This is a genomic window from Allorhizobium sp. nf9_anc, assembly GCF_056323085.1.
This window is the reverse complement of sequence record NZ_JBWHZM010000003.1, coordinates 1-213,436: the sequence shown is the minus strand read 5'-3', so window position 1 is coordinate 213,436 and position 213,436 is coordinate 1. Positions and strand designations below refer to the sequence as shown.

The 213,436-nt window shown below is 55.4% G+C and carries 171 protein-coding genes and 26 pseudogenes; 94 read left to right on the top strand and 103 right to left on the bottom strand.

The features are described 5' to 3' along the window. Positions 1-223 precede the first annotated feature (223 nt). The 5 genes from AC02Y0_RS24415 to AC02Y0_RS24395 all read right to left on the bottom strand — a co-directional run bounded on the left by AC02Y0_RS24415 (position 224) and on the right by AC02Y0_RS24395 (position 3,772). Positions 224-1,093 (bottom strand): ArdC family protein, encoded by an 870-nt coding sequence (locus tag AC02Y0_RS24415; RefSeq protein ID WP_476384457.1) that lies wholly within the window; start codon positions 1,091-1,093, stop codon positions 224-226. 221 nt (positions 1,094-1,314) lie between these two features. After that, the gene (locus tag AC02Y0_RS24410) at positions 1,315-2,379 is read right to left on the bottom strand and encodes a Fic/DOC family protein (protein WP_476384456.1); all 1,065 of its coding nucleotides are present in this window, start codon (positions 2,377-2,379) and stop codon (positions 1,315-1,317) included. A 65-nt stretch (positions 2,380-2,444) separates the two neighbouring features. Continuing rightward, on the bottom strand, positions 2,445-2,651 hold the full coding sequence (locus tag AC02Y0_RS24405) for an antitoxin VbhA family protein (protein ID WP_113460381.1): 207 nt from the start codon (positions 2,649-2,651) through the stop codon (positions 2,445-2,447). Positions 2,652-2,770: 119 nt separating this feature from the next. Further along, positions 2,771-3,103 carry a DUF736 family protein gene (locus AC02Y0_RS24400; protein WP_052642533.1) on the bottom strand — a complete coding sequence of 111 codons (333 nt, stop codon included), beginning with the start codon at positions 3,101-3,103 and terminating at the stop codon, positions 2,771-2,773. A 393-nt stretch (positions 3,104-3,496) separates the two neighbouring features. Further along, positions 3,497-3,772, bottom strand: coding sequence for a thermonuclease family protein (locus tag AC02Y0_RS24395; protein ID WP_476384455.1), 276 nt, complete (start codon positions 3,770-3,772; stop codon positions 3,497-3,499). On the opposite strand from AC02Y0_RS24395, the gene AC02Y0_RS24390 reads away from it, so the two are divergent. After that, entirely contained in the window at positions 3,653-3,928 is a 276-nt protein-coding gene (locus tag AC02Y0_RS24390) for a hypothetical protein (RefSeq protein ID WP_476384549.1), read from the top strand. The genes AC02Y0_RS24395 and AC02Y0_RS24390 overlap by 120 nt on opposite strands. A gap of 71 nt (positions 3,929-3,999) precedes the next feature. Here AC02Y0_RS24390 and repC (AC02Y0_RS24385) read toward each other — a convergent pair whose 3' ends face one another. From repC (AC02Y0_RS24385) to AC02Y0_RS24375, 3 genes are all read right to left on the bottom strand, one after another. Beyond that, entirely contained in the window at positions 4,000-5,280 is a 1,281-nt protein-coding gene (repC, locus tag AC02Y0_RS24385; protein ID WP_476384454.1) for a plasmid replication protein RepC, read from the bottom strand. Positions 5,281-6,111: 831 nt separating this feature from the next. After that, positions 6,112-7,311 (bottom strand): hypothetical protein, encoded by a 1,200-nt coding sequence (locus AC02Y0_RS24380; RefSeq protein WP_476384453.1) that lies wholly within the window; start codon positions 7,309-7,311, stop codon positions 6,112-6,114. A 30-nt stretch (positions 7,312-7,341) separates the two neighbouring features. Then, complete coding sequence (locus tag AC02Y0_RS24375; protein WP_476384452.1) at positions 7,342-8,040, bottom strand: ParB/RepB/Spo0J family partition protein; 699 nt, start codon at positions 8,038-8,040, stop codon at positions 7,342-7,344. A gap of 844 nt (positions 8,041-8,884) precedes the next feature. Between AC02Y0_RS24375 and AC02Y0_RS24370 the strand changes: the two genes are divergently transcribed. Together AC02Y0_RS24370 and AC02Y0_RS24365 are read left to right on the top strand one after the other, a co-directional pair. Continuing rightward, entirely contained in the window at positions 8,885-10,795 is a 1,911-nt protein-coding gene (locus tag AC02Y0_RS24370; RefSeq protein ID WP_476384451.1) for a HAMP domain-containing methyl-accepting chemotaxis protein, read from the top strand. 75 nt (positions 10,796-10,870) lie between these two features. Continuing rightward, complete coding sequence (locus AC02Y0_RS24365) at positions 10,871-12,622, top strand: bifunctional diguanylate cyclase/phosphodiesterase (RefSeq protein WP_476384450.1); 1,752 nt, start codon at positions 10,871-10,873, stop codon at positions 12,620-12,622. Positions 12,623-13,330: 708 nt separating this feature from the next. On the opposite strand, the gene AC02Y0_RS24360 is transcribed toward AC02Y0_RS24365, so the two are convergent. The 3 genes from AC02Y0_RS24360 to AC02Y0_RS24350 all read right to left on the bottom strand — a co-directional run bounded on the left by AC02Y0_RS24360 (position 13,331) and on the right by AC02Y0_RS24350 (position 16,612). Further along, a complete protein-coding gene (locus AC02Y0_RS24360; RefSeq protein WP_234614026.1) occupies positions 13,331-13,528 on the bottom strand; it encodes a trans-acting factor B in 198 nt (65 codons plus the stop codon). A 458-nt stretch (positions 13,529-13,986) separates the two neighbouring features. Next, complete coding sequence (locus AC02Y0_RS24355; RefSeq protein ID WP_476384449.1) at positions 13,987-15,009, bottom strand: alpha/beta fold hydrolase; 1,023 nt, start codon at positions 15,007-15,009, stop codon at positions 13,987-13,989. Continuing rightward, the gene (locus AC02Y0_RS24350; RefSeq protein WP_476384448.1) at positions 14,999-16,612 is read right to left on the bottom strand and encodes an RcgA family putative transporter; all 1,614 of its coding nucleotides are present in this window, start codon (positions 16,610-16,612) and stop codon (positions 14,999-15,001) included. Before AC02Y0_RS24350 ends, AC02Y0_RS24355 begins: the two co-directional genes overlap by 11 nt. Before the next feature lie 312 nt (positions 16,613-16,924). Here AC02Y0_RS24350 and AC02Y0_RS24345 point away from each other — a divergent pair, with 312 nt between their 5' ends. Beyond that, positions 16,925-17,077, top strand: a complete 153-nt coding sequence (locus AC02Y0_RS24345) for a hypothetical protein (protein ID WP_476384447.1) — start codon at positions 16,925-16,927, stop codon at positions 17,075-17,077. Positions 17,078-17,256: 179 nt separating this feature from the next. On the opposite strand, the gene AC02Y0_RS24340 is transcribed toward AC02Y0_RS24345, so the two are convergent. From AC02Y0_RS24340 to AC02Y0_RS24320, 5 genes are read right to left on the bottom strand one after another with little or no spacing between them, the layout of a single operon-like run. Continuing rightward, complete coding sequence (locus AC02Y0_RS24340; protein WP_113465163.1) at positions 17,257-17,562, bottom strand: hypothetical protein; 306 nt, start codon at positions 17,560-17,562, stop codon at positions 17,257-17,259. Between the two features lie 46 nt (positions 17,563-17,608). Next, positions 17,609-17,845: a hypothetical protein gene (locus AC02Y0_RS24335; protein WP_476384446.1), complete on the bottom strand. Its 237-nt coding sequence runs from the start codon at positions 17,843-17,845 to the stop codon at positions 17,609-17,611. An 11-nt stretch (positions 17,846-17,856) separates the two neighbouring features. Then, positions 17,857-18,303 (bottom strand): hypothetical protein, encoded by a 447-nt coding sequence (locus AC02Y0_RS24330; protein WP_113380144.1) that lies wholly within the window; start codon positions 18,301-18,303, stop codon positions 17,857-17,859. A gap of 28 nt (positions 18,304-18,331) precedes the next feature. Beyond that, positions 18,332-19,330, bottom strand: a complete 999-nt coding sequence (locus tag AC02Y0_RS24325) for a hypothetical protein (protein WP_476384445.1) — start codon at positions 19,328-19,330, stop codon at positions 18,332-18,334. Next, positions 19,327-19,782 (bottom strand): DUF3846 domain-containing protein, encoded by a 456-nt coding sequence (locus tag AC02Y0_RS24320; protein WP_476384444.1) that lies wholly within the window; start codon positions 19,780-19,782, stop codon positions 19,327-19,329. Before AC02Y0_RS24320 ends, AC02Y0_RS24325 begins: the two co-directional genes overlap by 4 nt. Positions 19,783-20,508: 726 nt before the next feature. Between AC02Y0_RS24320 and AC02Y0_RS24315 the strand changes: the two genes are divergently transcribed. The 4 genes and pseudogenes from AC02Y0_RS24315 to AC02Y0_RS24300 form a co-directional block, all read left to right on the top strand. Further along, entirely contained in the window at positions 20,509-20,907 is a 399-nt protein-coding gene (locus AC02Y0_RS24315) for a helix-turn-helix domain-containing protein (protein WP_476384443.1), read from the top strand. 49 nt (positions 20,908-20,956) lie between these two features. After that, a protein-coding gene (locus tag AC02Y0_RS24310) for an IS3 family transposase (RefSeq protein ID WP_476382890.1) occupies positions 20,957-22,044 on the top strand; the annotation gives its coding sequence in 2 pieces (ribosomal slippage) (positions 20,957-21,218 and positions 21,218-22,044; 1,089 coding nt in all). A 525-nt stretch (positions 22,045-22,569) separates the two neighbouring features. Continuing rightward, positions 22,570-22,719 (top strand): hypothetical protein, encoded by a 150-nt coding sequence (locus AC02Y0_RS24305; protein ID WP_476384442.1) that lies wholly within the window; start codon positions 22,570-22,572, stop codon positions 22,717-22,719. Next, a pseudogene (locus AC02Y0_RS24300) lies at positions 22,700-22,870 on the top strand (IS630 family transposase); the annotation flags it as partial. The gene AC02Y0_RS24305 and the pseudogene AC02Y0_RS24300, both read left to right, overlap by 20 nt. 72 nt (positions 22,871-22,942) lie before the next feature. Here the strand turns inward: AC02Y0_RS24300 and AC02Y0_RS24295 are convergent. The 9 genes and pseudogenes from AC02Y0_RS24295 to AC02Y0_RS24255 form a co-directional block, all read right to left on the bottom strand. Continuing rightward, positions 22,943-24,286 (bottom strand): pilus assembly protein TadG-related protein, encoded by a 1,344-nt coding sequence (locus tag AC02Y0_RS24295; protein ID WP_476384441.1) that lies wholly within the window; start codon positions 24,284-24,286, stop codon positions 22,943-22,945. Between the two features lie 243 nt (positions 24,287-24,529). Then, the gene (gene repC, locus AC02Y0_RS24290; protein ID WP_476384440.1) at positions 24,530-25,702 is read right to left on the bottom strand and encodes a plasmid replication protein RepC; all 1,173 of its coding nucleotides are present in this window, start codon (positions 25,700-25,702) and stop codon (positions 24,530-24,532) included. Between the two features lie 338 nt (positions 25,703-26,040). Further along, positions 26,041-26,976 carry a LysR family transcriptional regulator gene (locus AC02Y0_RS24285; RefSeq protein WP_476384439.1) on the bottom strand — a complete coding sequence of 312 codons (936 nt, stop codon included), beginning with the start codon at positions 26,974-26,976 and terminating at the stop codon, positions 26,041-26,043. Positions 26,977-26,981: 5 nt separating this feature from the next. Then, positions 26,982-27,989 (bottom strand): LysR family transcriptional regulator, encoded by a 1,008-nt coding sequence (locus AC02Y0_RS24280; RefSeq protein ID WP_476384438.1) that lies wholly within the window; start codon positions 27,987-27,989, stop codon positions 26,982-26,984. 385 nt (positions 27,990-28,374) lie between these two features. Then, positions 28,375-28,653 carry a hypothetical protein gene (locus AC02Y0_RS24275; protein ID WP_476384437.1) on the bottom strand — a complete coding sequence of 93 codons (279 nt, stop codon included), beginning with the start codon at positions 28,651-28,653 and terminating at the stop codon, positions 28,375-28,377. Between the two features lie 126 nt (positions 28,654-28,779). Further along, positions 28,780-29,117, bottom strand: a pseudogene (locus AC02Y0_RS24270) (ATP-binding protein); the annotation flags it as partial. 36 nt (positions 29,118-29,153) lie between these two features. After that, a pseudogene (istA, locus tag AC02Y0_RS24265) lies at positions 29,154-30,307 on the bottom strand (IS21 family transposase). Positions 30,308-30,496: 189 nt separating this feature from the next. Then, a pseudogene (locus AC02Y0_RS24260) lies at positions 30,497-31,501 on the bottom strand (IS630 family transposase). 111 nt (positions 31,502-31,612) lie between these two features. After that, positions 31,613-32,326: pseudogene (locus AC02Y0_RS24255) on the bottom strand (IS5 family transposase). Positions 32,327-32,633: 307 nt separating this feature from the next. On the opposite strand from AC02Y0_RS24255, the gene AC02Y0_RS24250 reads away from it, so the two are divergent. The 4 genes from AC02Y0_RS24250 to AC02Y0_RS24235 all read left to right on the top strand — a co-directional run bounded on the left by AC02Y0_RS24250 (position 32,634) and on the right by AC02Y0_RS24235 (position 38,709). After that, a complete protein-coding gene (locus tag AC02Y0_RS24250; RefSeq protein ID WP_476384436.1) occupies positions 32,634-33,095 on the top strand; it encodes a DNA mobilization endonuclease VirD1/MobC family subunit in 462 nt (153 codons plus the stop codon). Positions 33,096-33,126: 31 nt separating this feature from the next. Further along, positions 33,127-34,578: a relaxase family protein gene (locus AC02Y0_RS24245; protein ID WP_476384435.1), complete on the top strand. Its 1,452-nt coding sequence runs from the start codon at positions 33,127-33,129 to the stop codon at positions 34,576-34,578. Positions 34,579-34,773: 195 nt separating this feature from the next. Then, positions 34,774-36,849 (top strand): type IV secretion system ATPase VirD4, encoded by a 2,076-nt coding sequence (virD4, locus tag AC02Y0_RS24240; protein WP_476384434.1) that lies wholly within the window; start codon positions 34,774-34,776, stop codon positions 36,847-36,849. An 84-nt stretch (positions 36,850-36,933) separates the two neighbouring features. Beyond that, positions 36,934-38,709, top strand: a complete 1,776-nt coding sequence (locus tag AC02Y0_RS24235; protein ID WP_476384433.1) for a hypothetical protein — start codon at positions 36,934-36,936, stop codon at positions 38,707-38,709. A gap of 156 nt (positions 38,710-38,865) precedes the next feature. Here the strand turns inward: AC02Y0_RS24235 and AC02Y0_RS24230 are convergent. Next, positions 38,866-38,967: pseudogene (locus AC02Y0_RS24230) on the bottom strand (hypothetical protein); the annotation flags it as partial. A gap of 392 nt (positions 38,968-39,359) precedes the next feature. On the opposite strand from AC02Y0_RS24230, the gene AC02Y0_RS24225 reads away from it, so the two are divergent. From AC02Y0_RS24225 to tnpC (AC02Y0_RS24210), 4 genes and pseudogenes are all read left to right on the top strand, one after another. Continuing rightward, the gene (locus AC02Y0_RS24225) at positions 39,360-39,587 is read left to right on the top strand and encodes a transposase (protein ID WP_476384432.1); all 228 of its coding nucleotides are present in this window, start codon (positions 39,360-39,362) and stop codon (positions 39,585-39,587) included. 130 nt (positions 39,588-39,717) lie between these two features. Further along, complete coding sequence (gene tnpB, locus AC02Y0_RS24220) at positions 39,718-40,065, top strand: IS66 family insertion sequence element accessory protein TnpB (RefSeq protein ID WP_476384431.1); 348 nt, start codon at positions 39,718-39,720, stop codon at positions 40,063-40,065. A gap of 60 nt (positions 40,066-40,125) precedes the next feature. Then, positions 40,126-40,611, top strand: a complete 486-nt coding sequence (locus tag AC02Y0_RS24215; RefSeq protein WP_476384430.1) for a transposase domain-containing protein — start codon at positions 40,126-40,128, stop codon at positions 40,609-40,611. Between the two features lie 30 nt (positions 40,612-40,641). Then, positions 40,642-41,390: pseudogene (tnpC, locus tag AC02Y0_RS24210) on the top strand (IS66 family transposase). A 71-nt stretch (positions 41,391-41,461) separates the two neighbouring features. Here tnpC (AC02Y0_RS24210) and AC02Y0_RS24205 read toward each other — a convergent pair. Beyond that, complete coding sequence (locus AC02Y0_RS24205; RefSeq protein ID WP_476384546.1) at positions 41,462-42,649, bottom strand: IS110 family RNA-guided transposase; 1,188 nt, start codon at positions 42,647-42,649, stop codon at positions 41,462-41,464. A 256-nt stretch (positions 42,650-42,905) separates the two neighbouring features. Between AC02Y0_RS24205 and AC02Y0_RS24200 the strand changes: the two are divergent. From AC02Y0_RS24200 to AC02Y0_RS24190, 3 genes and pseudogenes are all read left to right on the top strand, one after another. After that, positions 42,906-43,166, top strand: a pseudogene (locus tag AC02Y0_RS24200) (transposase domain-containing protein); the annotation flags it as partial. Further along, positions 43,166-43,471, top strand: coding sequence for a hypothetical protein (locus AC02Y0_RS24195; RefSeq protein ID WP_476384429.1), 306 nt, complete (start codon positions 43,166-43,168; stop codon positions 43,469-43,471). The pseudogene AC02Y0_RS24200 and the gene AC02Y0_RS24195, both read left to right, overlap by 1 nt. A 200-nt stretch (positions 43,472-43,671) precedes the next feature. Continuing rightward, positions 43,672-44,759: pseudogene (locus AC02Y0_RS24190) on the top strand (IS3 family transposase). Positions 44,760-44,937: 178 nt separating this feature from the next. Here AC02Y0_RS24190 and virB11 (AC02Y0_RS24185) read toward each other — a convergent pair. From virB11 (AC02Y0_RS24185) to AC02Y0_RS24130, 12 genes and pseudogenes are all read right to left on the bottom strand, one after another. After that, a complete protein-coding gene (gene virB11, locus AC02Y0_RS24185) occupies positions 44,938-45,939 on the bottom strand; it encodes a P-type DNA transfer ATPase VirB11 (RefSeq protein ID WP_476384428.1) in 1,002 nt (333 codons plus the stop codon). Further along, positions 45,936-47,312 carry a TraB/TrbI/VirB10 family type IV secretion system protein gene (locus AC02Y0_RS24180; RefSeq protein ID WP_476384427.1) on the bottom strand — a complete coding sequence of 459 codons (1,377 nt, stop codon included), beginning with the start codon at positions 47,310-47,312 and terminating at the stop codon, positions 45,936-45,938. Before AC02Y0_RS24180 ends, virB11 (AC02Y0_RS24185) begins: the two co-directional genes overlap by 4 nt. A gap of 10 nt (positions 47,313-47,322) precedes the next feature. Next, on the bottom strand, positions 47,323-48,087 hold the full coding sequence (locus AC02Y0_RS24175; protein ID WP_476384426.1) for a TrbG/VirB9 family P-type conjugative transfer protein: 765 nt from the start codon (positions 48,085-48,087) through the stop codon (positions 47,323-47,325). A 40-nt stretch (positions 48,088-48,127) separates the two neighbouring features. Then, positions 48,128-48,802, bottom strand: a complete 675-nt coding sequence (locus AC02Y0_RS24170) for a VirB8 family type IV secretion system protein (protein ID WP_476384424.1) — start codon at positions 48,800-48,802, stop codon at positions 48,128-48,130. A 46-nt stretch (positions 48,803-48,848) separates the two neighbouring features. Then, the gene (locus tag AC02Y0_RS24165; RefSeq protein ID WP_476384423.1) at positions 48,849-50,042 is read right to left on the bottom strand and encodes a type IV secretion system protein; all 1,194 of its coding nucleotides are present in this window, start codon (positions 50,040-50,042) and stop codon (positions 48,849-48,851) included. Between the two features lie 6 nt (positions 50,043-50,048). After that, the gene (locus tag AC02Y0_RS24160; RefSeq protein ID WP_476384422.1) at positions 50,049-50,825 is read right to left on the bottom strand and encodes a type IV secretion system protein; all 777 of its coding nucleotides are present in this window, start codon (positions 50,823-50,825) and stop codon (positions 50,049-50,051) included. Between the two features lie 148 nt (positions 50,826-50,973). Beyond that, on the bottom strand, positions 50,974-53,307 hold the full coding sequence (locus tag AC02Y0_RS24155; protein WP_476384421.1) for a VirB4 family type IV secretion/conjugal transfer ATPase: 2,334 nt from the start codon (positions 53,305-53,307) through the stop codon (positions 50,974-50,976). Between the two features lie 19 nt (positions 53,308-53,326). After that, positions 53,327-53,608, bottom strand: coding sequence for a VirB3 family type IV secretion system protein (locus tag AC02Y0_RS24150; RefSeq protein WP_476384420.1), 282 nt, complete (start codon positions 53,606-53,608; stop codon positions 53,327-53,329). A 76-nt stretch (positions 53,609-53,684) separates the two neighbouring features. Then, positions 53,685-53,996, bottom strand: a complete 312-nt coding sequence (locus AC02Y0_RS24145) for a TrbC/VirB2 family type IV secretion system protein (protein WP_476384419.1) — start codon at positions 53,994-53,996, stop codon at positions 53,685-53,687. A 58-nt stretch (positions 53,997-54,054) separates the two neighbouring features. Then, positions 54,055-55,029: a lytic transglycosylase domain-containing protein gene (locus tag AC02Y0_RS24140; RefSeq protein WP_476384418.1), complete on the bottom strand. Its 975-nt coding sequence runs from the start codon at positions 55,027-55,029 to the stop codon at positions 54,055-54,057. 507 nt (positions 55,030-55,536) lie between these two features. Then, positions 55,537-55,629, bottom strand: a pseudogene (locus tag AC02Y0_RS24135) (integrase core domain-containing protein); the annotation flags it as partial. A gap of 451 nt (positions 55,630-56,080) precedes the next feature. Then, positions 56,081-57,115 (bottom strand): IS110 family RNA-guided transposase, encoded by a 1,035-nt coding sequence (locus AC02Y0_RS24130; protein WP_476384417.1) that lies wholly within the window; start codon positions 57,113-57,115, stop codon positions 56,081-56,083. Between the two features lie 460 nt (positions 57,116-57,575). Here AC02Y0_RS24130 and AC02Y0_RS24125 point away from each other — a divergent pair, with 460 nt between their 5' ends. Both AC02Y0_RS24125 and AC02Y0_RS24120 read left to right on the top strand, forming a co-directional pair. Further along, on the top strand, positions 57,576-58,271 hold the full coding sequence (locus tag AC02Y0_RS24125; RefSeq protein ID WP_476384416.1) for a conjugal transfer ATPase VirC1: 696 nt from the start codon (positions 57,576-57,578) through the stop codon (positions 58,269-58,271). A 1-nt stretch (position 58,272) separates the two neighbouring features. Further along, complete coding sequence (locus tag AC02Y0_RS24120) at positions 58,273-58,962, top strand: VirC2 family conjugal transfer protein (RefSeq protein WP_476384415.1); 690 nt, start codon at positions 58,273-58,275, stop codon at positions 58,960-58,962. A gap of 428 nt (positions 58,963-59,390) precedes the next feature. On the opposite strand, the pseudogene AC02Y0_RS24115 reads toward AC02Y0_RS24120, so the two are convergent. Beyond that, positions 59,391-60,160: pseudogene (locus AC02Y0_RS24115) on the bottom strand (IS630 family transposase); the annotation flags it as partial. Between the two features lie 796 nt (positions 60,161-60,956). Here AC02Y0_RS24115 and AC02Y0_RS24110 point away from each other — a divergent pair. Next, positions 60,957-61,634 (top strand): hypothetical protein, encoded by a 678-nt coding sequence (locus tag AC02Y0_RS24110; RefSeq protein WP_476384414.1) that lies wholly within the window; start codon positions 60,957-60,959, stop codon positions 61,632-61,634. Positions 61,635-62,315: 681 nt separating this feature from the next. On the opposite strand, the gene AC02Y0_RS24105 is transcribed toward AC02Y0_RS24110, so the two are convergent. Next, positions 62,316-63,935 (bottom strand): hypothetical protein, encoded by a 1,620-nt coding sequence (locus tag AC02Y0_RS24105; RefSeq protein WP_476384413.1) that lies wholly within the window; start codon positions 63,933-63,935, stop codon positions 62,316-62,318. Between the two features lie 889 nt (positions 63,936-64,824). On the opposite strand from AC02Y0_RS24105, the gene argH (AC02Y0_RS24100) reads away from it, so the two are divergent. Further along, entirely contained in the window at positions 64,825-66,345 is a 1,521-nt protein-coding gene (gene argH, locus AC02Y0_RS24100) for an argininosuccinate lyase (protein WP_476384412.1), read from the top strand. 777 nt (positions 66,346-67,122) lie between these two features. Here argH (AC02Y0_RS24100) and AC02Y0_RS24095 read toward each other — a convergent pair. Further along, on the bottom strand, positions 67,123-67,461 hold the full coding sequence (locus AC02Y0_RS24095; RefSeq protein ID WP_476384411.1) for a transposase: 339 nt from the start codon (positions 67,459-67,461) through the stop codon (positions 67,123-67,125). A gap of 54 nt (positions 67,462-67,515) precedes the next feature. Between AC02Y0_RS24095 and AC02Y0_RS24090 the strand changes: the two genes are divergently transcribed. Together AC02Y0_RS24090 and AC02Y0_RS24085 are read left to right on the top strand one after the other, a co-directional pair. Next, entirely contained in the window at positions 67,516-68,100 is a 585-nt protein-coding gene (locus tag AC02Y0_RS24090; RefSeq protein WP_476384410.1) for a hypothetical protein, read from the top strand. A gap of 187 nt (positions 68,101-68,287) precedes the next feature. After that, positions 68,288-69,535 (top strand): annotated as a pseudogene (locus AC02Y0_RS24085) (IS256 family transposase). A 133-nt stretch (positions 69,536-69,668) separates the two neighbouring features. On the opposite strand, the gene AC02Y0_RS24080 reads toward AC02Y0_RS24085, so the two are convergent. Then, the gene (locus AC02Y0_RS24080) at positions 69,669-70,028 is read right to left on the bottom strand and encodes a hypothetical protein (protein WP_476384409.1); all 360 of its coding nucleotides are present in this window, start codon (positions 70,026-70,028) and stop codon (positions 69,669-69,671) included. Between the two features lie 216 nt (positions 70,029-70,244). Further along, positions 70,245-71,129, bottom strand: a pseudogene (locus AC02Y0_RS24075) (IS630 family transposase). A gap of 45 nt (positions 71,130-71,174) precedes the next feature. Between AC02Y0_RS24075 and AC02Y0_RS24070 the strand changes: the two are divergent. Next, positions 71,175-71,666, top strand: a pseudogene (locus AC02Y0_RS24070) (integrase core domain-containing protein); the annotation flags it as partial. Positions 71,667-71,898: 232 nt separating this feature from the next. On the opposite strand, the gene AC02Y0_RS24065 reads toward AC02Y0_RS24070, so the two are convergent. Then, positions 71,899-73,122, bottom strand: coding sequence for a hypothetical protein (locus tag AC02Y0_RS24065; protein WP_476384408.1), 1,224 nt, complete (start codon positions 73,120-73,122; stop codon positions 71,899-71,901). 615 nt (positions 73,123-73,737) lie between these two features. On the opposite strand from AC02Y0_RS24065, the pseudogene AC02Y0_RS24060 reads away from it, so the two are divergent. Next, positions 73,738-74,412, top strand: a pseudogene (locus AC02Y0_RS24060) (IS3 family transposase); the annotation flags it as partial. Between the two features lie 579 nt (positions 74,413-74,991). Here the strand turns inward: AC02Y0_RS24060 and AC02Y0_RS24055 are convergent. Further along, on the bottom strand, positions 74,992-76,548 hold the full coding sequence (locus tag AC02Y0_RS24055; RefSeq protein WP_476384402.1) for an ISL3 family transposase: 1,557 nt from the start codon (positions 76,546-76,548) through the stop codon (positions 74,992-74,994). A 536-nt stretch (positions 76,549-77,084) separates the two neighbouring features. Here AC02Y0_RS24055 and AC02Y0_RS24050 point away from each other — a divergent pair. Then, positions 77,085-79,628, top strand: coding sequence for a hypothetical protein (locus AC02Y0_RS24050; protein ID WP_476384407.1), 2,544 nt, complete (start codon positions 77,085-77,087; stop codon positions 79,626-79,628). Positions 79,629-79,666: 38 nt separating this feature from the next. Further along, positions 79,667-80,854, top strand: a complete 1,188-nt coding sequence (locus tag AC02Y0_RS24045; RefSeq protein ID WP_476384547.1) for a hypothetical protein — start codon at positions 79,667-79,669, stop codon at positions 80,852-80,854. Positions 80,855-80,988: 134 nt separating this feature from the next. Here AC02Y0_RS24045 and AC02Y0_RS24040 read toward each other — a convergent pair. The 5 genes and pseudogenes from AC02Y0_RS24040 to tnpC (AC02Y0_RS24020) form a co-directional block, all read right to left on the bottom strand. Next, positions 80,989-81,108 (bottom strand): annotated as a pseudogene (locus AC02Y0_RS24040) (transposase); the annotation flags it as partial. 538 nt (positions 81,109-81,646) lie between these two features. Continuing rightward, positions 81,647-83,224 carry an IS66 family transposase gene (tnpC, locus tag AC02Y0_RS24035; protein WP_476384406.1) on the bottom strand — a complete coding sequence of 526 codons (1,578 nt, stop codon included), beginning with the start codon at positions 83,222-83,224 and terminating at the stop codon, positions 81,647-81,649. A gap of 69 nt (positions 83,225-83,293) precedes the next feature. Further along, on the bottom strand, positions 83,294-83,647 hold the full coding sequence (gene tnpB / locus AC02Y0_RS24030) for an IS66 family insertion sequence element accessory protein TnpB (RefSeq protein WP_476384405.1): 354 nt from the start codon (positions 83,645-83,647) through the stop codon (positions 83,294-83,296). Continuing rightward, entirely contained in the window at positions 83,644-83,973 is a 330-nt protein-coding gene (locus AC02Y0_RS24025) for a transposase (protein WP_476384404.1), read from the bottom strand. The genes tnpB (AC02Y0_RS24030) and AC02Y0_RS24025 overlap by 4 nt, the downstream gene beginning before the upstream one ends. A 244-nt stretch (positions 83,974-84,217) precedes the next feature. After that, a pseudogene (tnpC, locus tag AC02Y0_RS24020) lies at positions 84,218-85,249 on the bottom strand (IS66 family transposase); the annotation flags it as partial. A 50-nt stretch (positions 85,250-85,299) separates the two neighbouring features. On the opposite strand from tnpC (AC02Y0_RS24020), the gene AC02Y0_RS24015 reads away from it, so the two are divergent. Then, entirely contained in the window at positions 85,300-85,707 is a 408-nt protein-coding gene (locus tag AC02Y0_RS24015; RefSeq protein WP_476384403.1) for a hypothetical protein, read from the top strand. Positions 85,708-85,939: 232 nt separating this feature from the next. Here the strand turns inward: AC02Y0_RS24015 and AC02Y0_RS24010 are convergent. The 3 genes and pseudogenes from AC02Y0_RS24010 to AC02Y0_RS24000 form a co-directional block, all read right to left on the bottom strand. Then, a pseudogene (locus AC02Y0_RS24010) lies at positions 85,940-86,173 on the bottom strand (IS110 family transposase); the annotation flags it as partial. 51 nt (positions 86,174-86,224) lie between these two features. Beyond that, a complete protein-coding gene (locus tag AC02Y0_RS24005) occupies positions 86,225-87,781 on the bottom strand; it encodes an ISL3 family transposase (protein WP_476384402.1) in 1,557 nt (518 codons plus the stop codon). A 115-nt stretch (positions 87,782-87,896) separates the two neighbouring features. Beyond that, on the bottom strand, positions 87,897-89,435 hold the full coding sequence (locus AC02Y0_RS24000; RefSeq protein ID WP_476379581.1) for an IS3 family transposase: 1,539 nt from the start codon (positions 89,433-89,435) through the stop codon (positions 87,897-87,899). A 413-nt stretch (positions 89,436-89,848) separates the two neighbouring features. On the opposite strand from AC02Y0_RS24000, the gene AC02Y0_RS23995 reads away from it, so the two are divergent. Together AC02Y0_RS23995 and AC02Y0_RS23990 are read left to right on the top strand one after the other, a co-directional pair. After that, positions 89,849-90,493: a hypothetical protein gene (locus AC02Y0_RS23995; protein ID WP_476384401.1), complete on the top strand. Its 645-nt coding sequence runs from the start codon at positions 89,849-89,851 to the stop codon at positions 90,491-90,493. A gap of 1,410 nt (positions 90,494-91,903) precedes the next feature. Continuing rightward, on the top strand, positions 91,904-93,469 hold the full coding sequence (locus tag AC02Y0_RS23990; RefSeq protein WP_476384400.1) for a toprim domain-containing protein: 1,566 nt from the start codon (positions 91,904-91,906) through the stop codon (positions 93,467-93,469). Between the two features lie 724 nt (positions 93,470-94,193). On the opposite strand, the gene AC02Y0_RS23985 is transcribed toward AC02Y0_RS23990, so the two are convergent. The 3 genes and pseudogenes from AC02Y0_RS23985 to AC02Y0_RS23975 all read right to left on the bottom strand — a co-directional run bounded on the left by AC02Y0_RS23985 (position 94,194) and on the right by AC02Y0_RS23975 (position 96,530). Next, positions 94,194-94,313 (bottom strand): hypothetical protein, encoded by a 120-nt coding sequence (locus AC02Y0_RS23985; RefSeq protein ID WP_476384545.1) that lies wholly within the window; start codon positions 94,311-94,313, stop codon positions 94,194-94,196. A 312-nt stretch (positions 94,314-94,625) separates the two neighbouring features. Continuing rightward, a pseudogene (locus AC02Y0_RS23980) lies at positions 94,626-95,568 on the bottom strand (IS630 family transposase). A gap of 74 nt (positions 95,569-95,642) precedes the next feature. Continuing rightward, a complete protein-coding gene (locus tag AC02Y0_RS23975) occupies positions 95,643-96,530 on the bottom strand; it encodes a LysR substrate-binding domain-containing protein (protein ID WP_476384399.1) in 888 nt (295 codons plus the stop codon). A gap of 99 nt (positions 96,531-96,629) precedes the next feature. On the opposite strand from AC02Y0_RS23975, the gene AC02Y0_RS23970 reads away from it, so the two are divergent. From AC02Y0_RS23970 to AC02Y0_RS23950, 5 genes are read left to right on the top strand one after another with little or no spacing between them, the layout of a single operon-like run. Continuing rightward, positions 96,630-97,550: an ABC transporter permease gene (locus AC02Y0_RS23970; RefSeq protein ID WP_476384398.1), complete on the top strand. Its 921-nt coding sequence runs from the start codon at positions 96,630-96,632 to the stop codon at positions 97,548-97,550. Further along, complete coding sequence (locus tag AC02Y0_RS23965; RefSeq protein ID WP_476384397.1) at positions 97,516-98,409, top strand: ABC transporter permease; 894 nt, start codon at positions 97,516-97,518, stop codon at positions 98,407-98,409. Before AC02Y0_RS23970 ends, AC02Y0_RS23965 begins: the two co-directional genes overlap by 35 nt. Before the next feature lie 24 nt (positions 98,410-98,433). Then, the gene (argH, locus tag AC02Y0_RS23960; RefSeq protein WP_476384396.1) at positions 98,434-99,951 is read left to right on the top strand and encodes an argininosuccinate lyase; all 1,518 of its coding nucleotides are present in this window, start codon (positions 98,434-98,436) and stop codon (positions 99,949-99,951) included. Next, complete coding sequence (locus tag AC02Y0_RS23955) at positions 99,948-101,567, top strand: ABC transporter ATP-binding protein (RefSeq protein WP_476384395.1); 1,620 nt, start codon at positions 99,948-99,950, stop codon at positions 101,565-101,567. The genes argH (AC02Y0_RS23960) and AC02Y0_RS23955 overlap by 4 nt, the downstream gene beginning before the upstream one ends. A gap of 28 nt (positions 101,568-101,595) precedes the next feature. Continuing rightward, positions 101,596-103,161, top strand: coding sequence for an ABC transporter substrate-binding protein (locus AC02Y0_RS23950; protein ID WP_476384394.1), 1,566 nt, complete (start codon positions 101,596-101,598; stop codon positions 103,159-103,161). Positions 103,162-103,626: 465 nt separating this feature from the next. Here AC02Y0_RS23950 and AC02Y0_RS23945 read toward each other — a convergent pair. Continuing rightward, positions 103,627-104,737: pseudogene (locus AC02Y0_RS23945) on the bottom strand (IS3 family transposase). A gap of 272 nt (positions 104,738-105,009) precedes the next feature. On the opposite strand from AC02Y0_RS23945, the pseudogene AC02Y0_RS23940 reads away from it, so the two are divergent. Continuing rightward, a pseudogene (locus AC02Y0_RS23940) lies at positions 105,010-106,240 on the top strand (IS256 family transposase). An 85-nt stretch (positions 106,241-106,325) separates the two neighbouring features. On the opposite strand, the gene AC02Y0_RS23935 reads toward AC02Y0_RS23940, so the two are convergent. Both AC02Y0_RS23935 and AC02Y0_RS23930 read right to left on the bottom strand, forming a co-directional pair. Beyond that, on the bottom strand, positions 106,326-107,060 hold the full coding sequence (locus tag AC02Y0_RS23935) for a winged helix-turn-helix domain-containing protein (protein ID WP_476384540.1): 735 nt from the start codon (positions 107,058-107,060) through the stop codon (positions 106,326-106,328). Positions 107,061-107,848: 788 nt separating this feature from the next. Then, positions 107,849-108,706 (bottom strand): annotated as a pseudogene (locus tag AC02Y0_RS23930) (IS110 family RNA-guided transposase); the annotation flags it as partial. Between the two features lie 75 nt (positions 108,707-108,781). Between AC02Y0_RS23930 and AC02Y0_RS23925 the strand changes: the two are divergent. Beyond that, on the top strand, positions 108,782-110,320 hold the full coding sequence (locus AC02Y0_RS23925; RefSeq protein WP_476379581.1) for an IS3 family transposase: 1,539 nt from the start codon (positions 108,782-108,784) through the stop codon (positions 110,318-110,320). Positions 110,321-110,397: 77 nt separating this feature from the next. On the opposite strand, the gene AC02Y0_RS23920 is transcribed toward AC02Y0_RS23925, so the two are convergent. Then, the gene (locus AC02Y0_RS23920) at positions 110,398-111,954 is read right to left on the bottom strand and encodes an ISL3 family transposase (RefSeq protein WP_476384402.1); all 1,557 of its coding nucleotides are present in this window, start codon (positions 111,952-111,954) and stop codon (positions 110,398-110,400) included. A 93-nt stretch (positions 111,955-112,047) separates the two neighbouring features. Further along, positions 112,048-112,192, bottom strand: a pseudogene (locus AC02Y0_RS23915) (IS5/IS1182 family transposase); the annotation flags it as partial. Between the two features lie 711 nt (positions 112,193-112,903). Between AC02Y0_RS23915 and AC02Y0_RS23910 the strand changes: the two are divergent. From AC02Y0_RS23910 to AC02Y0_RS23865, 10 genes are all read left to right on the top strand, one after another. Continuing rightward, positions 112,904-114,229 carry a hypothetical protein gene (locus AC02Y0_RS23910; protein WP_476384539.1) on the top strand — a complete coding sequence of 442 codons (1,326 nt, stop codon included), beginning with the start codon at positions 112,904-112,906 and terminating at the stop codon, positions 114,227-114,229. A gap of 345 nt (positions 114,230-114,574) precedes the next feature. Then, positions 114,575-114,754: a hypothetical protein gene (locus AC02Y0_RS23905; RefSeq protein WP_476384538.1), complete on the top strand. Its 180-nt coding sequence runs from the start codon at positions 114,575-114,577 to the stop codon at positions 114,752-114,754. A gap of 341 nt (positions 114,755-115,095) precedes the next feature. Beyond that, positions 115,096-116,733: a hypothetical protein gene (locus tag AC02Y0_RS23900; RefSeq protein WP_476384537.1), complete on the top strand. Its 1,638-nt coding sequence runs from the start codon at positions 115,096-115,098 to the stop codon at positions 116,731-116,733. Between the two features lie 378 nt (positions 116,734-117,111). Then, positions 117,112-118,392 carry an ABC transporter substrate-binding protein gene (locus AC02Y0_RS23895; protein ID WP_476384536.1) on the top strand — a complete coding sequence of 427 codons (1,281 nt, stop codon included), beginning with the start codon at positions 117,112-117,114 and terminating at the stop codon, positions 118,390-118,392. Positions 118,393-118,521: 129 nt separating this feature from the next. Continuing rightward, entirely contained in the window at positions 118,522-119,400 is an 879-nt protein-coding gene (locus tag AC02Y0_RS23890) for a carbohydrate ABC transporter permease (protein WP_476384535.1), read from the top strand. Next, entirely contained in the window at positions 119,393-120,226 is an 834-nt protein-coding gene (locus AC02Y0_RS23885) for a carbohydrate ABC transporter permease (RefSeq protein ID WP_476384534.1), read from the top strand. Before AC02Y0_RS23890 ends, AC02Y0_RS23885 begins: the two co-directional genes overlap by 8 nt. Further along, on the top strand, positions 120,226-121,632 hold the full coding sequence (locus AC02Y0_RS23880; protein WP_476384533.1) for a phosphodiester glycosidase family protein: 1,407 nt from the start codon (positions 120,226-120,228) through the stop codon (positions 121,630-121,632). Before AC02Y0_RS23885 ends, AC02Y0_RS23880 begins: the two co-directional genes overlap by 1 nt. A 4-nt stretch (positions 121,633-121,636) precedes the next feature. After that, positions 121,637-122,755 carry an ROK family transcriptional regulator gene (locus AC02Y0_RS23875; protein WP_476384532.1) on the top strand — a complete coding sequence of 373 codons (1,119 nt, stop codon included), beginning with the start codon at positions 121,637-121,639 and terminating at the stop codon, positions 122,753-122,755. 24 nt (positions 122,756-122,779) lie between these two features. Next, positions 122,780-123,853 carry an ABC transporter ATP-binding protein gene (locus tag AC02Y0_RS23870; RefSeq protein ID WP_476384531.1) on the top strand — a complete coding sequence of 358 codons (1,074 nt, stop codon included), beginning with the start codon at positions 122,780-122,782 and terminating at the stop codon, positions 123,851-123,853. A gap of 154 nt (positions 123,854-124,007) precedes the next feature. Next, entirely contained in the window at positions 124,008-125,651 is a 1,644-nt protein-coding gene (locus AC02Y0_RS23865) for a Na/Pi cotransporter family protein (protein ID WP_476384530.1), read from the top strand. A gap of 776 nt (positions 125,652-126,427) precedes the next feature. Here AC02Y0_RS23865 and AC02Y0_RS23860 read toward each other — a convergent pair. From AC02Y0_RS23860 to AC02Y0_RS23825, 8 genes are all read right to left on the bottom strand, one after another. Then, the gene (locus AC02Y0_RS23860) at positions 126,428-127,939 is read right to left on the bottom strand and encodes an ISL3 family transposase (RefSeq protein ID WP_476384544.1); all 1,512 of its coding nucleotides are present in this window, start codon (positions 127,937-127,939) and stop codon (positions 126,428-126,430) included. After that, positions 127,923-128,450 (bottom strand): hypothetical protein, encoded by a 528-nt coding sequence (locus AC02Y0_RS23855; protein WP_476384529.1) that lies wholly within the window; start codon positions 128,448-128,450, stop codon positions 127,923-127,925. Before AC02Y0_RS23855 ends, AC02Y0_RS23860 begins: the two co-directional genes overlap by 17 nt. Before the next feature lie 126 nt (positions 128,451-128,576). Then, positions 128,577-129,236, bottom strand: a complete 660-nt coding sequence (locus AC02Y0_RS23850; protein ID WP_476384528.1) for a transcriptional regulator — start codon at positions 129,234-129,236, stop codon at positions 128,577-128,579. Between the two features lie 310 nt (positions 129,237-129,546). Next, the gene (locus tag AC02Y0_RS23845; RefSeq protein ID WP_476384386.1) at positions 129,547-129,657 is read right to left on the bottom strand and encodes a hypothetical protein; all 111 of its coding nucleotides are present in this window, start codon (positions 129,655-129,657) and stop codon (positions 129,547-129,549) included. A gap of 82 nt (positions 129,658-129,739) precedes the next feature. Further along, the gene (locus AC02Y0_RS23840) at positions 129,740-130,438 is read right to left on the bottom strand and encodes a hypothetical protein (protein ID WP_476384334.1); all 699 of its coding nucleotides are present in this window, start codon (positions 130,436-130,438) and stop codon (positions 129,740-129,742) included. Between the two features lie 1,004 nt (positions 130,439-131,442). Then, the gene (locus tag AC02Y0_RS23835) at positions 131,443-132,117 is read right to left on the bottom strand and encodes a hypothetical protein (RefSeq protein WP_476384527.1); all 675 of its coding nucleotides are present in this window, start codon (positions 132,115-132,117) and stop codon (positions 131,443-131,445) included. A gap of 221 nt (positions 132,118-132,338) precedes the next feature. Beyond that, entirely contained in the window at positions 132,339-134,963 is a 2,625-nt protein-coding gene (locus AC02Y0_RS23830) for an AAA family ATPase (RefSeq protein ID WP_476384526.1), read from the bottom strand. Continuing rightward, positions 134,960-136,084 carry a metallophosphoesterase family protein gene (locus AC02Y0_RS23825; protein WP_476384525.1) on the bottom strand — a complete coding sequence of 375 codons (1,125 nt, stop codon included), beginning with the start codon at positions 136,082-136,084 and terminating at the stop codon, positions 134,960-134,962. Before AC02Y0_RS23825 ends, AC02Y0_RS23830 begins: the two co-directional genes overlap by 4 nt. Positions 136,085-136,401: 317 nt before the next feature. On the opposite strand from AC02Y0_RS23825, the gene AC02Y0_RS23820 reads away from it, so the two are divergent. From AC02Y0_RS23820 to AC02Y0_RS23810, 3 genes are all read left to right on the top strand, one after another. Continuing rightward, the gene (locus AC02Y0_RS23820) at positions 136,402-137,274 is read left to right on the top strand and encodes a DUF4238 domain-containing protein (RefSeq protein ID WP_476384524.1); all 873 of its coding nucleotides are present in this window, start codon (positions 136,402-136,404) and stop codon (positions 137,272-137,274) included. Positions 137,275-137,420: 146 nt separating this feature from the next. Next, entirely contained in the window at positions 137,421-139,685 is a 2,265-nt protein-coding gene (locus AC02Y0_RS23815) for an AAA family ATPase (RefSeq protein ID WP_476384523.1), read from the top strand. 126 nt (positions 139,686-139,811) lie between these two features. Further along, positions 139,812-140,303: a hypothetical protein gene (locus tag AC02Y0_RS23810; RefSeq protein ID WP_476384522.1), complete on the top strand. Its 492-nt coding sequence runs from the start codon at positions 139,812-139,814 to the stop codon at positions 140,301-140,303. A 10-nt stretch (positions 140,304-140,313) separates the two neighbouring features. Here the strand turns inward: AC02Y0_RS23810 and AC02Y0_RS23805 are convergent, their stop codons facing one another. The 3 genes from AC02Y0_RS23805 to AC02Y0_RS23795 all read right to left on the bottom strand — a co-directional run bounded on the left by AC02Y0_RS23805 (position 140,314) and on the right by AC02Y0_RS23795 (position 142,566). Continuing rightward, complete coding sequence (locus AC02Y0_RS23805) at positions 140,314-141,060, bottom strand: dienelactone hydrolase family protein (RefSeq protein ID WP_476384521.1); 747 nt, start codon at positions 141,058-141,060, stop codon at positions 140,314-140,316. Positions 141,061-141,124: 64 nt separating this feature from the next. Next, the gene (locus tag AC02Y0_RS23800) at positions 141,125-141,775 is read right to left on the bottom strand and encodes a DUF930 domain-containing protein (protein WP_476384520.1); all 651 of its coding nucleotides are present in this window, start codon (positions 141,773-141,775) and stop codon (positions 141,125-141,127) included. A gap of 146 nt (positions 141,776-141,921) precedes the next feature. Beyond that, positions 141,922-142,566, bottom strand: a complete 645-nt coding sequence (locus AC02Y0_RS23795) for a recombinase family protein (RefSeq protein ID WP_476384519.1) — start codon at positions 142,564-142,566, stop codon at positions 141,922-141,924. A 125-nt stretch (positions 142,567-142,691) separates the two neighbouring features. On the opposite strand from AC02Y0_RS23795, the gene AC02Y0_RS23790 reads away from it, so the two are divergent. The 5 genes from AC02Y0_RS23790 to fhuB all read left to right on the top strand — a co-directional run bounded on the left by AC02Y0_RS23790 (position 142,692) and on the right by fhuB (position 152,206). Continuing rightward, on the top strand, positions 142,692-145,577 hold the full coding sequence (locus AC02Y0_RS23790; RefSeq protein WP_476384543.1) for a Tn3 family transposase: 2,886 nt from the start codon (positions 142,692-142,694) through the stop codon (positions 145,575-145,577). 962 nt (positions 145,578-146,539) lie between these two features. Then, a complete protein-coding gene (locus AC02Y0_RS23785) occupies positions 146,540-148,576 on the top strand; it encodes a TonB-dependent siderophore receptor (RefSeq protein ID WP_476384518.1) in 2,037 nt (678 codons plus the stop codon). 8 nt (positions 148,577-148,584) lie between these two features. Next, positions 148,585-149,382, top strand: a complete 798-nt coding sequence (locus AC02Y0_RS23780) for an ABC transporter ATP-binding protein (RefSeq protein ID WP_476384517.1) — start codon at positions 148,585-148,587, stop codon at positions 149,380-149,382. Continuing rightward, positions 149,379-150,242: an ABC transporter substrate-binding protein gene (locus AC02Y0_RS23775; protein ID WP_476384516.1), complete on the top strand. Its 864-nt coding sequence runs from the start codon at positions 149,379-149,381 to the stop codon at positions 150,240-150,242. Before AC02Y0_RS23780 ends, AC02Y0_RS23775 begins: the two co-directional genes overlap by 4 nt. Next, positions 150,239-152,206: a Fe(3+)-hydroxamate ABC transporter permease FhuB gene (gene fhuB, locus AC02Y0_RS23770; protein ID WP_476384515.1), complete on the top strand. Its 1,968-nt coding sequence runs from the start codon at positions 150,239-150,241 to the stop codon at positions 152,204-152,206. The genes AC02Y0_RS23775 and fhuB overlap by 4 nt, the downstream gene beginning before the upstream one ends. 235 nt (positions 152,207-152,441) lie before the next feature. Here the strand turns inward: fhuB and AC02Y0_RS23765 are convergent, their stop codons facing one another. Then, the gene (locus tag AC02Y0_RS23765; protein WP_476384514.1) at positions 152,442-152,915 is read right to left on the bottom strand and encodes an SDR family NAD(P)-dependent oxidoreductase; all 474 of its coding nucleotides are present in this window, start codon (positions 152,913-152,915) and stop codon (positions 152,442-152,444) included. Positions 152,916-152,949: 34 nt separating this feature from the next. Further along, positions 152,950-154,109 (bottom strand): IS3 family transposase gene (locus AC02Y0_RS23760; protein ID WP_476384513.1). Its coding sequence is split into 2 segments (ribosomal slippage): positions 152,950-153,845 and positions 153,845-154,109, totalling 1,161 coding nucleotides; the frame shifts between segments, so codons are not numbered across the junction. A 62-nt stretch (positions 154,110-154,171) separates the two neighbouring features. Between AC02Y0_RS23760 and AC02Y0_RS23755 the strand changes: the two are divergent. The 8 genes and pseudogenes from AC02Y0_RS23755 to AC02Y0_RS23720 form a co-directional block, all read left to right on the top strand. Continuing rightward, positions 154,172-154,378, top strand: a pseudogene (locus AC02Y0_RS23755) (IS3 family transposase); the annotation flags it as partial. 314 nt (positions 154,379-154,692) lie between these two features. Continuing rightward, positions 154,693-154,854 (top strand): hypothetical protein, encoded by a 162-nt coding sequence (locus AC02Y0_RS23750; RefSeq protein ID WP_476384512.1) that lies wholly within the window; start codon positions 154,693-154,695, stop codon positions 154,852-154,854. A 57-nt stretch (positions 154,855-154,911) separates the two neighbouring features. Then, positions 154,912-156,033 carry an aKG-HExxH-type peptide beta-hydroxylase gene (locus AC02Y0_RS23745; RefSeq protein WP_476384511.1) on the top strand — a complete coding sequence of 374 codons (1,122 nt, stop codon included), beginning with the start codon at positions 154,912-154,914 and terminating at the stop codon, positions 156,031-156,033. Positions 156,034-156,043: 10 nt separating this feature from the next. Then, complete coding sequence (locus AC02Y0_RS23740; RefSeq protein ID WP_476384510.1) at positions 156,044-156,733, top strand: Fe(II)-2OG oxygenase family protein; 690 nt, start codon at positions 156,044-156,046, stop codon at positions 156,731-156,733. Next, entirely contained in the window at positions 156,723-157,673 is a 951-nt protein-coding gene (locus tag AC02Y0_RS23735) for a YcaO-like family protein (RefSeq protein ID WP_476384509.1), read from the top strand. Before AC02Y0_RS23740 ends, AC02Y0_RS23735 begins: the two co-directional genes overlap by 11 nt. Beyond that, on the top strand, positions 157,670-158,875 hold the full coding sequence (locus AC02Y0_RS23730) for a hypothetical protein (RefSeq protein WP_476384508.1): 1,206 nt from the start codon (positions 157,670-157,672) through the stop codon (positions 158,873-158,875). Before AC02Y0_RS23735 ends, AC02Y0_RS23730 begins: the two co-directional genes overlap by 4 nt. Positions 158,876-159,068: 193 nt before the next feature. Further along, positions 159,069-159,677: a 2OG-Fe(II) oxygenase gene (locus AC02Y0_RS23725; protein ID WP_476384507.1), complete on the top strand. Its 609-nt coding sequence runs from the start codon at positions 159,069-159,071 to the stop codon at positions 159,675-159,677. 213 nt (positions 159,678-159,890) lie between these two features. Further along, a pseudogene (locus AC02Y0_RS23720) lies at positions 159,891-160,043 on the top strand (IS3 family transposase); the annotation flags it as partial. Between the two features lie 39 nt (positions 160,044-160,082). Here the strand turns inward: AC02Y0_RS23720 and AC02Y0_RS23715 are convergent. The 6 genes from AC02Y0_RS23715 to AC02Y0_RS23690 all read right to left on the bottom strand — a co-directional run bounded on the left by AC02Y0_RS23715 (position 160,083) and on the right by AC02Y0_RS23690 (position 166,941). Beyond that, positions 160,083-161,170, bottom strand: a protein-coding gene (locus AC02Y0_RS23715; RefSeq protein ID WP_476382890.1) for an IS3 family transposase whose coding sequence is annotated in 2 segments (ribosomal slippage) — positions 160,083-160,909 and positions 160,909-161,170 — 1,089 coding nt in all. Because the reading frame shifts where the segments join, the coding sequence is not laid out codon by codon here. Between the two features lie 687 nt (positions 161,171-161,857). Then, positions 161,858-162,475 (bottom strand): hypothetical protein, encoded by a 618-nt coding sequence (locus tag AC02Y0_RS23710; RefSeq protein ID WP_476384506.1) that lies wholly within the window; start codon positions 162,473-162,475, stop codon positions 161,858-161,860. Next, positions 162,472-164,769, bottom strand: a complete 2,298-nt coding sequence (locus AC02Y0_RS23705; RefSeq protein WP_476384505.1) for a UbiA family prenyltransferase — start codon at positions 164,767-164,769, stop codon at positions 162,472-162,474. The genes AC02Y0_RS23710 and AC02Y0_RS23705 overlap by 4 nt, the downstream gene beginning before the upstream one ends. 127 nt (positions 164,770-164,896) lie before the next feature. Beyond that, entirely contained in the window at positions 164,897-166,039 is a 1,143-nt protein-coding gene (locus tag AC02Y0_RS23700; protein ID WP_476384542.1) for an RHE_PE00001 family protein, read from the bottom strand. Positions 166,040-166,244: 205 nt separating this feature from the next. After that, positions 166,245-166,676 carry a plasmid maintenance toxin (PemK-like) gene (locus AC02Y0_RS23695; RefSeq protein WP_476384504.1) on the bottom strand — a complete coding sequence of 144 codons (432 nt, stop codon included), beginning with the start codon at positions 166,674-166,676 and terminating at the stop codon, positions 166,245-166,247. Beyond that, on the bottom strand, positions 166,663-166,941 hold the full coding sequence (locus tag AC02Y0_RS23690; RefSeq protein WP_476384503.1) for a type II toxin-antitoxin system Phd/YefM family antitoxin: 279 nt from the start codon (positions 166,939-166,941) through the stop codon (positions 166,663-166,665). The genes AC02Y0_RS23695 and AC02Y0_RS23690 overlap by 14 nt, the downstream gene beginning before the upstream one ends. A gap of 77 nt (positions 166,942-167,018) precedes the next feature. On the opposite strand from AC02Y0_RS23690, the gene AC02Y0_RS23685 reads away from it, so the two are divergent. The 5 genes from AC02Y0_RS23685 (at position 167,019) to AC02Y0_RS23665 (ending at position 172,116) form a co-directional block, all read left to right on the top strand. Beyond that, complete coding sequence (locus AC02Y0_RS23685; RefSeq protein WP_476384502.1) at positions 167,019-168,182, top strand: site-specific integrase; 1,164 nt, start codon at positions 167,019-167,021, stop codon at positions 168,180-168,182. A gap of 22 nt (positions 168,183-168,204) precedes the next feature. After that, positions 168,205-168,516: a hypothetical protein gene (locus tag AC02Y0_RS23680; RefSeq protein WP_476384501.1), complete on the top strand. Its 312-nt coding sequence runs from the start codon at positions 168,205-168,207 to the stop codon at positions 168,514-168,516. A gap of 279 nt (positions 168,517-168,795) precedes the next feature. Continuing rightward, the gene (locus tag AC02Y0_RS23675) at positions 168,796-169,026 is read left to right on the top strand and encodes a hypothetical protein (RefSeq protein WP_476384500.1); all 231 of its coding nucleotides are present in this window, start codon (positions 168,796-168,798) and stop codon (positions 169,024-169,026) included. A 288-nt stretch (positions 169,027-169,314) separates the two neighbouring features. Then, a complete protein-coding gene (locus AC02Y0_RS23670) occupies positions 169,315-170,220 on the top strand; it encodes a MerR family transcriptional regulator (RefSeq protein WP_476384499.1) in 906 nt (301 codons plus the stop codon). 198 nt (positions 170,221-170,418) lie between these two features. Beyond that, positions 170,419-172,116, top strand: coding sequence for a methyl-accepting chemotaxis protein (locus AC02Y0_RS23665; protein WP_476384498.1), 1,698 nt, complete (start codon positions 170,419-170,421; stop codon positions 172,114-172,116). A 198-nt stretch (positions 172,117-172,314) separates the two neighbouring features. On the opposite strand, the gene AC02Y0_RS23660 is transcribed toward AC02Y0_RS23665, so the two are convergent. From AC02Y0_RS23660 to AC02Y0_RS23645, 4 genes are all read right to left on the bottom strand, one after another. Further along, on the bottom strand, positions 172,315-173,082 hold the full coding sequence (locus AC02Y0_RS23660) for an anti-sigma factor family protein (protein WP_476384497.1): 768 nt from the start codon (positions 173,080-173,082) through the stop codon (positions 172,315-172,317). Then, complete coding sequence (locus tag AC02Y0_RS23655; protein WP_476384496.1) at positions 173,082-173,555, bottom strand: RNA polymerase sigma factor; 474 nt, start codon at positions 173,553-173,555, stop codon at positions 173,082-173,084. The genes AC02Y0_RS23660 and AC02Y0_RS23655 overlap by 1 nt, the downstream gene beginning before the upstream one ends. A gap of 115 nt (positions 173,556-173,670) precedes the next feature. Further along, complete coding sequence (locus AC02Y0_RS23650) at positions 173,671-174,843, bottom strand: glycerate kinase family protein (RefSeq protein ID WP_476384495.1); 1,173 nt, start codon at positions 174,841-174,843, stop codon at positions 173,671-173,673. A gap of 99 nt (positions 174,844-174,942) precedes the next feature. Further along, positions 174,943-176,685 (bottom strand): SLC13 family permease, encoded by a 1,743-nt coding sequence (locus tag AC02Y0_RS23645; RefSeq protein ID WP_476384494.1) that lies wholly within the window; start codon positions 176,683-176,685, stop codon positions 174,943-174,945. 143 nt (positions 176,686-176,828) lie between these two features. On the opposite strand from AC02Y0_RS23645, the gene AC02Y0_RS23640 reads away from it, so the two are divergent. Continuing rightward, positions 176,829-177,416, top strand: coding sequence for an alpha/beta fold hydrolase (locus AC02Y0_RS23640; protein WP_476384493.1), 588 nt, complete (start codon positions 176,829-176,831; stop codon positions 177,414-177,416). Positions 177,417-177,438: 22 nt separating this feature from the next. Here AC02Y0_RS23640 and AC02Y0_RS23635 read toward each other — a convergent pair whose 3' ends face one another. After that, positions 177,439-177,864, bottom strand: a complete 426-nt coding sequence (locus AC02Y0_RS23635) for an ATP-binding cassette domain-containing protein (protein WP_476384492.1) — start codon at positions 177,862-177,864, stop codon at positions 177,439-177,441. Positions 177,865-178,066: 202 nt separating this feature from the next. Here AC02Y0_RS23635 and AC02Y0_RS23630 point away from each other — a divergent pair. Next, positions 178,067-178,294 (top strand): annotated as a pseudogene (locus AC02Y0_RS23630) (tyrosine-type recombinase/integrase); the annotation flags it as partial. 220 nt (positions 178,295-178,514) lie between these two features. Here the strand turns inward: AC02Y0_RS23630 and AC02Y0_RS23625 are convergent. Genes AC02Y0_RS23625 through AC02Y0_RS23615 form a run of 3 tightly spaced genes read right to left on the bottom strand, consistent with a single transcriptional unit; the run spans position 178,515 to position 182,115 of the window. Further along, the gene (locus AC02Y0_RS23625; protein ID WP_476384491.1) at positions 178,515-180,650 is read right to left on the bottom strand and encodes a TonB-dependent siderophore receptor; all 2,136 of its coding nucleotides are present in this window, start codon (positions 180,648-180,650) and stop codon (positions 178,515-178,517) included. A 47-nt stretch (positions 180,651-180,697) separates the two neighbouring features. Continuing rightward, positions 180,698-181,246, bottom strand: a complete 549-nt coding sequence (locus AC02Y0_RS23620; protein WP_476384490.1) for a hypothetical protein — start codon at positions 181,244-181,246, stop codon at positions 180,698-180,700. A 44-nt stretch (positions 181,247-181,290) separates the two neighbouring features. Next, on the bottom strand, positions 181,291-182,115 hold the full coding sequence (locus tag AC02Y0_RS23615; protein WP_476384489.1) for a DJ-1/PfpI family protein: 825 nt from the start codon (positions 182,113-182,115) through the stop codon (positions 181,291-181,293). 117 nt (positions 182,116-182,232) lie between these two features. Here AC02Y0_RS23615 and AC02Y0_RS23610 point away from each other — a divergent pair, with 117 nt between their 5' ends. The 3 genes from AC02Y0_RS23610 to AC02Y0_RS23600 all read left to right on the top strand — a co-directional run bounded on the left by AC02Y0_RS23610 (position 182,233) and on the right by AC02Y0_RS23600 (position 184,580). Beyond that, complete coding sequence (locus tag AC02Y0_RS23610) at positions 182,233-183,192, top strand: GlxA family transcriptional regulator (protein WP_476384488.1); 960 nt, start codon at positions 182,233-182,235, stop codon at positions 183,190-183,192. Between the two features lie 232 nt (positions 183,193-183,424). Continuing rightward, on the top strand, positions 183,425-183,979 hold the full coding sequence (locus tag AC02Y0_RS23605) for a recombinase family protein (protein WP_476384487.1): 555 nt from the start codon (positions 183,425-183,427) through the stop codon (positions 183,977-183,979). Between the two features lie 88 nt (positions 183,980-184,067). Further along, entirely contained in the window at positions 184,068-184,580 is a 513-nt protein-coding gene (locus AC02Y0_RS23600) for a P-loop NTPase family protein (protein WP_476384486.1), read from the top strand. Positions 184,581-184,722: 142 nt separating this feature from the next. Here the strand turns inward: AC02Y0_RS23600 and AC02Y0_RS23595 are convergent, their stop codons facing one another. Next, complete coding sequence (locus tag AC02Y0_RS23595) at positions 184,723-185,415, bottom strand: DUF4336 domain-containing protein (protein WP_476384485.1); 693 nt, start codon at positions 185,413-185,415, stop codon at positions 184,723-184,725. A 54-nt stretch (positions 185,416-185,469) separates the two neighbouring features. Between AC02Y0_RS23595 and AC02Y0_RS23590 the strand changes: the two genes are divergently transcribed. Continuing rightward, a complete protein-coding gene (locus AC02Y0_RS23590) occupies positions 185,470-186,075 on the top strand; it encodes a TetR/AcrR family transcriptional regulator (RefSeq protein WP_476384484.1) in 606 nt (201 codons plus the stop codon). 18 nt (positions 186,076-186,093) lie between these two features. On the opposite strand, the gene AC02Y0_RS23585 is transcribed toward AC02Y0_RS23590, so the two are convergent. Continuing rightward, positions 186,094-186,537 carry a GNAT family N-acetyltransferase gene (locus AC02Y0_RS23585; RefSeq protein ID WP_476384483.1) on the bottom strand — a complete coding sequence of 148 codons (444 nt, stop codon included), beginning with the start codon at positions 186,535-186,537 and terminating at the stop codon, positions 186,094-186,096. Between the two features lie 401 nt (positions 186,538-186,938). Between AC02Y0_RS23585 and AC02Y0_RS23580 the strand changes: the two genes are divergently transcribed. After that, the gene (locus AC02Y0_RS23580; RefSeq protein ID WP_476384482.1) at positions 186,939-187,220 is read left to right on the top strand and encodes a hypothetical protein; all 282 of its coding nucleotides are present in this window, start codon (positions 186,939-186,941) and stop codon (positions 187,218-187,220) included. A 24-nt stretch (positions 187,221-187,244) separates the two neighbouring features. Here the strand turns inward: AC02Y0_RS23580 and AC02Y0_RS23575 are convergent, their stop codons facing one another. Genes AC02Y0_RS23575 through AC02Y0_RS23550 form a run of 6 tightly spaced genes read right to left on the bottom strand, consistent with a single transcriptional unit; the run spans position 187,245 to position 190,513 of the window. Beyond that, positions 187,245-187,667 (bottom strand): hypothetical protein, encoded by a 423-nt coding sequence (locus tag AC02Y0_RS23575; RefSeq protein ID WP_476384481.1) that lies wholly within the window; start codon positions 187,665-187,667, stop codon positions 187,245-187,247. A 9-nt stretch (positions 187,668-187,676) separates the two neighbouring features. Further along, entirely contained in the window at positions 187,677-188,264 is a 588-nt protein-coding gene (locus AC02Y0_RS23570; protein ID WP_476384480.1) for a hypothetical protein, read from the bottom strand. A 1-nt stretch (position 188,265) separates the two neighbouring features. Next, positions 188,266-188,670, bottom strand: a complete 405-nt coding sequence (locus tag AC02Y0_RS23565) for a hypothetical protein (RefSeq protein WP_476384479.1) — start codon at positions 188,668-188,670, stop codon at positions 188,266-188,268. Next, positions 188,671-189,375 carry a thermonuclease family protein gene (locus AC02Y0_RS23560; protein ID WP_476384478.1) on the bottom strand — a complete coding sequence of 235 codons (705 nt, stop codon included), beginning with the start codon at positions 189,373-189,375 and terminating at the stop codon, positions 188,671-188,673. After that, a complete protein-coding gene (locus AC02Y0_RS23555) occupies positions 189,372-189,908 on the bottom strand; it encodes a thermonuclease family protein (protein ID WP_112635885.1) in 537 nt (178 codons plus the stop codon). The genes AC02Y0_RS23560 and AC02Y0_RS23555 overlap by 4 nt, the downstream gene beginning before the upstream one ends. Continuing rightward, positions 189,905-190,513: a hypothetical protein gene (locus AC02Y0_RS23550; protein WP_476384477.1), complete on the bottom strand. Its 609-nt coding sequence runs from the start codon at positions 190,511-190,513 to the stop codon at positions 189,905-189,907. The genes AC02Y0_RS23555 and AC02Y0_RS23550 overlap by 4 nt, the downstream gene beginning before the upstream one ends. A 159-nt stretch (positions 190,514-190,672) precedes the next feature. Between AC02Y0_RS23550 and AC02Y0_RS23545 the strand changes: the two genes are divergently transcribed. Genes AC02Y0_RS23545 through AC02Y0_RS23485 form a run of 13 tightly spaced genes read left to right on the top strand, consistent with a single transcriptional unit; the run spans position 190,673 to position 203,666 of the window. Further along, the gene (locus AC02Y0_RS23545) at positions 190,673-191,647 is read left to right on the top strand and encodes a lytic transglycosylase domain-containing protein (protein ID WP_476384476.1); all 975 of its coding nucleotides are present in this window, start codon (positions 190,673-190,675) and stop codon (positions 191,645-191,647) included. Between the two features lie 10 nt (positions 191,648-191,657). Next, a complete protein-coding gene (locus AC02Y0_RS23540; protein WP_476384475.1) occupies positions 191,658-192,005 on the top strand; it encodes a TrbC/VirB2 family type IV secretion system protein in 348 nt (115 codons plus the stop codon). Beyond that, positions 192,005-192,304: a VirB3 family type IV secretion system protein gene (locus AC02Y0_RS23535; protein WP_081950740.1), complete on the top strand. Its 300-nt coding sequence runs from the start codon at positions 192,005-192,007 to the stop codon at positions 192,302-192,304. The genes AC02Y0_RS23540 and AC02Y0_RS23535 overlap by 1 nt, the downstream gene beginning before the upstream one ends. Before the next feature lie 3 nt (positions 192,305-192,307). Then, positions 192,308-194,767 (top strand): VirB4 family type IV secretion/conjugal transfer ATPase, encoded by a 2,460-nt coding sequence (locus AC02Y0_RS23530; RefSeq protein WP_476384473.1) that lies wholly within the window; start codon positions 192,308-192,310, stop codon positions 194,765-194,767. Continuing rightward, a complete protein-coding gene (locus AC02Y0_RS23525; RefSeq protein WP_476384472.1) occupies positions 194,764-195,855 on the top strand; it encodes a lytic transglycosylase domain-containing protein in 1,092 nt (363 codons plus the stop codon). Before AC02Y0_RS23530 ends, AC02Y0_RS23525 begins: the two co-directional genes overlap by 4 nt. Before the next feature lie 14 nt (positions 195,856-195,869). Then, positions 195,870-196,568: a type IV secretion system protein gene (locus tag AC02Y0_RS23520; protein WP_476384471.1), complete on the top strand. Its 699-nt coding sequence runs from the start codon at positions 195,870-195,872 to the stop codon at positions 196,566-196,568. Then, positions 196,561-196,797 (top strand): hypothetical protein, encoded by a 237-nt coding sequence (locus AC02Y0_RS23515; protein ID WP_037093750.1) that lies wholly within the window; start codon positions 196,561-196,563, stop codon positions 196,795-196,797. Before AC02Y0_RS23520 ends, AC02Y0_RS23515 begins: the two co-directional genes overlap by 8 nt. 4 nt (positions 196,798-196,801) lie before the next feature. Continuing rightward, positions 196,802-197,827 carry a TrbL/VirB6 family protein gene (locus tag AC02Y0_RS23510; protein ID WP_476384470.1) on the top strand — a complete coding sequence of 342 codons (1,026 nt, stop codon included), beginning with the start codon at positions 196,802-196,804 and terminating at the stop codon, positions 197,825-197,827. Positions 197,828-197,866: 39 nt separating this feature from the next. Continuing rightward, positions 197,867-198,559 (top strand): VirB8 family type IV secretion system protein, encoded by a 693-nt coding sequence (locus tag AC02Y0_RS23505; protein WP_476384469.1) that lies wholly within the window; start codon positions 197,867-197,869, stop codon positions 198,557-198,559. 41 nt (positions 198,560-198,600) lie between these two features. Continuing rightward, positions 198,601-199,368, top strand: coding sequence for a TrbG/VirB9 family P-type conjugative transfer protein (locus AC02Y0_RS23500; protein ID WP_476384541.1), 768 nt, complete (start codon positions 198,601-198,603; stop codon positions 199,366-199,368). Next, positions 199,368-200,579 carry a type IV secretion system protein VirB10 gene (virB10, locus tag AC02Y0_RS23495; protein ID WP_476384468.1) on the top strand — a complete coding sequence of 404 codons (1,212 nt, stop codon included), beginning with the start codon at positions 199,368-199,370 and terminating at the stop codon, positions 200,577-200,579. Before AC02Y0_RS23500 ends, virB10 begins: the two co-directional genes overlap by 1 nt. Continuing rightward, positions 200,560-201,582 (top strand): P-type DNA transfer ATPase VirB11, encoded by a 1,023-nt coding sequence (gene virB11, locus AC02Y0_RS23490; protein ID WP_476384467.1) that lies wholly within the window; start codon positions 200,560-200,562, stop codon positions 201,580-201,582. Before virB10 ends, virB11 (AC02Y0_RS23490) begins: the two co-directional genes overlap by 20 nt. Continuing rightward, positions 201,579-203,666: a type IV secretory system conjugative DNA transfer family protein gene (locus AC02Y0_RS23485; protein WP_476384466.1), complete on the top strand. Its 2,088-nt coding sequence runs from the start codon at positions 201,579-201,581 to the stop codon at positions 203,664-203,666. The genes virB11 (AC02Y0_RS23490) and AC02Y0_RS23485 overlap by 4 nt, the downstream gene beginning before the upstream one ends. 7 nt (positions 203,667-203,673) lie before the next feature. Here AC02Y0_RS23485 and AC02Y0_RS23480 read toward each other — a convergent pair whose 3' ends face one another. The 3 genes from AC02Y0_RS23480 to AC02Y0_RS23470 are packed head-to-tail and all read right to left on the bottom strand — an operon-like array spanning position 203,674 to position 206,769. Then, positions 203,674-203,880 (bottom strand): hypothetical protein, encoded by a 207-nt coding sequence (locus AC02Y0_RS23480; RefSeq protein ID WP_476384465.1) that lies wholly within the window; start codon positions 203,878-203,880, stop codon positions 203,674-203,676. Between the two features lie 6 nt (positions 203,881-203,886). Beyond that, positions 203,887-206,364: a relaxase/mobilization nuclease domain-containing protein gene (locus tag AC02Y0_RS23475; RefSeq protein WP_476384464.1), complete on the bottom strand. Its 2,478-nt coding sequence runs from the start codon at positions 206,362-206,364 to the stop codon at positions 203,887-203,889. A 3-nt stretch (positions 206,365-206,367) separates the two neighbouring features. Next, positions 206,368-206,769: a DUF6290 family protein gene (locus AC02Y0_RS23470; RefSeq protein WP_476384463.1), complete on the bottom strand. Its 402-nt coding sequence runs from the start codon at positions 206,767-206,769 to the stop codon at positions 206,368-206,370. Between the two features lie 540 nt (positions 206,770-207,309). On the opposite strand from AC02Y0_RS23470, the gene AC02Y0_RS23465 reads away from it, so the two are divergent. The 4 genes from AC02Y0_RS23465 to AC02Y0_RS23450 all read left to right on the top strand — a co-directional run bounded on the left by AC02Y0_RS23465 (position 207,310) and on the right by AC02Y0_RS23450 (position 209,677). Next, positions 207,310-208,023, top strand: coding sequence for a ParA family protein (locus AC02Y0_RS23465; protein WP_476384462.1), 714 nt, complete (start codon positions 207,310-207,312; stop codon positions 208,021-208,023). 67 nt (positions 208,024-208,090) lie between these two features. Beyond that, positions 208,091-208,462: a hypothetical protein gene (locus tag AC02Y0_RS23460; RefSeq protein ID WP_476384461.1), complete on the top strand. Its 372-nt coding sequence runs from the start codon at positions 208,091-208,093 to the stop codon at positions 208,460-208,462. Continuing rightward, positions 208,459-208,881, top strand: a complete 423-nt coding sequence (locus tag AC02Y0_RS23455; RefSeq protein ID WP_476384460.1) for a hypothetical protein — start codon at positions 208,459-208,461, stop codon at positions 208,879-208,881. Before AC02Y0_RS23460 ends, AC02Y0_RS23455 begins: the two co-directional genes overlap by 4 nt. A 172-nt stretch (positions 208,882-209,053) precedes the next feature. Beyond that, positions 209,054-209,677 carry a helix-turn-helix domain-containing protein gene (locus AC02Y0_RS23450; RefSeq protein WP_112635864.1) on the top strand — a complete coding sequence of 208 codons (624 nt, stop codon included), beginning with the start codon at positions 209,054-209,056 and terminating at the stop codon, positions 209,675-209,677. A 104-nt stretch (positions 209,678-209,781) separates the two neighbouring features. Here AC02Y0_RS23450 and repC (AC02Y0_RS23445) read toward each other — a convergent pair whose 3' ends face one another. The 3 genes from repC (AC02Y0_RS23445) to repA form a co-directional block, all read right to left on the bottom strand. Further along, entirely contained in the window at positions 209,782-211,020 is a 1,239-nt protein-coding gene (gene repC, locus AC02Y0_RS23445) for a plasmid replication protein RepC (RefSeq protein WP_476384459.1), read from the bottom strand. Between the two features lie 191 nt (positions 211,021-211,211). Next, on the bottom strand, positions 211,212-212,225 hold the full coding sequence (gene repB, locus AC02Y0_RS23440) for a plasmid partitioning protein RepB (protein WP_476384458.1): 1,014 nt from the start codon (positions 212,223-212,225) through the stop codon (positions 211,212-211,214). Continuing rightward, positions 212,222-213,436: a plasmid partitioning protein RepA gene (repA, locus tag AC02Y0_RS23435; RefSeq protein ID WP_102022175.1), complete on the bottom strand. Its 1,215-nt coding sequence runs from the start codon at positions 213,434-213,436 to the stop codon at positions 212,222-212,224. Before repA ends, repB begins: the two co-directional genes overlap by 4 nt.

The following is a 213,436-nucleotide window of genomic DNA, read 5'->3' as shown; positions in this document are numbered from 1 at the left end:
TTGATCCTCTTGACGGTTCTGACCACTTAACGAGATCATTTCCGTCAGGGATGCCAGACTGACTCCGATTCTTCAAGGCGTTTTTCGTTAACAAGAAGTTAACGCATCGAGATGCCCAACTTTACAGTTGTAAAGTTTTTGGTCGATACGCATCGAGGTGCCGGACTTTACAGTTGTAAAGATTCTGGTCGATGGCATGAGCCTTGACCGTCACGCAAGGCTCCTAACCTGTAGAGGAGCTGAACAGTCGGAGATAGTCAGCGACTGCCTGAGCCTTCGCGGCGGCAGTGATGACTGCACGTGAATCCTGCTTAAGCACCTTGAGCCAATTTTCAACGTACGTCGCGGTGTTGTCTCGCGGATCATGCTCGATGCCAAGATCGGCGCAGACGAATGCGGCTGAGATCTCGGCAATAAGCTCCTCCATGGCGTAGGCCTCACTGCCGAGCCGCCCACTCAGGTCACGGCCCAAACGTGCCTTTGCACCACTCCAATGAGAAATTTCATGAAGAACGGTGCTGTAAAGGTGAACCTCGCTGAGGAACCGCCCCCGATCCGGCATCAGAATGTCATCGAGGCCAGGGCGATAGCAGGCCTGCTTGCCACCGTACGTGATCTTCGCGCCAGTGCGTTCTATGAAGGATTCGACGTGTTCGAGATCCGGAACCGGATCGTTTGGCACATCCTCGATCGGGCTTCTGAAACGGTCAGGTAGGTTGTCGATCTGCTCGACGTTGAAGACGGTGTAGCCCTTGAGATAGGGGATCGCACGATCGTCTGCCTCCTGCTCCTTCGGCGTGAAGGTGCCATACTTGACGACGAGGGTCCCTTGTTGACCCTTGCGGACCTGAGCGCCAAGCTCTTGAGCCTGCCGGTAAGTCATCCATGTGTTTTCGTCGTAGCCGGCGAGTTGCCCGGAGAGCCACAGCATGACCACGTTGATGCCGCGATAGGCTTCGCCGGAGGCACGCAGCGGCGTAGCCGACCTCGGAACATTTCCGTGCCATGGCCGAATCCAGGGCTTGGTGCCGGCCTCGAGCTGCTGGATGATGGTGTCGGTGATCCGCTGGTAGGTGTCCTTTACGCTCTGCATTACCGTCTCCTGTTCGTTGGTTGACGGCAAAGATCCGAAGATAGCAAAACGAGCCCATGCACCCGTAGGGCCGCAACGGAGTGTAGGACCGCGCAAGCGGTTGAATGGGTGAGGGGCTATCGTAGTTTGTCCGTCAAACCATCCAACGGACAGGAGAGGGCGCCGAGCGTAGGCACCCCGGCCGACGACACGGGCCCTCACTGCAGCGACAGGGCCGCAGATCAGCGCTCTCGGTCGTCTTGGTCGCGGTTTCGCTGGCGATCGGCAAGCTGCTGCGCTTCGATAGCCTTAAGCTCGGCATTGATGTGCTGCGACTGAGACTCTTGAGCCTTTTGCTGACCTGGCTGCGATTGGGCATCTTGGACCTGTTCCGGCCGCCCCAGAGTCTTGAAATCAGATCTTGCGGTGAACTTAACTTCTGCGTCGTCAGGAGGCATCCGCTCGGGTAGATCAGCACGATCTACGGCCACAATCGCCTTTTCGGTGACGAGGCTCGCTACTCGATTGTCATGGCCGAGAACCTGCCCTTCGATGACTTCGCCCTGGCGGGCCGTGCGGACATTGTGCTCGAACGGTTTCTCGCCAGCCTGCTCAAGATCGGACATGGCACTGCGGATCGCCTCGCGGCGGATAGGATCCATTGCATCCTGGATGAGGTGCTTCATTGCCGGACTGGACGGATTTTTGGTGGTCTCAATGGATGCCTCGATCATGCGAGGTTTGGTGATGACGGTCAGATCGATGTCATGCCCATAGGTGCGGCCCAATGAGACCACCAGAGCTTCGTTTGCCCTTCCATTGCCTTCGCGAAAGGCATGAACATAGTTCAACTCAGATAGGACGTGAGCGGCCTTCTCGGCGAATTGCTCAGGTGTGGCGGCTCGTAAGCCCTGAACTTCTCTAGCAGGCCTTAGCGCCTCGTTGAGACCCATTTCGATGCGCGAGCCGGGGAGGAAAGTCGTCTCGCCTTTCGAAAGCCCGCCTACCGGCTCTACCCGCTGTCCATCGACGACAGGACTTTCGTTGCGCGTATGTCCTGCCCATTCATAGATATCTTGGAAGATGTAGCCGTGCAGAGCCTTCAGATGCGCTGCATCGTGATTGCCGACTGGGCCTTTTCCCTCGGCCAGCTCCGTTTGCCTCAAAGCTGTGAATGCGTATTCGGCTTCACGCAGCGCAGATTGGCTCCTGATATCAAGCTTGTTCTTCAGAACATCCTTGAAATCCTTATCCTCTGACGTGTTGGGATAAGTGTAGGAGCCTTTGGCTTCATCATCGCGCGCCAAGCAAAACCTCATGCAAAAAAGCCGCCTGAGATCACAGGCGGCCGCTACAAATCTCTAGGCGATGATCAAGCCCGCTTAAAGCGTGCCAGAAGCTCTTGGCGCATTTCGTCGGAAGTGATGTCTCCGGCAACGTAACGGCTGTTTGCTTCTTCCAAAACCGGATCGCCGGTGTAACCCTGCCGCATGTTGGCGGCACGAGCCTGATCGACGGCTTTCTTTCGGGCAGCAACAGCTTCCGGAGAGCGATCGGGGCGGGGGGCATGAACGTTCATTGGCAGAGCCTCCAGTTACTATTCAACGTAGCACAAAAGGAGCCAAATATCCAGCGAATGCGGGGTAGTCGGCTCTTCTATGGTGAGAGCCCGATCAGAGATCGGGCCTCCCAGAGCGATCAATCGCGGGGTTCCCATTCAATGATGGCCTGCAGCGCCAGGTCATCTTGGCCGGGGTAGCGGCCCAAGTTGGCGTTGAAGCCGAGGCGTTTGATGGAGAGCGTGTAGTACGGCTTCCCTTCTCCGCTGGTCTTTTTCCAGATGCCGCCAACTTCGATGTCGTGGCCACGAGGTGACTTGGCATAGACGCGATGCGTCGGAGCCTTTTCGTTGGTGGAGTCGAACGGTGTGACCTTGATGTCCAGGTCCCGGTCGATGGTGGAGATGAGGCCGGTTCCCTTGGCGTTGTCGATGTCGTCTTTGTCGAACTGGATGAAGTTGGTCATGCTCATGTTAATCACTCCTCTTTGGTGGTTGCGATGATCGTTCATAGGGCACGGGGATAAGCGGTGCGCACCGTAGGCCGGAGCGCAGCAAAGGAGGCTGGATGGGGACAAATTTTGCTTCGCGAGGAAGCCGAAGGCGGGGAAAATTTGGAGACGAACAGCTTTGCGCCAACCGCGTCGCCGTGCGAACGGGCATCAAGAGCAACCACTTTGGAGGTGTGGGGCCTGAGCGCTTGCAGCAATACGTCACCTCGACAAATGAGACATCGGCACAGGTCAAGGGCGCGATCGTGCGGAATGCAACCGAACCGACACCCCGAAACAAGTGGCTGGGGTACCCGAGAGTTCCGCAAAACGTGAGATCTCGCCATCTGTTGCTCACAGAGTGCCGCCAGTCGTTCAGTTGCCGGAATGGCTGCGGCGGTAGGAGGAGGGCGATTCAACCTCGGCTCCCCACAAGCCTTGGCCGAGCTGTCGGGCTCGATTCTCGGCGCGGCGGTACTGGCTCAGGTCGATCGGGTGGGATCTCGGTAGATAGCGCAACAAGAGGGTGGCTTGGCCCGCCTTCACCATCTCGAGGCCAACATCCGAGTTCTCGACGAAGCACTGGCCGACAAGGCGCTTATACTGGTCTCGATCGACTTCAATGCAGCGGACATGCTTGCCATCGATCATGCGGGCGAGGAAGCGACGTGCCTCAATCCCGCAATTCTATATCACACCGTTTTTGGAGCCGGTCTGGTCCCGCTCACAGGCGTCAATGGCCGCGATACGGATCCTCTGTTGACGAATGCTGAAGGTGTCACCGTCGATCACTCGCGCTCGGCCTGAATAGTCGGCCGCTGCAGAAGACGCGGTGAACAGAAGCGCGGCCAGCGCGGCTCCAACTAAGCGATTTTCTATCACGAGTGTGCCTCCATTGAGTTGCGGGCTGCCAGCCCAAATACCGAGCGGTTTAGATGAAGCTCTCCCCTCGCGGCACGGTCTGTCATGGCCCGCAAATAGCCGCCCGGCGAGCTGATTTGGGCGCGCGTGTATTTCTCAAAGGTGAGAGCGATCGCAACGGCAGCCGCCTGCTGGCCCATTCGGTCCACGGCGCGCTGGCGCGCATCCTCGGACACGCCGGCGATGCGGCAAAGTTTGGGAACGATCCGGTCCAGGTCCGCCCAACTGCGCGGGGCTTGGTAGCCATATTCGGCAAGGCTTGGCGTAGCCCGCCACACATCCTCCAGCGCCACAAGTGAAGGCCGTACTTGCAATTGCTTATTGCTTTGGCGCGAACGGCTGCCCAGGCTTTTCTCAAAAGCCCTTTCGCTGGCGGAGCCAGCTCCTCGTGAACTGACTTGTTCGGCGTTAGCCGAACGCCGTTCATCATTACGAGGTCCAAAAGGTTTCGGGGTTGTAATCTGTATGTGCATGTCGTTCTCGACATCCGTGCATGTCATATTTGTATCTATGTCGGACCCTTGGGGTGACCGATTCACGTTGCGCAGGCGGTCGGCAAGCCACTCCAAAAGCATTGTTGCCTTCCGGAGGACGTGGCCCGATGCGTGCCTGGCTGATCCAATGAAGGCTGCGACCCTTTCAACACGGGACGCGATCCGTCTCCGAATGGCTTCCCCTTGATCGATTGAAGACACGAGAGCATACCTTGCAGCACGCAGAGCGTCCCGGAAGCGACGAGCCGCCTGGTCCCGAACTCGTATCTCTTCCCGCTTCTGGCGTACAATTTGATCAAGCTCGTGGTGCCGGGCAATTAGGACACGCAAATCAATGCCACAGGCGTCGGCAATATCTCCTTCGCCATCGCGGATCGGATAGCGCTTGAAATTCGCACTGTCCTGCATGGTGACAAGGCCGAGGTCGTACAATCGGGAGAGAATTCGGCTTACGCGTCCCGGTGACTTGTTGATGTCATACCCCAGCTGTCGGTTCGACTTGTAGACAATCGGGCGCCCGCCTTTGTCAAAGGCATCGGCCTTGGCGGTCGATATGATAGCCTCGAGCAACGCATATTCTGAGGTCGTGATCATTCCGATCGTCATCAGATTCTTAGCGAGCACCGCAAGCTGGCCACGCGTCACCGCTCCGATTTCCGTTGACTGCGCCAGTCGCCGAAATTCGGCTCGCTCCTTCGTCATTCTGCGACCAGTCGGCCGCTTGCATTTTGTGGGTTCCCCCATCGTCCGTCTCCTGTCAGAGGCCAGACAAAGCTCCGCCGTTCACCGAAATGGTGTTTTGATTATTGACATCGGAGGGGAGGTCTGCGAGAAGGATGGTGCTTTTATATTTTCGAACTGCAGACCGCTTCCGGATTTTTCGGGAGCGGTTTTTCTTTTCTGGGCCGGTTGCTATCTCCGAAAACTGTTAGAATGTGTGAGTCGGAATCGGTTGTGGCTCCGCTCATTGCGATTTGTAGCTTGAGATACCAATTTGATGCAAGTTGTCACATTTCTGCGCTGCTGCGTCGGCTCAGCCGGCATGTAAAACGCGCCATTGTTCCAATATTTTAGAGCTGCACTCTGCTTCTAACCCCGCTTCACGTTCAAGACCGGGACGTTTCCAGACGATGATATACACCCCGTTATTGTTGGATAAATTCAACGGGTGGGGAGGAGAGTTTGAGAGGAGGGGGCTAGGGCCTCCTCTCAACAAGCGGCCTGATCTCCCGTCCCCCGATACGTTTCTGCCTCCCACCCACCTGCGAAACCGCCCGCGTTGGCTCGATGCCAAGGCGGGCGCTAGGGTACGATCTTGTAGCAAGCTCAGCCGCGCTGAGTAGCACCCTCAAGGTAGGTCAGCGGTAGATCGAACGCCTTCAGCGCTGTATCGAGGGCTTATTGCACATCATCCCAATCAACATGCTCCGGATCGCTCCAGGTAGGCGTTGATTAGCTGGCAGCCGCTTTCGGCGGCAAGTGTCGGATCAGGGGCGGAATCAAGCATGACTTACCCTCTGTAGTAAGGGGAACCGGTCACGCTGGAGGACGTGACCGGGGACAAACAGCGGCGGGTTATTCCGCTGCCATCGGGAACGAGTGCTCGTCCTTTTCCTCTGAGGTTTCAGTCTCACCCTCTGCGTTGGGGTCTGACGCGATCCGAACGTGAGGCGGAAGCCAACCGCTGTCCTTAATGGACTTGGCGGCATACTCCGCAGCCTCGCCCTTCTTCATGTTGCCGACACCAGCGGCGAAATCCTCGCCGCGCACCTCGGCAACAACGGCTTGGATGGTTGGTCTGTTGACGTGGCTGAAATAGCTTTCCGCCGTGGTCTCGAACCAATCCCGCATATCGACATTCAATGCGCGGCCCATCTGGTCGGCATGTGCCAGCGCTTGGCTGCGACTGCTGAACTTCTTCTCAACTGCATTGACGGAATGGGCGGCGGCATAGGCCAGAAGCTGCAACAACTCGCTTTGCGATTGATCCATCAGCCATTCCCAAAGGTCAGCAGGATCGCCGGGAAGCCGGTGCCCGTAGTTTTCCTCAAGGCTTCCCCACGCCTCAAGGGCCTTGTTCTCGGCGGGACGCTTCATCGAACCGTCCAGCACTTCATGAGTGACAGAGATTTCAAGCGCGCTCTGGTGGCCGGGAATGCCCCATGCCGTGCGGTATTGCACTTTGAGCAACATCGCGTGGACAACCGCCACAAGCGCAATGTCGGGATTGTTCGCCAACTCGACACGAAGCGCCGCCGTCTTCTGAGCGGTCAGGTCCTCGATCAAAGCCGCTGAATGGGTCAGCGCGGTAGATTTCGAAGCGCCGTCAGCTTCCTCGGTTGCCCCGCCTTGCTTTCCTTCTGTGGCCTCGGCCTTCTTCTTGTCCTCGTCGCGGACAAGGCCTCTCAGCACCGACAACTTGCCCCAATGGTCGATTGTGACGATTGCCCCTGCCATTGCGAGGTCTTCGCTGCGATATGCTTCTTCGCGCCTCTGCAGGACGGCGATTTCCTGGTCGACGGCGGACAACGCGGCCTCTGCACCTTCATCCTCCTGATCCGCATCGATCTGCGCCGCCAGTTCATCATAACGCTCAGTCAGTGCGTCAAGCTTGGCTTGATCCTCGTCGCTGAGGTCTATGCGCTGCGGGTAAACCCGGGCCATCTGATAGATTTTATCCGGCTGCTGAGCGCACCACTCGACCCATTTCCAGCCTTCGGCCTTCACGGCTTCCGCCTCGACCTCCAACTTCTCGGCAACCAGCTTTTCAAGCAAGCCGCTATCGCATGCAAAGCCTCCTCCCTGCTAGGCAAACAGGTCGCGGCGCACTGGACCGCCAGCCGCCTCATAAACCTCTAACCCGCCGATCAGCGCGAGCCGCTTGTCGCTTGCGGGGACTTCATCCACGGCGAGACGGCGCTTGATTGTGTTGGCGCTGCGATCCCATGAGGGGAGGGCATTCCAAACCTCTTCCTGTCGAGCGTGATCGTCGGTGATGGTGAAGGCGGCAAGCTGCTCAAAGGTCATATCCTCGGCGCGGAACGCCGCGAACAGGACAGGGGAAACCTTCGCCAGCGCAAGACGGCGGTTGACGATGATTTCGGTTGTCCCGAACCGGGCGGCGATGTCCTTGATGGACTTGCCCTCATCGAACAACGCCTTGAATGCCTCGAACTGGTCGGCGGGGTGCATGGCCTCGCGCATCACGTTCTCGGTCAGGCTTAACTCCGTTGCATCACCCGCCTCCCGGACGATGACGTTCACAGCGTAGTCGGCCTCGATCTCGCCCCGCTCCGCCAGATAATTGAGGGCTGCGAGGCGGCGACCGCCAGCCGTCACGAGGTATCGGCCCTTGGGAGCTTTGCGCACCACAAGGTTTTGAATGACGCCATTGGCGAGAATGGACGCCGACAGGCTCTCGATGCTCTCCTTGGTGTAGGTCTTGCGGACGTTCTTCGGGTCTGCGTCTAGCTTGTTCAGTGCTACCGCGATGATGTCGCTCATGATCTGTTGCTCCAATTTTCCGGTTTCCCTTGGGAGCAAGCCCCGCTAGTGGGCGAAACCTCTGCCTTCGTTCTCGAAGGATGTGCCCCCACATCCGGCGGAACGAAGGGGGAGGGCTTGAGCCCGCTCCCGTTAGGACGCCGATCGGGTCATGGGGCGGGAGAAAGGAAAAACGGAAGGTTTGCCGGCCTGACGGCGAAAGCCGTTTTTCCTGGCGAGCGACAGCGCTTGCGCGCTTGCCCATTGGCGCGATCGGCGACCTATCGTAAGAGCGGTATAGGGCAGGGTAGATGGGCGGCCGATCCTGGCCGCTCCTTTCGTATGCGAACCGGCGACGCCGGTTCTCCGTCCTCTGATGCAGGTTATAAAACGATGGATCTGCCCGCTGCGCTCCGAGTGATGAGCGCTCCGCTCCTCGGGCAGCTCTCCATTTCAACTTGATTCAACATGTCGATAACGGCCGCTATCCCAGTCCCTGACGAGGATAGAGAGACAGAGCGACAGGCAAGTCTTGGGCGCGATGCTGGCTACGAGCTTTTGCAGGGATATCTGACCGGCTGGCGTTTCGCTAGAACTCCGAAGGCTGGACAAGGCATCCCAGTGCGGACGCAGCAGTACGGTGTACGGCATAGACGCGCTTGGCTTTTTTTTGGGCGTTTGCCCACGCTTCGTGCAAAAGAAACCACGAAATTAGCGACGCGTAAACAAGTGACCCTTAAATATCGCATTCAGTGACTGTGCTCCGTTCGAAGTCGTTAAAAACGCTTCTTCGATGGGCCTCACCTCAAATGCGGCTTGCCGCATTTGAAATGTCGACGGGGACGTTCGTTGGGAAGGGATCATTATGACCATCAGGGTCAAGCTTCTTGCATGCATTTCGTTGCTCACCGCAGCATTGATAACCATCACGGGTTTCAGCTTTTACGCCCTTAAAAAGGAAGCGGAAATCGCCAACTCGATCGTTGCCGACAGGGTGTTGCCAATGGAGCAACTGAAGCGGATCGGCGATGGCTATGCCGTCAATATTGTTGATAGCGCTCACAAGGTGAGATCTGGCGCGCTCTCTCCTCAAGATGGCTTGAGTAATATAGACGCGGCGCTGGCCTCCATCGATGCGCACTGGAAGGAGTACACATCGACGGTGCTGACCGCAGAAGAGAAGCAAATTGCCGATCACTTCGTGCAGGTCAAGGGAGAGGCAAACGAAGGAGTGCAGTTGCTGAGACAGATTCTGGTTTCCCGCGACAGTGCTGCGCTCTCAGAATTCGTTGAGCAGAGGCTCTACCCGACTATTGATCCCCTCGGCACCGATATCTCGAAACTGATCGATCTGCAGATCGAGGTCTCAAAGCAGGACCTCGCTAAAGGCAATGAGCTGGCATCGCTTTTGACAGCCGGCATGACGATACTCACGGTCTTCGGGGCCGCTGTTGCCGCATTCTCCACTTGGACCGTATTGAGAGGCGTAATTCGCCCCGTGAACTCCATCACCGCGGCGATGTCCGATCTCGCGAATGGAAACCTTCAAGTCCAAATCTACGGCCAGGGCCGTCGGGACGAAATCGGCAAGATGGCCTCCACCGTTGCCATATTCCGAGACAATGCCCAAGAACGTGTGCGCCTTGAACAGGAAGCTGAGGCAAATCGTTCACTCAGCGAGCAGGAGCGTCTCGAGCGTGAGCAGCAGCAGGCTCGCGAAGCCGCAGAAGTGCGGTTCGCCGTTGAGAGCATCGGCCACGCCCTCAACGAGCTCTCAAATGGCAAATTGAATTACCGGATAGATGCCGTCTTTGCAGAGCGACTGGATCAGGTTCGCTTAGACTTCAACGAAGCCGTTGCTAAGCTCGAGGATGCGATGCGCCGGGTCGGCCAAAATGCGCAAGCCATCGCGGCCGGCTCCAATCAGATCCGCGCGGCGGCCGACGACCTTTCAAAGCGAACGGAACAGCAAGCGGCATCTGTAGAGGAAACTGCAGCAGCGCTTGAGCAGATCACCACAACGGTCTCCGATTCCAGTCGCCGCGCCGAAGAAGCTGGAAAGCAGGTCCAAGAAACACGGCAGTCTGCCGAGCGCTCCGGAGAGATCGTCAATCGTGCTGTTCATGCAATGCAGGAGATTGAATCCTCGTCGCGCGAAATCTCAAGCATTATCGGTGTAATCGACGAGATCGCCTTCCAGACGAACCTGCTGGCGCTCAACGCTGGGGTCGAGGCGGCGCGCGCTGGTGAGGCTGGCAAGGGCTTTGCTGTCGTCGCCCAGGAGGTGCGAGAACTTGCTCAGCGATCCGCCTCCGCGGCGAAAGAAATCAAGACTTTGATCTCGAAGTCTGGCGAGCAGGTGGAGAACGGCGTACATCTCGTCACAGAAACGGGCAGGGCGCTTGAGCATATCGTGTCTCAGGTTCAGGCGGTCAGCGTCAATGTTACCGCAATCGTCGAGGGCGCCAAGGAGCAAGCGACGGGGCTGAAGGAAATCAATACAGCCGTCAATACAATGGACCAAGGCACGCAGCAGAATGCTGCGATGGTCGAGGAATCGACTGCAGCCAGCCATTCGTTGGCCAAGGAAGCAGAAGCTTTATTCCAGCTCATCGGACTTTTCGAAATCGGAAACTCGCAAAACAAGTCCATGCCAGCGGAACGTTCCTCGATGCCCCCGGCAAACACATCACCTGCACGCCGACTAATGAATCGTGTTGCCACCGCCGTCAGAGGGAATGCTGCAGTGAAATCCGAGGCGTGGGAGGATTTTTAAAGTCCTCCGTTCATAATAGTCGCGGGCCAGCTCGATCTGGTCCGCGTCCGCATTCCGGCAATGAAGGTTGCAGTCATGGAAGTTGATACCGAGCTGATCACAGGACGCATTCTTGGTCGTGGCTTGAACAGCCTACGCGTACGGTTCACCCTGATGATTGGGACTTTTTGCTCGATTGTTGCAGCACTCGTGTTCTACTTGCTGGAAGCTGGAAGCGATTTCACCCACACGTTGACGACTTTGGGCTACATTAAGCTGGTAGCTTCGATCGCCGCCGCTTCGGGGTTTACATATTATATGACTGGTCGGCTCACTCGGCCAATTCAGAACCTGAAAGCCAGTACGGAGGCTATTGCCTCAGGCGACTATAGCGCTGTTGTCACTGTGGACTGCAACTGTGAAGTCGGCGGCTTGGCCGAGAGCTTTCGCAAGATGGTGGCGCGCCTCAATGATAATGTGTCCAAGATCAACACATTGGCCTATGAAGACGGTGTTACCGGTCTCCCTAACCGCGCAGTACTGAGCGAGATCATCGACCGGAATCCTGATCTCAAGGGTCATGTGCTGTTCATCGACCTCGACCGGTTCAAACAAGTCAATGACCTCTATGGTCATCAGGTCGGTGACACTTTGCTTCAGATGGCTGCGACCAGAATGCTGGTGGACGGCCTTGAAATCACTCTGGATGGGATGAACCGATGTCTCACTCCAGAGAGTGTCAATTTGGAATCGGCCGGATGTCGACTTCTGTTTCGATTTGCCGGTGACGAATTCGTTGTGCTGGTGACAGGTAGCGCAGGGGACAAAGACGTTACGGACATAGCTCAGCAGATCATTCGATCACTCGCTGAGCCGTTTGTGATCGGCGAACGACAAGTTCAGATTGGCGCGAGTGTTGGTATTGCCGTGCTTGGCGACGAAGCCGTTGATGCTGCTGACACCCTCAAGTACGCCGACATGGCTATGTACGAGGCGAAGAGCCGCGGTCGAGGAACCTACGCGTTTTTTGATGATCAAATGCGAGATAGGGCGACTGATCGCTGTGAGCTTGAACGTGACTTCCTCCATGCGATCGCCAACGACGAAATCATTGTCCACTATCAACCCAAGATCAATCTCGCCTCAAATAGTGTCGAAGGTTATGAAGCGCTGGTGAGGTGGGCGCATCCAACGCGGGGCCTGTTGTATCCCGGAAGCTTCCTTGATGTCGTAGGGACGGGTGATGGGCTGGAGCGGATTGGACGCAAGGTGATGTCGATTGTCGCGACCGATATCCCAAAACTTCGTGCATCGGGAATTTCGTGCCGCGTTGCAGTCAACGTGTGTCCAACTCAATTCGCGGATGATGAGTTTGCCGATCGGCTCACCGACTATGTGAAGTCGCTCGGTGTCGCGCCTAGTAATTTCGAGCTGGAGGTCACGGAAGCTGTCGCGATGTTAGATGTTGAGAAGGCGAGAAAACATCTGCTCGCTCTGAAACGCGCCGGTTTCAAACTGTCCATCGATGACTTCGGGATGGGATTTTCCAACCTGGCCCAGCTGTCCAAGCTCCCCTATGACAGCCTCAAGATCGATCGTTCGCTCATCTCTGACATTGTGACGAATCACGATAGCCGGATCATTGTGTCGGCGATAGTTTCGATGGCTCACGGCCTTGGGCACACCGTTGTTGCCGAAGGCGTCGAGACCGCAACGCAGCTAGAGATCTTGCGGCTGCTCGGCTGCGATACGTTGCAGGGATATTATTTGGGAATCCCAGTGCCGTTTATTGACCTGATTGCCGAGGCCAGCAGGCCTACAGAGCCTGTAGCGGCCGTCGGTTTCTGAGGGGATTCCATCTCTGGTGGGGCTGAGCATGAAGTGGCGAACCGTCTTTTTGTGGGGATTGTCGGTAGTTTGCTGTATTCAGCTGCTCAAACTCGGTTTGATTGTGTTTGATGAGCCCGATGCAGACGTAAAGATTGTCGAGGACACCTCTCACATCACCGCCGGACACAACTAGCACGAGGTAAGGCTCGCAGCGCCTTACCCCGGGATCACGGCAACAGTGGACTTGCTGACCATCTGGTTCTTCCTCAGCAAGCGTACTAGCCTGAATAGCCGCGAGCATCCAACAACTGCTGCGGAATATCGCCACCCCTGCCAGTACCTTGCTCTTGGACGATCCATTGTATTTGAGCATTGCATCAAGCAGCCTGCTCGCTATGGTGTGTCTGGCCATGCCAAGCTTTGGGAGGCAGAGGCGAGCCGAGCTTGGACCGAAACTGATGCAGCCCCCGCCGCTTGGGACTCCCAGGAGCGGCTTTTGACCCGCCACTTACGGCGGGTCTTTTTTGGGGATCAGACCGCAGACCCGGCTTTCGGACCATTACGCCTGCCCAGAGGCAGATCCTCGACACCGGACATAAAGGCCTCATAGCGCAATATCGGAACTCCTGCCACTCGTCCTGCTTGAGCGCTGCACTTCCATGCGTCTGCGCCGGGCGTTCTATTCCATGATAGGCCGTACCCTGCGGGGCAGGGTGCGGCCGTACCTCACTGAGGCTTGTTGTCGTTTCCGGCCTTGCCGTTGAACTCGACTTGATAGCTGAACTCGACCTTGGCGAGGAGCGGAAGCATCACGGCGATGGAGAACCGAAGTTGGCCCTTATGGGACAACTTCGCGATTTGCCGGTTGATAAACTGGCGAAGGCGACGGCCGGTTTTCTGGCAGAAGGTTACGAGCGTTTTCATCAGAGGTTCCTCCTTAGTGGTTGTGCGTAATCGCGAAGCTCGAATACGGCTGGAACCGCCGAGTGCATCGCGTAGCGATCGCAACGGAGCGAAGCGGAGAGGAGAACCCTTTAGGGTTGCACGCTAAGGCGGGGCCTGCCGTATCGTGCGCAGCATTAGATTGCGTACGGCCACTAAGAAGCGGCCCGAAAACGCGGCCTTCGTAGCCCCGGCCGTCGCCTTCGCCTTCAACCGGCAAATCGCGATCCGGCCGCCAGGTCGGATCTCCATCGCCGTGATGCTGCAGCGGTGCGGGAGCTGACATCGACGCTCTGGCCGGAAACGACAACAAGCCTCAGTGAGCCGCCCAGCTTGCGGGGCGCTTCCGTCGTGAGGGGGAAGGGGAGTTTGAGGGGAGGGGCCGAAGGGGGCTCCCCTCATTGCGGTTGGGTGCCGCTCGATGCGGCGCTCAATCGCTCCTAAGCCTGAGTGGCGCCGCGCTTGCGTAACAGAAACCGCTTCAAGCTCCATCCGGCTCGCAAGATGTAGGGTGGCCGCCCAAGAGAGTAGTGCCCGCAATTCAGCGGCAGCACGCTCACTCTGGCTCCGGCATTCTCCAGCCGTCCTAGTAGCCGTTCGGACAGGTCCGGCAGAACAACCGTATCCCTCGACGCCAGAATCACCTGAAGTTCGAGGCCTGGCCGCGCCAGCCTGTCTGCATGGTTTTCGAGATTGAGCGGCGCCCATGCTCTTTGCAGTTGGGCAAGCGTAAGATGCGGCTCGAGGCTTGTCCGGATCGAGCGGGTTGCGCGCCCGGTCCATACCATTTCAGCAAGGCTCCCTGCCGTGAGGAACAAAGACGCCCGCGAGACGGCGGGTTCATGCGCCTCGACCAATCCTGCAACCCAAGATCCAAGGCTCATCCCGAGAACGGAAACATCCCGATAGCCTTGGCGCTTTAGCCAGCCGATAAGCTTACGCCCGTCCCATACCGCCTGTTTGACGGATTGAACTGTTCGCCCGAGATTTGCGCTGAGCATGTAATCGGCATAGAGCGATCCGGGCCGCTTGCGTTCCAAGTGGTAGGGCATGGCGATCTCAATAACCGTGATCCCCTGCCAGGAAAGGAACCCGGCGATCTGCCGGTTCCGACTGGTCGCGTTCCAGTGATGGAAGATCACGACTGCCTGATCGCGCTTTCCGCTCTCGGTGATCCTGGCCCATACGATGTTGTTTTCAGCAACATCGGTTGCAACGTCCGAAGGGAATTTCAGCCAGCCATCCCGCAGTTCGAACCGATGATCGCTCGCGTCAGGCGGCTCAAAAAAGCCCGGATCAGCGGCGGCCGTTTCCGCGAGTACGCAAAACTCCTCTACCGTTTCAGCCGCCCCAACGCCGGGGAATGCACGATCCGCGTCCAGAATGAGGTCTGTAACCGTCTTGGCCTCTTCGCCGCGTTGGGCTCGGCTCTCGTCCCAACGATCCAGCCACTTACGAAACATGGCTGTCGCCTCCTATCAGATGGGTGCGCCAAACCAGCCTGAACGCCGGATCGAACAGACCATAGGTCGCGATCAGCCCGGCAACGAGCAGCAAGACCGAGAATCCATCGAATGCGTCGATCAACATGTAAGAGACGAACAACAGACCGATCACCGCGGACATCTTCCACAGTTGCGCCCGGATGCGCAGATCGTCACCCAAGCGGATTGCCCCGGACAGAAAGACGCTGCAGGTGGAAAGCACGACGAGCAGGCTGCTGTAGTGGGTTGGCATGATGTAATCGAAGCTTCGATCTCCATCGTCGTAACTTGCCAGTGCAGCCCAGATATCGCGAACCAGCCATGTCACAAAATCGGGGCCTTGCGAAGCAAGATAGGCGCTCTGAGCCTTCATGCAGATGGCGGCAAGGACGACGAGGACGGAGCATCTGAAGACCCCCCGCATGATCCGCAGACCGATTTCACTGACATCCGGCCCCTGACCCTGCTCGCCCCGAAGCGTGGTTTCACGTTTGAGCTTCCATAAATCATGGAGAATTGTGTGCAGCAGGATCAGGCCGGCGAAGAGAAGATAAAAGCTGACGGACATGTAGAGGTAGGCAAGTGCGGTAAACACAATTGCCGCCGGCGTCGATAGAATATCGGGCCTGATGATCCCGATCGTTCCCCAGCTTGGGGCAAAATCCTGTCTTTGCTCAAGCAGCGGGATGAGCTGCACGCCGATCCATTGCACCACGCCCGCGAACAGAACGCAGATGACGAACACCGCCCAATAGGTGTGGGAGTTGGCCTGCAGATTTCGCGTCCAGGCTTCGCCGCTTTTCAGGCGATCAACCTCTGTCAGGAGCCGCAGACGGCCATCATGCTTCCAGAAAACCAGAAGCTCAATGACGATTGCAAAGAACAGCGGCAGCAGCACCATGAACAGGAAGGTCCAGTTCGGTGCCCAGAGGAAGCCAACCTGCTTTTCGATGCCGTCTTCCCGCATGTAGGTGATGCTGTGGATGCCGAGGATGTAGGACAAGAACCCCAAGGCAGCGGAGCCGGCAAATATCGAAGCCGGCAAGTTCAGATCCGACCGTTCAGCAAAAATCGCTTCCGTCTTGATTGCCAGACCCGATCGCTGCGCCGGCATTGGTTGGAGGTCGACGGACAGCAGTGGCGTCACCTGCACCGAGTCATCGACTGAATCTGTTGGTGGCATGTCGGGCACGCGAAGGGCAGCGACATTGCCGGTTTTCTTCTGCTCGCGTCGCTTGGCCACCAAGCGCGCTTGGGCTGCAGTGAGCTCTTTCAGCCACTCATTCGTCGCCTCGCGATCGTCGCAACCGAAGATGCGTGCCAGCCAGCGAATGTTGGCCGGGCTGATGCCTTTGTCATTCTCCTGAAACCAGAGCTGGACGGTGCGAAGATCCACTCCGACACGGTTGGCGTCGATCTTTGAGATGGCATCCGCCAGCAGCTCCGGCGTCCACGGGCCTTGGGGAAAACCGTCTTCACCCAACAGGCGTCCTGCACCCGCAGCAGCCATTTTCTTGAACAGTTCCTTGAAATCGCTTCCATCCGCCGGCGGTGGAACAAAAATCTTACCGTTTTTTTCCAATGACTTACAGCCCAAGATTTCGTCTTGTTTCGTATCCTATCGTGCGTTGTGGACGATTTGATGGTCTGAGACGATCCCCAATGCAACTAGATCGGTGAGGCATCCGCCATGCTACTGTCGTCATCCAGTTCGCGTTCGTCCCCCGAAACAGTTGCGGCTCGATGCAACAAACCGGCACGGGTATTGCCGACGCCCAGGAAAGCGGGAACGGAGATCGTAGTCAGTGCGACAAGAGAAGGACCCTCGCTTCGTGAGCTGATCGATCATCATGCCGCGGCGGTTCAAGAGGGGCGAAAGGCGAAAGCACGCCGCATGGCAATCCTCAATTATCAGCCGAAAGACGACGGAGAAGCGCAGCTGAAGCTGACCTATCTTGCGGCCTATCTGATCGCGACGAGAGGCACGCTCACGACTCAGGAAATGCAGTCGGTCTCCAACACCACCAGAAACGGGTCAACCGTTTGACGTCCAAATCCTTGCCTTCGTCTGCGGTAGCAATCGGGCGGGAGGGGAGCCGAGGGGAGGGGCATGGGCTCCCTTCGGGCGAACCGCAGCCAGCTCGATGCTGCCAGGTTCGCAACGGCCAAAACGGTGAGGGGGCCGGTACTTCCAAACCAGCCCCGCAACAAAGCATCAGACAATTGTCAGCTCACCAATCCTAATCGCTCGCCAAGGCTAGGCGGCGTTGGTGTGCCCGCCTCCTTTGTCATGGCGATGATCGCATTCTGTGAGAGCCCCTCGATCTCATAGCCAAAGCGGCGCGCGCTCTCGATGATCGATTCAAGGCTTTGGTGTTGCTCAAGAAGCGTCCCGAACCACAGCGCGTATTCGTCGGTTTCCTCATCGGGGAAAGCCTGCAGAAAGAAGGTGCGCAACGGCGGATCATAGCCGATTACGGCATTCTCGTCAGTCTCTCCGTCGGTCTTCACGGTCACGGTGTAGCGGCTCAATGGTGTCCCTCCTGATGTCGAGCCGCATCGAAATGCGACCCAGGTCCTATTTGAACAGCGGCATTGACCGCTTGTTGGTCAGGCTGGCGCGGTCGGTCTCAAAGCGGTAGCCGTCCCAATCCTTCCATGCTTCCCAACCTGTCGCGGTGGCGCGTCCGTACCAGACGCGCACCCTGACCTTATCGTTTCCAAGGTTCTCGACAACCTCAACCGTGTGGCTCCCCCCTAAACCGGAGGGCGTGTCGAACACCTCAACGCTTCGGCGCTGGCCTTTGCTTTTCATCGCTTCGCCTCCTACAGCCGGAAATGTGCAACCAAGCCCTGATTGGCTCGGTGGCTTGCCAGCGCGTAAGCGCAAGCCTGGGCCAGCAGGTCGGGGTTCGCGGTCATGCCCGATTTTGCGCGCCCCTTGATGTCGGCTTTTAAGTCGTCATCACTGGTCCCGACGTGCATGTTTCCGACAATCCAGCGCAGTTGCGCATAGGGGATCTCATCGACGCGCCGAACAGGCAGGGCAGAGATCAGGCCCTTGCGCTGGCTGGCCGCCTCTCCGGCTTCACTCGCTTCCTCCTTGGTCGGGAAATAGGCTTTCACCAGCTGGCGGCGCTGCGCGTCGGCGGCGCTCATGAAAGCGTTTGAGCCGTCTTCTTGGGTGTATAGGCTCCAATCGGCGGCACTACCGCCGAACATGGCATCGCCTCTGCCGGAAAACTCCATGACCGTATAGATCTGCTCATTCATGTGGGGATCCTCTGTTTTCCGGGGCTGATCAAGCGGCGCTGTCGCCGCTGATCGATTTCAAGACGCATCGGGCCGCATAGCGTCCGGCCTCGTTCAAGTTGCGCTGCCAAGCCCCCTGCGACGGCGACCAGCGGAACCCGTGAGATTTCAAGGTGCGCCGCGTCTGTTCGTCCGGCTTGCCGGGAAACAGCAACTGAATGCGGGCCATGTCGGTATTTTCCTTGACCGTGACGGCTCCTGCCTCCGTCTCGACGTCCTCGGCGCGGTCGCCGCGCTTCTTCATCGCAGCAAGCGAAGCGAGGCGGGTTTGCATGCGGCGCAGTTCGGCGCGGGTGTTGGTGGTGGAAAAGCCGCGTCGGTTCTGCCATGGGGCAAGGGTAACGCCACGCGATGCCCTCTCCTCGTCCATGCCGGTTTCTGCCACCACACGGGCCAGAATGTCGGCTTCGCTCGCCTGATCCTTCTCCATCCGGCGAATGATGACATTTGCCCGTTTCATCCGGTCGATGGACAATGCCAGGTCTTCGATCCGCGAGGCGATGCGCTGCATGGCGGCCGGATCGCCGGAGCGGATCGGCTCGTCATCGGTTCCGTGGGGAAACGCCTTGCGCTTCACTGCCTTTTTCGCAGTCGCTATATGGGCGGAGAGGTCAGCACGGCGGGCGTCAGATACTCGCATCCGCTTTTCGTTGCGGGCAACGGGAAAGCGGGCAGGACCGGTGACAAACCAGTTCATGCAACGGCCTTCCGCTGCCCAATACTTGGCGGTGATCTCGACATGACGGCGGGCAAACGCCTCTAGTTCAGCGTCTGGCAGGGGCAGTTTTGCTTGCTCCCACAGCTCCACCATATAGGCGGCAAAGCCGTTCAGGCGCTCTGCCAGCCCTTCCAGTTCAGACAGGGTGCGCCGCTCCGGAAAATGAGTAAGGGCATGGAAGCTATGTTCGATGTCCTTCGCCGCGATGGTCGCGGCAAAGGTTCCGGCGAGAATGGACAGGGTGCGGTCCTCGACAACAGCGATGATCATCGTACTACCCCCGCCATGACGGTTGGGTGAGTGCGGGTGATGCGGGTCTGGAACCCGATCAAAGCGCCGCCCAGAATGACCCCATTGGGGGAATGCTCGTCTGCCTTGGCATAAACCGGATCAAGAACCGGCTTGCAGACGTTCAGGCGGGCCGCTGCTTCTTCAATGCTGATTTGCGGCGGTAGGACATGCGAGCCATCCAGGCTGGCAAGAACGATTTTTCCAGCCAATGGCTGCGGGTAGCCGTCAAAGACAGTGAAAGCGGTCAAGCCGTCGCGCAAACCCTCCTCATCGACGATAAGAACGTGGTTCGTGTCGAATGGCACCACCTCGACAAGCTGGCATCCAATCAGCCCGTAGGTCTGAGAGAACGCGCTGGGTGCTGCGACCTCTGCGGCTTGAATGGTCCCGGCTTCCGGGTCCAGCAGGTAAACGGTTGCGGTTGTGGTCATAATCTAGCCCTTTCTCCAATTCTGCGAAGCGGTCTTCTCGTGCCCCTCGTGGGCAGGAGCCCCGCTCCTGCTCCCGAGCTCGCGCGGAGCAGCGGGGGAGAGGGTGGCAAGGGGATAAAAACGGAGGGGGTTCGCCCGCCCGAGGCAAAGCCGAAGGGGCGGCGCGTTAGCGGCGATCCTGCACGAAAGCGCGGCCTTAAGGCTGCGCGAAGGAAGGACGGGGAGACCGTTTTTTCCCCTTGTGAGGGAGAGGGGGCGGCGCTCCTCTTTCCCTCATCAAAGAGACAGACAGGACGCCTCCGGCGTCACTGCTTCATCGTGACGGGGACTGGACTCACCGTAATTGGTGCTGATGATGGTGAGGAGCTTTCAAGATGCGGAAAGGCCGCCCCGATCAGGCGGGGCGGCCTCCGTAGGCACGCGACAAGAAAGGGCTAGAGACTTGCCACGACCTGACTTGATCAGTAGCCCAATATGGGTCGATCGGGAGAGGCTGTAAATGTCGGTACTGATTTTTGCCCAAGATGCATGTGATTGAAGGCGAAGCCGCAGCGCAACCGATCGTCACCCGAATGGGCGGAGACAGCGCCTGCTGGCTCCGTGCCGAAGGCATAGAGCGGGGTCGCAAAGCGATGCGCTAAAGTAGCTATTCAGGGTAGACTTTCGAGGTACCATCTTTATTTGTTCCAGAGGAATAACGATTAATTTCCAGTGTGGTTGGTGGCAATGGCAGGTTTCGGACTCGAGCAGTGGGTAAGCTATCTCGGACTTGAACGCGTTGACGACCCGAACAAAGATCATCCGATCTATCGCAAACGGCTCGACGGAAAGATCATCGACCTCAAGGAACTGGATCAGCTTGTCGCTCAAAGGCTCCGCGACCTGCGAACCGATCGACAAATTGCGCAAGCGAAAGTCGCGACCCTCCTCGGCGTAAAGGAGGCAACCTACTCCCGATACGAAAACGCCTCCTCCCTGATGACCGTGGGACGGCTCATCCACATTTTCGAGGTCCTGGACATCACTCCCGAAGAATTCTTCGATCCCTTCGTAAACGAACGACCTACTCATCCCAAAGGCAAGTCACGCAAAGACGTGAGAAACGGTAATCCTCCCCGGGAATAAGGGGCTTCAAAAGTAGAATTTTCTCGGCAAGATGCTCGAGGAGATTTTGATGAAGAAGAGCCGATTTACCGAAGCCCAGATCATGGCTGTTTTGCGCCAAGCCGAAGGCGGTGTCCCCGTCCCTGAGCTTTGCCGGGAGCACGGCATCAGCAGCGCCAGTTTCTACAAATGGCGAGCAAAATATGGGGGCATGGATGCCTCAATGATGAGCCAGATGAAGGCTCTTGAGGACGAGAACCGCCGATTGAAGCGGATGTATGCCGATTTGAGCATGCAGGCCGATCTGCTGAAGGAGGCTCTCGGAAAAAAATGAGGCGGCCATCTCAGCGCCGAGAGCTGGCCGAGAAAGCAGTGGCGCAACACGGTGTGAGCATCGCGCTGGCATGCAGAACATTTGGCGTCAGTGAGACCTGTTTTCGGTATAGCCCAAAGCGCAATGCCGATAACGATGAGATCGCCGATCTGCTGCTTGGGCTCGTGAAGATGAAGAAGACCTGGGGCTTCGGTCTATGCTTCCTGCATATGCGCAACGTCCAAGGCTATCGCTGGAACCACAAACGAGTCTACCGTATCTACCGGGAGCTTGAGCTGAACCTGAGGATCAAGCCTCGGCGGCGGCTGAAGCGCGAGAAGCCCGAGGAACTGGCGGTGCCCGATGCGCCGAACGTGGTCTGGTCGATGGACTTCATGGCGGATCGCCTGGCGGACGGTCGCCAGTTCAGGCTTCTGAACGTTTTGGACGACTTCAACCGAGAGGGACTGGGGATCGAGGTTGACTTCTCACTGCCTGCCGAACGGGTCGTGCGCAGCCTCAACCAGATCATCGAATGGCGGGGCAAGCCGCTGGCGATCAGGGTCGATAACGGCCCCGAATACGTCAGTTCGAAGCTGGTCGAGTGGGCAGAGAAGCAAGGGATCGCATTGAACTACATCCAGCCCGGCAAGCCTCAGCAGAACGCCTATGTCGAGCGCTACAACCGAACTGTTCGGCATGAATGGCTCGATCTGTATATTTTTGACAGCATAACGGAGGTGCAAGAGATCGCCACGGAATGGCTTTGGACATATAACCACGAACGGCCCAACATGGGCATTGGCGGCATCACACCCGCTCAGAAAATGAAAATGGCTGCGTGAATTCTACCGCTGAACCCCGTTAAAACGGGGAGGATTACCAAACAAGCTGATGGAAGCAACGGTCGACCACCTAAAAAAGCTCGACGATACGGCCTTGAAGATGGTGCATGACCTGGTGATAGCCATGGAGCCCCGGACGATCGGAAGGCAGAAAAGGAATGGCGCGGCGAAAGCCGCGCCATGACACTCAGCGGGTTGGGTCTGGTTTCCGCCGCGCGCCGGCCGCCTTCGGCGAACAGCCGGCGCTTATGCGGCGTCATTTCTGGCCCTTCTGGCGGAGCCGCCCGGCTCGGATCGATCGGCGCCAGTCCGAGATCCGAGAAGAACAATGAAGAACATCGGAGCTTTCAGCATAGCGCCGCCCCTCCTTCAGGGGCGGGAAAGCGGGAATTCTCGACACGGTTTTGACGGATAAAGGGAAGCCGCAGGAGGCTTAGCATAGCGCCGCGAAGCGGAAGCCGGGACCGACTTCCCCCGGCAAACCGTTCCGTTAGATGCGGTGGTGACAGCAGGAAAGGTGATCCCATGGCTATTGCTCTTGACGAGGCCCAACAAAAGGCAACTGCCGACTACCCCGCAGACACGCTGATCGTCACAAAGCACGAGGAAAACGAACCGGAAGTGTCCATGTGCGTCTCGCAATCCAAGGTGCAGGGTGCAGAAGGCTTTCGCTAAGCTCAAGGCCGTCTTGCGCGCCAAAGCCGAGCGAACGGTTGGGGCTTTATGGAATACCGTCGGACAGATCGTCACGCGGTTCCGACCGCAGAATGCGCCAACTAGTTCAAATCCTGCGGATAAGGCCCCGAGCAAAAAGGCCCAACTCTAGAATAGCCGACGTATCCGCTGGAAAGAGGCGCACTCCACGTACCCTGCTACAAAATGGAGGGAGAAACTTTCATTAACTCGCCAAGCGCAGTTTCCCAGGTGAAGCCGCTTTCTCGAAAAGCTTTTTTAGCGCAACACTCATATCACCTTCGATTCCAACTTCGGAATACAGATCTTCTGATGCACATTCTTTTAGCTTAGGCCCGATCTCATGGGCAAATTTTTTCACATACTGAGAGTAAAGGTGATCATCGACCTCCACATAAGTCGTGTAAAGAATCGCGATTGTAATATTGCGTTTTTTTAGATTTCCACAATATCGAACGTCAATAGGTTCGAAACAACGGCCTCGGCTGCCTGAATAAAACCCTGTACACCCAGTTGGTTTGATGCTGTTTCCTACGCCATCGGTTACAAAAATAACCACCTGTTTACGATCATCGGGCGTTCTCCCTGTACCACCATCGACCTTAATCTCACTCCCAATTTTAGTCAGGGCAGTATCAAAGCTGGTCAGCGCATCATTATTATAGTTGCTGTGCGGCGTGGTCATCAAAGCTACCTCGCCCACCGCCTTACGGAAAGAAGGCAAATCGACAGTAAGGTTTGAAAGCTTACCGATTTGATAACCAGGCTCGAGCGCAGCCTTGCCAAAATTGTAGGCGGCAAAACGGAAACGACTGCTGCCCCCCTTTATTTCCAAGGCTCTATCGATCAATCCCAACGCAGCTTGCTTTAACACATCGATCCTCAACGTTATCCCATTTTTCCGTGCAATCATGTAATTACTGTTGGGATTTATGTATCCATTATTACTTACCTCGTGGCAAGCAAATGCGCATCTTGTTTTCGTTGAGTTAATGAGGGCATTGATATCACGTTTTGTCGCACCCAGTCCCATCGAAGGAGTGTTATCAAGTAAGAGATGATAGTCAACGAAGCTTGGTCTATCTGCTGCATTTGTAGCCGAAGCAGTTCCAGAAACACGGACGAAATTATAACCAAATATTCCCATAATGAATGTTGGAATATTCGCTGAAAAGCTTACTGTAGAAACTACTGTTTCACCAGATCTAATTACAGTAACCTCAACATTTTCTGGACGAATATTCACAATCTGGCTAGCGTTAGCAAAAAAAATGTTTTCACCATCACTTTCTGCAGCTGCGATACTCATTGGAGTGACCTCCGGTCGAGCCAATGCATAACCATTGGAAATCTCAACTATTGCGCCAAGAGCGGCAGCATCAGCCGCCACCATTAGCTTTGCTCTCACATCTGAAACGTAAGAATAATCCACAGCCGAACCGACAGCACCAATGAGGGGCACAGCAAGTAAAGCAGTCATAGAACCGAAATTCCCCGAATTACTTTTCAATAACTTCTTTAGAATTTTCATTATCAAAATCGCCAGCATATAATATCATCAAATTCATTGAACAAATCATTCAATTTAAACACGCTAATATATTTCAATTATTCAACTCCTATTATATATTCTCTCCTATTAATAATACACCTTGAAACGTTATTGGAAAACATCAATTATCGTTATATGGGTATTCCGCATCAATACGACCTACTATGATAATATATTTATTATTGTAATGTTTTTCCGCTGGGCATCGGATGCTCGGACACGAAACACCTTTTCAACACTTCAGAAGGATGATTTCACCCTAAGTGCAGCAACCATCGGCAGCACCGAAAATGCTCCAAGCGCCGACTTGCGCGTCAAATCCCTCAAATAGCTCCCGTGGAACCGTATTTGCTCAGCCCTCTCCAATATACATGCCATGGCTATAGCAGCATTCTGAGTCCCCATGATTTCACAGGCGTCCCTGTAAGCGTTTGGACTGACTCCAAGCATTGAACGAACAACCACTGCCGCAGATATCAAATCCTTCCACGAGCTTATCGTGCCTTTTGGGCCGTAGTGAACGATCTGGCCACACGACCGCAATACCGTAGCCAAAGGTAAATTTTCACATTGGCTCGCGTTCCTTTTTGGAACTTCCACTGTGCAAATTGATTCATTCAGAGATTCAGTATTGTGAATCTCTATGTGCTGACCGGATACGTGGTCATTGGCATCGGTATTTTCCATTTTCCACCTGTTTTTCAGATGGTTCAGCAACTTGTCTTGAAGGCCGACAAGCACCTCATGAACAACCTTTAGATCATATAGACGTGGCTTTCGCGATAGGTGAGGAAGGCCACGCAAATCTGCTTCTATCTCATGCAAGTGGACATCAGGCTGCTCCTCGAAAGCTGCAAAAAGGACCTTTGAAACGTTGCGCCTCAACAGTGAGATCTTTTCACGAAGTATGCGCGTTTCTTGCTCTTCGATCCGCACATCTATTGCCAAACGGGCTAATTCAGCGGAGCGTATAACGAAGGGCTGGAGGCTGAATCCGAACGCCTCGCTAACCTGACCATCTTCCTTTTTACGGCAATAGCGCTTGCCATTGGGGCTATCTCTGCGCTGGATCAGGCCCGCCTCAACGAGCAAAGCTAAGTTATGCCGCAAAGTGGTGCCCGAGATTCCATTTGATCTGGAAGAAAGTTGCTGATTTGACGGAAAAACTACGAGGTTGTCATGCACACACAGAATTCTCTCAGGATGAAAAGAAAGAAGGGCATTCAATACTGCCAATGCTCGATCGCGTAATTTTAAGAGAGAACGGGCCTCGCATATGTTTCGGAACACCTCCCACTTATCTACGCTTTGGTTTGTAAAAACCGGCGCTGGCTGTAACTGCTGCATAACGAACGAACGTGTGACACGACGTGGGCCGAATGGTGTTAGCATCTGCGATGTTTCAATATTCATAGTCTAATCAAGTCAAACGAAACCAGTCACCCAAGAGCATATCAAGCTCTTGACTACATAGGACAGAAGTGCCAGAACTATCGTGCTACGGATAGGGAAAGTCTTCATCGGCTACGGCTGCTGGGGACTTTTCTGTTTGAACGCTTCCTCTCTTTAGGCTGAAATTTGGGTTCAGGTGTTGACTTAGTTAAGTCGTTTGTTTGTTTGTTTGTTTGTTCGAAAATGCAAAAGGGTTTTTGTTTCGGAATTCCTTTGAAGAGGCGCACGCTGAACATTGTTTGATTAAAAGAGCGATGCGTAGTTAAATGGTCCCGTTATCAGCTTAAGACAGGAACTGACTAGTGATCCAACAATGCTTCGGATATCATTGAGGCGATTGAATTGCGGATGCCCGCATGCAAAGGGTCCCGATGCCATTTTTCGTGCCAGATTAGCGACAGCGGGTAATCTGGTAAAGGCTCACCCTTAGCCGGCAAAAAGACCTTCAGGTTGTATCGGGACGCCAGATAGCGCGCCGATATAGCTGGGAGAACTATTATTGCGTCTGTATCTTGAATAAGTCGCGCTGCTGTATGGATATCTGGCGCTGACGACGTATCGTGTGCACCATACCTTATAGTCTCTAGCCCGTCATAAACTTCTCCGAATCCCATATTGGAATTCGTGCCAATTCTAATCGTGAAAAAAGGCTTGAGATCGCTGATTGAAGTATCACCTGAAGCCGCAAAATGACACTTGTTGCTTAGACAAAGTGAAGGAATTGACGGAAGGGCGCGCGAAAAAAAGCCTGACGGTGCATCATCTATTACGCCAATGGCTAGATCAAGCTGCCCATCTTCTATCTGCTTTACCGTATCGGTGAGACTAATCACCGGAATAAAGTCAGTCGTCGGAGATATATCTCGCAAGTGACCCGTTATTCTTGGCGCAAGCATGAGTGCCAAGTGATCTGGCATGGCGAGGCTGAACTTATCAGGCGCGGGGATTTGATCAAATATCGTTCCTATTTTGCCGATGGTTGCGTGCACCTTCGGCAGTAATTTGGTGGCAAATGGCGTTAAACTGAACGAACGACTTTTACGCACAAGAAGATCATCTTCGAAAATTTCTCGCAAACGGGAAAGCGAACGCATTGTAGATGCTTGGCTTATTTGAACAGCTTTACTTGCGTGGGTAACATTACGCAAATCTAATAGTGCATTTAAAACAACTAGCAAATTAAGATCAATATTGCTTAAATCAGATTGAACTTCGAACTTGGGTTTTAAAGACATTTGCATTAGCCAACTTCGGTCGAAGGAAAATAGAGGTCAGGAAAGAGGCAATCATTCTCGAGCACCATTCTTGTCGTATTGCAAATATCCGCAATCAAACGTTTGTTGTTGCTTACATGCGTTTCACTCATCCAACTTAATGAAATTTCCTGCTCCGGGATATCAATTAGTGGCTGCATGACAGCCAGTGGAACCATTTTAGTCAACCAGGCTGCTACGAACTTTGGAACTGTCAAACACGAACGGCTCTTCGAAACAATTAGCGCCGCAGATGTTACATCAGGCACGTCAATGAAACGGGCTGGCTTGTTACTGCACGGAAATTTTGCTTCGGCAACCTCTGGGTATATTTCCATCCCATTTTCAAGAATTCGAATATGATCGAAATCGCGAAAAGCCCCATGATTTGAGCGAGTTGAACCCTGAATACGATGGTCTACACCGACCAAAGTTACGAAACCCATGTTCAAGATATGCTTGCTTTCAACGCCGGCGTACATTTTCGGCCGTGGCCCAAGCAAAAAATCCGTACTGTGCGCCGCCAAGTTATCGATACCCGAGTATACCGTCTTGTATACATCCAACTTGAATCTTTCGTTTCTGTCTGAGCTTGAACGCATAAAATGAGAAAATAAAGCTGGCATCAATTTCCTGTCGACGGTCACGTTAATGACCGGATCAACCTGTCTCGACGAAACAACATCGCGAACATGAGACATTGTCTGTGGCACAATCTGGGCCAGATATTCGCCGCGTGCAGTTAGCTTCATTCCGCTCGAGCCGCGCACAAGTAAGTCATCAGCCAACAGTTCACGCAGTTTTCCAAGTGAACGACTTACAGCAGGCTGCGTCTGCCCCAAACGCCGCGCGGCGTGAGTGACATTCCGATATGCCAGCAGAGCATCTAGTGCAACTAGAAGATTAAGATCTACACTTGCAAATTTCCCGCTTGGCTGCCGAAAAAATTTTGCTTTACTTGATGCCCCAGACTCATGCGCATTCTGACACTGCATTAGACCAATCCGTAATTGTTCTGAACATAACATCCAAAATAATCCATCGTTCAATTTCCGTTTTCACTCAACGCACCAATTCCCATCACTGGATGCTATGACGTAGTAACGCGTCGCGTCAAATTTGACCATGATTGTGGTTACAGTGTTGGTTATAAATGCCAATAATTATAACAAATTATGAATGCGCTGAGGTAATCAGCCCATCTTGAGGCTTTGTTTGTGAAGCGTACATTTTATATTGCACTATCATAATATCCCATCGAAAATTGTATCTGGAAGCCTCTAAAAACTTCTCCATTTTCAACAACTCCTGATTCAATTCACGCGTGATTTGGCCGGGGCGGATGATGCGGGGACAGCCTGCTTTTTTTAATCTTAGCGATCATTGCGAGCGGCTGAGTGCCATTTGCGATCCGCTCGAGACGCTGAACAGCATCATCCGGTGATCGGTGTTTGATAAGCCGCTGGCCAAGGCGCTAAAGCGATCGGGTGGATCAAGGGGCGAGCGTCCACCGATTCCGGTAGTTTTGATATTCAAGATCCTGGTGCTCCAGGCGCTCTCCGACAAGGTGCCGGATGTCACGACGATCTGGCTGTTTCGGAAAGCCCGGTGCGGGCCGATGCCATCGAAAATCTGTTTGCCCGTTTCGACCAACATCATTCGCGATCCGGGTATCTGGCCAAGGGTGGCAGATCGTCGATGCGAGGATCATCCAGGCTCCCAGGCAGCACAACAGCCAGGAGGAGAAGGAAGTGATCAAAGCCTGTGAGATAACCGCAAAACTGTGAGGAAATGAACCGCTTCGTGACGCTCGACGAACTCGGGCTGTGCCAGGGTAAAGATGCGATTCCGGTTGAGAGATGGTTGAAAGGTATAATCAAACCGGCGAGCGTCTTGATCGTCGCAATCCTGCCCATTCGAAGGGCGGTCTTGGTGCGACTGTTCTCGCGGAGGGTGAGTTCCTCTGACAGGAGAATATCGATGGCCTCGACGGCCGGCAGCCCACCGTGCTCGAGGCGGCGTACGACATGGTCGAGAGCTTCCAATGCGCGGCATCTTCAGACCAACGAGATCAAGACGGATGCCGTCGATCATCGACGGAATGGGTCGAGGGTGGCGCTCATGGTCGGTTCTCCTGTGCTCGGACCTTGCCGACGGCATCAGAAGGCAAGCGATCGCTGCAGCACGGTATCGCCAGCGGGTTTGACAACATAAGATTCCTGCCGTCTCCCCGGCCAATGTTGCGGTTGAATGGGTCGCCGATGATTCGGATGAACCCGGCGCTGTTCACGGCCCTCCAGGACAGGATGCGCTGCGATCAGCATGCCGTTCTTGAAGATGCGGACCTCATCGGTGAGGGAGTGAACCTCAACCATTCGGCTTCGCGTGGCATCCGTAACGGTATAGGTATTGCCACCGCCGCTGACTATGCCCTCCCGCGACACGCAGCGCTCCAGCTTCAGACCGGATCTGAACGGTGCCAGCGGTAATGGCCGCAGGTGCGGCCGCTCTTCGGCGAAGGCTTCATTGACGAAGCGCAGGGTTGTCGCATGCTTCCTCGGATTTGCGACGGTATACAGCCAGTGTCGGAGCTGGGCGTTCAAGTCGTCGAGATTGCGAAACGAGCGGGTCAGGAAGAAGTCCTGGCGGATGTACCGGAACGGCCGCTCGACCTTGCCCCTGGTCTTGGCGCGATAAGGTTTGCATGCCTTCGGGTGGAAACCTAGTGGCGTGCCAAGTCGATGAGTGCGCGATTGTAGATGATACCTTCCGTCTGGCCTTCGCCAATGACGGCGGTCTTCATCCGGTCGTAGAGCACCTCCCTTGGAGCGCCGCCAACGGCCTCGAAAGCCGCGATGTGGCAGCGCAGGACGGTTGGCAGGTTCTGATGCATGACGAAGAGCGCCCAGATGAGGCGGCTGTAACCCAGCACCATCGAGAACAGCTAGACGATCCTCGGCGTCATCGGTTCGTCGGTGAAGACGACGTGGAACTGGGCGAAATCGACCTGAGCCTGCTCGCCGGGCGGCGTCTCGAAACGTACCTCATAACCCTCGTTTGCTGCAGGGCGCACATTACGGAGAAAATCCGTCACGGCCGTGTAGCCTCGCTCCTTGAGCTCTCGTAACAGCCGACTGCTGTTCAGGCATGGATAGGTCTTCACCCGTTGTCGCAGGTAAGAAGCAAACGGATCGATCACCGTCGCTCGCGACTTCCTGGGACCATAGGCCGGAGCCTCAAGGCCTCGCTTTATGTATTTGCGGACCGTCTTGCGGTCGACGTCCGTTTCTCTGGAAAGGGCCGACACCGTCAGCCCCTACTGATTCAGATCCATGATCATGATCGTCTCCCTCAGCTTGATCACCAAAATCCCCCGCCCGACCATCGGAAGGTGTATCGGCGATGACACGCCGCTGGTCTTCCGGCGCGCGCGCCGGAAGACCAGCGGCCGAAGCACCTGGGGAAGATTAAAACGGCACTATTGGGGAGTACTGCTCCGGCACTAACAACGGGCGTCGACGGTGACGTATTCCAAGGCGAAGCAGCCGATGTAAACGCCGACATACTCGGGGTCATATCCGCAGGATTTGAAGTAGTTGGCGCATTCTTGCGGCTCGAACAGCATGACGATGTGGCCGACCGTATTCCATAAGCCCTCGACGGTCCGCTCGGCTTTGGCGCGCAAGACAGTTTTGAGCTTGGCGAAGGCTTTCTCGATGGGGTTGAAGTCTGGACTGTAGGGCGGAAGGTAGAGTAACCGGCACCCTGCACCTTCGATTGCGAGACGCACCCCCTCCGTTTTGTGTGCCGACAGGTTGTCCATGATGACGATGTCGCCCGGCACCAAGGTTGGAATGAGAACCTGTTCGACATAGGCTTGGAATGCGACGCCGTTCATTGCGCCGTCGAGGACCATGGGCGCGGTCATGCCCGTAAGCCTGAGTGCCGCCGGTGAATGTCGTCGTCTTCCAGTGCCCGTGGGGGATCGGGGAGCGGCATCGATCTCCGCAAGGGGCTCGTCAGCGAAGCCGGGGCATCTTCGTGCTCAGGCCTGTTTCATCAATGAAGACGAGGCGCGCCGGATCGAGATCGAGCTGGCCGTCGAACCAGTCCTCGCGACGTTTCAGGAGATCGGGACGCTCCTGCTCCAGTGCATGTGCGGTCTTTTTTTAAAAGTCCAGCCGCGCTTTCGCAGCCAGACATCAAGCGCACTTCGGCCGATCGATACGGCTCTTTCCTCGTGCAATCGCTGGACCATCTCATTGAGTGTGATGTCCTTCGCCTCTTCGATCATCCCGAAGATGAAGTCCTCGTGAGTATCCAGGCGTGAGCCGCCGCGTCGGCCCTGCTTCGCCGGGGTCAACAGACCAGCTCGCGCACTCGCAATCCAGGCGATGGCTGTCGAAACCCTAATCCCAAATCGGGCTGCCGCTGAACGCGCCGACATGCCATCCCGCGACGCAGCCAGAACGCGGCTACGCAGATCATCACTGAAAGCCCGGGTCATAATGCCTCCGACCAAATCACCAGTAGAAGCGATGGAATCAGAATTCGGCTGCCAAGGAAGTTCTCAACGCGATACCGCGTTCAACGGACGCGCTTTAGGGTTCAGACTCAATCATAGCCAGAATGCGATGAGGGTCGCCAGTGCGACTGCGGAGAGAAAGTTCCGGGCGAGCTTGTCGTAGCAGGTTGCGACGCGTCGAAGTCCTTCAGACGGCAAAGGGCGTTTTCGATGAGATGGCGGCTTTTGTATCGCTTGGCATCGTAGCAGATTTGGGACTTGCGGTTTGACCTGCCAGGAATGACCGGGACGATTGCCGACTGGCGCAGATGCTTTCGCAGGCTATTGGCATAGTACCCCTTGTCGGCGAGCAGATATCTCGCGCCCTTAAGGCCATCCATCAAATGTGGCGCTACCAGGCTGTCTGCCGCGTTGCCACCAGTCAGCGTGAAGGCAAATGGATGCCCAATCACATCCCTGAGGACATGGATTTTGGTGGTTTGACCGCCTCGCGACGCCCCGCCTGATTTTTCGCCCCCTTTTACCGCCATGGGCCGAACGGTGCACCTTCACGTAGGTGCTATCGATGGAGGTTCTTTTGGTAACCGCGCCGGACGTTGCGAGCGCATCGACCAGATCGATCCAGAACCTTTGTCGATGGGCGGTAGTCGGTTGGACAATCGCACCATCGGCAACCAACCTTGAGAACATGAATGATGCCGGAGATCACCCGGCGGTCATCGACGCGGCGAGCGCCCCCTCGTTCCGCCGCAAAAGCGGCTCGATGACAGCCCATCGCTCATCTAACAGCCAGAACAGATGCCCCATTCCAACGTCCAACCTCCAACCTGTTGATTGAAAATCATGAATCCGATTTTCTTCATAAAATCAACGACATCGATGGGTTTAAACCATAGACCGGTTCATCTTTGCCGTTGACAGCGGTTTCGGCGCAATATTTTCCGGTTAGAACCATGTAATCCGCGTACAAACAAACAAAAAAATGCAAAATATTACAATTGAAATCATAATCTGAATTATATTTCCGTCGTCCACTTTATAAAAGTTCGCGAAATTGATAATTTTTTACAAAACTTTTTTTATTATTACGTCAATCGAGGCGAATTGCAGAATAATGAGCGCTATTGATAATACGGATTTTCTCGGTGATTTTCCATTTATTCGAAGCAACACGGCTAAGTCCGACACCGCCGAGGACTACAAGATTGTCAGCGTCCGCCTGCGACTGGCGGAGTTCGAATCTTTCGCACAACAGGCGCACAAGCTTGGCCTGACTCATAACCTTGCCTTACGAATTGCGATCAGAAGGATCGCCGGCTTTCTCGAAATCGATGAAGAGACGCGCCAGCTACTGCGGCAAACTTCCACTAATATTGGCGAAATTTCGTACAATCTTGGGCGCTTGGGCCGCGCTGCCGAAAACGATGCAGGCGTCGATATGCAACAGCTCAATGAGCAGCGAAAAGCGTTTGGACGGGCATCAGCAACGCTAGATGACAGCCTGCAATCCCTTCTGAATACCGCCGAGCGTAGGCTGGACGGGCGAGCGATGCTGAAAGACGCAGCCGGTCTCTAGACGATCCAGCCTTGTCAATGGATGCAGCGTGATGGTCGACCATGAAGCGGTTGTAAAACGAATTCACAATGGTGGAACACGCTCGGTGAAGGCATTGAAGCGACAACTCGGTTATCTGTCCCGCCAAACCAATCCTGAACGGGAGACCATTCGACTGGTAAGCTCCGCGCAGCTCATGTTCGAAAATGATGATGGCATCGAAAACCCGAATAACATCGAGCAGTTTGCGGAACTGCTGTTTACGCGGTCTGGACGACTACCGGCAGATGATGCCGAGGCTGAGCTGCCCCATGACCAAACAATTCACTTCGTCCTCAGTTTCCCGCAAGGCACCGATATCGAGGATGCTGAACGCGCTGGCCATGATTGGGCAATATCTGTGTTCGGACATGGCTACCGAAATTCTCGGGGATTTGTTCAGCGACACAAATTCGTAGCGGCGTACCATCGTGCCTACGAACATGGCGACAATCCCAACCCTCATATGCATGTTGTGGTTGATCGTAGCCCCCGCGGTGGCGGAAATTTGCTGACGCTGAAAAGGGGGCATCCGCACTGGAGCTATGAAGCAATGCGGGTTCAGGCGGTAGAGGCTGCGGCCAATCATGGCATTGAGCTGGTTGCAACCACCCGCGTAGACCGTGGTCTCCAAGAGCGTCCCATGACCGACGTCCAGATGCACCGTTTGAAGCGCCTGCTTATCGGGCGTCCAACCACCCTTGATGAATATGAACGACGCAAAGCTGATGCGGCTACGGTGCCCTATGAGGACGACGAATTCGACGATTACGGTTTTGCGCCGGCAAATGCCGACCGAGCATTCACGCCACTCGACGACGATAATGATGATGATAGCCGCGCTGGAGGTGATGACAGAAGTGCGTCCAGTGAGAGTAGCGGCGGCCGCGACCATAACCGGCGAAGTCCCCGCAGTATGGCTCCCTTGCTCGACAGCCGACACAATGACCATGATGAAGACGACGACTGGCCGAGCGGTACTGCGGGAACACGTCTGACCGCTGGTAACCTACAGCTATTTCGGGAGCAACTCTTGACAGAACGCGACCGCGCTGCGGATGCGCAGCAAGGGGCACAAGATAACGAAGCAGCGGATACAGGCGAAGGGGCTTCCGAGGACAATGAGATTAAGAAGCGTCGCAAGAAGGCGAGGAAGGATCGTCGCCGCGCACTCAGGGCGCTCCATACACATCGAGCCAATACGGAAAACATTGCCGAAGACAGTATTGTGGCCTGGCGTGAAGAGGACCGGCACTTGCTGCGCAAGGCGCGGCTTGCGCTGATTGAACAACGCAGGGCATTTGCGGGCGAAACAAATGTCACAACACGCGCTCAGGCCGCCGCGGCTATCCGTAATGGTCAACGGCCTGAAAACGATCATCATGCGGCCAATCGTGGGACTGGGCCTGACGAGCGGCGACGCGGTCGCCAGCTTCCGGGGGCAGATCCTGACCATAGCCGTTAAAAATCCTACGCAATGCCGAATAGCCAAACGAAATCCGGATATCAGCAGCCCATGGCGGGCGCTGCGATACCACATCGTGATGAAAGGGTGCTCAACCAGTGCGATCGTCCGCATGTTTTTTATACATCATATAAACTTCACAAAGGGGACGAGACTTGATCACGGTTACGGCCTGTTGCAAGGAGACCTGTACCGATGACTGAAAGCATTGGTGAGAAACTCAGAACTATCTTTCATAGCACACTGTTTTCAGTGCCGTTGGGCTTGCTGGTCTGCGACATCTACCTCGCCACAAGGCAGGGTTTCGACACGAAAGTCTTAAGCGAGCTTGATCTCCTACTGGTCTGGTACGAGACGCCTTTCTATCTTGGTCATATCAGCCAGCTATTCATTCGTTGCCTCATTATTCTAACTATCACCGTGGTCGCCGTAATGCTGTTGATGGCGATTTTCATGTTCAAGAAACAACATCACGGCACTGCGCGCTGGGCGCGCAAACACGAAATGGCACGGCTAAAATATTTTCAGCCATATGATCAGATATCCGGGTCGATTTTCGGCAAAACGACAAGCCCGCGCCGCTGCGGAAAATATCTGACGAACGGCCCGCAGCCGCACAGTCTGATTGTAGCTCCCACGCGTGCGGGCAAGGGCGTGGGGGTGGTAATTCCAACCCTGCTGACTTTTAACGGCTCCGTTCTGGCGCTCGATGTCAAAGGCGAGTTGTTCGAACTGACCTCGCGTGCCCGCAAGGCAAGAGGCGATAAAATCATCAAGTTCGCACCGATGGACAAGGACGGCGTAACCCACTGTTACAATCCCGTACTTGATATCGCTGCGATTAAGCCTGAACGACGTTTTTCAGAAGCGCGCCGCCTTGCCAACAATCTCATCGCCGCCAAAGGCAAAGGCGCAGAAGGCTTCATTGATGGTGCTCGAGACCTGTTCGTTGCTGGCATCCTTGCCTGCATCGAAAGAGGCGAGCCAACCATTGGCGCAGTTTACGACCTATTTTCCCAGCCAGGCGAGAAATACAAGCTGTTTGCAGGATTGGCGGAAGCCAGCGAAATTCCAGAAGTACAGCGCATATTCGACAATATGGCAGGTAACGATACCAAGATCATCACGTCCTATACGTCCGTCCTAGGCGACGGCGGCCTGAATCTCTGGGCTGACCCGCTTATAAAAAATGCGACGAGCCGCTCGGATTTCAGCATCTATGATCTCCGACGCGATCCGACCACAATCTATTTAACGGTGAGCCCAAACGATCTTGAAGTGATTGCGCCATTGGTGCGTCTTTTTTTCCAACAGATCGTATCCATTCTCCAGCGTGAAATGCCTGTCAAAGACGAGATATTCGAAGTGCTTTTTCTCCTCGATGAGTTCAAGCACCTCGGCAAGTTGGAAGCTATCGAGACCGCAGTAACGACGATCGCCGGCTACAATGGTCGGTTCATGTTCATCATTCAGAGCCTTTCGGCGCTGACTGGCGCCTATGAACAATCCGGCAAGGAAAACTTTCTGAGCAACACCGGAGTTCAGGTGTTCATGGCAACCGCTGATGACGAGACGCCGGAGTATATTTCAAAAGCCGTCGGGGAATATACCTTCACCTCTAAAACAAAATCATACGATTCCAAAGCGTGGTGGAACACCAACGTGCAGGTATCTCAACAGGGTGAAAAACTTCTCAGGCCCGAGCAGATTCGCCTGATTGCCGACGACAAGCAAATCGTTCTCGTCAAAGGGCAGCCACCTTTGCATATTGACAAGATAAAGTATTACTCCGACCGGCGCCTGAAGAAAATCTTCAACGCACAGACCGGTGCGCTTCCTTTACCTGCCCCCCCCTCAATGTTCGGACCGGAGGCGCCCATGAAAAATACGGACCCACTTCTCCGGCGAGATGACGCGGTTGATGTGCAGGAGAATGATATCGAAGGGTTGGAGTATGACGATGAGGATCATGAGGTGCTGGTGGATATCGACATACGTGAGGACGAAAACCTCACGGGCAAAATTGCCGATCACCAGGGCGAACTTGCCAGGCAAATCAATCTGGACGCGTTTATGCAGAGATTCGATGCCGCAAATCAAAAGCCAGCAGAAGACAATGAGCCTGCACCGGGTGCACCGGGAGGCTTCGAGCCTGACGGGCTAAGCGAAGAAACACATGCCATGGCCGACCAACGCCTGTTGTTGGAGCGCATTATCGCTCTGCAAACACGGGATGGAAGTCAGTATGACGCGGGCGACCCCACAATCTAACGGATATCAACTATGCAATACAAAAAGTAACTCAATGAACGTTCGCACGCGAAGACTTATTATTCACCAACGCTAGGGGTTCCCGTGGTAAAAAGATTGAATGACTCATCGGAACAGGGCTCTAGTGTAAAACGCTCTCGCCCCGATCACCAAACGGCTCCTTCATCTCCGCAAAAACATTTTTACCTGCCCCCTGAATTGCAAGCAGAAATCGTCCGAAATGTTGCCGAATTCCGTGATCCCGTAGGCTCACTCCGATCTTTAGCAGCACTATCAAGATCCAGTATTTTTCTTAAGGACGAAGCAGAACGCTCCTTAAACCAAAACTATAGTATAAAACAAATAAATGACATAATGAAAGTATACAATGATGTTTTGGAGAAGATACCCTACGATACGCGAGCATCCGACAGAAAAAGCTTAGGCATGAAATATCTGATGTCCCAGGCAGATTTAATGCCCATGCGAACCTCAGAGGAACGAACCCGTATTATAAAGGGCCTGCTGAAATACAAACACAACGAGCTCCCCGGAGCGTCAATAAATAATCTAATAGACAATATCGAATATGCTAAGGTTGAGGAACGTAGTCGAATAACGACATATGCTCTAGATTATGAAGAAAAAGGGGAGAGTGTAGACTTCGCTGAAAGCTTGGTGAAACGTTTGATAAGTAAATCACAATACCTTACAGCCAAGGAGCGATCCATACTGATTGAGAAAAATTCCTACTTTCTTAGCAATGAGCATGCAAAACGGGCGGCGACAGGCTGGGCTGATAAGATGGATCTTCTCAACGAGAATGACCAGAAGCGAATTCTTGCGCATTTTTTGGACGGCAATGAAAAGGGCAATGGATATCTTCGCCATTTTGCCAAGCATCTGTATAAATTGACGCCCACTAACCGCTCCGCACTGATCAAAACCAGTATGGAGACTCCGCATGAACAGGTAGGACGATGGGAAACATTTAATGAGTTGGCCAAAAATCTTAATTATTTAAATGAACAAGATCGACTTTTAGTTTCGACAGTTATTCTCAAAAGCAGCGAGACACCTGCCGATGAACATCTCGATCGAGATGGCGAACATGTGTTTTATGACGGGGCTGAGCTCTACAAGCTAGAAGCGATAAATAGTCTTTCGAAACATCGAAAAATATTGAGCACAGATAACATTAGAAAAACAAATTCATTCATTTCTCAAGCAATCAAAATTAAAAACAATGTCGATATATCAAATATCTGCTTTATTGAGCACATGACTGGCCAAGGAGAGCGCGCTAGCGTCGTTAAAGAAGCGCTTGCAGATGGCAGAGATGTGATCGCCTACGGCCTTACTATGCGCATCCCAGAACTTTCACCAAACGAAAAGGCAGTGTATCTCGAGAAAATCATGGGTGCTAATGATACTGTGATGGATAATTGCATTCGGCATAATATACGTTTCAATATGAAGCAATTTTCTGAAACCGAACGCAGCGAACTTGTTGGACACCAGCTGGCATTTATAAGAGAAAATCCTTTTTCTAAACGAGTCGGCCCGGCTTTGTCAGAAATAGCCATTGTTGCAGACCAGCTTCACCATGAAGATGTCAAAAGACTAATTGCCGCCACAAAACATGTAATTACAAAACGACTTGATGATGATAATTTGCCTGACAACGCTCGAGCGACGGTGAACTCTTGGGCCTCATATGCAGCCCGGGGGCTAGCTCAATGGGCAGGTTCAAATCTTATACGTGATCGAGCTTCGTTCATGCCGTTGGCAAAACCTGAAAATACTGAAGGCAAGGTGGGAGGAAGCAGCACAACATTCGAACGAAGTGAACGTACGCGAGAGAGTTCTATAGGCAGATAACAACACGACATAACAGACCTCGGCGAACTCAATCGTGTCAGGGCCATCAGAAAACCGGAGCGATCGAAAAACAACAGCTTCATCCGGAAGCTGCGGCGATTGCAAAAAAGCAAACACTGCGGGTGCAAACGGGTCGAGTTCCATCGTCTTCTCCACCGGGGCAAGAAGGGTGTTGATACCGGCGTGAAATCCGGTGGGCTCGGGATGCAGGTAGACCTTGAGATCCGCGCCTAGAACGAATATCGCAAAGCGCTCCAATGATCGCCGTCAACGCGTCCACATCCCCACATTCCAGCGAAAGCTTGTAGCCGTTCGCCAGCAACGTTCTGATCTTGGAAGAGCCACATGGCCCTGCTGACCGCCTCCTGTTTGTCGATGAAGCGGATGAGCGGGGCGGCTGGTCCAGTGATGCCGCTTGGCTTTCACCTCGTGCGACGTAACACCATCCGTCATTGATCAGAACGCTTGCACCCATTTGCGTCGGCCTATCGACATGATGCTCCACGAACGCCTCCATCCAGATACGGCGTCAGTCCCTGTTCTATGGTGAGCGTCCGGTGAGCTGTTTTTGCTGATCGGGCAAATCAGGCCATGTTCTGGCATTCGAACCAGCATTAGTGCTGACATTGATACAAGAACGAAGAGGTTTTATGGCTCGCATGGAGATCATGTCCGGCATCGAACGCAGGCGGCGTTGGTCGGACGAGGCGAAGCTGAGGATACTTGCGGAAGCTGATGAGCCCGGTGCTCGCATTGGTGACGTGGCGCGCCAGCATGACATTCATCCGGGGCAGATCCGCTTGTGGCGGCAATCATTCAGCTATGCGACCAGCCGACTGTGTTCCTCCCGGTGGAAATCACCCAGGAGGTTGGCGTAGGCCAGGCTTCTACTGCGGCAACGAGGCCGGCGATTGTCGAGATCTTGCTCCGAAACGGTCGGCGCTTGAAGGTTCCGGCTAACGTTGAGTTGAAGCTGCTTGGCCCGCTGGTCGCTTGCGTTGAGGCGGCATGATCGGGCCATCGGGAAATGTGCGGGTCTATTTGGCCTGCGGGGTGACCGATATGCGGCGTGGCATTGATGGTGTGTCCGCGCTTGTCGAGACGGTCGTGAAGGAGGCGCTGGGCTCCGGTGCGATCTTCGGCTTCCGCGGAAAGCGCGCTGACCGGATCAAGCTTCTCTGGTGGGACGGCCAGGGCTTTTGCCTGTTCTACAAGATTTTGGAGCGCGGATACTTTCCGTGGCCGACGGCGAAAGAAGGTATCGCGCACCTGACGCAGGCGCAGCTGTCCATGCTCGTGGAAGGGATCGACTGGCGTCGGCCGGCCTGGACTTCGGCTCCGGCGAGAACGGGCTAAAACACTTGTTTTGCGGGGAAATACTGGCGTTATTGGCGCAAATCGGCTACATTCACAGGTATGGAAACAGCGCCGCTGGACAGTCAGGACGAGCTCACTGCTTTGCGCGCACTGGTCGCCGAACAGGCGGCGAAGCTTGAGAGCCAGGAAGCCGAAGTCATCAAGCGTGGCTCCATAATCGGGCTTCTTCGCGCGCAACTGGAGCTGCTCCGACATCGGCAGCATGACGCCTCTTCGGAAAAGATCGACCGGAAGATCGAGCAGTTCGAGCTGATGCTGGAGGAGATCGAGGCCTCTCGTGCCGAGGCTGAACTGCGCTCCGGCAAAACTCTTCTGCTGGAGTTGGAGGACGCATCCGAGAAGCCGAAGCGTAAACCTCTACCCGATAATCTCGCTACCGAAGAATTGGTCTATTCGGCTCCCTGCAATTGCCCGACCTGCGGTGGCACGTCATTCCTCAAGGCGCCAGACAGAGTGGGCCAGGTGCTCGAGCACGTGCCAGCGTCGGTCAAGATTGTCCGGCATGTCGAAAAGCGAATGATCTGAAGGGAATGCGATACGACGTTGGCTGGCGAGATGCCGACCTTGCCGATCGAGCGCGGCAAACCCGGGCCGGCACTGCTCGCCCATATCATGATCGCAAAATTCGACGATCACATCCCCCTCTACCGCCTGTCCGAGATGTACGACCGGTTGGGGATGGACATCTCCCGATCCATGATGGCCGACTGGGTCGGCCGCGTATCCGCTTTGCTGACGCCACTCGTCCTGTTGATCAGGGCCCATATCGCAGCACTCGACCGAATACATACGGACGATACCCCGGTCGATGTTCTCGATCCCGGGCGGGGCAAGACAAAAACCGGCAGGGTCTGGGTCTACGTCTTCGACGGCAGTGGCTATCAATTCGCCACTCCCGCAGCCATCGCCCATTACTAAAGCCCTGACCGAAAGGGGGCGCATCCGGCTGACCACCTGGCAAGCTTCAGCGGCGCCATGCATGCCGACGGCTATGGGGGCTACAAAAACTCTACGGCAACCAGATCGTTGAGGGCGCCTGCATGGCGCATGTGCGCCGCAAGCTCCATGATGTGAATAAGCTGAAGCCGTCCCCGATCGCGGAGGAAGCGCTGTCGCGCACTGGAGCGCTCTACGATATCGAGAACCGTATCCGCGGCATGGCGGCTGACGAGCGGCGTACCCTGCGCCAACACCATGCCCGGCCCGTTCTGGACGAGCTCAAGGCCTGGATCGAGGTGACACTCTCAACTTTGCCGCAGAAGCAAAAGCTGGCCGAGGCGATGCGATATGCCCTCTCTCGATGAGTTGCCTTGAGCGTCTACATCGACGATGGCCGGGTCGAAATCGACAAGGATGTTGTTGAACAGCCCCTTTCTCAGCTTTTTTGTGGTTTAGGTGGCCTATCTCTCCATGTTTCGACCATGGCCGCGTAGGCTGCCTCCGCCTGTGCAACGAGCTCCATCTCTCGATGTCGGATTTCCTTGATCCAGTAATCGCGGGCGGGACCAGCGGGCCCATGTGCATTGGGAGCGCCGGCACGAAGTTCAAGCTTGCGCATCTTCATGGCGACAAAGGCGGGCCGAGCCCATCTGTAGGGAGCCTCCTTGGTCAGCGACTGCCAGATCAGATTTGCGATCTTACGCGCCGTGGCGACCGCCGCGACGTTGAGGCCTTTGCGGTCCTTGATCCGGAGAAAGAAGGCAAGCAGCGGCCCCGGAACCGACGCGGCCGACCAGGCAGCTTCAATCAGCATCGTTCTGGCAATCGCGTTTCCCTGTTTCGAGATGCGGCCATGGATTGCGCCCCGATCGCCGGACTGGCGCACCCGTGGGGTCAAGCCGAAGTAGATCGCAAGCCGGTCAGGCGCCGGGAACCGGGAGATGTCGCCAATGGCGGCTATCACCGCCGTGGCAATCACCGAATTTACTCCGGCGATCGTCATCAGCTTGCGCGTGCGAGTGTCGTCAAGCGCAATTCGCGCCATGGCACCATCCAGCTTTTCGAGCTTGCCCTTCAGCCAGTCCAGTTCATCGAGATGGCGGCCCAGGAGGTCGCGCTCTGCCTTGGGCAACGGGGCCTTCGAGAGCCAGTCTCTGCCGCCATTTCCGAACAGATGTCCCGAGTATTTCGGCACGAGATTGACGTGGAGAACGGCCTGGCCCCGACTCTTCACCCGTCGCACTGATCGCACGAGCGCGGCGCGCTCCGACACGAGACGACGCAGGTTCAGGGTTTCGTCATCCGCGGCCCAGACCTCCGGCAAGAAGCCGGCGGCATGAAGCTGCGCCAGTGTCTTCGCGTCAACTTTGTCGGTCTTCACACGCGCGTGGGCGATGGCCTTCACCTGAAACGGGTTCGCGATAACGACCTTTGCCACGAACGGAGTCAGCAACCTTACGATGGTCGAGGTGTTCCCAGTTGCTTCCAGTATGACTTCGTCATCCTTTCGGAGCTTTTGCCCAAAGGCCACCACAGCCTCGTAATCCAGTTCCACCCGGAACTCTTCGGTGACCTTGCCCCGGTCAAGAACCGCGACCTGCGCAAAACTTCGATGCACATCCATTCCGATCGTCCGCATTCCAAATCCTCCATGTTGTTGATGGAGGAGTGCGCGGGCTGTGCGACATCTACGGATACGCGCTCGCAGCGCAGACGGGATAGTCGCAGGGGCGGCCAGATAACAACGCGAGCTCGCAGCTCGAAGTCAATTCGGCCTGCCCGCTTCTTCGCACTCCGACGCCCCTGTCCCGACACGACAATTCTAACATGACAGGATAGAATCTGCCGAGCGTTCGTGGGACGCCGATGGCAACATGCCCGATAACAACATTGCTGAACGAGCCATGCGTCCGCTCGGAATCGGCCGGAAGAACTGGCTGTTTGCCGGCTCGGACAAGGGCGGTGAGCGTATCGCCAACATCCTGACCATTATCGAGACGGTCAAACTGCAAGGCCATAATCCAGAGATATACCTGACAGACGCCCTGACCCGGATCCAGGATCACCCTAAAGATCGACTCGAAGACCTACTGCCTTGGCATTGGACGCCAGCAAAAGCTCGACAGGATGCCGCCGCCTGATGGCTCGCTCGCGGTTCATCTACACGCTCAGCCAAGTCGCCGGCATGATCGGCGAGAACCTCGAACTGATCGAGGAAATCACCGCGAACTCGGACAACATCTCCGATGGCGAACTGGTTTACGTCAGTGATCGCAGTGAGGATGGCACGAAGGGTCTGACCGAGAACGGCATCGAAGAGCTTCAAAGCTTACTTGCCGACATCAGGACGTGGGATGGCTGTGTCCGCGAGTCCCTCATCGACACGCAGTGCGATCCTGAAATAATCAACCGCATCATGGTCGATGAGATAAAATACGGCCTATAGCTTCCATCTCTCGATACCCGGAAATGCGTTCGCCGGACGCTCACCACGAAACAGCAGCAAGCACGCGAACACGCAGATCGACAGAGAGAGCCTTTGACATATCCGCCGACCTCCATCGGAAGATAGTTTGGTAATCCCCCCGCCAATTGACGGGCTTCAAAAGTAGAATTTTCTCGGGCTTTATGATCGAGGAAATTTTGATGAAGACGAGCAGATTTAGCGAACCGCAGATAATGGCCATCCTGCGCCAGGCAGAAGGTGGTGTTGCAGTTCCCGAGCTATGCCGGGAGGACGGGATGAGCACGGCCTCATTTTACAAATGGCGGGCCAAATATGGGGGCATGGACGCATCGATGATCAGTCAGATGAAGGCTCTGGAAGACGAGAACCGTCGACTGAAGAAGATGTACGCGGAGATGAGCATGCTGACCGACCTGCTCAAAGAGGCTCTGGGAAAAAAGTGACGCGGCCATCTCAACGCCGGGAGATGGCCGTGAAAGCAGTGGCGTTGCGCGGGGTGAGCATTGCGCTCGCCTGCCGCGCCTTCGAGGTCAGCGAGACCTGCTATCGTTACAGCGCCAAGCTGAACGAGGAGAACGAACAGATCGTCGATCTCCTCATTGGGCTGACGCGAGCAAAGAAGAGCTGGCGCTTCGGCTTGTGCTTCCTTTACCTGCGCAATGTCCGGGGGCATCTGTGGAATCACAAACGGGTCTACCGGATATACCGCGATCTGGAGTTGAACCTGCGGATTAAGCCAAGAAAGCGCTTGAAGCGGGACAAACCCGATACGCTGGCCGTCCCGGATCAACCTAACATGGTCTGGTCGATGGACTTCATGGCAGACCGCCACGAGACCGGCAGGCAGTTTCGGCTGCTGAATGTGCTGGATGACTTCAACCGCGAGGGGCTCGGCATCGAGGTGGACTTTTCGTTACCGGCTGAACGCGTGATCCGCAGTCTGAACCAGATCATCGAATGGCGAGGCAAACCATACGTCATTCGGGTGGACAACGGCCCGGAATATGTCAGCGCCAAGCTCATGGAATGGGCAGAGAAACAAGGGATTGCCTTGAGCCACATCCAGCCCGGAAAGCCGCAACAGGACGCCTGTTTCGAGCGCTATAACCGCACCGTCCGGCATGAATAGCTCGACCAGAACATCATCGAAAGCATCGAGGAGGCACAGGAGTTCGCCACGCAGTGGCTCGGGACGTATAACAACGAACGGCCCAATATGGGCATCGGCGGCATCACACCCGCACAGAAACTGAAAATGGCTGCGTGAATTCTACTGCAGAGCCCCGCTAAAAACGGGGGGATTACCGTTTGAATCAGAACGCGCCTGATTTGCGAAGCCCCGACAGATTCAATCAGTCAGGGAACCGCTCTAAAGTGGACACTTCAAGCAGCAGGGACGTCGATCGTAAAAGGTGCGCCGAAGCTACCGAAATTAGCGCTTACATTCATTCCATATCTTGTGACGGCAGATAAATTTCCAGAATGCCGCGCTTGCCGTTACGACGGCCGACTTGAACAACCATGTCTATGGTCCGTTTGGCGTACGTTATCACTTCGCCATGTGTCAGGCGAACGCCAGATCGCATGACCATAAGTGCCAGACGGTCGAAAGCGAGGGCAGGACTGTCTGCATGAATCGTGGTGATCGCACCGGGATGGCCGGTATTGATTGCCTCCAGAAAGTCGTAAGCCTCCACCCCGCGAATTTCGCCGACGATGATCCTATCGGGACGCATACGGAGGCAGCTCTCAAGCAGCTTTGAAGGCAATCTTGCGGAACTTTCCTTCCGATCAGAGATCAGGCCCACTTGATTTTTGTGCGGCGGAAACAGCTCTTGGGCGTCCTCAATCGTAATTAGCCTTTCATCGGCATTCATCATTTCGATGAGCGAGCGCGCAAGCGTCGTCTTACCCGATGACGTGCCACCGGAGACCAGAATATTGAAATGCTCTCCAACAGCCTCGTCAAAAAGCGTATTAAGATCCCCACGCTGCGCCATATCGGCAATTGCTTTGTGACGCCTGCGGCGCTCATCATCCACTCTGATCTGCTGACCATCCACAAAACCGAATTCGGTGCTGGTAAGAGCCTTGCTCAGATATTTACGTACCGAAAGAGAAACCCCGTTTTCAATTGCAGGCTCAATAACAATCTGGACACGTTGGGGCCTGCCCCAGACGTTCACCCGGCCGGAAACGATAGGATGCAGCGCACCCAGCGTATTGCGCGTTTCACCGGCAAGCTGCGCCCCAAGCCTTTTGATGGCATGCGGCGACAGGCTCACGTCAATTTCACTCATGTGTGCTGCGCCAGCAACCTCGACGAAGATGGAGCCATTCGGATTGATTACCAGTTCGTTGATGCGGTCATCGACAAGGTAGTCTCGCAACGGCGCCAGATATTGCTCGACGTAAGAAGTTTCACGAGCATTCTCTATAACGCTCATCTGAAGATGAGATCCCTGTTGACGAAAATTCGAATTTCCTCACCCTGCGGGATACGGATCACCGGCGGGAGAGAGAGATATTTGTCAAGAACGCCATTTCCCTGATCGCTAATCATCCCACCGGCTTGTCCAGCCATTTGACCGCCAATATTAACCGTGGTGCCTGATCCAGAGTTCTTATTGCCACCAAGAACATTCGGTATGGCCGAGATCGCGCTAACCAGAATGGCAGCGCCGAATTTTGTGCCATAACGGTTGTCCACATTGCCGAGTGTACCAGTCCGTCCAAGTACGTCGGTACCAGTGGAACCAAGCGCGACTGATTGTCCATCCGGCGTGATTGCCCGGTTCCATGCGATAAGCACACGTTTCTGGGCTATATCGACATCACTGCTAAATTTACCGATGAGAATTGTTCCCGAAGGCATGAGAACTCGCGAGCCATCGAAAGAATAGACTGGTCGAGTGACCTGCGCGCGAAGGGAACCAGGCAATTCGGTATCGATAGCTGTTTCCAAAACAGCTGAAATAATCGAACCCTGAATCATGGTTCTGGAAGGGTCACGCAAACGTTGCGCCACCGATGTCTGAACCACACTGGATGCTTGAGATTGTAGGAAACGGTCATTTTTGCCGAGGCCATCAAGATTGGCCTCACCGCCATAACCACCCACAGTACCGGCAAAGCCCACTCCTTCGTCAATGACGATCGCATTTGACTCTCTTTGAAGCTTGTCTATCTTCTGGCCTTCCTTATCCATTTCTTTCAGGCGTTTGGCCTCTTCGTCCATTCTGCGCTTTTCAGCGTCAGCTCTTTCGGCGTCAGCACGCAAACGGGCGTTTTCCTGGGCCATCGCCTTACGCTCATCATCCAGTTTCTTTGTCATTGTGTCGTTGTAGCGAGCCAGAAGCTTGCTGATTTCCTCGTTGGACATAGGGGGCTGCATGTCTTTTTCTATGTCCAGCAGTTGCTGTTGAAGCACCTTGAACTTCTCTTCCCAGATTGCATTGGGATCGATCTCTGCCTTTTCGGGTTCCTCAGGTGCAGGAACACCGAAGTCTAGCTTTGTGGCATTTTCAACAAATTTATCGACATTCAAGTCGACCTGCGAGGTTTCCTGCCCCTTCTTCTCGCTCATACCGAAAAACTTCATGACGGTGCCAGGGCCGGCCATTACCACGAGGAGAACCAGACTAGCAGCAAACAACGCCAGGGCCACAGTCATTCTGGCGTTAGTGCTGCGATTAGCTCCGATTTGCCGCTTGCGACGGGTCTCTAGAAGCTGCTCCCGTTCCATCGCCTCACGATCATGCAGTGGGTCATGGTGGTGATCATGATCGTTAAGCGGATTATTGCTATCTTTTCTAGACATGTTCAGCTTCTTATTTATTCTTCCAGGATCTGTCCAAAAGGTACTTTTTAATGCTTTGCTGGCTTTTGCCTACACAAATGCTTTTATTGCCGATACGCATCACCCAGAAGTCACTAGTTCCGTCAACAATGATGCGTGCGCCACGGGTCCGCGAATTTACGAGTTGTTCTTTGTTGTTGGCACCAATCTTGTAAATCGCCGGGCGTGGCGCTCCCTTGCGCAAGAGGAAGGTTGTCTGACGGCCGTTATCCTCAATCCACAGCGGACGAAAATCAGCATTTCCAGCAATTACGTAAGGCGATTGCTGTACGCGACGCGCAGATGCAGGCGCCTTGTTGCTTCTTATCACAGGCTTAGGCTTTGGCGGGGGTGGATAGGAGAAGACCGTTCGAAATGTTGCAGTCTCTTTCGAACCGGCAGTGAATTCGCCAATAGAGCGCAGCTGGAAGGAGTAGACCCGCTTGCTGGTATATACGGTCATGTTGGTGGCAGTTTCGGGGATGATCGGCTTGATGCTAACGACGTTACCGCTTTTCAGCTTCACAACCTCCCACGAGGCGCTGTCTCCGATGAGGATAGATTCAACCTCCTCGTCGCCTCCAAATTGGATAGCCGCCACAGATTTCAAATGCAGATCCAAGTCATAGACCTTATGCTCTGCATAAACCTTGTGTCTGATGCGCGGATCGTCATTCGCACCAACAGCAGGTTGGTTTGCGAAAGCAGCCGCTGACCAGCAACCCATCAAAAGAAAAACAGCAATTCGTTTAAACATTAAGGCGTCCTGTCAAATAAATAAATAGGAGAATCAACAATTAATGAGCAGTCTCGGCATCCATACGGTAGCTGTTGACAGCAAAACCAAGCGGGTTACGCCAGACAGTTTCAAGATTGGCACTTGCGTTCGGGTTGAAGGAAAAGCCCACGGTAGAAATATAGGAACGTGCGACTGTGCTGCGCCCCTTTTCCTCGCGGTACTTGGTAATTCGAACCTGCGCGAGATCCGATCCCCCGCGGCGAGTTGACGGTGTGATAGATATGGATTTTACAACGACACGCACCCGCACCTTGTCACCGTAAACGTTCGGCGGATATTGCGGGGAACGTGAGCTCCAAAGGCTTGCAAGCGTTTCAGCCGCATTGGCGGTCGATCGGCCCATGACATCGGGGATGCGGCGGCTGTTGTCGGCGGTGTCGAATGTCTCTCGTTCCACCACATATCGAACAAGTTCCGCCTGAACGACGGCATCTTCCTGGTCGAGCGACGCCGGTCTGACTTGAACAATCTTTTCTGCCTCTCCCGTGGTCTTGTCGACCATAATCACAAAAGGCCTGTCCTCTTTCAAAGGCAGGATAATGATCAACGACGCCAGTGCAAAAATCGCTATAGCGATTGAACCGACGGCAATCTTCGCCCAGTTATTGCGCTGCTGGCGTAGGCTGAAAAACAGTTCGTCTTCAAAGGCGTGTTGAGAATTGATGTCAGTCATCTACGGGTACCGGCTTCATGAGGATCGAAATTGTGAATTCAGCAGACTAAGAATCGCGATTGAGGTTTTGTTGCTCTGCAGAGTCTCCGCTGCTCCCCGAACCAGAGCCAGATGAATCTCCTGATCCTATGGTCTGGGCGCGTCTGGGGCGGCGGGTCTGATCGCCAGACATTCTACCGGCCATACGTTCATCACGTCTCTGGGCTCGCATCGCAGCACTTTGCCGCATGCCACTGATGACCGAAGAGGCGATGCCGGCAGGTGAGGCGCCGGCCCTAGTCGCATTGCCAGCAACCTGCATGGCATCACGGCCACGCTGCATGCCGCTGAAGGCCTTCATGGCGCCGCCCTTCATCATCCGCGCTGCAGCAAAGGCTGCACCCGCACCCACTGCGGCGACGGAAGCGGCAGCCAGTGTGCTGGCCATAGTGGGTATCTGGAACATGAGAACAAGCGCAGACAGCATGATCATCAGGAACATTACATACTTGATGATGTCGTCGTTGCGAGTTCCCAACATCAAGGCTTCCGCTCCAATGTAAAGAACGATAGCCATAAGCCCCTGTGTCAAAAGCGGGATGAGCGCAAAGCCCATTGTAAAGCGTGTCCAGCTTTCGAAATGCTGGCTTGATTGCGGCATCATCAGCATGATGATGGCCAGGGGCGCAAAACTGAGTGCCAGTGCAAATCCGATCTTGCCGACAACAAGTATAATCGCACCAGCGGCAACAAAGATGACGGCCATGATGATGACCGCCAACCCGATTAGGACGTTGCGAAAGCTCCGAGCCAAGTTGAAAATACTGAAGTCATTGATGAACTGGTTGCCGATGGCGAACATTGCATGGGCGAATTCGTCGATGCCTGTATTTGCGTCCTTAATACGTGAAGGATCGAGAATGTCAGGATCTGGCGTACGCAGTGCCAGTGCAACAGACTCGATCAACAAAGCGACATAGTCGCCAGGAATTTCAATGAGGAGCGTGTATATGCCTTCGAAATTGGCCCATATCGTTGCAAATGAATATATTAATATATATCTCACGAACCACTGGAGATAAGTCGAGTAGTTGACTGGTCTGAATTGTATCAACTGGTTGACGGCAATAAATAGCAGAGCTACGAGCGCTATAGCGTGTAATAACGTCGTAACGGGCTCGGCCACAGCCGCGAAGACGTTCTGGACGTAATTCTCCAAAACATTGTCAACGATTTCGGAAATCTCCGCAACTACGCCCATTTTCGGTCACCTGTTAAAGTTTGAGAAGTTGAAAAAGCGATCGTCTTCTCCGGCTTCACCACCGAGCGCCATGAAATAATGCCCCGCCAGTGACGTGAGGGCTGCCTGACTGCGCAGCGATTCATTGATTTGCTGGGCGACCTCGATCATCACACGTGTGTTAATATCCACGCTCGCCTTGAGATCTGTGCTGGCTTCCAAGGAGGTCATGTACATGCCTAGACGCAAATTGCTGGCATTTGCACGTTTGTAACCCATCTCCGCCGTGGAGGCGGCTACCGTTCCCTGCGCTGCAACGTATGCTACGATCTTCTGATTGAGTTTCTTTTTGCTTTGAAACGCAAACGCTTCATCAAGTTGATATTGCTCGCGAAACACCTCAAAGGTCTGTTCCAGCTGTTGCGGCCCTACAACACTGCCGCCAAGTGCTCCATTCGCCATTTCCTTCAGGCCAACACCGCCGTCATTCCCCTGCCCCATCTGATTTCCGTTAGGCCCCGGTATCGTTCTTGTGCCCGACTGTCCGTCGAAAATTGAATCCAGCACCTGCTTCTGGCTTTGTGCTGCCGCAAACATCTGTGACACGCCGCCACCGATAAGTCGCGACAGCTCAACGATCTTCATAAGTTGCTGTATGGCAACTCTATCGTAACTCTGCTGAGCATCATCTGGACCGGTGGGAGGCGCACCGATTGCGGGATCATTCGCCGGAATGACCGCTTGTTGGGCCAGCACACCACTGAAACTCATATTCAGAGATGCAGCCGCGAGCGCAGTCGTCATGAGTACTCGGAACGAACGCCTCATGCCTGCGATCCGCTACTGATTTTGCGCATGATGAACCAGTCGCAGGCGCAGTCGTTCGTACGCTCGGCCGGCACTGACTGGCAGGACGTCAGAACGCCCATGAGGAACAATAAAACAAGTGCTTTCAATGCAGCATCTCCATTTGAAAATCGGGTCTGTTACGCCATCCGGCGGAGGCTTTTTCACCACGGCCACCACCAAGGATATCAAGACCCTTGCCAATGGCGGTGAGATCGAAATCGAGAACGACACTGTCCGAACCCGACTTCAAAAGCACAAGGTGGTTGTCGACGTTACTGGTTTGCAAGAAAGCGCTTTCCGTTGGGGTCAGATGCAGTGGCTGCAGCTCCGCTTCGGTGTTGAATGCGCTTGGGTAGATCAGTCGCGTGACGGCGCTTTCAAGGATCGCATCACCGGCCGCACTGTTCTTGATGTGGGAAACGCGCTGGGTCAACAGAACGACAGCAACGTTTTTTTTACGCATCGTCAGCATCCAGTCTTTCAGACGAGCCTGAAAATATGAATCGTCCAGCAGCTTCCAAGCTTCGTCTAGAATGAGCAGGGTAGGATTTTCGTCCTCGACCAGGCGCTCGATGCGGCGGAACACATAGCTAAGCCAAGCCGTTCGAATAAGGTCGTTATCGAAAATCTCAGTGAGATCGAAAGCCGTCAGGTGGCTGTCAAAATGGAGTGGGTCCTGTTCCTTGCCACCAAAAAGCCAGCCAAACTGACCCGTTTCATCCCAGCGCCCAAGCCGGTTGTAAAGATCACCCTCGTCATCTGTGGCGCGCAGCTGGCTTCTAAACTGTTCAAAGTTCTGAAGTCGATGATCTGCAGTGGCATTAGCCTGTACGGCATCCGTAAGAGCCTGGATCTGTAGAGGTGTGAGCTTGTTGCCCTCATTTTCGGCAAGGGCGGTCAACCAGTCGGTCAACCAGGCGACACCCCGGGAATCCGCCTCTGCACGCATCGGATTGAAATTGGTTTCCTCACCCATTTGCACTGCAGAGTAACGTCCGCCCATGGCTCTGACCGCCATTTCAAAACCGTTATCCTTGTCGAACAAAATGGTGCGTGCGCCCAGACGCTGCGCCTGGCACATCAGGAACGCCGTTCCCAATGTCTTACCCGAACCAGTTTGCCCAAGAACGAGCGAATGGCCAACCGTGCGCTGGCCGACACGGCCAGGCAGATGGAAATTGAAACGGAAGGTTTCGCCACGAGCAGTAGGAATGACAGTGACGGCTTCGCCCCAGGGGCATTTCTCCGGCGGATTTCCTTTTGGCAGGCCATGCATGGCGCAGAACTGAGCAAAGTTTTGCGACGAGATCATCGCGGGCCGAGTGCGATAGGCAAAATTCCCTGGATGCTGAGCAAAATACACGGCACGGGAAGAGAAGCCTTCACGGACGATAGACGCACCAGCATCCTGCATAGCGCGAGTCACATAGGTCATCGCGTCCTCAAGCTCTTTCTTGCTGTCACAGAACACAGCAATGCTGCAATGGTGCTCTCCGAAGATCACTCGTCCTGATGCAACGTCGTCCTCCGCTTCTTCGAGTTGGGCCATCAACGAAATGGCGGCATCCTCCGCCGCGCGCATCTGCTTGCGCACCCGAGAGATTTTGCCTTGGGCAGAGATTGGATCAATGGGGGTAAAGCTTTGGCTGACCACGGTATCATAAGGCAGGTTCAGCCTGTCGAAGATACCTGGATATGTATCCGTCGGATAATCTTTTACGGAAATAATTGTTGCAAAACGGCGCGCCTTTTCTGCCGTACCCTGACACTCGAACATGCGTCCCTGAAAAGTGACCTGCGAAGTGGAAATGATATCGGCAAGGGGTTGAAACCTCTTGCCGGGAATCAGGTTGCCGCCCGAACCGTCAATCATTGTACGTAGCAGGCCCAACCAGTTGCCGCTGGATAGAGACAGCCTTCTGGGTTTGGCTTCACTGATGGCGATCATGCACGTATTGATCATTTGATCGAGGCGCGCGGCACGCACCGCTACTTCCTGGCGGCTATGGACATCCTTTCCACCAAGAAGAGAAAGAAACTTCGCTACCTTGCGAGGTGGGCGAACGATCAGCGTAACCATTGTGATACGGTCTCTGAGGCCAATTGTCTGAAGATATTGTTGCCAGCGGCGGTCTATCTCCATGCAGAAACTGTCGCCATTCACAGGTGGAATCTGGGGGAAAGTTTCTATGGAGATGCGGTGAACATAATAGGACACGTCTGCGCGCTGCTGGGCAATGAAACGCGACATCGCATTGCAAAGCTCAATAGTGTGGCGATTATCCATGGTGTCGGCGTTAATGCCCTCCACGGCGAAGGAGGCCATCAGATCGCCATTGCGCAACATGATCGTCACGTCGTCAACCTGGGTCATATAGGGCAGGCCACTGACAAGCGGCTCGCTTTTGCTGCGGTCTTTGTGGATGGTCGATTTCATAGAAATATTCAGCGGAGGCTCAAGCACGGTAGGTAATCCCTTCGCCGCTCAACAACGCGGGGTGCATCCGGGTCTGCTGCACAGTGGCAATAAAAACGCTAATGATTTTGGGGTCATATGCTGCCAGACCACGTAAAGCCGCGTAACCAATAAACCCCGCAATCAGTAAGTACAGGAACGACTGAGAAAATATGAAGCCAACCATAACAACCACGATCAGCACGACCAGATACATGATCGGTAGCCCAGCAAATGAGACTTCGCGGGTAAGGCCAATGAAGAGCGGCGTACGTTCCATCATCATCACTCTCTATCGTTTGCGACAAACCCGGCCTTTCCGGATAAGCGTAAAAAGGCCGGGCAGAGAAAACAGTGGGCTAGTTTGCCCCGAGTCCATCAACGAAAGTTGCGCCGCCAAAGACAATCGCAATGCCGACAATGACGGCGACTGCAAATGTCCAGTCCATACGTCCTGTCATGAAGGAAAAACCGACGGCAATGACGGCAATCGCCGAAACAGACACACCTATTGGACCGGTGATTGCATCAACGATCGCTTGAAGGAAGGTTCTCACCCCCTCAAAATCCTGGGCGGCACTTGGCGTAGCCCACAGAAGGAACATGGTACTAAACGTCAGACACAGACGTAGCGCATTCCGCTGATTACTTTTATTTTTCAGATACTTCATAAAATGCCTCATTTTTCGAGCTGGCAGTAAGGTTCTTGAAAACATGCACTTTTTCAGGTCACTCGTAGACGGAGGAGCCCCGTAGTATGAGTGGTTGAAAACCTGACGGCGTTGCATTGCCGGAATTTAAGAGATCATCAGCGTCTTCATTACGCACAAAACGTTCAGCCAGGGCTGGCAGTGAGGCGTTCCTGACTAGCACAGGCATAATTTCGCGGTTGTGTTGGTGATCAGAAACAGCATGAATAATGTCAGCGATATATTGTTTGGTCTCCCTAAAGGGAGGAATTCCGCCATACTTCTTTACGGCGCCCGGCCCTGCATTGTAGGCTGCCAACGCAAGCTCTGGCGAACCAAACCGCCCAAGCATTTCAGTCAGATACCGGGCGGCGCCATCAAGGTTCTCCAGTGGAGAAAAAACGTTGGAAACACCTAGATCTCGGGCGGTCCCAGGCATAAGTTGACCCAGCCCTTTGGCACCTGCGGGCGAAATGGCTCTGTAATTAAAATTGCTTTCACGGTGGATCATCGTCGTGAAAAGGGCGATGAAAGCCTGTCGATCAAGATTTGCATTAGAAACAGCAGATTTACGCGAGTATTTACTTGCAACTTCGCCAGCCATCCTTCGCATATTCAATTGCTGCTCCGATAGACGCAGAGACAGACGTCGGGGATGCGGGAGCCGTTGCATAGACGGTTTAGAGAGTACCCTCGACCAACCGCTAAGATTTGCCGCGTCGGAAGTTGGTTGCTCCTTGTTGACCTTTACCACTTCAGGCTTGCGCACAGCTATAGAGTCTGCAGGAGAAGCAATCTTATTGTTTAGGGAATCCAGCTCACCGCCGATCAAGGTTGGAGCAGACATATCTACGCCTTCCTTGATCGGAACAGTGGATCCATTTTGAAGTTCATAAAATACATCTGAGTGAGCCAAGTTATCTGACCCAAACAACAATGCTGCAGACAATAAAAGCCTTTTAGCACCAATATCGATTGAATAACGTATTTCATGTCTTATAAATTTTTTAGACATCTACACAAACATTTTCATATATTTATACTTATTTCTAATTAATTTAAATAATTATTTGTAATTATGTGCCTATAATCAATCTGCACGATAAAAAGTCAACTTACCCATCAGTTTCAAATGTAATTCTTCGTTAAGCTACTCGTGCAGATTCTCGAACGCGCCGTATGGGATCGCTCCATTTCGCAATCGCTTTGTTATGCTGAGAATTTTGTTTCTCCAATATAATCAATGTCGCTTTTTAGCTTGCGGCGCATTCCCAGCAGCCCGACATAGAAAAACTGGATCAATGAGAATGAAGGACCCCCATTCGTGTGCTCAATTACAAATGCAACTCTGCAGGGGGAGTGAATATCTCTTCAGTTGTAATTTATCAGCGCCGCCAAACGAGATCGGTAGGTAGTTGATCGTGTCCCGGGGAGTGGTGTAGCTGGATTTCGTAGCCATCGGCGGTGTCCGTCAGGTGGCTCTAAGCAACCCGTGGAGTTGCCCCATAAGAACCGGACAAGATCAGGTTTCTGTTTGGCGGTTTAAGAACTCACGAGGCGAGCGATACCCTAATGCCTTGTGCGGGTGAAGGGTATTATAGTGTTCGAACCATGAGGGCAGTTTGTTGATTTCCACTGAAAGCTGATGGGGTTGCATCGTTGTCTCAGCTGAATGCGTCGTCCACATTGAAGGCTCGTCCCGCGAAGCTCCATCATGCGGCGACTGATGTCGACCGCGAAGACAACCATGCATCCGGCAGCACCGCCTCAACGACTTTACGCTTGACGCCCTAGCTGCGATTAGACAACTCCATCAGCTTTCAGTGAAACGTATGGCCCGCCCTGCTTGCAAGTGGTTTTTTTGATCCCTGTACAGTCTGCTTCAACGTATTCGGTCTCACGGCATGCCGTGGCCAAGATGGATATCCGCACGCTTAGAGCCACAATAATCAACTCGGTTTCCATGAACCATTTCCACTGCTGGGCTATCCGAACGCCGATCAACTGTCAGGCCATCTCCATTCCACTCGCAAACATCGTAGGCTGCGCTCCTGGCAGCCAGTGACTCAGATTGGCGCTACGCCATAGGCCCGCTCATAGGGCTGCCCCTTGCGCAACACCGCCCAGGCGATACGCGCGAGCTTGTTTGCCAGGGCCACAATCACGACATTGCGCTGGACGCCTCGGGACAACATTGTCTGGAGCCATTGCCCGATTGGCGTGGCACTTTGACTGAGCGTGTGCATTGCCGCTCGAGCGCCATGGACCAGCAAGGTTCGCAGATAGGTGTTGCCGCGCTTTGTTATCCCAAGCAGACGTGCCTTGCCTCCGGTGGTGAACTGTCGTGGCACAAGCCCCAACCATGCTCCGAGATCTCGGGCATGCTTAAAACTAGCGGCGTCACCAATTGCGGCGACAAGTGCCGTGGCGTTGAGCACGCCTATGCCGGGAATCGATGTCAGGCGGCGCATCGCGCTGTTCTGCCTGGCGAGTGCTACGAATTCTGCGTTCAACGCCTCGATCTTCTTGTCAAGCATTCGCCATTCGTCCCGCAATTCGATCACCAAGCTGCGGATGCGCGGAGACAGGATCTCATCAGCTTCGGCAAGGAGGCCGTCCAGGGCGCTCTCGAACTTCACGCGGCCTACGGCGAAGATGACACCTCTCTCCAGAAGAACCGCACGGAGCTGGTTGATCAAGGTCGTCCGTTCCGCAACCAGCCTTGAGCGAACCCGATGCAATGTCTGGATATCCAACTGTTCTTGGCTCTTCAGTTCGACAAACCGCATCGTCGGGCGAGATGCAGCCTCGGCAATCCCCTCGGCATCTCTGTCATCATTCTTCTGTGCTTTTACATATGGGCGGACATATTCCGGCGACATCAGCCGGATCTCATGACCTCTCGCGGTAAACAGCCGGCCAAGATGGTGAGCCCCACAGCAAGCCTCCATCGCGATAACGCAGGTTGGCAGCTTCTCGACGAATTCGATCAATGTCTGTCGCCGCATCGTTCGACGGACAACCACAGCGCCGCGGTCATCCACCCCAACAACGCTGCAGCTGTTCTTCCCGATGTCGATACCCAAAATGGAAATATGCATGGCTCGGCTCCTTTCCCTTCAAGAGAAGGACATCATACTCGATGTCCTCGGAAGGGCAGGCCATCCCATAATCAACAATAACGCTCGTCCAGATCAAAGAAACCAGGAGGTCCACGCATCATCCGCTCCCGCCAAATCACGCATGTCAGATTGAATCATGATTTGCCGAAAAGGGGGGAGTTTTTAGAGGGATCTAATTCTATGCAAACCGGCCGATTCTACGCAGCCGGAAATCGCACTTGCAACTTATGCACTAACAGGATGCGCTTGTGCTCAATAACATCAGCGTCATCGCGATAACCAAACATACACAATACAAAACTAATATTACAGACGTAATATATTCCCAATTCCCAATTCAATAATTCGTATTGAATGCGTTTTATGTTGATAATACAATCGACAAACATTATTTACATATTAATTTACCATTTTTATTCAAAATTATCGAGGTTGATTCGTGAAATTGGTAACATTCTGCTCATTCAAGGGCGGAGCTGGGAAAACGACTGCATTGATGGGCCTTTGTTCAGCTCTCATCGACCGGGGTAAAAAAGTCGCCCTTTTCGAAGCTGACGAAAACCGCCCATTGGGACGCTGGCAGGATAACGCGTTTAAGCGCGGCACCTGGGATCCGGAATGCGCGATTTATGTGGCAGATGAACTGCCACTGCTTGAAAATGCGTATTCCGAGGCCGATGAAAGCGGTTTCGATTATGTTCTCGTTGATACGCAGGGCGGGTCGAGCGAGCTGAACAATACGATCATCGCCAGCTCGGACCTTTTGATCGTTCCAACAATGCTGACGCCGCTCGATGTTGACGAGGCGCTGGCAACCTATCGATACATTATCGAACTACTGATGGTCGAACAACTCGTCATTCCCTCCGCCATCCTGCGCCAGCGCGTTCCAGTGAGCCGGCTCACGGCCTCACAGCGCGCAGTGTCCGAGATGCTGAAAGCCCTGCCGCTGACAGAAAATCCGATGCGCGAAAGAGATGCCTTTGCATCAATGAAAGAACGCGGCATGCTTCATCTCAGCACACAGAAAAGTCTTGGGGATCCGTCGATGCGGCTGATCCAACGCAATCTGCAGACAGCCATGGAGGAGCTGCACTTTCTTGGCAACTTCGTAATGAACACACTGGAGGCCTGAGATGGCGATACGAAAACCATCCCTTTCCGTTTCAGAAGCACGAAATCGTGCAGAAACACGCTCCGCGGCTATGCAGCCCCCCCAATCGCCAAACGCAGAAATTGTAAAAGGCTTACCTAAACAGCCAGAAGGTTATTCTTGTGCGCCTGTCAAAAAAACCGAGCTCACCACCAAGGCATCAGGCAGCCAGACGGACAGCACAGGCCACCTCATGCGAGAAGAGGCGCCGACCGAGAGACCCGTAGCAAAGACAAAGATCCCAGCTGCTTCAACTCTCCAGTCACAGAACCGGCGCATGGAAAAAGAACAGGTATATTTGTCCGCACTACTGCCTGCCCCCGGCGTATCCAAGATATATGAAATGTTATGCCGCCAGTATCCGCCACAAAAAGCTCTTCAAATGGTTTTACGAAGAGCTTTTCAGGACTATGAGGCAATGCTGCAAAGCGGCTCGTTCAGAAACGCTCACGAGGGTTACGCGGTGGATGAGAAGGTACGGGCCGACGAATTTATCCAAACTTCGAGAATGGTTCCGAGAAAGATAGTGAGTATCGCCCGTGCCCATTTCGATCCTCTCGGTCTCGAAAGCACCCGCAGCTTTGGACGCAAACTCGCTACCGCCGCATTGGCACATTTTTTTGCCCTAGAGGCCACGGAAGATAGAGGGACCCACAGCAATAAACCTTCCTAAACGCCCAGACCTACACCGCGCCAGAAAAAAATAATCTGACAATTCGGCGGGCGATCATAGTGGTGGAATGCAATACTTTCGATCAAGGACTGCCGGTGTCGGATTAAAAATTAGGTTTTACTGTAGTTCGCCATCACTGGCCAAATTCATAGCCGTTAGATCGCGCTGTTTCGGGACTTTCAGATAGAGCTTGTCCGTTGAACTCCGAATCGCATTAAGAATTCCCCTGGCTGGCAAATTCTGATTCCATGGCTCCGACCGATAACATGTTAGCGTCCGGTGAGCTGTTTTTGTCCGGGTACAGATTTAGCGCAAGTTACGTCACAGATAATTTATTGGTGATGTAACGGGATGTGAAGGGCAAAGTTGAGATCCTTACGGGTGCTGATCGACAGCGTCGGTGGTCAACAGAATAGAGCAGATCCTGTTCAATCCGGATCATATCCAGCAGACCTGAGTAGTTTCCACATTTTTTTGGCGTGAAGCAGGACGTCAACGTCCCGACTGCGTCCCACAAAGCATTGATCTTTCTCTCCGCCGAACCCGCAACATAGCCTTCAACTTTGAGAAGGCGTTTTCGATGGGGTTGAAGTCGGGGCTGTAGGGCGGCAGGAACGTGAGCTTGACACCGATGCGTTCTATGGCATCGCGCACGCCGGCTGCTTTATGTGCGGGCAAATTGTCCATGACGACAATGTCCCCGGGCTGGACGGTCGGCAGCAACCCCTGCTCGACATAGGCGAGGAAGACGTTGCCGCTCATTGCTCCGTCGTAGACAAACGGCGCGGTCATTCCGGTCAGGCGCAGAGCACCGGTGAATGTCGTTGTTTCCCAATAGCCCTGCGGCACGCCGGCTCGACAGCGCTCACCTCAAATTGCCCGCCCGCGCAGCCGGGCCATCTTCGTTGAAAGACCGGTCTCGTCTATGAAGACCATGTTTTGCGGATCGGAATAAAGCGTCCATCAAATCAGGCGCGTCGACACTTCGGAACGTCCGGTCGGTCCTGCTCCAACTCGTGTGTGGACTTTTTTAAAAGGTCCAGCAGCGACCACGCAGCCAGGCACCGATTGCGCTCAGGCTGATGCTGACCTGACGTTCAGCCGAGAGGAGCTCGACCATTTCATCAAGCGTTACGTCCCGGCGATCATCGATCATTTCGACAACAAACGCCTCGTGAGCGTCCAGAACGGAAGGGCGTTAGCATTGATGTGACGGACTCTACCAAACTCTGGAGGAAGTTCAGGGACTCAGGTCAGCGCCATTACATCCCCAACGACAACGCACGAAAACCAATCATAGCCCTTTTCGCATAAGCCGCCGCAAATAATTGGCTGTCGCGCTTTTCGCTGTAACCATAAATATATATCTTTATTGATGACAATCAAACATTCATATCATCATACAAATCAATATTACATCCACTTTATCCTGCCACAGAAAAATACAAGTCACGTGAAGCGCACAGCCACTCTTGGCATTTTTCTGCTTCAGGTAAAAATACCTAATACGGCAAGTGATGGCGCAGGCTTTGAAGCCTCTGCCGAAGCAATCCAAACAGGGAAGTAGCGCAATGCGAATGAGTGTTGTGTCACGCGTATGGTTTGGCTGGCGAAAAACTACTGCCTGCTTGGCAATCACGCCATTGCCACTTGATGTGCGCTGGCCTAGGCAACCCCGCTATTTTATCTGCACCGCCCCCTCAGCTGATGAAAAAAACACGTCATCTGATCATCGCCAAGCCAATAGCGCACCGGAAGCTGCTCATCCGATGGAAGTGAAATGAACCGGACGCGTCATCATCAAATAAGCACATGATAGAGCGGAACGAAGTTACACCGATCAGATCCAAATACATTGCTCTGGCCGCCTATAAGTAGGGGCCACCTCACTACATAATCCTCCTGCTTTGTCTCCAGCAATCTAATCCAGTCACACAATACTCAGACTGATATCACTGCGTTCATAAACCTTGTTCCTCTGTCGAAACACAACAATGTCTACGGTCTCTACCACTTCCAAGACCGCGACGGTCACCAAGGCTGCCACTCCTACTGCGGCGAAGCCCACCGCCGCCTCAACCACTGGCAAGCCTGCCCCTGCCTCTACCTTCTCCTCCCGCAAGGAGGAAGAAAGCGACAGTGACGATGATGACGAAGATGACGACCAGAAGCCTAAGGCCTTCAAGGACATGAAGCCAGCTGAACGCCAGCGGCAGGTTGAAGAGGAGGCGAAGGCGCGCCGCACAAACGCCATCTTCCGCATCGTCAACAAGCAGTACCGAGAAGAAGCGACGGCGCGTGGAGCAATCAACATTTCCAAGACCAATGGACACTTCTACCAATTCCGCGGAACCATGACGTCCGATGACTACCTCGAAGCTTGGGTAAAGTACGGCTTGGCGCTCACCGTCGAGTTCGTCGAGGCGTACGACGAGGATCGAAGGCTCGCTAGGCTTGCATCGGACATGCAGAAAGCGGGACACATTCTTGCCAAGAGGGGAGCCAGCACGCTATCTCCGCTAATGCAGAGGAATGAGCAGTACCTGAGGCTCCCCCCAGGCTCGGCCAATAATACTCAGGGACAGAACACCAGCGGTGGCCAGAAGACGAAAGCCAAGCGCGGAACGCGCAACCGCGGTCGTGGTGGCCGAGCTCGCACAGGACGTGCGTGACTGGAGGGGATCTCAACAGATTTCTATCTTATATCTCGCGCTTCTGGATTAACAACAGTCGAGGGAGGACATGTTATTTCTTGAATTTCTCTTCACCCCACCATCATTTATTATGATAATCATCGATCAATAACAATATCATTCGTTTATTCGTTAATCTTAAGCAATGGACACGGATTTATCAATATATTTAATTATTTTTCCTGGTTAGTTACGAAATATTACGCCTTATTAAAATAATAAAAATTGAATATGAATATGTATTAATTTGATTAAGCTGAATAAATTCAGATAATAATTAATAGTCGACTATTACGTTGTATTTTCACAATCAACATTTATGGCAAGATACTCATTATTAAAGAGAGACAATAGTTGGATTTTAAATCTACCTAGGCGTGCATTTTGTTTGCTGCACTTAAAAAGTTGGTTGTTAATATTTTTCACTCAGAAGGGTAGTGTTTGCGTTTTTATCTTTTTTGAGTGCGTCAGTGTGTGGTCTCTCCATCTTTGGGTGTGTTGAACGCCCAGCAATACCATCAGCCTTGAAACGTTTTTACTGATGGATCATCGGCACCATTCCAGGGTTACTTCTGCTCGATCATAGGGCGAAGATGAGGTGTAAAACGCTTCTACGCCCGGCTTATTGGCGGCCGAGCACAGAGAACCAAGTATGGTCCTCTAGCCAAAAATCCGCTTCATCAAAGCGATGAGCAGAATGGCGATGAGATCCGTCCAAAAAGTGGCGACGAAGGTAGGTGGCATAATGTATCGAAGCTCTTCCGGCCGGCTGAGGTAGTTCTCGTCGGCCGCACGAGGAAGAAGAACGGCGCAGAGGGCCGGGATGGCAGCTCCCACCATATTGCACCAGACGTTGGCCGCAGAAAGAACCTCTTGTTCTGGAGAAAATACGAGGTCCAGTCCCTTCAGTGTGGCCGTCGAGTGAAAAGCCATGACAATGATGAAGACGAGCCACTGCTCCCAGAGGGCGTAACAGGATACCGCCCAAATAAGCAGGGTTAAAACCGGGAAAAGCAGCTTCTGAAAAAAGCTAAGGTTGTAAATCGTTTTGGTGAAAATACCTGCGCGAGCAGCGTAGTAGTACACTGGTGCCGCATTTTTCTTCGCATATTCAATCCACAGGAGGGACATCGCCTTGCTCTTGCCGTAAGTTTTGGCCCATGCGACAGAGCGAGCGTTAAGCTTAGCCAGTTTTGCATGTGTGTCCCTGTCCGTCTGTGTGCCTTGGGCTATCCCAGCGAAGATCCAGGCCTTAATAAGTCGCCACCACGTCATGTCGGGGCGAGCTTCCTTCACGAGCCTGAGGCACTTGATGCGAAACCAAGCGAGGTCTCCGAGTTGGATGATGATCTGGAAAGTGATTGCACCTACAGCGACACCAATGACGAAGCTTGGGCTGTCATAGAGAGCTCTCGTCTTGTAGATTATCTTCTCAAAGAATGCGATCGCAAACAGGAGAAAGCTGAGGGACGCGCCGAGGCTTCGCTGTCTACCGATCTCCCATAGGAAGGGACCGTCGGCAAGGTTGAAGTTCTTCCGAAGAAAAAGAGCAACAACGATCTGGAACAGGGTGCGAGGTCGTTGAATGCCGTTTCTCGCAACGCCAACATATTCTCCGAAGGAGTAGGATATTATCTCTGTAAAGCAATTGATTGCGATGATGCCGAAGAGACAGAGGAAGAACCCGCAGCTTTCCAGAACGGAGAGTTTTTCACCCGCTTGCCAGAACGGGAACCAAGCGGCACCATTGTCGAAGCGGAGCATTTGGCGTCGACGGTAGTCGCAGGAGCGCTTGATGTAGGTTGCCGTGAGCGAAGGTGGGCCAGATGCGAGGCTGTCGTGCAAAGCTGTCTCTTCGTCGCGGTTCAAGGCAAAGAGAAGGTCCGTGGCTGCACGGATGTGGTCCTTTCGTTCGATGCTCGCCTCGTCTTTGTGGGCTTTGTCGAGCCGTTCCATGAGACGGACCCATTCATCCCGGCGGGCATCCTCATTGGAAACGGGCAGAAATACGTCCAGCAGTTGAGTGAGAACGTAGTCATGGGTGAGAACTGGGGGACAAGCTTGAAGGGAAAGCGCGGCCAGAGCAGCGCGAGCACGTTCATCATTGTGTGAGCGCCCGATTGCCGCTCGCATTGCTTTGTCGTCGGCCGGATCAACCTCAAGCCACCAGAAGGTGTTTTTGGCTAGGAAGGTCAAAAGCCATTTGAGACCTCTCCAGATCGAGAAGACATGCCAAAGGAGGCCCATCCAGATTGAACGGATGAGGTCGTGCTGGTCCATGATAGGTGTCCAGGAGTAGGGTCGCGAGCTGTGAGTTGAGCTGCAAGCGGGTAGGGTATTGATTGAGTTGTGTTGTCTGGGTGTTGTGTTGTGTTGAGCCAGAAAGACAAATCGGACGTCCCAAGAGCATGACTTTATTCTCGAACTTAACCCAAACTCGTCCGTCGTTTCCCAAATTGAGACACAAGCGGTAGCTTGGGTGGACATGGGACACGTCAGCTTCATTGCGGTTCACGCCAATGAAACGTAAGCGGTAACAGCACTGCCATGCCAAGGCATTCACCAGGCAGACCCTTCCAATAGTTACTGCAGCCAAGCCTCACTTGGTCATCTGGTGCGCTCGAGTTGCCTGCTGATTTTGCTCACCTGCTTACAAACGATGGCGTGATTGCAAGGAAGGCGTCATCGGCATTTCTGTGATAGGTGCAATTATGCGAGCTCATGCTGCAGTCTGCGTCGCCAAGCCAATATTGGAGCTCAGCTGAGCTCGTATTCACGAAAATGGTGTCAGATGACGGAAGCTGAACCCTTGGCATCGTGCCACACGCCACGCGTCATTCATTGATTGGTTCATCTGCCTTCGGCTTCTGGTCACCTGCTGACGCCAAGCCGGAGTGGGGCTTAGCCGAGCTCGTATTCGAAAAGACACGGAGAGGAGTTGTGTACTTGGCAAACAGGCCATCACTGCGATGTGTCGGAGTTCTCCGATGTGCTCTAACTGCTGCAAAATCTGGTGATCGTGGAAGATTATAAAGCCCGTTAATTCCTCCCTCCTTCAGACGAAATACAAACACAACTCACTAAAACTTCTCCACACAACTCAACTTGTCCCAACCCAACCAACAAAAAAACCTACGCTCGTAGCTCAACCCGACCAGCTCGCGACAACATGGCTAATACCTTGCCTATTCGCCCCTCCGCGAGCGTCGACAATCGCGACATGTCCGTTGCCCCAGTGCACGCCTTCGTTTGGAACGACCTCAAGCGAAAGGAGGCAACCCAGTTCTACGAAATGTGCTGGGTCGACCAGGCTCACATGATCATGCTGATCAAGTCTCGCATCATCCCCATCGCCGACGGCAGCAAGCTCCTCGCTGCCCTTGTCGAAATCGCCAAGGAAGGCGTCGACGCTCTCCCGCAGGATCCCAGCAAAGAGAGCTTCCTTTCCTTCATTGAGGCGGCTCTGGAGGCCAAGATTGGCAAGGACCTCGCCGCCAAGCTGCACACCGCCCGCAGCCGCATCGACCAGTCCGCCACCATCATCCGGCTCGCGACCCGTGACGTCTGCCTTGACGTCATGGATCACATCATCGCCCTTCAGAAGGTGATGCTGCTCCGTGCCAAGGAGTATGCCAACTCCGCCATGTGCTACTACACGCACATGCAGCAGTCTCAGCCGGGCACTTTCGACCACTATATGCTGGCCAAGGCAGAGACCCTCGACGAGGATCTCGATCGGCTGCAAGGGGTCTTCCGCCGAATGAACAACAGCCCCTTGGGAGGGGTCGGCCGCTCCGGAACCGGATGGCAAATCGACCGGGATATCACAAAGCAACTTCTCGGTTTTGATGGCCTCGTCAGAAACTCGCTACGCTGCCGCGATACCGATTATGCGGCAGAGATGTGCGCTGTCCTTGCCCATATTATGGCGCACATCAACGACATCGCCACTGATTTGCAGCTCTGGTTTATGATCGAATTCAAGGTGATCGACCTGCCCAATAGCTATTGCGCAGTCAGCTCCATCTTCCCTCAGAAAAAGAACCCACTTACCCTCGACACCGTACGCCTCCACTGCGGGCCAGCTGTCAACTGGGGTTCCAGTGCTCTGGCAACCTATCGCTGCCTTGGGACTGGCGATCAGATCGTCCATGGAGTTGCACCCCACCTGTCGGAGGCCGTCGCCAAGACCAACAAGGTTTTGGATCACATGGCGTCGCTCATGAAGGAGCTTACCTTCAACCGAGACAGGGCCACCGAAATCCTTGCCATGGGCGGAAGCACGCTCAGCAACCTCGCTGAGTGGCTTGACAAGGAGCACCAGATCGCCACTCGCATTGGCTACAACATCGTGAAAGCTCTTGCGGCCGAATGCAGCGAGCGGAAAATCCGATACTCGGGCATTACTGCAGACATGGTCATGCACAAAGTCGCAGCATTTACTGACCGGGAGATCTCCATCACTCAAGAGGAGGTCAACACCGCACTTGACCCCGCCGAATTCATTCGCACTCGCATCAGCAGGGGCAGCATCGGTCCTGAGAATGTTCAGCTGCTCATCACCGAATGTGATGCTGCCATCAACGGAAACGCTGACTGGGTTGGCAAACAACGCCACCAGATCGAAGGCGCCAAGGCTTCTCTTGCCCAGATGGTTTACGAAATCATCCCGCGCTGGCTGTCCAACTAGACACACCTCTAAACAGCTCCATCAGGAGTGGAGGAAAGATTGGCGAGAACAGTCCGGAACGGGAACAACCACGTGCGCACCAGAATGGAAACTCGCGCAGGAAACAACGTACGTCTCATTTTGCTGCATGATTTTGAGAATACCAAAAACCACAAAAAAATTCACTTCTAGCGGCTCACCAAGCCATCACTTTAACCCAAGCAGTGTCAGAACACGCAGACACTCTTAGATAGACAAATCCAATTCTTGTCTCTCTACCACATCATCTTCTGTGCACGTGACAATCATCGTCGCAATGACCGTGAAACTTGTTTCTCAAAAAAATGAAAGAGGCAAATGTAAACATCTGAGGCCGAGGAGGAGCCCCGCCCCGAAGGGTCGCGGGAATGAAGGCGACGACCAAAGCCTCAGATGTTTACATTTGCCTCTTTCCTGCCAGCAACCTTTCCAAAATTCACTCCTACAACCAAATCCAACTCAGCCTCATAAACGACAAACTCCGTGTAAGTATGTTCTCAGGGATGGTGTCCCATGGAGTTCTCCAATCGCGGTTGTCAAGCTGGTCGGAGCGGACATCGCAGGTCAGGCTCATGGTTCTCTTCGACGTCGGCCCTTGAACGCCTCATCATGGCGTTGGACAGGCTCAGTCGACCAATGTGGTGTTCGCGGTTATCTGGACGAACCAGCACGCGCATTCCCGGGATCGGTCTTGACTGCGCCATCGTCCTGACCGGACGATCTCGCAGGTATAAGCTAACTATCGGGTATTGGAATAAATCACGCGAGCTGACTCCGCTCTTGCGATGACCAGGCGACAGCCACCTTGGCTTTTCGATAGCCGCCACGCCGGACGATGCGCAGTCCCCAGCTCTTCAAAGCGGAGAACTGTGGGATAGGCGTCAACAGCGCATTGGCTGCCTCATAAAGGCTGCGTCGAAGGAAATCATCGCTCCGTTTAGACACGCGCCCTGATCTCATCGTTTCACCTGAAGCGCAGATGCGCGGTGTCAGTCCAAGATAGGCTCCGTCGCTGGACGATCGTTTAAATCGTCCCGGGTAATCAATCGTTGAGACGAAGCCGAGCGCAGTGATAACGCCGACACCAAAGACCGACATCAGCCGTCTGACGACATTCTTCTGCCGCGCTATCGAGCGAACCTTCGCCTCAAGATGACAGATCTGCTAAAGGATGTTGGCACGTGCCCGCATCAGTGCTTCGACGGCGGCCGGTGTGGTCGGCGACGCACGGAGTTCGCCGTCGATGATTTCCTCGGCACGCTTGGCGAACCCACCAACCCGTTTGCCAAGCAGGATGCCGAAGGTGCGAAGGACACCTCTTACCTGATCCTCCAAGTCGCAGCGGGCTCGCACGAGTTGGCTACGAGTGGCAAGGAGCGCCCGAGCTTCGTGGCTTGCCGTCGAGTTTACATGAACACTCTTGCACCAACCCGTACGAACGATCTGCGCCAGGCCGATGGCGTCGTTACGGTCGTCCTGGCAGGCATCATCTTCAAAGCTGCATTGGCACGGCGAGCATCCATGCCGACTATGGGAACGCCGCGTTCCTTCAATCCATTTCATAGCAAGAACGACAGAGGACCAGTTTCGAGTCCTGCACGGGTTATCGTAAACGGATCAAGCGCGTCACCAATAGCGTATGGGCACGACGCCACCTTCCGTTCGGCAACAATCTTGCCTTCGTCATCAACAATGCAGATTGAGGTCGTTTGCTGGCTGAAATCCAGTCAGGCATGATACTTCATGGCGGTTCTCCTTATAGCTTCGGCATATTGGCCACAGTTGACAAGGGACAGTGTGGAGAGCCGCCGCCTAGAGGGCTAGGCCCTGAGCGATTACGCCATGTGGTGTAGCTTTTTTTCACAGCCATCGATGTTTTCCGGTAGGGTCGGGTTGTTCAAGACCAACCTGAGGGACACCACCGATGACCGACGACATGACGAACCTGCGCTAACTCGTTGAGAAGAGCGCCGACGCCGATTTCCTACGGGATATGATCGGCTTTGCTGCCGAAAAGCTGATGGCGCTGGAGGTCGGGACGAAGACCTGCGCGGGCTATGGCGAGAAGAACGGCTTCCGACTTGCCCAACGCAACGGCTATCCGGCCGGGACTGGGGGACGCGGGCGGGCACCGTCGAGCTGCGTATTCCGAAGCTTTGTACAGGCTACTATTTCCCGAGTTTTCTGGAGCCGCGCCGAATGGCGGAGAAGACTCTAACGGCGGTCATTCAGGAAGCTTACATCCAAGGCGTTTCGACCCGATCGGTCGATGATCTCGTCAAGGCCATGGGCATGAGCGGTATTTCCAAGAGCCAGGTATCCCGGCTCTGCGCCCCTTTCGGCGATGCAAGCATTGCCTGCCGGGCAAGGGGAAATCGACGAGAAGGTGAAGGCCTTCCTCGATCGGCCAATCGAGGAGGAATGGCCATACCTCTGGATCGATGCTACCTATCTGAAGGTTCGTCGCGGCGGACGCATCATCTCTGTCGCTGTCATCATTCCGCGGGGTCAACACCGATGGTCGACGCGAGGTGCTCGGCATGGAGATCGGCACATCCGAGGCCGAGGCGATCTGGACGGAATTCCTGCGCAAGCTGACAAGGCGAGGCCTACGCGGCGTGAAGCTTGCTGTCTCCAATGCGCATGAAGGCATCAAGGCAGCAGTGTCGAAGGTGCTTTCCGCCACTTGGCAGAGGTGCCGTGTCCACTTCATGCGCAATGCGCTCGCCCATGCCGGGAAGAGCGGACGGCGCGTAGTCTCCGCCTTCATCGCCAGGGCTTTTGCGCAGGACACACCGGAGGCCGCAAGCACCCAATGGCGCAATGTCGCTGACCAGCTCAGGCCAAAGGTGCCGAAACTCGCCACGCTGATGGATAGTGCCGAACACGATGTGCTCGCCTACATGACCTTCCCCAAGCAGCACTGGGCAAAGCTTCATTCGACAAACCCGATCGAGCGTCTCAACGGCGAGATCAAGTGACGCACAGAAGTCGTCGGCATCCTCCCCAACGACGATGCCATCGTCAGGTTGGTCGGTGTACTGCTGCTTGAGCAAAACGACGTGTATGGACCGCTCCCGGTTTGCAAGGACAATTGTACATTACGGCAGACACGGTGCTTGCGGTCGTGTATCCGGCCTGCCTGTGCGAGCCGCTCGGCCGCAGGCCTTGATGGTATTCGCGGATTGGTGGCCAGACAAATGGACGAGCTCACGTGGCTCGCATCATTCTATGGGCATTTACCGAACCAGGATCATGCCGGTTTGCCATCACATTCGCTTACCCTCGCAAGCCAGCACTGGTCGTCAGATGAGTGCTGAAGCTACTATGCTGCAGACGGTGTCGCGGCAACTGGTCTGCGTTACTTCTCTCCACGCGTCAGCATTGCCCACAAAGCGCGTGCCGTTTTGCGCCCGACGGCGACAGCGGCGACGTTGGTCGGCATGCGTGCTGCAAGCGCAATCAACCAAGGACGAGGCGTCACGTTTTTGCGGAACAGCTTTCCGACTATCGCTCTCGCGCCATGGATAAGAAGCGCCCGCGAATATCGGTCGCCTCGCTGGTTCCGCCAATGCGCTCCTTCTTGCCGCTCGCATGTATCCTAGTGCCAGCCCGAGCCAGGCTGCAAAGTGTCGTGCTGACTGGATCTGACGGCCTTCTCCCACAGCTGCGACAATAGCGGTTGCAGTGATCGGGCCTACACCTGATACGGTCGCCAGCCGAAGACTATCTTCGTTGTTTCTATGCCACTCACCAATCTGTCCTTCGACCGCAGCTATCTGTTCTTCGAGTACATCGATATGGTCAAACAGGGTATTTATCGCTTGGCAGGTGACCCGCCACTGCGAATTTTCTCCAGAATTGATTAGAGCGCATCCACTTTACTCGGGGTCATATCCGCAGGATTTGAAGTAGTTGGCGCATTCTTGCGGCTCGAACAGCATGACGATGTGGCCGACCGTATTCCATAAGCCCTCGACGGTCCGCTCGGCTTTGGCGCGCAAGACAGTTTTGAGCTTGGCGAAGGCTTTCTCGATGGGGTTGAAGTCTGGACTGTAGGGCGGAAGGTAGAGTAACCGGCACCCTGCACCTTCGATTGCGAGACGCACCCCCTCCGTTTTGTGTGCCGACAGGTTGTCCATGATGACGATGTCGCCCGGCACCAAGGTTGGAATGAGAACCTGTTCGACATAGGCTTGGAATGCGACGCCGTTCATTGCGCCGTCGAGGACCATGGGCGCGGTCATGCCCGTAAGCCTGAGTGCCGCCGGTGAATGTCGTCGTCTTCCAGTGCCCGTGGGGGATCGGGGAGCGGCATCGATCTCCGCAAGGGGCTCGTCAGCGAAGCCGGGGCATCTTCGTGCTCAGGCCTGTTTCATCAATGAAGACGAGGCGCGCCGGATCGAGATCGAGCTGGCCGTCGAACCAGTCCTCGCGACGTTTCAGGAGATCGGGACGCTCCTGCTCCAGTGCATGTGCGGTCTTTTTTTAAAAGTCCAGCCGCGCTTTCGCAGCCAGACATCAAGCGCACTTCGGCCGATCGATACGGCTCTTTCCTCGTGCAATCGCTGGACCATCTCATTGAGTGTGATGTCCTTCGCCTCTTCGATCATCCCGAAGATGAAGTCCTCGTGAGTATCCAGGCGTGAGCCGCCGCGTCGGCCCTGCTTCGCCGGGGTCAACAGACCAGCTCGCGCACTCGCAATCCAGGCGATGGCTGTCGAAACCCTAATCCCAAATCGGGCTGCCGCTGAACGCGCCGACATGCCATCCCGCGACGCAGCCAGAACGCGGCTACGCAGATCATCACTGAAAGCCTAGCGGCGACCCCGGACACATCGATATCAGGTCGTCGTGTTGCACGACAGCTGACGACGCTTATCGAGCGACGGGGTAAGCCCGGCATGAGTTTTTCCGACAACGGGACCGAACTAACCTCGGATGCTATCCTGGCATGGTCGAAGGATCACAAGGTCGAGTGGCACTACAGCGCGCGGGGAAGACCAATGCAAAACGGCTATGTCGAGAGTTTCAACGGCCGCATGCGTGACGAGCTGCTCAACGATAGCCTGTTCTTCGGTCTCGACCATGCCCGAAGCGCCATTGCGGAATGCGCCGACGAGTACAATAATTTTCGGCCACACTCATCGCTCGGATACCAGACCCCGGCGGATTATGTCGGCATCATCGCCGCAATCGGCTAAAACGCTAGGCAATGTGGTGGCTTCGCGTTTCCGCCGGTTGCTCCCACCGCGCCATTTCGCGTAGCAAAAAACGCCGAGGCTCTAATCGCCGCCGCATGAAAGTTCAGTGGCAGGTCAGCTACATTAGGGCTCGAGCGTGGAAATGGGGGCTGACGCCGTATTCTTAACAAGAAACGCCTTAAAGGTCTTCATGGGTAAGCTTCGGGTTGTATCTGACCACCGTCAAGGGTGATGCGGACTGTTTCCAACGGACCGCGACCAGCTTCCGTCACTGATGTGATAAATCTTGATTCGAGGGAATAGCTAAGTCGTGCATCAGGAAATCATAGACTCACCATCGATCACGCACTCTTGTTCGCTCGTCATACGTAACACGACCAAGCACCCTGTCTTCCGTATCCCACGTTTCCCGCTTTTCGTCATAAGCTTCTGCAGGTAGCACGCCCTCGGCAACCCGTCTAACGTCATCGGTCGACGGATATTTTGATTCCACGGCTGCCTGATGGGCGAGGATAAGTTCGGCGCGTGTTTTCGCCGAAATCTGCTGCTTACCAGCAGGTCGACCAGAGCCAGTGTTGTCCGAAATATGAACGGTTGGTGAGCTTTTCAACATATAACCAAAACTGTTGCGGGCCGCACTAAGTGTCGCATAGTCCGGATATGCTCCATAGGGAGAGCCCTTTTCACTGGCCCGTTGGTGAATGAAGCCGTAGTCCAGAATATGCAGCTGGCCTGCAACAGAGAGGTTTTCTCCCGTCGCAATGGTCTTCGTATCCCGCAATGCGCTTCTTACATGGTTGCGGAATACACCTGGGTCATTCCAACCGTGATCGGACCCTACAATTTTGACCTTTCCTGACATTACATCGTAAGTGTTTTGAGAGCTTATGTGAGCCTGGTGCAGATCGCCGAGTTCATAATAGGCCATACCCTTGTCCGCAGCCTCTCTGCCCTCTTTGGACGTCCGTTGCATAGGATAGGGATGCGCCGTTGCGAAGGAATACAAATGTTCGCTCTCAAACCGGCTACGATATTTGCCGTCATCATCCACAGCGCCGCCTGAAATGTCGTGGCCGTAGCGCGCCAGCCGCTCACGCTCCTTGTATCTATAACTATAGGTTCCAGGAGCCTTTCCAGGAACTGAAGATTGAGACGGTTCGATTGGATGAACCGTGTGGCTAACTGTATTGATCTCTGGTGGCCTGTCGCTGAATTGTTGCTGCTTGCTCTTCAATGACGGAACGGTTGGTCGAGAATCAATTGCGTCGAGTGCCCGACTTATTTCCTTTATGTCAAAAGCGGCGCTGTCGGTCGGACGTTCGGCGGTCGATTGCATAATGGGTATACCCGAAGCCATCGACGCTGGCGCATAAGGAGGGGGGGAGGACTGGTGACGGGTCGTGCCCCGTAAGGTGTCCGCGTCACCAGACAAGGACCCTTTGGAAGCGGTGTAATACTTATCCTCGGAATTTCTTTCTTGAATCTGCACGTTATTCTCGGCATGCAACGAAATTCTTTTACCGAACAAAGTCTGTATTTTTCTGAACAAAGCCATGAATGAGTTATTTCAAAAAGAGACCGTGTAGATCCATGTTTGGCCGGCAAGCTAGACCGTCATGAGGAATCGACTCGGTGGCGCATTTGGCTAGGTCGGTTTTTATTGCACGGGTACAATTCATCGGAACCGTATCTATCGTTCGTGAGCACGGGATGTAGCTCACATAATATTGGCGCCTTCGGGTAAATTTTTTTTCGGTCGACCCAGCTACCTCAACTGTTTGCTATTAATGCATACTCGGCAGCAACCAAAGAAAGAAGCGGTTACGATAGTAATTATTTTGAAGAGATTGGGTCATGCGCAATGTTCCCCGCGGCGAACTCCCGGCTCATCCTAGCTTCGGTCTATGCCGGGAGAGTTGTGGAGCGACGGAAGTCACGGTTGGGCGCCAATTCAACGGATTGCCGCTGACTTACCCCCAACAAATTGAGCCATTCAGAGCTGGAATTTTCAGCTTATGATCCCTGCGGGGACAGAGGAGAATTCCGATGAAGGCAGCAACGTTTAACGAGGCGCAGATTGCGTTCGTTCTGAAGCAGGCGGAGGACAGCACTAAATAGCCCCGAGATTTGTAGACACCTTCTTCCCTAATTTTGAGGCAAAAAGATTACCATAAGCAAATCGAGTTTCAGCGAAGAGTTTAAGCGAGACGCGGTACGTCAGATCACAGAACGAGGCTATCCGGTTGTGGAGGTCTCGCAGAGTCTGGGTGTGAGCTCGCACTCGCTCTATGAGTGGAAGAAGAAGTTCTCTTCCGTGTCTGGCAACCAGGGCAACGACCAGGCCGACGAGATCAGGCAGCTTAAGAAGGAACTGGCGCGTGTAACCAATGAGCGCGACATCCCAAAATGCGACCGCGTATTTCGCCAGGGATGCAAAGTGAAGTACGCGTTCGTTGCCCAGCATCAGCAGCGATTTTCGGTACGAATGATGTGCCGCCTGTTACGCATCCATCCCAGCAGCTTCTATGGTTGGCTTCGGATGCCCTTGAGTAAGCGTGCCTGTGAGGACAAGCGGCAGATCGATCTGCTCAAAACGGCTTGGAAAGACAGCGGCAAGGTCTACGGGTATCGCAAGCTTCATGACAACCTGCTCGATCACGGCGAAGCATGCCGCCCCAACCGGGTTGCACGTGTGACGCGGATTGCCGGCATAAAGGCTCAGATCAGCTACAAGCGCCGTCCTCGAGTTTACGGTGGCAGGCCTTCCATTCCCATCGACAACACGCGGGCTCGGCAATTCGACGTCGCGGCCCCGGACAAGGCTTGGGTCACCGACATAACCTATAGTGCGCCTCGCCCCAGCCGGGGAGGCATATGACTGGAATGCAAAGAGAAAGGAGGATGTGAAGAATTGCCTTCCCCCTGCTGCGAGGGGGCATGAGCCCAAGCGGCGGCGACCTGCCGTCAACTGGCAGGGTGACGTAGCCCGCAGGTAAAGGGGATTGAGGCGAAGCCGTTACGCCGAGATGGTTCCCGAGGCTGAAGTATTGGAGGGTTGAGGAACACGAACCAGTTAACCCGCATCTGAGGGCTGAAAGGTCGCCTTCGCCTACACGGCTTAACAGGCGAAATGCTGATGAAGCTGCCGGACACGTATGTCGGCGGCATCCGAATACGGTCGTATATGTAGGTCGCCCGTATGGGGTCATGGGGAGAATGCAGTCGGACCATGACATCGGCATCGACTTGCGGAACGCAAGGGAAAAGACTGCGACCGGCAACCTCACCAATGCGCTGACGTCCAGCATATGAACGAGGGAAGGCATGATGGAATGACCACGAAGTATTGCGTCCCAAGGGAGTTGACCCTGATTGTGAATCGGCGTGCAAAATTGGCTCTGACGCAATTTTGGTGGCCAGAGGCCTATCCGGCGCCAATGACGCGGGCCTGAAGGAGGTCGATTTTCCCTCGGCCGTACATCTGGCGTTTTACAAGCTTGAGCTTGGTAATCTGCCCTTCTGTCTTTCTATTTGACCACGGCAAACTGATCGGGGCACTCACGGCTGCCCGGTCTTTGGCGACACCATTGGCGAAGGCCGCGACCAAGCTTGATCGGGCCCGTTCCAGCCATGGTTCGAGATCGGCAAGAGATTTCTTGCGGATGATGGCTTGGAGAGCGGCGACGACTTCCCGCGCCTCCACGAGTTGCGGCACGAAGCCTTCAATCGCGGCAACCGTAACGGTCTGAGACTTGGAGAGATCGTCGCGAGCGATGGTCATGAGGCGTGCCAAAGTCCGTGCCGACGGCGTACGGCTCAACGCTTCGCAATCCATCTTTTCCGCCTTTCTCCGACGCGTCGCCCACTCGGTTACGACACGAAGGCAGCCCTGGAATCCCTGGCGCGTCAGGTCTCGCCACAACTGTGTGCCATTGCGGTGACCGGCACTCCACTGCGCGTCGAGCCATGGCAGATAAACTTCAAGGGAGCTCTCCCGCACGCGGAACACCTCAGATCGCTGACCGCGTAGCACCCGCCTGACGAGGCCGCGACTGTGCCCTGTGCAACGAACGATTTCTTTGATTGCAGCACCGGACTTGGCCAAGTCCAAAATGACGGCGTTCGTGTCTTCTCGATGCAGATATCCCTGATATTGGATCAGCTCTGCTGCCGTCAGCAGCTCCGTGTTGATCGTTACCGACCCGATCGCTGTTCTGATCTGTCGCATCGATTTGCGGACGGCGTCGAGGAATGCCCGACTGGCGTTCTCCATCAAATGCCATCGATCGGCCACTTGGGTCGCGTCCGGCAATGCCTTGGCTGCAGCAAGGGCGTAGGCGCCACCGCAGTCGCGGGCGACGACACTGATCTGTTGCTGACCCGAAAGCCAGGCCTGAGCGGTTGCCGGTTCTCGGTCTGGCAGAAGTGCAATGGTTTTGCGCCGTTCGAGATCGCAGATGATCGTCCCGTAACGCTGGTTGCGCCGCCATACCCAGTCGTCGATGCCGATCACCGTCGGCGGAACGATACGCGGGGTGCCGCGCCGTCGGACGACACGCAGCAAGGTGTCGTTGCTGACCGGCACCATCAGTCTGCGGGCGATAGTCGCCGCCGGTCGCCCACCCAAAGCAAGCCCGAGATGGTGGACGATGTGATCAAGCCGCGCAGTGCGCCGCGCCCACGACGCCAGGACATCTGCCTCAAAGCGCTCGGCAAAAATCCGTCGGCCACACAGCACTGCGTCACAGTAGAAGCGGCGTGCGGCAATTACCAATCGCACAGACTTTCCCGCGATGGGAAGATCCGTCAGGCGTCGATGATAACGACTGTGTATCCGCGCAGATCTTGTTCCGCAGCCTGGACAACCGCTGGATATATCCGTCGATCGGACAGTGAGTATGATGGCATCGCCAGCAGAAGCTGTCTCATCGATGACAAAGCCTCGAGGCACGAGTGCGGAGGGGCGAAGCGAATGAACCATGGCGCTGATTCCTTCTGCAAAACCAACGCCAGCCGACGCCCAGAATTCATCAAAAGTGAGTCAGAGCTAATTTTGCACGCCGATATGGGGTCAACTTTCCGCGCCGATTGACACTGACTGCGTGGTGTTCACCGCCAGCTCGACATTCGAGCACGTTTCTAAACCGCTCTTTTTCCCAATGAAAGAACGCAAGTACGTAACTATGAAATTCACCGTTACAATATTACAAAATCCCAGCTGGAAGCCATATATACGAAGATACAAACAAAATAACAAATAAAGTAATATCGCCATTAAAAGTTAACGGATGTCATTCAATTACACTTGTAACAAATAGTTATAAATACTTGCACTAAACCGAATTTGGTTCAATTATCCTGAAACTTCGCTCTGATTGCATCATCATTTTGCGATGTTCGACAAGGGTTTATATTTCCATAAGGGTCATCAAAGAGGTCCATACAGTTAACTTTCACAACCCGGTGAAACACGCACCATTAATCTCAAGAAGCGCCAGCCGATGAGGCAATATTTTGATGGAAGATAATCCTGAGGCCGACATAGCCGCAAAACGCATTTCGGATACAGCACACCTCTTTGATAATGATGACGACGAAATCACAGAGATTAGTAATTCAGATCACCATGGTGCTCATGAGATCAGTTCTCCCGCCACCTCACAGCACGACATCTACAGCGTGACACCACCCTCCATAGCTGCACCTGTGGGATACGAGAGAGGCATAGCCGCTTTGGCGGTAGATCAAACCCGGACTTTTGAAAACAACGTCAGGAATTATGACAGCATGGAGCCCAAAATATATGCGTCCGGGGTTACTGAATCCCCATCACCGACCCTATCCACGAATAGCAATGCAATTGGCAATGATGAATCTGTTGGAAGTATCCTAGGTAAAAGGAAGCGTCCTCTCGAGTATGACAGCTCTGAAAAGAGTGACGTGCGACCGTATAAAATCTCCAAACCGAGCCTTGCAAATGGGGATGGAACTGAAATTACATCTCAAGATGGCGGGCACAACATGACTCTCCCGATATCCACCTCAAACCAAAGTTTGGAAAACTTATCTCCTCAACCCCATACGCTACCAACCACGTTAATGGAAGAGCCGATAAAGCTAGACGAAAACGATAAGCAGCCCCAATTTGATGCATCTTACAACGCTCCAGCCACAATAAGCTCACCTCTCCAGGATGCCACGAACTTAGCGTCCAATCAGCCAACGCCGCATATTTCACCTCAAGGTGAGGGGCGTAATACAACTTCGCCGCTATCCCGTCCAAACCAGAGTTTCGAAAGTTTATCTCCTCAATCCTATGCGCGACAAACCGCGCCGGTGGCAATGCCAATGAAACCAGACGAAAATGAACTCGTGGAAAACGCTATGCAGTCCCAGCTTGATACGCCTGAAAGTGGTCCAGACACAATGAGCGCTCCTGTCCGGACTGCCACGAACTTAGAAGCCGCTCAGGCTACGCCGGCGGTTTCATCTCAAGGTAGCGCGCCAAATATGACATCGCCAACATCCCCTCTAAACCAAATCTTGGAAAATCATCTACCCACCGAAGCGAATGAAATGGCTGCTGCAGAGACAAAACTTAGCCGGGACAACGATATGGATTACGAAGTCAACAATCCGAATATAAAGGTCGAGCCTGACTTGCCGAAACAGGACATGCCGCTTTTTACCGCCAATACCTCCGGTTACAGCCAACCATTCACCTTTGTTCCGAAAGCGGAGCAGACGATGGTGGTCAATCCTTATGCAGTATCGGACACTGCTACTACAGTTGCTATCTTTCCAGACCCAGAAAGCAAGCCGACAGATGGTACCACGCGCTACCTGACCGACGATATGCACCGGTATCGATACGGGCGGCCTGCCCCATTGGAAGCGCTTAACAGTAGCCAAACTTTGATCAAAGGTTTGGACGACACTATCGTAACAAAAGCAGAGCACCTCGATAGGCTGCTCAACACACCATCGCGAATACCTGGGAAGACTTCCTCCCAAATCGCCCAAGACGAATTCGGTAAAATGAAGCTTGATGTCAACAAGGTTGACAGAAAAGTCAAGCCGTTGGCGGACTACCCCGCGATGGCTCGCTTCGATAATTCCTATATTGCATTTGATCCCAACAAGTCACAACGAAGAACATTAAAGGAAGCACTGCAGGCATCCGATAAGCTATGGCTCCAGGATAAAGACGGCAAGCTGGTCACGACTGAGGCTTTTGATAAACGCCATGGACGGAATGCAGCTGCCATCGAATATGGCAAGCTTTCTGCTGTGGCTTTCGAAGAACGCCGTTCCGACATTCCTATTGCCATGTACCGCGCTGGCGTCAAAGGAAAAGAATATGTCTCGCATGAGGAATATGAACGACAGCGCACAGGTGATAAACCGCCCTTGGGCATGCATAAGGATAAGTCAGCGCGTGAAGTGTTACTTCAATCGCCAGACGGAAAATCCGTTCTTTCTCCCAAGGATTACAAAAAATACGAATCAGATAGCTATCTGGCGACCATGAATGCGGCAGGCCTTGATCTGGCGATGGGCGATAGGTCGCCCGCTGCAGATTCTTCCCGACCAATCAAGCTGGTTTCTCATGACGGCAAACTAATCGAAGCCAAAAGTTTCATTAGAGAAACCGGTTCCAAACCGGACAAGGACGACGTATTTAGCCAAGAGGTTTTCAATGGAACGGCTAGGGGTAGCTTTCACGATAGGCAGAAGTTCCGTAGTCTCGCCGAATTGCGAGGAATTACGAAGGCACCTTCAGCGCGCACGCTGAAACCCAATGTATTGAATAATAATATTCACCAGAAAGTCAGTAAACTTTCTAGCTCTGGAGGGATAAGAAAAATTCAATCGGACAGTCCTGGCAAAGCGAAAGCGCCAGGCTACCAAGCGAAAACTCCCGCGAAACCGACAAGTAAACCCAAGCAGGCGATCGATAACGTCAACGTTAATATATCCAACATTGCCAGAGACGCAAACAGCGCCAGACAGGGCGTTCTTTACGACAACCGTGCCCGCAGTCAGAGCCTCAGCCGCTGAAACCGAACGGCCCTTAGTCGGGGCTAAGGAAGAATATTATGGCCAATTCCAATGATAAAGACAAAGCTCGTCGCGGTTCGATGAATGACGATGACGGAGCCTCGATCTATGAGGATGCCCGCACTTTCTTGGACAAGCGAAAACGTATCGACTTCAAGAACGACAAAAAGTACGGCGGCTTCGAGAACAAAGGAAACTACGAAAAACTGAGCTCAGATTTTCTTGGATTTCAAACCAAGTCTAGAACGCGCCAGGAAGTAGATGGTTTCACCACTGTTGAGGTATCAAAAGATTGGCGTCCGTGGAAAAAGGATACCATCTTTGCTGGAAAGAATGCGGAGGGTGATGACGTAGTACTTGGCCGACGCTCTAAAAACATGTTCAGTGATAAGCATGTCGCCTACGACGCTCCAGGTGACAAACATATCACACGAGAAATGGACAGGCACGTAGTACCTGGGATACCCAGAAGTAAGCCCGGGCTGTCCATAAGTTATAGCAAAAGTGCCGAGGGAAAAGCAACGCCGACCGGTCTAACGATTGGATCGTTATCCATATCGCGCTCAAAAAGCGAAGATGGAACCTCACATTTCAAAATCGCTTTAGGCAAAAACTTTCGCTATGAGAAAAATGTCGACAGTAAAGGGACAACGTCGCGTAAACTAGGAATTACGAAGCACTACTCTACAGATTCGAGGAATGACAATGAGGGAAATTTAATTAGCTCCGCAAAAGAGCTTTTTGGCAGAGCACGCGTATTTTACAAAGATACCACCGGAGAGGTTGAATACTCAGTTAAAGGGAAAGCCGATACTCCTGTTAACCACGATGATCTCGTTAAAGGAATTGACAAGCGTGAACATGTCAAAGTTCGCAGACTGCAACGTGTCAACTCAGAACAAGAATTAGTGATTGATTATAAAAGAGGCGCATTAGGGCTAAATTCGAGGGATTATCGCAGGGGTGGAAACGACGAGAATGACCGGCTGACCGTAAGAAGACTCGGATTCACCTCTCGCATTGACCAACCAGGGAAGGATTTCGGCAAATCCCCACCAGAAAAGCCTTTAAAGATTCCAGGTGCGTTTCCAAACGAGGTCTCACCTGAAAACAAAGTTATTGCAAATGAAAAAATGTTCAAAAAAATGAAAGAGTTTAAGGCTGCGCGCGGGCTAGATGATCGCGCAGGCGAGCGAGCAAGGGGCAACTCACCAATTTCCATTTGATGCAATGGAGCTAACATCGAGTGGTGGCTTCGTTCATTTATAGATACTGCCTGTCCAAGCTCATCAATGCCCAACCGTTCTCTGCGCTGCCGGTAGAGTTGAGACGGTGAGGCCCCGATCTGCCGCGCAACTGCCGACATGTTCACACCGGGCTGACAGGCCTGCTCAACCGCTGTGGCCTTGAATTCGTTGGACCAGTACCGTCGCAACTGTCGCGGCGACCCGTCAAGGCGATCGGGCACCTCCTCAATCATTGGTATCAACCCAAGGTTAGCCGCAGGCCTGAACATAGTAACCGGTGTTTCCAGCACACCACCCAATCCGCTCTTCCGTTGCAGAGATTGCGCGATCCCTTCATAGTTGCAGGCATGTGAGGGTGAATAGCGATGCTTAGAAGGAAATACGATGCGAAGGTGACACGAGAACTCGCGGTGATGAGGATCGTGTTCACATTGATCGGGTTAGCGGCCTGCTCGGCCATCGTTAGGTTTTATTTGTGGCGGCTCCAGCATTTTGAGCGTTCCGTCGCGACTGTGGAAGCCGTTTGGGACCAAGAAGTGAATCGTCGTGGGACGACAGTCGTGACGATGGCGGAGCTATCTTTCTCAAGGACTACTCCGACTGGGGCGGCTATTGCGTGTAAGTACCAGTTTGAGATCGGTACGCCTCGGGATGGTTTCAAAGTCGGAGATAAGCTCGACATCATACCAGCGACTGGAACTTGCCAGCGCGCTGACATTGTTGGCCGACGCGGTGTAAACCCTTAGGCTATCGTGACAAATCTTCTATGCGTCAGCGTCCTGGCGCGTTCCACGGCAAGAGTTCCTCGATCCGGCCTTGCTTGTGGCCTTTGACGATGGCGGTGAGTGTGGCGGTCAGATACGCCTGCGGATCGACGGTATTGAGTTTGCACGTTTCGACAAGCGAGGCGATTGTTGCCCAGTTCTCAGCACCAGTGTCGTGCCCGGCAAAGAGCGCATTCTTGCGATTGAGGGCTATCGGCCGGATGGTCCGCTCGACACTGTTGTTGTCGATCTCGATGCGCCCATCGATCAGAAAGAGCTTCAGGCCATCCCAGTATTTGGCGATGTAGGCCAAAGCCTCGCCGAGCGGGGATTTTGTTGCGACACGGACAAGGTGATGGGCGAGCCAAGTCTGCATATCGGCGACCAGTGGCGCTGACCGCTCCTGCCGTCCAGCAAGGCGAGCTTCCGGATCAAGACCGCGCAGTTCGGCCTCGATCCGATACAGTTCACCAATCCGCTTGACGCCGTCCTCGGCAATCGGCGCTGAGCTGTTGCGGGTGATCTCCACCAGCTTGCGACGGGCGTGTGCCCAGCAATAGGCAAGCTGAATGTCCGGGCCAACGCGCTCTGGGGCGATCAGCCTGTTGTATCCTGCATAGCCATCGACCTGCAGGATACCGGAGAAGCCCTGCAATATTCGTTCTGCATGAATGCCTCCTCGACCAGGCGCATAGGTGAAGGCGACGCCCGGCGGAGCGCCGCCGTTCCATGCACGATCATCACGCGCCAGCGCCCAGAAGTATCCGGTCTTGGTCTTGCGGGAGCCGGGATCGAGAACCGGGGCACGGGTCTCGTCCATGAACAGCTTGGTTGATCGCTTCAGGTCGCCGATCAACGCATCGAAGACGGGACGCAGCTCATAGGCTGCCCGGCCGACCCAGTCGGCAAACGTGGAGCGGTCGAGATCGATGCCTTGGCGGCTTATGATCTGGGCCTGCCGATAGAGCGGAAGGTGATCGGCATATTTGGAGACCAGCACATGGGCGACGGTCGCTTCCGTCGGCAGCCCTGCCTGGATCAGCCGTGCTGGAGCCAGAGCCTGAACAACGCCATCTGTGCAGGCACGGCAGGCATATTTGGGGCGACGGGTGACAATGACACGGAACTGCGCCGGGACAACATCCGGCCGTTCGGAAACATCCTCGCCGATGCGATGCAGGCAACCGCCGCAGGCGCAGATCAGGCTTTCCGGCTCGATCACCTCTTCGATACGGAGAAGATGCTTTGGAAGGGAGCCGCGATTGATGGCGCGTGGCTTGGCAATCCTGTTTCCAGCAGGAGTGTCCGCCTCATCCTCTGCATGGATAACGGCCATAGCCGTCTCCAGGTCTTCCAGCGCCAGGTCGAATTGATCAGGATCGGTCTTCTCGGATCTGCGTCCGAAGGCTGCCTGCTTGAATGCTGCAACCAGCTTCTCAAGCCGTTCGATCCGCTCATCCTTGCGGGCGATGTGCTCATCTTTGCTGGCTATCGCGACGTCCTTGGCCGCCTCGCTTAGCCGCGCCGCCATCAGCATCTCCTTCAGAGCGGCAACATCATCGGGAAGGTCGGCGGCTTCAAGCATGGCTGGAAGCTACCAAATCCCGAGCCGATTTGCCTTCGGAATTTGCGGTGCTGAGTCATCGTGCCGCAGCTATTCAACCGCTTCCGGCGTCCTCGTCTGGATGGCATGAACCCGCCGCCAATCAAGGCCTGCGAACAGGGCTTCGAACTGGGCATGGGTGAGCGTCATCAGCCCATTCTTGATGGTGGGCCAAGTGAAGGTGTGCTCCTCCAGCCGTTTGTAGGCCATGACGATACCGGAGCCATCCCAGTAGATCAGCTTCAACCGGTCCGCCTTGCGGGACCGGAAAACGAAGACAGTTCCGGTGAACGGGTCCTTGTGCAGCTCGTTCTTCACCAAGGACGCCAATCCGTCATGACCCTTGCGAAAGTCCACGGGTTTGGTCGCGACCATGCTCCGGACGCGGTTCGACGGAAAGATCATGTCCCCGCCGCCAGGGCGCGGGCGATGCCAGCGATCCGAGACGCGGACGCACCTTCCTCCAGACGGATCGTAACTGAACCGACAATAATCTCTGCACGTGTGATTGCCTTCACCGCTGGCCGCTCAGGCGGCTGCAGCTCGACAACCATGGCCGCAAACTCGACCGCGTCTTCCGGCTCTGGCAATACCAACTTCCCTTGCCGCGCCAGCGTGCGCCACGATGACAGGTGGTTGGCCTTCAGCCCGTAGCGCCGTGCGACTTCATTTACGTCGCGCCTGGGCGCAAGCTCTCGGAAACGATCCGTGCCTTGACCTCGTCGGGCCATTGGCGGTGCACCTCACGTCGGCTATGCCCCGTCTTGAGAACCTCCAACGTAGACTCCATGGAGAAACTCCTTCTCGCTCATCCATGGAATGTCGATCACAGATCATACGACAACGGGCAACGTGGGGGCGCAACACCGGTTACTAAACATAGATCCTCACATTCAGAGAACTCGTATGTCGTAAGCATCCGGCGAAGGCCGCAGTTTAGGCAGCCTGAGCATTCGGCGTCTTGGGTGTCCAATTTCACGGCAGCAGTTGCTCCAGCCTGCTGATCGGCGTGTCCGCAATGTTGGCGAGGACGTCGGCAAGCCAGGCCTGCGGGTCGATGTCATTGAGCTTCGCGCTCATGATCAGTGTCGCCATGAACGCCGCACGTTCAGCACCACGATCCGATCCGGCGAAGAGCCATGATTTCCGTCCGAGCGCGAAGCCCCGAAGCGCTCGCTCGGCGGAATTGTTCGTCAGGCAAATTCGGCCGTCGTTGAGGAATGACGTAAAGCCGTCCCACCGTTTCAGCATGTAGTCGATCGGCTCGGCGACGGGAGAGCTGCGCGACAATTGTGCCGGCTCGGTTTGGAGCATGCAGTTCTTCGACGAGTGGCTGGCTGTCCTTGCGGCGGCGCTCTAGACGCTGGTCAGCGCAAAGGCCGTTGATCTCCCGTTCAATATCGAACAGGGCATCGATCCGTTTGACGGCCTCCAAAGCCATCAGCGAGATTGGCGCAGCTTTGCTGCCACGTTTGGCGTTCGTGGCGATGTTGGCCAGCACGAAGACCTTGTGGCGTGAATGGAGCACAGGGCCTGTGTCAGAGGTGCGGGATCGCGATCTACCTTGAACAGTGGATTGTAGCCGCCATAGGCCTCCGCCTGCAGAATGCAAGAGAAGGTCTTCAGGTGGCGTTCGGGATGCTCCTGTCGCCTGTCTCGCGACGCGTAGAACCGGGCCGCAGGTGGTGACTGCCCACCGAAGGGTCTGTCATCCCGGACATAGGTCCAGATGCGCGCCGTGTCAGTCTTTCCTTTCGCCAGGATCGGCACTGTCGTGTCGTCGCCATGCAGCCGCTCGGCGGCCAGGACATGGGCCTCGCTCAATGAATGAATTGGCTTCAAGGCTGTGGCACACGCGCCGACCTGATCGGCAAGCGTCGAAAGGCTGAGATCGAGCCCCTCTCGGGCATAGCGCTTGATTTGGCGATTGAGCGGCTGATGCTGCGCGAACTTCTCGAACGGTATGCCGTGAAGTTCGTGTTCCCAAGCAGGAGGAGGAAGATGCCAAACGTCTCGACAGGGAACGCTTGCAGCACTCGGCAGAGCGGACACGCCACGTGAACCGCATTCGTGCCCTGCTCAACCTTCACGGTATCCGTGAGGTCAAGGCCCGCTGGAGAGGAGACTGGCGCAAATGGCTGCAGATGGTGAGGACAGCCGATGACGAACCACTCGGCAAATTCCTTGCAGCAGAGCTAACGAAGGAGTTCGAACGCCTGGAACTGGTCCACGCTCATATTCTTGATCTCGACCGCCAACTCGAGGAAGGCTTGAGTGATGGCACACTGGGCATTCCCAATGTCGACAAGATTCGCCGCATCGCCACGCTCAAAGGTATTGGCAAACTGAGTGCTGTGCTGTTGGTGTCTGAGGTATTCCATCGACAGTTCGCCAATCGAAAGTGTTTGGCGAGCTTTTCTCGGTCTGGCACCAAGCCCATACGCAAGTGGTGCCGTGAAGCATGATCAAAGGATCAGCTAAGCCGGCAACCGCTTCGCGAGACGGCTCCTCGTTGAACTTGCGTGGTAATGGTTGAGGTATCAACCGACAAGCGCTTTGTCCCAGTGGTATCGGGGTACGTTCGGGGCGGGCTCGGGCAGATCTCGCAAGATCGGAGTTGTCGCGCTGGCTCGAAAGCTTGCAGTCGCCATCTGGCGTTTTGTTGAAGACGGCTTGGTTCCCCAGGGCGATTTGGTCCTATGCTGCCACGGACACTCCGGCGGCTGGATTGACGAGCTCTCCGGTCGTGAGCATGGTGTGCATGATGACAGCAAGCTTTCGTGCAACAGCCACAGCCGCTCTTTTGAAGCCGATCCTCTCCCGGAGCTGAAGGCCCCAAGTTCGCAAGGAACTCTGTTTGGCACTGCGCGTGAGAATGACCGACGCTGCTTAGTAGAGAAGTCCACGCAAATGGCGATCTCCGCGTCGGGATGTGAATCGGCGTGCAAAATTGGCTCTGACGCAATTTTGGTGGCCAGAGGCCTATCCGGCGCCAATGACGCGGGCCTGAAGGAGGTCGATTTTCCCTCGGCCGTACATCTGGCGTTTTACAAGCTTGAGCTTGGTAATCTGCCCTTCTGTCTTTCTATTTGACCACGGCAAACTGATCGGGGCACTCACGGCTGCCCGGTCTTTGGCGACACCATTGGCGAAGGCCGCGACCAAGCTTGATCGGGCCCGTTCCAGCCATGGTTCGAGATCGGCAAGAGATTTCTTGCGGATGATGGCTTGGAGAGCGGCGACGACTTCCCGCGCCTCCACGAGTTGCGGCACGAAGCCTTCAATCGCGGCAACCGTAACGGTCTGAGACTTGGAGAGATCGTCGCGAGCGATGGTCATGAGGCGTGCCAAAGTCCGTGCCGACGGCGTACGGCTCAACGCTTCGCAATCCATCTTTTCCGCCTTTCTCCGACGCGTCGCCCACTCGGTTACGACACGAAGGCAGCCCTGGAATCCCTGGCGCGTCAGGTCTCGCCACAACTGTGTGCCATTGCGGTGACCGGCACTCCACTGCGCGTCGAGCCATGGCAGATAAACTTCAAGGGAGCTCTCCCGCACGCGGAACACCTCAGATCGCTGACCGCGTAGCACCCGCCTGACGAGGCCGCGACTGTGCCCTGTGCAACGAACGATTTCTTTGATTGCAGCACCGGACTTGGCCAAGTCCAAAATGACGGCGTTCGTGTCTTCTCGATGCAGATATCCCTGATATTGGATCAGCTCTGCTGCCGTCAGCAGCTCCGTGTTGATCGTTACCGACCCGATCGCTGTTCTGATCTGTCGCATCGATTTGCGGACGGCGTCGAGGAATGCCCGACTGGCGTTCTCCATCAAATGCCATCGATCGGCCACTTGGGTCGCGTCCGGCAATGCCTTGGCTGCAGCAAGGGCGTAGGCGCCACCGCAGTCGCGGGCGACGACACTGATCTGTTGCTGACCCGAAAGCCAGGCCTGAGCGGTTGCCGGTTCTCGGTCTGGCAGAAGTGCAATGGTTTTGCGCCGTTCGAGATCGCAGATGATCGTCCCGTAACGCTGGTTGCGCCGCCATACCCAGTCGTCGATGCCGATCACCGTCGGCGGAACGATACGCGGGGTGCCGCGCCGTCGGACGACACGCAGCAAGGTGTCGTTGCTGACCGGCACCATCAGTCTGCGGGCGATAGTCGCCGCCGGTCGCCCACCCAAAGCAAGCCCGAGATGGTGGACGATGTGATCAAGCCGCGCAGTGCGCCGCGCCCACGACGCCAGGACATCTGCCTCAAAGCGCTCGGCAAAAATCCGTCGGCCACACAGCACTGCGTCACAGTAGAAGCGGCGTGCGGCAATTACCAATCGCACAGACTTTCCCGCGATGGGAAGATCCGTCAGGCGTCGATGATAACGACTGTGTATCCGCGCAGATCTTGTTCCGCAGCCTGGACAACCGCTGGATATATCCGTCGATCGGACAGTGAGTATGATGGCATCGCCAGCAGAAGCTGTCTCATCGATGACAAAGCCTCGAGGCACGAGTGCGGAGGGGCGAAGCGAATGAACCATGGCGCTGATTCCTTCTGCAAAACCAACGCCAGCCGACGCCCAGAATTCATCAAAAGTGAGTCAGAGCCAATTTTGCACGCCGATATGGGGGGTGCGGACAAAAAGTTGGACTGTTCTAAATGCTCAGGCCGAGGCTGTTGCGATATTCGACCGGGCTGAGTGATCCCAGTGATATCTTGATGCGCTTCTCGTTGTACCAGCGGATGTAAGCATCCACCTCGGCGACGAACTGTTCGATTGTGATGGCCTTCCAATCCCGTGGATAAAAGAGTTCCGTTTTCAACCGGCCGAAGAAGCCTTCGCACGCAGCGTTGTCTTGTGAGCAGCCCTTGCGGGACATCGAGCGAACCATCTGCGCGTTGCTGATCCGTGTCAGCCAGCCGGGCCAGCGATAATGGGCTCCACGATCGGAATGGACGATTGGCCGCTCCTCTCCTTTGGTCACGGTCTCAATGGCGGCATCCAGCATTGTGTTGACCAGGCCTGCATCTGGCTGCGTCCCAATCGACCAACTTATGACCATACCGTCGAAGCAGTCGATGATCGGCGAGAGGTACACCTTCCCAGCTGGGATCTGGAACTCGGTGATGTCTGTCAGCCATTTCACGTTCGGTGCTTTTGCATGGAAGTCGCGATTGATCAGGTTCTCGGGCGCCGGGCTGATTTCTCCCAGATATGATCCAAAACGCCGTCGACGCGGCCTGGCAACGACCAACTGCTCCTGCTTCATCAAGCGCTGCACAACCTTCTCCGAGATTGTCACGCTTTGCCTGGCAAGCGACGCCTGCAATCGGCGATAACCATAGCAACGACGGTTTGCTTCGAATATTTTCGCAAGGCTGTGCCGGATGGCGGCATACTTATCTGCCAGACATATCCGTGTGCGGTGGTAAAAGTAGGAGCTCCGGGCAATTTGCAGCTGGGCGAGGAGTTCTGGCAGGCGATAGCTATCTTTAAGGGCGTCAATCAGCTGTGTCTTTTCCCGATTGCTCAGGATCTGCAGATCGACGCCCAGGCCTTTTTTTAACAGTTCGTTGGCTTTCTTCAGGAGGTCATGCTCGAGTTGCAACTGGCGGACATCACGCTGGAGAGCTTCAAGCTGTCGCTCGAGTTCCTCACGTTCTGGCTTTTTGGAGTTGGCTTTGCGGCGTTTCATGGATGAAGGAGCCTCATGACCGAGTAGCTGGTCTTTCCAGCTGTACAATGTCGGCCTTGAGACGCCTAGCCGATCAGCTAACTGTTGAGCGGTTTCATCTCCACAGCATAGTCCGATGACGCCGGCTTGCCGGACCTCCTCGCAATAGCCAGGATGCCACGATCGACCAACCATTGATGTTTGCGTTTCCGGAAAGGCCTCTCGGACCCAGGCGGTCAGAGTTCCTCGTCCGGGATAGCCAAGCGCCCTCATCGTCGCAGAGATGCAACGATCATGGGTGCGAAAGTGCTCAAGTGCCGCCTGTTTCTGTGCCTCGGAATACTTTGGCGCTCGCGCTACCGGCTGCATACGCAGATCGAGATTCTCGACGTACTCGCGGTACCAACCCTTCAGCGCATTCTTTGTGGGATATCCCAGCTGACGAAGGGTCGGGTTGAGGCGCTTGCCCAGCCGTATGTAGAGCTCCACTGCTCGAAGTCTGTCTGAATAGGAATACATGAACTACCTCCTTGGTGGTCCAAGTTTTCGTCCGCATCCCCATGGGGTCAACTTTCCGCGCCGATTGACAGTATTGCGCGCCAAAGCCGAGCGGACCGTCGAAGGCGGTCGGCCAGATCGTCATTCTGTTCGAGCCGCAAGAAGGCGCCAACTACGTCAAATGATGCGGGTATGACCCCAAAAAAATGACGCGTTCTATAATACATACTTGTTATATACACGTATTATTTGTGGAAAAGTAAATACACATTAGATTTATATAAATAATCGGCACGGGATGGTTACATTTGTAACGCAGCATAAAATCTTGTTTACATGGTGCGAATTGCGGAACCTGCAAGCGTCGTTCATTGTCTTAACGCTAAATGGCTGGCCTTCGGCCGCCGTTAGAAGCGCGCCGAAGGATAATGAAAGTGACTAGTGAAAAAGCACCGTTCCCCTTAGCAAAAGAGCTGCTCCTGGAATTCACAGAAGCTCCTCCAAAATGGGATGAAATCCAAACGGGGGAAGATTTCCTTTCTTACTTTGAACGCTTGAATGACCACAGGCATGGGTTCGATAACAATCAAGCCATCGGCGAGCAGGCATTATTGCAGGCTCGAACAGCAAATAGCGCAACGCTAACTTCTTCAGGGGAAAATCTGAGCGAGGCTAAAGAACAGAAACTGCCTCTTATGAAAGCCTTTAGGCTTCCTCGGACTCCTATCAGAGTTGGCGTTAAAGAGAAATTTATAGCAACTGCATCGTCTCCGAAGCGGACGTCAATGCAGTTGTCGACACCCGCGCTCACCCCTGTTCACAACAACATGGCGCAGTTTTACAATCTAAAATTGGAAATGTCGCCAGACTCTACGAGCAAGACTCCGTCACGGCATCTGCTTTCCGAACCGCCCATCCGGGAAAAGACGCTTCCTCCGAGCAGTCCTACTGGATCAAGTATCGAGCAGAAGCGTGTATCTCAGCAGGTCACATCGCCTTTATCTGCGCCCGCCTCCAGTCGTGTAAGAAATAAACAAAGGCAGTCTGATCAGCTCCGTGTAAGAAAAGAAGTGTCTTAGCTGGCGTCACACTTGAAGATAAAAGGCCATGAGGATGTTGCATCATTTTTGATTAAAATGTCTCAGGGTGCATCCAAGGGCTGGGGTGAAGCCTTGCAGTCCAGAGGTAGCATTTTCAATCTGGTGGCCAATGGACACAAAGACGCGGCCTTATCCGTTCGCGACGCTTTTAAAGCGCTTCGAGCAAGCACTGGCGCCGTGAGAAATTTGGAAACGAGATCACGACAGAAAGAGCTACAGATGTGAAGGAGATAGTTTTATTACTTCATGCACAACCAGTTTTTCCAGGTCACAGTATTGAGGCCCCATTTGCCTATCAACAATGATAACAATTCGTTAAGCCGCCAACCGAGATCTCAGCCCCAAACATCGGTCCGCTTGGGAGCATCGAATCTTCGGGAAGAGATGGATGAAGCTTTAGGTGACTACGTTGCGGGCCTTCATCAGAAACAGGAGGAAGCACGCGCAAGGGCCTACGATTATCTCAGCGACCTCGAGACGTTGGTTGAAGCGCGTGTCAATATCCTTAGGGCGCGACTGAGTAACTATGAGGTGATGGCATTAAACCGTCGACTAACTACCGCCCGATCTGCCGAACAATCATTAAATAACGAACAGAACGTCGGTCGACCGTCTACCCGTCGCTTGCAGCATCCACCTGAGAGACCGGCAAGCAGTCGGCTGATGACGGTTGCAGAAAGTCCACCGTCCAACGCACCAGCAGGCCGACGAAGGACGGCGGACGAAGCTTTTGGAAGTGAACAGGAGGCCTCCTCGAGGTCACGCTTACGTAGGGCGCTTTCTGGTAGATGGAGAGCCAGTGATGCAGTCGGCAGGCTCCCTGCGCCACCTTTCGATCTCATCCCTACCGTAAAGGGTCGTGTTCCGCTTAATGAGATATCTACCAATGTGCAACGCCCCTCGGGCTCTCAATCTCATTATCTGGATGAACCAGAGGGAGAGAACCAAGAAAATCTAACGCCCAGTACTTCCAGTGAAAACAGAAGAGATCGGACCAATCGCGATAGTGGTATTGTCCGCTGAATAGCAAGCGTGTCTCCAGCATTGCCGGCCATACACCTTGCGCGCGCGGCTAGTCGCGGGCCTCAGGTCAGTCGGAGAGAAAGCGTTCGTACAAAGAACGATAGCCCTGGTTTTTATCCGCGTCACCCAGTGATCTGACGAAAAGGGGGGAGTTCGACAGGCGGGCACCTGACAAGAGTGTCGTAGACGTAAGCGAAATCGCTTGGATGCGTCACGTCGTTAACCTACTAACCTTGGTGCCATAAGCCGCCACAGAGTTTCGATTGTAATCATCATCAAATTCGTTTCGCACGGCTGGGGTGGTAGGTATTACGGGCAATTGAGAGCGCCTTTCTTACATTGACGTTTACTAGGATCAACACGCACATGCCCTTTCGAAAAACCTCGACATCCGGAGGTCAGCAGCCCGCTTTTGAAGCATCGTTGGCGATAGGGAATCCGCATGATCGCGCCGACGCTGCTGGCGCGCTCCCCGGCAAACATGAGGAAACGGCTGGTCCCCTTCTTTCCGATATGGTTAGATTCCATACAAACCAAGAATTGATTGGAATTGGTGAGGGTAAGTGGAAAACCAATTGCCCCACCGTAGATCACGAAGACACGCGTCCTTCTTTCGAGATAAACGACAGTATGGGCCATTACGGTGCTTACCACTGTTGGGGATGCTCAACACACGGTGGCGGCGAAAAATTCGCGCGAGAAATCATGAGAAAGGAGAGCTGGCATGCTGCGGTGGATGAGTATGTCGTAACAAATGGCGACAGTCGAAGGACAAATGGAACGGTGAAAGTGAACCGACGTGGCCCCGAGACCGCTGCGCCAGCAGTAGAAATTGTAAATTTGAGAAATCGTACGCAAACGGCATTGCAGGCTCCGATTTCGGAGGAAGACTACCTTTGTCACATGTCTATAAGTTATGATCTAGAAGAGAAAATGGAAACGGCGTCAAAACTTTTTCAAGAAAGTCTTCTTAATGATCAGATAATTGATGTAATCGCCAAGGAGCCACTCAACAAGAATGCTAAGGATTATCTTGATTCTCGTGGACTTTGGGAGCCAGATCCAGCGTTTAAAGTTGGCTATTTTCCATCTTCTGTATCTTATGTTCAGCATTTAGATAATACTGATATATTTCGGCAATATTCTACAGACATCAAGAGTCGCGCCATTTTCGATGATTTCAGTTACCTCAAGGGACGCATTATTTTTCCATGGTGTGATGAATATGGGCGGGTCGTAGGCTTGACTGGTCGATCGATAGGAACACCTCGAAATAATACACCAAAATACTGGAATTCGAGAAACTCCGAAATTTTTAAGAAGTCGGAACTCTTGTGGGGCCATCATCTTGCAAAGGATGCAATTCGAGAGTCAGGGGAGCTCCTGATCGTAGAAGGCTACACAGATGTCATGTCGCTACACAAGGCAGGCATTAAGCAAACGGTATCTCCGATTGGCATTGCAATTAGTCGGCCACAACTGGACAAGATCTTCCGTCTTAATGACCATGCACTCGTGTGCCTTGACGGCGATAAAGCTGGCCGAAAGGCGAGCGCAGATGTTGCTAAACGGACTTTGGACTATCTGACTGAGACCCGGTTGGCTCAACAGGGCAAAAGCATGAGCTTCGCACTACTGCCTGCGGGGAAGGATCCCGATGAGATCCTTCGCGAAGGTGGTGAAGCTGTATTCCGAAAAGCGATCAGCAAGCGCATGAGCCTCCAGGAGATGATCGCGTACGGCGAAGAATTGAAGCGTCAGGACACCGACAACAAGCAGAGAGCCGGCGGTGTAGCAGCGGTAAATGGAGCTGTCACTCAAAGTGATGAAGGTTTGCGGAAGGCGTCAATGAAACGCTCTGCGCCCGATGTGGCAGAACAATCCTATCGTGAGGTCAAAAGGCAGCGTTTATCCTCCGGTCTCGATCTGTAAAATCGTAAAATATGTCCGTATAACTATCTTCACGGACTTGGTATCTTGACCCTTTAAAAAAACTGGACGGACACCATGCGCAGAATGTCTTGCCTTTGCCTTGGATACCTCACCGGTAGCCAATAGTATGTTATCCAACTGGACTTTAGAATAACCGCTGTTCTACCCCCAAGTTGCTCACTGGCTCCTGATATGTGATCCAGTTCTCATTGACGAGAGGAATGGAATTTCTCCAGAGAAACTTATGTGGTTGCCTGAACTGCCGTGCGTCGCGCAAGAATTTTCTTCCCAATGAGGTGCGATCAAGTACGGTCTTGTGTCAGTCCTTTGTGTACGGCACTTGCATAAGCCGCATTGCCGGTATGGTGATCAGCGGATCGGGTACCAATCTACGTTCCGAGCTTATTGGCTTTACGTCTCCAATTGGTTTCGCCGTTCCAGATAATCGATCAAGCGCCCATTCGGGTCGTAGACTCCTCACGCCTCCTTATGAGATTGGCTATGCAATGCCGTGGTATTTTAGACTGCATGAGCCATGGCCGGTGCTCGATAATCCTCCATTTTGGTCAGCATGGCCCATATCTTCTGGGCCATTTTGTTTGCCAAAGCGTTTGCGACCAGCATACCAGGTTTCCTGACCAGCATCCGCGAGAGCCAACTATCGACCCGGGGCGGTCAGCGACTTGCACAATTCACCCGTGCCATGGCATCGATAATAAGCAGCCTACGGATATCGGCTTGGCCGGTCTATGTTGGGGACAAGCCCAAGCCACGCAGCGAAATCTCGGCCACGTCGGAAGGTCTGCATGGCAGGCGCAAAGGCTTCGACGGCCAATGCGATCATCGGCCCAACCCCCGGCATCGTCTGAAGGCGTCGCGCGGTATCACTTTGCCGGGCCAGTTCCGAAAGCTTCTGCATCTTTTTATCAATCGGGCCGTCTTCTCGCTGATCTGCGCCAGAAGGTCATGGCACTCTTATCGTACAATCTCAGGCAATTCGATTTCGGCATCCGCAAGGATTGCCTCAATGCGCTTGATATGGCCAACCCCCAAGGGGACTATTTGACCGTATTCATAGAGCGTGGCGCGTAGCGCATTCACGAGCTCTGTGCGCTTACGTACGATACGGGTTCCTCGACCTTAGAGCGGTGCCCTTTCATGCTGGATCGTAACCACATGATGTGAAGAAGTTTCGAGCCTCCTGGGGCTCGATGAGGTCGATCAGTTTCCCGATCCTGTCCCAAAGGCCGGTCACGGTTCGCTCTGCTGCTGCGCAGGAGCGCTTTCAGCTTCGAGAATGCTTTCTATATGGGATTGAAGTCTGGGCTGTAGGGAGGGAGGAACAGCATGCGCGCACCGGCAGCCTTAATCATCTCACGCGCCGCCGGTCGCTTACGGCTGGAGAGATTGTCAAGGATGATGACATCGCCAGGCCTCAGGGTCGGCACCAGAACCTGGGCGACATAGGCCTCGAACCATTCTCCATTGATCGGCCCGTCGATGACGAGCGGCGCAACCATTCCCGTGTTGCGCAAGCCAGCCACCAGCGTCGTGGTCTGCCGGTGGCTGTGCGGGAAGCCCATTCGCAGGCGCTCTCCCTTCCTGCAGCGTCCGTGCGTGCGCGCCATGTTCGTCGCAGTCCAGGTTTCGTCGACGAAGACGAGCTTGGCAGGATCAAGGTCCAGTTGATCATCGAACCACGGCTGACGCGGTTCCAGGACGTCGGGACGGCTTTGCTCTACCGCGTGGCCAGTCTTTTTTGCGAGTCTGGCCGTGCCGGACAAGGAACCGGTGCAAAGCCGACTTGCTGATTGTGATGCTTTAGGCAGAAAGCGCGTCCTGCACTCGAACAAGGTTCCATCGCGGTGCTCAGCGAGCCATGCCATGATCGCCTCGCCATGGGCCTCTGTCTTTCCGGAATTTCGATCTCCGCTAAGAGGACAATGTCGCACGTCGCCCTGGCGAAGTTGCAGATTTGGCCAGCGGCTGACGCTTGCGGCACTCACGCCAAACCGTTCAGCAGCTTCTCGGTGGGTCGCACCAGCGGAAACAGCAGCAAGCACGCGAACACGCAGATCGACAGAGAGAGCTTTTGACATATCCGCCGACCTCCATCGGCAGATAGTTTGAATCAGAACGCGCCTGATTTCGAAGCCCCGACAGATTCAATCAGTCAGGGAACCGCTCTAAAGTGACCCCTTATTGTTTCCAGAAATCTCTGAGCATGAGCCGATAAACTCCTGTGGGCAGGAACTACCACTGCCACTTCGAACGGAACTGAAGGCTCAAAACGACGCGTTACAACCTTTTGCTTGTCCATAGCAGACGCAGCGAATGGATCGACAATAGACACTCCCAGGTTTTTGGACACCAAAGAACAGACCGTAGCGGCCAGGTCAGTCTCAATGTGTTGCTTACGTTCGATACCGAATTCTGTAAACAGCGCATCAATTCTTGCCCGTAAAGGACTTCTGATGCCGAGAGATATGAAGTCCTCGTGCGCCAGGATCTTAGGCGTGAGCACCTCTTGGCGAGCTAGGGGATTATCCTTGTGTAAAATGCAAACTGCAGGTGGCGGGGGAAGTGAAACCACCTTAACCCCTGGATGATCACCAGAAATCTGAACCAAGCCGATGTCAAATTGCCTCAGTGCAACTCGTTCTGCGATCAGGGCAGAGTGAAACGAACCAATACAAATCTCGACCGAAGGCCTTTCTTCAAGGAATTTGGCCGTCACGTCAGCCAGGAAAAACGTAGCCAGCGAATGCGGGGCAGCAATCCTCAGCGAACCGATAGACTGCCGCCTTAAATCACTAGCGACTTTCTCAATACGGCCAAGACCGCGGTAATGGAGATCAACCTCCTCAAACAACACAATCGCCTCGTGGGTGGACACTAGACGGTTCCCCTCACGCCTAAACAGTCGCAACTGCAGGTTCGCCTCCAGATCGCGGATGAGACGGCTTACTGCCGGTTGGGTGACCCCGAGGAGCTCGGCGGCATTCGTCATACTGCCGAGCTGAACCACCGCCCTGAAGGCTTCAATCTGTCGAGAATTCATCTCTCATAACATCCTGTTATAGTGCCACAATCGAGTATGCACTTGATGTTAGGGCATGGTTGGGGGACAGTTCAATCAGAAACAGGGGCTAGTGTGTCGATGCCGATATTTATTCTTCGCCGCGTTCTGTTGTTGGGTCCAATGCTTCTTGGCGTGGCTCTGGCGATATTTCTGATCCTTCACATGATCCCGGGAGACCCAGCCCGTATTGCTGCAGGTCCGGATGCAGCTCAAGAGGACATCGAACAGATACGGACCAATTTAGGGCTCGATATGCCCCTGCCGGTTCAGTTTGGGATGTACGTGGAGCGCCTCCTCGAGGGTGACATGGGACGTTCATTCCAGAGCATGCAGCCCGTAACACAAGGCATCGCTCGAACAATCGGGCCGACATTGGAGCTTACAATTGCCGGAATGCTGTTCGCAGTGGCGCTGGGTGTGCCTCTTGGCATCATTTCCGCCCTTCGACGCGGTCGCTTGGCCGACCGGTTGGTTACCAGCCTTTCCGTTTTGGGGATCTCGACGCCCGGATTTTTTTTGGGCCTTCTCTTGATGATGCTTTTCGCGTCGAACCTAGGATGGCTCCCGCCAACAGGGCGTGGCACACCAGCGCACCTCGTGTTGCCGGCCGTGACGCTTGGATTGCCCTATGTGGCGACCTTCGCCAGATTTACTCGCTCGAGCATGCTCGATACGCTTGCGGAGGACTACGTCCGCACGGCAAGGGCTAAGGGGCTTTCTTGGCCGAAGGTCACGTACCATCACGCTCTGAGAAATGCATCTATACCGTTGATCACAATCTTTGGTCTCGACTTCGGCCGTCTACTCGGTGGTGCTGTCATTGTTGAGACGGTTTACGCTTGGCCAGGCATGGGCCGGTACATGATCAATGCCATAGCTCAGCGCGATATCTTCGTAATCCAGGGCACGCTTCTCGTCTTCGCGATAGCTGTCGTCGTCGTCAACCTCATCGTGGACATCATCTATGGAATCCTCGACCCACGCATCTCCTACTCCTGAGATGGCGCGCAACTCATCGCCGATTTGGATTGGCATGTTTGCGAAGCACTGGCTGACTTTAGCCGCTGCAGCATGCATCATTTTCTTTGTTGGCGCCGCGATATTCGCGCCGCTGCTTTACGATCCAAGCACGATCACTCTCGTCAACCTGGGAGCCGCCCGCCAAGCGCCATCGTGGGCCTACTGGTTAGGCACCGACGAGATGGGCCGCGATATGGTCGCCCGACTGATCTACGGTGGTCGCATAACTCTTTTGGTCGCGATTGTGAGTGTCGCAGGCAGCATGGTTGTCGGCATTACGATTGGCGCGCTGTGCGGGTACTACGACAACTGGCTCACCGCTTTAGTGATGCGCTTTATGGACTTCATGATCGCATTCCCGCGTGTCTTGGTGGCAATCATGGTTATTGCCGTGGCTGGACCAGGGGTCATCAGTCTGACTTTAGCGATCGCTATTTCGACCGTGCCACAGAATGCACGATTGTTTCGCGGTCCGGTAATCGCGCTAAGGCAGCGACAGTTTGTGACCGCTGCTCGTGCTCTTGGGGCGACTGATATGTCCATCTTGTTTGGTCACATTCTACCGAATACCGCGTCGCTCGCGATTGTTCATGGCACCATATCGCTCGCCGAAGCGATCTTGATTGCGTCCGGCTTGAGTTTCCTCGGTCTCGGCCCGCAGCCGCCTATTCCCGAGTGGGGTGCAATGATTGCCGGATCGAGAAGCTATCTCACTACAACCCCGCATTTGATCCTCGTCCCAGGTACCGCGCTGTTCCTCGTCATTTTGAGCTTCAACATCGTCGGCGACGTGCTGCGCGATCATCTGGATCCGCGAATGCGTAACAATCGCGACTAAAACCCCCGTTACCGGAAGAATATTATGTCCTTCGCCACGAAACAGAATGAGTTCACCCTCGCAGAGGCCCGCTTATCAAGCTCTCCTGCGGACCGCCTGATGAAGTACTACGTAGTGCCCGCGCTAACGAAAGAGCGGCAACATTTTGACGAGTTCTTGCTGGTAGATCTGGCGCATACGACGATGCTAGCCGAGCAAGGTATCATTGATCGACCAACAGCAAGGGCTTTACTCTGTGCTCTTCGCGAGTTGCGTAGATCAGGCGAAGATGCCTTGGTTGTTGACCCTGCTAGGGGCAGCTTTCTCCTTCAAATCGAGAATTACCTACGAGAAAAGGTAGGCGATCAAATTTCCGGTCAGATGCATACCGGACGCAGTCGGATTGATCAGGGCGCCACTGTCCGCCGTCTCGCGGAACGAAACCGTACGCTGCAGGTCTTCGCGGCCCTGGTCCAGATGCGGGCGGCGGTACTGACGGTAGCGAGAGCGCACTCGCGGACCGTCATGCCGGGGTATACTCACATGCAACAGGCGCAGCCGTGGGTATTTGGTCACTATTTGCTCAGCTTCGCATACAGGCTTGAAGAAAGCTTTGAGCGTCTGTCAGAGGCATACCTTCGCATGAACCGCAACCCGCTTGGAACGGTTGGCCTCTCCGGCACATCCTGGCCACTAGATCGACGCCGGACAACTCAGTTCCTGGGTTTTCATGACGTAATTGAAAATTCGAAGCTCGGTCGTGAGGCATACTACTCAGCCGAACTAGTCGGGGCCTTGTCGTTCATCATGTCTGATCTTAACGATCTGGCGACCGACCTGCACATTTGGTCTTCGACCGAATTTGGTTTGGTAGAGTCAGACGACTCTTATTGCGGAACGTCCAGCATATTCCCGCAGAAGAAGAATCCGACCGGACTGGAAGCTGTAAAAGGTGCAGCTGGTAGTGCAGTCACTTGGTTAAGCACGGCGCTAGCAACTTTCAGGGCCGAGGGAACGGGAGATCAAGCCATCCGCGAGCTCCCCATGGCTGAGGATGCATTGTCCAGCACACATGCGTCCCTAGAACTACTGGCTGGTATAGTGTTGACGTTAACCGTACACCAGGAAAAAATGCTTGCGTCAGTTCGTGGCAGCTGGACTACCGCCAGTAACCTGGCGGATACGATTGTTCGGCAGACAGGTCTTCCATTTCGCGAGGTTCATCACGTCGTCGGGCGTTTAGTCCGAAACTGCCTTGCGGTGAACATCACGCCAGAGCAGGTCACGGTCGAGCATCTTTCTCAAGCAGCCTTAGAGACTATCGGCTGCCGGATCGATGTGCACCAAGACGACCTCAGTCGTGCTCTTGATCCGGAGGATTTTGTTCGTTCACGCGTTACAATGGGCAGCGTAGCGCCAGCCGAAGTGGATCGCATGCTGGCAAGATGCGAAAGTCGCGTAAGCAACCATCAGGAATGGCTTGACTCCGAGCAGATGCGAATTCGCGACGGGGAGGCAGCTCTCGCTATCGCAATAGCGGACATTCTGGAGGAGAGCCGATGAATGTCACAGGCAAGCCTGCTCTTCTCGTAGTCGAGGACCTCACCGTCAAGTTCGGATCTATGCCGCGAGCCGCAGTTGGAGGGATTAGCTTTGAATTAAGAAAGGGAGAGACATTAGCGCTGGTTGGTGAATCTGGATCTGGAAAGTCAATGACTTCCCTGTCAATTATGGGGCTGCTTCCATCATCTGCGAAAGTTACTGGCACTATACGATTTCGAGGGCAGGATTTAGCCAGCCTCCCGGACGCAGAAATGGAAAAGCTGCGCGGCAACAGGATTGCCATGGTATTTCAAGAGCCAATGACGTCCCTTAATCCGCTGCACACTGTGGAGCGTCAAATAGGTGAAGTCGTAGCCAATCACCGCTCGGTCTCCCGAAGAGAGCTCGATGCTCGGGTGTTAGAGTTGTTGGAGATGGTTGGTATACCGAATCCAGATAAGCGGAGAAAAGCTTATCCGCATGAGCTTTCCGGAGGCCAGCGACAGCGTGTGATGATCGCAATGGCACTTGCGAACGAGCCAGACATCATCATAGCTGATGAACCCACCACAGCCCTTGACGTCACTATTCAGGCACAGGTTCTGGCACTACTGCGAGAACTGAGTGAGCGGACAGGGACAGCTCTGCTGCTCGTTACCCATGACTTAAACGTTGTCCGGGCCATGGCAACTCGTGTCTGCGTGATGAAGGGCGGCCAAATCGTAGAGACTGGCGATACTACTGCGGTCTTCGACCGTCCCAAGCACGATTATACACGCCATCTCGTAAATTCGGAGCCTAAAGGTCAAGCACTGTCTGTGTCCGACAATGCTCCCGTCGTGCTCGAAGCGAAAAACATCAAAGTTTGGTTTCCCGTGCGGTCCGGATTGTTCAGAAGAACAGTTGATTACATCAAGGCGGTTGACGGCATCGATTTAACCATACGGCAGGGTCAATCCGTCGGGATCGTCGGTGAAAGCGGTTCAGGCAAGACCACCTTGGGCATGGCGATACTCCAGCTACAACGTTATCAAGGGGCGGTCCGCCTTGAAAATAAAGATATTTCCAACCTTAAGGGTCGAGAAGCGCAGGCATTGCGCCAACGCATGCAGGTGGTTTTTCAAGATCCCTTCGGCTCCCTTAATCCCCGTCGTTCAATAGGTAAGATCATAAGTGAAGGGCTCCAAATACACGGTATCGGGGCCAACGGCCGCGAGCGAGAGGAGCTAGTCGCTACTGCGCTCCAGGAAGTCGGACTTGATCCCGCAGTTCGTCAACGATATCCCCACGAGTTTTCGGGAGGGCAGCGTCAGCGTATCGCGATCGCACGCGCTCTTGTCCTTAAGCCGCGTTTCATCGTTCTAGACGAACCGACATCAGCACTTGATCTCTCGGTCCAGACACAAATCATCGAACTCCTTCGCGATCTACAAACCCGCTTCAGCCTATCATACATGTTTGTAAGTCATGATCTGAAGGTGGTCAGGGCTCTCGCTGACGAGGTTCTTGTCATGAAGGACGGACTAATCGTTGAAGCGGGCAAGGTCGAGCAGATTTTTCACTTTCCCCGTCAATCCTACACACGAAATCTTATCCAAGCTTCTTTCGATATCCTTCCGCCCCCGTCAGCTGGCTAGGGCATTCAACCTGCAGAAAGGGAATCCAATGCTACATATTCCTCAAAGAACCGGTTTTTGTCCTAAGGCAGCGATTTTGGGCGGTGTGCTATCGGCTTTTTTGAATGCTGGGACGGTCTCGGCTCAAACGCTCACCTACGTGCAAGGAAGTGACGTCGCCAACCTTGACCCAGCAAAATCGCAGAGTGTTACATCACAAATCGTGTTCAGGCATTTGTTCAACGGTCTAGTTAAGTTTGCCGACCCTAATATGACCGATATCGTCCCCGACTTGGCGACTAGCTGGCAAACTTCTGAGGATGGGTTAACTTGGACATTCAAGCTTCGCGAAGGTGTGATGTTTCATGACGGAGAGGTTTTCGATGCTGAGGCGGTAAAGTTTAACATTGATCGGCTGAGGGCCGAGGAGACGGGATCGCCAGTGCGATCTCAGTTCAGCGCAATTGAATCCGTAAATATTGTAGACGCCCAGACGATAGAACTCAAGCTATCCGCCCCCTTCCCAACCCTGATCGAACTTCTTGCCGATGACTACGGCGCCATCAGCAGCCCAAAAGCTGTTAAAGAAAAGGGCGACGATTACGCCGTTCATCCGGTCGGCACAGGCCCCTACGTTTTCCGTGAATGGGTACCAAACGATTACACTCGGATCGAACGAAACACCGCATATTTCGGGACTGGCGGGGTGCCAGCTGAAATCGTATTCCGCGCAGTCCCGGAAGGAGCGTCCCGGGTAGTTGAAGTGGAGACTGGCAATGCTGACATAGCCGGAAACATCCCTCCCGAGTTCGCCGGTCAGCTTGAGCAACGCGACGATACGCGTCTGTTGGTGGTGCCAAGCTCATTTCAGATCTTTTTTGAGATCAACACAACCGCTGAACCATTCGATGATCCACGAATTCGCCAAGCTGCAAACCTTGCGATCGACCGCCAAGCGATCGTAGATCAAATTTTAGGTGGTTATGGCCTCGTTCCTTCTAGTCCTTTTCCGAAGGGAGTGCAGGGCCGAGTTGATTTCAAGCCGCATCCCTACGATCCAGACCGTGCAAAAAAATTGATCGCAGAAGTTTACCCTGATGGATATGAGGGTACCGTTGTGATGTGGACGCCGGCCGGGCGTTATCCAAAGGACAGAGATGTGGCTCAGGCCGTACAGGCATACCTCAATGCTGTTGGTCTGAAAACGGAGTTCCGCACCTGGGAATGGGCGGCATACCAGCGCGAGCTTTACGCAGAGCAAGAGGGTGGCACTGGTCGCGGAACAAACGCAGCAAACATGTGGCTCTTGGGAACCGGCATTACGAATGCAGATTTGCGCCTGCGGCGTAAGACGGTCGTGGGGGATTCCTCCAATCTTACAGGATACAATAACCCTGAGGTTCAGGAATTAATGAAAGCTGCACTGAGAGAACTTGACTATGATGCTCGTCTAGGGCTTTACGCCAAAGTCCAGGAAATTATCTGGAATGAAGAACCGAACAACATTCCGATTTATGACTCGGTACAAATTTTCGCTGCTCGCAAGAATGTAACCGATCCGGTCGTTTTTAGTGACGAAGTCGTTCATTTCGACCAAGTGACTAAGCAAGATTAATCCGGAGACTGCAGGTCGGGCGTCACTTGCGTCGCCCGCCCTCTGCAGCAGCCTAAGCCAAAGCTGCCCGAGTGGAAGGCTTCAAAAGCAACTTCGTGCTAAGCGTTGTACCTCAAGTGGCGTCTCGGCTTCCATTCCCCAGCCTCTTCCCGAGGCGTTTCGGCTGCTGTCGGCGCCGTCCGATGGCAGCCCTTTTTTTTAAGATAGTTCTGATGTGAGCGCATGCTTTTCGATCCATTCAGACTTGCAGCTTCACCTGTCAGCTTCCGCAGGTGTTAACACAAGTTTGCGCCAAGTCGGCGAACGAAGTAAGGTCGGAAAACAAACTAGAGTACCTCGTTCCATGGATGCTTTGATGAAGTGACCTGAGCCCCTGAACTTCCTCCAGAGTTTGGTAGAGTCCGTCACATCAATGCTCTGGGACCAAACCTTGGACCGCCGGAAGCTGGAGTTTTCCGGCTCTGATCACGATGGCTGGCTGGTTGCGCCACCGGGATTATGTAGGGCGATCGGGACGTTAAATCCGGTTATATCCGATCGCCTAGTGAGGACATTCCTCGTTGTAGTGTCGACGCCAAGTTTCCAACTTTTCGCGGGAATCCACAAGGGTCAGGAACCAATGAGCGTTCAGGCACTCCGACCGCAGCTTGCTGTTGAACGCCTCGATGAAGCCATTGTCGGTCGGCTTTCCAGCTCGTGAGAATTCCAGGGTGACGTTATTGGCATAGGCCCAGAGGTCGAGGTCACGGGAGATGAACTCACTGCCATTGTCCATCCTTATCGTTTTGGGATAGCCGGTCTTCCGGCAGATGCTTTACAGGGTCTGGACGACAACCTCGCCCCGGTAGTTGAAGCGTGCGTCGGCGGCCGGACAGTAACGAGAGTGCGTGTCGACCACAGGATGCGCAGCTTCTTGCCAGTCGCAAGCTGGTCGTAAACGAAGTCCATTGCCCAGACATCGTTCGGCCCGACAGCCTCCTGGCGATCATCTCTGAGCTTAGCCTTCACCCGGCGCTTGGGATGCTTGTTGCGTAGTTGAAGCCCTAACTCGCTGTAAATCCTGCGGGTCTTCTTCATGTTGATCTTCCAGCCATCGCGCGGCGCAAATGTACATGGACGCGGCGGTAGCCATACCGCACGCGTGTCTCGCAAATCTCCTTGATGCGTCTTTCGAGTGGGGCCTGTCCGGTGCGGCGGGACTTGTAGTGGTAGGTCGATGTGTCGAACCTCAGGACCTTGCAGGCCCGTCGGATCGATATGCCCCAGTCCACCAGCATCCCGTCGATCAGCTTGCGCTGCCGGACAGGCCTCAGAGCGTTCGGCGGATGACGTCCTGCAACATTTCCCGGTCGAGCGTCAGGTCCGCGACAATCTTCTTGAGCCTGGAATTCTCATCCTCCAGAGCCTTCAATCGACGCATCTCATCGGGCAGCAAACCCGCATACTTTTTCCGCCAATTGAAATACGTCGCCTGGCTAATCCCGGCCTTCCGGCAGATCTCCGCCACCGGCACGCCGTCATCGCCCTGCTTCAAAATAAACACCTTCTGCGCGTCCGAGAACTTCGATGCCTTCATGCTTCCGCTCCTTTTCCTAGCCGGGAAATTACCGCGGAAAACTTCAGTTATGAACGGTCCAGTTTCTAGGGATCAGAGCAGAAGGCCTGCATATACGCCTCCATGGTCTTGTCTGTGGGATCGTGTCCCGGCGCGTGGTGTAGCTGGGTGATAGCGAAGCCGCTCGCGAGCGCGCCCTCCAATGTGCTGTAGGGAGCGGGCGGCGTAGCGGTGGTCACCAGTGTTTTCCGGTAGGGTCGGGTTGTTCAAGACCAACCTGAGGGACACCACCGATGACCGACGACATGACGAACCTGCGCTAACTCGTTGAGAAGAGCGCCGACGCCGATTTCCTACGGGATATGATCGGCTTTGCTGCCGAAAAGCTGATGGCGCTGGAGGTCGGGACGAAGACCTGCGCGGGCTATGGCGAGAAGAACGGCTTCCGACTTGCCCAACGCAACGGCTATCCGGCCGGGACTGGGGGACGCGGGCGGGCACCGTCGAGCTGCGTATTCCGAAGCTTTGTACAGGCTACTATTTCCCGAGTTTTCTGGAGCCGCGCCGAATGGCGGAGAAGACTCTAACGGCGGTCATTCAGGAAGCTTACATCCAAGGCGTTTCGACCCGATCGGTCGATGATCTCGTCAAGGCCATGGGCATGAGCGGTATTTCCAAGAGCCAGGTATCCCGGCTCTGCGCCCCTTTCGGCGATGCAAGCATTGCCTGCCGGGCAAGGGGAAATCGACGAGAAGGTGAAGGCCTTCCTCGATCGGCCAATCGAGGAGGAATGGCCATACCTCTGGATCGATGCTACCTATCTGAAGGTTCGTCGCGGCGGACGCATCATCTCTGTCGCTGTCATCATTCCGCGGGGTCAACACCGATGGTCGACGCGAGGTGCTCGGCATGGAGATCGGCACATCCGAGGCCGAGGCGATCTGGACGGAATTCCTGCGCAAGCTGACAAGGCGAGGCCTACGCGGCGTGAAGCTTGCTGTCTCCAATGCGCATGAAGGCATCAAGGCAGCAGTGTCGAAGGTGCTTTCCGCCACTTGGCAGAGGTGCCGTGTCCACTTCATGCGCAATGCGCTCGCCCATGCCGGGAAGAGCGGACGGCGCGTAGTCTCCGCCTTCATCGCCAGGGCTTTTGCGCAGGACACACCGGAGGCCGCAAGCACCCAATGGCGCAATGTCGCTGACCAGCTCAGGCCAAAGGTGCCGAAACTCGCCACGCTGATGGATAGTGCCGAACACGATGTGCTCGCCTACATGACCTTCCCCAAGCAGCACTGGGCAAAGCTTCATTCGACAAACCCGATCGAGCGTCTCAACGGCGAGATCAAGTGACGCACAGAAGTCGTCGGCATCCTCCCCAACGACGATGCCATCGTCAGGTTGGTCGGTGCACTGCTGCTTGAGCAAAACGACGAGTGGGCTGTTCAGCGATCCCGCTACATGACATTTGAGACCGTAGCAGCAATGAGCGATGATCCGCTCGTCAGCCTGCCAGCCGCAAGCTGACCAATTCCCGGCTCTGTCCGGAAGGCACGGCGATTGCCAAAGCTACACCACTCAGCGGGACACAATCGTCTGTGGAGTTTGTTTTTTATGAAGCCTGATGTGTTCTCATCTTTAGACACTCAGTTAGAACTTCGCTGTCGAATATATATCCGTATCCACGCTCCGTTTTGATATACTTCCGTTCCGGCAGCGCCTTTTCGAGCTTACGCCTCAGCCGTAGGATCAGAACGTCAATGCTACGGTCGTATATTTCCTGATCGTGCACCCGTGTAGCCATCAGCAACTGTTCGCGCGATAAGGTTTTGCGCGGATTGCTGAGAAATGCCAAAAGTAAGTTCAGTTCGCTTGCGGTTAACCTGATTTCCTGGCCTGACGGATCGAGAACCCGGCGCAGCTTTGTATTTACTCGGCACTCATCGAACTTGTAGACTTTCTGCTGCGTGTAAGCTTTTCGGTCGGCGGTGTTGCGCAACGCAACCCGTACTCTGGCCAGAAACTCTCTCAATCCGAATGGCTTGGCGATGTAATCGGTGGCCCCCATTTCCAGCCCCCTCACCTTGTCGGTTTCATCCAGCCGGTCGCCGCTGATGATGATGATCGGTATGTCCAGCTTGGCATTAACCTGGTGGATGAGTTGCAGATCGTCCTCTTGGTCTTGTGTCACACCGACGATCAACAAATCAGTGACCTCGTTATTAAGATAACGAACCATCTGTTGGCTATTTTCAACGGCCTTTATTTGAAAGGCATGCTGAGATAGATAGTCCGACAGGAGATTTCGAACTGAAGGGTCATTATCAACGACAAGGATATTTTTCATGGGTTAACCGCCTTCATCTTACTCGTGAACCGAGGCTGATTAAGAAATTGTTAGCCACCCATTAACGGCCGTGGAGCGCAGCAGCAATCATCGCAACAGGTATGCTATCATGTCGGCAAGTTCATAGTGACACGCATCGATATGCGAGAAAGTGAATTAAATTCACATAAAAAGAGCTTCACCGCGTGTGCTCTTTTTCGGAATAACGGATTGAACAATAAAAGAAATTTAGTGGGTTCGCGTACACGGTGCTGATCTTAGGGCATAAGGTAATGGAGATTTTGGCGGTCCCTGACCAGGGGAATATTCGCACAATTTCAGGCAGCCCGTTTCATTTGTAGTTGATTGAAGCAAATGCCTTGGCGCGTAATTCAGCGAATACGAGTGAATTATAATCTTCACAGTCGAACAGGTGTATCGGCCGGGCTGCAGCCATGCCGTTTCTGAGGAAAGTGGTCCCCTGAACTGCCCCCCCGTTTCGACCGCACAGTCGGCATAAGCAGAAAGGCTCAAGCACAGGCTTGAGGACATGTGTGGACGCTTCCGGGTGCGCAAGAAGAATATTTGTGTGACGGCGTCGAAATTTGGTGCGGACATGTGTTCGGCTTCTTTCGCGGCGAAACACCGCCGCCAGCCAGTCTGGATTACGCGAGCTCGGTCCAGTTCAGGCTTGCGTGCTGCCAGTACTTATCCTCAATCTGGTTCTCCAAGCCCCGTTCAAACTTCGGCCATGCAATCCTTAGACTTTCATTGCTGCGCGGGAAATCGTCAGGCTGGCTGCATGTAGGACCTCCGTGCTTCAGTATCGCCCACGCAACTCGAGCCATCTTGTTCGCTAGCGCCACGATCGCGAGCATCGATGGCTTTCTGTGGAGGATGCTGGCTAACGAAGCGCTCGGCTGGATCCTGCCGCGCCTGATCCAGGATACGACCGCACTGGGGCCCATGATTAGAAGGCGTCTGAGCGTGTGTTCACCCATCTTGGATATTCGCCCGAACCGTTGCTTTCCTCCAGTGGATCGCTCGAGCGGGGTTAAGCCAACCCATGCCGCGAAGTCACATCCCTTGCGGAAGGTGGCGGGATCGGGAGCAACGGCAGCGATTGCCGCCGCTGTCACCGGGCCAATCCCCGGCACAGAGGTCAACCGACGCGCATCAAAGTCGTAACGCGCACGCTTTTGGATTTCCTTGTCAAACTCTGCTAGCCGAGCTTCACAAGATAAGAGATGCTGCCACAACGAACACAGGATGCCTTGAACTGCGGTCGGCAGGTCACCATCACTCTCGATGACCTCCTGCATTTTTGCAGAAGCGGCTGCATCCTGCGGGAAGATGTAACCAAATTCCGCCAGATGGCTCCGTATCGCATTGAGAAGCTGGGTCTTCTGGCGCACCACCAGATCTCGTGCGCGAAAGACAATACTCGCGGCCTGCGATGCTTCACTCTTCACACGAACGAAGCGCATGTCCGGCCGCTGCGCCGCCTCCGCGATAGCCTCGGCGTCAGCAGCATCGTTCTTCTGCCTCTTCACGAATGGCCGGACGTAATCCGGAGGTATCGGAAGCACTTCATGGCCCAGCTCTTCGAGCTGCCGCCCCCAATAATGTGCTGTGCCACAAGCCTCCATCGCTATCCTGCAGGAGGGAATTGACATCAACAGCGTGGTGAGTTGCGTTCGCGGGGATGCGGACGAAAACTTGGACCACCAAGGAGGTAGTTCATGTATTCCTATTCAGACAGACTTCGAGCAGTGGAGCTCTACATACGGCTGGGCAAGCGCCTCAACCCGACCCTTCGTCAGCTGGGATATCCCACAAAGAATGCGCTGAAGGGTTGGTACCGCGAGTACGTCGAGAATCTCGATCTGCGTATGCAGCCGGTAGCGCGAGCGCCAAAGTATTCCGAGGCACAGAAACAGGCGGCACTTGAGCACTTTCGCACCCATGATCGTTGCATCTCTGCGACGATGAGGGCGCTTGGCTATCCCGGACGAGGAACTCTGACCGCCTGGGTCCGAGAGGCCTTTCCGGAAACGCAAACATCAATGGTTGGTCGATCGTGGCATCCTGGCTATTGCGAGGAGGTCCGGCAAGCCGGCGTCATCGGACTATGCTGTGGAGATGAAACCGCTCAACAGTTAGCTGATCGGCTAGGCGTCTCAAGGCCGACATTGTACAGCTGGAAAGACCAGCTACTCGGTCATGAGGCTCCTTCATCCATGAAACGCCGCAAAGCCAACTCCAAAAAGCCAGAACGTGAGGAACTCGAGCGACAGCTTGAAGCTCTCCAGCGTGATGTCCGCCAGTTGCAACTCGAGCATGACCTCCTGAAGAAAGCCAACGAACTGTTAAAAAAAGGCCTGGGCGTCGATCTGCAGATCCTGAGCAATCGGGAAAAGACACAGCTGATTGACGCCCTTAAAGATAGCTATCGCCTGCCAGAACTCCTCGCCCAGCTGCAAATTGCCCGGAGCTCCTACTTTTACCACCGCACACGGATATGTCTGGCAGATAAGTATGCCGCCATCCGGCACAGCCTTGCGAAAATATTCGAAGCAAACCGTCGTTGCTATGGTTATCGCCGATTGCAGGCGTCGCTTGCCAGGCAAAGCGTGACAATCTCGGAGAAGGTTGTGCAGCGCTTGATGAAGCAGGAGCAGTTGGTCGTTGCCAGGCCGCGTCGACGGCGTTTTGGATCATATCTGGGAGAAATCAGCCCGGCGCCCGAGAACCTGATCAATCGCGACTTCCATGCAAAAGCACCGAACGTGAAATGGCTGACAGACATCACCGAGTTCCAGATCCCAGCTGGGAAGGTGTACCTCTCGCCGATCATCGACTGCTTCGACGGTATGGTCATAAGTTGGTCGATTGGGACGCAGCCAGATGCAGGCCTGGTCAACACAATGCTGGATGCCGCCATTGAGACCGTGACCAAAGGAGAGGAGCGGCCAATCGTCCATTCCGATCGTGGAGCCCATTATCGCTGGCCCGGCTGGCTGACACGGATCAGCAACGCGCAGATGGTTCGCTCGATGTCCCGCAAGGGCTGCTCACAAGACAACGCTGCGTGCGAAGGCTTCTTCGGCCGGTTGAAAACGGAACTCTTTTATCCACGGGATTGGAAGGCCATCACAATCGAACAGTTCGTCGCCGAGGTGGATGCTTACATCCGCTGGTACAACGAGAAGCGCATCAAGATATCACTGGGATCACTCAGCCCGGTCGAATATCGCAACAGCCTCGGCCTGAGCATTTAGAACAGTCCAACTTTTTGTCCGCACCCCCCATATCGGCGTGCAAAATTGGCTCTGACGCAATTTTGGTGGCCAGAGGCCTATCCGGCGCCAATGACGCGGGCCTGAAGGAGGTCGATTTTCCCTCGGCCGTACATCTGGCGTTTTACAAGCTTGAGCTTGGTAATCTGCCCTTCTGTCTTTCTATTTGACCACGGCAAACTGATCGGGGCACTCACGGCTGCCCGGTCTTTGGCGACACCATTGGCGAAGGCCGCGACCAAGCTTGATCGGGCCCGTTCCAGCCATGGTTCGAGATCGGCAAGAGATTTCTTGCGGATGATGGCTTGGAGAGCGGCGACGACTTCCCGCGCCTCCACGAGTTGCGGCACGAAGCCTTCAATCGCGGCAACCGTAACGGTCTGAGACTTGGAGAGATCGTCGCGAGCGATGGTCATGAGGCGTGCCAAAGTCCGTGCCGACGGCGTACGGCTCAACGCTTCGCAATCCATCTTTTCCGCCTTTCTCCGACGCGTCGCCCACTCGGTTACGACACGAAGGCAGCCCTGGAATCCCTGGCGCGTCAGGTCTCGCCACAACTGTGTGCCATTGCGGTGACCGGCACTCCACTGCGCGTCGAGCCATGGCAGATAAACTTCAAGGGAGCTCTCCCGCACGCGGAACACCTCAGATCGCTGACCGCGTAGCACCCGCCTGACGAGGCCGCGACTGTGCCCTGTGCAACGAACGATTTCTTTGATTGCAGCACCGGACTTGGCCAAGTCCAAAATGACGGCGTTCGTGTCTTCTCGATGCAGATATCCCTGATATTGGATCAGCTCTGCTGCCGTCAGCAGCTCCGTGTTGATCGTTACCGACCCGATCGCTGTTCTGATCTGTCGCATCGATTTGCGGACGGCGTCGAGGAATGCCCGACTGGCGTTCTCCATCAAATGCCATCGATCGGCCACTTGGGTCGCGTCCGGCAATGCCTTGGCTGCAGCAAGGGCGTAGGCGCCACCGCAGTCGCGGGCGACGACACTGATCTGTTGCTGACCCGAAAGCCAGGCCTGAGCGGTTGCCGGTTCTCGGTCTGGCAGAAGTGCAATGGTTTTGCGCCGTTCGAGATCGCAGATGATCGTCCCGTAACGCTGGTTGCGCCGCCATACCCAGTCGTCGATGCCGATCACCGTCGGCGGAACGATACGCGGGGTGCCGCGCCGTCGGACGACACGCAGCAAGGTGTCGTTGCTGACCGGCACCATCAGTCTGCGGGCGATAGTCGCCGCCGGTCGCCCACCCAAAGCAAGCCCGAGATGGTGGACGATGTGATCAAGCCGCGCAGTGCGCCGCGCCCACGACGCCAGGACATCTGCCTCAAAGCGCTCGGCAAAAATCCGTCGGCCACACAGCACTGCGTCACAGTAGAAGCGGCGTGCGGCAATTACCAATCGCACAGACTTTCCCGCGATGGGAAGATCCGTCAGGCGTCGATGATAACGACTGTGTATCCGCGCAGATCTTGTTCCGCAGCCTGGACAACCGCTGGATATATCCGTCGATCGGACAGTGAGTATGATGGCATCGCCAGCAGAAGCTGTCTCATCGATGACAAAGCCTCGAGGCACGAGTGCGGAGGGGCGAAGCGAATGAACCATGGCGCTGATTCCTTCTGCAAAACCAACGCCAGCCGACGCCCAGAATTCATCAAAAGTGAGTCAGAGCTAATTTTGCACGCCGAAACACAGTCTGGGCAGAAAAGGCTCAACCAGAGCCCATTCCCGATCCGTGACGTCGCTTGCACAGTGCGCAGTGCGCCGGGTAAATTGCCGACAGATGAATTCGCTTCAGGCCATTTTGAACTCCATCGAAACTTCGAAAATCCGAAGGAATCATGACCTCTCGAAATTGCTCACTTCATTTTAAGGCAGCCTTATAGATTTATAAACAAATATCCATTTCTTAGAAAAATTTATTATGCGATGAACAATAATTTATTCATACCAACGCGTGCACAAACATACTAAGATACATTACACTTTCACCTATCCTGCCATCAATCTCCCACTTTCCGAAACGCTAGTACAAATCCGGCCATCAATCTCCCACTTTCCGAAACGCTAGTACAAATCCGGAAGCCCAGGCGACGCCAACCCGAAACGGTATGTGATCCGCACGGCGGTTTTCCGATCCGGAATGAATGGCGTATACGAGATGTAGCCATGGCGCGTGATCCAGCCGCCTGACGCACGCCCTGGTTCGACAACCCTGCACCTGCATATGCGAGATGACGTGCCCCACCATGCATGCAGGCGACCGCCAGTCCTCTTTTCGGTCTCGCCGAAAAATCGCGCAAACCTGGTCAGCCGACCCTGCACCGCCTCAATGCTTCCGGTCTCGGCGGTTTCCTAATCTGGAATGAGTTGCCTATACGAGATGTAGCCATAGCGCGTGATCCAGCCGCCTGACGCACGCCCTGGTTTGACACCCCTGCACCTGCATATGCGAGGTGACGTGCCCTACCATGCATGCAGGCGACCGCCAATCCTCTTTTCGGTCTCGCCGAAAAATCGCGCAAACCTGGTCAGCCGACCCTGCACCGCCTCAATGCTTCCTGTATCGGCGGTCAGTGACCAGAGCTGCCGCGAGCATAAAAATCCGGGCATTTCCCTCGAAAGACAGTCTATCGACACTCACAGTCTCATCAGCATTAGCACTCTTCAGCCATCATCATTCGCCTTGCACTCAACCACTCCCGACGCAATGTCTTCCCCATTTGCTCTTTCCACGCATGGCAGCCTGCTCGTCAGCGAGCTGTCTGAAGGCATCACCCACTATCGCTTTCAGCGCTCCGAAGGCTGGGAGAACGCCCATCCGAGGAAGTCCGAAGCCCACGCCATCCTCTCGCTAATGAAAGATGAGGGCTCCTTCACCGCCGTTCGCATCGCGAACGCCCGGACAAGCACTATCAGCCCTTCCAGCGGCGTTGATACCTCTCTGCGGATCATCCGCGATCTGAGGGGGCCCTTCGTGGCCATCAATGGTGGCTTTTTCATTCATCTCACTAAGCTCTTCCGCGCCGCAGACGGTTCCCTCCTTCCCGATGACAAGGTCACGCATACCGTTGGCCCCTCGAGCGCAACCGAGCAGTCGGGAAAGTATGTGGAGGTTCATTCAGCCTATGCGGACCTTCTGAAGAAACGCGAGATGACCGACAATTCCTTCTTCGTCACCGGTCCCTCCCTGGGGCAGCCGTTGTTGATCGAGCAGCCCACCTTCGACAAGCTCAATGGCCCGGCCGGCCGCTTCAACTATTTCGCGATCGGGCCCGACGGCAACAAGATTGAAAGCCCCATTTGGGCTACCCTGACAGAGTGGGACAAGCAACGCCTGGAGAACAGTGCGAACCCCGACTTCCAGGCCGCGACAACGTTGCGCACGCACACCGAGGATGACTACCTCAAAGAAGCTATGAAGAAAGTGACGTTGCTCCCCTCAGGCGAGTTGGGTTTGGCCAGAGCGCCTCCCGCCAATCCGTTTGTCAAGTCCGTCTGGGCGCAGGTTCCCGGCAACCTTTCCCACGTCACGGAGCCCAACGAGCGCGCTGGTGTCTTCCGAGGCCAGGACGCCTGGTACTTTTTCGCCTATAATTCCCTGCGGGCCAATGGCCTCACTATGAACGAATTCGGTACGCTCACCAAGAAATTCGTCACTCTCTCCGGGAATGTCATTGCACACGATGACGACATCTGGGCGAATGACGGAGGCCCTTCCATCTGCATCCTGTACGTCGATGGCCATAGCGCTACCCGCCTGCTCGCCCAAGGCGGTCTCTTAGAACAGAGCGCCAACATTCCGGTGGACCCGGACACCATGCGCAAGCTGCCCAACATGATCGCTGCCTGGCCTCAAGGCATCGAGGAGGAAGCTTAAGTTGAGGTTCGGATCGTTTTACAGGGATTATGCGGGATCATGTTTTGAAGGTTCAACACCTAGAGGTTGATCGGTGGTTTCAACTCCGCCATTGTTTTCCAGATAGTCGCCTGAATTGAATTTTGGACACCGATTGATGAAAACCCTCGTTCACATGTGAAAACTAATGAAAATTGCAATCGCGCGGTGTAAGTAAGTAAACATCCAAAAAGCTGAAATTCATTTTGACTATCTCCTCATCGATCGCAACGGCCTATCTTCTGCCCTCCCAAGCCGGGTCCTCCAGTATCGCCTCCCGGTCGCATCTCCGTAGGACGGGGGCGCGTCGCAAGGATATCCCTCGGCATGCGCATTTCCAGAGAGATCGTTCCGCTGAGCAAGGATCCGATGACGAAATGCGCAGCATCGTACGATCTCGTCGTACGATCGCTACATGGAAAGACTGCCGCCTGGATCATCAGCCAATCGCACTATTCGAAGAAGGCACGCGGTCTACGCAAGCGCCCGGATGAAACCCGATTTTGACCTGCTGACCCAGGTATCGGCCCGAATGTCTGCAGATACGAGCCTACGTGTACAGGCCGATTGGCCCGCCGGCCGCCGATCCTCATTCCGCACGTCCAAAAATGCCGCAGAAACCTGCTCAGCTGAGCATCTGCGCCACCGACGGATACGAGCTGCATGCACTGCGCCTCCGCGCGGCTTAACCGGCTAGCGTCGGGCATGGCCCTCCCCGGTAATCCGTGGAAGGCACGGGAAGCATAAAAGACGGCAGGTTCCCCGACATTGGCCTTTCGATCAACCAGAGAACCAACACATCATCAGAACAAAGCGACTTCAATCATCATCCAGCAAATCCCTTCACCATGGCTTCGCCCGCTTCTACCGTCCAAGGCACGCTTCAGAAAGTGTGCGACTTCTTCTACGAGGCCTTCCTCAAGACCAACGCCGTCCAGAACATCCGCCAGGGGCAGAGCCATGACGTCTACAAGATGCTGTGCGCCTATCTCGTCCATCACGAAACAGGCGCCGATCTGCCCCAGGAGATCATCGACGCGGCCACGAACCTTACGCTCGAGCAGAAGGAGGGCATCGAGGCCCTCGGCCTACTCGCAAGGGAGTGCAAGGACATTGAGCGTGCGATCGAGGAGGAGTGGGCGGCTCTTCCCAAGACCGCCAAGGACCACATCAAGTCTAACGCGGGCAAGAGCCGAGGTAGAATTCAGGCATTCAGGGATGGCATGCCCTTGTGGCAGAGCCTAATGATGGGCGCCATGACCGGCGGGGCGATCGCCTGGGATGTCTGGTCCGTCAGCAATGTTCCGGACAGCTCACTCTTCCCGCGGGTCGTCCCCTTCTCGGTCGGAACCGTTCCCCTGACGATCGGTTTCCTGATCTCTCCCGGAGCCAACTGGCGGCAATTTTTCAACGCCATCTTCCAGGACAGGGTCTTCCTGGGGGTTAGCCAGCGCATCAATCTCACCATCGGCATTCGTCACGACGACTTCTACGAGGACAAATCGCGCTACATCACCTCGGTCGGCGTGTCGTCCGTTCTGCTGATGCTTGCGTTCAACCTGCCCCAGAAGATCATCGCCATCAAGCAGAACATGGATGTGAACAAGACCGGGAAAATGCCTGCGGCCGACGATGAAGCCCCCGAACTGCTGGGTATCCGGGATGCCATGAACATGCATTCCGAGCGCCTGAACCGATATCAGAAGTCCCTGAAGGATTTGGCGAACCGGTTCGTCCTTTCGCAGGGAACGGATGATGCCCTGACACGGATCAGCGGCAAGGCCCACAGGACCTCAGAGCTTCTGAGCCGGGCTGCGGGTCAGCATATCGCCGAAAAACAACCCGACTTCGTGAAGAAATCCCAGATCGTGGTCCTGTGGGATACCATCCTGGGCTTCATGTTCTACGCGGCAAGGCAGAATGATGCGCAGATCGGCGCGCTCATTCCCTACGCGTCGTTCGCCAAAATGAGGATGCTCGAAGTCCTCTTCAGGCAGACCCAGAACCTGCAGGACATGATCAATCTCTTCGCCCGCTCCGGCGCACTGGCGCTTCTCCAACTCGCATCGATTTCAGCCGTCCTTCAAACGGAGGGCTCCCGCGCGTTTGACGACCCCAAGCTCAAGGCCGGCATCACGGTGGCCCTATCCACCGTCAATCTCACAGTCATCCAGTATGGCCCCGCTATCATGTTCACTCTCCAGGATGCTGGCGCGGCATTCGTCCGCTTCGCCTGGAAGAAGTGGCATGACATCGAGGCATCGCGTGACGGCGAGTTCTTCGATGCCGTGGAGTATCCGGACGACGAACGATCGGAGGAGGAGGAGGAGATCTACCACGATGCACTCGAGATCCTACTGAGCCCGGACGCCGCCTACCTAACCGAGAGTTCCGAGCCAGACGAGTTCTTCGACGCCCGCTCCACTTGGGACGCAGTATTCGACATCATGGCCGATGCGGAACGTGTCCTTGGGTCTACGGTCTAGTGCGGGGATGAGTTTACCGAGGAAAGGGAGTGTTTCACGGGTCCTTTCAACAAGGGCAACCCGGATGCAGAGATCACCGGACCAATCAACTGGCTGGTGTCGGAAATGGTTTCGAGCAGTTGGTATTTAGGTATTCCAGGATGGTTTCAATCAAGTTCCTCTTTCGCTACAGCGCAGCACCACCGAAAAATGTGATCTGAACCTTACTGATTACATCTGCATATATCCTGCCAGTCGCCACCGAGATTGGGCCTAACAGCGGAAACAAAGTTTCACCTATTCGTCATCAGCCCGTAGCAAAACATCGGTAACAGCGTTGACACCAATTAATTTCCGTGATGGAATTTAATAGGGAACCAACGAAAGGGAGTATGCAAAATGACTCGGAGTGCAACATTCGCCGTGGCGCTGGCCACGACCGTCCTCACGTCAGGCGCAACTTGGGCGGCGGACTTAACCCTGCGCTATATGAGCTTCGATCCCGTCCAACTGGAGCAAGAAAAGCCGGCGATAGCGGCGTTCGAAGCGGCCAATCCGGGCGTTAAAGTTCAGGCTCAGGCATTGCCGCAGAAGGACTACTGGCCGAACCTGTCAGCCCTTGCCGCATCGGGCAGCCTGCCGGATGTGATGATGATGTCGTCGGGCTACATCCAGCAATGGGCCGATGCGGGCAACCTCACAGACCTGACGCCCTTCGCTCCATCCCTGGACCTAGAAGGCTATACCAAAAGTGCCGTCGAGGTCGCACGCATAAATGGAGGGCTGTTCGCCGTCCCCCAAAGCTGGCAAGGGCCTGTTCTTTTCTACAATCAAGATGCTTTCGATGCCGCAGGCCTCTCCTATCCAACACCCAGTTGGAAATGGGCCGACTTCCTTGAGGCTGCACAAAAGCTAACCGTGGACAAGAACAGCGATGGCAACCCAGATCAATGGGGATACTGGGTCTTCGGGCGTTACGCGCAGACCGATGGATGGGTCTACCGCAATGGCGGCCGCTACCTGAATCCCAATGCAACTGCGCTGGAGCCCAATCCGCAGGCAATTTCCGCTCTTTCATTCTTGACCGACCTCGTTGTCAAGGAAAAGGTCGCTCCGCCTCCCAAAGACATGGAAGGTGTGCGCTTCCAGGATGTTTTCCCCCTGGGCATGGCCGCGATGTGGGTCGACGGTTCCTGGAACATCTCGAACAATCGCACGATCATAGGCAACAAGTTTCGCTGGGGCATCGCTGAGATCCCACTTGGTCCCGACGCAACGCCGGAAACTGCGCGCGCCTATGCGTGGCCAGACATGCTCGCCGTCGGCTCCACATCTGAAAATCCGGAGCTCGCGACCGCATTTATCAAGCACATGACCGATGGTTCGCGCAGCGCCAAAGATTTCCGCGGCGGCAAGGTGCCTGCATTCATTGAAGTCGCGGAGCGTGAGGAATGGCTTGAGCGAGACCAACAGCCCGGCAATAAGGACGTCATTCTCAAGATCGGACAGCAGCAGCTCTATACTGGTTTCTCCAAGAATTGGGACGCCTGGAGGGGCTACGGAGCATCGGGGTCGGGCGGCGTAAACGGCGAGCTGGACGAAGTCTTCAACGGGCGAAAGTCGCTGAATGAGGCCGTCAAGAGCTTTGTTGAATACGGTAACAGCGTACTCCAGCGATAGAGCCTTTTAGTCGACGCATCGACCCGAAACTAATTCCCGCTTTCGGGTCGATACCCTGGCTACCGCCATCCACGAACTCCTTCGATTTTGCAGCTGGGACTGAGCTCCTTTACCCAGCAGGAGAGCACCATGCAGCGTAACGCCCGCACGTTCCCTTGGATCGCCCTTTTCTTCCTACTGCCAACACTTGTAGGCCTGACGGTGTTCCGCCTGATCCCGGTGGTCTGGGCATTCATCATGTCGTTTACGCGGTGGCAGATTTTCGACCAACCCCAATGGGTCGGTTTCGACAACTACATGCAGATCCTCACCTCGCCGGCGGCGGCGAAGGTCTTTCTGAACACCGCTTGGTTTACTCTTCTCTATGTCCCAGGCGCAATCGCGCTGGCTACGGTCTTGGCAGTCTTGCTGAACAATGCTTTGCGGATATCGGCATTTTTCCGGGGAGCATTCTTTCTTCCTTACATCACTTCAACCATCGCTGTCGCACTGGCATGGCGCTGGATCTTCTCGACAAAGTTCGGGATCCTGAACAACCTCCTGCTGTGGCTCGGCGTTGACGCGCCGCCGGCATGGCTCGCCGATCCGACCTGGGCGCTTCCGGCGGTGGCGATCGTGGCCGTATGGAAAGACAGCGGGTTCTACATGCTGCTACTCCTCGCGGGCCTCCAGACGATCGACCCGTCAGTGTACGAAGCGGCAAGGATTGACGGTGCCAAGAGGATTCGGCAGTTCCTCGAGATCACCATACCGCTTTTGTCCCGCAGCTTGTTTTTCGTGCTGATCATCGCGCTCGTCCGGTCGACCCAGACCTTCGAACTGACCTATGCGCTTACGGGCGGAGGGCCAAATGGCGCCTCCAGCACCCTCGCCTTCTTTATCTACGAAAATGCCTTCGTGCATTTCCAAATGGGTTATGCCTCGGCCCTAGCATATCTGCTGTGCTTCGTGGTCGGCCTCATCACACTCACCAACTTCTACGTCCGCCGGAGATGGGTCCATGAATAACAGGTCGCTCCTTACCGCCCTTTACGGCGCGCTCACACTGTACGCTCTCGTGACCTTGTCCCCATTCCTGTGGATGCTGATCACTTCTTTCAAGGAGCCAGCAGACCTTTTCCGCTTGCCGCCGAGCTTTGTGCCGACCCAACTCTTCACTGACGCACCCTTTGCCAACTACACGTCGGTGCTCACCGAGCGGGATTTCACAACGTATTTCGTCAATTCGCTGATCGTTTCGACTTCAGCCTCCATAGGACAGGTCATCACATGCGCCATGGCAGGTTATGTCTTCGCAAAGGTCCCGTTTCGAGGGCGAAATTTTCTTTTTGCGGTCGTGCTGGCTACGGCGTTCGTCCCGAATGAGGTAACGATCATCCCAGAGTATCTCCTGATGCGGCATCTGGGGTGGATCGACACCTTCCTGCCATTGATCGTGCCATCATTTCTCGTGGGATCGTTCGGAACATTCATGCTGCGGGAGTACTTTTCCGCTCTTCCAAATGATTACTCTGAAGCCGCGCGCATGGACGGCGCGTCGGCCTTCCGGATATTCTGGGATATCTACCTCCCGCTTTCTGTTCCAGCACTCATCTCGGTCTTTGTGGTCGCGTTCATTCACAGTTGGGACGAGCTTCTTAGACCCATTCTCTACCTGAATTCGCCCGAACTCTACACCGTCCCGCGCGGCCTCATCAGTCTGGTTAGCGAGTTCGACGCGCAGTGGACATGGTTCATGGCGGGGTCAGTCATTTCCACGCTGCCCCTCGTCGCGATCTACATCCTGGCCCAACGTTACGTCATCCAGGGGTTCGTCGCAGGCGGAGTGAAGTAATGATCGAAATGACAGGTTCTTCCATGCAGGCTATTAGAAAAGAGAACGTGACCCTTGCATCTGGACTGCAGGCAAAGATCGCCGTGGTTCAAGTCGAGCGATTTCACGTACAGCCATTCAATGACTCGCCGCCCGGCGAAGCCGTTGCAACTATTGAAGCTGCGCTGGCGTCGGCGCGGCTTGGAGCACTGACCTATCAGGTCGCTCCACCGGAACATCGCGCCGCAGAAGGCGGGAGTGCGTACGATCTTCAAGGCAAGACAATAGAGCTTTGGGCCGCCCGCTCTGCGACCATGGCGAAGCAGTATGAAAAGGCTGGCGTGTCCGCTTGCGACCTCTGGAGCGACAGACGAAGCACCACGCCGTCAAAGTACCCTGTCCCGCTCGCCTATACCGACTATATCCGCTTACGTAGCGCCGGTCTCGCCAAAGATGAAATCCTCTCGAACGCAAATTACTTCCTCTTCGAGCCGAGGGAACTTGATACCTTTTTCGAAGCGTATGGCGACCCCGTAGGGATGGTCGCCGCGGCCGGGGTGATTCAGTATCCTCCCCAAGTTCCAAGGGCGTGCTTGGTGTTCGATGGCGAGGTGCATGCCATCAGGAACCTTTCCTTCGCGGATGTCGCCGTGACCTTACCCAACGGAACCGTCGTTCTCGCTCATAAAGCGGGAGCGTTCGGGGACAACCAAACCGGGTGCATCCCAATCGCCCGTTACTACGGTACGAACGATGGCATAACGCCTCTGGACGAAAATGCCGTCGAGGTCGCGATCGTCGGACGTTTCGCCGTGGCCATGTCTCGGGGTGGGGGTATGCCAGTTCCCAGGACTGGCTGCGTGTTGCGCTTTCCGGACGAGCCCGATCCAAGCCTGGTTGAAGCTCTGCGGCAAGGGCAGCCAGTCACGTATTTCCTCCAGAACGGCATGGTTGTGGAAGGAGTGCAGGCAGGTCCAAGGCTAGTGGGCAGCGGAAAAGCGCTAAGCGATGACGCAATTTTCGAAAAAGAAGGTGTCTTCATAAGAGGTGTTTCTGGCGACCTGGGGCAACCGTCGCCCTACAACTGGAAAGCGGACTGGCATGAAACACGTGCCGCGCGGCTAGGTGCCGGCATCGATGTCAACGGCGGTCTATTTCTCCTCGCGGTGGAAGGCCGGTCCACCTATGCCTCGCATGACGTTGTCGCGCAGGGAGCGACGTTGTTCGATATCGCGGATCTTTTGCAAAGATACGGTGCGGTAGAAGGCATGCATCTCGATGGCGGAGGCTCCGTCCAGTTGTTTCGCCCATTTGGAGGAGCGATCCTCAGACCCGGAAATTTCTGCCGCGGTTATGAAGACGTAGAAGCGGACTATGACCGGCCTTTGCCATTGGGGCTTAGGTTGAAACTGAAACAAGCGGGCTAATACTTTGGCATTTCATCAAGAGCTGAATGAGCTTCAACTTCAAACACTGGAGACGGTGATTTCCGGGGCCGCGCCGAGCCGTCTCGAGCTATCCCATCAATTCGGCGTTTCTCCGCAAACAATGACGCGAGCGGTCAAGTCTCTTGTCGATAACGGTTACATCGATGAACAGGCGGATTCGAACGGAACTCGGGGCCAGCCGTCCAGGAGACTGATCTTCAGAACGAGTAGCCTACTCGTCCTCGGTCTGGTTCTGGCAAACGAACGTCTGGTTGTCACGGTCGAAGATCTGGCCGGCGAGCGCCTCTATAAAAGGGACGTCAGCGGAGATTTCCACGAACCGCAACGCACGCTCGACGAGGCGACTGCAATGATCACCGAAGCGTTCGCGGCCGTCGGTGCAACAGAACGTTTCGTCGGTATTGGGATCGCCGCGCAGGGTTTCTTTATAGAGAAAGGCCGCCGGGTCATCTCGATAGGCAATCCACTGGCTTGGTCTCGGGTCGACCTAAAGGAGTATTTCGAACGGTGTTTTTCGCTGCCGGTAACCATTCAGAACGATGCCAAAGCAATTGCTGTCGGCACGATCCGGGAGGGCTTGGCACGGCTGCACAGCCACTATTTCTGCTTCTACCTTGGCGGAGGTGTAGGCGGAGCCCTCGTTAACAACAATGAACTCTATGAAGGGGTCTCTGCGAACGCAGGCGAAATCGGCAACTTCGTTCCAAGAAACGAATTCCGGCCGACAATCAGTAATTTTCTTAAAGTCGCAGATCTCGAAAGAGTGGAGGACTGGAGCAATGTAGGAAGCCTTCCGTCCTCCGTCGACGACTGGTGCAGAGAAGCCGGCGCATCTCTTACGCCAGCCGCCCAGTTAGCCGTCAGAACATACGATGTCGATCGATTGTTTGTCTGCTCTTATATGCCTGGCCCGGTCCTTCAGGCGATCTGCTCGGCCATAAGGGTCGAACCCATAGGCAGCAACCTGCTGAGTGCGGAGGATGCGCACCGACTGCTGCGATGGCCGATCGTCAGCCCAATCAACGATACCTCGCTGAACCGCGGTGCATGCGCCTTGGCGAGTTATCATTTCCTGCGCAATCCTAGAAACCCGCAATCATAGTCCACACTCAGGAGGGGAACCCCCATGGCACCGATTTCGTTACGTAACATTCAGAAGTCATATGGCGACCTTCCGGTCATACACGGGGTGGACCTCGAGATCAGCTCTGGCGAGTTTGTCGTGATCCTGGGACCTTCCGGGTGCGGAAAGTCGACTCTTCTGCGAATGATCGCGGGTTTGGAGGACATTACGACGGGCGACCTCGCGATCGATGGAAGGATCGTCAACCACATGGAGCCGCGGGAGCGCGGCTGCGCCATGGTGTTCCAGAACTATGCCTTGTACCCACATATGACTGTCGCGGCCAACATCGGTTACGCGTTGAAGGTGGCGGGCGTCTCAAAATCCGAGCGCCAGAAGCGTGTAGAGGAGACGGCAAAGACCGTCGGCTTGACCGAGTTTCTCGATCGCAAGCCGGCGGCACTGTCCGGCGGCCAGCGGCAGAGGGTCGCTATGGCAAGGGCCATCATCCGCGAGCCGGCTGTATTCCTGTTCGACGAACCCCTTTCAAATCTCGACGCCAAGCTCAGGGTAGTAATGCGCGCTGAAATCCGGCGGCTTCACCGGCAGCTTGCAGCCACATCCATCTTTGTGACACATGATCAGCACGAGGCCATGACTTTGGCTGACCGCATCATTGTCATGAACAGCGGACGCGTGGAGCAGGTGGGCACGCCTTCTGAGATCTATCACAATCCCGCGACAAGGTTCGTTGCAGGATTCGTCGGCACTCCGGCAATGAACCTGCTCGAAGGTAGAATCACGGCCGACGGCCGCTTCCGGGACGCCCATGGCACTGACATCAAGGTCCGGCCCGAGGTGGCTGGATATGCCGAACAGCCGGTCGTCTTCGGCGTCCGTGCGGAGTCAGTCCGCCTTGTGGAACCCGGCACTCCCGGCGCGCTAACCGCTTGTGCGGAATTCATCGAGGAGCTCGGATCGACCCGGATTATTCATTCGGTGGTGGGTGATGCCGCGTTCGCCGCGACCGTCTCACCGGACATCCGCGTTGGTCTGGGCGAGCGGCTCGGTTTCGCGTTCGATTCCAAGGACACCCACCTCTATGCCGCCGATTCCGGCTCGCGGATCGGGGCATAACTCTCTTACGTCCCCAGAACTGGCGATCGGATCGCCCGTTTTCCGCCCCGTGCGGTGTGGGTCGGAGTGCGGTTTTGAATGCCCCGAGTGGCAGTAAGCACCAGGCGGGCAGAAGTAGGAACTACCAGCATCCGGTCACTCAGAAAGGCGGGACATGCAGTCCACCATCGTGATGATTAATCTGGGCGGTGCAGTAGCATTGCTCCTCTTCGGCCTTTCGCAGGTGAAAGATGGCGCACTGCGTGCGTTTGGTGCCAGCTTAAGAACCGGCCTCGCCACTGGAACGGCAAGTGGCCTACGGTCGTTCCTTTCTGGCCTTTTCACGACTATCGCCCTGCAGAGCTCTACCGCCACAACGATGATAACTGCGTCCTTCGTCGCGGGCGGTCTGATCATGCCCCGCATGGCCCAGGTTTTACTGCTCGGCGCAAACGTTGGAACCGCGATAACCGCGTGGGTGGTCGCCGCCGGTATTGCGTGGCTATCTCCCCTGCTGCTGCTTGCTGGCATCGTACTCCAGCGCCATGCGTCGGCGGCAAAACAGGGATGTGGGGTTGCGCTTGTAGGCGTCGGTCTAATGCTGCTGTCGTTACACCTCCTCAGCAACGCCACCGCGCCGATGAGGGATTCCGCCGCTCTGGTAAGTTTCATCACGCTGCTTGACGAGGCGTGGCCCGTGGCACTTTTACTTTCCGCGACAATCGCATTGCTAGCGTCCTCCAGCCTCGCCGCCGTTATGCTTGTGCTATCACTGGCCTCTACCGGTGCACTTTCGCCAACGCTGATCGTGGTTCTGGTGCTCGGTGCCAACCTTGGCGGCGCCGTTCCGCCGTTTATCGCTACATTTGGCCAATCCATTGCAGCGCGAAGGGTTGCCTTGGGCAATCTCATCGTCAGAGGGACTGGCTGCCTGATTGCCCTTCCTCTTGCCGGCTACGGCGCGGCGTTGCTCGACCTCCTCCCCTTCGGTCCGGAAAAGCTGCCAGTAGACGCTCACTTGAGCTTCAACATCGCCCTGGCCGCCTTAGCATGGCCCTTGGCGCTTCCGCTTTCACGGCTGACGATGGCTCTTCTTCCCGAACATGAGCAACCAGCAGCAGGGCCGAAATATCTCGACATTGAGGCGCTATCCGAGCCAGTTGTCGCCCTAGCGGGAGCCACGCGCGAAGTTCTAGGCGTCGGTGATCTGATCGAGCGCATGTTGCAGCGTGCCTCCGACGCTTTCGAAAGCAATGACCTGTCGAAACTGTCCGAGATTGCGGAACTGGAAAAGCAGGTTGACGCGCTGCAGCAGGAGATAAAGATATATCTATCGAAGCTTGGCCGCGGCGAAATTAGCGACGACTATGCGAGACATTCTAGCACCATTATAGACTACGTGATCAACCTGGAGCACATCGGCGACATCATCGAGAAAGGACTGACCGAGCAAATTCGCAAAAAAGCCTCCTTGAGTGTTCGGTTCTCTGACGAGGGCTACGACGAACTGAAGAAGATGTTCGATCTTACAATCGACAACGTGCGTGTGGCACAAACAATATTCGTCACTAGAGATTTCAATCTGGCGAAGCGGATGATGGACCTAAAGGTAGAAGTTCGACACATGGAGAAACGTTCGGCCGCGCGTCACCTAGAGCGGCTCCGGAAAGAGCGCGTGGATAGCATACATACAAGCTCTCTTCATCTCGATGTGTTGCGGGACTTGAAGCGCATCAATGCTCATCTCGTCTCGGTTGCTCATCCAATCTTGGACGAGAGCGGGCTATTGTCGGAAAGTAGACTGCGAAGCGCAGGCTAGGACGCGAACCCAAAGATCAAAGATAACTAGTTCGTGCGGATAACGCTCTGCGAAATGAATCGCTTTCCCTGAGGGCATCAAAGTAAGCAACAAGCAGCCCCCATGTGGCGAAGCAACTTAGCGGTCGGCTATCGGAAGCGGACAAGATGAACCGCTGTGAGCAAGAACAGCATTTCCCAGAAGGGCTGCCGTCACACTCTGTGCGACGGCAGCAAAGGTGCCCCGAGAGGAGGCGGGGAGTTCGAGTAGCATGTTCACGAGGAACCCCAGTCGGTTCAACTGCGAAAGACCAGAGCATCCGTAGCCACAATGGGTCGAACTACGCTGTTACGCAGAACTGACGCCTTGAACCTGCTCGTCGCCTGCCGCAGCTCAGCGAGTTCCTCAGTGAGGGACATGGTGCCGGCACATGCTTGCTCAGCAAGCGCCGCGTTTTGTTGTGTTAGGAGGTTCATCGTTGCGACGGCGGCATCAATCTCTCGAACCGCGTCCGCTTCGCTCTGGGAGGAACGCGCGTATTCCTCCACATCGTTCGAAATTTCGTGAATGTTGACGGAAATATCATCTAGAGCAACCTTTACTTTCGTGACGTGCTTGACCCCTTCGTCAACCTGAATGGAGGAATTCGTGATCAGCTCTCGGATTTGTTTCGCCGCGCATCCGGCCCTTTAAGCGAGCTCCCGAACCTCCTGTGCGACGACGGCAAACCCTTGCCCCTGTCCCCTTGTGAATCGGCGTGCAAAATTGGCTCTGACGCAATTTTGGTGGCCAGAGGCCTATCCGGCGCCAATGACGCGGGCCTGAAGGAGGTCGATTTTCCCTCGGCCGTACATCTGGCGTTTTACAAGCTTGAGCTTGGTAATCTGCCCTTCTGTCTTTCTATTTGACCACGGCAAACTGATCGGGGCACTCACGGCTGCCCGGTCTTTGGCGACACCATTGGCGAAGGCCGCGACCAAGCTTGATCGGGCCCGTTCCAGCCATGGTTCGAGATCGGCAAGAGATTTCTTGCGGATGATGGCTTGGAGAGCGGCGACGACTTCCCGCGCCTCCACGAGTTGCGGCACGAAGCCTTCAATCGCGGCAACCGTAACGGTCTGAGACTTGGAGAGATCGTCGCGAGCGATGGTCATGAGGCGTGCCAAAGTCCGTGCCGACGGCGTGCGGCTCAACGCTTCGCAATCCATCTTTTCCGCCTTTCTCCGACGCGTCGCCCACTCGGTTACGACACGAAGGCAGCCCTGGAATCCCTGGCGCGTCAGGTCTCGCCACAACTGTGTGCCATTGCGGTGACCGGCACTCCACTGCGCGTCGAGCCATGGCAGATAAACTTCAAGGGAGCTCTCCCGCACGCGGAACACCTCAGATCGCTGACCGCGTAGCACCCGCCTGACGAGGCCGCGACTGTGCCCTGTGCAACGAACGATTTCTTTGATTGCAGCACCGGACTTGGCCAAGTCCAAAATGACGGCGTTCGTGTCTTCTCGATGCAGATATCCCTGATATTGGATCAGCTCTGCTGCCGTCAGCAGCTCCGTGTTGATCGTTACCGACCCGATCGCTGTTCTGATCTGTCGCATCGATTTGCGGACGGCGTCGAGGAATGCCCGACTGGCGTTCTCCATCAAATGCCATCGATCGGCCACTTGGGTCGCGTCCGGCAATGCCTTGGCTGCAGCAAGGGCGTAGGCGCCACCGCAGTCGCGGGCGACGACACTGATCTGTTGCTGACCCGAAAGCCAGGCCTGAGCGGTTGCCGGTTCTCGGTCTGGCAGAAGTGCAATGGTTTTGCGCCGTTCGAGATCGCAGATGATCGTCCCGTAACGCTGGTTGCGCCGCCATACCCAGTCGTCGATGCCGATCACCGTCGGCGGAACGATACGCGGGGTGCCGCGCCGTCGGACGACACGCAGCAAGGTGTCGTTGCTGACCGGCACCATCAGTCTGCGGGCGATAGTCGCCGCCGGTCGCCCACCCAAAGCAAGCCCGAGATGGTGGACGATGTGATCAAGCCGCGCAGTGCGCCGCGCCCACGACGCCAGGACATCTGCCTCAAAGCGCTCGGCAAAGATCCGTCGGCCACACAGCACTGCGTCACAGTAGAAGCGGCGTGCGGCAATTACCAATCGCACAGACTTTCCCGCGATGGGAAGATCCGTCAGGCGTCGATGATAACGACTGTGTATCCGCGCAGATCTTGTTCCGCAGCCTGGACAACCGCTGGATATATCCGTCGATCGGACGCACGGCACATTCTGCCGTCGGGCTCGTTCAACGTTCGAACCGATTGAGCATCTTCATCAATTGTGCGTTTTGCAGGCGGAGCTTTCTCACAAGCTGGCCTCTGAGGGCCCTGATTTCATTATCCAGGCTGATCTCGTCATCGGACGCCGCCATAACAGCAGGTGAGGCCTTTGACGAGGCAAGGACAGGCTTGGCTGTCCTGCTGCGTCGCTTGCGCTTGGCCAGCGTGGCTTCAGAGACATCCTCGACGTTAGAAGCTCCATGTACCGTGATAACCACGGCAGCCGAAAATTGCGTAGGAGAAACATCATCGACCTCGGAGCCATCGGTCACCACCGTGTTTTGATGATGATCTAGAGCTTGTCCGGGCACGCCATATGGGGCGGCAGGGTCATCGGTTGGATCGACATGATCCAGACTCCCTTTATCAAGCAGCTTGGCCGAACTCGCGATCCCAGGCTCGTCCAGGTTCAGACCATCGACGTGTTCATCTCCCTGCCCCTTCTGCCGCCGTGACGACATAAGTCTGGAAATGAATTTCCATGGAGATGCCATTCAATCGGCCTCGCTTTTCATTCCGTATGCAAGATTAGAGCTGAGATGCTGCCGGCCAATGGCCATTACCAAATGCTCGACCCTAAAGCATCAAAATGCGCCGAATCCTAGGCCACCTGCCTTTCGTCAATCGAGGTTTAGTCTCTTGCGCAGATCGGCATTTTCCGTACGAAGCTTCTCGGCCAAGAGCTTGCGCAATCTTTGGTTTTCTTCTTCTAACTGCAAAAGATCCGCCATATCGTCACTTGCTGTGGACGCGGCCGGTACCGCCTGTACTAACTTCCTATCGCGCGCCACACGTGGCGCCCTGGCAAGGGTCGCACTGGCTGTGGATTTAGACTTGCGTCCCCGCTTCTGCTTTTCAGGAGTTCCGGTTGCCTGGTCAGAAACTGCTTCGACGGAAATTGGATCAGGGGCTGTCTTATAGGCGCGAGGTTTGCGCTGCTTCTTTTCGGCAGTCGGCGTTTCACCAATGGCCGCCGCTTCTGTCTTGGTCATCGTGTTGTTTTCGTCGGCCATGTCGGTCACCTCTTTCACTGCCTCAGTACTGTGCCCGCTAATCGTCGATGTCAACACAGCTCTGGCAGCCTCATCGACCGAGAGTGATATACCATCAATGTCTTGGTGATGCTGCTGCTCGTTCCGCGGAAATGGCATTGCTTCCTCCTCGACAGCGCGGGTAACGGACTTGAGATCAACATTGCCCCAGATTGAGTTAGAATTTTCATCTGATGTTCGCCGACCGGATTTGTATTCCACGACAAAACTGCGTTGGACTTTTTTCAAGCTAGGGGCCCTATATGTTGAAGGAACTTGGTGGGGCAGCGTCGCCACAAGACCAGAGAATAGGGATTGCTCATCTCTCAGTCCAGGCCAATGACCTCTGGATATGTGGGATACCACGGTGAGAAGGTCGCACCCCGAGGATCTGGCAACTCGGTCGCCGGCTCGAACAAAACGCCTCACCAGTGTCTCGCCTTGAAAGGATTCGAACCCGGCGCTGGCCAGCCAGAAATTTACCCCTCTGAATCAGCTAGGATTTCTGACTGGCGGCTCAGTCCTCCGTCATCGCCCGCGTCAGTTGGTCAGACAACGGCTACAGGAGGTAGGACATTGCCGTCCTCTCACCTGTCTTGACGAATACCTCCACCGGCATGCCTGACAATAGGTTTAAGTTTCCGAGCCTGGCCATCTCTTTGGCCTGGATCCGGGTGCGGATTGAATACCAGGCCTCGCCCGTCTGCGGAGAATCCAGATTCGCTGATATAAGAGGAAATCTTTTGTATGCGCTAAAATCTCCCCATCACTTCTAAAATATTGTTATCGACGATTCCTACAACCTTATCGAACTCACCTCGATCTTTACCAACAAACATTCGAACCGAAATAGACATGTCACCGCCGAACTTGTAGTTTATATAACATGTCGTACTGCATATTTTTTTATCGTATATAATATCGCCGTTGTATTTATACAAATAAAATTTGCCGCTGTGTCCGAGTGCATTTAAAATTCCAAACTTAGTATGCAACTCACCGGATCGTATTCCTTCATGGAACGAAAACTCTATATCATCAATTGTACTTCTTGTCGCGTTCTGCCTCTTGGAGACAGAACAGAGAGTTGCTAGTGGCGCAATCAATTCCTCGCACAACTCCCTAAAGGTATACCGGACCGATAACGCCCTAAAGCCAGCAGCTTGATGCTTCTCTAGCTCGCGCAAGAATGATGGACTATGGCGCCTAAACACGAGAGTTTCGTCTTCGCCGTTATCGCTGGTCAGCCGGAGAATAGCTCCTTCAATAAGGGGAAACCTGTAGCTGATTGGGGTCTTTCCAGTTGAACTGAATGCGACCTGGAACTCCTTCTCGGAAGACTCTTTTCCCGAAGTTCCAGCCGGCAACAGCAGCAGCAGCACCATCACAAGCGGCGTGCCTCCCCGACCAACTCTATATCTTTCCGGGACCGGCAAAGTGGTCATGTTCATGATCCCGTCTGGGTTGTCTATCTGGGCGAAGCGAGTCAGGCATTTGCTCATCGGCTGCCGAGCCAACCAGCACCAGAGAGCACCGCAACCCTGGATCGATCTAGCCGCCAAACCTTACCCCAAAGTGTGTCGGAGAATATTCCGAGAAATTACCGACGAATAAGACACAGAGGTGAGAGCTTAGGGTCTAATCATGATGCAGTTGCGCGAGTAGCCGCGATAATTCGAAGCCTTCAGACGATGTACGCGTTTCGCGAGGCCCAGGACTGTGGTGTCTCGTTGCTACCTATGGAGCGCGTTTTCGTCGAAGCCAAAGCCGAATTTCCGATTCTTGCCGCCGGCGGATGGCTTGAGGGCAAACGGACTATCGACCCGTTAATGCGAAGCCTCTGCTCTTAACGGATTTGAAGCGTCGTGTTGGTCAAACAGCCGCATCTCAATTGTTTTTGCATCTGATTTCTAACGCCACCGCGCCGTTCACATGAGATTTTCCTTGGCATCAAAGGCAGCTTGGCTGACCGACCGCTGCGTAAGATGCGAATGGAACCGCTTGCAGTCCAATCGCGAACAACATGCCGTGGCATGCGGCCCAGAACCATTTGCTGGCTCGGAGTTGAGGCCGGATGACCGATGTCAGCAAGATCGCGATACTAACGAAACCCACGGCAAGCCAAAGGAGCGTCAGTGGGGGGTTATAAATCATAATCACCTGGAGACAGCTAGTAAGGAAATAGTGTCCTGCCGTGGCGTAAGACCAAGCCACCACCGCTATCCAAAGCAACGCATGGACAAGCATCGCCCCGCGCCTCAAACTCGTACTCTTTCGCAGGTCTGTCTCCATCGTTGCAGCTTTCTTCGTTCATCGGGACTTCGCTCTATGGCAAATGGAGGTGCCGGACGCGACCGCGCGTCATGTGTTACGTCACTTCCCGCCTAATCTGGGCTCGGCATGCTGCCAGATATGGACTTCCATGAACTGAAACAGATGCCTTCTGACCGCTCGCTTACTTTGAAAACCTGCCGAAGCGTACGCTAGTCCGCCTTGGCACCTTTTCTTCGCCCTCGAACCTCCAACTCACGCTGAACTGGTGCCCGCCCACCGAAGGAATCCAGGCAAGTAGAGTGTTTGCGAGGACGTAACCTCCAGTCCAGTCAGAAACGGTCGGGAACGGGCGCCAGACATCTATGAAAGCAGGAAACTCTCTAGTGCAACCAACCCGGTGTTGCGGACGGCTATACATAGAGTAGTCGTGATACAGACACCGAAAGCCATCGCTTTCCAGAATTTTCATGAGATTTAGGCTATGCGGGTTCTTCTCATGATGCGGTTTCGCGCCAGACAGAATGAGATGTAGGCAAACCTCCATGTCACGCTCATTGCGAACACGGTGAAATTGCAACCGGCGCACTCCCGAGCTGTCCGTCCATAAGCAATCATCAGCTGACTGAAACCTGTAAAACGCAAGCGCGTAGCGTCCGCGATCGATTGGATGGCGGGTGGCCCACAGCACTGGCAGGCGATGACCCATCTCGAAGATCTTCTGCTCGGCGCTCAGACGACGAGGATCCCAATCTGTTTGCCAAAGGCCTACGGCCAAAGCAGGAAGCAGCAGCCAAGCGAGGAACAAATTGACGAAGCCGCCCAGCATGGCCACGAACATCACCAGATATATCAGCATCCGCGATGTCCTATGAGATGATCGGAACTCATCACGATCCACATATTTGACGCCACCTGTAGGTGCCCCGGTTTAAACCTATATGTATGCTGCTCCAACGGCACAAGATTTGTCCGCCGCCCGCAACATAGGTCTTCAGCCGCGCATGGCGTGGTAGCTTCATGCGGAATGCGCGCCTGATTACCTGGTCTTCATGGAGACGAGCGCCGCGGGTTGGATATCTACGGCTGCCATTCCTTCATCTGCAGCACGTTTCCTCCGAGCTTCTGAAACGCCCGCTGGCGACAGGAGAACACGATAATCTGCTGGTCTCGAGACTGCCTGTGCAGCGCATCGAACATCTTTTCGATGCGGTCGTCGTCCGAATAGACCAGCGCATCATCGAGAATGACAGGTGCAGGCCGGCCATCACGTGCGAGAAGCCGCGCAAACGCCAGCCGCGTCAGCACTGACAACTGCTCCCGCATTCCGCCGCTCAGGCGATCGACATCCTCTTCCTGACCATTCCGCAGGATGGTCTGGGGTAGAAGCGTCTTGTCGTCGAAGGTGATCGCAACATCGTCGAAGAGCAGTCTCAGCAGCGGTCTGAGCTCAGTCATAACAGGTTTGAGGTAGAGCTCGCGCGCCTCAGACCTGGCATCGTCGAGGGAGGTGGTCACGCGCTGGAGGACAGCCACTTCCTTCTCATATGCAGCCACCCGCGCAGTCGCCGCATTGAATGCCTCCGAAGTCTCCCGCCATTTCTCTTCCACCGCCTCTTCCGATTGTGCGCGGATCTCTGCGTTCAGTCCGGCCATGGCCTCCCGCAGCGCATTGATCTCCTTTTCGGCTGCTGCTTCGATCGAGCGAGCACGCGTCAGCGCCGCCTCGATCGACGCGAGATCACCGGCATCTGTACCAAGCTTCAGGACATGCGCCTCCGCCTCAGAAAGCGATTGGTCCAGATCAGCTAGAGTGGCAGACAACGAACGCTCGCGCTCTGAGCGCGCTTCTTCCGGCCCGAGGATCACAGCCAACTGCGCCTGATCGGAAACCAGAGACGCCAATCTCGTCTCCGCGGCGACGAAGGCGTCATCGGCACGAGACTGATCTGGCTCTACTTCGCGCAGGGCGAGACGCGCCTGCTTGCGGCGTTCTTCGGCTTGTGCCAGCGCGTTGCGAAGCAACGCCGGATCCTCATCTAATTCGAGACCGTCAAGGCTGATGGTGCTACCTGCTTCGACCTCCTCCCTCAGTTTCGCCAGACCCTCTGGAGCAATGAAGGACAGCCGGTCTTTCAACCCCCGCAGGTCAGCATTGGCCTGCTGTGCCCTTGCCTGCCTGTCTCGCGCCGCAGATAGGCTATCGACGCCCATTGATGCAAGAAGGGCCGCTCTTGCCGCTTCTGCCTGCACCAGTTGGTTGTCGCTCCGACCGGGGCGGTTCGAACGCAGGGTAATTGTTCCAATTCCTGCGACTTCAAGTCGAGCATGTCCGTCGTAGGTCCGGTCCTCGCCATCTACCAAGGGCTTGCCGTCGAGCGTCACCGTTCCGGCTGCATCGGTTTCGTAGTGGATTGAGACTGACGGGCGAGCGGCCTCATCGATGGCACGCAGCTTGGCGATTTCGACTTCGCATGCTTGCAGTTCTTCGATGGACTTTGTCGGTATTTGCAGAAGTGCGAGTTGAGCCTCACCCTCTTCAATGCTCTGACGGACCTCCTCCGCCTCGGCCAATCGCTGCTTCAAGTCAGCCAGGCGCTTGTGCGCCTCGTGTGCCTTTGTTGCCGCGTCGAAGCGGGTTAGCCGCTCGCGGAGCTCCTGCTCCTCAGCCTCCGCGAGATCCACGTTCTCACGTGCCTTTTCAATCACATCGGCCGCCTGCCGCCGCCGCTTTATCGCTTCAGCCCTATTGGTCTCTGCAGAAACTAAATCTTCTTGCAGATGGTCTGCCTTCTCCCGAGCTTCAGTAAAGGCCTTGAATTCCCGCTCTGCTGCGTTTCGCCTTTCGCGGACAAGCTTCAGTTCCGCTTCTGCCGTTTTCAGCTTTTCGTTCTGCGCCTTGGCGGCATCAAACCTGCTCTGGGCTGCCTGAATGGCCGTCCCGCGCTCTTCTTTTTCTGCAGGACTGTCGAGTTCGGCAAGTCGCGCTGCTGCACTCGCGCGTTGATCCAGCGCTTGACGCAACCGGGTCACCTCGGCTGCCAGCCGCGCCTCATACGCGGCGAGCCTCTCCCGTTCGTCGATAGCAGCTGCATAGCGACCGCCAGCTTTCGGCCTGCCGGTCGCCGTGACCATGTCTGCGAGGGCCTCTTTCACAGCCGCCAAGATCTCGGCCATCCGACGCCCGCCAGTGACGGCTTCCACCTCGCCCTGGACGGATTCGAGCAGGCTTTGACGAACCTGCTTTTCGCCCTCCTCTTCGGTCCGGCTTCGTTTTTCAATGCCGGTGATACCTTGGCGCACCCACAGGAGGCCTGCAGGTCCGGAGGTCCCTCCCCTGATCAGGCTAGTGACGAAGTTTTCTGCCTCATCTGCCTGGGCGACAAGCCGGCCGGATCCAAGATCCACCACACGGGCTGACCGCCCACCATAATACTGCTTGGTAATTCGGAAGCTGCCCCCGCCGGTCGTGATATCAGCTTCGACCAACGGGTTCCCACCACTATATGGGCGCAGTCTCTGAACATCGCCCGGGGTGCCGGAATGGGGTTGGAAGAATAGTGCATGCAGGGCTTCAAAACTCGTCGATTTGCCGAACTCATTGGCGGCGCAAAGCACGTTCACGCCATCTCCAATGCCTTCCATGGCAACGCCGCGACCGGCAAACCGTTTGACGTTGAAAAGGCGAAGGGCGGAGATCTTCATGGCGAAACCGCCTGGGTATAGGAGTAGAGGCGCATCAAGGCCGCCCGCGCGATCTCGCGCTCAGACATGGGTCGACGTTCATCGGTGGACTCGGCAAGCAGCGCATTGGCAGCTTCACGCAGGGCGCCGCCGCGATCGATCTGGTCTAAGTCTTCCAGCTCGCATTCTGTGGCCAGTCCATCCTGATCCAGCTCCAGAAAAGCAAAATCCGGAGCTGCCTTTTCAACGGCGGCGACGAGCTCAGCACGCGCAGCAAGACGAGTGTGCCCTGATGCCACTACCCGAAGCAGCGAGTTCCTCCGTTCTCGTAGAGCCGGGAGCAAGGTATTGAGAGCAGCCTCTGGGGCGTCGCCGTCAAACAAATGAAGATCGAGGTTACGCCAAGCGAACGTCGCGGTGGGCAATGCCTGAACATCGGGGATACCCGACGAGCCTGCAATCGTAACCAGAAGAGCCGTACCCGGCGCGTCATGCTTGAAACGGTCAGGCTCAGGTGTACCGCAATAATGGGTTCGCTGATCCACACTGACCACGCCGTGCCAATCGCCGAGCGCTAGATAATCAAGTCCTGCGCGTCTTGCTCTATCTGGTGCAATGACCTCGGACGCGCCTCCCTCTTCTGCAAAACTGCGAATGGCCCCATGAGCCAGTCCAATCCGCAGCGTGGCATCGGGTGTGGCTTGACCATCCATCCATTCCGTCAGGTCTCGCCCGGGGCGGCGGGTGGTGCACGGCGCGGGGAGCAGGACGACACCGCCTTCCAATTCGATCGGCCGGGGCTCGACCGCGAGTACGACGTTTTCAGGTGCTTCTGCCTTCAGCGTCGTCCAGAGTTGGGAGGCCTGCAGGGAATCGTGATTTCCTGGCAAGATAACCCATCTGATCGCGGGGTCGTGCGCCATCTCGGCAAAGGCCTGGCGTCGCGCATGCGGTGCAGGTGTCTCGGTATCGAAGGTGTCTCCTGCGAGCAGCACCGTTGTCGCGCTTTGCTCGCGAGCGTGTGCAGCCAGCCGGGCGATCGCGTGGTGTCTTGCTTCGCGCAACCTGCTGGGCAAGTCACCCTCGAAGTTGCCGAAACGCTTTCCGAGATGAAGATCGCTAGAATGGATGAATCGAAACATGACTACCGGGTATTGAGAGGCGTTCGAGTATCTGCCGCGTTATGTTCGCGCAGTCTATCTCATTCTCTCCAGCGATCACCATTGGCTTGAGCGAGCGGCGACGTCAGTCGACCTGTGAACCGCTGCTCAGCGAGGCTCAGACCTCAAGCTGGGCAACAACCAGGATGAATGACCGTTGCGATCCTGGCATCGAAGGATTCTTCAGCCTACACTGGCTCGGACGGGAGTGAGAGACCATTTGAAAAGCAACAGACGACCCTCCCCTGCTATCGGCACTCGAAAGAGATTTCGTAACGCCAGAACATCGAGTTTACGTTATGTCGCGCAACGCGCCGCACCGCCATCACTACGTTCCACAGATGGTACAGCGAAACTTTGCTAACGAGAGCGGAGGATTATTCTTCTGGCGGCGGGGCATGCCCGTTGGCAAGGTTCGCGTCTCGAAGCCCTCGAACCTGTTCGTTGAGGACCACTTGTATACGCTCGTTGATGAAAACGGTATGCGCGACCATTCGATTGAATATTGGTTTGGTCGATTAGAGACAGCTGTAGCACCGTTCATCCAGGGGTTTCTTACCAAAGTACGGGCTGGGGTGACGCCGATCATGCATCGAACGCATTTGGATTTGTGGCATACCTACGTTTACCATGCACAGAAGCGGACTGTGGCCTGGCATCAACGATTTCTCACTCCAGAAGACCTGCTGGTCGTCGTGAAGGAAATTGCCACAGAACAGCAGTGGCATGAGCACCTCCAGCGGTGGGAGACGGACCCGAAGGCCGCTTTGCGCGAGATGAACAACGCGCGAATTGCTTCGCAGGTAACTCCGATGCCTGACGAAATGCTGGAAGAGTTCCGAAGCATGGGACTAGCCATTTACATGGCGCCCGCAAGGACTTCGTTCATTCTCGGAGACGATATGCGCGGAGAGGCAATTCTCGGCGCAGGCTGTATCCAGTTCATGCCAATCGCTCCGGACGTTGCTGTAGGCTACTGCGATGCTCCCGGCGTGCACATGGAACGTGTAACAGCCATGCACGTAAGGCGCATGAACGAAGCAATGACTAAGCAGTCATATCTGATTGCTGGCCGATCGGAGGCGCAGATCGCTTCCTTGTCACGAACTCCCTATGCTCCGCCCAATATACTGAAGGACTGGCTCGATCACCGACAAGTGCCGGAGCAATGAAGATCCAACTGTCAGTTGAGTGAGACCCAATTGCCGTCTGTAGTCCCTGATGCGGCACGATGAAGTGCATAACTCTCGGTAGCGAACTAGCATTGCAGGCCCGCCAGAGTGTCGTACACTGTCTGCGAATAAGTTCTGGGGGGAAGATGCTGCAGGAAGTCTCAATTGCGAATATCGGAAGCTATCCGGGCGAAGGAAAGCGCCTTTCGCCCTGCAAAGAAGTCAACTTCATTTTTGGGACCAATGGCTCGGGGAAGACCACTATTTCCCGTGTTATTGCAGACCCGGACGCTTTTCCCGACTCCCGCGTGACCTGGTTGGGGGGCAGAGCATTGGAGCGGCTTGTCTACAACGCCGATTTCGCCGCCCGGAACTTTAGATCCCAGATGCCCGGCATTTTTACTCTCGGTGAGGAGTCTGCTGAGACCCTTGGCCGGATCGAACAGGCACGCAAGCGCCGCGAGGAAGCGCAAGAGGACGTTAGGAAGCGCCGGACGGTTCTCTCCGGAGAGGATGGAATAGGTGGAAAGGTAGCAGCCCTCAAGACGCTGAGAGCGGAGTTTGAGGAAGCGTGCTGGATCTTGAAGAACCGCCACGACGAGCATTTCAAGGACGTTTTCGAGGGGCTGCGAAATTCAAAAGCCCGCTTTTGCGACAAAGTCCTCTCCGAACTGGACGCCAACACTGCCGCGCTTCGAGCACTTGATGACCTTAAGCCCCGGGCCGCCACGGTTTTCAAGCGCGGGCTTCAACCAGCCGATCCATTGGGACGACTGAACTTTGGCCCCCTGCGCAGTCTAGAAAATGCGCCGATCCTCGCCAAGAAGGTGGTTGGGAAGGATGATGTCGATGTAGCCGCGCTTATCAAGCACCTCGGAAATAGCGATTGGGTGCAGGAGGGGCGACCCTATTTAAAGGCAAGCTCTCCTCGCTGTCCCTTCTGCCAACAGCAGCTTCTGACGGATCTGCGGAGCAGCCTAGACGACTATTTCGATGAGTCATACACGGCCGACCTAGCTCATATCCAGCAGCTGAAGAGCGCATACAACACCACTGCCAACAGTGTTACACAGCGCTTGCAGGGCCTTTTAGAGAGTGAACACCCTCATTGTGATCTCGCCAGGCTGGCTGCCGAGCTTGCGCGGTTGATGCAGGTTGTTACGTCGAACCTGACAAAATTGGATGCTAAGGCGAAGGAGCCAAGCTCGGTTGTCGAGCTGGACGCCGTGGCGGAAATCGCGACAGCGATCAATGAGCTTGTGGACGCTGCAGATGCATCCATCGCAGAGCATAACCGATTGGTGAGCAACCTAGAGACCGAACGCGCGCAGCTGACCTCGGAGGCATGGCGCTGCCTCCTCAATGAGGCTCAGACGACGATCGGTTCCTACGTCAGCGCAAAGACCGATCTGGAGCGGGCCATCCAAGGCCTCACGGATGGAATATCCGCCAAGAACACCGAGATTGCGAGGCTAACGGATGAAATTGAAGAGCTTGAGCGCAGCATTACCAGCGTGCAGCCAACGGTGAACGAGATCAACGGTATCCTGACCTCCTTCGGCTTTACGGGCTTCGAGCTGGCGACTGCGGGCGAAAGCAGCAACCTCTATGCCGTGATCCGCCCTGACGGCACTGATGCCACAAGAACTTTGAGCGAAGGGGAAAAGAGCTTCATCACCTTCCTCTATTTTTATCACCTCATCCGAGGGAGCACGTCGAGCAGCGGCATGAACGAGAACCGGGTCGTCGTGTTCGATGATCCGGTTTCGAGCCTCGATAGTGATGTTCTCTTCATCGTGAGCACGCTCATTAAACAGGTCATGGCAGAAGCGATCGCGGGCACAGGCCGAATCCGCCAGGTCTTCCTGCTGACGCACAATATCCACTTCCATAAGGAGGTCTCCTTCGACCCCAAGCGTTCATCTGAAATGTGCCGCTCTCACGAGACATTCTGGGTGGTACGCAAGCGCGATAACGTAACCGCCCTGGAGCTGTACGGCCACAATCCAATTAAGACTTCGTATGAACTATTGTGGTCAGAGGTCCGTAAACCGAATCCCTCGCCATTGACTATTCAAAACACCTTGCGGCGCATCGTGGAAAGTTACTTCACGGTGCTCGGCAACATGGACAAGGATGATATCATCGACATGTTCGAGGGACGCGATAAGCAGATCTGTGGTTCGCTCTTTTCTTGGGTCAACGACGGCTCACACGCCGTACATGATGATCTTTACCTGTCTGCTGATCAGCAGGTCATCGACCGGCACCTTGCGGTTTTCAAAGCCATTTTCGACAGGACGAAGCACATAGGTCATTACAACATGATGATGGGCATATCGGCCGAGGCAGGTTCAAACATTGTTGCCACAGCAGAGCACAGCGGAGAGGCTGCGGTCGCGAAGGCCTAAAACGAACATTCAATGCTGGGCCTGAGCAAAAAGCCATGCTGCGCGTGCACAGTCACCACGTTGCTCGTGAGAGCTTTTCTGCTAGCTGTCCGCGAAGGCCAACAACCTGCCTAAGAGATTCTAGCGATGACCGAATTTTCAGTCTTTCCTCCGTCCCGTGGCGATCCAGAGAGCTTTCAAGGTATCGGACTCCAGCAGGATAGATGGAACGACTTCAGCTTCATGACGCAGTACCACCTATATGTAGCTGTGCCGGAGTTCACGGGACGCATTGGGACGGTAAAAATCCTGCGGCGAGGCCAGACAGACGCGGATGGGTTACAGCTCGACCTTGGCTTACTTACGCCGCTCGGTGAAAACTTCGTATCTCTTGGACAGGATCTCGATTACTACGAGCGCCTTGCAAGCCTTCCTGACGAGCTCCGGCTGGAGATCTTGAACGGACTTCAGGACGCAATTGCTTTTCCTGACCATGCCGAGACCTTCTTTAACGAGAAAGGATGGGCTACGTCGGTGTTGCGCGACATTCAGTGGACTAGTTTTCGTCAGGACGCGAGTATTCTTCTTCAAAGGGACTATAAGGGGGCGTTTGCGGGAGGGGGCGAAATCCTACGCTAAGCTTCAAGAACTATCGCGATAGCTGCAACATCAGAAAATCGGCCGCGCTCTGGTGAGCTGCTGAAGCGTTCCCTGTTCCCGGTCTCAAGAAAAAATCGTGCGCCCCGCCTTCGTAAACATCAAGGGTAACGGGCCGTCCAAGCAGTTGGGCTGTCCGTTGCAGCTCGCGACCAATCGACAAGGGAAACGTCCGGTCGGCACTTCCCCAAATCAAAAGCAACGGCGGCAATGAACGGACAGGATGTGAATAGCCGTTCGGGAAACCACCATCTACCAACACCAGTGCGCCAATGTCGGATCGCCCGGCCGAAGCAGCCGAAGCGATTTGCGCGCCAAGGGAGATTCCGAGAACGCCAACCTTGCCGCCGTGGCGAGGCTGGCTCTCAAGATAGGCGGCCACGCTTTGAACGGCGGAAATCCAGTCCGGCAACCGCTGTGCATAATAGGCGATGCGCACCCGCGCATTGTCCGCCGTGGCGATAGCGTTGAGATCGTCCGCCGACAGGACATGAACGAGATAGGCATTCAAACCCGCCGCCCGAAGCGTCTGGCCGATCTCATCATAAATGGAGGCCCCGAAGCCTTTGCTGCCACTCAGGATCACGACCGCCGGACATGTAGCGTTCGCGCAGTTCCCGAAGCTCTCGACCTGAACACGGCCGACCGGCGTCGGCACGGTAAATTGCTGCCGGGATGCAGCATGAGCATTGACGAACATACCTGCGAGAAAGACGAGAACGCACGAAAACAAGCGCATATACTTCTAAAACTCCATTCCTTGGCGTCGCGACACAGTTCGCGATCGGCCCATACCAACCGCCCTAATCAAGCGGCTTATCTTCGGTGGGAAGACTATGCTCGGCCCAATCTTCCTTCGGGATCGGATCGCCCATGAGAAATTCAAAGGCCGCAACCTTCTTATGGTCTGGGGTGAGGTCACATTTGAATTGCAACCTATACCAATCTCGCTTGCTGTGCAGAGCCGCCCCCTCTGCCGAAAAGGAGTTTCCCGATAGTTTCGGGTCGTCCATCGCATAGGCTACAACGCGATCAGGCTGATACTCTTCGCTCCACGCTCCGACCTGAGCCATAGCTTCCAAATTGCATAGTTGTTCGATCTGATCCGCGGGCCTGAGCATCGCAAGCTCTTGTCTGGCATTTCGGCTTCTTGGATCGTCCAGCACCTTCTCCGACAACATGCGCAACGGCTTCACCACTGTTGGCGTTTCATCACGACGATGAACCTCGTCCGGGACCGCCTCTGGAATTGCTGGTGTCTTTAACGCCCTCTCGGGCGTTTCCGCCGACATGCCCTCGCCCTGCCGTTTAGGAGGAAGATCAAGTTGCCGCGCCGGTTTCTCCTGTTGATCGGTTCGGGGAGGGGGAAGGGTCACGATTTCCACCTCTATGCTCTGCTCCTGCGGCTCGGTCTGTTTCGGCGCGGCGGGCAAAAGCAGTACGAAAACACCCACAAGGATATGAAGGAGCGCGGACGCCGCAAGGCCCCACCTGTTGAATCGATCCTCTGTCCGTTCCGCCAACCTCATGCAAGCGCGCTCAGAGAGCGGCAGCTACGCACGGGGGGAAGGCAATGCACATAGCCAAGATTGTTGTCAGTTTATGAGACTTCGGCATTCGATTGTTCCAGTTGCGGTAGGCCCAGAAGCCGTCTGCCATGGTCCCTGAGTTCGCCTTTAGGGCCGACATATCGGTAGAGGGTGACGCGCTCAATCCCGAGTTCCTTGCAGAGATCGGAGACAGATGTATCGCGCTGTGCCATGGCGGCCTGGGCGAGGCGAACTTGCGCTTTGGTTAGCGCGAATTTGCGACCGCCTTTGCGACCTCGTGCTCTGGCTGCAGCAAGACCAGCCAGAGTGCGCTCCCGGATCAGATCTCGCTCGAACTCGGCCAGCGTAGCGAAGATACCGAACACCATTCGACCGGATGCAGTCGTGGTGTCGATCTCGGCCCCTTTCCCGGTCAACACTCGCAAGCCGATCTTGCGTTCCGAAAGATCCTTCACCGTGTTGACCAGATGGTTGAGCGACCGCCCGAGGCGATCAAGCTTCCAGACCACCAACACATCGTCGGCGCGCAACGATTTGAGGCAACCGGTCAAACCCGGTCGATCATCACGGCTACCGGAGGCGCGATCCTCATAGATGTTGTCTTGCTCAACGCCGGCTGCGCGAAGAGCATCATGCTGCAGGTCCAGAGACTGGGAACCATCTGCTTTGGAAACGCGGGCATATCCGATCAGCATGTTTCTTAAACGGTGGTTTGAGGCCGCGTAGCGACCGCTATTGCTATGTTCGCCAGAACTGTATCTTAACCAGCATCATAAACAAAGCGTCTTGAATGCTATCTGGTTTTGAAAAAGGAACATGGATGCCGCGTCGCGTCACTCTAACCGAACGGCAAAAGGACGCGCTGTTGCGCCTGCCGACTTCGCAGGCAGATTTGCTCAAATACTGTACTCTGAGCGACGAGGACCTCGAGCATATCAGGCACCGCCGACGACCGCACAACAGGTTCGGTTTCGCCCTGCAATTGTGTGTTCTGCGCTACCCCGGACGGGTGTTGGCTCCGGGAGAGCTGATTCCGGCGGAGGTGGTCGAGTTCATCGGAGCGCAGCTTGGCCTCCATGCCGACGATCTGGTTGACTATGCCGCCCGCGAGGAGACGCGCCACGAGCACCTTGCCGAACTGCGGGCACTTTATGGATACCGCACCTTCTCTGGACGTGGCGCGCGTGAACTGAAGGATTGGCTGTTCCGCGAGGCCGAACTGGCGGTGTCAAACGAGGATATTGCCCGTCGCTTCGTGGCCGAGTGCCGGCGCACCCGCACGGTTCTTCCCGCGACATCTACGATCGAGCGTCTTTGCGCCACGGCTCTGGTTGATGCCGAGCGGCAAATCGAAACGCGGATCGCTGGTAGGTTATCCATGCCGATACGGGAACAGTTGTTGGCATTGCTTGAGGAAACGGCTGATGATCGCGTGACCCGCTTCGTGTGGCTACGTCAGTTTGAGCTTGGCTCGAACTCTTCGTCGGCCAACAGGCTGCTCGACCGGTTGGAATATCTGAAAGGTGTCGATCTTCCCGAGGATCTGCTGGCCGGCGTTCCTGCCCATCGGGTGACGCGTCTGCGCCGGCATGGTGAGCGGTATTATGCCGATGGCATGCGCGATCTCCCGGAGGACAGGCGGCTTGCCATTCTGGCGGTCTGTGCATCGGAATGGCAGGCGATGCTTGCCGACGCCGTGGTAGAAACCCATGACCGGATTGTTGGCAGGCTTTACCGGGCTTCGGAGCGCATTTGCCAAGAGAAGGTCGCGGACGAAGCGACTGCGGTGCGGACCACCTTGAAATCTTTCGCCGAAATAGGCGGAGCCTTGGTAGATGCACAGGATGACGGCCAGCCACTGGAGCCCGTCATCGGCAATGAACAGGGCTGGGACAGGTTCAAAACTTTGGTTGCCACGGCGGTCAGCCTGACCGCGACCATAACGACGGACCCGCTCAATCACGTGCTGGACGGCTATCATCGCTTTCGTCGCTATGCTCCCCGCATGTTGCGTCTGCTCGATCTCCAGGCTTCGCCGATCGCGATACCACTGCTCGATGCCGTGATGACGCTACGTGGTGGTGCAAAGGCTCCGGTGGTTTCCGGTTTTTTACGATCAAGCTCGAAATGGCATCGGCATCTTCGTGCCCAGCCGGCTGGCGACACCCGTCTCTGGGAGATCGCGGTGCTGTTCCACCTGCGCGATGCGTTCCGGTCGGGAGATGTCTGGCTGGCGCGATCGCGGCGTTATGGCGATCTGAAGCAGGCTCTCGTTCCCGCGCAAGCCGTTGCGGAAAATGGCCGTCTCGCCGTGCCATTGCGGCCGGAGGAATGGTTGGCAGACCGACAAGCGCGCCTCGATATCCGGTTGCGTGAGCTCGGTCGTGCCGCTCGCATGGGCACGATTCCCGGCGGCTCAATTGAAAACGGCACCCTGCATATCGAAAAGCTTGCAGCCTCAGTGCCGGATGGCGTGGAGGATCTGGTTCTCGATCTCTACAAGCAGATACCGTCAATACGCATCACTGATCTCTTGTTGGAAGTGGATGCTGCGACCGGTTTCTGTGAAGCCTTCACCCATCTGCGCACGGGGGCACCTTGCGTCGACCGGATCGGGCTGATGAACGTCGTTCTTGCTGAGGGGATCAATCTCGGCCTGCGCAAGATGGCCGACGCCACCAATACGCATACATTCTGGGAAATGATCCGTATTGCGCGCTGGCATGTCGAGGGCGAAGCCTATGACCGGGCGCTCGCCATGATCGTAGAGGCGCAAGCCAATTTGCCTATGGCCCAACTATGGGGGACCGGTATCTCGGCATCGAGTGATGGCCAGTTCTTCGCCGCGACGGAGCAAGGGGAAGCGATGAACCTGGTCAACGCGAAATATGGCAATACTCCCGGCCTGAAAGCTTACAGTCACGTCTCGGACCAATATGCTCCGTTCTCAACCCAGGTGATTCCCGCAACGGCAAGCGAAGCATCCTATATCCTCGACGGCCTGCTCATGAACGATGCCGGCCGCCATATCCGCGAACAGTTCGCCGACACGGGCGGCTTCACCGATCACGTGTTTGCCGCCTGTGCCATCCTCGGTTATCGGTTTGCACCACGCATCCGCGATCTGCCATCCAAAAAGCTATACGCGTTCAATCCTTCGTCAGCGCCAGCGCATTTGCGAACCATGATCGGCGGAAAGATCAATCAGGCTCTGATCGAGCGCAACTGGCCTGACATTCTCCGCATCGCGGCTACCATTGCGGCCGGAAGTATCGCACCCAGCCAGATTCTACGTAAGCTCGCCTCATATCCACGACAGAACGAACTCGCCACAGCCTTACGCGAGGTCGGCCGCATAGAGCGGACTCTCTTTATGATCGACTGGATTCTGGATGCCGAACTGCAACGCCGAGCCCAGATCGGGCTCAACAAGGGCGAAGCCCATCACGCCCTGAAACGAGCCATCAGCTTCCATCGGCGCGGAGAAATCCGCGATCGGTCCGCCGAAGGCCAACACTACCGCATTGCCGGCATGAACCTGCTCGCCGCCATCATCATCTTCTGGAATACCTTGAAGCTCGGCGAAGTCGTCGCCAGCCAGAAGCGCGAGGGAAAGCTGCTATCGCCCGATCTGCTGGCCCATATCTCTCCGCTGGGATGGGAACACATCAACCTCACGGGCGAATATCGGTGGCCAAAGCCTTAGCGTAGGATTTCGCCCCTTCCCGCAAACGACCCCTTTAAGAGAGGAAGGCGTATAGAAACTCGCGCTTACGTAATAAGGGCGGTGAGCGCAGGAGCCCAGCCTTCAAATTGCGCTGCTATTGTACTCAGGGCTAGCTTCATATCGGTGAAATCAAAGGATCATCGAGTTCTTTCAGCGGTTACAAACCTATCAAGCAAAAGCTTGAAATCTCCTTCTGTGTTGATCGGCTTGAAAGATGGAAGGTGGCTTGCGGCAAAGCGCACCATATGGCTTAAAGACAGATTGTATAGGTCTCCCGCCTCGGTCTTTTTTGGCGGGTCAAATGTTGTTCAGACGATCCGGAGTTGTCATATATATCCCGGACGGGGCGAGACAGAGCATCTTGATCATGACTATCTGCCACTCGTGTATCCTCTTGTCTGCCGCCGCGACCAGTTTCCGATATTGTCTGTCCTCCAGGTCCTCAAACGCCCGCAAATCCATGTCGGCGATCGCGGGAAGATCGACATGATGGGAGAGCCGCAATATCATCGGACATGTCGCGGGCATCGCTGCAGGCATAGAAGATCGGGAGCGAGAGGAAGGTACGCGACACAAGGCGATACCGTCGCCCACGCTGCGGAACCGGCGACCACGCCGGGCCGGATTGACAATACACCTGCAACGTCGCCGCCTAACCGTCCTAGAGTCCAGGATGGTCGCGCCCGCTATTAGCTCGAACGGCAAGCCACTCACCTTGTTGGAAATCCGAGCTGCACCCTGTGGAAAAGCGGCTACGAGGTAAAACAAGAGTTTCATTATCCAGTTTAGCCTGACATAAGGGCCTGGCTTTCATTGCGTGGGGTATTCCTGTGAGCCAATCACTCTCTTTAAAGGCATTTTTTGCTTTGTCCGTCTCTTCTCTCGTTCTTGTCCCCAGAGCGCATTCCCAAGATGGGGGATCAACAACGCTTGAGACTATCGTGGTTCAAAGCGAGGGCGATGCGACAGGACCCGTCGAGGACTACGTCGCTACAAAGAGCGCAACCGGTACTAAAACCGACACGCCACTCCTCGAAACACCACAGTCGATTTCTGTGATAACCAAGCCGCAACTTGAAGCCAGGGGCGTCCAGAACCTGAACCAGGCGCTTTCCTATACTTCCGGGGTAGTTGCCGCACCTTTTGGTAACGACACACGCTATTTTGCGCCGATCATTCGCGGCTTCACGGCTGTTGATAATGTTTATCTGAATTCCTTCCGGTTTACCCGCGACTTCGGCGCGCTAGCATTCGAACCCTATGGCCAGGAACGGATCGACGTCATTAAAGGACCGGCGTCTGTTCTGTACGGACAGGGTGAGGCAGGCGGCATCATCAATCTGGTCGCAAAGCGACCGACCTTCGAGAAATTTGCGGAGGTGGGGACGGAGTTTGGTACCGACAGCCGCTATCAAATGAAGGTCGATGCTGGCGACGTTTACGATGACGTCCTATCCTATCGCTTCACCGCGCTTGGTCGCCTTGCCGATGCACAGCAGGACTTCACGGGAGACGATCGCCTCTATATCGCTCCGTCGCTGACCTGGGCTCCGGATGAGGATACGTCGCTAACCGTCCTCGGCACGCTGCAACGCGACACCGGCAGCTCGCCGCTCGGCCTCCCACAGGCCGGCACGCTCGACTTCAATCCTAACGGAATCATTCCAGTCAATCGGTACATCGGCGAGCCCGATTTCAACGATAACAAGAGCATGTTGGCAACCGTCGGATATGAGTTCAAACATCGTTTCAACGATACCTTCGAGTTTCGCCAGAACGCGCAATACCTTTCCTACAAGGCAGACTACAAGAACCTCTATTATCGCTCGCTGGGTGCCGATCTACGTACCGTGGAGCGCGGCGTAAGCATTCAATCCGAAGAGACGGACAGCTTCGGCATCGATAATCAGATGGAAGCCAATTTCGATACCGGCGCGTTGGGGCACAAGGTTCTTGTTGGATTTGACTACCGCTATAATAAGCAAATGCGATCATCGCTGTTTGACTTCAATCGGATCGGACGTGATGTCATCGACCCGATCGATGTCTTCAATCCCGTTTACGGCTCCCCGATCACCTACGATGCCTCGATTACCGACCATATGGACTACAGGCTCAAACAGTACGGCCTCTATGTTCAGGATCAGATCGCCATCGACAAACTCCGCCTGGCGGTCGGTCTTCGTCAAGATTGGTTCGACATCCGGAGCAACGTTCTGGAAGGCGACAACCAATCGACCACGGTCGCACGCAACAAGAACGATGCCCTAACTGGCCGGATTGGCGCGCTCTATCTGTTTGATAACGGCCTTGCGCCTTATGTCAGCTACTCAACTTCGTTCAATCCGCAGGCAGGTACCAATACCGAGACCAAACAGGCTTTGAAGCCAACCGAAGGTGAAATGTACGAGGCCGGTGTGAAAATTCAGCCTGCGGGCTGGAACACAATGCTGACAGCCAGCATCTACCAGCTGACAAAGACCAACATCAGCACGACGCTGGCTACACCAACGGGCAATGTTACATCGGAAATTGGCGAGGCACGATCGCGTGGTTTTGAATTGGAGGGCGTGGCAAGCCTCGGAGAAGGCTGGGATCTAACTGGCAGCTATACATATGCCGATACAAGTGTGACTGTTGGGACCCCGACGACGGCCGGGAACAGGTTGGCGAATATCCCGGAACATTCCGCGGCGCTTTGGCTTGGTTACACATTCCAATCCGATACAGTGCTTGAGGGCGTGAAACTCGGTGGAGGCGCGCGCTACATCGGGGAACGCTTCGGCAATGCTACCAACACGATCGAGCTTCCGGGCACTACGGTTTTTGATGCCTCCATCTCGTTCGAGAAGGAGAGTTTCAAAGCGTCCCTGGCGGTACAGAATGTTGCTGATAAACGTTATGCTGCAAGCTGCAACTTCGGCTGCTTTTATGGCGAGGGGCGCACGGTCGTCGGCAGCCTCACTTACAAGTGGTGACGTCAGACGTGGCGCAGGAAGCTGCACTCGCTCACTCCCTTTACACATTGAAGGGGGTGAGTTTTCGAATCCGGGATCGTCATATCATCGAAAACATGGACCTGACCCTTGAGGAAGGACGTATTCACGGCCTGATCGGCCCGAATGGTTCGGGAAAGTCAACGTTGATCAAAATGCTGGCGCGTCAGCAAAAGCCCTCCTCAGGTAGCATTTCATTTTTGGGGCAGGATATAGAAACTCTCTCACAAAGAGGATTCGCGCGCAAACTTGCATATCTGCCGCAATTCATGCCGGGCACAGATGGGATGAATGTCGAGGAGTTTGTTGCGCTCGGGCGGTATCCCTGGCACGGCACATTTGGACGTTTCACCGCTTGGGACCAGGCCAAAGTAGACGAGGCGATGCGGCAGACCGATGTGGAGCCCTTCCGGTTGCGCCTTGTCGACAGCCTTTCTGGAGGCGAACGCCAACGTGTCTGGCTAGCAATGCTTCTGGCGCAGGACCCCGCCTGCCTCGTGCTCGACGAGCCGACCTCGGCGCTCGACGTCTCCCATCAGGCGGCCATGCTTGATCTCATGAAAGCTCTCGCCCGGCGACATAACTGGAGCGTCGTGATAGTCCTGCACGATATAAACATGGCCGCGCGGATATGTGACAGAATGGTGGCGTTGGGCGACGGGCGAATAGTCGCAGATGGCGCGCCGAAGGAAATCATGACACCTGATATTCTGCGAAGGATTTATGGCGTCGACATGAAGGTGATCATGGACTCCGAGAGCCATCTTCCGGTGGCTTACGTCAAATGATGGCGCGGCGCGACATTCTCGCACTGGGCGGTCTAGCAATGGCAGGTATATGCAGACCGGCTCTTGCCTCTTGCGAACAGATCGCCATCGTCGACTGGGCGCTTCTTGAAACCGCGTTAGCCATCGGCATAACGCCAGTGGCGGCCGTGGAGCTTGTCCTGTTCCGGGAACTGGCAATCGAGCCGTTCGTACCGGAACGTGTGATCGATCTGGGACTTCGCGGGTCGATAAATTTCGAACTTCTCGCCACAATTCGCCCTTCGTTGATCTACGGCTCCAATTATTCAGCCTGGGCCAACGGGACGCTGAGCAAGATTGCTCCTTTGCGGGCCTGGACAATCTTCAAACGCGGCGAACCGCCCTACGTAAAGGCCGTGGCCGCCATGCGCGAGATGGCCGCGAGCCAAGGGCTCCAGGCATCGGCGGAGGCTTATATCGCGCAAACAGAGAGCCTGTTTGCAGATGTCCGCCAAAGGCTATCACCTAAGGCTTCGCGCCCTCTGTTAATCATCAACCTTGGTGATGCTCGACATTTTCGCGCTTTTGGGACAGATTCGATGTTCGGAGACGTCGCGACGAAACTGGGCTTCCAGAACGCGTGGAGCAGAGGAACCGCTTACAGTGCCACCGCTCCTGTCAGTCTTGAAGTTCTAGCGGACTATCCAGAAGCGATTGTGGTGGTTGTCGGACCGCTCCCTGTCGAAGCGCAACGCGTGCTACCCCGCAGCGCAATCTGGCAAAATATGCCCGCTGTGCGCGACGATCGGTGGGTAACTCTTTCTCCGGTCAACCCGTTCGGGGGGCTTCCGGCTGCCCGGCGCTTCGCTCGCCTTCTCAACGAAGCGCTGGAGCTCACATGAACAGCGACCGTCTGCGCTCGGCAAATATCTCGGCGGGATCAGCAGCTGTCGTCTGCTCCGTTTTGGCAGCAGTTGCCACAGTGCTGTTTCTCTATCATATCGCTTCGGATTGGCCGGCTCCAGGAGACGAGCTGGCGGCGATCATTCTCTATAATTCCACTCTGCCGCGTGGAGCTGTCGCATGGCTTGCGGGCGCTGGTCTCGGCCTTGCAGGAGCCTTGATGCAACGGGTGCTGCGCAACCCAATCGCCGATCCTTCCACAGTTGGTGTCGCGGCTGGCGCGAGTCTGGCCATGAGTTGCGCCCTGATCTATGCGCCGTCCCTTATGGCGGTAGGGCGTGAATACGTTGCCTTTCTCGGGGGGGCGGCGGCGCTTTCCATCGTCATGGCGCTATCCTGGCGGCGTGCGCTCGATCCCGTTACTGTTGTTTTATGTGGCATGCTGATATCGCTGATGGCTGCGGCTATATCTGCAACTCTGATACTTGCCCGGGGCGAATACATGATGTCGCTCTTTATCTGGGGTGGCGGATCGCTTGAGCAGCAGGATTGGGGGAGTGCGCAGTCCCTAGCGCTCCGCCTTGCAATCGGAGCGGCCGCAACAGCTTGCCTTGCACGGGCGCTGACGCTTCTGGCGCTTGACGACGCTGGCGCCCGCGCGCTGGGCCTAGGCGTGACCGGGACGCGACTCGCTGCACTCTCGGTCGCAGTCTTCCTCTCCGCCTCAGTAACCGCAGAAGTCGGCATCATCGGCTTTGTGGGGCTTGCTGCGCCCAACTTTGTTCGACTTATGGGGGCATGCACCCTCAGGAAAACCCTTCTTTTCTCGCCGCTTGCCGGCGGGATTATGGTTCTTCTCTCAGACGGTCTGGTGCGGCTTCTTTCCGTTTTTGTTGGTGAAACGATCCCAACCGGAGCCGTGATTGCATTGTTTGGAGGCCCCCTTCTTCTCTGGTTGCTGCCGAGGATTAGCACGTCCTTGAGCACTCAGCAGCAGTTTATCGTGACCAAACGGGCACAACGCTCGGCAACGGTCGTCGTTACACTCTCCTGTCTGTCTCTCACGATTGCGGTCATCGCTCTTTTTATCGGTAGGTCGGAAAGCGGATGGGCTGTTGCTACAGGTACGACGTTCGATCTCGTCGCGCCATGGCGTTGGCCGCGCGTTCTGGCTGCGGCCAGTGCCGGAGGTATGTTGGCTGCGGGCGGCTTTCTGATGCAACGCCTGACAGGCAACGCCTTGGCAAGCCCGGAAGTGCTGGGGGTGTCATCAGGTGCAGGTGTCGGACTGGCTGCAATACTTGTGCTTGTGCCTGGCGCCGATCATCTGACCGAAACGGGGGGAGCCACGGCCGGAGCCTTTGTTGCTTTCATGGCGGTTGCGGTCTTTGCAGTCCGGCATCGCTTCGCTGCCGAGAGACTGCTCCTTTCCGGTATCGCGGTTGGGTCACTTGGTGGCGCGCTCGTCACGCTCTTCATGTCTCGTGGCGGGCCGGAATCTCGGCGCCTGCTCAGTTGGCTCAGCGGCACGACCCAAAACGCATCGCCTTCTCAGGCATTATGGACACTTGCGGCGGCGATTTTCTTGATCGCGCCGTTGCCGTTTCTTTCGCGCTGGATGACGATTCTGCCGCTCGGACGTCCGTTCGCTTCTGCGATTGGCCTGAAGCAGACCCTTTGCGCCGGTATACTGATCGTCTTTGCCACTCTTCTCTCCGCCGCCTCCACCCTGTTTGTCGGCCCCCTTTCGTTTGTAGGACTAATGGCGCCCCACATGGCCCGCATGATAGGCCTTTCGCGTCCTCTTCCCCAATTGGCTGGATCAGTACTTCTAGGAATTGTCTTGATGATGCTAGCCGATTGGGCGGCAAGAACGCTCGCATTTCCCTACCAACTTCCGATCGGCCTAATCGCAACCATGGTAGGAGCACCGTATCTGGTCTGGATGATCAACCGGCGCTGATACCCTCCGGTGATTTCTTCCAACGTATACCCAGGGCTGCTATACCTGTGAGGGTATAAACTGCGGTCTATAGCATCATCCACCCACTCCCACTTCGGGGTGGCTTCTGGCCTGTCTGGTTTTCAGCGAATGATCCTGTAAGCTGCTGACCGCCTAATAGTTTCTGGATCTACCATGACGCGTGCGCTGCCCAACGTCAAAATGCAGCACCCTCTGGGCAGTAGACGGTCGCGGCCTACCACGCCACCGCGCCGGACCGATCCATGAACCGCCCCGATGCCGCATCCGCGCCGATGGTGGCGTAATGTACCGGGGTCTGCGCAGCTTCAGACGCGGTAAGTTGCCCCGTATGGCCATTCAGATCGGTGTTGACGAAACCGGGGCACACCGAGGTCACGACAATATTGGTCTCGCGCAACTCCTGCGCCAACTGCACGGTCAGCATGTTCAGCGCGGCCTTGGAAGCATTGTAGCCGATATATTGGGCTGCATAGAACGGCGATGACGGCTCGCCATTGCCGGCGATCGATCCGCAGCTGCTCGACAGATTAACGATGCGCCCGGCATCCGACCGGCGAAGCAGGGGCAGCATCGCCTGCGTTACGGCCAGCGTACCGAAGAAGTTCGTCTCCATGGACATGCGCACAATTGCCAAGGATGTGCTGCTCGGAACTGTGTCGCTTTGCGCAAAGACGCCGACATTGTTCACTGGCCTGCCCCCATTGGGTGATCCGGGTTTAATGTTAGTGCATGCTTGGTCTGGCCGCCACTGCTGGCGTTGAAGCAGGTCCGTTCTGGCGCGGCCACACGGTGGCTTCAGGTGCGGGTGGCTTGTAGTTCAGTGACGAGTGCGGACGAACGGTGTTGTAGTGCCTCCGCCAACCCTCGATAATGATCTTCGCCTCCTTGAGCGTGTAGAAGATTTCTCCGTTGAGCAGCTCATCCCTGAGCTTGGAATTGAAGCTCTCGCAATAGCCGTTTTCCCACGGGCTGCCCGGCATGATGTAGGCCGTCTTGGCACCGACCAGCGTAATCCACTCCCTCAAAGCCTTGGCGATGAACTCAGGGCCGTTATCGGAACGAATATGCGCAGGAATGCCGCGTAGGATGAAGAGATCGGAGAGCACATCGATCACGTCGACAGCCTTCAGCCTTCTCTCGACCCTGATGGCGATGCATTCTCGCGTGAACTCGTCGATCACGTTTAGCATGCGGATTTTCTTTCCACTGTGGGTCCGGTCCTCGACAAAATCGTAGGACCAGACATGGTTGGGGTATTCCGGTCGAAGCCGGATACACGAGCTGTCGTTTAGCCAGAGCCGCCCGCGCTTGGGTTGCTTGGATGGAACCTTCAGCCCCTCACGCCGCCATATCCGCTCGACCCGCTTGACGTTCACGATCCAACCCGCCTGGTGCAGCATCGCGGTGATGCGGCGATAGCCATAGCGGCCATATTGGAGGGCGAGCGCCGTGATGTCGGCAGTCAATGCCGCTTCGTCATCAGGGCTCTTTGCGATCTTGCGCTGTGTGGAACGATGTTGGCCGAGAACCCGGCATGCCCGTCGTTCTGACACGCCCAGTTCTGCAGTGACATGGTCCACACAGGCGCGGCGGCGGGCGGGGCTTAGAAGTTTCCCCTGGCGGCCTCCGCAAGGATCATCTTGTCCAAGGTCAGATCAGAAACTGCCCGGCGGAGGCGAGCGTTCTCGGTCTCCAATTCCTTCAGACGCTTCACCTGATCGCTCTTCAGGCCACCGTATTCTGCCCGCCAGCGGTAATATGTAACTTCCGTCACGCCTATCGACCGGATCGCCTCCGTCATCGATTTGCCCTGCGCATTCAGCACGTCAACCTGACGAAGCTTTGTGACGATCTCTTCCGCCTTGTGTCTTTTCACTGCCATTTCAATGTCCTTCTTCGGCTCATAAGCCATACTTCAAAAAGGACCACTTTTCAGGGGGCAGACCAGAAACGATCAACGGTCTTTACAAGGCCGAGGTCATCCATCGGCGAGGACCATGGCGCAACTTCGAAGCTGTGGAGTTCGCCACGCTCGAATGGGTCGACTGGTTCAACCACCGTCGCCTTCTGCAGCCCATCGGGAATATCCCGCCAGCCGAGGCCGAAGAACGATACTACGCCATGCTGGACGCACCAGCCATGGCCGCATAACTTAAACCAAACGGTCTCCGGCAAAGCCGGGGCGGTTCAAATACTGCCACGCGCCCAGCTCGCGAAACTAGTAAATGTCAAGTTCTATACACTTCACTTAAACGTGATCTATCGAAACGGCAGGCCGGGAAATCTGGGATTTATTCTACAAAACAACAACCTGGGCGAGCCAACTCGCATTGGTACACACCCTAAAAAAGTCAAAAGTCATAGTCGGCTCTCACGGAGCGTTTACACAACCAGAAGTCATGGTATTCTCCCAGCGCCGTACGGAAAACAATCATCGATGAAACCCTCTCAAATTGGAGAAGAAGATGAGTGACTTTAATACGACGGAAAACCCCACAGTGCAGGCTCCCTCTGAGCACGAAAGCGCCACAAGCCAAGAGGTTTTGGCGCAAGCCTATGATATCGATGACGATTTGGTCTTCGATTCTGAACTGGCGACCATGCAGGTTAGCATCAGCGCATTCTAAATGATGCGAACCCAGCCAACTTTGGCTGGGTTCACCCCCATATTTTCGGAGGTTCTTATGCGTTCATTTGCGCCAATATCGATCTATCCCTCTAGGCAGAATGCAATCTTAGCTAGAAAGCAGTTCTTCTTCACGATGTATTCCAGTCTGGCATATCTACTTTCCCTCGCCGGCGAGCAAGATGATCAGTGCAGCATGGATAGATTTCTGGCTCGGAGACGCGCCGCGGACATTTTGGATCCCAATATCTTTTACTGCCACGACGCGCTCTTGAAGGCCATGAGAGAGCAGAATGTGTCCGAAGTCAGCTCGATCGTTGCTGAGCTGCAAACCATGGCGGAGACCAAATCTACAAAGCCCGGCCCAGCAACAGCAGGTCCAGAGATCCTGTCACTTGGGGAGACCAAATGGGAAGATTTCATAGTTAAATCTTCACTTGATCTGGGTGAGAAGGCTTTCAATCAAAGGCCAACAATTCTCCCAGTCCCCTCCGACGTTGTTGCGGAGCAAGTGGTCCATATTCATGACGCTATATCGCTTATTGAAAAGTTTTTTCCGGCGATGCATCTGGAGTTGCTTGAGCTGCTCAGCAAGATCCGAATCTTCGAAGGAGCGGTCACGATGGGAATTACGGACGTGCGCATGTACGGCTGCATGTTCATTAGAACACCGAGATCCGAGGTGAACCCGGTTCTGTACTACGGCGAGCACCTTACACACGAGGTCTCACATATGTACCTAAATGCCGCAATGGCCATCGATCCAATAATACTCAACAAGAAGGAAGAACTCTTTCGGTCTCCGATCCGCAAAGATCCCCGACCCATGATGGGTGTCTTTCATGCCACTTTCGTTACATCCCGAATAGTCCAACTCTTCTCCAGTATAGCTGACCATGATGCGTCGGACGAGGTGCTCGGCTACCTCCATCAACAGTTGGACGAGTTGATTGTCGGAACCAACGAAGTTGAAAAGGGAGCAAAACTTACGAGCGCAGGTCAAGATATTGTGGATGAATTTAATGAGTTGATCGACAATGTGAGGGGCAGGAGCTTTTGGGAAAACTACGACGCGACAAAACCCAGGGAACATAGATTCGGCGGCGGCGCGATTTACGCTCCGGCAATTCTGAATTCCACCACAGCGAACACTTTCCAGCGGACTTCGGCTAGCATCTGAGGGGCGGAAAATGGCAATCACTAATACGCAAGAACATGACTACCTGGACATCATCTCGACGCGGGGCTGGTTATTACTGCACGACCAGACTCAGGATGATTTTGATCGCCTTACATCTTTTCTCGGCGAACGATTGTACGACTCAGATATTAAGGTGGATTTGTCTGTGCCGAACAAGGTCGCTCAACCCGACGCCATTCCGTTCCATTGCGATAGCCCGAGAGCCAAGTTCATTGGTTGGCGGTGCATAGCGGAAGACCAGATACCGACACCGTTATTTCTTAAAGATGCGCACGAGGCCATCCTTAATCTGTCTTCCATGGCGCGACACGCTCTCACGAGTACGCGTGCGGCATTCAACTGCAGAATCTCTGAAAAGTTATGCACGATGCCACTTGTTAGCACCGACAGAAAGAGCGGGGCACTTGTTGCGTTTTTAAACCCATGGGGCCTGCCAAAGAATATGAATGGCGAACGCACAGGGGCTGTAAACGAGTTCCTTTCGGCCTTAGACCGTGTGATGCCCATTGTGATTACCTTTAAGGCCTCAGACGTTCTAATAATCGACAATCAAAGGATGTTTCACGGCCGACCCCCAGTGCCGCTCCGCGAAGGTGTTTCGTCCAGGCATTTACTTAGAAGACTCGTTGCGTCGAGCAGCGTCAGCCCCTCTATAGAGGCTGCGACAAGTGCCGCATGATCTCCCTAATGTTTCCTTGAAAGGCACACTTCTTGACCGATGGCCAGCGCGCATCGAAGCCAAGCAGTTCAAGGTTGCTGATTGTACATGCTGGCTTTCTAAAGCGGCAATGCGACTGAGACGCGGCGATCGAGAGCAGTATATATTTGGATTTGGCTTTGATCGTGATGAGGAGCGCTCACGTTGCTCCGCCTTTTTTGAGTGCCTCGAACATGTACTTGGTTCAGAGGCCGGCTATAACACATTGGCTCTAGATGATCTAATCACAACCTACTCCTACCGACATGGATCCGAGATTGGGGCGGTTAACCGTGGAACATTGCTCATCGGTGCTGAAACGAGCGATGGCAATAGACTTACTGCTACCGGTCTTGCTTTCGGAACGTCTTGTTATGACGGCATAACGCACTCATGCTTTGAGGTAATTGAACGTCACATCAACTACTGCTGGTGGTTTGATCGATCGCTGAACTTGAGGGTGGAGGCTCTGGCACACAGCCCCTCCCAGCTACTCGCGGTCTTCACCAGAAGATTCACTTTTGGTTTTCACGCCATATCGATGGAAGTCTGCCTGAACGAACCGTTGGTGGCGGTCGGAAGCTCATTCAGGAGCAATCTGGACGACGCTGTCGAGCATGCCACATCGGAGCGGCAGATGCTCACCGCTTCGCTGGCCACCGCACCAGCTATCAAGGGCCGCCATTTCCGTTTGGTCACTCCTGATTTTGCAAAGAAAGTGAAGATGCGCGCAGAGGAGCTCCTTCATCAGGGCGGGGATCTGGAAAACCAGTGGCCGCCTTTAGATGAAGTCATATCTAGCGTTACTTACGGCAAAATTTATGAGGAGCCAGATTTCTATGCGGTGCGCTGTACATCTGAACTCGCTCGCGATGTGCCGCAGAAGCCGTTTCACCAAGGCACAGCGAATCCATTTCTATGAAGACTAAATATATTTTTCTCACGGCTTCCTATTTGCCTCAAGGTGTTGCGCAGGTCGCTGCAACACTTGTTGCGCTCAGGACTATCTCAGAAGGAAACTTTGTGTGGGGCAGCTTTTTGTATGCCCTCCCGTTTACGGCGACATTTGTCATACCTCTTTTGCTTGGCCGCATCGCAAGCGGATTTACCGAGCGCGACCTGATAAGACGGCTGTCAATTAGCCGCATTCTGCTGTCGGTACTTTCCACCATCCTGGTTGCTTCACTGCTTGGTGAGCAGTTCACAGCCGCAGTCGTCGTTTCATGCGCGATCTCTATCAATGTGTCCGCGGACCAGGTTCTCAATAGCCGGACTCCACTTCAAGCCGAGCAAATCTACGGCCTTTCCTACGCGCGAACTTCAGCTTTCGCGAACATGATCGGTAGATCGCAGATGGCTGTCGCTCCGATGATTGGAGCGCTCTATATGCATGACAAGACATATGTGTTGCTGGTCATTGTCGCGCTCGGTGCTGTCGGCCTAATATATCCGACGTTGCTACGTTACGCCACGCGAGCAGCAGATCAGCGAGCGGCTAATGGAGTAGAGTCCGTCGGGTCAGAGCATGCAGAAAGATTTAGGCCTTGGGCGCTCTGGTATATAGTGTTCAATACGATTACGAACCTTGCGCAGGGCGCAATAGCGTTCGTCATTTTAGCCGATTCTGATCCGGCGACAGGAGCGACTGCACTCGCGTGGCTGTATGGTTTCTTCTTTGCAATCCAGTTGCTGATCGTGTTTAACCTTCTTAAGATTGAGAAGTGGCCATCGTCGCCGGGCGCGGCCTGTGTACCTGTGATCTTCACGTCCGTACTTATTGCTTGTTTATCGAGTGACTGGTCTCACCAATTTGGGCCCGCGATATACGGCTGTATAGGCGTGATATACGGCGTATCCATTCCGCTTACATCGCAGGCGATCATAGGACGGCTAAAAGGACCTCGGTTCATGGAGTATCTCGCCTATGCGAAGAGCTCGGGCCGCCTCGCCACGCTCATTTCTGTCTGGGTTGCGGGTGCTCTGCTTCATCTGGGTATTACCCAACTCGCTTTGTTTGCCGCCTTAGGAACGCTGGGATGTGTTTTCGCTTGCTCGCTACTCGTTTCAAGTTGGTGGATCGAAAGAAAAGAGCATGCCGCGAACGCAGCGGCCGAAGCTCTATAAGCGAACCCGGAGCTCTTCAATGGACCCTATAATTACAGAAGATACCCTTACATGGAAAAGTCTGCTGTCAATCATCCGTGGCGAAAGCAGAATCCTGCGGGTCCCAGAGTACTGTGGCGAACCTGTTCGAAAGGCCGTCATCAAGGAAGTACTTGAGACCTCACGTCTTTCGAAATACCCACACGAGCCGAGCGTGGCCAAGGTAGGCGCTGCATTTGTCGAAAATCGGCTTAGTTCGGACAGACGGGCTGCTTACTTCGGAAACGCGATCGCGCGCATACGAAAGTATCGCAGCTGGTGCGGAAACGCGCCAAGCCCGTTTGACAAGCTGCGCCTTGAGCTCGACGAACTCGTGCCGTCTGGCGCAAATCTGGCACGGTTTTCCGCTGGGACCGCTTTCGCTGGGCTCATCCGTGTTTTTGAAGATGGCGGCTTCGGCGCAATTCACCAAGACCGTTTGAAACGTGCCGATCCGGAAGAACGGTTGGCTGATATCCTCGATGCTCAGTTGGCGTTGAACATCCATCTCCAGACTGCGACATCAGGGGGAGAGCTGGAAGTCTGGGATTTTGCGCCTGATCTCGATGAGTATGTAGCGTTACGCAAAAGGCGGCCCGGAGGAATCTCCCGCGACGATTTGCCGGCGAACTCGGTCACATTTCATGCCAAGCCAGGCGACCTAGTAATATTCAACTCTGCCAATATGCACGCCGTGAAGCCTGTAACGGGAGAGACAAGGATCACATGGTCCGCTTTTGCAGGGTACGTGGAAGGCGAAGGCCGCATGGTGCTTTGGAGCTGAACCCGCGCCTAACTCATCCTCTCGCCAAGCGTGAGTGCATTGCCGTCGTTTACACTCGGCTGCAAGTGAAAGACGGAACCAACAAGAATCCTTAAGCTTCGCAGGAGCAGCATAACGAACTTGGCGGGCTTTGTTGGGATGGCAATACTGGTCTGCCCCCTGAAAAGTGGTCCTTTTTGAAGTATGGCTTATGAGCCGAAGAAGGACATTGAAATGGCAGTGAAAAGACACAAGGCGGAAGAGATCGTCACAAAGCTTCGTCAGGTTGACGTGCTGAATGCGCAGGGCAAATCGATGGCGGAGGCGATCCGGTCGATAGGCGTGACGGAAGTTACATATTACCGCTGGCGGGCAGAATACGGTGGCGGTAATCCTCCCCGTTTTAACGGGGTTCAGCGGTAGAATTCACGCAGCCATTTTCATTTTCTGAGCGGGTGTGATGCCGCCAATGCCCATGTTGGGCCGTTCGTGGTTATATGTCCAAAGCCATTCCGTGGCGATCTCTTGCACCTCCGTTATGCTGTCAAAAATATACAGATCGAGCCATTCATGCCGAACAGTTCGGTTGTAGCGCTCGACATAGGCGTTCTGCTGAGGCTTGCCGGGCTGGATGTAGTTCAATGCGATCCCTTGCTTCTCTGCCCACTCGACCAGCTTCGAACTGACGTATTCGGGGCCGTTATCGACCCTGATCGCCAGCGGCTTGCCCCGCCATTCGATGATCTGGTTGAGGCTGCGCACGACCCGTTCGGCAGGCAGTGAGAAGTCAACCTCGATCCCCAGTCCCTCTCGGTTGAAGTCGTCCAAAACGTTCAGAAGCCTGAACTGGCGACCGTCCGCCAGGCGATCCGCCATGAAGTCCATCGACCAGACCACGTTCGGCGCATCGGGCACCGCCAGTTCCTCGGGCTTCTCGCGCTTCAGCCGCCGCCGAGGCTTGATCCTCAGGTTCAGCTCAAGCTCCCGGTAGATACGGTAGACTCGTTTGTGGTTCCAGCGATAGCCTTGGACGTTGCGCATATGCAGGAAGCATAGACCGAAGCCCCAGGTCTTCTTCATCTTCACGAGCCCAAGCAGCAGATCGGCGATCTCATCGTTATCGGCATTGCGCTTTGGGCTATACCGAAAACAGGTCTCACTGACGCCAAATGTTCTGCATGCCAGCGCGATGCTCACACCGTGTTGCGCCACTGCTTTCTCGGCCAGCTCTCGGCGCTGAGATGGCCGCCTCATTTTTTTCCGAGAGCCTCCTTCAGCAGATCGGCCTGCATGCTCAAATCGGCATACATCCGCTTCAATCGGCGGTTCTCGTCCTCAAGAGCCTTCATCTGGCTCATCATTGAGGCATCCATGCCCCCATATTTTGCTCGCCATTTGTAGAAACTGGCGCTGCTGATGCCGTGCTCCCGGCAAAGCTCAGGGACGGGGACACCGCCTTCGGCTTGGCGCAAAACAGCCATGATCTGGGCTTCGGTAAATCGGCTCTTCTTCATCAAAATCTCCTCGAGCATCTTGCCGAGAAAATTCTACTTTTGAAGCCCCTTATTCCCGGGGAGGATTACCGGACGACTTTCTAAGGCAGCAGGAGGTTGTTTTCGAGACCGAATATCTAGTCGAGAGCCCAAATCGGACGGGCCGATACTCTAGGAAAGTAGACTTCTTCGTCTATTCGCAACTTGGTTCAAACGCGCCCCAATTCGCTTTGGAAGCAAAGCCGCTGAGATCTGTTGCGGACATCGGGGGCCGATATCTTGCGGAAGAAGGGATTGGATGCTTCTTCACTACCGATTCAGTCTATACGACCCAGCCAATCGCCGGGATGATAGCGTACACGACAAATGAGGGATCGGTGTCCCATCTGGACGATATCACGTCTGAAATCGAGGGCCTTGACCGACAGGTGCCGGTTAAACGCTTCGCGATACCGCCAAAGCCAATCGTGCTATTGCTATCGGGTCACGACCGCATCGCATTGAGCCTCCCATCTATCGCTATCGTGCATTTCGAGATGCTATTTCCACTCGAACAGACCGATCTGGCGCCGTAAGAATGGCGAATGCTAACCGCGGTGGCCAAGGAGCCATTGCTACTCCGTGACTGCCCAACACGGCCTAGATCAGCAAATTCCAAATCGCAAAGCACCGCGCATGGTGCCCTATTGACGCTCGAAGATCCCATGCTTAACGCCGAAATTTATAGATCTCCAGACAAATCCAGCCAAGGGCGTAGATTAGCGTGACGTAGTCCCAGCCAATCTCGTTCACAACTGCGCCAAAGCCGAAGTACATAATCAGCGCCCAAAAGCTGCTCCAGAAGAAGCAGCTTCCAGCGATGACGACATACCGAAATTGGGATCTGTTTACCCCGAGCGCGAAAGCGGTAGCCGAGGCAGCGTGAGGATGCCAGAAAAGGAGAAGCGGCCAGAAACCAGGAGAGCTCGGTTGCTTACTCAAGGCCGCACCGCGTGAGGAAAAAAACCCTATCCTTTCGCTCACGGATAGTCCACAAAGCTGGCCCACCAAAATGTATAAGAATACGGCAAATGCGTAGGCTGGATCGCCATAGGTCGAAGCCATGACGCCGAGGATTACGACCGAACCCGGAAAATAGATGTTCAAGAACACAATATTCTCTGCGGCAGCGACTGCTCCAATCGCCAAGCCACCGGCTTCGCGAAGGGCTTCACCGAGCCTCCCGATAACGTCTTCCGACGCAGGCAGAAAACCGGCCTCGACGCCAAGCCAAAATAGCAAAACAGCGAAAATCAAACCGACTGGAGGAGCGAGACGCCAGATCATCGGTCTGTAACCAAAGCAACCACAACAAGAAGCATTGGTACACGACTGAAGTCGATACCGAAGCTTAATCGCTGATGTCGCGTTACGATTCCCAAGACCAGAGTTCCTAACGCGGCAACCGCCATCAGCTTCTGGCTTACGTCGGAACTAAATCCGAAATAACCAAGAGCCAACGAAACGCTCATAACGGTCCAACCGGTGATGAGCGACAAGTTGGCGCCGATCTTCGTGGGGATAGTCATCATCCCCACAGCGATATCATGCCTGATATCATCAAGATCGATGAGAATCTCGCGACCGCAAATGAACACAATGATGAGAGAAAGGAAAAACAAAGGGACTGGTGCATTCGCAATTTGAAACCCAATAACAAAAGGCGACGCTGTTAAAACTCCTGTATACAATCCTTTCAAGAGTGGCACGGAGCGCGCGAACGGAGAGTAGCCAACGAGGGCTGCTGCGGCCAGGCTCACTGCAGGCAAAGTTTGCGCTGGCAAGCGTGCAGCAAGTCCAATACTGACGGTCAAGAGCAAGAGCGCGAAAGAAAGAGCATGCTCAGACGTTAACTCACCGGTGACCAGAACTTTATCCACCCTCTGAGACGATCGGTCTTTCCCGTAGTCGAACAAGTCATTTACTACAAAGCCAAACATGCAAAGCGTGGCGCCCAGCAGGAACGCACTGGCAGCGTAATCGGATGTCAGCTCGTCCGCAGATGACCAATAAGCGGCAAAACAGAGTAATCCAGCTAACGCAGATGTTACAGGCCGAGCCATCTTAGCAAACGCTCTGCTGGATGACATTCGTGATTGCCCTGAAGCAGCGGCGGGCTCGCCACCACGAGCCCCAAACTGATTTCCGGGATCATCGCCGTCCAGATCTTTATGAGGCAGCCAGAGTACCGCAGCAAAAATAACGACCATTTCAATCAGATAAATCGTCAGAACAGCGTCAAGCTTTCTGCTCAAAATCGGATTTATACTCCCGTAAGCAACTTGATAAAATGAAACGAAAGCAAATAGCGAAACCATGCATGCAATTATTATTAGGGGAACCAACATAACGCAATTTTGTCTAGATATAAATAGTTCGTTTTTTGCATAAAAATCCGGAAACTCCGTATACGCCCCCGCATAAATTACAAAAAATACAGTAACAACCATTGCCAGGATTGTTGCTATAGTTCCGGCATATTGCTGATAGCCGTCGGCTACCCAAGCAGGAAAATAGTCTTGCCCAATCGCCAATAGAACTACGAAAGCAATTGGCATGAAGAAACCCGCCATACGAACTCCTCGCCGTAATTCGTTCTTCTTCTCACGAAGAGTCCAAATCAACGAGAGAGAAATACAAAGAACTATATAGATTATTATTATAGGGCTTTCGTATAGGAATAGGAAAAATACCGATAGATGTAGAAAAACAAGTATCGACCAGTTTGCACCATTCGCATAGAATCTCAGAAATTCTTTAGCGTTAGCCAACTCAGCGTTTCGACTGAAAATCGAAGGTTGTTTCGCAACCTCAAAGACGCCTAAGGTCATTGTCCATAGAAAAGCCATGCCGATCTCTGGACGATACAAACTCTCAGATATCTGCCGGAGCAGTGCGCTCCCCATCGAAAAAACGACGACGAGGCCGAAATTCAAAGCTACCAATTTTGGTACATTTTTTGTTTTCTTCTCTTTCACCCGCCAATACAGAACCGAGAACATTACGATAAAGAGAAATTGACCCAGCACTGCTTCTGCAGAAGACTGATAGACGCTCCAACCAATCAGAAAGTAGGCCATCAGTACGCTAAGTGCTGGATAAAAAGTCTTCCAGGTGAAATGTTCAGAAGGATCACTTTCTCCGAAACCCGCTAAAGCGATCGTCACCCAGGGTACGGCGACGAAGACTAATATCGCAAAGACGAGCGCAGCGATCTCATAAGTCCAAGGAGCGGTGAAAAACGCCACGGCGAGAGCGATTATACCAATAGCGCAACAAAGAATCCAAATGACCCTGTGCCAATCACCTCGATCGTCACGGGCGCTTTTCGGGTCCAAGATCAAGGCGCGCATAAAAAACCAGCTGAAGGCATAGAGGGCTAAGCCAGCTGCGAACCATCCGGAGGATTTGACCAACCTTACTACAAGTTCTATATCGAAGAGGACTTGCCCCCTATAGCTGACATGGGAGGCCAAACCGCTGATGAACGCCAAGATTACGACTATCGTGTAACCGAGCGCCTCCTTACCCGTCTCCACTAGACTTGAAGACTCACCCTGTACCGCGTTGTTTTCACTCATCCCAAAGCCCTATTGCGTAAGCGCAAGACACCCATCTCCCGTGTAGCAAAGCTTGTTTGAACTTACTACTGTCGCCAGGTCGTTTACCCGGAATGAACGTCGCGCATCTCTATTGAGTTGCGACCGCCTAGACTAGACCCCACGCCCGAAACCTCCCCCTGCCCGTCATCTCCCTTAACCCTAGTTCCTGAACGATCCGCCGCGCGCCTTGAGGCGTCACCTCAAGTGTCTTCGCCACCATGCCGGCGGAGATCAGCGGTCGCGACATGACGAGCTCGACCAGCTCGGGCAGCCTGGATGACATCCGCCGCCCCTCCAGCTTGCGCATCATCATCTCCCGCGCCAGCACCAGCCGGTCATGCTCCTTGAGCCCCGTCTCGGCGGAGATTGTCAGCGCCCTTGCTATCGCCAGCAAACGTGTCTCGCGATCACGATGCCGGCGCCGATCGACAGGGATGGCTTTCAGCCCAAGATTGATCGCCGCGAGATGCCCGCTTGTGGTGACGCCACCCTCGCGAAGGACCGAGGAGGCGAGCATACGCCCGAGCCAAGGCACATGCTGCAGGACGGAGATCTCATTCCACGCATCGAGGGCGACGATCGCCTGAAGGACCGGTGGCAGATCCTGGGCGCGAGCCAGCACGGCCTGCCACTCCGCCAGACGCTCGTCCTCATCCCAGTCAAGGTCGTAAACGAACGGATCCTTTTGCGGAGCGTCTTTGACACGGCCCCGATTCTTCACCTCTTCAATAGCCGCCTCCGAGCGGGCAATTACCGCATCGATCGCGGCAAACGCGTCACCCAGACCGTCTTCAACTTCATCCTCCACCTCCCCCACCCCGGCCGGAGCACCGGTCGGCTCGAAATTCCCATCCGGCCCCCCCTCCCCGTCCTCACCCCATGATGCTCCGGCCCACGGCCGGCCGCGGAGGGAGGCGAGGCCGGGGCCCGACAGCGCCCAGGCGGGCGGATGGGCAGCGATGCGTCGGCGGGTTTTCAAGATGTCGCGGGCGATGGTGAGTTCATGGGTGGGAGCACGGATGTCGCGAAGCGCGTCATGCAGGACGAGGTCTTCGAGATGAACGAGTTCACCGTCGACCCAGAGCGAGGCATGCGCGTCGAGGAAATGCGAGCGCTCGAGAAAGCCCTCACCGACGGGAGAGCGGGCAATGCGCTCGTCGAGACGGGTAAGCGCGACAGCGGCCTCGGAGATCGGCCGCAGCAAGCTCTGGATGGGCAATCTGGCGAGATCGTAAGACATTGAAATTATGGTAAATGATTTGTTAAGCGAAAGCTATATGGGTATTACGGTTCTGTACCTCGCACAAACGAGGCTGGGATCACTGACCTCCGATAAGTAACCCTTATCGAAGGCTATTGATTTGACGGCGTTCGAGGCCTAACGTCGTGGCAAATCACGGCAAGGACCATAGCTGGACGCGCAGAACTAGAGGGCTAACAACAGGATGAAGAGCTCAGTCGCTACGAATGGTCGCTTTGTGCCGTTGGCTTCTGGCAAGCTCGACAAACCGGCGCTTCACCTCTTCAAAGAGAGCCGGAGGCAGTGGCCCGTGATATCCGCTCTCGCTGTCAACAGGGCGAACGTCAGGCCCCGGCCAAACGAAGCGGTTGCTTTCAGTCAGTACGATCCACGACCGTTCGTCGTCGAGACCGAGGCGGCGCTTGGTAGCCGGCGGTATTTCGATTGCGTCGCTGGGATCGGACGGCCGGGAATGTGTGATCGGCAGGACACGAACTGCAGGCGTCCCATCCTCGAGCGTCGCAACAATGGCCAGGACCAGAGCGGGTCGGTCCTTGTCACCCTCTTCCCGTCCGTCCAGATGCTGCCAATGCCAGAGATACGAATATCGGAATACCCAGCCAACCTTGAGTTCAGTCGGCAGCATTCTTGTCCATCAGCAGTTCGGCATTGAGATGATCCAGACCAGTCTCCATCGTAGACGCCTCAATCGCGGCCAGCTCGTCGTCACTGATCGCAGCCGTCAGATCGACCCGCCGGTCTCGCTTGGCCAGGCGAAGATAATCTTCATAGGCCATGAGCACCGTGCGCGGCCGGCCGTTCTTGGTGATGATCACCGGCTCCCGCACGGCGGCATCCTGATAGGCGCCGAAATTCTTCGAAACTGCGGCAGCTGTCACAATCGACGTCATGGCAGATCTCCTTTGTTCCGGAATATACGGGCTTTCCGGAATTTTTGCAAATGTTCTAAAGAACCGAGAAGCACGAGATGACAGGGAAAGCTCCAAACGCACCTTCCAGCGGCGACACACTCGCACGCCGCGTGGAAGAGCTCGATACGATCGCGTCAGTCTTGCCGATCGAGCGGCGTGACGAACTCGCCGAGCTGCTGACGGATCAGGATGTCGACACACTCCGTCATCTGGTCAACGAAGGCATGGGTGCCAACACGCTACGCGCGCTGACCTCAGATCTGGCCTATTTGCAGGCTTGGTCGCTGGCAGCCACGGGTCGCTCCCTTCCATGGCCAGCGCCCGAAGCGCTCCTTCTCAAATTCGTTGCTCACCACCTGTGGGACGCGGAGAAGCGTCTGACGGATTCTGAACACGGAATGCCGGCAGACGTCGAGCAGAAGCTTCGGCTTCAAGGATTTCTTCGCACTCTCGGACCGCACGCACCTGACACCGTGCGCCGGCGGCTCGCCACCTGGTCGACGCTGACGAAATGGCGCGGGCTCCAGGGTTTCTTCGGCTCACCTGCCCTTCGATCCGCCATCAGACTTTCTATCCGAGCAACGCCGCGACCGAGAAAGCGAAAGAGCGCGAAGGCGGTCACCGGAGACGTACTCGCAAAGCTCCTTGCGACATGTGCCACCGGTAATCTGCGCGATGCGAGAGATCGGGCCATCTTGATGGTAGCCTTTGCTTCCGGGGGGCGACGTCGGAGCGAGATCGCGGCCCTCCGAAAAGAACAGTTGCAGCCGGAGGAGCCCATCGAGGTGGATAGCGGCCCTCCCCTGCCCTCTCTTTCGATCCATCTCGGTCGCACCAAGACCAGTGGCACAGAGAACGACGAAGTGGTGTATCTCACCGGCCGACCAGTCGAGACCCTCAACGCTTGGCTCGACGCAGCCAAGATCGACAAGGGCAGTATCTTCAGAGCCATCGATCGCTGGGGCAATGTCTCGCGGCGACCGCTGGACCCGAAAGCCATCAATGACATCGTCAAGCATCGGGCTGAACTGGCTGGCCTCGATCCGGCGGAGTTCTCAGCGCATGGCCTGCGATCCGGCTACCTGACAGAAGCCGCCAATCGTGGCATTCCTCTGCCCGAAGCGATGGAGCAGTCGCGGCATCGATCTGTTCAGCAGGCATCGCAATACTACAACAGTGCCCAACGGCGCAGCGGCCGCGCTGCTCGGTTGATGGACTAGCCATGTGGATGAGGGAGCATAGATGAGTGAATTGCAAAACCGCATCGTAGAACGCTTGGGAGCGCTGGACCCTTTGCGGCAGGTGGCCCTCACCTCCGACAAGCGGGAGAGACTTATGACTGCAGCGATCGACCTGTTCTACGCTGCAGGCGGAGATGCGGACGAGCTAAAGGAAATTGTTCTCGGCGCCGATGATCGCAACCGCCGTGACGTGGCAGATGCCGTTGCCCAAATGGTCGTCGCAACTGCTGCGGTCAGCTACGCATCAGACCTCGACCTGGTTCAGGCGGCCTATAACTGGATTGACAACACACCGGTCTCGCTCTCCGACTGAGCTGTCTGGATTTCCGTTGATCTTTGTGTTCCGTCTCTTTAGCTGTGTTCACAATTCATCAACCGGACAACATCGGGAGGATGGGCGGTGACAACAGGCGAATCTAACCGATCTGTGTCGAAGGTCGCAGCGGTTGCCACCGCCGCGGCTCTTTTGGCACTCCTGTCCATACTCGGCACTTGGGCTGCCCAATCCTAATTCGCGACGATTAACCGTGCCGAAGAGCGCGCCGTTGCGTCTGTAAAAATCGTCGCAAGTCATGTGTCCTGGATCCATCAGATGGGTACCCAGACGGCTCGTCGGATTGATGATGCACTTCGCCTCGCAAATTTGAGGTTCGACGGCAATATCCGTGATATGGACGTGGCGACCCAAGGATTGGCGAGCGGCGTTCAGGCCTATGTTGTCGATGCTGAAGGCCGAACGCTTTATTCGACCGACCCCGAGATCAAGCCCGTGGGGACGAGTGGCAGGAATTCTAGCACCTTGCACCAGTGCCTTGATGCATAGCTGGGAGGATAACTCTGCCCCTTAGTACGCTCCGCCATAGCTTCGAGATGAGCCCACGCCGGGCACGCGGCCTCTCCAGGTAGCTGCACGAATGTGACATGGCGAGATAAAACCAATCGACGTGGAGGCAGCCGCTGCACAACAGCTGCTGGAGAGCCGCTACGACCAGGAAGCCAAGGCGAGAGACGGCCTGCCTAGTGCAGGCCGTTTGCTTCTGCAACTCAGCCCCTACGTAAGCTTTTCTTTTAATACTGGCAGTCTAATATCCATCGAACAATGGGTATCGGCATGCAGCGAATCAGGGACAACAAAGGACAGTCGTTTGTCGGGATGGCCGAAGCGCTATCTTCGAGCGGCCTCAACAAGCACCTGCTTCATGCCTGGGAGCGGCGCTATGGCATCAACGCCGCAGCACGCAGTCCAAGCGGACGACGTTTCTACACCCACGATCAGGTCGAAAGGCTGAGGCTTTTAAAATCCTGCAGCGACAGGGGATGCCGTATCGGCAATCTCGTCAAACTGGACACCCAGACGCTCTTGCAGATCGAAGGTGACCTCAACGCCCGAAACGCTCTTCCCGATATGCTCCAAGCAGTCAAGGCGATCGACAGCGACCGACTGCAGACACTGCTTCAGGCTCAGGTGGACCGGAACACGCCGGAATGTTTCATTCGCAGCACCGCCCTGCCGCTGATGCGAGAGGTCCGTTCACTTTGCGCCGCGAGCGAGGCGTCAATCGCGGCTGAGCACATGACCACGTCGCATATCAAGCGCATTCTCGGCAGTCTATTCGATCATTGCCCACCGCCCGCAACTGGTGCGCCACGCTTAATTGCGACCACACCAAAAGGCGTACAACAAGATATCGGAGCGCTCTTTAATACGCTGCTCGCGCGATTGAGAGGTTGGGATGCCCTGTTTCTCGGCGCCAATCTGAAGCCTGGCGAGATTGTGAAGGCGGCCCATAATCGGGGCGTGCGGTGCGTCTGTCTCAGCGCGTTGAGCGGTCGTCGGGCCGCTCTGCAGCGAGACCTTCGATCCCTACGATCGCTGCTTGCCCCCGAGATCGAGATCTGGATCGGTGGACCGGCATACAAAACCGTCGCCCCCATGCCCGGAGTGCACTACTTGGCCGATCTCACGCCTTTTCTGTCAGCCCTGGAGGCTGCTCACTCTAAGCCGGTCTCCGCTTAGTGTCAGAACCGTTGCTTCGGACGGTATCCGTTTCAACAGTTGCGGACAGTTTTCAGATCTCATGGCGTTATGAGAATTCGCACAAAAAACAGACAAAGCCTTCATGTTTTAGCTTTTCATTTATTGTTTGTATCTATTTTAAGTCTCGATCAAATCGTCGCTTGTCCGCCTTAAAGCGGCTGGAAGTTGGAGAGAGAGATGGGTTTTCCTGGTTTTTCGGATGCTAAGGCTGTCGCCAGAACATTGGCGCTCGACGCGTTGCAGGCCAATGTCATGGTGGCCGATGCCAAACTCAACATCACCTACATGAACCCGGCAGTGGTCGACCTGCTGAAGGAAGCCGAATCGGATCTCAAGAAGGAGCTACCGAAGTTCAGCGTCGCATCCCTGATTGGCAGCAATATCGATGTGTTTCACAAGAACCCATCCCACCAGCGCAATATGCTGGCGGCGCTGAAGAACCGCCACAGCGCAACCATTACTGTCGGCAACCGTGTGTTCGATCTGCTTGTCACCCCCTTGAAGCAAAGCGCCAAGATCGTCGGGTTTGTGGTCGAATGGGCAGACGCCAAGGCGCGTCTCCTGAACCTAGACTACGCAGCCCAGATCGCGGCGATCAGCCGGTCGCAGGCAATCATCGAGTTCTCGGTTGACGGCACAATCATGGGCGCCAACGAGAACTTCCTGAGCCTGATGGGTTATTCGCTTCCGGAACTTGTCGGCAAGCACCACAGCGTTTTCGTCGACCGCGATTTTGTCGCTTCCAACGACTACAAGTCCTTCTGGGAGGCGCTGCGCGAAGGCCGCTATCAGGCCTCAGAGTTCAAACGGATCACGAAGTCAGGCAAGGAAGTCACTATTTCGGCCTCCTACAATCCCATCCTCGACATCCACGGTAAAGTCGTGAAAGTCGTCAAATTCGCAACCGAAGTGACAGCGCGTGTGCGCACCGTCAGCTCGCTCGGCGACGCGTTGAAGCGACTGTGTTCCGGGGACTTCGGCTTCCAGCTGACCGAGCCCTTCTCCGCCGAATTCGAATTCCTTCGCCACGATCTCAACCGCTCGGTCTCACAGCTCTGCGACACCTTCCGCGAAATCTCCAGCAGCGTCGAGATCATCAGCCAGGGCACGCGCGAGATCACCCAAGGTGTCGGTGATCTTTCCCGCCGCACCGAAAGCCAGGCTGCCAATCTCGAGGAGACGGCAGCAGCGCTTGAAGAAATCACCGCCAATGTTAGTTCCTCGGCCCAACGTGCCCAAGAGGCCCGCGACGTGGCGGGCTCTGCCAAGGCGAGCGCTGAGAAATCCGGCGACGTCGTGGCGCATGCAGTCGACGCCATGAGCCGGATCGAAGACTCATCGTCCAAGATCTCCAATATCATCGGCGTGATTGACGAGATTGCCTTCCAGACCAACCTTCTCGCTCTCAATGCCGGCGTCGAAGCAGCCCGCGCCGGTGAAGCCGGTCGCGGCTTCGCTGTCGTTGCGCAGGAGGTTCGGGAGCTAGCCCAGCGATCGGCAAAGGCCGCCAAGGAAATCAAGGATCTAATCCAGAATTCTGCGACGGAAGTCGCATCCGGCGTGAAGCTAGTCAGCGATACGGGCAACGCGCTGAAGTCGATCAGCCAGTTTATCGTCGAGATCAATGACCATGTTGTATCCATCTCGACCGCGGCACGCGAACAATCGTCCGGGCTTGTAGAAGTCAACAGTGCCGTCAACAGTATGGACCAGATGACACAGCAGAATGCTGCAATGGTCGAGGAAAGCAGTGCAGCCGCATCAACGCTCTCCAGCGAGGCCGACAAGCTTCTCGGCATGATTGGCCAATTCGACCTTGGTAAGGGAAACCACAGCTCTTCTCGGACGGCACTGGAACTGAACCGTGCTGCATGAGGCACAGACCAATCCGAACTCTCAATTTCGCTCTTCAAGAAACATCCACCGGATCTAGGCAAAGCCGGCTTTGGGCACGTTTCAGGCGTCATGACCATGAACTTCCTCAAAGCCGGAACCTCTGTCGACCGGGATCTGCTAGTCGAACAGAACCAATCAGCTCTCAGCCGAGCAGGGTTTTGATTAATAACAGCTCGATCATGGTCTCCAATCGTTAGCGAGCAGCTTACTCTCCTCGAGAATCGACAATACCTCAGTGGGGCCACGTCGCTCCAACCAGTGGTCTGCCAAGCCTGACTGATCTCCGGATGCGGGAGCATATCCTGCCACTTGAGCTGGGATACCCTGTTGATATTCAGCGACGAAACCGTCTACCGTCCACGTCTCGTTTTCTCTGCAAGCGAGGCCAATCCGTGTCTGCTGCAACTTGGTCGATCGCACCTCGAATTCACGGCAATATGCACCGTTCTGAGTTTTGACGGTCGAAAGAACGAGAAACTCGCCATCCCCTGGCAGCTCGGAAGCTCCTCCGGTGGGCGTCGTCGTCAGAGCATGTTCAAACGCTGTTCCGGTCGCAATCGGGCCTGTATTTATTCCAGCCGGATCGCCAGAGAGGATTGAAACTGCAGCCAGGGTCGCTGCGACTGCCAAGCCGGCAGAACCAATCCCGGTTGCCAAAAGCCTGAACACATCTCGAGGTTTGAACAGGGAAATCTTACTGGCCAATGGCCTGGTGCTTTTGCCCCTGCCGAGGATCAACGCCTCAAAGCGCGGCGGCGTCGCTTCCATGGCAGGCCCTGCATAGGTTTTCGCAATGGCGATATTCGATGCCATCAGGTCATCGACATAGGCCTGATCCTCGGGATTATCGGCAAGGTGCATCACGACTTCGACCGCGTCTTCTGGAGAAAGCTCACCATCAGCGAACGCCATCAGTGTCATCTGATCGATCTCTTTTTTGCGCATCACTGGCGTCTTCCTTGCGTGGGGCCCAGAATATTGAGAAGTGTCGCGCGGGCACGAGAGAGCCTACTCATGATCGTTCCCAACGGCAGATCCAGTGTTTCACCTGCCTCACGATAACTTAGACCCTCAAGCGCCACCAGCGCCAGAACTTCACGCTGGCCCTCGGGCAACAAGTCCATCGCGGCTCGCACTTTATCAAGCATCATCCGATCCTCAGGGAGGGCTGCAGAATAGCCGCCATCGGAGAGTTCAACGACTTCGGGATCTACAGCAGTGCCGCGGACTTTCTGCTTGCGGCGACCATCGAGCCAGAGGGTTTGGACAATGCGGTAAAGCCAGCTGTCCAGCCGTGAACCAACCAGAAATTGGCCAAAATTCTTCAGCGCTTTCTCGCAGGCGCCCTGAACCAGATCATCAGCATCCTGCATATTGCCCGTCAGGCCATATGCAAAGCGTCTCAGTTTGGGCACCATTGCCACCAACTCTTGCCGGAAGGCGTGGTCAGCTTCTCGCCTCATTGTGACACGCCCTCAAAGTTGACCGAGTGACCGTACACGTCCCAGACCGGTGAGCAACGCGACTTCGAGCTCATGCCGCGAACCAGCGGCTAGACAGCCTCTGCCCGACGGCCATCATTCTTATAGCGTCTTCCGAAGCGCGCCGGAGCAATTTCTCTCCATCGCGGATGGCCTCTTCGAGCGTACAAGGGCGCTTCAGGATGGAAGCGAATGCTGAGATGCCATGGGCGAAGGTCTGATCCACGCCACGTCCAATCGTCCCCGCAAGTGCGATCGTCGGGATGCCTTGCGCTTCGGCGCGTCGAGCGACTTCACAGGGAACCTTGCCATAAGGGCTTTGGCCATCAAGGCTGCCCTCCGCCGTAACGACGAGGTCGGCCTGAGCCAAGAGCCTATCGAACTCAAGGTAGTTCAAGATAATGTCGAACCTCGGATGAAGGGTTGCGCCAGCAAATCCGATGAGGCCTGCGCCCAGACCGCCCGATGCCCCAGCCCCTTGAGCAGTACCGACGTCATGCCCGGTGGTTCGCTCAATAAAATTCGCCCAACGGCACATCGCCCGATCGAGAGCTTCAACCTGCTCGGGGCTTGCGCCTTTCTGCGGACCGAACACTCTGGCGACACCCTTTTCACCGAGCAGCATATTGTGCCAATTGACGGCGGCGTCGATCTGGACGTTCGAAAGCCGAAGATCAAGGCCGCTCAGATCCACGCTTGAAAGGTTAAGGAGCGCTCCACCCCCAAAGGAGAGCTCACAGCCATGCGCGTCGAGCAACCTTGCGCCAAGAGCCTGAGCAAGACCCGCCCCACCATCGTTGATCCCGCTATCACCGCAACCGACCAGTATCCGCTCAACTCCGTGGTCAAGGGCAGCAAGGATCAGTTGTCCGACGCCATAGGAGGTCGTCAGCATCGGATTGCGCATATCGCGGGGCACAAGGGACAGACCCGCCGCCGCAGCCATTTCGATCACCGCCGTCTTCGGACCGTCACCGCCCATGATACCAAAAAAGCTGTCGACTGGTTTGCCAACCGGCCCCAGCACACGCGCTACAACAATGTGACCGCCAGTGGCTCGAATGAGCGCCTTCACTGTGCCTTCACCACCGTCAACCATGGGAGCCGCCAAAATTCGAGCATTCGGCAATGCCCTACAAATACCGTCACTGATTGCGCGTGTGACGTCATCGACAGACAGAGATTCTTTAAAGCCCGAGGGTGCAACAAGGATAGTCAAGGTCATCGCAGTCTCCTTATGTGAAGGTTATGCGACAACAACGTTTCATCGTTTAATCTATTCCATAAATGTCGAAAAAACCCCGCATTTTACGAGGTCTGATCACTATTTGAAAAAGCGTCGAAGATCGCGCCTAATTTCTTTGATTATACTCAATATTCCTCGCTCGAGCTTGCTCATCTTTGGTTTTGCCGGTCTAGGCTTTGGCTTGTTCGGTTTCGACGTCGAGATAGATGTTTTCTCATTATCAACTATCGCCTTGGGCGTCTCGACAAGCTGTTGTCTTCGGTCAGCGGTTTCGACATCTGCGTCAGTGATGGCTCGGATCGGAGAAGCGCTTTGGGGCGTCCCAATTGTGATCTTGTCATCTTTCGTACCGATATCTCGATGCGTGACTGCACCCGCGAACTGATGCGGCCACACGAAAAGAGCAAAACACACCAGGAGGCAAAGTTTGGACAAAGCAAGCGGAAGCGCCAGACGGGCGAGATCACCCTGGGTGAAGCCCGCCTCCTCGCGCGTTCCATAAATTGCCACAGGCTTCGCACTTGCCATCAGTGTCTGACAAAAGCCGCTACCCATCACCACGACAAGGATCATCAATGTTGCGTCGTGTCCCAAGCCTGCGACGGGAAGTGCCACTGCAGGAACAAGGACTGCCGCCCTTGCAGACCGGGACGCGATCAAGAGGTGCGCAGCAATTGATAAGACGGCGACAACCACGACCATCGCGGCGCTGCTCGTTGCCATGTCACCTGGCAATAGACCCATAGCTTGCTTGGCCATCCATCGATCAGCTCCAGTCTGGGTCATCGATTGTGCGATCAGGGTCGTGGCCGCCATGTAGAGAATAAGCTCGACATCAACCGCGCGGAAGACGTCTTTCGTCTTGCTGTCTGTGAACGGTCTGGTGAGGAGAACCAAAGCGCCAATAACGGCAACGAGTGCCATACCAAGCCCATGAAGCGGCTCGCTCAACCAGAGCCCGACCAACATCAACACAACTGCAAGCACGCGGTATTGACGACTGGTCATGGCACCGCTGTTTATGCCCCCCTGCAGACGTTGCAACCAGAGTTTCCGAGGTACAAACAAGAGCAGGATCAAAATGACGCCGGAGGCAGACGCAAGCAGTGCAAGAGGCGCGCCGATCGTGATCCAATCAATATAGCTCAACCGGGCGCCACCGGTTGCGACGATTGCTTCGACGGCGACGAGATGTGCGCCTGCACCGATCAATGAGCCGCCGGCGGACAAAAGGATCACAGTCGGGAACAGCAATGCCAGTGGCCGGCGAAGCTTTTCGTCAGGAAGATGCGGGACAATTGCCAGAAATACCGGAAGGAGCAGTGCCGCCCTGCCTGATGTCGACGGCAGGACGAACGCGGTGAGCGCGATAGCCAGAGCCATTGTAAAAGCAAACAATAAGAAAGCCGGACGGGCGGACAGGATCGGCGCAATCATGCGTTCTGCCAGACCGCATTCCTTCAAAACAGCTGCGATTACGAAAGCCGATAACAGCAACCATACGAGATCGGAACCCAAAACCGAGTAGAGCTGGCTTTCGCCGACGACCCCGGTGAGCACAAGCGCCACTGCACTGGCGAGGGCCACCAGGCTCTCGGGCAAGGGTGTCCCCACCCAGCCAATCAGAGCCAGCACGGTAATGATCAGCGCCATACGTGCACCAGGGGCAAGATTGTCAGGGAGCACCCAGAAACTCCAGGTCACTGCGATAGCAGCCAGCAATGGCCAAAGGATGAGAGCAGCTGCACGCCAGTCTATTCCACGACGGCCCAGAACACCGCCAGATACGTTACCAGTCAGCCTCATTGCGCCCGCGGTCATGGATCTCTCCTGTTCTGTTCACAGGCATTAACGTGCAGACAAACGTTCTATTCCCGGTCGCTCGAAAAGATCGTCATAAAACTTTCATGGAATAGGAACTGGGACCCGAACGTTTTGCCGGCAGAACCATTCGGGAGGACTTCGTGGAAAGTGCTGCACCAGACCTGCTGAGCCTTGGGGCCAAGCGGCAAGATCTCTGCCCTTGCTTAACCGTACGCAATGGCAGACGCAGAACGACCGCAAGGTTCCTACCCGCCGTTTACGAAGACGGGGTGCCTCTGGTCGCGTTGCACGGCATTTCGCGCAACGCAAAAGCCATCTGGTCCGCGTTTCAGCCTCTCGCTGCCGCACAGGGTCGAGCTTTGCTTGTGCCGCTGTTGGACAGCAAGAACTGGCCGAGCTTTCAACGCATCGACGCATGCCGTCCCGACCTGGCGCTACTCGACCTTCTGCACCGGGCCGAACTTGCACAGAGCAAAATCGAACTCTTCGGCTTTTCCGGAGGTGCCCAACTCGCCCACCGCTTTGCGATGCTGTACCCGCACAAGGTCGCACGATTGCACATTGCGGCACCTGGCTGGTTCTGCCTGCCGAGGACCGATGTCGTCTGGCCCGAGGGGCTGGGCGATACTGAACGAAGCCCCGGCAGACTGCGGCGCCCGGTCCTGCGGGTGTTGATTATGGGATGGCCCGCCCTTCCGAGGACATCGAGTATGATGTCCTTCTCTTGAAGGGAAAGGAGCCGAGCCATAATCAACAGGTGACCCAAGCTGCTGCCAGCATCGCGGTTCTTTGCCATCCACCACTCAACTCAGATAGTGGTCGATGGTGTAGATCAAATGGGACATTAAGTTCATCAAGCGCCACATCTACACGCCAGCGTTCATATTCCGCATGTTCAGCAGGGAGACCAGCCACTACCCAATCATATAGCGTTTGAGCGTGTGCCTCCTCGGGCAAATTCTGTACAACGTATCCAATACGCAATCCGCGCGCACGAACAATGTCTCCGGTGGTGGGGTCCAAACGGCCAGCTAAGCATTCGAGAAGGGTCGTCTTCCCGCGCCCGTTCGCTGCCACCAGCCCGATGCGGTCTCCTTTGGAAATTGTCAGGTTCAGATCTTTAAAAAGAGGCTCGCCAAGGGTCACGCCTAAGGCGGTTATGTTCATGATTGTCATCGAAATCTCAAGTCAAATAAAAAGTTATCGTAGCGCTGCTCTGGGCAGATCAATTCGGATGCTACCCGACATTCCCCGTGTGGCCTGCCTCTTGGTGGCATGATCGCCTGACTGTGCCGGCTGAACAAGCGTTTTTCGGCAGGAGTGGCGTCTGCGGTTGAACAAATGCCTGAAACTGGGCGAACCCGGCCGCGAAATAGCATCATCCTTCAACGACATCGTCAAGCAGCGCGCCACAATGGCTGGGTTAGACCCGGCCGAGTTTTCCGCCCACGGTCTTCGCTCAGGCTATCTGACGGAGGCTGCCAATCGCGGAATTCCGCTTCCCGAAGCCATGGAGCAATCGCGCCATCGCTCGGTGCAGCAGGCGTCGGAATATTACAATCACGCTCAACGCCGAAGCGGCAAAGCCTCCCGCCTTCTAGACTAAGGACATAATCCAACCATCTCTGTTAATCACTTGCCCCATTTCTCCTCAAAGCTGTGCATCCTGAAAAAGGTCCATCTTGTCTTTTGCCCCTCACCAGGCAACCAAATTGAGGGCTTTAGCAACGATTGCCCTGAAAGGTTCGAGCAATCGAACGAGAGTCGCCTCGAACTTGAGGCCACTCCCATAGGCAGATTGAATGCGGCACACGCAAGGTCGGAAATCAAAACCGCTGCGAAATCGTGAGAAACGCCGATCTTCCGGCTGCTGGCGCCACCCCATACGTGAGATATTGATACGGGAGATAGTATTTCTCGTCTGTCAGGTTTTTAACGACCAGGTTGGCGGAAAACCCATTCTTCTTATAGCCAACTGCTGCATCAGCCGTGACATAACTCTCTGTCTTGTAGGTATTCGACGGATTTGCGTATGCGCCTGATGCCGCATGAAGGCCAGCGCCGACCGTCCAGTTCTTAAGTGGGCCGTCCTCGCCGAATGAATAGCTGGCCCAGACGCCTCCAGAGTGACGAGGTATCATGATCAGTTTATTGCCTGCTGCGGCATCCGGGATATCCTTGGTAAGCTCAGCATCGACATAGGCATAGTTCGCAATGATCTTCCAATGATCGTCTGGCTGCCAGGTCACTTCCGCATCCACGCCACGGGATCGATCGTTGCCGATCGGCAGGAAGGTGGACAGGGTGCTAGTGTCGAGAACGGGCACATTCTCACGCTCGATCTGGAAAATCGCAGCACTCCCCGAGAAGCCGTTGTCGAATTCAAACTTCAGGCCCGCCTGATACTGCCGCGAAAATTCCGGCTGTGCCTGTTCGGAGTAGGCATAAAGCGGATTGCCTTTCATCCCTTGACCGTAGTCTGCGAAGATCGAAACCTGATCTGTGAGATCGTAGACCGCGCCGAGTTGCGGAAGAAGTTTCGTCTTGCCGGTATAGTCTTCGCCCGTGGCAGTCGAGTTCTGGTCGATTTCCACCCGAGCCAACCGCAGGCTTCCAAGGACATGCAGTCGGTCAGCGTAGGTAGATTGCAACTGTGCGAATGCACCATATGTCCGATACTGGTTGTTCTGGACTGTCGGCGCGGAGACCGGAGTGGTGAAATCGGGCCAGTTTCCCGGATTGGTGAGGTCGACCGATCCGACATAGTAGTCGAAACTGCTGGTCAAATCTTCTTTGATGCTGCTGTAGTCAGCCCCGAGTAGAAGCTTGTTTTCGAGCGCTCCGGTATCGAATTCCCCAAGCATGTGGGACGACACGGAAAACTCGTCGTAGCTATCATCTCCCATATAGTTTGCCAGAGACCATGTTGAAGACCCAAGGTCAGGGGTCGCGGAAATGAAGATCTGGGACCGCTGGGTGTAATCGTACCGTCCAAGGCGAACCTTCGTCGTACTCGACCACGTCTCATCAAACCGATGCTCAAAAGTGGCGGTGATGGATTTTGCGTCTGATGAGCTGTCCGGAACGTTCGGATTGCCGATGAAGAGGTCACGATCAATGCGAAACGGCCCTGCAACCGTGCCGTAGGTTGGCAAGCCCTGATATTCCTGCTGTTCCCACCTGGAAAGGCGAGCCTGAAGGGTCAGCTTGGTATCTTCATCTCTTGCAAACGTGATGGTCGGATTGAATGAATAGCGGTCCGTGTCGATCACATCGACGTCGGAACCCGATTTTACATATGTTCCCGTCATCCGGGAGAGAATCGTGCCCTCATTGTTGAGGGGCTGATTGATATCAAAATAGGGCGCGTAGTAGCCGTTGCTGCCGATGGTTCCGCCGATTTCCGTAAAGCGCTCGTCCGTCGGCTGTTTGGAAACGATGTTGATAATACCGCCCGGTGCGGCACCCGCTCCCCCGCCGTACAGAATTGATGACGCTCCCTTCAGCACTTCGATACGCTCGATATCGACCATGGAATTTGGATCGCCAGTATTCAGGTAGGTCGACATGCCGTCGATGTACTGGTCGGCGAGGAAGCCACGAATGTAGCTGGCGTTGTAAGCCGGCGTCTGGAGGGCAGGCTGCCCGACGGCTCCGCTGACATTTTTTAATGCTTCATTGATGGAGGTGACGCCTTGATCGTCCAGAACGCTGCGCGGCACCACCTGGACAGACTTGGGCACCTCCTTGAGCGGAACATCGGTCATAGTGGCGCTGCTCGACGTCAGCGCCCGATATCCGTCAACGTCTCCAGCCGTCGTGACGGTGATGCGGTCGGATTTGACCCCCTCGATAATTATGGGTTCAAGCATCGTCTCGGTCTGGGATTGAGCAAAGGCGATCGACGAGACCTGCGTAGTAAGGCAGGTGGTCACCAGAAACGTGACCATAAATTTGGACATGGGTGTTGTTCCGACTTTTTGATGGGATGAAGGGGATGTGCATGCGGTTACGCACGCAGCCCACGTTCTTTCGAATACACTTCGCCAAAGCTCACATGTGCCGTCGGAGGAGCACGGGGGCCATATTTTTGCTGATCACGGGGTGGTGGCTGAACAGTTTGTTCCTGTTTTGTTTCAGCGCCAGGAAGAACCAGCTTGTGATGGAGGCGAGCCGTCTCAGGTTCAACCGGTGTGATGTCGGCCACCATTTGACAGCCAGAAACGCAGCAGATGGGGAGCGTCTTTTGCTCTACCGGCGCTTTTTTATTGTCAGTCGTGGTGATGCAGAGTGGATTACCGAATGCGTCAAGATGTGACGAGTTATCGCCAGCCCTGACGGATTGGATCGCGAGCATCTGCCACAATACCAACAGGATGACAGCGAAGATGGCTATACCCCGACCACCGGCCGACACGCCGCCACGTGGAGCAGCCGGGAGCGGCTTTCTTGGGGGGTAGACTAGCGCCGACTTGCCACCAAAGATCTTGAAGCTTTGTTTTACGATGTCATCGAGACCATCAGCCAGACACGACCTTAGGAGCCGATCGGCTAACATGCGCAGAACCCGAAATGCCCCCGACCAACGCCCCATTCGATCGCCTAGAGCTTGGTTTTGGACGCCAGCGCAGCCGCCTGCTCGGAAAACCCTGCAACAATCATCATGGTAGCCTTCTTGACATTCTCCGAAGCTGTCCGCATCGATCCGGCGTTAAACGGCGGATCCGGATCGTACTCTCCCATCAATTGACAACATTCGGCATAGGTCTGATCGCGCAGTTCCGCGACCATGGACAACCCAAAATCGAGCCCAGCAGTGACGCCGGCTCCAGTGATCCGGTTCCGGTCTCGAACGACGCGAGCATCGGTAGGAATTGCGCCAAAGCCCGCAAGCGCATCGCGACACGACCAATGCGAGGTCGCTTTGTATCCCTCCAGCAAACCAGCAGCGCCAAGGATAAGGGAGCCGGAGCATACGCTGGTGATATATTTGGCGCGCTGACCGCGATCTCTGAAGAACCCAATCGTATCCGGGTCGGTTGCTGCTGTCAGCGTGCCATCCGTCCCTCCTGGGGCAAAGAGCACGGTCAAATCCTTCGGGCAGTTTTCGAATGTCGTGTCCGGAACGACAGTCATACCGGCATCGCTGGTCACCGGGTCAAGCGTCTTGGCGACGATGTGGATCTTTGCGCCCATCAGCCCGCCAAACATGCAATGTGGCCCGACCAGATCCATGATCGTCATGCCGGGGTAGACAAGCATCGCGATGACCTCGTTTCCCACCCACGGCACCTTGTTCAACTCCGGTCCCAGATCGGGAATTCCGTGATTGTGCCCTTGAACTTGCTCCTGAGCTGCGGCTGGCATTGCAGCGAAGGGGGCTAGGAGAGCGAGCTTGGTCAAGGTCCGCCGATCAATATCGATCAATTTCTGCACTCCTGAATGAATTATCACCGCAATGGCTGTTGCCGCCTTGCAAGCGCCTTTCTTGCATGTACAGGAAGGAGCCGAAATGGCATATTTCCCTCGTTTTTGGACATTGCGATGATTGCAATTCTTGTCTTCCCTGATTTTCAGCTGCTGGACGCGACAGGACCGGCAGCTGTTTTCGAACTTGCCCAGCGTTTGGCAGGGGTGAACGTGAACATCCGCATGATTGCGAAACAGCCTGGACCGGTTCGAAGCTCCTGTGGCATCGAAGTGATCGCAAGCGGTTTTCCGGGGCACGTGGAAGAGATCTCTATGCTCGTGGTCGTGGGCGGCCATGGGACCGGAGCGGTTCTAGACTGCCAAGACACGCTAGATTTCGTTCAACGGGTAGCCAGGAGCAAGCGCCAGGTCGCCAGCGTTTGTACGGGTGCCTTCGTACTCGGAGCAGCGGGGCTACTCGATGGTTATGAGGCAACCACGCACTGGTCCAGCACTCCAGAATTCTTGTCACGCTACCCCATGGTAAAGCTGAATCCGGACCGCATTTTTCTGCGTCATGACAACATCTGGACGTCCGGTGGGGTCACTGCGGGCATTGATCTGGCTCTTGCGGTCGTAGCAGAAGACTATGGAGCAGACCTAGCAAGGGAGGTCGCCCGGTATCTCGTTCTCTACCACCAGCGACCCGGAGGACAGTCTCAGTTTTCTTCACTCCTCGAGTTCAAATCAGCCGACGGCCGCTTCAGCGGCCTGCTTTCCTGGATCAGAGAAAATCTTGATAAGCGCCTAACCGTCGAAATCCTGGCGGAGAAAGCAGGCGTGAGCTCCAGACACTTCGTCAGGATTTTCAAATCGGAAACAGGATCAACACCAACGAAAGCAGTCGAGAAACTAAGGCTGGAAGTGGCGCGTGAACGCGTTCAGTCGTCCAGCGAACGGATAGAAGACATCGCGGAGAAGACTGGTTTTGGTGACGCGGAAAGAATGCGACGTGCGTTCATTCGGGCGTTCGGGAAGCCTCCACAATCTGTACGGAGGGAGGCTTTGGTCTCTACAATCAGTATTCGGCGGTGACTTAAAGGTCGGCCGCTAAAATTCTCTTTAAATAAAAAGCTGCTGATCGACGTCGCAATGGTGTGAGGCATCCTTGTTTGCCAAACAAATTGACCTGTTTAGGATTACTCCGACCAAACAGGTATACCTCCTGAGACAATCTCCGTGAGACACAAACAAGTGTATCATTTGGGTTGATTTTGAAGTAATGAGACGTCACTTATTGAAGGTCTAGAACCTAATGAGACGTTTCATGGCAATTTACGGGTATGCGCGGGTCAGCACCATCGATCAGGATCTGGCGATCCAAGAGGCGGCTCTGAAGGCGGCCGGGTGCACGGTCATCCGGGCGGAAAAGAAATCCGGATCGACCAAGCAGGATCGGAAGGAGCTTAACACGCTTCTTGAATTCATGCGCGACGGCGACAGCCTGGTCGTGACGCGGGTCGACCGGCTGGCGCGGTCAGTCGGAGATCTTCAGGATATCGTACGGCTGCTCAAGCAAAAAGGGGTGACGCTGAAGGCGACGGAACAGCCGATCGATACCAGCTCGGCGGCCGGCAAAGCCTTCCTTGATATGCTCGGCGTGTTTGCTGAGTTCGAGACGAACCTTCGCAGAGAACGACAGATGGAAGGCATCGCCGCCGCTAAAAGCAGAGGGGTCTACAAAGGCAGGAAGCCCCATGTTGATGTTGCTGAGATCCACCGACTTAAATCCGACGGGATGGGACCAACGGAAATTGCCAAGACGCTGAACATAGGTCGGGCGAGCGTGTATCGAGCCCTTAAAGAAGCCGCTTCATCGTAGGGCGAGATGGCGGCCTCGCGCCATTTGCGGACTTTAGCTTTTTGGTTTCGCTTCCCAGAATTCGATCGACTGACAGGAGAACATGCGAATGGAACATCTCCAGCGGATACTCATCTTCGGCAACGGCGGCACAGGCAAGACGTGGTTGGCAAGAGAAATCAGCGGCATCCTGCATCGACCTGCGATTCATTTTGACGACCTCCGCTGGTTGCCAGGTCAGTACGGCACTGCACGAGACAACCAACTTGTTTTCAATGAAGTCGTTGAGGCGGGGACGGCCGATCAATGGCTCATGGAGGGTGTGTATGGCTGGCTGGCTAACGCTGTCCTTCAAAGAGCCACAAGCCTCATATGGATCGATTTGCCGGAAGACGAATGCGTAGCGAATATCACGGCTAGAGGCATACAAGGAGGAGGCAGTGAGGAAAACTTCCGAGAGCTGATCGATTGGGTGCTCGAATACCGTGAGCGCGAGAACTCCTCAACCAGCTACGCGTCACATAAGAAATTGTTCGATGCGTTCATCGGGAACAAGGCGCTTCTAAAAAGCCGTACCGAAATAGACGATCACGTGGAAACCATCCGATCAATGGCGGCTTAGGGCCGACGGCCGTCATGACGCAGAAGCGCCAACACCGGACATTGTGGCTGCCGCGAAACTCCCTATTCTGCGACTTCGCAAAAGTCAGGAAAACAAGTGTCGCTTTAACTGGGATTTTTGCGACGGGCGGTGGAATCTGTCCCTAGTCATCTAACCAGCGAAACGCGCGGCGAAGGAACGCTTGCCCCTCATCGCTGATCGGCGGGCCGTGCGCTAAAATCACCTTTTCCGTAGGCCATGCCAGAATTCGCCGTAGAGATTCACGCGCGGCGTGTCGGTGGGTAAAGGCGATCCGAAATTTCCGCGGCACCGTAGGTTCAGCGGCGGTCATCAAATCCAGTCGGGCAACAAGCGCCCGCCAGCCATTGAACCATCCGCGCGGGAATTGCTGAATCAGATCGGTGAAAATCGCGGTCGCGCTCTGGCGGTGAAAGAAAACGACTTCTGTCGTGATCCAGTTGCCCCACATGATCGCGTGTTCAATCTCCCCTGCCCATGCCGCGATAGGGCCATCGCTGAAATCACCGTCGAACCTAATATCATTGCGCTTCTCCCGCAGGCCGGGCGGTGCATAGACCGTGGCGTCAGGATATGCCCGCTGCCAGTCAGCAAGGAATGTGTGATGGAGGGAGTTGGGAGGGACCAGATAGCGGACCGCCCCCAATGTCTCGACCTCGGCGCGAAGATCGTCCGTAAGCGCCGTTGGCGACCAAAGGACCAGATCGCCATTGGTCAACCTGATGATGGCCGTGCGGGTGGGATAGCGAAATCCGGCCGCCGCCGTGACCGTTGGCCCGTCCGTGATCCAGATATTCGGGCCGAACTCCTCTAGCATGGCGGCTGCCCCAAAAATGTTTACACAAGTGTAAATTTATACCATTGTGTAGATATGGCAATCCCGAAGCGAACGGAACGGTCCCGAATTCTCATCCTCGATGCTGCCGACGCGGCGTTTCGGGAGAAGGGATTTGCCGCCACTTCCGTTGAGGAAATCGCGATGAGGGCAGGCCTGACTCGCAAGACCGTGTACAACCTGTTCGCCTCGAAAGACGAAATCGCCTCGCAGCTCATAGCCCGCGTGGAAGCAAACGACGCGCCCTACCGCGATCGAATAGAGGCCGGCGGCGATGTGTTTCCCTTGCTCGAAAGCGTCTTTCTCGACAGCGCCCGCTGGTGCTTGGCGAACCCTTCGCTTGCGAAGCTGGCCCTTGCTCCGGTCGAACGGCCATCCCTTGAGCCGCCGCCCGATCGACCATCGTTCCAGCGGCTTGTCAGGGACATTCTGATACTCGGCCAACGGCAGGGTGTCATTCGCAAGGATGACGACCCCAATTTCATGGCGCTGGTTCTTCTTGGAATCTACGGGCAGGCGATGCTTTCAGTCCTCGCCGGCGGGCAGTTCACCGAGGACGAAATCAGACACATCATCCGTGTTGTCGTTGAGGGCATCGGGGAGCGTTCATCGCGGCGAGGCGTCTTGTCGCGGAAATCCTAAGACCAGCATCAGAGTGCGTTACGCACTCCGAGGCTGATGATAAATGGCGACCAGCAACCCATCTGCATCGGGCTCGGTCAAAATTTGAAAGCCACAACGGCGACAGGTTCCTATGCTGGCAGCGTTGTTGGGGGCTATACGTCCTTCCAGTATCGCGTAGGCTGTTCCGGGCCCCGACAGAAACGCCGTGAGTGCCGCCGTTCCAAATCCTTGCCCTCTGAGACTCGGATCTACTGCCAGGTCGAGACATCCTTTGTCTGAATCTTCTCGATCGACCTGCATAAGGGCAATGATCCTGCCTGCGTAAAGCGCCACCCAACAGCTAGCATCCGCACCAGCGGTCACATAGGCAAACCATTCATCGGTCGGGAATGACAGCCGGCGCGACAGCTCCGCGTCCTCAAACCATATGCGGAGGACCTGAAGGTCATTGCGAGCAAGAGGGCGAAAAATGATCTGCATCTGTTTCTGCAACAATCCAGCGCGTTACCCAACATGTAGAGCGTATCCTGAATGGCAGCAAAACCAGAAATCTCACCACCATTTACCCGACGGCCTGTGACCGCAATGGGCCGAAAGGCGACTTCACTCAACGCACTTAGAGGGGAGAAAGGCGCTCTGCCCTCTCTCCCCCACAAGCACTAAACCGGTCTCCCCATGCTTCGGCCTGCGGCCTGCAGCACCGGCCGCATTTCCATGAAATCCGTCTCGGCCCTCCGGGTGGGTGATCCCCCTCCGGTTTAGCGCTTGTCCCCCTCTCTCCAGCTGTTCCGCACGAGCTCGGGAGCAGGAGCGGGGCTCCTGCCCTCCCTTCGATTTCGGGAGGTCAAGGAGTGGTCGCTTGCGCTTGTGGAGAGGGAAAGATGACAGAAAAGCTTGAGCTGCAACCCAACGAGCCATTGTCCGTGAAGGTCGAACGTCACCGGACCTTCTACCTGGCGGCCATCAACGGCGGGGGCGGCGCTGACATGGATCAAGAAGCGAAGGCACGTATGGATATCATCGGGCACGCGCCGTCAGATCCGGGTGAGAGAAATCAGAAGCTGCTTTACGTGGCAGGGTATCTGATTGCCTCCAAGGGAAGCCTAAACCCTGAGGAAATGGAGCTTCTTTTTTCAGGCTCCATCTCACTGCCGGGGCCTTGACGAGCAACAGGCATCTGGCCGAGATCAGTAGTTGGTGGCAACCCACTCGCCGGACGCTGACTTGACAAATCCAATGACGCGATCGAGAGGAGCTGCATTAGGATTCCTCTTGATAACCGCTACGCATGACACGCCTGGGCCACTGCCGTTCTCGTCACACTCTCCCAAGGCAAGGGTCACATCGGCTTCGCCGCGGCCTGTTCTCAGAGGGTTGCGGGCATATGCTTTACGATATGCGGCAAGGGCCTCTTCCTCTGTCGGCTCATCGAGCACAGGGGCCGGAGGTTCGGGAATTAAGGAGGGATTGGCTGCGATGAGGGCCGCGATCTCCGCGTCAGTGGGAGCCCGAACAACCGGCTCGGGCTCCGGCATGATGAGGTAAGTACCGCCTGCACCTGCGAGAATGCCGATGCCGGCGGCGGCTACGATGAGAATGTTGCTGTTCATGTGATCCACTCAGTCATTCAGGTTGAACCAAGCACGCTGCTTGACGCCCTTATCGTTCGGAATGTCGAAGTAATAGGGATCGGCGCGGCGAGGGCGAGGCTGAGTGATCTGCACCATGCAGCCATTGTCTCGGTTGAAAACATCATTGTCGTTGTTCTGGTTGATCTGCCGGATCGTAACACCCTTGCGCTCGTTGTCGCGTTTGTCACCAAATTGAGTGCGGAAGGCGGCACGGTTGCTGCACTGGTTGAGGGTCTTCGTGCACTGATCCTTGTCATCTCGGCCCAAGAACGACCGATCCCCGTCGGTGCGGGAGGAAACGGCGGTCATGCCGGCAGGGCATTCCTCGTAAGGTTCATAGCCGGGTTTTCCGGCTTTTGCTTCATGGCAGATCGGCCAGGAGAAGCCGGGCTTCGCCATAGCTGATATGAGCCTTTTCATCGGGGGAACGCAGTAGGGGACGCCATGCCAGGACGGGCTTTGTGAGGCTGCGCACAAGAGAATCTGGCAACCCCATGAGGCATCTTCGGCCTTGGCAGAAGCTTGAGACATGGCAAGAGCCGCGAGACCGGCTACGGCAAAAATCACTGGTTTCATATTAGGTGTCCCTCTTGATCAATGCTGCTGAAATTGCCGGCTCGGAAAGGAGCCTTTCGAACGGAATCCTGTGTTGGATGCGTTCGCCCGCAGCGTAGATGACAGCCGAAATCAGGGCGAAGGACGCAAACCAGGAAATGCCGATGCGATAGAGCAGTGGCTGGTTGGGGATATCCCGAGAAACGGCGGCGAAGGCGAAGAGCCCGACCAGGTAGCTGTCGAACGACAAATGGCGCTTGTCGTGGAAGGCCAGCGACAGAATGAGAAGGGAAATCGCAAGCGGCGCGTGGATCCACCAGAGTTTTTGCGCCGGGATGATCAGGGCGATCGAAAGGGGGATGGCAAGCAGCAAGCCAGCCAAGGGATCCGTTGCGAGAGAGGTCGCAATATGTGCGAGGTCTGGCAACTATCGGTCTGTCCTCTTCGGCTTGTTTCGCGCATCAGCAAAAGGAGGAGAGATCTCGCTTTTCCGCTCGGCCAGTAGATTGAAGTCGGCAATCGGATTCCGATCTAGCGTCTTGTCGACGGCTTTGCGGCGCCATTCGTTCATGTCCAAGACGTAGGTCCCCCACATCCCATACCGGGCGGCCATAGCGTTGGTCTGATAGGCGTAATACTGGGCGTTGATGTAAGGGGAATCGAGACGAGCCCAACCGACGCGCAGCATTTCTGCGGCGAGATCCACACCGTTAGTCGTGCATTGTGCGACGGGTATGCCATCGTTCGCGTAGGCCAAACCGACGCAAGTTGTGGGCCTGTTTCCGACAGTCCTCTTCAGCCAAGCCTTGGCGAAGGGACCGCAAGGGACAGGGGTTGGAGCTTGTTGCTTGTCCCGGTTGATCCACTTTGGGTTCAAAGCCCATTGGGGAAGCTCGCAGGTGTCGATGCCAGCCAACCTAACTTTATAGCCATTGCCAAGCATGCCGAACCACAGCGTGCGGCCGTCGAGAACGGCCACAGGGCCTTTGAATGTCGGCAACCGAACAGCTGCAGCAACGGGAGGCGCAGCCTGGCCACGTAATGCGTGCCAGTTCTGATAGATAGGATCGGCTGCCAACGCCGGCAGAGCCAAAGAACTTGCGGCGATAGCAATGATAAGGCGGCTTCTCATGGCTGGGTGCTCCTCGATCGTTGGTTCGCCTCACGACTAAGCAGGATAGAAGGATGCTGAACGTCGGAGAATTGCCAAAGGCCGGCCTTCTTTTGCTGAGCGAGCTGCTCGGCTATCGCGTAAGGGGCATGATAAGGGAGACCGTCTGTCTTCAAGGCGGCGAATGCATAGCCGCTCGTCACCATGACCTGCGCGAGGTCGAGACGTTGACTGCCAACCGTGGCGTAACAAACGACATATGAGATGCCATTAAGCTTCGCCACGGGCGCACATATCGGTTTGGTATCCTTGATATAGGCCGCCAACATCGCGAGCGATGCCTCACCGCAATCTTGTCTATTGCCCTGACCATCCGTGTAGGCAGTGCCGCGCAAGCAGGACTGGATGCCGTAGAGACGAAACCGTTCTCCATTCGAGATCCAGGTGTCCCCCGTTTCCAAGGTAATGCCGGGAGCAAGATCGAAGTACCCTTCAGGTGCGGCATTGGCGGCAAAGGGCAGTAGGGTCGCGACGAGTGCAGCGGCAAGCTTCATTGCGCCTTCACCCGGGGATCGGCCCACATCCCGAAGGAGCCCTTCTGCCCGATCTCCTGAGCTTCCGTAAGATCCGGACGTTCGAATGAGCCATCGGCTTTCTTAGTCAGACGAACCGCTCCCAACGACAGAAGCTGCTCCTCAAGATTATCAACCGTGTCCATTGCTCCAGGATAATTATAGTAGCCGTAGCAAGTGACATCCTGAACGGGGGCAGTCTGCTCGCTGATGAAGGCCCTGCAGAACAGAACCTTGGGGCTCTGCAGCATCGTTTGCAGCTGCTGCGTACCAAACTCCTCGCAAGTCCCGGAATAGTCCTCCGCGCGATTGACCAGATCGCCGTTGCAGGGCTGAACGCCATACAGATGTAACGTTGTCGATTCATCGACGCGAAACTCAGTCGCCGAGATAGCCTTGAAGCCATTGGCCGTAGCGTAACCTTTGCGGTCAGCGACTTTGCCGGTCCCGTCGTAATACTCGACGACAAGAACCGTCTTGCCCGGCGCCGCCAGCGACCTGATGTAGTCCTTGTTCACCACAGGAGCGGCAAGCGCTTGTGTTGCCAATGCGCAACTTAGAAGCGCGGGAATGATGGCCTGTTTCATAATCTAGCCCTAACCATCCGTAGTGCGATTGTTGACCCTGCAAAATAGGGTTTAACACCGATCAGAAAACTTGTAAGAGTGCATCAAATCGGTATCATGTGTGCATTAACTCTAGTCGGTTTTCGTGGCGATCACAACACCGTTTGACGGGCGGGTGCGATGGATAAAAACACTGTCTATGCAGGGTATCTAGGCCCGCGAACCCTGACTAGCGCAGCATTATCCGTGCTGCTCGCTGCCAATACAGCTGCGTCACAAGACCTAGCCACGTCAGGGCGTAATTCCAGCAATTACAACGGTTCTGTGACAGTCAACGAGGAATCTCTTGTCACAAACTTCGAAGATCGCTGGAGCGGTGGCGAGACATCAGAGAAGGAATTCGTCCTTGGTGCAAACGGTGTTGTCACGAAGGGCGGAGCCGAAGGTTTTGGCGTAACAGCGCCGAACGACGCGGGCGCCAAAGGGCATCAAATTGATGCGGCTGTCAGCGCGTATTTTGATGTCTCAGAGCGCGCCACAGGCCGCATTGATCCTGTCCAAACTCCAACTCTAGACACTACATCTATTGATACCCCCGAAAATCTAGGGGCCGGAACTCTCGTTGAAGAGTGCGGGCCGTCGCCCCTGTTACCTGACGAGATTAAAGCGCTGGTTGCATCTACCGCGCGTCGATACAGCGTCGATGAGGGCTTCGCGGTTGCGATTGCCTGGGCCGAAAGCCGCTTCGATGAGATCCGCAATTCACCGAAAGGCGCACGCGGACCAATGCAGCTTATCCCGGCAACCGCGGCTCGCTTCGGGGTTCAGGATATCTGCGACCCTGCCCAGAACATCGAGGGCGGGGTGAAGTACTTGCGCTTCCTCCTCGATGAGTTCCAGAACCCGCTTCTCGTTGCGGCTGCGTACAACAGCGGCGAGGGGCGCATCTACGAGTATGGCGGCGTCCCCCCGTTCCAAGAAACCGTCGGCTATGTCGCAAAGGTCGTGAATTTCCAGCTTGGCCTACCGATGCCAACCGGCAAACGGAAGGCGAACGGGATCGGCCGAGACATGGGGGCAAAGAACACCAGCGATGCCGGACTCATCGCTGTGGAGAAGACCGGCAAGTTCGTCGGCGGCGTGATGCATTTTTAAGGAGAGAACTATGAGACATGTCGTTTCCCGGCATTCCGGGGCATTGAAGGCAGTAGCCGTCATTGGCTTGGTGGCAGCCCTGCAAGTTGCAGGCGCTCACCAAGCGCTTGCACAGGCAAGCGGTGGCGGCGGCGGTGCATTCGCCCCCCTTCAGACAGCCGTGCAGATGATCGTTGACTTCATCACCGGCCCCTTCGGACGTCTGATGGCAATCATCGCCGTGATTGGCCTCGGCTTCCTTGCCTTTGCCGGCAGGCTCTCGTGGTTCACGGCTGGAGCCGTCGTCATTGGCATCGGTCTCGTGTTCGGCGCCCCTGCCATCGTTGACCAGATGATTTCGTCGGTAGGCGGCGGCTGATGAGCGATTTTCAGGACGAGAAGCCAGCTTTGACGCCGTTGGTGATCGGCTTGACCCGTTCTCCGACGCTATGGGGCGTGCCCTACATGGCGGTCGTCCTGATCATCGGCGTGACCATCATTGGGTGGCTGGTGACGAACCATCTGGCGGCACTGCTGATCGCGCCAGCCGCCTACCTTGTCCTTTTCTCGCTTTGTGCCTGGGACAGCAAGATTCTCGACGTCCTGCAGGTCACATCCCGCAAGACGCCAAGGACGCCCAACAAGCGCTTTTGGGGCACCAACTCATACGGACCATAGTAGATGCTGAAAGTCGTCAAGGAAGAGCTTGGGTTTGGGAAGGTCGCCGGCAACGAGCGGCCTATGTCCGTTCACATCCCCTACATGCGGCATGTGTCTGACACGGTCATCGGGCTCGAGAATGGAACCCTGATCAGCGTCATCAAGCTCAATGGCCTGTTCTTCCAGACGGAGGACCAAGCCGAGCTGAACATGCGTTCTGTCGTCCAGAACACGATGATCCGGGCCCTGGGTTCAAGCCGCTATTCCCTTTGGTCGACCGTAATCCGGCGTGAAGTCGAGACCGAAATCGGCGGTTCGTTCGATTCATCCTTCTGCGAGATCCTGAACGATCGCTACATGGACCAGCTCCGCAAGAAGCGGATGTTCACGAACGAAATCTACCTGACGATCGTGCGTTCGGGCATGAAAGGGGCGCTGGGCCTCGGGGACTCCCTGAAGCGGATATTTGAACGCTCGAACAAAGAGGCCAGGGCTCAAGCAACCCGTGAAGATGTGACGGACCTCGAAGAGTTGGTTGGGAACATCGTGAAGGAGTTGCACAAGTACGGCGCTAAGCCGCTTGGCATCACTTATCGCAAGAAATCCGACGATACCGCGAAGAAGGACATCGATGGAGAAGAGGGCAAGGGCGATCCGTATTCTGAGCCCTGCGAGTTCTTCAACACGATCCTGACTTGCGGTGTGCCGCGAAAGATGCGGCTTCCGCGCATGGGTATCCGCAACTACGTCGGCACTTCACGGCTGCATTTTTCAAAGCGGACGATGCAGGCACAAGCGGCGGTGGAAGAAGATAGCCGCTATGCCGCCCTTCTATCGATCAAGGAATACCCTCCATTCACTGGTCCCGGCATGTTGGACGGGTTGCTGCAGGTGAACCATGAGTTCATCCTGACACAGTCTTTCACCCTTGCAGACAAGCCGATCGCACAAGAGCGGATCAGCCGCCTTCAACGACAAATCAAGGCCTCCGACGAATCGGGTAGCTCTGTCGAATCCGACATCGATTATGCTTTGAACAGCCTCCTCAATCAGGAGGCTGTATTCGGCTTCCATCATTTTTCGCTTCTGTGCATTTCAAGGGATCTGGAAAGCCTGAGCCGCTGCGTCTCCGAACTTGGCGCGTGCCTCACCGACATGAACATCAATTGGCTTCGGGAAGATCTTAACCTTGAAGCAGCGTTTTGGGCGCAGCTGCCGGGAAACCGCTCCTACATCTCCCGCATCGCCATGCTGTCGAGCGCCAACTTCTCCGGCCTCTCCTCGATGCATAATTTCGCGACTGGACAAGCGGATCGTACCCATTGGGGCCTGCCGATCACCATTCTGGAAACGACCTCACAAACCCCCTACTGGTTCAACTTCCACCGTCGAGATATCGGGCACTTCACGGTGACTGGTCCTACAGGATCCGGCAAGACCGTGGGTTTGACCTTCCTCCTGGCTCAAGCGATGCGAGTTTCACCCACGCCTCGAGCCGTGTTCTTCGACAAGGACCGGGGGGCTGAGATCTTCGTCAGAGCGATCGGTGGAGCCTATGAGGTTCTGTCTCCGGGAACGCCCACGGGCTTCAACCCGCTGCAACTGGAGAACACCGGCGAGAACCGGGAGTTTCTGGTTCGTCTGCTCAAGGCCATGTTGCGCGGTGAACGTCGCACCGACTTCACGCAAGAGGACGAGGACACCTTGGAAAAGGCAATCGTCCGGATCATGCAAGAGCCGGCAGCTCAGCGAAATCTCCCCAATCTTGCCGGTCTCCTAATGGGGCGGTCTAAGGCCGACGCCAACGATCTATACTCTCGGCTTCGGCCTTGGATAGAAGGCGAAAAGGCCTGGCTGTTCAACGCGCCCCATGACGTCCTGTCCTTCTCGGGTCACAGCGTCTTTGGCTTTGATATGACCAACATCCTTGGAAACGAGGAGTTGCGAACCCCTGCGCTGATGTACCTATACCACCGGCTGGATGAGCTGCTGGACGGCAACCCCGTCATGTTCTTCATGGATGAAGGCTGGCAGCTGCTGATGGACGACACGTTCAGCGCCTTCATCGTCGATAAGATGAAGACGATCCGCAAGCTCAACGGCATCGTGGGCTTTGGTACGCAGTCGGCCGCTGACATCACCAAATCCAAAGCCTCGCACACGCTCATTGAGCAGTCGGCCACCAACATCCACTTCCCGAACCCACGGGCTGACGAAGAGAGCTACATCAAGCGCTTCGGCCTGACGGTGAAGGAGTTCAAGTTCATCAAGAACACGCCTCCCGAAAAGAGAACCTTCCTGATCAAGCACGGCAATGACTCTGTCATCGCGCGCCTCGATCTGTCGACAATGCCGGATCTCGTGAAGGTGCTTTCAGGGCGCAAGGAGACGATCGAGGAGTGCGCCGCACTTCGCGAGCAGTACGGAGACGAACCCGAAAACTGGTTGGCGAAATTCTGCGAATGGGAGAAGGCCGAATGAGGAACAGTCCGACCCTGACGCTGCTTGTGGCAGCCTTGGCATGGGGAACAGCGCTGCCCGCCTCCTCGCAGGTTCCTGTCACGGATGGCGCCCTTACGTCCACCGATGCGGTGCGCAATGAAACGACCAAGCAGATCGAGGAAACGGACGGTCGCCGGCATTCGGTGAGCAAAAGTGTCACCTGCTCGATGTATCGGCCAGGGCGGGGAGGTGACGCTCCCTCGGCCGCACAAGCCAATCCGGAGATTGTCGGCCTCGTGAAGCGCGTGGCGCGCGAGGAAGGTGTAGACGAAACACTCTTCATGTCTCTCGTCTACCAGGAGAGCCGGTTCAATCCGTGCGCGAAGTCGCCAGTCGGCGCTATGGGCTTGTCCCAGCTGATGCCGGGCACGGCCAAGGATCTTGGCGTCAATCCTCATGACATCGAGGATAATCTTCGCGGCGGCGCACGCTACCTGAAGCAACAGCTCCGCACCTTCAACGGCAATACGAACCTCGCGCTAGCCGCATACAATGCGGGGCCAGGCAACGTCCGGAAGTATGGCGGCATCCCTCCCTTCAAGGAAACGCAGGGATATGTTGCCGCGATCAGAGGCAAGTGGATGCCACAATTCGGCGGCTCCGACGTCTCGAACATCCCTGAAAACTTTGGTGGGGGGACTGCTGGTTTCACGGGAGCTCGAGACGCGACCCTTAACTCGATGGCGACCAGCCAATCAATTTCTAAGAATAGCGGAAACATCGCTTCTTGGCTTCAGCAGCTCGGTCAGATGGATAGCGGGACCATCCAAGACAGTTGGGACCATAACTCGGGCGCCCGCAACGCCAACCTGGAAATGATGAACCAGGTCATACGGCTCGGCACGACGATGGCAGAGCTTATGAACTCGCAGAACGCACTCGACCTTGGCGAAATCTCGGGGTCTTCGCGGTCCAGCGACTACAAGCGGGACGAGAAGGAAGACGATCGCGAGGTAGCCGACCTCTGCGACAAGGAACTGCAGCTTGAGTGGAATCCGGAGGAACAGGCCTGCGTTCGAAAACTCGAACCAGAGGCTGACATGAAGCTGATGTTGAGCGCCGAATGACAAGGAGAACGGCCATGGAAAGAGCATTTCTGACTGCGTTTTCGCTAGCGATGGCGTCTACTGCGCATGCACAGGTTCCCGTGATCGACAGCGCCAACCTGAAGATTGCAACGGAAACCTCTCAGACGACCGATCAGATCCTGGATACGAACAAGGAGGTTCTGAAGACGGTAGAAGAGACGCTTAATGCCGTCACGGGGGATCGCGGGAGCGTTTCAAATCCCATGCAGAACCTCGCCGTTGGTCAAGGGTTCAGCGTTTCTCAGATGCCGTCACTCGACAGCCTCATGCAGGGCGGAGTCCCGAACTTCGGCAGCATGGGCGGTGACATCGGCCAGATTGCCACCACCTTCATCAACGGTCTTCAGCTAGTAAAGAACTTGTCTGGCAAGGCGGACAGCACGTTCTCCGGCGACAAGTCCTACGAAGAGATGATGAAGACCGTCCTTGGAGTTGCTGCCCTAGTCACCGGCTCGCAACAGGCCGTTCAGTCGCGAACACAGGCATTCCAGCAGGCAGGTCAGCAGATCGGCCAGGCTGAAGACATCAAAGGGTCTATCGATCAGAACACGCAGCTGCAGGTTCAAACCGGCCTGACGATCAACGAAATGATTGGTGTGATGAATGGGGCGGTCGGCTCCCTGCAGGCTCAAAACCAGCGCCGCCTTGTCGACATCTCCAATACCAAGAAGGCGCTGACCTACGGTGACTAAGACATTTCGAGTGAAAGGCTTTGTGCTCCTCTCCGTTCTGGTTGCTGCCGGCGTAACTGGCTGCGCCGGTGCTCCGAAAGAGAAGACTGCACCATGCAAAAGGCCGGCAAACCTCACATCCTACGCCGAGGATCCGCGACAGGAATGTGGCCCAATGACCAGCGTGAATGGCAACCCATCGGAAGCGCTGGCGGCGATCGACGCTTTCGCTGCAAGCGGAGAGCAGTGACCCCATGAACTTTCTAGGCGGCCTGCTTGAGGCTCTTGAAGATGCAGGGCGGAATTTCTCGGAGCAGGCGTATGAGGTCGTTGGCGACGAGATCATGCCCTTGCTGACAATCATGCTGATTGCCTACGTCGCCTATTACGGACTTCAACTCGTTATGGGGACCGCGCGAGTGAGCGTCGCGGAGATCGTCGGCCGCGTCGTGCGAATGATGATTATCGTCGCTTTCATCAATCAGTGGGGGAACTTCCAGACCTTCTTTTACGACTGGCTGAACAACACGCCGGAGGATGTTGGGCGGGCGCTCCTGACGGCCAGCAGTACCGGAATCACAGAACCGACCGACGGCCTGTCGATGATCTGGAAAACGGCAAATGACGCAGCGGCGGCATTTGCTGAGCAGTCAGGCTACTTTGCCATTCTACCCGGCCTTATAGGCTTTTTGATCATGTTCGCTGTCGGCGTTTTCATTGCGGTAGCGCTCGCAATTTTGGTGCTGGCAAAGGTTATGATGTGGGTTTTGCTTGGAACTGCACCCATCTTCATTGCCTGCCTTTTGTTTGATTCGACCCGTCAGTACGGGATGGCTTGGTTCCAGCAGGTTCTGACCTACGCTCTCATGCCATTATTTGTATATGTCGTCGCTGCCTTCCTCATCACCACCATGGATGCAGAACTGCAGAAGGTCGCAGCGGCAGCATCCGCTAACGAGATCCAGCTAGACGATATCTCCGCTTTCATCCTGATCTGTGCCGCCGGCGCATTTGTTCTCTTCAATGTCCAAACACTTGCACAGGGCATTACCGGAGGCGTTGCAACGGGCATCGGACAAATCGCTAAATCCGTCGGTTATGCCTCGGGCGTCGCGCTACCTGTGACGGCATGGGATGGAACCCGTTCTCTAGCCGGAAAGGCAGGAGAGATCGGTATGGCTGCGCGTGCCAGAACTCATGCCGGTATGAAGACCAATCTCCAAAACGCTGCGGCAGAAGCGATGCAAAACCGGATTAGCAACAACAGTATGCCCTCGTAGGGCGTGCCGTGTTCGAGAGTAACGTAAGGGCTAGATTTCATGGCAGATCCGAATGACGCTCTCAGGAGCTACTTTCAAGATGGGGACCGTTGGGAACAAGAGATCGTCAAGAAGGCCAAACGGTCTAAGGCGTTCGCTTGGCTGATTACGCTGATCTTCGGCGGCATTACGATCCTGTCGCTCTCCGCATTGGTGATGCTCGTGCCCCTCAAGAGCTTCGAGCCGTACATTGTCGAGGTCGACAAGAACACTGGCTATATTGAGGTCAAGACAGGGCTGACCCGAACATCGAACATCACTGATCAGCAGGCGGTCACTCAGGCGAATGTCGTCCGTTACATTCGATCCCGCGAGGGTTATGATCCTTTTGCCATCGAGCAGAACTTTGGAATTGCAGCTTTGCTCTCCACCGGCGACGCAGCGCGCGACCTCCAGGCCCAATGGAGTGCCGCGAACCCTGACAATCCAGCTCGCCGGCTCGGCAAAAATAGGTCGATCACCGTCGACATAAAGTCTGTCACCTTCCCCAACACGACAACGGCGCTCGTCCGGTTCTCGACGCATGAGCGCTCTGATTCAGATGTCATCACGCGCCACTTCATCTCTATCGTTCGCTATCGCTACACGGATACGCCTGAGCGCAACGAATGGCGCTTCGAAAATCCGTTGGGCTTCCAGGTTTATGACTACCGCCGTGATCAGGAAACGGTGACCTCGGGAGGTCAGCAGTGAAATATGGCTTGCCTTTGGCGGCGTCGATCGCCGCTCTCACGATGGTCCAAGCCTATGCGGCGCAACAGCCCCGCCCTGGCAGTCTGGATGCGCGTGTGACCAGTGTCGTCTATCAGCCGAACAACGTCGTGAAGGTATCTGCGACCTACGGCATCTCAACGATGATCATCTTCGACGAAGATGAGAAGTTTGAGACGATTTCGCTTGGCGACACCGACAGTTGGCAGGTTGCCCCGTCCGAAAAGGGCAACATCCTTTTCGTCAAGCCAATAGCCAAGGACGTCTCCACAAACATGAACGTGGTGACCTCAAAAAGGATCTACTTCCTTGAGCTCAATGACTATGCACCGGAAGCAGGGAAAAAGGTCTTCGGCATTCGGTTCGTTTATCCGGAGAAGAACCTGAACGAGTCTCTGCGGAAGGAGGCTGAGTTTCGGGCGGCCAACCCGAACATTTCGAGCATCGACAAAGCGAACGTCAACATTGACTACTCTTTCTCGGGCGACGCGGCACTGAAGCCGACAATGGTGTTCGATGACGGCAAGAAGACCTTTTTCAAGTTCGGCCGAGGGACTGTGCCGGCCATTTTTGCCGTCCAATCCGACTTCTCCGAGACCCTGCGAAACTTCCGCAAGGAAGGCGAATACATCGTCGTTGACGGCGTAGCGACGCAATACACGCTCCGGGACGGAAACCAGTGGACGTGCATTTTCAACCTCCGCAAGCCGGACTTTGCAGCACCTGACCCTGACATCATGGCTCCGAAACAGGATCCTGATGCCAGCAAACGCAGGAGGAGCGGCAACTAATGAAGCGCAGCCCTGAACTCGACGCTATGGCGGCGGCCGACGAGGCCGAAATCAGCAATCGCAACGTGAAGCGCAATCAGAGGGTCGGCATGGCCGCTCTGTTGCTCGCTGGTGTCTTCGCCGCGTACCTGGTGCTGGCCACGTCCGGCGAAAACCTGCCTGAGAGCCCGCAAAGTGAAGAGGAATTTCGGACAACGACTTTTCGGCCGCCTGGCTTTGTGCGCGATGGGGAGCCCACTCCCCCACCACCAGAACAGCCGGTTTTAGAACTCCCGCCTCCACCGCCTCCGCCGCCAGCTCCGCCGGTCGACGTTACAGAATTTAACGTGCCTCCCCCGCCCGAGGTAGCTCAACCGGCAAGCGCTCCCCCGCCCGCCGAAGAGGTATTTCCGGAGCGGTTTCGGTCGAAGCTAATTACGCTTGACCAGAACTTAGGCGGCGCCGCGAATGGTTCGCTGGATGGCTCGAACAGCGGCACGCCTTTGACCGTCGCTGGCGAGGATCGCAACAGCCAATACCTGTCGTCAGCGAGCGCGATCGGGGACCGTTCCGCGAAGGCGCGAAAGATTGAGCGGATCGACGCGATGATTCCGGAGGGCACGCTGATCCCCGGCATCTTGGAAACGGCGATCGTCAGCGACCTTCCGGGGCAGGTCCGGGCCATCACATCCAAGGATGTCTACTCCTTCGATGGCCGGCGTGTGCTGATCCCGACAGGTACACGGTTGATCGGGGAATATCAGTCCGAAGTTACGCGGGGGCAGAAGCGGGTCTTTGTCGTGTGGACGAGGCTCATCCGCGATGACGGCGTGTCGGTGCGCCTGAATTCCATCGGAACGGACAGCCTCGGTCGATCGGGTCTGACTGGTCATGTCGACAACAAGTTCCGTGAGCGCTTTGGTGCATCGATCCTGCTATCTATTGTCGGGGGTGGCGCAAGCTATCTCACCGGATACGGTAGCGACTCCAGCTCCGGAAACGATGACGCCGAAAGAGGCGCAGAATTGGCGCGCGAGACGATCGCGCAAACCTTCAGCGACATGGCGAACACGGTCCTGGCCGAAAATCTGAGGATCCCGCCAACGATCAGCGTACCTCAAGGCGAGCGGATCTTCGTGTATGTTCGCCAGGACCTCGATTTCAGCGCCATGTACGACGATCCTGTCACGGAAGCGATGAAGGAGATCAAACGTGAACGTTATGGTAGGTAACACGACGGCTCATGATCCCCACTATTTCCTGAACCGGTCTTTGGAGCCCATCAGGCAATTTCTCGATGACCCGAAGGTGGTTGAGATTGCAGTGAACCGGCCGGGCCAGGTCTATGTTGAGCGCTTCGGTGCTGATCACATGGAGCATCATGAAATCGATGCTCTGACGGCACGCGAGATCGAGAACATTGGCGAGCGGGTTGCCGCAGCAACAAAGCAGTTCCTCAACGCCGCTAATCCGATCCTTAGCGCAGCACTGCCGACCGGCGAACGTATCCAGGTTGTCTTGCCGCCCGCAGCACCTGACGGTGGGTCGATCACGATCCGTAAGCAGGTTGTGCAGAATTTCTCTCTGCAGGACTACCGTGACAACGGCTCTCTCGACAAAGTCTCGGTTGCTGTCGGGGGCCTAAGCGACGTGGATCGGGAGCTGATCGCCTATCTACGCGCGGAGAAGATCTACGACTTCATCCACACGGCCATCACGAAGCGGGTTTCGATCCTGATCAGTGGCGGCACGTCGTCGGGAAAAACCACGTTTCTGAATGCGTGCCTGAACTCTGTAGACCTGAATGAGCGGATCCTGACGCTTGAAGACACTCGAGAGCTATTCCCACCACAGAAGAACGCGGTCCACCTGCTCGCCTCCAAGGGTGGGCAAGGCACCGCAAACGTGACGATTCAGAACCTCCTTGAATCGGCGCTTCGAATGCGGCCGGATCGCCTCTTTGTTGGCGAAATTCGTGGAGCTGAGGCCTTTTCCTTCCTTCGTGCCATCAACACCGGCCATCCAGGCAGCATGTCAACAGTTCACGCCGATACGCCGCTCGGCGCGTACGAGCAGCTTGCCATGATGATGCAGCAGTCCGGCATGTCCGCCGGCTACTCAAAGCAGGATCTGATGTCCTACATCCAAATGGTCATTCCGATCGTGATCCAGCTCAGGCGGGAAGGCGGCAAGCGCGGGGTCTCCGAAATCTACTTCGTACGGGATGCATCATGAGCAAAGGTCTACAGGCCTTCTATCTGTTCTTCTGCCTGTTGATCGCATTTGCAGTCTGGATGCTGGCGTACGGGGCGGGGCTTCAGCTCTTCTACCGTGACGGTAGGATCCTCGAGGCGACAATCACCTCAAACCCATTCGCGCCAATTCAGCAGTTCTGGGCCTATAGCTCCTCCCCTTCCCTTCAAAAGGTCGCGCTCGGCTCCGTGGTGTCCGCGCTGCTCGTATCAGGCCTCATTGCTTACCTTGGGCTCAAACCTACCAGCAATCCATTGGGGGATGCGGCCTTTCAGGACCTTCCAACCCTTCGGCGCGGGAAGTGGTTTGGCAGACGAGGTCACATATTCGGCCGCATCGGGAGGAACGTCCTCCGCGCGTATGATGATCGCCACCACCTCATTATTGGCCCGACGCGATCCGGTAAGGGCGCGGGCTACGTCATCCCCAACGCTCTCATGCACGAGGGCTCTATGATCGTCACGGATCTGAAGGGCGAGCTCTACAAGGCTACCGCCGGCTATCGGAAGCGCAACGGCAGCCAGGTCTTCCTGTTCGCGCCGGGTTCCGAGACGACCAACAGCTACAATCCCTTGGATTTCGTTCGTCCGGAGCGAGGCAATCGCACGACCGACATTCAAAATATCGCCAGCATTCTTGTGCCGGAAAACACCGAATCCGAGAATTCAGTTTGGCAGGCCACGGCTCAACAGGTTCTCGCCGGCGCCATCAGCTATGTTCTCGAAAGCCCCTTCTACAAAGGGCGCAGGAACCTCGGCGAGATCAACTCCTTCTTCAACAGCGGGACCGATCTGCAGGCCTTGATGAAGTACATCAAGGAGAAGGAGCCATATCTGTCGAAGTTCACGATGGAGAGCTTCAATTCATACCTGTCTCTCTCGGATCGGGCCGCGGCCTCGGCACTGCTTGATATCCAGAAGGCGATGAGGCCGTTCAAGAACGAACGCGTTGTGGCCGCAACGAACATGACCGACATGGACCTTCGATCCATGAAGCGTCGCCCCATCACAATCTACCTTGCCCCGAACATCACCGACATCACGCTTCTTAGGCCGCTGCTGACGCTATTCGTTCAACAGGTGATGGACATACTCACCCTTGAGCATGATCCCAACTCCGTGCCGGTCTATTTCCTGCTGGATGAGTTTCGCCAGCTGAAGCGTATGGACGAGATCATGACGAAGCTGCCCTATGTGGCCGGCTATAAGATCAAGCTCGCCTTCATCATCCAGGACCTGAAGAACCTGGATGAGATCTATGGTGAGACGTCCCGACATTCGCTTCTTGGCAACTGCGGTTATCAGCTCATTCTTGGTGCCAATGACCAGGCCACGGCTGAGTACGCCTCCCGTGCGCTTGGCAAGCGAACCATCCGTTATCAGTCTGAATCGCGCACCATTGAGCTTATGGGCCTCCCGCGCCGAACAAAGGTTGAGCAAATTCGCGATCGGGACCTGATGATGCCGCAGGAAGTGCGCCAGATGCCCGAGAACAAGATGATCTTGTTGGTGGAGGGTCAGCGGCCGATCTTTGGGGAAAAGCTGCGATTCTTCAAAACGCAGCCCTTCAAGGAGGCCGAGGCCTATTCTCAGACGCACATTCCGACTGTCCCGACTGTCGATTACCTGCCACCCAAACCCGTACCAGCGACCACGCCGGCCTATGCCAATGCAGGCCAGGAACAGACTGAAGAAGCGGAAGCGGTAAAGCCCGCAACGGAGGCCAAAGCTGATGCACTGCAGGCGCCAGCGCAGAAGGAAACTCCGAAGGAGCAACCAGCCTCCACCCCACCCCCTCGCGTCGTGAACCCCTCTGCTTTGACAAGCAAAAAGGTCAGCACCGGTGGCACCGTGGAACCTGCAAAAGCAGCTGCGCCCGCTCGCGAAAAGCGCGCGATGCCTATCTCAGAGGACGAGATTGAGAAAGCGCACAATGATCGAGTTAGCCGCCTCAAGGAGGTGGTCGATCGGGAGGCAGAGGGGAAATCACCGCGCAAAAGGAAAAGCTTGGAAGAGCTATTCGCGGCGACCGTTCCTGATCCAATCATGGAACAGGCCGGCCGCTAATCCAGGGTCAGAAGGGCCAGAAGCTGGCGAGGTAGTTCCCTGTCTCCGCTAACCAAAGGGCCGTGGAGTTGTACCATCTCTCAAGCGTTTGGAAGATATACATCACGCCGAAGAGCAGGGCGCAGAGGGCCATAGCGCCGACCATCATCTTTCCAGCGGCTTCGTCGGCCTTTGAGTTATCGACCTGCACTATGAATTTGTTGTGGTCCTGCATGACACTTTAGCGATCACGGTCGTCCCGATTACGCTCCCTCTGTTCAACCTGTTCACGCTCCAACTCCTCAAGACGAGGAATGTGCTGTTGCGCGGGATCAGTCCGAGTGGTCTCGCCGGCCCGGTGGGCCGCTTCCCTGTCTCTGTTTACACGATCCTGCTGCCTCTGAGTAGCGTCCACCGTCTCAGCGAGCTGGTGAGCCTCACGCTCCGCTTGCCCGATCGGACGTTCCTCTTCCAGGTCCACCCTGAGATCGCGTTGGCGATCGTCGGCAGTATCCGCAGTTATCGGCTGCTTGTTTGACTTGGTTTCGTCCCCACGCTCTTCATTGCGTTCAATGGTCTCGATCTCCGCGCGCAGTTCCGGATCCTCGTTGGCAACATCCCGGAGATAGCCGTTTCCGGAAGCGGCGAGTTGAGCTGCATGATGTAGCGAGTCCTTAAGGCCCTCTTCATACTGCTCTCGGTTTTCGTCTCCGAGCTCGCCGGTTTCGATATGGGCGAGGCCGGAGCGATAGTGTTCTACATTTGCCATCGCATCGTTACCAGCCTCAACGACAGCCTCTCCATGCTTGGCAACAGCTGCCTCCCACTGGTGGTTTGCATTCGTCTGCTCTTGCACCTCAGATGCCGTTCTTTCCGGCGCGGCACCACTTTCTTTGGAGACTTCGCCAGCAGCGTTTCGCCCATCCTGCTCATCAAGCCCACGCTCCTTCATTTCGAGCATCTGCCTGCGCAGATCGACGATCTCGCGAGCGAGGGAGGAAACTTCTTCGAAGCCTGACCGGTCCTCTGAACCAGCGCTGCGCTGAAGGTTGAACAGAGCCGTTTCAACCGTCTTTTCGTACGCTTCGAACTCTGGGCGTGTCTGCTCGCGCATGTCCTTTGCCTCCGACAACATGTCTCTGATTGCTACCATATTGGAGCGGTAATCACCGCCGAAATCTGCATGAATGACTGCACCAGCAGGCGATTGATCCCCTTGGGTAACGCCGCTTTCGAGATAGGAGCGATGCTGTGCGGCGTAGGCCGCAACCACTGTGTCGCCGGCGTTGACTGCAATCTTCTGCCAGGTCTCCTGAGCTTTTAGAATGTACTGGCGGCTCCTCTGGCTCGTCGCCACCACGCGCCGATCAGCTCGCTTTGCGTCATATCGCGCCTGTGCCGGCTCGCTGGTGCCTACATGCTCGGTACGACCGTTATGTTTGACAGCGCGAACCTGATTACGCGTGAAGGCTGGCGGCGTAGCGAACTCGCGGCGATCGGTCATTTCCATATTGATGCCGTGGTCACGCGCCTTCTCGGCCATGACCTCCCGCCATTGCCGGAAGGTGGCCGGAGTCGTCTCGATCCGATCGCCCGATTCCGATCGCATCGTCACGATGGCATGGGCATGAACATGCGGCCGCTTGCCCCCCTCCCCTGCCTCTTTCGGATCGTTCTCCGGATCGTGCATAGCGAATACGTACCGATGGCCCGCAAACTGCTCAGCCAGGAAGTCACGAACAGCTCCTTCAAACGCAACAGCATCCGTGCCGGCACGCGCCGACATGATCACGTGCATCACGTCACGGCTCTTGCGGCTGTGCAGCTCATCCCGCCATTCCTTCTGCACGAGATCGCCTGCAGCCTTGTCATCGGCAATCGAGCGACCCTGATCGTCCCGAACGTCGTTGCGCTGCGCGATCAGGTCTCGCAACTTGGCAGCGCCGTATTCCACGCCGTTGCCATAGCCTTTGAACGAGAAAGCCGCAGGGGCCTCTTTTGCAACAGCGCTGGCGTTAAAATGCTCCTGAACGATGTCGGCCGCCTTCGCGTCCGCCGTCAGTCGCTCGCCCTGCCCGCTGCGCAACACAACGTAGCCCTCAATCGTCAGCGATCCGTCATTCTGGGTTTCGACAGAGTAAGCATAGCGCCGATTACCAAAGCCACTGGTGAGAATGTCCCGCACCTGCTCATGTCGGTCCGAGCCGCCGGACAAGCTCACCTCGACGCTGAACGCGCCGATATCGCGGCTCTCGGTCCTGTTCTGGAAAAGGTGATCCCAATCGCCACGGAGACGCGCCAGCTCCTCACGGCCACGCAACGTCTCGCCGTTCTCATTTTCAACCTTCAGCTCCCCGCCTCTGGAAACATAGTTGAGCATCGAACCGACACGGGCGCCACCACCGTAGGACGCCAGTTTAACCACGGCTGGCTGGCTCCCTTTGGCAACGCTCGCAAGACGAACTTCCATCGATCGCGCAGCACCCGAACCGGCAGCCACCGACCTCGAAGGGGATGACGCGTTGAATGCCGAAGTCCTCCCGCCTCCCCTGGCTCCGGATCCGCCTTTTGACATTCCAACCTGGTGCTGGAGATTTTTCAGTCTCTTCTCAAGCTCTTCTTCTACGGCGCTCCCACGGCCGCCAAGCGTCATTTCGTGCAATAGCGCCGCGCGTCTCTGCTCCCACTCGCTTGTGAAAGTGCCAAAGAAGAACTCCACGGCCTACACCTCCCCTCGGCGCTCATGGCCGGCGCGGCGCGAAAGTGTCCGGAGCTCGCTCATTACAGCCGCCTGAATCCGTTGGACGTTGCCAAGATTGATCTCCAGCTCTGAGGGATGGACACCCTTTCCTGCATTCAGGGAGCGCGCGACCTGGTTCAAATTGATGCCGATCATCCGCATGTCTTCGAGCAGTGCGCCCATGATCAACCTGTCTTCCGCAGTCAGAATTGGGCGAACACCAGCACCCTCGAGGAGCAGCGAACGGAAAAAAGCAGACACACTCATACCGGCCGACTTGGCCGCTTCTTCGATAGCCGAATGCTCAGCATCGCTGACGCGGACGTTGATGAGACGCCCCTTGCGTTGCTTGGCTGACGGTACTTCGATCGTGTCTTCGCTCATCAATCAATCAAGCCTTTTCGGAGCTTAGCGACCCTCATCGTGGGCACGTCCCACGATCGCAATGCAAAATGTAAAACATTTTTGCGTATCCTGCCACCTCTAACCTAAAGCACTTTCTTCCAAATTCAATCTAATTCACCTCTTGGCTGGCTTCGCTTAATTTCCGTTGGAACGCCCACCAGGGTTCACCGCCAAAACCGCTTCTGAAGGCCTTTGTTTGTCCCTCGTACTCGAGGTGACAAGGGACGCTTCGCTCTTCGCCCTTGCGCCTTCCGTGCGAGCGCCAAAGACGGCCTCACGCGGCTCCGGGGTTCCCCACTCGACCTGAGCACTCGACTAAACCACACGACTAATTCGTGTGGTTTAATGACAGCATGATACCGTGTGTTCACACGGTCGTTTTGATCTTAACCTGCGTGCATTCACATGGTAGTTGCGCATCGATGTTATGATCTTAACGACGATATGGCTCTACCGATTGAGCACTCGTCGGACTGCTAGGGGGCGGGGTGCACTGTTAGACTGGAAGTGGATCGTGAAATGGCAATCTGCATATCGCTGGTAAGCGGCAAGGGCGGCGCGGGGAAGACAACCGCCGTTATCCTGATCGCTGGGGAATATGCGCTTCATGGTAAGCAAGTGCTTTTGATTGATGCGGACGGACGACAAAACCTAAATGAGTGGTGGTCCCGCTCCGAGGCGAAAGACAACAGGCCAAACGGCATTGAGCTTCGCACGGCGGTAACCAACGCATCACTTCAGCATATTCTGGAGAACGAAACCGCCGGGTTTGACGTCGTACTGATCGACTCACCCGGTCAAGACACCGTACTACGGGACACAATCATCGCCGGCTCGCAGATCGTTATGACGCCGATCCAGCCAAATCAGGACGAGATCCTTGCGGCTGGCCAGGCCGCAATGGACGTGGCTGACGCCTGCGATCGGAGCGGACAATACATTCCTCACCTCAACTTTAGAACCCGGATCACTCTCCCCGGCCGTTCACTGGAAGCTTACCGCCTGATCCGCCCCTTCATCGCAAACCTGCAGGAGCAGGGATATGATTCACACCTCCTCGACACCGAGCTTTATGAGCGAAACCCGTATCGCGACATCAGGCTCGGATATGGGACACTGCAAATGCTGGAGCTCAGCGACCCTGTCAAAAAGGCCCGGGGTGAGGTTATGGCCATGATGCAAGAAATTGAACGTTTCCTGCCAAACGAGCAAAAGAGGGCGCAAAATGGCTAAAGGGACTTCTAGTATATCTGATTTTCCCATTGCACCGCGACGGTCGCGGGGGAATGTGCCCAATCCAATGTCGCAACCGGCCATAGACCATGAAGCAGAAAATGTGGTGCCCAGTGATCATCCGGCCGAGGTCGCTCTCGAAGAAGCTCCCGCTAAAGTTCGTGACGTTCAGGTGCCACCAAGGTCGAGTTTGATCCTGCCATCACCGGAGGCTCGCCGGGAGAGAGCGACGAGCAAATCGTTGGAGCGTGAGGCGTCCAGAATACGACTGCAGGAGCTCAAGCAGAACAAAGCGCGGGAGAGCAAACACTTCGTCAACTGCCCCCTTGATTACGACACCAAGAAGCGTCTGGAGCGAGCAGCCTCTGACAACGACTTGAAAATGACGGTAATCGTCAAAGCCGCGATCGACCAGTTCCTGAAGGACAATGGTTATTGATTCTCGACCTTCGATTCCTGGCCGGGGTGGCGCTTGGGGCAACCCTTGGATTTTTGATTAACCCAAAAGCGGCCGAGGAGGTCGGAATCGATATTAGCGCCATAAAAAGAACTCTGCCCAGTTTCAGGGCCGCTCCATCGGAGCCTTTCAAGCAAACCGACTGGCCAACGGACGATCGCGCCAAACGTGAGCTGTTCCGGTTTGCAATGTGGGACTTCGAGGCATACGGACCGAAGTCTGAGATACGGATCACGAGATGCATCAGCATCGACCAGGTCTCCTTAGCTTGCGAAATGCGCGTGAAGTTGAGTTGGGTCTCCGAAGAGAGGACCCTCGAAGGCGTCTTTCAATCCAATGCCCACGGCTGGAATCTGATTGCTGCGAAAGCGGTGAACAGGAATACGCGCGGTCAATCTTAAGGCTGACGGACAACGCGCCTCTGAGTTGCGCATTTCGCATCCAAGAGATCCATGCCGACGTCATTGCCCCCAATTTTGTGAGGGTTTTGTAACTGGTGCGAAGGATGACAGTGCCTTAATGGCACGATATGGTGCGTGATATCTGCCACAGGCGGATTTGGGGACTGAGGGAATGCCTACGGTGCGGAATCTATCCGACTATATCAAATCGAGGGAACTGGTTGAGACCACAGATCCAGATTTCCAGAGACCCCTGTACCGCAAGGAGGGATTCGACGGCATAGTCAGCTTCGGCGAGATTGACGCAAAACTTTCCGCATTCCTCTTGGACGAACGCGCGAAAACAGGTCTGACCCAGAGCGATTTCGCGACCCTGGCTGGTCTCGCTCGAGTGGTCTATAGCCGCTACGAACTGAATATTTCGCGACTGACCGTCTCTCGGATGATCCACCTTTCCGAGCTCCTCGGGTTTCTGCCGATGCAGATGGTTCATGCCGCTGCACCTCATCTCTACGGAAAAAATCCTGAAGAGGCCGACGATCGGGTTGAACTCTTCAGACTCATTCATGACCTTCCCCACGACACCATACGCAGTTTGATCGGTATAGTTGGCCAACTGACGCCTAAGGATGTCCTTGAAGCTCGGCAGAAAGCGGAAGCGGAGGCCGAAGCCCAAGCTGAGGCTGAACGACAACGACTGGCTAGAAAAGCGGCGAGAGTCAGCAGGAAAGGCCGTCCTCCGGGCCGGCCACCAGGTCGCAAATCATCCAAGGTCGAAACCCCGACAGACGATTGAAGAACGGAAAGGGCCGTCAAGTGATGGCCATCTAGGAACGCGCCATCCCTCTTCGCTGTGGGCTATTCGATCGAGCCCACAACTTGGTACGTCGGCACTCCCCCTCACCCCGTTTTCCGGTCGCTGTTCGCATTTGCACGCATCAGCGACATCAGCATTGGTCCCAGCCCAAACTCCCCTACCCTCGCTCGGCGCGTGAGATCGCGAAGATATCCACCTGCCGAGTTTATATGCCCTGCCCTCTCCAAGATTGCGGCCATAGCAACCGCGGCGTTCTCAGGACCCATAACCTCGCAAGCCTCCTGGTAGGCCGACGGGCTGACGCCAAGCATTGATCGAACCACCACCGCGGCCGCCATCAGCTCGCGCCAATGGGAGATCGTGCCCCCGGGCCCGTAGTCCGAAATCTGCGGGCAGGCTTTCAGGACCATCGACAGCGGGAACGCCTTCATCTGTTCCGGCTTTGCTAACGGCTCAGCAACCGCTTTGGGTGCCACTTCCAGCTCGACGGCTCCGCCCTGCTCTTCTTCAGAGCTAGGTTCAAGTTCATAGATGGATTCGGGTTTTGAATTCTGTATGTGGCAGCCATTTTGAACAGCATTGCCGTCCATATTCTGAGAATCTAACTGATTTTCCAGAAGGTTGAGGATTTCGGTGCGCAAGAGTTGCATCTCGTCAAGAATTGCCTCCACCTGGTGACGGTCAGGATTGCGGGCAAGTCGGCCGACAATGCCGACATAAATGTCTTCGATAGCTTCCCAGTTGCCGTCAGCCCCCTCCTCCATAGCGGCGGAAATTAGCTTGCGTACATCACGCCGGCAGATCGTAAGCGCCTCTTTGGCTCGTCTGAACTGCAGGCGTTCGGCAGCGACTTCCTGTGCCAGGATTGCCAGTTCCGCAGCGCGAGCCAAAAGTGGAGAAAGATCGAACCCAAAGGCCTGCTCAATATCGCCACCCTTGGCCCGGTGAGCGTAGCGCTTGCCGTTCGGACTATCTTTGCGCTGGATGAGTCCGGCTTCGACCAAGGCAGCCAAATGGCGCCGCAAGGTCGTTCCAGTGATGCCGTGCGCTCTGACCGAGAGTTGGGCATTGGATGGGAAGACGACCAACCCATTCTCGCTGTTGAGTTCGCTCTCCGGATAGAACGTCAGCAGGGCGTCGAGTACAGTCAGTGCCCTGTCCTGGAGGCCGAGGCGTTCACGGGCCTCACAGGCGTCGCGAAACACCTTCCATTTTTCTACCGGGCGGCTTGGTTTCGTCTCGGACGTCTGGAGCTGCCTCTTTACAAGAGCAAGCACAACCGGCCGCCGCCCAAAGGGCGTCGTCACATTTCCCGTCTGCATATTCCTTCACCTTTCTTCAGGCAAAAGAAATCCGCTCACCAAAACGATGCCAAAGACTCTTGACTGGGATTCATGGAAATGCGATTCTCGATCTTGCTAGGAATTGAGAGAGGCTTCCATGACGGAAACGTTTTGGGGGCCTTTTTCTTTTGTCGCGGTCTCTCCTCTTGACCAATTAACGAGTGTCTCGATCACACCTCTTGGTGAGTTGGATGGGACTGACTGTTGTATTCGCTTAGAAGATCAGGCATTCGGTCCGCCAACCAGCGCGCAAAAGCGCGTTCCTGCTTCGGGATTGAGACCGTAGTTCCAGCCGAATTGCTCTTCATGCGGCCAAAAACTCGGTCACCCACGGCGAAGTCAACAATCTCTTCCGCTGGTTCCGCAGTCACTTTGTCTGCCGCAGAACTTGCAGCTCGTATCGCTTGGGCAATACGGCTGGAGCTGTCAGCGCCCCGAAACTCGACCGTGTCGATTATCTTGCGAACACGTGCTGCGCTGCTCGGATCGTTCAGCAACTCGGCAAATGCGGTCCATTTCGGCCGACCAACTCCTTTTGCTCTGCCGATCGCAAGAATGATGTCTTCGGGAACCGCATCCGTCACTCGGAACAGATGCGATATTGCCGCTTCTGAAGCGCCCAATATTGGGCACATGGCGCGATGGGAAAGGCCAGCACTTTTGAGCTGTACTGCCCACATTGCCTGCTCGATCCATGTCAGGTTTTCCCGAACACCATTCTCGAGCGATTGCTCTTCAATCAATTGCCGATCGGAAAGCTCGCGAACATACGCTCGAATCTTTATGGTCTCCGGGCGATCCGATTCTGCCATTATGGCCTTGATCGCCGCCCATCGACGGTAACCATAGGCAAGCTGGTAATGATCCGCTTTCGTCGGATGCGGCCGAACGAGAACCGGAATTTTTTGGCCTTCGCTTGCGATAGAAACTTTAAGCGCCTCGAGCTCTTTGGCCGCATCTTCGTCGTTGCCAAAGCGATCTCTATAGGGGGAGCGGTCGATACGGTCAGGATCGAGTGAAATGACACTATCTTCTGTTAGCTGTGTCAGTGCTCGACCCACATTGGAAATGACAGGTGAAGAGTGCCGCCGCGCCAGCGAGGGCTTGTCAGACGCGTCCGACACCACAGTAGATTCTGTCCGGCTTTCGGCTGCCGCCATTCGCTGAAGGATGCTTTTCTTCATGTGCTACGCCCCCAAACTTTGTGAACGAGGTCGAGAATCTCGGAGTTAACTCGATCAGCGCTCTCAATTGCACGCTTCAACGCTTCACGACCGACCTCGCCCGACTCGAGCTCGTATAAGGTCTTCTTCGCTACCGCTGCGCCGGCGATTGCCGTCGATTCGAGCGCCTCCGCAACGAGTACATCATCACCAAACAATCGGCGCATGACTCCAGACATGTACTTCTGAGGCCCGTCATTCGGGTTCACGCGGGTGAGCAGGAAACGGAAAAAGTCATGCTCAAATTTTGCTCCAAACTGCCCCAGCACCTCCGATAGATCGGAGATCATGATCAGGAACTGATTGCACGATGCAACGTCGAGCATCGCCGGGTGAACGGTAATGATTAAGGATGTGGCTGCGTAAAGAGCGGCGAGCGTCGAGTATCCAAGGGATGGTGGGGTGTCGATGATAACGATATCGTATCGATCATCGACGCGGGCCAGGGCACTGCTTAACCGCTCGAAGAACAAACCCAAGTCATCTCTGGTTTTCGAGGTCAGATAGGACGGGGTATCAAACTCAAAATCCATTAGCTCCAGATTGCCAGGAACTAGATCGACACCTGGAAAATAGGTTGGCCGGATCACTTCAGCGAGCGGCCGCCTCTCATTGTCATATCGAATGGCTGCATAGGCTGTCTGGTTCTCGCCGAGATCGAACTCGGGCTGAATACCAAATAGCGCAGTCATTGATGCTTGCGGATCAAGATCCAGACACAGGACCCGATAACCCTGAAGCCCTAGAAAATGTGCAAGATGGATAGAAGTGGTTGTCTTGGAACTACCACCTTTAAAATTCGCCGTAGCAATTACCTGAAGCTTTTCCCCTTTGCGACGATGCGGAAGCAGCTCGCCAGCTTCGTCCGGACGAAGTTCGGCCAAGAATGCCCTCAGTTCCTTGACCTGTTCTATCGTGTAGGTTCGCCTATTATTTTCTGCACGTTCGGGCAAAGGCCCCTTCCCTTCCAGCGTCAACTGGCGAAGAGTGCTTTCCGGAACCTTAAGTAGCCTCACTAGGTCAAGGGTTGAGAATGTCCGGCCAAATGTTTTCTGCGCAGATGGGGGATAGACAGCCTCACGCATATCGTTCAGCTCCGCAGAGAGTTTCGAGGTGTAGACCCCGATCTTCGACGCAGTATCTCTGACGCTCTGAGAAGCTGGCTGCAACAT

Bases quoted from the DNA above. Each gene is read 5' to 3' on its own strand.
- AC02Y0_RS23820 (WP_476384524.1), top strand. From the start codon at position 136,402: ATGTCGCGCAACGCGCCGCACCGCCATCACTACGTTCCACAGATGGTA.
- AC02Y0_RS23730 (WP_476384508.1), top strand. From the start codon at position 157,670: ATGAAGACTAAATATATTTTTCTCACGGCTTCCTATTTGCCTCAAGGT.
- AC02Y0_RS23485 (WP_476384466.1), top strand. From the start codon at position 201,579: ATGAGCAAAGGTCTACAGGCCTTCTATCTGTTCTTCTGCCTGTTGATC.
- AC02Y0_RS23695 (WP_476384504.1), bottom strand. From the start codon at position 166,676: ATGCTGCCGACTGAACTCAAGGTTGGCTGGGTATTCCGATATTCGTAT.
- AC02Y0_RS23525 (WP_476384472.1), top strand. From the start codon at position 194,764: ATGAGGAACAGTCCGACCCTGACGCTGCTTGTGGCAGCCTTGGCATGG.
- AC02Y0_RS24305 (WP_476384442.1), top strand. From the start codon at position 22,570: ATGGCTATTGCTCTTGACGAGGCCCAACAAAAGGCAACTGCCGACTAC.
- AC02Y0_RS23635 (WP_476384492.1), bottom strand. From the start codon at position 177,864: ATGACAATCATGAACATAACCGCCTTAGGCGTGACCCTTGGCGAGCCT.
- AC02Y0_RS23480 (WP_476384465.1), bottom strand. From the start codon at position 203,880: ATGCAGGACCACAACAAATTCATAGTGCAGGTCGATAACTCAAAGGCC.
- repA (WP_102022175.1), bottom strand. From the start codon at position 213,436: ATGTTGCAGCCAGCTTCTCAGAGCGTCAGAGATACTGCGTCGAAGATC.
- AC02Y0_RS24095 (WP_476384411.1), bottom strand. From the start codon at position 67,461: ATGTCGGTCTTTGGTGTCGGCGTTATCACTGCGCTCGGCTTCGTCTCA.
- AC02Y0_RS23520 (WP_476384471.1), top strand. From the start codon at position 195,870: ATGGAAAGAGCATTTCTGACTGCGTTTTCGCTAGCGATGGCGTCTACT.
- AC02Y0_RS24130 (WP_476384417.1), bottom strand. From the start codon at position 57,115: ATGCATATTTCCATTTTGGGTATCGACATCGGGAAGAACAGCTGCAGC.
- AC02Y0_RS24000 (WP_476379581.1), bottom strand. From the start codon at position 89,435: ATGTATTCCTATTCAGACAGACTTCGAGCAGTGGAGCTCTACATACGG.
- AC02Y0_RS23745 (WP_476384511.1), top strand. From the start codon at position 154,912: ATGCGTTCATTTGCGCCAATATCGATCTATCCCTCTAGGCAGAATGCA.
- AC02Y0_RS24355 (WP_476384449.1), bottom strand. From the start codon at position 15,009: ATGTTTCGTAAGTGGCTGGATCGTTGGGACGAGAGCCGAGCCCAACGC.
- AC02Y0_RS24195 (WP_476384429.1), top strand. From the start codon at position 43,166: ATGGCTCGCTCGCGGTTCATCTACACGCTCAGCCAAGTCGCCGGCATG.
- AC02Y0_RS23885 (WP_476384534.1), top strand. From the start codon at position 119,393: ATGAATAACAGGTCGCTCCTTACCGCCCTTTACGGCGCGCTCACACTG.
- AC02Y0_RS24360 (WP_234614026.1), bottom strand. From the start codon at position 13,528: ATGAAAACGCTCGTAACCTTCTGCCAGAAAACCGGCCGTCGCCTTCGC.
- AC02Y0_RS23545 (WP_476384476.1), top strand. From the start codon at position 190,673: ATGGATAAAAACACTGTCTATGCAGGGTATCTAGGCCCGCGAACCCTG.
- AC02Y0_RS24045 (WP_476384547.1), top strand. From the start codon at position 79,667: ATGGCCAATTCCAATGATAAAGACAAAGCTCGTCGCGGTTCGATGAAT.
- AC02Y0_RS24315 (WP_476384443.1), top strand. From the start codon at position 20,509: ATGGCAGGTTTCGGACTCGAGCAGTGGGTAAGCTATCTCGGACTTGAA.
- tnpB (WP_476384431.1), top strand. From the start codon at position 39,718: ATGATCGGGCCATCGGGAAATGTGCGGGTCTATTTGGCCTGCGGGGTG.
- AC02Y0_RS23510 (WP_476384470.1), top strand. From the start codon at position 196,802: ATGAACTTTCTAGGCGGCCTGCTTGAGGCTCTTGAAGATGCAGGGCGG.
- AC02Y0_RS23740 (WP_476384510.1), top strand. From the start codon at position 156,044: ATGGCAATCACTAATACGCAAGAACATGACTACCTGGACATCATCTCG.
- AC02Y0_RS24395 (WP_476384455.1), bottom strand. From the start codon at position 3,772: ATGATCGATGGCAAGCATGTCCGCTGCATTGAAGTCGATCGAGACCAG.
- AC02Y0_RS23970 (WP_476384398.1), top strand. From the start codon at position 96,630: ATGCCGATATTTATTCTTCGCCGCGTTCTGTTGTTGGGTCCAATGCTT.
- AC02Y0_RS23460 (WP_476384461.1), top strand. From the start codon at position 208,091: ATGTCGCAACCGGCCATAGACCATGAAGCAGAAAATGTGGTGCCCAGT.
- AC02Y0_RS23810 (WP_476384522.1), top strand. From the start codon at position 139,812: ATGACCGAATTTTCAGTCTTTCCTCCGTCCCGTGGCGATCCAGAGAGC.
- AC02Y0_RS23465 (WP_476384462.1), top strand. From the start codon at position 207,310: ATGGCAATCTGCATATCGCTGGTAAGCGGCAAGGGCGGCGCGGGGAAG.
- AC02Y0_RS24365 (WP_476384450.1), top strand. From the start codon at position 10,871: ATGGAAGTTGATACCGAGCTGATCACAGGACGCATTCTTGGTCGTGGC.
- AC02Y0_RS24170 (WP_476384424.1), bottom strand. From the start codon at position 48,802: ATGACTGACATCAATTCTCAACACGCCTTTGAAGACGAACTGTTTTTC.
- AC02Y0_RS23560 (WP_476384478.1), bottom strand. From the start codon at position 189,375: ATGAGAAGCCGCCTTATCATTGCTATCGCCGCAAGTTCTTTGGCTCTG.
- AC02Y0_RS24105 (WP_476384413.1), bottom strand. From the start codon at position 63,935: ATGGACCAGCACGACCTCATCCGTTCAATCTGGATGGGCCTCCTTTGG.
- virD4 (WP_476384434.1), top strand. From the start codon at position 34,774: ATGACTGAAAGCATTGGTGAGAAACTCAGAACTATCTTTCATAGCACA.
- AC02Y0_RS24345 (WP_476384447.1), top strand. From the start codon at position 16,925: ATGGCAATCCTCAATTATCAGCCGAAAGACGACGGAGAAGCGCAGCTG.
- AC02Y0_RS24120 (WP_476384415.1), top strand. From the start codon at position 58,273: ATGGCGATACGAAAACCATCCCTTTCCGTTTCAGAAGCACGAAATCGT.
- repC (WP_476384454.1), bottom strand. From the start codon at position 5,280: ATGGGGGAACCCACAAAATGCAAGCGGCCGACTGGTCGCAGAATGACG.
- AC02Y0_RS23590 (WP_476384484.1), top strand. From the start codon at position 185,470: ATGGCAATCCCGAAGCGAACGGAACGGTCCCGAATTCTCATCCTCGAT.
- AC02Y0_RS23835 (WP_476384527.1), bottom strand. From the start codon at position 132,117: ATGCTGATATATCTGGTGATGTTCGTGGCCATGCTGGGCGGCTTCGTC.
- AC02Y0_RS23595 (WP_476384485.1), bottom strand. From the start codon at position 185,415: ATGCTAGAGGAGTTCGGCCCGAATATCTGGATCACGGACGGGCCAACG.
- AC02Y0_RS24110 (WP_476384414.1), top strand. From the start codon at position 60,957: ATGTCTACGGTCTCTACCACTTCCAAGACCGCGACGGTCACCAAGGCT.
- tnpC (WP_476384406.1), bottom strand. From the start codon at position 83,224: ATGCTTGAAGCCGCCGACCTTCCCGATGATGTTGCCGCTCTGAAGGAG.
- AC02Y0_RS23985 (WP_476384545.1), bottom strand. From the start codon at position 94,313: ATGATCGCATTGGCCGTCGAAGCCTTTGCGCCTGCCATGCAGACCTTC.
- AC02Y0_RS24405 (WP_113460381.1), bottom strand. From the start codon at position 2,651: ATGAACGTTCATGCCCCCCGCCCCGATCGCTCTCCGGAAGCTGTTGCT.
- AC02Y0_RS23540 (WP_476384475.1), top strand. From the start codon at position 191,658: ATGAGACATGTCGTTTCCCGGCATTCCGGGGCATTGAAGGCAGTAGCC.
- AC02Y0_RS24150 (WP_476384420.1), bottom strand. From the start codon at position 53,608: ATGATGGAACGTACGCCGCTCTTCATTGGCCTTACCCGCGAAGTCTCA.
- AC02Y0_RS23855 (WP_476384529.1), bottom strand. From the start codon at position 128,450: ATGGCATCTCCATGGAAATTCATTTCCAGACTTATGTCGTCACGGCGG.
- AC02Y0_RS23610 (WP_476384488.1), top strand. From the start codon at position 182,233: ATGATTGCAATTCTTGTCTTCCCTGATTTTCAGCTGCTGGACGCGACA.
- AC02Y0_RS23825 (WP_476384525.1), bottom strand. From the start codon at position 136,084: ATGTTTCGATTCATCCATTCTAGCGATCTTCATCTCGGAAAGCGTTTC.
- AC02Y0_RS23950 (WP_476384394.1), top strand. From the start codon at position 101,596: ATGCTACATATTCCTCAAAGAACCGGTTTTTGTCCTAAGGCAGCGATT.
- AC02Y0_RS24375 (WP_476384452.1), bottom strand. From the start codon at position 8,040: ATGAGCGACATCATCGCGGTAGCACTGAACAAGCTAGACGCAGACCCG.
- AC02Y0_RS24180 (WP_476384427.1), bottom strand. From the start codon at position 47,312: ATGTCTAGAAAAGATAGCAATAATCCGCTTAACGATCATGATCACCAC.
- virB10 (WP_476384468.1), top strand. From the start codon at position 199,368: ATGAAGCGCAGCCCTGAACTCGACGCTATGGCGGCGGCCGACGAGGCC.
- AC02Y0_RS24055 (WP_476384402.1), bottom strand. From the start codon at position 76,548: ATGGTTCATTCGCTTCGCCCCTCCGCACTCGTGCCTCGAGGCTTTGTC.
- AC02Y0_RS23890 (WP_476384535.1), top strand. From the start codon at position 118,522: ATGCAGCGTAACGCCCGCACGTTCCCTTGGATCGCCCTTTTCTTCCTA.
- AC02Y0_RS23840 (WP_476384334.1), bottom strand. From the start codon at position 130,438: ATGAACATGACCACTTTGCCGGTCCCGGAAAGATATAGAGTTGGTCGG.
- AC02Y0_RS23955 (WP_476384395.1), top strand. From the start codon at position 99,948: ATGAATGTCACAGGCAAGCCTGCTCTTCTCGTAGTCGAGGACCTCACC.
- AC02Y0_RS23865 (WP_476384530.1), top strand. From the start codon at position 124,008: ATGCAGTCCACCATCGTGATGATTAATCTGGGCGGTGCAGTAGCATTG.
- AC02Y0_RS23620 (WP_476384490.1), bottom strand. From the start codon at position 181,246: ATGTTAGCCGATCGGCTCCTAAGGTCGTGTCTGGCTGATGGTCTCGAT.
- tnpB (WP_476384405.1), bottom strand. From the start codon at position 83,647: ATGATCTTTCCGTCGAACCGCGTCCGGAGCATGGTCGCGACCAAACCC.
- AC02Y0_RS23870 (WP_476384531.1), top strand. From the start codon at position 122,780: ATGGCACCGATTTCGTTACGTAACATTCAGAAGTCATATGGCGACCTT.
- AC02Y0_RS23880 (WP_476384533.1), top strand. From the start codon at position 120,226: ATGATCGAAATGACAGGTTCTTCCATGCAGGCTATTAGAAAAGAGAAC.
- fhuB (WP_476384515.1), top strand. From the start codon at position 150,239: ATGAACAGCGACCGTCTGCGCTCGGCAAATATCTCGGCGGGATCAGCA.
- AC02Y0_RS24160 (WP_476384422.1), bottom strand. From the start codon at position 50,825: ATGACGACTGCGCTCGCGGCTGCATCTCTGAATATGAGTTTCAGTGGT.
- AC02Y0_RS23685 (WP_476384502.1), top strand. From the start codon at position 167,019: ATGACAGGGAAAGCTCCAAACGCACCTTCCAGCGGCGACACACTCGCA.
- AC02Y0_RS24295 (WP_476384441.1), bottom strand. From the start codon at position 24,286: ATGCTGGCGATTTTGATAATGAAAATTCTAAAGAAGTTATTGAAAAGT.
- repC (WP_476384440.1), bottom strand. From the start codon at position 25,702: ATGAATATTGAAACATCGCAGATGCTAACACCATTCGGCCCACGTCGT.
- AC02Y0_RS23705 (WP_476384505.1), bottom strand. From the start codon at position 164,769: ATGAGTGAAAACAACGCGGTACAGGGTGAGTCTTCAAGTCTAGTGGAG.
- AC02Y0_RS24400 (WP_052642533.1), bottom strand. From the start codon at position 3,103: ATGAGCATGACCAACTTCATCCAGTTCGACAAAGACGACATCGACAAC.
- AC02Y0_RS23905 (WP_476384538.1), top strand. From the start codon at position 114,575: ATGCGCATTTCCAGAGAGATCGTTCCGCTGAGCAAGGATCCGATGACG.
- AC02Y0_RS23580 (WP_476384482.1), top strand. From the start codon at position 186,939: ATGACAGAAAAGCTTGAGCTGCAACCCAACGAGCCATTGTCCGTGAAG.
- AC02Y0_RS24370 (WP_476384451.1), top strand. From the start codon at position 8,885: ATGACCATCAGGGTCAAGCTTCTTGCATGCATTTCGTTGCTCACCGCA.
- AC02Y0_RS23775 (WP_476384516.1), top strand. From the start codon at position 149,379: ATGATGGCGCGGCGCGACATTCTCGCACTGGGCGGTCTAGCAATGGCA.
- argH (WP_476384396.1), top strand. From the start codon at position 98,434: ATGTCCTTCGCCACGAAACAGAATGAGTTCACCCTCGCAGAGGCCCGC.
- AC02Y0_RS23645 (WP_476384494.1), bottom strand. From the start codon at position 176,685: ATGACCGCGGGCGCAATGAGGCTGACTGGTAACGTATCTGGCGGTGTT.
- AC02Y0_RS24285 (WP_476384439.1), bottom strand. From the start codon at position 26,976: ATGTCTTTAAAACCCAAGTTCGAAGTTCAATCTGATTTAAGCAATATT.
- AC02Y0_RS24275 (WP_476384437.1), bottom strand. From the start codon at position 28,653: ATGATGTTGGTCGAAACGGGCAAACAGATTTTCGATGGCATCGGCCCG.
- AC02Y0_RS23830 (WP_476384526.1), bottom strand. From the start codon at position 134,963: ATGAAGATCTCCGCCCTTCGCCTTTTCAACGTCAAACGGTTTGCCGGT.
- AC02Y0_RS23470 (WP_476384463.1), bottom strand. From the start codon at position 206,769: ATGAGCGAAGACACGATCGAAGTACCGTCAGCCAAGCAACGCAAGGGG.
- AC02Y0_RS23575 (WP_476384481.1), bottom strand. From the start codon at position 187,667: ATGAACAGCAACATTCTCATCGTAGCCGCCGCCGGCATCGGCATTCTC.
- AC02Y0_RS23655 (WP_476384496.1), bottom strand. From the start codon at position 173,555: ATGGTGCCCAAACTGAGACGCTTTGCATATGGCCTGACGGGCAATATG.
- AC02Y0_RS23910 (WP_476384539.1), top strand. From the start codon at position 112,904: ATGCTTCCTGTATCGGCGGTCAGTGACCAGAGCTGCCGCGAGCATAAA.
- AC02Y0_RS24330 (WP_113380144.1), bottom strand. From the start codon at position 18,303: ATGAATGAGCAGATCTATACGGTCATGGAGTTTTCCGGCAGAGGCGAT.
- AC02Y0_RS23550 (WP_476384477.1), bottom strand. From the start codon at position 190,513: ATGAAACAGGCCATCATTCCCGCGCTTCTAAGTTGCGCATTGGCAACA.
- AC02Y0_RS23790 (WP_476384543.1), top strand. From the start codon at position 142,692: ATGCCGCGTCGCGTCACTCTAACCGAACGGCAAAAGGACGCGCTGTTG.
- AC02Y0_RS23650 (WP_476384495.1), bottom strand. From the start codon at position 174,843: ATGACCTTGACTATCCTTGTTGCACCCTCGGGCTTTAAAGAATCTCTG.
- AC02Y0_RS23895 (WP_476384536.1), top strand. From the start codon at position 117,112: ATGACTCGGAGTGCAACATTCGCCGTGGCGCTGGCCACGACCGTCCTC.
- AC02Y0_RS24415 (WP_476384457.1), bottom strand. From the start codon at position 1,093: ATGCAGAGCGTAAAGGACACCTACCAGCGGATCACCGACACCATCATC.
- AC02Y0_RS24155 (WP_476384421.1), bottom strand. From the start codon at position 53,307: ATGAAATCGACCATCCACAAAGACCGCAGCAAAAGCGAGCCGCTTGTC.
- AC02Y0_RS23680 (WP_476384501.1), top strand. From the start codon at position 168,205: ATGAGTGAATTGCAAAACCGCATCGTAGAACGCTTGGGAGCGCTGGAC.
- AC02Y0_RS23535 (WP_081950740.1), top strand. From the start codon at position 192,005: ATGAGCGATTTTCAGGACGAGAAGCCAGCTTTGACGCCGTTGGTGATC.
- AC02Y0_RS24090 (WP_476384410.1), top strand. From the start codon at position 67,516: ATGACAGATCTGCTAAAGGATGTTGGCACGTGCCCGCATCAGTGCTTC.
- AC02Y0_RS24250 (WP_476384436.1), top strand. From the start codon at position 32,634: ATGAGCGCTATTGATAATACGGATTTTCTCGGTGATTTTCCATTTATT.
- AC02Y0_RS24320 (WP_476384444.1), bottom strand. From the start codon at position 19,782: ATGACCACAACCGCAACCGTTTACCTGCTGGACCCGGAAGCCGGGACC.
- AC02Y0_RS23605 (WP_476384487.1), top strand. From the start codon at position 183,425: ATGGCAATTTACGGGTATGCGCGGGTCAGCACCATCGATCAGGATCTG.
- AC02Y0_RS23555 (WP_112635885.1), bottom strand. From the start codon at position 189,908: ATGAAGCTTGCCGCTGCACTCGTCGCGACCCTACTGCCCTTTGCCGCC.
- AC02Y0_RS24215 (WP_476384430.1), top strand. From the start codon at position 40,126: ATGGAAACAGCGCCGCTGGACAGTCAGGACGAGCTCACTGCTTTGCGC.
- AC02Y0_RS23570 (WP_476384480.1), bottom strand. From the start codon at position 188,264: ATGAAACCAGTGATTTTTGCCGTAGCCGGTCTCGCGGCTCTTGCCATG.
- AC02Y0_RS24225 (WP_476384432.1), top strand. From the start codon at position 39,360: ATGGCTCGCATGGAGATCATGTCCGGCATCGAACGCAGGCGGCGTTGG.
- AC02Y0_RS24335 (WP_476384446.1), bottom strand. From the start codon at position 17,845: ATGAAAAGCAAAGGCCAGCGCCGAAGCGTTGAGGTGTTCGACACGCCC.
- AC02Y0_RS24280 (WP_476384438.1), bottom strand. From the start codon at position 27,989: ATGCAGTGTCAGAATGCGCATGAGTCTGGGGCATCAAGTAAAGCAAAA.
- AC02Y0_RS23750 (WP_476384512.1), top strand. From the start codon at position 154,693: ATGAGTGACTTTAATACGACGGAAAACCCCACAGTGCAGGCTCCCTCT.
- AC02Y0_RS23815 (WP_476384523.1), top strand. From the start codon at position 137,421: ATGCTGCAGGAAGTCTCAATTGCGAATATCGGAAGCTATCCGGGCGAA.
- AC02Y0_RS23585 (WP_476384483.1), bottom strand. From the start codon at position 186,537: ATGCAGATCATTTTTCGCCCTCTTGCTCGCAATGACCTTCAGGTCCTC.
- AC02Y0_RS23900 (WP_476384537.1), top strand. From the start codon at position 115,096: ATGGCTTCGCCCGCTTCTACCGTCCAAGGCACGCTTCAGAAAGTGTGC.
- AC02Y0_RS23975 (WP_476384399.1), bottom strand. From the start codon at position 96,530: ATGAATTCTCGACAGATTGAAGCCTTCAGGGCGGTGGTTCAGCTCGGC.
- AC02Y0_RS23920 (WP_476384402.1), bottom strand. From the start codon at position 111,954: ATGGTTCATTCGCTTCGCCCCTCCGCACTCGTGCCTCGAGGCTTTGTC.
- AC02Y0_RS24005 (WP_476384402.1), bottom strand. From the start codon at position 87,781: ATGGTTCATTCGCTTCGCCCCTCCGCACTCGTGCCTCGAGGCTTTGTC.
- virB11 (WP_476384428.1), bottom strand. From the start codon at position 45,939: ATGAGCGTTATAGAGAATGCTCGTGAAACTTCTTACGTCGAGCAATAT.
- AC02Y0_RS23665 (WP_476384498.1), top strand. From the start codon at position 170,419: ATGGGTTTTCCTGGTTTTTCGGATGCTAAGGCTGTCGCCAGAACATTG.
- AC02Y0_RS24165 (WP_476384423.1), bottom strand. From the start codon at position 50,042: ATGGGCGTAGTTGCGGAGATTTCCGAAATCGTTGACAATGTTTTGGAG.
- AC02Y0_RS23450 (WP_112635864.1), top strand. From the start codon at position 209,054: ATGCCTACGGTGCGGAATCTATCCGACTATATCAAATCGAGGGAACTG.
- AC02Y0_RS24245 (WP_476384435.1), top strand. From the start codon at position 33,127: ATGGTCGACCATGAAGCGGTTGTAAAACGAATTCACAATGGTGGAACA.
- AC02Y0_RS23690 (WP_476384503.1), bottom strand. From the start codon at position 166,941: ATGACGTCGATTGTGACAGCTGCCGCAGTTTCGAAGAATTTCGGCGCC.
- AC02Y0_RS23990 (WP_476384400.1), top strand. From the start codon at position 91,904: ATGCCCTTTCGAAAAACCTCGACATCCGGAGGTCAGCAGCCCGCTTTT.
- AC02Y0_RS24065 (WP_476384408.1), bottom strand. From the start codon at position 73,122: ATGGCTTTGTTCAGAAAAATACAGACTTTGTTCGGTAAAAGAATTTCG.
- argH (WP_476384412.1), top strand. From the start codon at position 64,825: ATGGCTAATACCTTGCCTATTCGCCCCTCCGCGAGCGTCGACAATCGC.
- AC02Y0_RS23660 (WP_476384497.1), bottom strand. From the start codon at position 173,082: ATGCGCAAAAAAGAGATCGATCAGATGACACTGATGGCGTTCGCTGAT.
- AC02Y0_RS23625 (WP_476384491.1), bottom strand. From the start codon at position 180,650: ATGTCCAAATTTATGGTCACGTTTCTGGTGACCACCTGCCTTACTACG.
- AC02Y0_RS23600 (WP_476384486.1), top strand. From the start codon at position 184,068: ATGGAACATCTCCAGCGGATACTCATCTTCGGCAACGGCGGCACAGGC.
- AC02Y0_RS23935 (WP_476384540.1), bottom strand. From the start codon at position 107,060: ATGAAAAATATCCTTGTCGTTGATAATGACCCTTCAGTTCGAAATCTC.
- AC02Y0_RS23500 (WP_476384541.1), top strand. From the start codon at position 198,601: ATGGTCCAAGCCTATGCGGCGCAACAGCCCCGCCCTGGCAGTCTGGAT.
- AC02Y0_RS23795 (WP_476384519.1), bottom strand. From the start codon at position 142,566: ATGCTGATCGGATATGCCCGCGTTTCCAAAGCAGATGGTTCCCAGTCT.
- AC02Y0_RS23670 (WP_476384499.1), top strand. From the start codon at position 169,315: ATGCAGCGAATCAGGGACAACAAAGGACAGTCGTTTGTCGGGATGGCC.
- AC02Y0_RS23530 (WP_476384473.1), top strand. From the start codon at position 192,308: ATGCTGAAAGTCGTCAAGGAAGAGCTTGGGTTTGGGAAGGTCGCCGGC.
- AC02Y0_RS24025 (WP_476384404.1), bottom strand. From the start codon at position 83,973: ATGGCCCGACGAGGTCAAGGCACGGATCGTTTCCGAGAGCTTGCGCCC.
- AC02Y0_RS23965 (WP_476384397.1), top strand. From the start codon at position 97,516: ATGGAATCCTCGACCCACGCATCTCCTACTCCTGAGATGGCGCGCAAC.
- AC02Y0_RS23505 (WP_476384469.1), top strand. From the start codon at position 197,867: ATGGCAGATCCGAATGACGCTCTCAGGAGCTACTTTCAAGATGGGGAC.
- AC02Y0_RS23675 (WP_476384500.1), top strand. From the start codon at position 168,796: ATGGGTACCCAGACGGCTCGTCGGATTGATGATGCACTTCGCCTCGCA.
- AC02Y0_RS24205 (WP_476384546.1), bottom strand. From the start codon at position 42,649: ATGGATGTGCATCGAAGTTTTGCGCAGGTCGCGGTTCTTGACCGGGGC.
- AC02Y0_RS24140 (WP_476384418.1), bottom strand. From the start codon at position 55,029: ATGTCTAAAAAATTTATAAGACATGAAATACGTTATTCAATCGATATT.
- AC02Y0_RS23805 (WP_476384521.1), bottom strand. From the start codon at position 141,060: ATGCGCTTGTTTTCGTGCGTTCTCGTCTTTCTCGCAGGTATGTTCGTC.
- AC02Y0_RS24050 (WP_476384407.1), top strand. From the start codon at position 77,085: ATGGAAGATAATCCTGAGGCCGACATAGCCGCAAAACGCATTTCGGAT.
- AC02Y0_RS24325 (WP_476384445.1), bottom strand. From the start codon at position 19,330: ATGATCATCGCTGTTGTCGAGGACCGCACCCTGTCCATTCTCGCCGGA.
- AC02Y0_RS24145 (WP_476384419.1), bottom strand. From the start codon at position 53,996: ATGAAGTATCTGAAAAATAAAAGTAATCAGCGGAATGCGCTACGTCTG.
- AC02Y0_RS24175 (WP_476384426.1), bottom strand. From the start codon at position 48,087: ATGTTTAAACGAATTGCTGTTTTTCTTTTGATGGGTTGCTGGTCAGCG.
- repC (WP_476384459.1), bottom strand. From the start codon at position 211,020: ATGCAGACGGGAAATGTGACGACGCCCTTTGGGCGGCGGCCGGTTGTG.
- AC02Y0_RS23710 (WP_476384506.1), bottom strand. From the start codon at position 162,475: ATGATCTGGCGTCTCGCTCCTCCAGTCGGTTTGATTTTCGCTGTTTTG.
- repB (WP_476384458.1), bottom strand. From the start codon at position 212,225: ATGAAGAAAAGCATCCTTCAGCGAATGGCGGCAGCCGAAAGCCGGACA.
- AC02Y0_RS23925 (WP_476379581.1), top strand. From the start codon at position 108,782: ATGTATTCCTATTCAGACAGACTTCGAGCAGTGGAGCTCTACATACGG.